This window comes from Mariniflexile sp. TRM1-10, assembly GCF_003425985.1.
GTDB lineage: Bacteria > Bacteroidota > Bacteroidia > Flavobacteriales > Flavobacteriaceae > Mariniflexile.
The window spans coordinates 3,861,101-4,091,786 of sequence record NZ_CP022985.1 but is presented as its reverse complement, the minus strand read 5'-3'; the positions used below and the strand labels follow the sequence as shown (position 1 = coordinate 4,091,786).

Sequence of the window (230,686 nt, the reverse complement as noted above, 5' to 3'; positions counted from 1 at the left end):
GATGATATCGATTACTTGCAAAACATCAAAGGAGATATAGAAACGTTTGCAAACGGTTTACTACTGTAAATGATTCCAAAACGAATTGAAATAATGGATACGACACTACGCGACGGTGAACAAACCTCGGGTGTGTCGTTTTCTGCTTCAGAAAAACTAACCATCGCCAAACTTTTACTGGAAGAATTAAAGGTTGACCGCATTGAAATTGCTTCTGCAAGGGTTTCAGAAGGTGAGTTTCAGGCAGTAAAAAGTGTTACCAATTGGGCTAAGGAAAACAATTGTTTAGACAAGGTTGAAGTTTTGACTTTTGTTGACAAAGGCATCTCTATCAACTGGATGATTGAAGCAGGAGCAAAGGTTCAAAACTTGCTAACCAAAGGTTCATTAAATCATTTAACTTATCAGTTAAAAAAGACTCCTAATCAGCACTTTGAAGAAATATCAGAAACCATTTCTTTAGCAAAAGAAAAAGGCATAAAGACCAATGTGTATTTAGAAGATTGGAGCAACGGGATGCGCAATTCCAAAGACTATGTTTTTGAGTTTTTAGCATTTTTAGTAACACAACCTGTTGAGCGCATCATGCTTCCTGATACCTTAGGGGTTTTAACTCCTACCGAATCTTTTGAATTTATTAAAGAAATTAAGGATACATACCCTAATTTACATTTTGATTTCCATGCACATAACGATTACGACTTAGGCGTTGCCAATGTTATGGCGGCTTTAAAAGCCGGTGCCGATGGACTGCATTTAACCGTAAATGGCATGGGCGAGCGTGCAGGAAACGCACCCATGGCAAGTACCATTGCTGTTATTAACGATTTTATGCCCCATATCAAAATTGATATAAACGAAAAATTTTTATACACAGTAAGTAAATTGGTTGAGAATTTTTCGGGCATTATGATTCCTGCAAATAAACCTATTATTGGTGCTAATGTATTTACACAAACCGCAGGTATTCATGCCGATGGCGATAATAAGAAAAACCTATATTTTAGCGATTTAATGCCGGAGCGTTTTGGCAGAACCCGAAAATACGCTTTAGGAAAAGCGTCTGGGAAAGCCAACATTCAAAAGAACTTACAAGAATTAGGACTTCAACTTAACGATGAAGACTTAAAAAAAGTGACCCAACGTATTATTGAACTGGGCGATAAAAAAGAAGTTGTAACCAAAGAAGACTTGCCTTATATTATTTCTGATGTATTAGATAGTTATTCTTACGAAGAAAAAGTAAAAGTCAATTCGTATGTACTAACGCATGCCAAAGGATTAAAACCGTCAACAACAGTCTCCTTAACTATAAATGGAGAGACTTTTGAGGAAATCGCACAAGGTGACGGACAATTTGATGCCTTTATGAATGCCCTTAGAAGCATTTATATCAGTAAAAAAATGGTGTTACCGGATTTGATAGATTATGCTGTTAGAATACCTCCGGGAAGCCATTCAGACGCATTATGTGAAACTATCATTACCTGGAAAAGTCCGGAAAAGGAATTTAAAACACGTGGTTTAGACTCCGATCAAACAGTTTCTGCTATTAAAGCCACCGAAAAAATGTTGAATATTATTACCTATTAAGATTACAAATAAATAAAACAGATGGCATGAACCTTAATAATAGTCTTGATGCCAAACAAGATATTTGAAGGCGAATTCCATCTGACAATTAAAAATCAAATACATATAACAGATGAAATGAGCCATAATGACAGTCTTGATACCAAACAAGATGTTTAATGGCGAATTCCATTTGACAATTAAAAAAACAAATAAATATAATACAAATGAAATTTAATATAGCACTTTTAGCAGGTGATGGCATAGGACCTGAAGTGATTGATCAAGCAGTAAAAGTAAGCGACGCTGTTGCTAAAAAATTTGGACACGAAATAACTTGGAAACCTGCCTTAACTGGTGCTGCGGCTATTGATGCCGTTGGAGAACCTTATCCAGATTCAACACACGAAGTATGCGCAAATGCTGATGCGGTTTTATTTGGAGCTATTGGGCATCCAAAATATGATAACGACCCATCGGCACCTGTTCGCCCTGAACAAGGTTTGCTTAAAATGCGTAAAAAATTAGGCTTGTTCGCGAATGTGCGTCCCACATTTACATTTCCTTCTTTAATTGATAAATCGCCTTTAAAAAGAGAGCGTATTGAAGGTACCGACTTGGTGTTTTTACGTGAATTAACTGGTGGAATCTACTTTGGTGACAAGGGTAGAAGAGACGGTGGCGAAACAGCTTTTGATAACTGTGTGTACACTAGAGCAGAAGTACAACGTTTGGCTAAGAAAGGTTTTGAATTGGCCATGACACGTTCTAAAAAACTATGTTGTGTAGATAAAGCGAATGTTTTGGAAACATCCCGTTTATGGAGAGAAACAGTACAAGCTATGGAAAAAGAGTATCCAGAAGTAACAGTTTCTTATGAATTTGTTGATGCTGTAGCGATGCGTTTGGTACAATGGCCAAATAGTTATGATGTATTGATTACTGAAAACTTATTTGGAGATATTTTAACCGATGAAGCATCTGTAATTTCTGGTTCTATGGGATTAATGCCTTCTGCTTCTGTTGGAGCTGACAATCAATTGTTTGAACCAATTCATGGGTCTTATCCACAAGCAACAGGTTTAAATATTGCTAATCCTTTAGCAACTGTTTTATCTGCAGCCATGATGTTTGAAATGGCTTTTAATTTACCGGAAGAAGGCGCTGCCATTAGAGACGTTGTTAATAAAGCTTTAGCTGAAGGTGTTGTTACTGAAGATTTAGCCGAAGGTGGTAAAGCTTATGGTACCAAAGAGGTAGGGGACTGGTTAGCAGCAAATATTTAAGATTTATACTTATAACTAATTAAAAAAGCGTGAATTCTAAGAATTCACGCTTTTTTTATGCAGTTCGAGAAAAACTTTAATTTAAAGAATTCCTCGGGCAAGCCATCAAGAATTAAAACTCATGGGGCTAATAAAAGACCTTTATTTTCTGATTTAAGGAAATCTGGTGCTGTTGATTCAGATGTTTCATTTTAATTTGTACATTTATTAAAATATAAAAAAAAACCATCTTAAAGATGGTTTTTCTATTTAACTTCGAATGTATGAGGAAACTTTCAATTATAATGCCTTGTTATAATGAGGAAAAAACAATAGTTCAAATATTATCAAAAATTAAAGATGTTGATTTATTGGAAAATACCAATAAAGAAATTTTAATTATTAATGACTGTTCAACTGATCATTCTGAAGAATTAATTAAAAAATTTATTGACACATATCCAGAACTTTCCATAAAATATTTTAAAAACAATGCCAACAAAGGAAAGGGAGCTTCTATTCATATTGGAATTAAACATGCAGCGGGCGATTTTATCATTATTCAGGATGCAGATTTAGAATACGATCCTAATGAGTATAATGCATTGTTAAAACCCATATTGGATGGATTTGCTGATGTTGTATATGGTTCTAGGTTTATGGGAAGCAAGCCCCATCGAATTTTATTTTTCTGGCATACCATTGGAAATAAATTTCTAACATTTTTATCAAATATGATGACAAATTTAAATTTAACAGATATGGAAACTTGTTACAAAATGTTTACTTCTCCCATTATTAAAAATGTTTCTTTGAAAGAAAAGAGATTTGGTTTTGAACCAGAAGTTACTACAAAAATTGTCAGGTTTCCTAATATAAGAATCTATGAAGTTGGAATTTCCTATTATGGGAGAACTTACGCAGATGGGAAAAAAATAGGGTGGAGAGATGGTATGTATGCTATTTATTGCATTATTAAATATGGACTTTTAAAAGCAAGTTAATTTAGCTATTGTGATAAAAAATTTAAAGAAATAGAAATTGATTATAAAATTATTATGGCAAAAAAGAAGATAACTGTTTTAAATTCCAATGAAATAGTTGATGAGAACACAAAGGGTATTTCAAAAAAAATGGTTTGGTTTTTAGCCATCGTTTCATTTTTACTGTATGCAAATACTTTGAACCACGGATTTGTTCTAGATGATATAGCCGTAATTGAACAAAATAGTTTTGTCAAAAAAGGTTTTGCAGGAATTTCGGAGCTTTTTTCAACTCTTTATTGGCAAGGATATTGGGATTCAAATGCTGGATTATATAGACCAATGTCATTAGTGTTTTTTGCTATGGAATGGCAATTGATTCCAAACAATCCTTTTATACATCATTTTTTTAATGTTTTTTATTATGTCTTAAGCATTGTTTTGCTATTTAAAGTCTTGCATTATTATTTAAAAGAGTATTCCATTTGGATTACTTTTTTTATAGTACTACTATTTGCGGTTCATCCTATTCATACGGAAGTGGTTGCGAATATTAAAAGTAGGGATGAAATTTTTTGTTTCCTCTTTTTTATTCTAAGTATATACTTTCTTTTAATCAAAGAAAGGAAAATATATCACGTTCTTGGAATAGTATCTTTTTTATTCTGCTTGTTATCTAAAGAAGCAGGAATCTTATTTTTACCAATCCTTTTATTTTTGGCTTGGTTAAAATTCAGAAAAGACAAAAGTATTTTTCTCATTAAAATAGTTCCACTTATTTCTGTTAGTGCATTTTGGCTTATTTTGCACCGTTATATTATTTTAAGTTCACCTTTTAAAAGAATTCAATATACTTATTTAGATAACTCCTTATTTGGTTGCGATGATATAATCTCTAAAACGGCAACAGGATTTACCATATTTGCTAGATATATTGTTAAGTCTATTTATCCTTATAATTTGAGTTATGACTACTCTTTTAATCAAATTCCTTGTGTAACGGTAAGTTCCTTTTCGTTTATAACAAGTTTATTGCTTGTAGGGGTGGTTTTCTTTGTGATGTATTTTTTCAGAAAAAGGAATAGCTTAGTCAGTTTTGGTATACTCTTTTTTTTAATTACTATTTTCTTAGCAAGTAATATTATTGTTTTTATTGGAACAACAATGGGAGATCGATTGTTATATACTCCAGTTTTAGGAATTATTATTGCCTTGGTTTTTTTATTATTTCATTTTTCAAAAAACATAAGACTAGTAAAGTTTTATCATCCATCCATCTATTTATCTGTTGTTGTTTTGTTATTTTCATTTAAAACATTTAATAGAAATAAAGATTGGAAATCAAATGCCTCTTTGTTTACTGAGGATTTGTCAAATGCGCCAAACAGTGCTCGTGTCAATTTTAATTATGCAACCGTATTTTTTAACCAATTGCCATCAGATGTAGAACTTCAAAAACAACAATTACCTTTCATAATTGATTCATATAAGAAGGCCTTAGTAATTGATCCCAATGAAAAAGGAGCTTTAACTAATTTAGGAGTTTGTTATTATAAATTAAAAGACTACAAAACATCAATCTATTATACAAAACAAGCTTTAGCATTAGCAAAAACCGATTACTCTTTGCAATCCAATTTAGCCGATGCTTATTTTAGGAACAATAACTTTGATGAGGCTATTGCAAATTATAAAGAATTGGTTCAAAACAATTATAGTCAAGAAAATACATATAATTATTATGGCGTAGCTTTATTTAATAAAAAAGAGTATCCAAAAGCAATGGCTGTTTTTGAAGAAGGCATTAAACAAAATTCCAGTTCGGTTGAATTATGGATGAACTATGGTAATACTTTAGCAGCATCAGGAAATCTTAAAAAGGCCATAACTGTATTTGAAAAAGCCCATGAGTTAAATCCAAATGAGAAGAATTCATTACGATTTTTAGCAATGGCTTACCAACAATTAGGAGATATTGAAAAGGCAAATTTTTATTATTCAGAATTTATTAAAAAATAAAAAAGAGGCTACATTATGGTACCAAAGATGTAGGGGACTGGTTAGCAGTAAACATTTAAGATTCATACTTATTAATAAAATAAAAAGCGTGAATTCTTAGAATTCACGCTTTTTCTATATAGTTCAAGAAAAACTTTACTTTACTTTTTAATAATTAATTTTTGTGAAGAAGCTTTAGAGCTGTTTGTTGCTTTTACAAAATACATGCCTTCACTTAAATCACCAACATAAACCGTTGCTTCTATATGGGCCGCAGTTCGGAATGTTTTCACTACTTGTCCCAATTGGTTTATTATTAGAAAATCACCTCCATAAATAGATTTTACTTGTACATTTTTTCCACTTGGGTTCGGGTACATGGAAAATTTAGAGCTGTTTTTAAATTCATTGGTACTTAATGAAGAAACCGTAATACAAGCCGATTCTACGACACAACTTCCCACAGTAATTTCTACTTTATAATCTCCAATACTTGTTGGCGTAAAACTTTGGTTTGTTTCGGCATTCAATAACGTATTAGGGCATTCGTACCATTGGTATGTTGCACCTGTTTCGTCAGCAGTTAAAACACCTGTATCCTGGGTGACATTGTTATCAACTGCAGTTGGTTCTGTGATAATAAACTCTGTACTAGCCGTACAAGAATTCGCATCCGTAATGGTACAAGTCCAAGTTCCAGCAGTCAAGCCAGAAACAGAAGCCGTTCCATCACCAGTTGGGTTTCCGGGCGTCCAATCATAGGTATAATCACCTGCACCACCGGTAGCAACATTTACTGTTGCAGCACCAGTAGCACCGCCATTACAGGCGATGTTCGTTTGTGAAGCAGGTGTCAGCGAAATAGCCGTTGGTTGGGTGACTGTAAAGTTTACAGAAGAAGTACAGGAATTGGCATCCGTCACGGTACAGGTCCAAGTTCCAGCAAATAATCCAGAAACAGAAGCCGTTCCATCACCAGTTGGGTTTCCAGGTGTCCAATCATAGGTATAATCACCTGCACCACCGGTTGCAGCATTCACTGTTGCGGCACCAGTAGCACCGCCATTACAAGCGATGTTCGTTTGTGAAGCCGCTGTTAACGAAATAGCCGTTGGTTGGGTTACTGTAAAGTTTACAGAAGAAGTACATGAATTGGCATCCGTCACGGTACAGGTCCAAGTTCCTGCAGTCAAGCCAGAAACAGAAGCCGTTCCATCACCAGTTGGGTTTCCGGGCGTCCAATCATAGGTATAACCACCGGCACCACCGGTTGGTGTATTTACTGTTGCAGCACCAGTAGCACCGCCATTACAGGCGATGTTCGTCTGGGAAGCAGCTGTCAACGAAATAGCCGTTGGTTGGGTTACTGTAAAATTAACAGAAGCCGTACAGGAATTGGCGTCGGTCACGGTACAGGTCCAAGTTCCAGCAGTCAAGCCGGACACTGAAGCCGTTCCATCACCAGTTGGGTTTCCGGGCGTCCAATCATAGGTATAATCACCGGCACCACCGGTTGGTGTATTTACTGTTGCAGCACCAGTAGCACCGCCATTACAGGCGATGTTCGTCTGGGAAGCAGCTGTCAACGAAATAGCCGTTGGTTGGGTTACTGTAAAATTAACAGAAGCCGTACAGGAATTGGCGTCGGTCACGGTACACGTCCAAGTTCCCGCAGTCAAGCCAGAAACAGAAGCTGTTCCGTCACCAGTTGGGTTTCCGGGCGTCCAATCATAGGTATAATCACCGGCACCACCGGTTGGTGTATTTACTGTTGCAGCACCATTCGCACCGCCATTACAGGAAACGTTCGTCTGGGAAGCAGCTGTCAACGAAATAGCAGTTGGTTGGGTTACTGTAAAGTTTACAGAAGCTGTACAAGAATTGGCGTCGGTCACGGTACACGTCCAAGTTCCAGCAGTCAAGCCGGACACTGAAGCCGTTCCATCACCAGTTGGGTTTCCGGGCGTCCAATCATAGGTATAACCACCGGCACCACCGGTTGGTGTATTTACTGTTGCCGCACCAGTAGCACCGCCATTACAGGCGATGTTCGTCTGGGAAGCAGCTGTCAACGAAATAGCCGTTGGTTGGGTTACTGTAAAATTAACAGAAGCCGTACAGGAATTGGCATCCGTCACGGTACAGGTCCAAGTTCCAGCAGTCAAGCCGGAAACAGAAGCCGTTCCATCACCAGTTGGGTTTCCGGGCGTCCAATCATAGGTATAACCACCGGCACCACCGGTTGGTGTATTTACTGTTGCCGCACCAGTAGCACCGCCATTACAGGCGATGTTCGTCTGGGAAGCAGCTGTCAACGAAATAGCCGTTGGTTGGGTTACTGTAAAATTAACAGAAGCCGTACAGGAATTGGCATCCGTCACGGTACAGGTCCAAGTTCCAGCAGTCAAGCCGGAAACAGAAGCCGTTCCATCACCAGTTGGGTTTCCGGGCGTCCAATCATAGGTATAACCACCGGCACCACCGGTTGGGGTATTTACTGTTGCAGCTCCAGTTGCAGCTCCATTACAGGCAACGTTGGTTTGTGAGGCAGGCGTTAATAAAATATTTGATACTGTTAATGTGCCACTGCTGGAAGTTGTAGTACAAGAACCATCAATAGCTACGCCTCTATACAAATAACCACTCATTCCAGCTGTAGCTCCAGTAATCGTTAATGTATTCGTTGTAGCATTAGAGTAGACACCACCATTAGTAATATCAACAAAACCGCTACCTGAGTTTTCTTGCCATTTATAAGATGTAGCTCCAGTAGCAGTAATTGAAAAAGTGGTATTGCTACCATTACAAATTGAGCGATTAGGAGGGTTTGATGTTAAAGTTGGTGCAGTGCAAGAGACAGGTGAGCTAATTTGTATGCTATTTATACTATGATTCGTAGCAGATTGATCTCCCATGTATCCTCCAGCACTTATATAAAACCGTACTTCATCTACATTTTGAAATGATGAATTTAAAGTTATGGTTTTAGGATTAAATCCCGAATCAAAGCCATCAAAGGTAGTAGATGCTACTTCGCTTCCATTTCTATACCCTTTTACTGTATTTGTAAAAGAGGAACTTTCTCCCCAATTCAAATAAACAAATTGATTAAGTTTAAATTCACTCCCATCTACTGATCTAATAGCCATCCCTTTAGAACCAGCATTGCTTTCAGAAGTTAATCCTGTATATGATCCACTACCAAAGAAACTAGTACCTACCCAAGATAATGAAGATAATAATGTTCCACTTGTATTAGAAATATTATATATATCAATATCAATATCTGATATATTTTGCGAACCACCTTCCCCGTCTGAGGCTATGTTATCACCAGTAATTGCTGTTGAGTTACTTGTAAACGTTAAAGTTGGTGATGTGCTGAGTTGTGCATGAGAGCTCAAAAACGCCATGCATAAAACAAAGATTAAAAAAGTAGTTTTTTTCATAAGTAGGTATTATTAGTTAATAAAAGAATTTACCGAATGTATGAATTATACATAAATAAAAAAATCTTTTTCTTATAAAAAATGCACTTTATCGAATAATTTGCCTATTTAAACTTATAATTAAGTATTTTTTTAGACAAAAGAATAATTAAAACAGTTGGATTTAATTAGCTAAAAAGTCACTAGCCATTAGTCAATAGTTGGTGGCCAATTCAACAAATAAACAATGATAAATAATGAATAGTCAATAACCAACTCCAAATGTCAGTCTGAGCTTGTCGAAAACCTAATTATAGGCATTAGTCATTAGTAAATTAGCCAATAGTAAGTGGTCAAATCAACGAATAAGCAATAGTCAATATAAGCCATAGCTTCGACAAGCTCAGCTTGACAAAAAGGTTCTCTATAGGCTTTTGACAAAGTAGTCACTAGGCAATAGTCAAAGTTAGTTGACCAACAACCAATTAAACGAATAAACAATAATGAATAATCAATAGTCAATAAAAAAACCGTATTGTCAGTCTGAACCTATCGAAGACCTAACAATAACCAATAATCAATTTACAATTAGCAATTAATAATGAATGATTAACAATGTAAAATAGCCACTAGCTGATGGGCAACGGTTATGAGGTTAAAAAACTAAACGAATAAACAAACAACAAAAATACTGTCAGTCCAAGCCTGTCGAAGACCTAAGATAACTAATGCGACTCAAGGGTTGAAAATGAGCCTTAGCAATCAGGGAGATACCTTTGCCAAAGGTTAAACCTCAACTTACTGAATATTAATGCTCTTAAAAACCCAACCCTTGATTCACATAACTAATGACTAAAATTACCGCTACTAGGCAATTCAAAGACTTCTAAATCAAAATAGGGAAGTGCTGCGATAAGGTGATCGAAAATATCGGACATGATGTATTCGTAGTTTTCCCAACGTTTATCGCTACTAAAGGCATAAATCTCTAAAGGGATGCCTTGTGTAGTGGGTGCTAACTGGCGTGCCATAATCATCATATCTTTATTGATGGCCGAATGTTGCTTTAAATAAGAATCGATGTATTTTCTAAACACCCCTAAATTAGTCAGGTTTCTACCGTTTAATAAAAGGTCTTTATTTATTTGGTTAGATGCATTGTATGATTTAATATCGGACTGTCTGGTTTCTAAATACGCTCTGATAAGTTGGATGTTCATAAGGTCCTGTACGTCTTCATCCGTTAAATACTTGACGCCACTTTGTTTAATAAATAAGGCACGTTTTATACGTCTGCCATCAGAACTTGTCATACCACGCCAATTCTTAAACGAATCGGAGATCAGGGCGTAGGTTGGAATGGTGGTAATGGTTTTATCGAAATTCTGAACCTTTACGGTTGCTAAATTTATTTCAATCACATCGCCATCGGCACCATATTTTTCAAAGGTAATCCAATCACCAATGCGCACCATATCGTTTATGGACACTTGGATGCTGGCTACAAAGCCTAGAATGGTATCTTTAAAAATTAAGATGATGATTGCCGATGCAGCACCCAATCCTGTTATGAAGTTTATAAAAGGCGTACGGGTTAGAATAGCTATAGCCGAACAGATACCAATGATCCAGGCAAAAATCATGAATACCTGTATGTAACTGTCTATAGGTTTGTCTTTTAGATTTGATAAGGTTTTAAAAAAATCTTTAAATGTATTTAATATGCTGCGTACAATCCATAAAGACAAAACAATGGCGAATACTTCTAAACCACGTTCAACAACGAGTTCAAAATCAGGAAAATCATAAAACACATCCGAAATAAACTCTAAAGCAATCAATAACGGTATGATGTGCGCAATGTTTCTTGGTACTTTATTTTTTATTAATAAATCATCAAAGTTTGTTTTGGATTTTGAAGCAAATTGAGCAAACACACCAATTAACAGCTTTCTAATGATAAAATCAATAATGAAGATAATGATTAACAGCACCAAAGCCAAGCCCAACATGTTTAGGTATTTTGCTGCAGCCTCTGTTGTACCAATACTTAGCAGGTAATCGTATATAAGATGTTTTATCTTATCCATTCCTTAGAGGCTTTAAATACTTTTTATCGATGTAAAAAGTGCCAAAGGGAATGATTGCCGCCAATAATATTTCACCAAATTGTTTGGTGTTCCAGTTAAAATCTTTTTTAAGCATAAAAGCCATAATAACATACCCAATAAATAGGATACCATGTGGCATACCCAGTAGTTTTACATATTGAGGATCTTCTAAAATGTATTTTATAGGTGTTGCTATAAACAATAATAAAATATAGGAAACACCTTCTAAAAGTGCCGTAATTCTAAAGATATTTAAAAATGAAAACATAGGAAACTTAATTTGTATGCAAAAATACGGTACAATACTTAAAAAGTATGTGTCTTTAAGATTTTTTTAAAAGGCACTAAAAATTACAAGTCCGTAAATTAAAAAGCGCAGTAAACGCAACGATCCGTAAGCCACCACATTTATAAACGGAAACTTGATGATACCTGCTGCCAGACAGGAAATTGAAAAGGGTAGAGGCAATAGGGCACCTACAACAATTAAAAAACCGCCCCATTTTCTGGAGTTCTTTAACTGCTTTGCCATTTTTACTTCCAAATAGGTATGCACGCTAGGAATTTTAGTAATTATATGCCCAATATAATAAGATAGCAAACCTCCAAAATATGATATAAAAGCCAGACCAGTTAAGTACAACCACGGCGCGTCCATATTACCAGCCCAGGCTATAAATATTTCGGGGGGTACTAAACCTAATAAAGTTTCCGATATAAAAAAGAACGCCATCACGCCATAGGCAGGCAGTGTTTCGGTAAGATGTACCAAAGCGGCATTGATATCATAATAACGATTCACCAAATATATAGCAGCAACAATAAGCAAAATAAACGGTAGTGACTTTTTTACAGCTTGCCAAACAAAATTATAGAACCCTGTGTAGCTATAATACTGATGTAATAGCTGCCAACGCGTTTTTTCTGTTTTTGATTTAGACTTGGGTTTCATAATAAGCTTCCTTTTTTAGGAGCACAAATATACTTCAAATAATATGCTTTGTATGTTAATTGCTCAATTTTAATATTTTTATAACATTCGTGTGCTATTCTAGAATCAAGATTAAAGATTCAAGACCGCTTTACTAAAAGAAAATAGAATATAGAGTAAAGAAAATAGAAGCTTCGACAAGCTCAGCTTGACAGAAAGATTCACTATAGGCTTTTAACAAATAATAGTCACTAGCCAGAAGCCAGAAGTAAATAGTCAATTCAACAATTAACCGATTTAACGATTAAACAATATAGAAAACTAGTTAGTAGCCACTAGTAAATAGTCAATAACAACTTCTAATGTCAGTCTGAGCTTGTCGAAGACCCAATAAAATAGCCAAATAATCACTAGCCAGCAGCCATTAGCCACTAGTAAATAGTCAGTTCAACAATTAAACGATTCAACGATTCAACAAATTAACAATAAACATCAAAAAAAAGACCGCTTATAAATTACAAGCAGCCTTTTCAATGGATTAATATGAATTAATTGAGAGGGATTCATTATTCATTCGATGCCATAAGGGCAAAGAATTTATTAATATTTGGTAAAATAACTATTCGTGTTCTTCTGTTTTTAGATCTGTCTTCTTTGGTGTCATTACCAGCAACAGGCAAGTAGCTGCTTCTACCAGAAGCTATTAGCTTTTCTGGATTGACATTGTACTTGTTTTGAAGCGCTCTAACTACCGATGTAGCACGTAATACGCTTAAATCCCAGTTATCTGCAATTTTAGGCGTGTGAATCGATCTAGCATCGGTGTGACCTTCAACCATCACTTCAATACTAGGCTCTGAGTTAATAACATTTGCTAATTTTTGTAGAATGTTGTTTGCTTTGCTGCTAATGCGGTAGCTTGCAGTATCAAATAACATTTTATCTGAAATAGAAATCATAACCACGGTTTCGTCAATGTCAATAGCAATATCCTCATCTTCGTTTAACGTACTGTTATCCAAGGATCTTTGCAAGTTGTATGACACTGCCAAATTCATGGAATCTTTAAGGGTAGTGGCCTGTCTTAATTTATTTTGGTCCACATTTTTTAAGGTGTTGCGCATTTGTTTTTTGGTATCGTTCGATATCACGGCCACATCACCAACAGCTTCCATTTTTACGTCGTTTTCTTCGGTTAGGGTGTTTATTTTGGCATTATAAGCCTCAACACGCTCTTCAATTTTAGCGAATTTTGTTTCTAATTCTTCTTTTTCAAATTGTGTTTTGGTTAACTCACTTTTAATTTGGCCATTTTCATGTTCTAAGGCCACATACTTTTTTTTAGACACACAAGCAGTTACTAAAATCACTGCGAGTAATAAAAACGAAACTTTTTTCATAAATATAATTTTATTGTTTAATATAGTTACGAACAAAAAGAGGATATAGATTACTTAATTATAAAAAAACATGAAATTATTTTTTAATTCATTTAAATAGAGCAGTCTTTAAAATATTCTATTTTACATAATATCAATTATAGTACAAATATAATATATGAGTAAAACGGTGAATAGAACTTTTTCTGTTCTATTTTACATAGATGCAGATATAGCGCCTTTAGGTCTATATCGTCAGCATTTATGTAACAGCCGTTTTACGACCAACAGTTTGTAAAACATTCGTAAGCTATAATGTAGTATATTGTTTTATAAAATCAAATTGCTCTGGCAATTTATTTTACACACAAATGCGAAGCATTCATGAGCTCCATTTTAAAAGAATAAAAATCTGCGAATAATTATCCAACGCTTGCCAACGCCAAAATAAAAGCTAGCCTTTTTGCTGTTATTGAAATTTTAGCGTATTTGAACAATTGTGCATTATATTTTTTTCTACGCAATTCTCGTAAGCTTGCCACAAGAGCATAAATTTTAAGAAAAATAAAATTCTATGCACTTGTTCAATGTTGTGAATAAAAAAATATTTTGTCTGGAAATAATTAAAAAAAAATATTTAAATTTGAAAAGGTGTTTATGGTATGCCTGTTCGTTCGTGCAAAGATTTCATCCACCATAATTGATAATATAAACCCTCAAGGCTTATTATCCGACAAAAGTATACGAACGCATAATCTCTTGGATAATAATCTTTGGAACAAAGGATTATATTATGAATACTATTGATTTCTTTAAACTTCAATCAAAAAACTTACACAGAGATTTTAAAACCAAAAAACCTGTCTCCGACAAGGTGGATCGTGTTTTGTTATATGAATATGAGCCAAAGTATTTTGATGTTGGTACAATTATTTACGAGTTCAATCTTGATGAAGAAAAATTGACTCTAATGAAAGCTCAACACGTAATTGCACAGATTGCTGGATTTCAGAAGTGGACGGTTTTAATAAAGGCGTCTGAGCCTGATTTGAAAATTGCAAAAATTCTATACGAGAATCAAGATGTAATTGATTTGCGAATGTGGGTAGATTACATTGCGGAAGCCGAAAGAATGAATCAAACCAATTTTGATTCAGAAACAAAATTGGCTATTTGTGAACAAGTCTTTGAAAAGGGAGTTTTCGATGATGTTTTATTTGATTGTTATCTTTTAGATAAAAAATACTGATTAAGTTAAGGATTGAATATTCCTTTCTTTTTTTCTTGATAAAAAAAGAAACAAAAAAATCAAGACTGCATAAACTTTTGGAAACAATTACGGTTCGTTACGCTATATTTTAGGAAACATTGTAACTTATTAAGATTGCTTTTGAAGTTATTGTATAATTGAAACACTTAAGAAAATGTATTACTAAACCCCTAAAATATGTACGCTCCTCTCACCTATTGTTTTAACCAAAATTCTATGAGGTCAAGTGACCATATTGAATATCATTTTTCTATATTTATGTTTTAATAAATTAAATGAGAATAGTTCATCTATCTGACATACATTTATCCAAAAACAACTATGATGAGTTTCATGATAATTATCGTGAAGCACTTATAAATGACCTTGCAGAATTTCATTCAACCAATAAAATTGATTTAATTGTTATTACAGGTGATTTGGTTGATAAAGGAGGGCATTCTTTACTCAAAATGGATGAGTTTAAGTTATTCAATTCACCTTATACAGTCTTTGAAGAAGTATTTATAAAGCCAATTTCTTCAATTCTTGGATTACAAAATGAAAATTTTCTATTTATTCCAGGAAATCATGATATCGACGAGAATGGTATTCTTTGGGTTGATGAAAAGTCAATGAAACAAAAAATTAATAAGGATACCATAAAACAACAACTAGAGTTAAATAAATTAGATTTTAATTTTTCTAATGAAAGAATAAAATTATTTAAAGAATTCGAAGAAACTTTTCATAAGGACACAATAAATTATGAATATTCTAATAATGAATCAGTATATATCTATAAAGATGATTCTGACAAAAATGTTGGTTTCATTTTAATTAATGATTCTTGGAGATGTTCAACATGTAAATTAGATGATGGAAATCTAAACAATCATTTTTTTGGGTCAAAACAACTTTATTGGGCAATTCAAAAACTACAGAATCAAGACCTAAACCTTGATAGAATAATTTGTCTTTTTCATCATTCCGTGGATGATTTTACAGAAAAGAACGAAGTAGTTAAATTTTTAATGAATAAAGATGTTGATTTGTTTTTATTTGGACATCATCACAGTATAAAATCTGAAAAAATATTTAATCCGGCTGGAAGTTGTTTTGGCTTTAGAGGAAGAGCAGCATTAAATAAACCAGACGAACAAATCGATAAATTTCAACCAGGATATCAAATAATTGATATTGATTTATTTTCTAATAGAATAAGTCAAATTCATCACAGAAAATATGTTTTTGATAATCCGCAATTTGTTTATGACACACAATCTGCTCCCCCAAATGGAATAGATAATAATTCATCTTATAGTGGAAATGGATATGAGTTTCCCTACAAAAAAAGTAAATCAAATTATAATGAAAATCTAAAAGTAGAAGATTTTAAAAGAAACTAGATGGAATTTTACGAAAAAAGATACATTACTAAATACGACGGCACGGATATAACTTCATTTATTAATGATGAAAACGATATTACGTTAAGGGCTGCTATAATGTCTTTTTCTAAAATCATTCTACTAGGGAATCCAGGTGTTGGTAAAACTACCGAACTAAATGTTCTTTTTGATATGCTTTGGGAAGAAAAAGAACAAACAGGTATTATTCCATTCTTCATTAATTTAAAATATTATAGAAAGAATATCACTTTTGAACAGCTAATTAATAATGACGATTGGACAAAATTTCCTCAATTAATTTTTGTTCTCGACGGACTTGATGAGATTGCTGATATTCAGGATTTTATATCTGAATTTGAAAATTTTATATCAAAGAATAAAAATAGAAACATTAAATATGTAATTAGTTGTAGAACTAATATATACAGTAAATATTTAGCAAAAATATCAGGTTTTCAGCCTTTTATTTTAAAATCAATTACAATTAATCAAGCTAAATCTATTTTAGAAAAGAAGTTTGAAATTAAAAATATTGATGAAAAGTTTTTTGAAAACATTGACACCCCATTTTTTCTCAATCTCTTTGCAGAATATTATAACGAGAATAGAAGCATACCTCAAAACATTTCTCAAATATGGGAACTATATATAGATAAAGCTCTTGATACTCATAAGTCAAAAATAATTAAGCGAACAGTGCTTAATAAGCCAAAATCAATTAAATTATTAAAACTCTTATCTGTAGTAAACGAATTAATGCAAAAAAATTACTCATCTGATGAAGAACTTTATGAAATTATTGGTGATGAATATGATGAATTTATTGAAAACCCATTTATAATTAAGAATGAGGAAACCAATTATTGGAGTTTTGTTCATAGGCAAATTCAAGAGTATTTTGTTGCAAAGTCTTTAATGGACAGAGACTTTAATGAAATATTGGATTTTATTAGAATAAATGAAACACAATCTGTCCACCCTTCTCTTTTTAATTCATTAACATTTTTACTGGATATTATGAATGTTAATGATCCAGACTATAAAGAATTATTAAAATGGATAAAAGCTAACCAGATAGAATTATTATTTAAAGCTGATACAGATAGGTTGGGTAAAGAAATTAGGATTAACGTTTTTCAAGAATATTTTGAAGAAGAATGTATTAAAAAAACATTATGGATTAGTATAAGAAGGACATTTGAAGTAAATGAAATAGCTAGTTTTGGTGATTGCGAAGAAAATTTCGAATATTTAATTAAAATTATTTCAAATTATAAGAAATACCATATTCGAGTATTATATTCAGCATTAAATTTGTTAAACTTCTTTTCTGTATCCTCTTTTAATAGTGAAAAGTTAAAAATATTTTTATTACGAAATCTAAAATCAAATGAATTTCCTATTGAAGCTAAATCTGAAATATTAAGAATTATTCAAAAATATAATTTGACACAAAGTGACCAAGAGCTTATGTCAGAAATATATACCCTATTTAAAGATAGCACACATAAACAACTGAACAATAGTTTATTATATTTGATTAATGATCAAAAAAATATCGAAAAATATGGTGGATTTTTAAAAGATGAGTTCCTAATGGCTAATGGCTATAAAGAAAGAGAAGAAAAGGACGAAGTTATTAGAGGAAATAGATATATAATTAATAAATTGATATTAAGACTATCAAAACCTGAAGACTTCTTTCAAATTTTTCAATACTATTTTGATAGTGATTATAGCGTATCATACTATGATAATTTTGAAGATGAACTAATAGAAAAATGTGTAGGCTATATTAAATCTGACACTACCTTTTTAACAGGCATATTAGGGCAAATTAAAGATGATTTTCGCCTTCATATGAATAAACAATTTCTTATGAAGATAATCAAATCAAGTGATACCGAAAGTATAGCATTAAATTTCTTGATTAATAATTTCAATATTGATGGAATTAGATTCTTTATCTCTGAATTAGTTAATGAAAGTAACATCAATGAATTAGTTAATGTTTTATTAGAAAAAAAATTATCAAATCAGGAAATAGAATACTTTAGAAATAATATAGGCAACTCTAAAAGTAGAGATTTAGCTGTTATTTTTAATGACTTAATGGAAGAAAAAGGTATTGTTTTCAAAGAAGCTGTTTTTTCAAATGAAAAAGCAAAATTATATCAAGAAAATTTCAAAAAAAACATACAAGATAACTTCGATATATTATTTGATGAGAAGAGATTATTAAGAGAAATAAAAGAAGTATTTGATAATAATAATGATTCAATTACCAGTAAAGATTTACATAAGATTCGTAGAGATTGGTATGATAAAAATGGTCACTCTAATGTTATTGATACTTCAATAAGCATAATAGATAGTTTGATTTTTTCTAGAAATAGTAACACTACTCCATTTTCATATGCAGATATTGAAAAAATCCTTAAAAATGATGATTTTTTAATAATAAAGAAAATCCAGCAAATTATAGAACAGTATTACAAAAACAATAGAGAATTCACAATTTATAAAGCCAATAAAAAAACAATTGAAGAATGGGCTTTTTCAGAAGCAGATAAATTTAATTTTGAAGATGTTGTGCATTCTTCTGGTGAAACTTCATTCTATTATGGACAAAACTATAAGAGAATTCAAACTATATTTTATTTTCAAAAATTATTTAATTTTGAATTACCACAAAACTTTCTGTTAAAAAGTATCGAATTTTATGAGTTTGACAAATCTGGAGAATTAGATGAAAGTTTTATTTATTTGATTAAATTAATTAACAATAAAGAATTATTTGACCAACAAATAATAAATAATTTAGAGAATAAGAAATTATTTGGTCTATCAATGTCAAAACATATTGATTATGCCTTGTCAAATCAATTAGAGCAAACTTATGGTGTGATAAGAAAACACTTCTTAAATGGAAATTTTATTTATAATGAAAGAAAAAAAATTGAGGAATATGTTGAATTTACCAAGGACACTTCTATTCTAAAAGACTTATGTGTTGATAATGAAAATTACATGTTTTGGAGTTCAATAGATTTAATGATTAAACTAGATATTAATAAATCTTTTTGCATAGATAAAGCTATTGAATATTTAGAAAGTGAAAAAGAAAGGTTTAAGATTGATGCTTTGAAAGTATTAATAGAATTAAATGACGCCAATGCTTTCTCTTTTATTTTAAAAAGCTTACGAAATGGACTAGCACATTCTTTTCATGGTATTGTCTTTTCAAAATTCAATAACATAGACAAAAAAGAAGATTTGATAGAGCTATTTGATTTGATTTATAATAAAGAAATTGATCAATTTGAATCTAGTTATTATCGAGAGTTTTATAAAACTATTATAGTGAATTTATCTATAACTGATGAAGATTTTACCCAAATTCAAGCGATATTGAATAAAATAAAACAGTCATTAATTAAAACTAAATCTGACTTGTTCTATATCAATTTATTGATTGATGATTCTATAAATAATCACACAAATTCTAAATCTAAACCCTATAACTTGAGGAATGCAAAGAAAAAAGCATTTAGCTTAATTTCTTGACAACACCATTCCAAACACATTATGCTTCCCTCCTGCGTCGTCGCATAAAGAGTGTTCCATTAACATCGTAATGAAACCTTTTAGAATAAATTTTTTAAAGAAACTCTAGTAACAACTTTCGCTTTTAACCAAAGCTCAAGTTACATAACGCAGAACATTATAGTTCAAATGTGTTATAAGTAAAATAGCGAATAGAACTTTTGGGTTCTATTTTACATAGTTACAGATATGACGCCTTTAGGCTCATTATAGATAGCAATTATGTAACAGCTATTTTACGACCAATGTTTATCTACAATTTGTAAGCTATAATTCAATATTGTGTAAAATATCCCAGTATGTTTAAATGCACATTAGATTATTATTGGCCAATAAAAAATAAAAAAACAATTAATAAATTTATATAAGCGTCTTAGACAGGCTACCATTGACGTGTTCTGTAAACAAAACTTTAACAAAGATCTCAGAATGACAAACACTAGTATTGCTCAGTTTATAAATCGCATATTCAATAAAATATACGCAATAAGAAAATCTATGCGATTCTCATGGATTCAAACAATAGTTTCGACAAGCTTGGAAAAAAGGTTCATTATATCAACAAATTCCCACTTGTATAAATGCTTTATTATTCCTACTTTAGAACTGTGCTTTAACCTGTACAAATAACACCTAACCCAATACAAATACATGACCCCAGAAACCTACAACCACATAAAACAATTAATAGAAGATTCTGGCGTCATTCATTTAAATGGAGACACTAAAAAAGTATTTCAAAATTTTGATTTTTCTGAAGAAACCATTTTAATTACAGGAGCCGCGGGGTCTATTGGTAGCGAACTTGCTAAACATATTTTGGCGTGCGATTATAAAAAATTAATTCTTATTGATATTGCTGAATCACCACTTTATGACTTAATCAAAGCTTTTGAAAACGAAGACTTAACAAAAATAGACTGTTTACTTTTAAACATAAATGACGCTGAGTCCGTTGAATTTCTTTTCGAAACCTATAAACCTACACTCATTTTTCATGCAGCAGCCTATAAACACGTCCCTTTAATGGAAGCGCATCCATACGAAGCTGTTAAAACGAATATTTTGGCTACTAAACTACTGGCAGATTTAGCTATTAAATATCATGCTAAAAAATTCATCTTTATATCTACCGATAAAGCCGTAAACCCAATCAGCATCATGGGTATTACTAAATACATTGCAGAAAACCACATCATTCAGCTAGCTCAAAAAAGCCACACGCAATTTGTAATAACACGCTTTGGAAATATTATAGGATCTAACGGATCGGTGCTACCGGTTTTTAAAAAGCAAATAGATTATGGTCTGCCCTTAACAATTACCAGTAAAACCGTAGCCCGCTATTTTATAGACAAACATAAAGCCTGCCATCTCATTTTAAAAATTGCCACGTTTAACAAATCTGAAGGCAGTGTATTTACTTTTAATATGGGAGAACCTATCAAACTAATTGATTTGGCCAATTGCTTTATCGACTTATATGCAAGTAAGCACGATAAAATAGCAATTAAAATAATAGGGTTGCGCCCTGGCGAAAAGCAGACCGAAGACATGATCTCTAAAAATGAAACCTTAATAGCTACCGCCCATGAAGACATTTTCTTGGTAAAGCAAAATAAAGAAAACCCTCTTAAAAATACCAATTTGAGTAAATTACTAGACATAAACCCTTACCTATCTCCTCAAGAAATAAAGCGATTGCTATTAAGTTATATGTAATCAGAAGACAGAAGTTAAAAGTACACAAAGAGCCAAGAACCAAGATCTAGAATACTAGTGTATGGTCAACAGCCAATCTAAAAATCTAACAAGTCTTAATAAGTCTAGAATTCAAAAATCGTCAATCGTTAATCAAAAATCCAAGAAGTCCAACTATCAACTACCGTCTCACCTTTCACCTTTCACAATTCACGAGATCCTCCGTCTCTTCTTCTCTTTAGCCAAAAGCGCTAATTCCCTGCCTGTTTGTCCAGCTACCGATGTGTTTTCCTCTGCACGGCGTATTAAGTAAGGCATCACGTCTTTTACTGGACCAAACGGCACATACTTAGCCACGTTGTATCCTTTATCTGCTAGATTAAAACTGATATGATCGCTCATTCCATACAGCTGTCCAAACCAAACCCTAGGATCGTTATTCTCAATCCCTTTTTCCGCCATCAAATCCATAAGTAAATAGGAACTGACTTCATTATGCGTTCCTGCGAATAAAGACATGCAATCTATATGGTCTAACACATAACTCAAACCAGCATTGAAATTGTCGTCTGTAGCAGCTTTACTTTTACATATTGGCGATTCGTAACCCATTTCTTCTGCCCTATCATTTTCTTTTTCCATATAGGCACCACGTACTAATTTGTACCCAAGAAAATAATGGCCTATCGTCGCTTTTTCATGCTCGCTTCTTAAAAATGCTAATCTATCGTGCCTGTACATTTGCAAAGTGTTAAAAACAATTGGCTTTTCAGTATTGTACTTTGCCATCATTTGGGTTATTAAGGCATCGACTGCATCTTGTATCCAACTTTCTTCTGCATCAATTAATACGGCGACGTTATTTGCTTTTGCTTTTTTACAAACCACATCAAACCGCTCCACAACCTTACGCCACTCCTCTTGTTCCTTGGTTGTCAAGGCATCCCCTTTGCTTATTTTTTCATATAAATAAAAACGGCCAAAACCCGATGGCTTAAAAACCGCTATGGGAATGGCTTTAATCTCTTTACAGAACTCAATAATTTTAAGAGTAACATCTCGGGCATAATCAAACTCCTTTTCACTTTCTTTAGCCTCAACCGAAAAGTCTAACACAGAGCTCACCCCTTTTTCATACATCTTATTGATAACGGGCAGACAATCTTCTTCATTGACGCCCCCACAAAAATGATCAAATACCGTCGAACGAATCAATCCTTCAATAGGTAAATGCGCTTTTAGGGCAAAATTTGTAGCAGCAGTACCTATTCGAACTAAAGGCTCTATTGAAATCATTTTGAACAAAAAATAGGCACGTTCCAATTCAGAATCACTTTTTAAAGCAAAAGCAATTTCGGTATTGTCAAAAATAGGGGTGTTTTTTTGCATTATATTTAATATTTGCTGCAAATATAATTAACCACAAGCTATCATTTTATATAAAATCTCCTTAATTTCGTGGTTACAAAAAAAAATAATTATTTTATGGATTCTATAGCAACAAATAATTGTAAGATTCATTTTAACAACACATGTTATCCATCTATAAACGAGCATATTAATACTCATAATTTTTCCAAAATCTTTATTTTAGTAGATGAAAATACCCATCAATTTTGCTTACCATATTTTTTAGAAAAACTGGAAACTAAGATTGCAATTGAAATTATTGAAATAGAATCTGGTGAAGTAAACAAAACTATTGATACCTGTGTTGGTGTTTGGAACTCACTTTCAGAATTGAATGCCGACCGAAAAAGCTTGCTAATAAACATTGGTGGCGGTGTTATTACCGATTTGGGCGGTTTTGTAGCCTGCACTTTCAAACGTGGCATTGCTTATATTAATGTACCCACTACCCTATTATCCATGGTTGATGCTTCAGTTGGTGGTAAAACGGGCGTTGATCTAGGACATTTAAAAAACCAGATAGGCGTTATAAGCAACCCCGATTTAGTGCTTATAGACACTCATTTTTTAAATACATTGCCACAAAATCAAATGCGTTCCGGCCTAGCAGAAATGCTAAAGCACGGGTTAATTAGTGATAAAAACTATTGGAATAAATTTCAAGACCTCTCGAAACTGTCTTTAGTTGATTTAGATGAATTGATTTATGAATCGGTAATGATTAAAAAGAATGTTGTTGAAGTGGACCCTTTTGAAAACAATCTGCGAAAAACTTTGAATTTTGGCCATACGCTTGGTCATGCCATTGAGTCTTATTTTTTAAGCAACCCTAATAAAACCTCTTTACTACATGGTGAGGCCATTATTGTGGGAATGATTTTAGCAGCTTATATTTCTACCGAACTAGCAGGGTTCCCAAAACAAGTGGCTCATAATATTAAAACCCTTTTTGTTGATTACTATGGAAAAGTAGCTATCGATACTTCAGAGTATGCAACCATCATTGAATTACTTAAATACGACAAAAAAAATAATCACGGTAATATCAATTTTGTATTGTTGGAAAACATTGGAAAACCAAGAATTGATTGTTTGGTAGATGAAGATATTATAATAGATGCTTTTGAGTTTTATGCAACTTAGTTAAAGTAGCTATAATTAATGATTAATGATGAATGATTAATAATTATTAATAGGTTGCTAGTAGTCAAATAAACAATAGCGGTAATAAATAGTGAATAAACAATTCAATAGCTTCGACAAGCTCAGCTTGACAAAAAAGTTAACTATAGGCTTTCAATAAATATAGTCACTAGCTAGTAACAAATAGTCAATTCAACAAATCAACAATAAAAAATAGTAGATAATTAGTGGTCAATAATTCAACGAATAGACAATAACAACCTCCATGTCAGTCTGAGCCTGTCGAAGATCTAATATGAGTTAATAGTTTGTAATAGTTTGTGGTCACCCAACCAATTCAACAATTAAACGATTCAAATTAAGAATTGAGAATTATGAATTAGAAGTATTTCAAAGGTCAAAAACCAATAAGCAAATAAACAATAACATTACTAATGTCAGTCTGAGCGCAGTCGAAGACCTAATTATAATTAATGATTAATGATGAGTGATTAATAGTTAGTAGCAATAGTTTGTGAGAACAACCGATTCAACAATAATCAATAATAAATAGTCAATAGTTAGTGGTCAACGAATAAACAATAACAACCTCAATGTCAGTCTGAGCCTGTCGAAGACCTAATTATAATTAATGATGAGTGATTAATTAGTTAGTAGTAATAGTTTGTGAAGAACAACCAATTAAACAAATCAACGAATCAACGAATAAACGAATAAACGTATCTGTAATATGCCCCATTTCTTTTCAAAAAGAATTTTCTTAAGAGACCTACTAGAAGATTTTGTGGATATACATAACCACATCCTGCCCGGTATAGATGACGGTGCAAAAAATCTTAAGGAATCAATCGATTTAATTAAAAAACTGAAAGAATTGGGTGTCAAGCAATTTATACCCACACCACACATCATGCAGGATTTTTATCCTAACACAGATGAAACCATTGGTAATGCGTATGAATCCTTATTAGGAAACTTAACAAAAAAACTACAAAATGGAATTACTATAAACCCAGCGGCCGAATACATGTTGGACATGACATTTGAAACACTTTTAGAAGAAGGAAATCTTTTTACCCTGAAAGGAAACTATGTACTTGTTGAAATGTCTTATTTTCAGCCTCCCATAAATTTAGAAACGCTCATTTTTAAGATTAAAACGAAAGGCTACTTACCAGTATTGGCGCATCCAGAACGCTACGCATTTTATCACAACAACCTTGATTATTATAATAAATTGAAACAATTAGGATGTTTTTTTCAACTTAACCTATTATCATTAAGTAACTATTACGGCAAAAATGTAGAAACAACCGCAAATTATTTAATAGATAAAAAACTTATAGACTTTGTTGGAACGGATACTCACAATGCACAACACATCGAGAAACTTTCAAACATAATACTAAGCAAAAAAAACACTGAAAAAATAGCACGAGCCATTAAAAACACAAACACCACATTTTCGGTAATCTAAAATTACAATTGACAATTAATAATTAATAATTGTAGCTAGTAGTAAATAGTCATTAGCCAATAGTTTCTGATCAACGATCAATTCAACAATTAAACGGTTCAACGAATAAACAATAACGACCCCCAATGTCAGCCTGAGCGCAGTCGAAGACCTAACTATAATTAATGATTAATAATTAATAGGTTGCTAGTAGTCAAATAAACAATAGTGGTAATAAATAGTGAACAAACAATTCAATAGCTTCGACAAGCTCAGCTTGACAAAAAAGTTTAACTATAGGCTTTCAATAAATATAGTCACTAGCTAGTAACAAATAGTCAATTCAACAAATCAACAATAAAAAATAGTAGATAATTAGTGGTCAATAATTCAACGAATAGACAATAACAATCTCCATGTCAGTGTCTGAGCCTGTCGAAGATCTAATAAGAGTTAATAGTTTGTAATAGTTTGTGGAGAACAACCAATTAACCAACTGAACAAATAAACAACACTCACGTTTATCTAAAAATCCTCTTAAAAAAACCTTTCTTTTCTGGAGCATTATAATAACCATATCTGGCACCATACCCGAAATTTTCTTGGCTCACATTGTTTACAACCAACATCATGCCTTTGAGTTTTTTAGTAGCGTGAAGTTCTTTTGTAAAGCTTAAAATTTTCTTTTCGGTATAACCAGCTCTCGTTAAATAAATAGTATGTCCTGCATAGTCGCTAAGTAAAAGCGTGTCGGTAACCAACATGGCAGGAGCTGTATCTACAATAACCATATCATATTGAGTGGACGCATAATCAAATATTTCTTTTACCCTTTCTGTCATTAACAGTTCAGCGGGGTTAGGTGGTATTTTCCCAGAAAACAAAATATCCAATTTAATATCATTAACGGTGAATGTATTAATAGTTTCACCCGCTAAAATAGATTTATCTACTAAAAACTCTGTTAGTCCTACATCAGGAGCATTGGTTTTCACTTGTTTTTTTATGATGCTATGTATTTTCGGATTTCTAATATCTGCACCAATTAGTAATACACGTTTGTTGGTGTTTGCCATGGTAAGAGCCATATTTAAGCTGAAAAATGATTTTCCCTCGCCATTGATAGTAGAAGTAACAAACACGACATTGTCATATTGCCCAACGTTTCTACCACGTCTAACATAGTCAAAGTTAGTGCGTATAATTCTAAACGATTCCGATAAAACAGAACGGTCATTTTTTTCTACTAATAAGCCTTCACCCTCTTTATGAACCTTTTTAACTTTAGGTATTTCTCCTAATATAGTGATGTTCTTAATTTCGCTTTCTAAATCTTCTTTATTGTGGATTTTAGTATCCAACAAGTCTTCAACATAAATAAAGCCAAATGGAATTAAAAATCCCAAAAATAAAGCACCTATATAAATCATTTTTTTATTAGGAGCTACTGGACTACCGGAACTATAAGCTAATTCAACAACTTTTGAGCTAGGAGAAGTAGCTGTAAGTGTAATAGCAGCTTCTTCTCGCTTTTGTAATAAGTAAAGGTATAAAGACTCTTTAATACCTTGCTTTCTTTCGATACTTCTTAATTTACTTTCTTGACCCGGAACTGAAAAGATTCTGGAATTAAGTATGTTGGACTGATTTTCCAAACTGCTAATTTGAATTCCCAAGGACTTCTTTGAGTTTTGAATACTGCGGCTTAGATTTTCCTTAATACTTCTTAAATTTTGGTTTAACTGTAAAACCACCGAATTCCGTTCCCCAGCACTTTTTAACAAACGCTCCCTTTCTACAATCAACTCGTTATATTTAGAAGATAATGTAACGATGGTTGGATCTCCTAGACCTAAGTTAGAAGGAATGGGTGTATAAGAGTCGGTATCCCCTAAAGCAGAATCCATATAATTTAGCTGGCGCAATTGCATTCTGGACAACTCCAGGTCTTGCTCGTTTTGAACACTTGACGTTAAAAATTGACCGGCTTCCGAAGTAACATCCATTACTTTATTACCTGTTTTAAATCGGACGATACTATCATCTACACCAAGTAAATCTTTTGCAATTAATTCAATACGCTCATCAATAAACTTGGCCGTATTTGTCGCTTTTATGTTCTTTTGGTTAATGGTCGCCTCATTATATTTTGCTATTAAGGTATTTATAATATCTTTTGCCCTTTCAATGATAGGATCTTGTATGGAGATATTAATTATTCGTGAGGATTTGTTTTCTTGATAGGTCTGGATTCTATTTCTCAAAGATTCAGCAATAGATTTAACAGGCAATATTTCTGTTCTAATCTCAGCGCCAACAATGCTACGCTCCAATTTAGAAGAACTAGGGGTTATAATCATGCCTCCAAAGGACGTTGGGATTTTTTCACCAAAAGAAATGTTCTTGGGATCGTCATTCTCGTTTACGCGGTACTCAAACTCTTTATCAGATAAAATTTTAATGTAAAAACTAAAATTTATTCGGTCTATAATGGAATCTGACGCTATAAAACTAATGGTTATTGGTGCATTTTTATAGATTTCAGAATCATAAATCCGTCCTTTTGAATAATGTTTAATGTTAAGACGTAAATCCTTAGTGATGCTACTAAAAAATGCTCTAGACATAATCACACTCATTTCATCTTCAACCTTCGCATCTTCCTTTTCGGCAAAAAATGGCAAATCCTTAAATACAGCACTCGCCCCTGTTGCTTCGCCATCGTCAACTAACATAATTTTAGCGGTAGCTGAATATTCTGGAGCGGTATAACGTAAATTAAAATAAGCGATGCCCAAAAAAATGGAAATGCTCAGTACAAACCAAAACCAGCGTTTCACATATATGGAAGCGGCTTTTTTAAAATTAAACTGGTTTGCTGAATCTATTTTAGAACTATTATTTAAGTCTGACATAATGAACTAATTTCTTGTAACAAAAATGAGTGCGGTTGTTAAAACAAATGAGGAGATGCTAATAATGGTGCTTATCCTAGAATCACCCGAAGCACCACTTACAGCAGAATTATTAGGCTCTACATACACATAATCATTTTGTGTCAAGTAATAAACAGGCGAATTAAAAACCTCTTTATTGGTTAAATCAATACGGGTATATGTTTTGGTGCCATTAAAATCCCTAACGACTAATACATTATCCCTTCTACCTTTAATGGTTAAGTCACCTGCCATACCCAAAGCTTCTAGTATAGAAACACGTTCACCCGAAACGGGATAAACCCCAGGTGATCTGACCTCTCCAGCAACCGTAATCCTAAAATTTAAGACCCTTATCATGACAACAGGATCTTTTAACAATTGGCCCTCAGAAAATTTACTTTTTAAAAGTTCCTTAGCTTCCTCAATGGTTAATCCAACAAGTTTAACTTTTCCTAAAACAGGATAATCAATATTACCATCTACATCTATTAGATAATCTATTAATTGGCCACTATTGCCATTTGAAATTATTATATTGTAGGGTTGCGTTACAGTTGGGTCCAAAGTAGACACATAAATACTAACCACATCTCCAATTTTAAGTTTCGCTTTAAAAGTATCGGTATCTACTATAGTCTCAAAATTTTTGGCATTTTGAAAATATACAATGTCTTGCTTAGTTGAACAGGATGTCAATAACAATAAAACACCACAAAACAAGACAACCAACCTGTTGTATAAAAAGGATTCAATCATAGAAATAAAATATTTGGGGAAAATACTAAAATTTTGGCTCACTTAAGCATTACTGTATGTTTTGTCTGTTTTGTCATGCAAAATATCTTTTACCTTTTTGTAAATCTGAACTTTTTTATCAAAACGTTCGTAATCAGAGTTGTTAGATTTATATTCAGGTATCAAACGCTTCATTTTCATAACAATGTTATTACTCTGGAAACGATTGGTAATACACAATTCTTCAATCTCATGTTTTACCGAAACATAATCAAGTTCCCTTGTTTTGCTTATCATTATTTTTTTATGATAGGTAGACAAAGTGTTTTCGCCATTTGCCAACAATTCTTCATATAGTTTTTCACCTGGACGCAACCCTGTAATTTGAATATCGATGTCTTCCGGAAAACTCAACCCTGAAAGTTTAATCATGTTTTTAGCTAAATCATATATTTTCACCGATTCACCCATATCGAAAATAAATATCTCGCCACCTTTACCCATAGTGCCCGCTTCTAAAACCAATTGCGCAGCTTCAGGAATGGTCATAAAATATCTGGTGATCTCTTTATGCGTTAAGGTTAAAGGACCACCATTCTCAATTTGTTTCTTGAATAAAGGGATTACAGAACCATTAGAACCCAATACATTGCCAAAACGTGTGGTTATAAACTTTGTTTTACTTTCTTTTTGTAAACAACTAATATACATTTCAGCCATGCGCTTGGTAGCCCCCATAACACTGGTTGGGTTTACTGCCTTGTCGGTAGAAATAAAAACAAATTTCTTAACATTATAGCGGGATGCCGTGTCTGCTAACAACTTGGTGCCATTAACATTAATTTTTATGGCCTCATAAGGCGATTTCTCCATTAAAGGCACATGCTTATAAGCCGCTGCATGAAACACCATGGTAGGCTTATATTCTTGAAAAATACTGTCAATTCTTAAACCATCTCTTATGTCGGCTACAATAGCTGTGAAACGATGCTTGCCATCACGTATCAAATCTTGTTGGATATCATAAAGACCGGACTCCGCTTGATCAACTAATATAAGTTCTTTAATATCAAAACCTGCTAATTGTTTAACCAGCTCACTGCCTATAGAGCCTGCTGCACCGGTAATTAAAATGGTTTCTCCTTTAAATTCGTTTATAAGATTTGGGTTATCGATTTTTATTGGGGCACGACCTAAAAGATCTTCTATTTGTACCTGTTTAATTTGTTTAACATTTAGCTCTCCGTTCATCCAGTTCTCTATAGGCGGAACTTTAGTTATTTTTACTTGTAAACTAACTAAACTCAATAAGCTGTCCTTATTAATATTTTCAGACGTTACAATAATTTCGTCAATGCGATGCGAATCAATATAATCTTGATCGATTTTATTTTTGCTAAGAATTAAAATACCATTAATTGATTTTCCATTTTTACGGGAATTATCATCAATAAACGCTACAATCTCAAACTTTTCCCTAACATTGCTAATTAAAGCATTGTAAGTCACGATACCAGAATCACCTGCACCATAAATTAAAACACGTTTTGACGATATGTATTTACATTTTAAATAATTATAAGCCATTTTAAAAAGCAATCTACTGGAACTTAATAATACAAAGCTCAATAACGTATGCATGACCAATATAGATAATGGTATGGTAAAACCTTCTATAAGATTTAATTCTCTATTTATTAAAACAAATAACACAGATAACATAGACATTAATGATACCGACTTAAATAAGTTAACAACATCGGTAAATCCAGTATGTCTAATAACACTTTTAAAAGAACCTATAAATAGGAAACTTATAGCAGCAAGAAATAAAACAACAGGTATTTGAAATAAAAATTGAGTGAAATCAAAATTTAAAGTAAAATTAAACCTTATAAAATATGACGTGCAAAATGTAATTAAAACGATTGTTAAATCAATTGCAAATACCAGCCATTTTGAAGCGTATTTTTGCGAGAGGTAGTTAAAATAACTGTTTATCATGATATTTGAGGGATTTTAATATGATGTGTAAAATGCTTTCTAAATTGTCTTGACTTAAATTAGATCCGCTAGGTAAACAAAGCCCTTTGTCAAAAAGTGCTTCCGATGTACCATCTGTAAAGTGCAGACAGTCTTTAAAAACAGGCTGCATGTGCATAGGTTTCCATAACGGTCTTGACTCAATACCTTCTTCTAAAAGCGTAAGCCTTATGTGTTCTCGTAATTCAAACGACTCTGTTATAACACAGGTCAACCATCTATTGGAATAAAAACCTTCCGGTTCATCCAAAAATGAGATGGCGTCGTATTTAGACAAATGCGCTTTATAAAAATTATAATTATGTCTTCTAGCCGCTACACGCGCGTCCAGTACTTCCATTTGGCCTCTACCGATACCCGCCAAAACATTACTCATTCTGTAGTTAAATCCAACGGATGAATGTTCGTAGTGAGGCGCATGGTCCCTTGCCTGTGTCGACAAAAAGACGGCTTTGTTTTTCTGCTCCAAACTTTTGGTGATGAGGGCACCGCCACCAGAAGTGGTAATGATTTTATTTCCGTTAAAAGATAAAATGCCCATATCCGAAAGTGTTCCACATGCTTGATTGTGGTACGTACTGCCTAAAGCCTCAGCACTATCTTCCACTACGGGAATTTCGTATTTTCTTGCAATAGCATTTATGTCATCGGCCTTATAAGGCATACCATATAAATGAACCGCAATAATAGCTTTTGGCTTTTTATATTTTTCAATACGGTCCCTAATAGCGATCTCAAGCAATTCCGGAGACATATTCCAAGTATCCTTTTCACTATCAATAAAAACAGGCGTAGCCCCTTGATAAAGAATGGGATTTGCAGAAGCCGAAAAAGTAAAACTCTGGCACAATACCTCGTCCCCTTTTGATACGCCTAATAACTGAAGCGCGATGTGTATCGCTGCAGTCCCGGAGCTTAGTACAGCAACTTGGGAATTATTTCCCAAATAATGCTGTATATCATTTTCGAAACCATCTACGTTGGGGCCTAATGGAGCGATCCAATTAGTCTCAAAGGCTTCGTTAACAAATTTTTGTTCCGAGCCACCCATATGAGGTGATGATAAGTATATTTTAGTTTTAGTCAACATTTTTAAATTTAATTAAATAAAGAATACCAAAATTTAGCATATAATATTCCGCCTTAGGTATCAACCCAAGGTAAATAGAAGGTGTGCATTTTTTTTGATTACTCTCTTTTTGATGGTACATAAAACAAAATTTAATTATTAGCTTAACAATAACTGTCTCTAAATGTTTTTTAATAATCTAACATATGTCTAATGATAGATTAAAATTGAGAGTCTAAAAATAGATTATAAACATTTATACAATTAAATTAATGATGCTATTAATCAATTCAATTTTGTATTTTGTGGTGTAAATTTAGTGATTGTTTTCAATCAAAAAACCAAGAATGAAGTTAATTCGCTAAAAGAGTAGTTATAATCGGTTAACGACATGGCAACTTTAAGTTTATAGAAAAACTAGGTCACTCGTCGATTGATGTAGCTATGAATTAAAAGTTAAAAGTTATGAGTTAAGAACATCAAAAACCCAGAAGCTAATAATTAACCCCCTAACCTCATAACTATATTTATACCTATTATTGAAATTAAAGCAGTAAACAACTCCTTCCCTTTTTTTCAAGGGAAGGTGGATTTGATTTCCCAGAAAGAAATCAAAGACGGAAGGGTTAAATATTTTATATACCAAAACCACCTCGTCTCCGGTTTCTTTTAGTGAAACCGAATCCACTCCTCCTTTTAAAGGAGGAGAGTTTAAAGGGCAGGTAAATATCATGATGATGCCTACCTTTAAATCGAAGCAACAAACAACTCCTTCTCCTTTTTTAAGGGAAGGTGGATTTGATTTCCCGAAAAGAAATCAAAGACGGAAGGGTAAAACGACTTTCACAAAACAAAACCCCCAACCAGCTTGTCAGTTCGAGTGCGCAGCGTATCGAGAACCGTACCTAAAAGTAAATAAACCAGAAGTTAAAAGTTATGAGTTAAGAGTACGCCCAAGACCCAAGACACAAGATACAAGACCTAACCAATAAACAATAGTTAGTAGTGAACAACCAATTAAACAATTCAACGATTCAACAATAACAACCTCCATGTCAGTCTGAGCGCAGTCGAAGACCTAATCAATAAACAATAGCCAATAATAAATAGTCAATAGTTTAGTGGTCAACAGCCAATTTAAAAAAGTCTAAAATTCAAAAATCATCAATCGTTAATCGTTAATCAAAAATCCAAGACCCAGCTTGTCAGTTCGAGTGCGCAGCGTATCGAGAACCGTACCTAAAAGTAAATAAGCCAGAAGTTAAAAGTTATGAGTTATGAGTTAAGAGTACGCCCAAGACCCAAGATACAAGATACAAGACCTAACCAATAAACAATAGTCATTAGTCATTAGTCAATAAACAATAGTTAGTAGTGAACAACCAATTAAACAATTCAACGATTCAACAATAACAACCTCCATGTCAGTCTGAGCGCAGTCGAAGACCTAATCAATAAACAATAGCCAATAGTTTAGTGGTCAACAGCCAATTTAAAAAAGTCTAAAATTCAAAAATCATCAATCGTTAATCGTTAATCAAAAATCCAAGACCCAGCTTGTCAGTTCGAGTGCGCAGCGTATCGAGAACCGTACCTAAAAGTAAATAAGCCAGAAGTTAAAAGTTATGAGTTATGAGTTAAGAGTACGCCCAAGACCCAAGACACAAGATTCAAGACCTAACCAATAAACAATAGCCAATAATAAATAGTCAATAGTGAATAGTGAATGGTCAACACCCAATTAACCAATTCAACGATTAAACAACAAAACCCCACCACCAAAAGCCATCCAACAACCAAAATCTGAATTTCATCGGAAAAATCATAACATTGATATAATAGTTAACATATCTAAATATATTTTTACAATCTTTGCCCAGCTATTAATCATTCCAAATCTAAAAATGACCGAACAACAATTAAAAATACTAAGTAATAAACGTGTTCTTATTACTGGCGGAGCAGGTTTTATAGGGTCCAATCTATGTGAAACCCTACTTAAACACAAGATAGAAGTCGTTTGTCTGGATAATTTTTCAACAGGAAAATTAGACAACATCAAACCCTTTCTCCAAAACAGTCTTTTCCAATTGATGGAAGGCGACATAAGAAATCTAGAAGATTGCAAAAAAGCCTGTACCCAGGTAGATTATGTGTTACACCAAGCAGCCTTAGGTTCAGTACCACGATCCATTAACGATCCTATCACAACCAACGATGTGAACGTATCTGGGTTTTTAAATATGCTGGTCGCAGCTAGGGATGCAGGCGTTAAACGCTTTGTTTATGCAGCAAGTTCATCAACCTATGGCGATCATGAAGCCTTGCCAAAAGTAGAAGACACTATAGGAAAGCCACTTTCCCCTTACGCCATAACCAAATATGTAAACGAATTATATGCCGATATTTTCCACACCACCTATAATTTCGATACCATTGGTTTAAGATATTTTAATGTTTTTGGAAAAAGACAAGACCCCGATGGCGCCTATGCGGCGGTCATACCAAAATTTGTACAGCAATTTATAAACCATGAATCCCCCATTATCAATGGCGATGGAAGCTATTCCAGGGATTTTACCTATATTGATAATGTCGTACAAATGAATCTGAATGCCTTAACGACCACCAATAAAGACGCTTTAAATACCGTATATAATGTAGCCTATGGAGAGCGCACCACACTTTTGGAATTAGCGACCCTATTAAAAACGTATTTATCGAACTTCGATAACGCTATAAGTACTATTGAAATAAAACATCGAGATAACAGAATGGGAGACATCCCCCACTCGTTAGCCTCTATAGACAAAGCCAAAAACTTACTAAATTACAACCCCAAATACGATATCAAAAACGGACTCAAGGAAGCCGTTACTTGGTACTGGGAACATTTGAAGTAGGTGTTGGGGGTTAGTTGTTAGTTGATGGTCAAACAAATAGACAAATCAATAGTAAATAGAAAATAATCAATAACAAATGTCAGTCTGAGCCTTTCGACTGCGCTCAAGATAAACTAAAGTCGAAGACCTAGTAAATAAGCAGTAGGCAATTCAAATTAAGAATTATGAATTATGGATTAAGAATTAGAAGTTGTTCAAAGGTTAACAAATAAACGAATCAACGAATAAACATTATAAAATAGGCAGTAAGCAGTAGACAATTCAAATTAAGAATTATGAATCAGAAGTTGTTCAAAAGTTAACAAATAAACAATAAAAAATAATCAATAATCAATAATCAATAAAAACAGTAAATGGCTAGTAGCCAACAGTTAGTTGTTAATAACCGAATAAACAATAAACAATAATCAATAGTAAATAATCAATAACAAATGTCAGTTCGAGTGATTTTCGAAGTATGAGAAAATCGTATCGAGAACCTTAAACCTAGAACCAAAAACCCATAACCAAGAAATGAAAACTATCAAAATCGCAATCATAGGCTTAGGCTACGTGGGCTTACCACTTGCAAGACTCTTTGCCACAAAATACAATGTAGTAGGTTTCGACATCAATCAAAAAAGAATTGACCAACTACAAGAAGGCAACGACGTCACCCTAGAAGTAGAACAAGATATCCTTAAAGCAGTTATAAAAAACACAAACAATAACGAAAACGGTCTATTTTGTTCAACAGATATAAACGCTATTAAAGACTGCAACTACTATGTGGTAACAGTGCCCACCCCCATTGATAAAAACAACCGCCCCGATTTAACACCCCTATACAAATCCAGCGAAACCGTGGGCAAAGTCCTTAAACAAGGTGATATTGTAATTTATGAATCCACTGTATTCCCTGGGGCTACAGAAGATGAATGCGTGCCAATACTGGAAAAAGTAAGCGGTTTAACATTTAACGTCGATTTTTTTGCAGGCTATTCCCCCGAGCGTATCAATCCGGGCGATAAACTACATACCGTCGATAAAATATTAAAAGTCACGGCGGGTTCCACCCCGGAAATTGGTAAAAAAGTAGACACCCTATACGCTTCCGTTATTACGGCAGGCACCCACTTAGCCCCTACTATCAAGGTGGCAGAAGCAGCAAAAGTCATTGAAAATTCACAGCGTGATATAAACATCGCCTTTGTAAACGAATTGGCAAAAATTTTCAATCTCATGGATATCGATACCCATGCCGTATTGGAAGCCGCAGGCACCAAATGGAACTTTTTACCATTCAAACCAGGTTTGGTAGGCGGACATTGCATTGGGGTCGATCCTTATTATTTAGCACAAAAAGCCCAGGAAGTGGGATACCACTCAGAGATTATTTTGGCAGGGCGACGCGTTAATGATGGTATGGGACAATATGTAGCCGGGCAAGTTATAAAACTCATGCTACAAAACGATATCCGCATCAAAGGCGCCAACATATTGGTGTTGGGCATCACCTTTAAGGAAAACTGCCCCGACGTGCGAAACACCAAAGTTGTCGATGTCATTCACGAACTTAAGAGTTATAGCACCAACCTAACCATTTATGACCCTTGGGCAAACCCCGAAGAAGTCATGCATGAATACAACCTTGAAACCAAAACCCAGTTACCCAATACCCAATACGATGCCATCATCCTAACCGTAGCACATCAAGAATTTTTAAGCATCAACCTTAAAGACCTCTTGACCCCCAACGGCATCCTATACGATGTGAAAGGGGTTTTAACCGAAGCGGTAAGCGGAAGGCTTTAAGCAACACAAATAAAAACCAAATCGCCATACTGTGAGTCAAATAAAAAAAGGAGCCTTATTAAATTACACCACTATATTTTTAACCAATGTAGTAGGGCTTTTTATCACACCATTTATTTTAAACCATATCGGCAAAGCCGAGTATGGAATTTATACCGCTATTGGGGCACTTGTTGGTACCATTTCGGTATTGGACTTAGGGCTTAACAATACCATCGTTCGGTTTGTAGCTAAATACAAAGCCGAGAAAGACAGAAAAGGCGAAGAAAACTTTTTGGCAACCACCATGCTTATTTATGGGGCCATTTCATTAACAGTGGTGCTTATTGGGGTTCTATTTTATGGCCATATAGATACCTACTTTACAAAAATGAATGCCGAGGAGCTCCGCATTGCCAAAACCATTTTTATACTCCTTATTTGCAATTTAGCCATTGGCTTACCGGGAGGCAGTTTTACAGGTATTTGCTATGGCTATGAAGTTTTTGTATTTCCCAAAACAGTTAATATCATCCGCTATATTTTACGAACCATAACGGTCGTGGCTGTATTAACATTAGGAGGAAAAGCCATTGCACTTGTAGTAATCGATACGGTATTTAATGTGCTTTTTTTAATAGTCGAAATATATTTTGTATTTTTTCATCTAAAGGTTCGATTCAAATTACATGAGTTTAAACTAAAATATGTAAAGCAAATTTTTGGCTATTCCCTTTGGATTTTTGTATTCGCACTGGTAAGCATGTTCCAATGGAAAGCAGGTCACTGGATTTTAGGAAGCATCGCTTTACCTGAAGTGCTTACCATATACGGTATTGGCATTGTACTGGGCACCTATTATGGGTCGTTTTCAACTGCCATATCCAGCGTGTTTTTACCCCGTGCCACCAAAATGACCGTGGGCAATGCCACTGGCGAAGAATTAACATCCATGATGATTAAAATTGGCCGCATATCATTTATAGTACTCATGTACATTTTTGGTGCATTTTTACTATTTGGAAATCAATTTGTCTATTTATGGGTTGGTAAGGAATTAGGTGTTGAAGGTAGCCACGAAACGTGGTTAATAGCCTTATTGATAATGATAGCCTATACCCTACCTTTGGTTCAAGGGTTCGGAAATTCAATTCTAGAAGCCAAAAATAAATTGTCATTTAAAGCTATTTTGTACCTGTCGTTTTTGTTTTTAGGGGTTGTTTTAGGGGCTTTTTTAGCAAAAACCTATGGAGCTCTAGGCATGATTACGGGTACGGTTACAGGTTGGTTTATCGTGCAAAATGTTATGAATTTTTATTACCATAAAGTAATAGGACTTAATATTATTCGATTTTTTAAAGAATTATTTCACAAAACCATACTCATGGTCATAATAATAATTAGTTTAGGCTATTTAATAAATTTAATACCTGGCGCTGGTTGGATTAGTTTCGCTGTTAAAGCTATATGTTATTCCGTCATGTATGCGCTTTTAATGTATAACTTTGGTCTTATCAATTTTGAAAAAGAATTGTTCAAAAGTTCAATAGCACCAGTTCTAAAAAAATTTAAATTATAATGCTAACATTAAATAAAATAAAATTTACTGATAACGGAAGGAAAGTCATATATGATTATTCTGTTCATGATACTATAAAAAAATATTTCAGCAAAGAACATCTGCTTTACGCAAAATACAATGTTGATGTCAGTCAGGTGCCTTTAAGTATCTTAATAATTCCCTTCCTTTCAAATGTATTACCTATTTCTTGGTTTGCTAATTTTGATATTGAAGTGCCAGAGTTGGATGACGATTTTTATAATGCGGTCATAAAAGTCAAAGCTGAATTTCAAAAACAATTTTCAGATTATGAGTTGTTAGGCAATTTACATTCCCAAAAATTAGTATCCAATCATATTGAGGGAAATAAAACAGCCATGTTGTTCAGTGGTGGTGTGGACGCATATGCTACCTACATCAGAACCCATGAGCAAACACCGGATTTGATCACTATCTTAGGTGCTGATATAGAAATAAAAGATGAATCGCAATGGAAAAGTTTTACGTCTTTTATAGAAAACGAATCGCTTTTAAAGGAAAACAAAAAAGAATACATAGAAACCAATGTAAGAGAGTTTTATACTTATCAAGTAGAATTATTGCTTAAAGACATTGGCTGGTGGGGAATTGTGCAACACGGATTTTCCTTAATTGGTTCTATCGCTCCAATTTCTTATCTAAATTCATATAAAAACATCTACATCGCTTCTTCATATACCAAAGAAATAGATATAGCATGGGGTTCAACTCCGCAAATAGATGAAAAAATTAGTTGGGCAGGTATTCAGGTGCATCATGACGGCTATGAACTTAAACGACAAGACAAAGTCGATTTAATTACTAAGTTTTCTATTGATACAAACAATCAATTTAATTTACGAGTATGTTATTCTGAACTAAGAAGTGGATTTAATTGTAGCAATTGTGAAAAATGTTTCAGGACCATATTAGGAATTATTTTGAATGGTGAAAACCCTAATAATTATGGGTTTTCTGTCGACAAAAATATATACGAGAATATTTTTAAAATATTAAATCAGTACGGAGCTAGTACTGGTATGCAATATTTTTGGCAAGAATTAATGGAAAAGGCCAAAGCCACAAATAATTTTTTTGTTTTTGAAAACAAAGAAATAGAAAACAAACAACTAGATAGAATAAGAAATAGCGAACTGGATAAGCTTATGCAAAGTAAAATAAACAGTCCAAAGAGATTCACTGAAAAATTTAAATTTGTTTTAAGAAACAAATATCCTTGGTTAACTACATTATATAAAAAAATAAAATTATGAAATACGGTTTACTTAACTACATAGAAAATCAAAAATATTTCAATGTTGGTGATAATATTCAAAGTTTAGCAGCTAAACAATTTTTACCTAAAGTTGATAAATATGTAGATCGAGAATCTTTAGCTGACTATGATGAAGAACCTGTTAAACTAATAATGAACGGTTGGTTTATACATAACACTCAAAATTGGGTGCCTTCAGAAAAAATCAAACCATTATTTGTTTCCTTCCACATGAATAATACAGCAGCACCAGCAATGCTAAGCGAAAAAGGAATTGCTTACCTAAAAAAGTATGCGCCAATAGGCTGTAGAGATCAATTCACAGCCGATACCCTAAATTCCAAAGGAATTGAAGCTTACTTTACAGGTTGTTTAACTTTAACGTTAGACTCTTATAAAGTTGATGATTCTGAAAGAGGAGACGATATTTATATTGTAGACCCTTTGTATAGCTATCCTAGTAATCAAAGACTTTTTTACAGTTTACGGTCAACTATAAAAAGTGTTTTAAACGGAAAAGCTTTTAAATTGAATAAAAAAAACAAACATCTTAAAAACTTTATTAGTGAAGATTTGTTGAAAAGTGCCATATATATAGATCAAGAACCTTTAAATACAATTTCTGATGCTGAAAAATTTGAGATGGCAGAAAGTGTATTAAAAAAATATGCAAAAGCTAAATTGGTAATTACCTCAAGAATTCATTGTGCTTTACCTTGTTTGGCTATGGGAACACCTGTTATTTTTATAAATGGTTTCGATAAATTTGTAGATTCATGCAGGTTTGATGGTATTTTAGAATTATTCAATCGCCTCGATGTTAATAGTGAGACAGGAGAATATACTGCTAATTTTAACTTAGAAGGTAAAATAAATAAAAATACTATGGTAAAAAATCTAGGTTTGCACCATAAACTGGCAGAACCTTTAAAAGAAAAATGCAGGAAATTTGTTGCAGAATAAATCTTTTAAAAACAATTTAAATATTTCATTTTGATGCTTGTGGAATGTCAAATTACAGAATGTAAAGTTTGCAAAATAAAAACACCTATTGGTTTTCATTTAAATCAATAAATGATAACAAGTTATGAATAAAATAATTTTTATAGTAAATTCAAATAAAATTCATTTATACATATGGAAATGCATTGAACGTATAAACAATGAAATTGATAATGTTAGTATCATTATTTTAATAGACAAAAAGGTTAAAACACTAAATAATTGCTTATTTAATCCTATTGTTAATTACGTAGACAGCAAATTCAGTAATCTAAAAAACAACCCTTTAGATTTAATAGACATAAACACAATCTTTATTAACACGAATATTAAAATAATAAATACGGTTGATGGGTTGGAATTTAGTGATTGGGTTATTTGTGAAGATAAAAATTATGACTATACTTCTTTAAAAGAATATGTCAAAAATGGGGTTTTACTTTTAGAACTAAGTCAGGATAAGCTTATCACTGAAGTATTACATAAACCCTTAGTAACATTAAGCATAGCATATAATAATTTAGAATCGGAGAAGTGGCAAAAAATTTCGGGAATAGCTCTAAAAAATGAATTAGGTTTAAAGAATAATACCTATAAAATATTGCATAACTATTCTATTTATTTAGTTAAATTTTTAAAAAATGCAACTAATTTTGAATTAGAACCGGTCCCAAATACTAAAATTTTTGAAAACCTAAATATTTCAAAATTTAGTATTATAATTTATTACATAAAATTGGTGTTTAAAATCTTCATTAGGAAGATAAAAAAAGAACAGTTAAATTGGAAAATAGGAATTAAAAAGGATGGTAAAACAACTCTTTTAAAGCAGCCTAAAAAATCATTTTGGGCAGATCCTTTTATAATTAAAGCAAATAACGAAAATTTCTTTGTTTATTTTGAAGAATTAAAAAGCAATAATTTAGGAAAAATATCTTGTGTTGAACTAAACTCTAATCTAGAGATTGTCAGAAAAGAAGATATTATTAATACTGACTACCATTTGTCTTTTCCAAACATTTTTTTTAAAGAAGATAATTATTATATGATTCCAGAAAGCAGTCAAAACAATACGTTACAGCTTTTTGAATGTAATCAATTTCCATTTAAATGGGATTTTAAAACGAACTTGATGGAAAACATAAAATTATTAGACGCAGTATGGATTTATCATAATGATTTATATTGGATTTTTGCTAATAAAATAGAAGACTTTGAACATGATAATAATGAGAAGCTATACCTCTATTACTCAAAAAATTTATTTTCAAATGATTGGAAACCACATATTAAAAACCCGATAATAACTGATGCTAGTTTAGCAAGGAATGCTGGAGGGTTTATTATAGAAAACGGAAAACTAAAAAGAGTGTCACAAAATTGTATGAAAGGATATGGACAAAATATAGTTATAAATGAAGTTAAATTGTTAACTAAGGAAGACTATTATGAAGAAAAAACAAGTGAAATTTTACCTCAGAAAGGTTTTATTGGAATGCATACTTTAAATAAGCTCAAAAATATGGAAGTTATGGACTATTTAGTTAAAGAATAAATATATAATTATAAGTCATTTATTCTTTAAAATCTTAAAAAACAATGGTTAAATCTGTTAAGTTACTATACATAACAAATCAAATATGTGGCCCTGGAGGTTTAGAGCGTGTATTGTCTATCAAGGCTTCTTATTTAGCCGATAAGTATGATTACAAAATACACATTCTTACATTAAATCAGGGTGAAAAAGAGGTGTTTTATACATTTAGCAAACACATTGTATATCATGATATTTCGGTAAAAGGAAACCCCATTCAGTATTTAAGAACATATAGAAAAGGTATAAAAAAAGTAATAAAAGAAGTGGCACCAGATATTGTTTTGGTTTGTGATGATGGCTTAAAGGGATTGTTTTTACCCTTACTTATTAAAAAGCCCTGCCCCATGGTTTATGAGCGCCATGTTTCCAAAAACATTTCAATTAAAAACAAAAAAACAGTCATAAACAAAATCAAAAAACAGGTCCTATTCAAAATAATGGATTTTGGAGGACAATTTTATGATAAATTTATTGTACTAACTAAGGGGAACACCAAAGAATGGTATTTAAAAAATATGGAAGTGATCCCCAATCCTTTATCTTTTTATCCTATAGAGCAAAGCGACTTAAAAAATAAAAGGGTGTTGGCAGTTGGTAAACAAAGCTACCAAAAAGGCTATGATCGCTTGTTAAAAAGCTGGAAACTGGTCCATGAAAAAAATCCCGATTGGGAATTGGATATTTATGGCACAAAAGACAACTCTGAAAAACTGGAAGACTTGGCTAAAAATTTAGGTATTTCCAATACGGTGCATTTTTATGACCCTGTAAAAAACATTGCTGAAAAATACCGAGACGCCTCTATTTACGTCATGTCATCACGCTATGAGGGTTTTGGGATGGTATTAACGGAAGCCATGGCTTATGGCGTGCCCTGTGTGTCCTTTGATTGCCCTTATGGTCCTAGTGATATTATAACGAATAACATCGATGGATTTTTGGTTCCTAACGGAGACACCAAGGCGTTGGGTGAAAAACTAAATGCTTTAATTGAAAATGATACTTTAAGACGTGACATGGGAAATAAAGCTAAAAAAAATAGCGCGCGCTACTTACCCGAGAAAATCATAAAACAATGGGATGGTCTTTTTAAACAATTAATGAAAGATAAGCTATCATGAAGATTGTTTTTATAATAGACCAAGTATATTTACATGGGGGCATAGAACGAGTACTTTCCATTAAGGCAAATGACCTTGCGGCTATAAAAGAAAACACCGTGTATATAGTGACTTCAGAACAAAAGGACATGGAGCCTTGCTACAGCTTTAATTCCAACATTGTTTTTAAAGATTTAAAGATTAATTATAATAGGCTCATATCGTATTTTCATCCAAAAAATCTATTAAAAATCCCTAGGCACATTTTTAAATTACGCAGCGCTTTAAATGAAATTAACCCAGATGTAGTGGTGGTTTGTAGCCACAGTGTCGATACTTATTTTATACCCTTTATAAACAAAAACATCCCCAAAATAAAAGAGTTTCATTTTTCAAAATCCATTGAAGACGTACACAGACAAAAATCCAGCAAATCAATGAAAAAGTATTTTTTAATGTTTGCCGATTTTGTAGAGTCAAAATACGATAGATTAATCGTATTGAATCCCGACGAAGCGACCTATTATAAAACGGATAATGTGGTCACCATACCAAATCCCTTAACATTTTACCCCGATACGGTTTCTAAATTAGATACCCTCGTTGCCATTGCAGCTGGAAGAATAGCCCCTGTTAAACAATTTGAGGTATTAATTGATATTTGGGAACAGGTCCATACAAAGAATAAAGAATGGCAATTACACATCTACGGTACGGGTGACACCCATTATTTAGAGAAGTTACAAAAACGAATACATGATAAAAATCTAAACAATCATGTCTTTTTAAAAGGCCCTACTAACAATATACAGAGTAAAATGCTAAGTTCATCGCTTTTTGTAATGACATCTGCCAACGAATGCTTTCCTTTGGTATTATTAGAAGCGCAAGCATGTGGCTTACCTATTATTTCTTTTGATTGTCCTAATGGTCCTAGAAACATCATTAGTAATGATACTGGTAAATTGATTGACCCCATGGATATAAATGGGTTTTCGGAAGCTTTACTGGAAATCATGGCAAACCCTAATAAAAGAAAAGCATGGGGCAAACAAGCAAGAATACATGCTGCAAATTACAGCGTTAAGGATATAATGCACCAATGGATGGCTATGTTTAATAAATTAACCGAAATTAAAAAATGAGAACGCTCCTTTTTACTTTATATAAAGTAGTATTACTTCCACACCTTTTACTCTATTTAACAAGTAAAAACAAGGGGGTTATAGACCAAGACTTACGACGTTGGGCAGAAGCAAAAAGCATCCATAAAAATAAAGGGGAGCTCCTACTCCATTTTTTGGCACATTCAAAAGATTTTAGAACCATTTTTTATTTCAGAATACAAAATTCTTTAATTTACATTTTAAATATATATTGTAGAAAAGAACGGAATTTTACCATAGATATAACTACAAAGCTTGCAGGTGGCATCCTGACAGGCCATCCTTATTGTACCATTTTAAATGCGGAGTCTATTGGCGAAAACTTTTATGTTAATCATCTGGTAACAGTAGGCGAAGTCAATGGAAAAAGGCCTACTATTGGCAACAACGTATCTATTTATACAGGTGCTATTGTTATTGGAGGTATTAAAATAGGAAATAATGCAGAGATAGGTGCTGGAGCTGTAGTGGTTAAAGATGTACCTGAAAACGCTATAGTGGTTGGAAATCCTGCTAAAGTGATAAAAATAAAAACAGTTTAAATATAGTTCGGTTGATTCTATGGAAAGCAGCATAATTCCTATACAATACTATTACGATTTATACATCAATTTATGCTTGTTTGGTGTATTATTCACCTTGCTGCATACCTATGTTTTAAAAATGGATGATAAAAAAAATATTCTATTTATAAATACTTTAGGATTGATACTTTTAGTGTTTATTATATTTTTTATTGGACAAAGACCTATAACATCCAAATATGGTTTTGGAGATACAATTAATTATTTCCATGCATTTAACTTATATAGCTTGGGAGAACCTATTGCCGATGCTAACGATTGGGGTTGGCATGTTTTCATGAAAAGTTTGTCCACTTTAGTATCAGCTCATACATTTTTCACAATTTGTTCTTTTTTATATGTATTTCCATTATATAAAATATCAAAAAACTTATTTAAGGAATTTTGGTATTATGCATTTGTCATGTTTATAGTTTCATTTTCATTTTGGACCTATGGAGTTAATGGTGTAAGAAATGGGATTGCGGCGTCCATTTTTCTTTGGGGATTATGTTTTCGTGAAAAGAAAATAATCATGAGCTTATTTTTTTTATGGGCTATTTTATTTCATAAAACATTACTGCTCCCTATTGCTGCCTATCTTTTAACCTATTTTTATAACAATCCAAAAGTTTATCTGAAGGCTTGGTTATTATGCATTCCCTTATCATTAGTAATGGGTAGTTTATGGATAGCTTTATTCACAAGCTTAGGATTCGGAGATGACAGATTAGCTGATTATCTAACACCTGAGGATGCTAACGTCGGTAATAGTTTCAGGTGGGATTTTTTATTTCATAGTGCGTTTGCCGTGGTTGCAGGTTGGTACTTTATTTATAAAAAGAAATTTGAAGATAAATTCTACTTTCAACTTTTAAACACTTATTTAATTTGTAATGGATTTTGGATTCTAGTGATTAGGGCTGATTTTTCAAATCGGTTTGCCTATTTGTCTTGGTTTATGATGGCTTTAGTGATTATTTATCCATTCCTTAAACAAAATTTCTTTAAAAATCAGCATCTATTGATAGGCAAAATAATTCTGGTTTATTTTGCTTTTACATATTTTATGTCTTATATCTATTATGGGTTTATTAAATGATTAAAATGCAAGCAATGAAGTTAATTACCGTATTCACGCCTACTTATAATAGAGCGTACTGTTTAAATCAAGTATATCAAAGCTTGATATCTCAATCAAATCAAGATTTTATTTGGTTAATTATCGATGATGGTTCAACAGATAATACGAAAGAATTGGTCAACTCATGGATATTGGAAAACAAGATTGAAATTCAATATCACTATCAGGAAAATCAAGGGATGCATGGGGGTCATAATGCAGCATACCGTTTAATTGAAACCAAATTAAATGTATGTATTGATTCGGATGATTATATGCCTATTGATGCCGTTGAAAAAATACTGTTACATTGGGAAAATATTAAAAATAAAGCTGAATATGCTGGTTTAGTGGGCTTAGATATTGATAAAGATGAAAACATAATTGGCACAAAAATACCTCAGCATATTAAATCAACGACGCTTTATGAATTGTATAATAAATATGGTGTTAAAGGGGATAAAAAATTAGTATATCGTACTGAAGTTGTAAAAAAGTACCCACCATACCCTATTTTTAAAAATGAAAGATTTGTACCCCTTGGATATTTATATCAACTGATAGATCAAGACTATAAGTTATATCCTGTAAATGAGGCATTTTGTATTGTTGAATATATGCAAGATGGGTCTAGTATGAACATACTAAAACAATACCGAAGACACCCTCAAGGTTTTGCCTTTTCTAGAAAAAGCAGAATGCAATTAGCTAAAAATTTTAAAGACCAATTTAAAAATGCCATTCATTATGTATCCAGTGCACTATTTACAAAAAACAGTAAGTTTATTTCAGAATCACCAAAAAAACTTACGACAATTCTGGCGATTCCTTTTGGAGTGGTATTAAACCTGTACATTCGATACAAAACTAAAAATGATTTTTAATGGCAGCCATTAGAGTATTACAGGTTTTTACAATTATGAATCGGGGCGGTGCCGAATCTATGATTATGAATTATTACCGACAAATAGACAAAAGCAAGGTGCAATTCGATTTTTTAGTCCATAGAAAAGAAAAAGCCGATTTTGACGAAGAGATTGAACGTTTAGGAGGGAAAATATATAGGTTTGATGCTATTAACCCCTTGTTTCCGGAAAAATATTACAAATCATTAAGAGCGTTTTTTAAGGAACGTCCTGAATATGAAATCATACACTCACATATTAATACCTTTAGTAGCTTTCCTTTAAAAATAGCTAAGGAGTTTAAAATCCCATGCCGCATAGCACATGCCCATATTGCCATTGAAGAAATAAAACTTAAAGACTTATTAAATAATAAAGAAAGCACTAAAGAACTAATTAAAAAAATTATTAAACTTAAATTAAAAAAAAATATTCATAAATATGCTTCACACTATTTTTCTTGTGGTGAAAAAGCAGGCAAATGGTTATTTGGGAATCAAACTGATTTTACTATAATGAATAATGCAATTAACGCCAATATATTTAAATTTGATAAATTAGTTAGTGCAGCCTATAAAAAAGAATTTAATTTAGAAAATAAACTAGTCATTGGTCATGTTGGAAGATTTAATAGCCAAAAAAATCATTCATTTTTATTGCAAATTTTTGCTTGTCTTGTAAAAAAGAAACCAAATAGTATATTGATTCTCGTCGGTGATGGTGAGCTGAGAAAACAAATACAAAAAGACGCAGAAAATTTAGATATCGCAGAAAAACTTCTTTTTTTAGGTATTAGAACGGATATCCCACAATTGTACCAAATGTTTGATGTTTTTGTTTTTCCATCTTTTTATGAGGGTTTACCAGTAACTTTAATTGAAGCACAAGCGGCAGGAATCAAAATTTTAGCCTCTGATAGTATTACAAATGAAGTATCTATAACAAAAGATATAGACTTTCTTTCTATCAACAATGCTCCTGATGTGTGGGCAGATAAAATTTTAGATAAGGTGCCATATGTAAGAAAAGATAATTTTGATTTAATTGAAAAAAATGGATATGACATTCATATGAATACAAATTTATTGGAAGATTTTTATTTGAAAACAGATAAATAATATGAAAAATTTAAAAGATATAATTTACGCAAAGTCCCCGCATTTTATACAAAATGGCATAGTGTCTATTTTTAATATTTTAGCTTATAAAGAAAGATATTCTGGTAAATACAAAGAATACAAAAACCGCTATTTTAACAACAAAGACCTAACATTAGGTGAGTTGATAACTGTACAGTCTCAAAAATATAAGGAACTCATTCATTATACAATGGAAAATTCTAAATATTACAAAAAAACATTAAATACAGTAGAAATTCCAGATAGTTTAGACAGAATTGATGAACTTCCTATAATGGATAAAGAGACATTAAGAAAAAATATTGATGAAGTATATACGATTAAGAAGGAAGATGGACATACAGCTAAAACAGGAGGTACAACTGGAAAGTCTCTTGAGGTAATTTATACGTCGTCTGACGTACAGGAGAGATTTGCAATCTTAGATAATTTCAGAAGTGGCTTTGGTTATAAACTTGGAAAGAAAACGGCTTGGTTTAGTGGAAAAAACCTTTTAAATTCAAAAGACATAAAGAAGAATAGATTTTGGAAAACAGATTATTTTTATAATGTTAGATATTATTCCACATTCCATATTCATAGTAAATATTTAGATTTTTATCTTAAGAACTTAATTTCTTATAAGCCAGAGTATATGGTAGGATTTCCTTCAACCATGTATGAAATTGCAAAATATGGCATTAATAATCAAATAATATTTCCTTCCAATATAATTAAAGCAATTTTCCCTACAGCAGAAACAATAACTCCTGATATTCGTAATGTCATTGAAGGGTATTTTAAGACTAACATTTACAATCAATATGCATCTTCAGAAGGTGCTCCATTTATCTTAGAATGTGTAAATAAAAATTTGCATTTAGAATTGCAAAGTGGCGTATTTGAAGTTCTCAATTCAGAGAACAAACCTAGTAGAAAAGGCAGATTAGTTGTTACTAGTTTTAACACACATGGTACACCTCTCATAAGATATGATATAGGAGATCAGATTGAATTACAAGATGGGTGCTGTTCTTGCGGTAATAACAATCCATTAGTTAAAGAAATTTCAGGTCGTGTTTCTGATTATATTTTTTCAGAAGAAATAGGAAAAATCAATTTAGGAAATATTTCTAATTGTTTAAAAGGCGTACAAGGAATCGTTAAATTTCAAATACAACAAGACTCTATCAAGCAGCTTTTAGTTTTAATTGAAAAAGATGACAATGTTTTTTCAATTAAAGATGAACAAACATTTTTAAAAAATTTAAGAGACCGCGTTGGAGAAAAAATTGGTGTTGAAATAAATTATGTGAATCAAATTCCAGTAGAAAAAAGTGGAAAGTTTAGATTAGTTAAAAATAATTTAAAAAAATAACCCAGTTGAAGTCATTATATATAATGCTTCAACTGGGGGAATATGAAAATTAATTACAAGAATTAGAATCTTGAAATATCTCATTAATAATATTAGTACTCGCAATGTAAATACATTGAAAACGAGTGTTTTCTGGATAAAATATTGAATTTGCTTCTATGTGTACATTAAAATTTTCACCCATTAGCAAAATCCCATGAGTATTTAATGACTTGATAATATTATTTACTATTTTAATTTCTTTAGTGTTTGTTAATTGAAGTTTTCCATTTGATGTATTATTTTCAAAAACAACACCCTTTGCTTGACTTAATGTAACTGAGGCGTTAGAAATACATTCATTTTCGAAAAGGCTAACCGTATAGTTTTCTTGTCCAACTTCTTGGTTTAATGTATCTATAAACAGATTGTCTGTAATTGTGGATATTTTATTTTTATATATATTTATATTATTTGCATTAGTATAGTGAATCATAATGCCTCTGCTTGATGGAACATTGCTAAATATATTATTATTATATATTTCTGAATCACTTATGGATTTTAATTGAATCCCTGTTAAGCAATTTTCAATATTATTCTCAAATATTTTAACATTTTTATGATAAGCAGAAATCCCAATATCATATCCTGATATATTATTTCCTGAAATTTGATTATCAAAAACAGTATCACCACTTCCCCCTGCATTAATAGCAGGAAAAACTTTAGATTTTGTAGATGCTTTAAATGTATTATTTCTTATTCTAGCACTTGAAGCGTAACTCCAATTAACTTTATTTTCAAATTCATTATTTTCAACTATAACATTTTCTCCAGTATAAATATTCAATCCTCCCACTCTACTTCCTGTTTCGGAGTTTCCTCTAAATACAACATCATATACTCTTTCATATAAAATAAGAGCACCTGTTATTTCATCCCTTGTTCTTACAGCTTCAATATTAACTGCAAAACCTACAACTCCTCCATCTGAATTTGGTCTATCTAATGCTGTGTCAATAAATTGATTATTTTCAAATAATATATTATTACCATCGGTTAAGGCTACTGACATCCTCCTATTATCTTTAAAAACACAATTTTTTATTGTAACATGATGTGAGGGAATATAATCTGGTTGGAAAGTAAAGTTAATAGAATTTATAAATAACCCTCCTTTAGATCCCATTTGCATATTTACATTATCAATAAGTATATTATTAGATCCATGAACTTCCATTATATGATTACCGCCTTCGCCTTTACTATGATTAGAATAGTCGTGTTCATCGCGATCTCCATGAAGATTACCTCCTTTTATTGAAGAATTAGAAACATCTCTAAAAGCTATTAACCTACCATCACTTGCATTATTTGGATAAGTTCTAAGATGTGTGTTATCTGTCAAAAACAAATTAAAATCAGAAGGTATATTTATAGCTTCAATACTTGGATAAAAATTTTGATTAGTTGTGGTACTAGTTACTTTACTCACTTCAAAATAAGCATCCATTTTATCTATTTTAAAAGTAGTAACACCCATGTCTTTCACACGAACCATCATAGATTCTAAAATATCTCTATTCTTTAAAGCAATTGCTGAAGTCGTTTCACCTTCAACAATTCCCCAACGTTTGGGGTTAAATTCAAAAGCAGGGTCTTTTAGTTGAGGCTTGGCCCCACCCATGGTTAAGGTACTGTTTAAAAGTTCACCAGAAATCGTGGCGTTATCCAAAAAATTAAGCGTACCGTTTATAATATCGCCGCCTTCATACACAATAGTAACACTAGAGGGTACGTTGATGGTAGCACCACCTAAATCCATAGTACAGTTAATAATAACGGTTTGGTTGGGCTGTAAGTTGTTTAAATCAAAATCACAAGGTAAACTGGCATCAGGATTGGTAGTATCAACATCTTCCTCCGGCGTAGTGCCATCGGGATCGTTAGGTGTCACAACCTCTGTAAGGTCTTCTACAAATAATTCCTCATTGTTACAAGAGGTTAAAAATAGCGTGAGGGTAAATACAAAAAGCATAGGTTTAATAATCATCTTCATAAGTTCTTGGTTTTAGGGAGCATAAAATTCATTGCGCAATGTTAAGGTTAAAATTAAAATTATCGTTTAAAAGTTTCATTTATTCGATGAAATGCTTTCGAGACATCAAAATAAAATCGTTAAAGTGTAATTTTCTATCGATAAAAGTAATTTTTTAGTGGTGCATTGAAATTATATACGTCCAAATACAACTTATAGACGTTTATATGTGAATTTTTTTTGAATCGCAAAAATATATATTAAATCCAGATTCCTAACTCGTTGTTAATAAGTACTGATAACTTTTTTTTATCCAACCAATTTTAAAAGGTTAAATAGTTAGAAAGTTAGATTGTTAGAAGGTTGAAAACTGTTTTTACTAAACGACCACAAGAACATAACCGTATTAAAAGTTAAGAGTTAAAAGTTGATTCAATATCCTAAATTCTGAATTCTGAATCATCAATCGTTAATCGTTAATCGTCAATTTTACTAAACAACAACAAGAACATAACCGTATAACCGTATTAAAAGTTAAAAGTTGATTCAAGTCCTAAATTCTGAATTCTGAATCATCAATCGTTAATCGTTAATCGTTAATCAAAAATCCTTAATTCTGAATCATCAATCATTAATCGTCTAACATCCAACCGTTCTCGATACAAAATGCTCCGTGCCTACGCGTTTCACTCGAACTGACAACCATCAACCAACCACCCAACCTGTCAGTTCGAGTGCGCAGCGTATCGAGAACCAAGCACAAAACATATCAAAACCCCATAGTTTTAATTACTTTTGAAATCAATCAACACTTTAAAATATGAGAATCTACTATGTATACATTTTAAAATGCGCAGACGAAACCTACTATACAGGATTCACCTCAAATCTTGAAAAAAGGATAATAGAACACACCGCTGGAAAGCACTCAGACAGCTATACATACTCAAGAAGACCTATAAAACTCATGTTTTACGCAGAATTTACAGAACCAAATATGGCTATTGACACTGAAAAGCAAATTAAAAAATGGTCTAGAGCAAAAAAAGAAGCTTTAATAAATAATGAATTTGACAAGTTGCCAAATCTTGCTAAGAAAAAATTTAACTCCAAATAGTTCTCGATACACTACCCAGCTTGTCAGTTCGAGTGATTTTCGAAGTATGAGAAAATGGTATCGAGAACCAAAATCTAAAAATCATCAATCATCAATCATTAATCCTACTACCCAACCGTTCTCGATACAAAACGCTCCGTACCTACGCGTTTCACTCGAACTGACATCAAAACATATTGTCAGTTCGAGTGCGCAGCGTATCGAGAACCGGATCTAAAAATTATGAATTATGAGTAAAAAGTTGATTCATAAACATAAAACACCATACTTACAAGTCTAAATTCAAAAATCGTTAATCGTAAATCATTAATCAATCATTAACCCACCCAACCTCCAATCTAACAATCCAAGAAGTCTAAACTTCCGCTTCTCCATTCACGTTTCACGGCAGTAGTTAGAAAGTTAAAAAGCTGAAAACTATTTTACTAAACGACCACAAGAACATAACCATATAACCTCATAACCACATTAAAAGTTAAAAGTTGATTCAAGCCCCAAATTCTGAATTCTGAATCATCAATCGTAAATCGTCAATCGTAAATCAAAAATCCCAACACATCATCTAATATATCGGCGTTTCAAATAAAATCTTAACCACATTGCAAAAAATAAAGTATGTTTGCCCACCAAGTCTATAATATTTAAACCCAACAAGGCGCCATTATGTTATTCAATTCCTTTGAATTTCTACTATTTTTCCCTGTCGTTTTTATCGGTTTTTTTATAACACCCTACAAATACCGATGGATATGGCTGTTAGCGGCAAGCTACTTTTTTTATATGGTTCACAGCCCCAAGCTGGTTATATTCTTACTCATTTCAACAACCGTAGACTATTATGCAGCTCTAAAAATGGCACGTGCAACAGCACGCGTTAGAAAATACTACTTGGCGTTAAGCATTGCTGTTAATATTGGAATGCTTTGCACATTTAAGTACCTAGCCTTTTTTTCCAATACCATCAACCAACTCCTTGTATTTTTAGGAATGGGCCATAGCAGTACCAATGCCATTGATACCTATAACTTTAGCCAATTATTACTGCCTATTGGCATTAGTTTTTACACCTTTCAAACCCTTAGCTATACCATCGATGTATACCGCCGAAAAATAGAACCCGAAACCCACTTGGGCTGGTTTGCATTGTATGTGTGCTTTTTTCCACAATTGGTAGCAGGACCTATCGAACGCGCATCACGTTTGCTGCCACAATTAAAACGGCAAACACAACTACATTTACCAAACATAAAACAAGGGCTGGTAACCATGGCATGGGGATTTTTTCTAAAAGTAGTGGTAGCAGACCGTTTGGGAGTTTACGTGGACGAAGCTTTTGAAAACGCCCAATCACCCCATGGCATTGCCTTATTTTTGGGAGCACTATTTTTTTGCTTTCAAATCTATTTCGATTTTTCAGCCTATACAGCCATTGCCATAGGTACTGCCAAAACATTAAACATCGATTTAATGCAAAATTTTAACCGACCATTCTTTTCCACATCGGCAAGGCAATTTTGGAAACGATGGCACATATCCTTTATGCATTGGCTACGCGATTATTTATACCAACCACTGGTTAAAAATTACAAATTAAGCAGGGTAACCGCTATTCTGATAGTCTTTTTTGTTAACGGTCTGTGGCATGGTGCCAATTGGACCTTTGTCGTATGGAGCTTGCTAAATGCCGTACTGCTCATTATAGAAGTTAGCACAAATAAAATAAGGCAGCAACTTATAAAAAAGCTAAAACTGCCCCAAAAAGTGGTGGCCTTTTTAGGATGGGCAATCGTTGGTGGCTACTTAATGCTCTCGCTGGTATTTTTCCGAGCCACAAGTATAGAGCACGCGGTGGTGTATATAAAAAGCATGTTTCAATTTGGCAGTTTACACATTAACATACTTAACAACTATATAGAGCTTGCAATTTGCTTGGTGCTAATAATATTGGTACAAACGGTTCATTACTTTAAAGGAAACAATAAAATACACGAACTGGTTATTGGAAAACCCACATACATAAGATGGAGTATTTACATAAGTTTTATAGCTATAATAAGCCTATTTGCTATAAACAGGCAAAACACGTTTATCTATTTTCAATTTTAAGAAACTATGAAGGGGCTCGTTATTAAAACTGTTATTTTTATTAGTGTATTTATAGGAACTTACCTATCTTTAGTCCACAAATTATCACAAGGATACGTTGACGATTATTATAAAAAATTCACACGGCCAGCAGGTAGTTTAATATTAGGATTATCAACAGCTAGTGAGGGCATCGTTCCAAGCATGATAGAAAAAGAACTTGAACCATTTGATTTTGAATGGCCTTTGGATAACTTCGCATTAGACGGAACACAGTCACAATTTGGCTCTGTATATCTGGATGCTATCAAAAAAAAATTAAAGCAAACAACTTCCAAAAAGCAACTCTTTATCTTATCGGTTGCTCCAGGTAGTTTTGCAGCACAAAAACAAGCCAGTGATGAAGATATTAACAACATGGATAAAAAAACCATCTTAGGAAAAATAACCGAATTTACATCAAATCCGAATTATAATTACATCATCAACACTTACGGACAGCCTTTGTACAATGCCCTACACAGTCATGACCAATGGAATCATAAAACCTCACACGCTAATGGCTGGAATGAAGTTCAAATAATAACCCAAGGCGATACCATTCCTGAAAGCGATATGAAATACTGGAAATCGCTTACTTTACAATATTTAAATAAAACTGTTGAAAATCAAATAGTTTCTAATTATCGTAAAAATAGTTTTTTTGAACTGCTCACCTTTTTAAAGTCTAAAGGTGAGGTGTTTTTAGTTCGTTTACCTGCCGACCAAGAGGTTTTGACAATTGAAAATACATTTTGGCCTAAATTTGATGTCGAAATGGACAGCATCTCTAAAGTATACCAGGCCCCATATTTTAATTATACCCATAAACACAATCAGTTTAAAACCTACGACGGCTTACATTTAGAATCCCAAAGCGCAAAGCAGCTCACAAAATTACTAGCAGCAGATATAAAACACAACATAACAACCCAATACCCAATCACCCCCTCCCCATGCTACTAAGTAAATTATTTAATACAAAATACCTTGCTTACGAGTTATTCTTAAATGATGAACTTAGTGATTTATATGTGCCACATATTTTAAATAAAAAAACCAATACAGAAATAAAAGAGTCCATTACCAGTAAAAATACAGCGGTTAAACTGTTAACAATTGTGTGCGATATGCCATCTTATTTACAAATTCAATCCGCAAACACCAATAAAAAGCTAGGCCAATTAAACATAAAACAATACAAAGGGTTTTTGGTTAACTTATCCAACCACAGCACGGTAACATCCTATATGGATACGCATTTAAGCAAACGAAACAAAAAAAACCTGTTTTCAAAGCAAAGAAAGTTAGAGCTTAACCATCAAATTAGATATGAGGTTTTTACGGGTATCATGGAAAAAAAGGAATACGATTATATTTTTGAGGTCTTCTATAACTTATTAAAAGAAAGGTTTAAAGAAAAAAAAATATACAACAGATACCTCCCCAAATGGAGTGCGCTACAAGCGAGCAGCTACGAGAAAATTGTAAACAAAAAAGCATCCTTACATGTTATTTTCGATAAAGACAAGCCCATCAGTATTACCCTAAATTACCACCTTGCCGATATTACCTTTAGCCACATACAGGCCTATGACATTAACTATTCCAATTACAATTTGGGAGATATTAGCATATACAAACAATTGGAATGGTGCATATTAAATGATAAAACAATTTTCGACCTATCCATAGGTAAAACCGATTATAAATCAAAGTGGTGCAACGAAACCTATGTTTTAAACTACCATATTTTTTATAAAAAACACATCGTACTCCCCGTCATGTTGGCGTATGCAACTAAAATGGAATTACTCACGAAGCAGTTTTTAAGAGATAAAACCTTTATTGGCAACAAATGGTCCATAGATAAAATTAAATACCGTTTAAACTAAATAACCCGTTGGATGTAATTATGGAAAATAAATCTAGAATGAATTATTGATTTGACTATTTACAGTAGCTATTTTGTTAATCACTAACCATTAATCACTAATCATTAATCACTAATCATTAATCATTATTCAAATATGCCAAAGTGGTTACAGTATATAAAAGCAAAACCCATTAACTTCCTAACGGTTTTACTGCTAGAGCGAACAGCCTCTACATACTACCAAACCATTGCCATTAAGGATTCCAAAATCAAAAATAACGAAACACAAGGCAAAACCACCGAAGCCATTTTAACAAATGCCTGTTGGATGGTTTTTGATGTACCCAACTACCTGGAAACAACACCCTATAGCAATACAAAAAGCATAACATTAAATACCTTTACAGGAACCTCGATAAATCTTAAAAATTACAAAAATTTTAAAGACTATATGGAATGTAAGTTTAGTGCAAAGCGCAGAGCCCAATTTAGAACCTTCGAAAAGCGACTAAACCAATCATTCAACATTTCCTATAAAACAATTTATGGCAATACCACGCCACAGGAGTTTAACACCCTATTCAACCAGCTGTATAAAATGCTAGAAACCCGCTTTGTTGAAAAACAAATGGTGAATGATGAAATACCCTATTGGGAATATTATAGAGAAAAAATATACCCATTAATACAAAACAAGGAAGCGTTTCTATCGGTCATTTATGCCGATGAAACCCCCATAAGCATAAGCATAAACATGATAAGTGGTAAGGCGGTGTACGGATATTTAAAATCGTATGACACCAATTTTTCTAAATTTTCAATAGGCTTTTTAGATTTGATAAAAGTAACCCAATGGGCCTTTGAAAACAACTTGGAAGTATTCGACTTTTTAAAAGGACATTACGATTATAAATCCAAATGGACTGATACCGAATATCATTTTCAAAAACAAATAGTTTACAACCCTAAATCGGCAGTAGCAACCACAGTAGCATGGTACAATGCCTTTAAAATAAAAGGATTTTACGCCATGGTTTCGGTTTTAAAAACACTGCAGGTTCATAAATTACTTAAAAAAGGTATCCAATGGAAATACAACCTAACGCACAGAAACAATAACAACCACAACAAACAGTTCACCGTTTTAGAAACGCTGCCCATAACATATTTAGAAAACTACAACGCACTAAAGCTTATAGATATAAACCAACAACCGTTTACCTTTTTAAAAAAGCCGGTATGCGATTTCCTGTTTAACCAGCAAGACCATATTGCCAACATCAAGGTTTTTACAAACGACGAAAAACAGCAAACCTTTGCCATTACAGGAACCAAAAACTTCCAAATAATAAGCCATGCCTAGCCTAACAAAACTTACATTTTTAAAATCGTGGCTCGCCGACAACAACCTACCAGCTTGCTACGGAGCCATGTATCTAGGCAATACCCTACTGTATAAAAACACGGAACATCAACACACCAATACGGCGCAGCTGCAAATAGTACAAGATGTACCAGACTATTTAACTATAAATGTCCGTGAAAATAGCGGTATTAAACTAAAAACCGTTCAAACACTAAAAGGCCATGTAGTAGAATTGGAAACCTTTAAAACCCTAAATGATTATTTACTACAAAACTTTAACGCCAAAAACAGGAATAATTTAAAACGCTACGTAAAGAAATTGGAAACCTGCTTTCCCATTACCTATAAAGTTTTTTTTGGTGCTATGGATAGACAGGAATATGATGCCCTTTTTGTAGCCTTGGAAGCCCTGTTAATTAGGCGATTTCAACAAAAGCAAGAAGCCAATTACGAACTGCAGCATTTAGAGGAATTCCATAAAACCATATACCAATTGGTTCTGGATAAAAAAGCAAACATGTTTGTCATTTACGATGCCCACACCCCTATTAGCATTCGCATAAATTTATTTAATAACAACTTGGGCTATTACATCATTAGTGCCTACGATATCGACTACTCCAAATTTCATTTAGGAGCCATCGATATGCTTAAAAATATTGAGTGGTGCATCACTAAAAACTATAAACTATACGATTTATTAAAAGGCTATAATAACTACAAAAGCAAATGGGCAACACAGGTGCATTTTTATAACACGTACATCCTGTACAACCCAAAACAACTAAATGCGGTTTGTACAGCCAATTACCAAGCTTTTAAAGAAAAATGCCGCTACAAACTCTACCACTTCTATTTAAATAACAAGATAAGCGCACACCATAAACGTTTAAAAAAACAACTGTTTCGTTTTACACATCAGGAAAACCCCGACAGCAACTTTAAAATAAGCATAGAAACCACAACCCTAGCAACAGGAAACCTAAAACCTATTGACATTAGAGATGATAAAGCCTACCATTTTTTAAAAAATAGCGTTTATAATTTTTTATACGAAACCAACACCCCAATCAATGCGGTTAAAGTTTTTATCGAAGCTAACAATCCAAACTGTTTTATAGTCCAAGGACGTAACAAAAATCAAAAAATAACAATAACCAATAAAACTAAAGTAAATTAATATGTCCAAAAATTACCAACATGCTTGTTTATTCATTTAATCGTTTAATTGTAGAATTGTAGAATCGTTAACTGTCAATTGCTAATTGTTAATTGTCAATTGTTAATCGCTAATTGATCATGTCAGACTGAGCGCAGTCGAAGTCCTATTTACCAACATGGTTGTTTATCCGTTGATTCGTTTATTTGTTTAATTAAACCAAAAACCATCAACCATTGACTAATGACTAATGACTAATGACTATTTTTATATTGTTTATTCGTTTAACCGTTGAATTGTTGAATTGATTGTTGACCACCAGCTATTGGCTTTTGGCTATTTTGTATTGTTTATTCGTTTATTTGTTTAATTAAATCAACAACCAAAAAGTAACATGACAAAAAAAATACGCTATAAACGCTCTAGTTTCTTAATAGACCAGATAGTGAACAACGAGGCGCTACCCGCATGCTATAGCGAAATACAAAACACCATAGCGCTCGATATAGCCTTTGAAAATAAAAACAAAACACCTCATACCAATAATGAAACCCTAAAAAGCACTTTTGATGTGCCCAGTTATATAAAACCCGTTTTAAACAAGCAATTGTGCACCTATAATGAACTAATAGCGCCCTTGTATGCGGGTTACTTAATAAACTTAAGCACTTACGCCAACTTTCAAGACTATATAAATAAAAAAGTTAGAAAAGCCCGATGGTCACAACTTAGACGCTACAAAAAACGCCTCGACCTATGTTTACAACCTACATATACAACCTATTATGGCAATAATTTAGACAAAAACGAATACGATAAATTATTTAAAACCCTGCATGTTATTACCGAGCAAAGGTTCCAACAAAAAGAAGAGTTCAATTTTGAAGTGCCGTTCCTCGAGCTGTACCAACAAATAATGTACCCATTAATACAAGATAAAAAAGCAGCAATCTTTGTTATTTACCATCAAGACAAACCAATTAACATAACCCTTAACTTTATAATGGGAAACACATTTTTTCATTGGAACAGCTGTTATGATATTAAGTATGCCGTTTTTAACTTAGGGCATATCAATATAGTAAACCACCTAGAATGGTGTTTTAACAATAATTTTAAGGTGTTTGATATGGGGCGTGGTGACTTTTTACACAAACGAAAATGGGTAGATACCACCTATCTTTACAACGAGCATGTGGTTTATAATAAAAAATCGGTAATGGCCACACTAACCGCCTATTGTAAAACGGGCCGTATCGCTGTGAGGTATTACAGCATCCAAGCATTAAAAAAAATAAAACTACAAATACTTTATAGTAAATTTGTGCATTTGAAGTACCGCTGGTTAACAAAAAAGGATTTAAATAATGCAACAGCAAGCATAAAAGTAAATAATAATGCCACCATGCCTAACACAGCAAATTTAATAACAATCAACCCTTTCGATTCAAAATACGAACCACTAACCGAAGCACTAAATTATTTTTTACACCGAAACCAAGAACGATTTTCAGATGTAAAAGTATACAATGAAGACAAACGCCCTAACAAATTCTATTTCAAAGGTCTAAAAAAAATAATATCAGTTCAAATAGTTGCCAAGTCATGAATACGTTAGATGTTAAAAGTTAAAAAGTTATGAGTTATGAGTTAAAAGTTAAGAGTACCCGACCCAACAACCATCAACCAACAGCCAATCTAAAAAGTCTAAATTCAAAAATCGTTAATCGTAAATCATCACCCAGAACCAAGAACCCAACATGTCAGTTCGAGTGAAATGCGAGGTACGGAGCATTTTGTATCGAGAACCAATAAAAGTTAGATGTTAAAAGTTATGAGTTAAGAGTACCCAACCCACAACCAAAAACCATCAACCAACACCCAACATATCACATGGAAGTATTCCCGCAATTATTTCATAAAGAAAACTTTAAGGCACTATGCACCGGAGTAACATACAACGCCTGCAATGTTGTTTACAATACCAATACCCCCAATAATAAAACAGCACAAAAAACCCATGCCTTTAAATTACTTCCAGAATATGTAACAATACACCCCAAAGCAAATTATAAAATAAAAAGCATCCCACAGCACAATATGGGATACGCCATTTCTTTGGAGCACATGGCATCAGTTGAAGAATATCTGCAAAAGCATTTTAATTCTAAAAAGAGAAACATTATAAAAAGATTTGTTAATCGTTTAGAGCATTGTTTCCATATTACTTACAAGCTGTATATAGGAAATATATCTAAAGAAAAATACACAACCATTATGCAGGCACTGCATCAAATGATTATACAACGATTTGATGAAAGAAATGAACAGCATAAAAATTTAAACGAATGGGAATATTTATTAAATAATACCTACCAACAAATTTTAGAAAAAAAAGCGTCTCTATTCGTAATTTACAACAATGAACAACCCATAGAGATTTCGTTAAACTACCATTTCGATAAAATCCTATTCAGCTACATATCGTCATACCATACGGATTACTCCAAGTTTGGACTTGGGCATGTTGAAATTTACAAACAATTGGAATGGTGTATAGAAAATGGCTATGTACTATTTGAAATGGGTGTTGGTGGCATGGACTATAAACGCCGTTGGAGCAATCTCATATACCAATACCACCAATACATTATATACAACCCCCATGCAAAGTTAAACACCATAGAGGCAACACTAAAACATGGTTTTTATAGCTTAAAAGAATACTTAAAAGCCAAAGGATTTAACGAAATAATACCGTTGGTACTCCAAAAACTAAAAAACAACAATAAAAAAGAAACAACCGCATTATACACAGCACTAGATATATTAAAACAACCCATTAATAGAGAAGCTGTGCAAAACATGGAAGAAATAAACCCAACAGACACAGCCCATGCAGCTTTAAATAGATACCGAAATGATTTTTTATATACCAGTTTAGAACACGAGCAGCATACCAAAGTGTACCATGCAACAAATACAAATACCTACATAATTTCGGGAAAAACCATGTACCAAACCATACTAAAGAATAATTAAAAGTTAGAAGGTTAAAAAGTTATGAGTTAAAAGTTGATGCATAAACATAAAACACAATCCTTACAAGGCTAAAATTCAAAAATCATAAATCGTTAATCGTTAATCGTTAATCAAAAATACAAACCCCCGTTTCACGTTTCCCAAACCAAAACCAAGACCCAAGAACCAAGAACCCAACACGTCAGTTCGAGTGATTTTCGAAGCATGAGAAAATGGTATCGAGAACCAAATCTAAAAGTTAAAAAGCCAGAAGCCAGAAGTTAAGGGTTTTGAGTTAAAAGTTATGAGTTATGAGTTGATTCAAGTCCTAAATTCTGAATTCTGAATCATCAATCATAAATCGTTAATCGTTAATCAAAAATCCAACACCCCTTCTCCCCTTTCACGTTTCACGTTTAGTAGTTCACGGCAGTAGTTAAAAGGTTAGAAAGTTGAAAACTGTTTTACTAAACGACCACAAGAATATACCATATAACCTCATAACCGTATTAAAAGTTATGAGTTATGAGTTTGAAAGTTGATTCAATCCTAAATTCTAAATTCTGAATCATCAATCGTAAATCGTCAATCAAAAAAACCACTTCGCCATTCATCCTAAAAATCATACATTAAACAGACTTAATAAAAAGCTATAGCATTCTTTATTTATATTTGCCTGTTTTTAACTATTAACCCATTTCTACAAACCAAAAATGAAGAAAAAAATTATAAGAGTAACCACAGTACCTATGTCATTGGCAAGTTTACTTAAAGGGCAACTTAATTTTATGAGTGATTACTATGAAATTATAGGCATATCATCCTCAGATGAAGGCTTTTTAGAAGAAGTGGGGCGAAGAGAAAATATAAGAATGGTTCCTGTAGAAATGACCCGAAAAATAACCCCTTTCAAAGATTTAATAGCCGTATATAAATTATATCGCATTTTTAAAGAAGAACAACCTTTTATAGTACATTCCCACACCCCAAAAGCTGGAACTTTATCAATGTTGGCAGCACTACTTGCCAAGGTTCCTAACAGATTACATACCATTGCAGGCCTACCGCTGGTTGAAGCAAAAGGTCTAAAACGATTAATATTAAATCTTGTAGAGAAAATAACCTATACATGTGCCACTAAAATTTACCCCAATTCGTATGGGTTGGTTGATATCATTCTACAAAATAAATTCACTACCAAAGACAAGTTAAAAGTTTTAGGAAATGGGAGCTCTAATGGTATTGATACAACACATTTTAACCCTGACATGTATAACGCTGAATTTAAAAGCAAATTAAGAACAGATTTAAACTTAACAGAAAACGACTATGTGTTTGTTTATATAGGACGTTTGGTTAAAGACAAAGGAGTTAACGAATTAATTACGGCATTTAGCAACATAAACAATACCTATAAAAATGTAAAATTGCTACTTGTCGGATGGTATGAAAACGAATTGGACCCACTTTTACCGGAAACAGAAGCTATTATAAAATCAAATAATAATATTAGAGCAACGGGGTGGGCTGCCGATGTAAGACCATACTTTGCAGTTTCAAATTCGCTGGTTTTTCCTAGTTATAGAGAAGGATTCCCAAATGTTGTATTACAGGCATGTGCTATGAATTTACCTTGTGTAGTTACCAATATTAATGGGTGTAACGAAATTATTTCAGAACCCGAAAATGGCATCATCATTCCTATTAAAAATACGGAAGCCATACATAAGGCAATGGAAAAAATGTATGTCATGTCTAAAGACGACCATAAAAAAATGGGAGAAGCATCACGCAATATTGTGGTCTCAAAATTTGAACAACAATTTGTATGGAATGCCATCCTTGAAGAATACCGAAATTTAGAAGCAGCTATTTAACCCAGGCTAAAACCACCTCGTCTTCGGTTTCTTTTAGTGAAACCGAATCCACTCCTCCTTTTAAAGGAGGAGAGTTTAAGTGGTTGAAAATATCATGATATATCTACTTTGAAATTAAAACGACAAACAACTCCTTCCTTTTTTCTAAGGGAAGGTGGATTTAAATCTGATAAGATTTAAAGACGGAAGGGCAAAACAAAACACAATGCACAACCATAAACACCTAGAAGAACGCAGAAAAGAATTAAGAAAAAGCCTAACTCCAGCTGAAGCTACACTGTGGAAGTCCCTACAAAGAAAACAGCTTAAAAACAGAAAATTTAGAAGGCAGCATAGCATTAAAAATTTCATAGTAGATTTTTACTGTGCTTCAGAAAAACTGATTGTAGAATTAGATGGAGCTGTGCATTTAGATTTTGCACAACAAAATTATGATTATGAAAGAACCTTGATTTTAGAAAGTTTAGGTTTTAAAATCCTTCGATTTGAAAACAAATCAATCTTTGAAAATCTGCCTGAAGTTTTAGAAAAAATAACAAGTCATTTTAAAGGCTGAAAATATCATGATGATATCTATATTAAAAATTAAAACGACAAACAACACCTTCCCTTTTTTCTAAGGGAAGGTGGATTTAAATCTGATAAGATTTAAAGACGGAAGGGTAAAACATTTTGAAGTTCAATATATGGTCCCACAGGTTAAAAAAAATAATGAAGAAAACAAAATAGATTCAAGTATCAATCCAATTGCAGTCGGAACCGACTGGTAGCATTATACTAGCTTGTCAAAGCATAATTCTACAAATACCACTTAAGCTTTTAAATTTATAGGAACCTTATCGATAAAACTGCTTATAAGAACGAAATAAACACTTTATAATATAAAACTGTTCAAGATAGTTTTATATTTGATTGTAAAAAGTTTAAACGAGCTCTAAATTCTATATCTAAAAACTACGCACCATTAAACATAATTTAAACCCCTTATAATACAATTATAATTTGTAGCCTTAATAATTGAAATAATGAAATAGCTAATTTATGAATTATAAAAACACCTTTAAAAGACTTTTTGACTTAGTAATATCTATAATAATGCTAACGGTGCTATCACCTATTCTTATTATTGCGACAATTCTTTTGTTCTTTGCTAACAACGGTAAGCCATTTTTTTTCCAAAAACGCCCTGGTAAAAACGAAAAGATATTCAATATCATCAAGTTTAAAACAATGACCGATAAAAAGGATGCTAACGGCAAATTGCTCCCAGACTCCCAAAGACTAACGACTATTGGGAAATTTGTACGCAAAGCATCCATAGATGAAATTCCGCAGCTTTTCAATGTTTTAAAAGGAGACATGTCTATTATTGGCCCTAGACCCCTATTACCTGAATACCTACCCTATTATACAACTATTGAAAAAATAAGACATCAGGTAAGACCTGGCATTACAGGTTTAGCACAAGTAAACGGAAGGAATTATTTAGAGTGGAATCCAAGATTGAAATTAGATGTAGAATATGTTGAAAACGTGTCCTTAAAACTTGATTTCAATATTTTAATGAAAACAGTATATAAAGTATTGGCCTCAAAAGACATCGCTACCGATGCCACAAAATCACAACCATACTTAAACGAATTAAGAAAAAATGACTTTAAAAACTAAAAACATCGTAATTATTGGTGCATCTGGTCATGCCAAAGTAATTATTGATATTGTTGAGAAGCAAAATAAGTTCAATATTATTGGACTCATAGATTCGTATAAAAAGCTAGGCACTAAAATATCAGGTTATGAAATTTTGGGAACGGAAGATGAAATTCCGCTATTGATGGCAGACCAAGAGGTTATTGGGGGCATTATTGCTATTGGAGATAACTGGACAAGACATATAATAAAAGAAAAAGTAAAAAGTATAGCTCCCAATTTTGAGTTTTTACCAGCAATTCACCCAAACGCTGTGTTAAGCAGAAACATAAAAATCCCAAAAGGAGTTGTTATAATGGCTGGAGCCATCATTAATTCAGATGCCATAGTTGGCGAATTTTGTATTATTAATACAAACGCATCATTAGGACATGAAAGTACCATGCAAAATTATTCTAGTTTAGCTCCCGGAGTTAACATTGGAGGAAACGTTAGAATTGGAAATTTTTCTGCCATATCCATAGGAGCTACAATAATTCAAAATATTAATATTGGAGACCATGCTTTAGTAGGTGCCGGAGCTTTGGTTATTAATGATGTAAAAGATTGCGATGTAGTATATGGCATACCCGCAAAACATATTCGAACAAGAAACATTGATGAAAAATATTTGCATACATATGAATAACCCAAATAAGGACAATAAAAAAATAAGAATTTACGGTGCCGGAGGGCATTCCCAAGTAATTAAAGAGGTTTTAGTAAAAAACGGTTATACCATATCCGACACTTTTGATGATAAGCCTGAAACCGTGCATTATGCATCCAAAAATGTAAATGTAGGAGCTCGTGAGCATCTAGCTGATTTTCCACACGAAGGCGACCCCGTAATAATAGCTGTAGGCATTAATTCTGATAGAGCTGAAATTGCCAAAATTTTAAAATGCTCCTACGGAAAGGCAATTCATAAGTCTGCAATAGTTTCCGAAACATCAAAAATTGGAGATGGTACGGTTGTTTTTGCAGGAGCTATTATTCAGCCCAATACCACTGTTGGTAAACATGTTATTGTAAATACAGGTGCAAGTATCGATCATGATAATATTATTGGTGATTTTGCACATATTTCACCCAAAGCAGCATTATGTGGTCATGTTGAAGTAGGCGAAGGCACCCATATAGGTGTAGGAGCCGTCGTTATACCACTTGTTAAAATTGGCAAATGGTGCACTATTGGGGCTGGAACCATCGTGTTAAAGGATGTGCCCGATTACACAACGGTTGTAGGAAACCCAGGCAAAATTATAAAAACATTAAAAAAGTAATTCATTTTGAAGAATTCAGATAACATCGCGCATATAACGTTTATTGGATCAGGCATTTCCACATCGTTTACACTTTTAAAGTTATTTAACTTAATTGAAAATGACGCTTACTTCAACCATAAAGTAATTATTAACGTTATTGACAAATCCTCTGAGTTTAATACAGGAATACCATATGGTAATCGGTCAGGGTTTTCCACCTTGCTTATTACATCGTTAAGGAATTTTTTACCCGAACCCGAACTAAGTGAATTTATTTTGTGGCTTAATAATAATAAAAACTATTTGTTAAGTGCTTTTAAAAAAGAAGGCGGTATATTATCTCAAAAATGGTTAGAAGACCATAAAGAACAAATACACAATAATGCTTGGGAAGATCTTTTTATACCACGCCGTTTTTTTGGTAGTTATATAGATAATAAAATTAAAAACACGATACAATCATTAGAAAACCAAAAAAGGATTGAAGTAAACTTTTTAAAAGGCGAAGCAATAGATGTTTTAAAGGAACACCATATTTATCATATAACACTAAACTCTGGACTGAAAATAAAAACAAATAAATTGGTGCTTTCTGTAGGGTCGTTGCCAGTTAATAATCTTTGGGGTGATAAGGATTTTATTGAGAAAGACAATTTCATGCTTGTCAACAGACCTTATGACCCCGAATTGAATAGTACCCTAAAAAAAATCAAGGCATATTTAGGAAAAACAAAAAATAGAGAAAAAAATGTTCTAATTGTGGGCGCAAATGCGAGTGCGCTGGAAATGCTATACAAGCTAAATGACACAAACACGAATGAAGTATCCCCAAATAAATTTGTCTTCCTATCCACTCAAGGTAAGGCTCCGGATGCTAAAATTAACGAAAAAGGTAAAGAAGAATTTATACCAATTAATTTATATAAATTAAAATCTGAACAAAGACTAACTGCAAAAGCTATTGCCGAAGCCACATTTAAAGACATCAAGAGATCTGAGAGAATAAACTTGGGTGCTGCTTCTACCGTCGAAACAATATCGGCAGCCTTTGGGAATTTATTAGCAAATCTTGATGAAAAGGAACTTCAAGAATTTGCTTGCCTATATGGTAATGAAATTGGCAAAAAACAGCGTTGCGCAGGGCTACACTATTCAAATACAATAGAGGATTTAATTCAAAAAAATAAATTCGAACATGTAGCAGGTCGATTCCACGATTTGTTACTTGATGAAAACAACACGTATTTTTTACAATATTTAGACACCAAAACCAATAAAGTTAAAAAATATAAAACACCGTTCCATTTAGTAATTAACTGTATGGGAGGCATGAGACTAACTCAAGACTGCACCCCTAAACTTATTCGAAACTTAATAAACAAAGGATATGGTACCCCCAATAATTCGGAAATTGGTTTTCATGTAAATAAATCCCTTGAAGTAATGGAAAACTTTCATGTTATGGGACCTCTATTGGCTGGAAATGTTATTAATGGCAATCCCATTTGGCATGTAGAGCATTGTGGTAGAATTATTTGGATTTCTCAAATTTTATCAGAGATCATATATAAAGACATAAGCAATAAAAAATTAAATGCTATTGAACAAAAAATAGATAAAAATAATGCAACGCTTGTGGCGCTAACAAATAAAAAAGATTGGGATGACACCATAAAAGATATTAAAAACTACGATTTTTATCATACCTACGATTATCATGCCCTATCTGTACAAGAAAATGAAACACCAGTATTATTTAAATATACTGAAGATAATTTTACAGTAGCTTTTCCTTTAATATTGCGGAATATACCAGGGACAAAATATAAAGATGCCACATCAGTTTATGGATATGTAGGCCCTATTTTTAAAGGAAATCCTGATTTTGATAATTCAAATTTCGTTAAAGAGTTCACCAAGTATTTTAATGATAATAATATCATATGTGCTTTTTCAAGATTAAACCCTTACATAACACATCAAAATAATATTTTAGAAGGGTTTGGCAAACTCATTTTGCAAGGCAAGATTGTAAACATTGACCTTGATTTATGTCCAGATGAACAAAAAAGTGACTACCGAAAAAGGCTTAAAACATACATCAATAAAGCAAGAAAAGAGTGTTCAATAAAAACATCCAATTCTATAGAAGATTTACATAAATTCATTGATTTATATTATGAAAATATGGATAGAGTAAATGCTAAAGAGTTTTATTATTTTAATAGAAATTACTTCGAAAACATTATAAAGAGTAATGAATTTGAAACAACTATCCTATTGGTTTCGCCTAATAATTCCGAAGAAGTAATTGGTGCCAGTATGTTTATTGCTTCCAACTCGATATTACACTATCATTTATCTGGAACAGCAGAAGAGTTTGTTCATCTAAATCCCACGAAATTATTAATTGACGAAATGAGGATTATGGCTAACAAAAAAGGGTATAACTCCTTTAATTTAGGAGGCGGTTTAGGCGGTGCTGATAATGACTCTTTATTTCACTTTAAATCATCTTTTTCAAAAGATTTTAAAGATTTCAAATTATGGACATTTATCGCTAATGAGGAAGTATATAACGAATTGGTTTTGAAAAAAGGCATGACTAAAGAACCAAATTATTTCCCACTTTATAGATATGTTGATGACTTAAATGTTAATTTGTGTGATTCATAACAACCCATTTACATCCTACTCGTTTACTAATTTATGGTTAAAACAGTTTAATCTAAACAAAAGTTATGCCTTTGGTTTTATCAAGCAGCTATCATTTTATAAACCAAGCGCTTTACCTATATATATTAATTTAGGAAGAAACCTAACAAAAGGCATTAGCTACCAAATAGCTAAAAGTACTGTTGCCGATTTAAAAAGCAACGCATACCTTATTTACGATGTACCCAAATACTTCAACATCAACACCACTGAAGCTCCTAAAAATTTAGGTTTAAAAAAAATACCCCAATACCCAGGCTTTTTAATTACCTTAAAAAACTATAGCAATTTCAATGCATATTTAAATAAAACCTTTAGCAAAAGCAGCAACCAAAAGTTAAATAGATACAGGAACCGCCTGGAGCGCTGCTTTAATATTAAAGAGAAAATGCTTATTGGAACTATTGATAAAACCGAGTATGACTTTATATTCAATCACTTTAAAACATTATTAATTAAACGATTTGAAGATAAACAAATCACCAATAACAATTTAAATCCTGAAGAATGGCGGTTTTATCAAGATGTTGTTTACCCATTGATCTTAGAAAACAAAGCAGCACTTCATGTTATTTATAATGAAGATACTCCTATTAGTGTGAGGCTGCTGTACTTTTCCGATACTATAATTTTTGATGCCATAACCGTTTTCGATATCGATTATGCCAAGTTTCATTTAGGAAAGATTTCCATAATGAAAATGTTGGAATGGAGCTTTAATAGTCCTTACGAAGTATTCGATTTTTCAAAAGGCTATTTTGATTATAAAGAAAGTTGGAGCGATTTAAAATATGATTTTGAATACCATATTTATTACAATACCAAATCGTTAACAGCTACCCTACTTGCAAATGCCTTGGCTGTTGTTTTTAAAACAAAACAATACCTAAGAGATAAAAATATAAATGAAAAAGTACATAAACTGACCTTTGCATTAAACAAAAAGAGTAAAAAGACCCAAATAAATATTGAAGAATTAAACATCGAAGAGCATCCTTATGAACAAGAAATGCTTCGAGAAGTAAAACTAGACCAGCAATTGGCATTTTTAAATAAACCTGTTTTTGATTTTTTATTTTTAAACAGCATGCATTTTAACGACCTGAAAATTTATAAACTACATAGCAAAAACCAATATCTGATAAAAGGCACAAACAAGAGTCAATTATTAGCTGTTAAATAACAATGATGGGTTTGAAATTTATACAAAAGGAAAACTTTTATAGTAATTTATTTGAGAAAAATAGCATTTCAAATAAAATCACCTCCATACATACCAGCTTTAACAACGCCCTTGTATATAAAAACGTAAAAAAACTATCCAATAACACTCAATCAGTAGTTTTCAATTTAGTTCCAAGCTATTTACATATTAACATCGACAACCAATTAATGCGCCAAAAAGTTTTCCACAAGCATGGATATGCTATAAATTTGGATGGAATTACTTCGGTAGATAGCTATATAAAGAGCAACTGCAGCACAAACTTTAAAAAGAATGTGGCACGTTCCTTAAACCGCTTAGAATCTTGTTTCAACATAAAATACAACATGTTTTATGGAAACATTCAAAAAGAGGATTACGATTTGTTGATGCAGTGCTTGCATGAAATGATAATGAAACGGTTTCAGCAGCGTACAGGCAGAAACAAGGTTTTAACAAACTGGCAGGACTACACCTCCAAAACTTACAGCCTTATTAATAATAAACAAGCCTCTCTTTTTGTTATTTATAATGAAAACGAACCTATAGAAATTTCATTAAACTTTCATTTCAATAACATACTATATAGTTCTATATCATCGTATGCTTTGGATTACTCAAAGTTTAGTTTAGGAAATATAGAAATATACAAACAGTTAGAATGGTGCTTAGCAAACAACGTCATGCTTTTTGATATGGGCTATGGCGATTTAGATTATAAAAAAAGCTGGTGTAATTTGATGTACAATTTTGAAAGCCATGTGATAGCCTCCAACAACAAGCCTGTAGCTAAAATGTATGCCTTTTTTTTAAAACTAAAGTATAGACTCATTAACTTTTTAATAGCCAAAAAACTTAACGACTCCTATTATAACCTAAAAGGTTATTTTAAAAAGGAAACACCAAAAAACACAAGTAACATCCCCGAGTACAAAACAGAACACATAGACGGGGCAGCTATAGAAACCCAAGACAAACAGGATATTACTCAAGAACTAAACACCAATTTTAGGTTTCTTAAAAAACCCATTTACGATTTTCTTTATACAAATAATGAGCATATTAAAAATATTTCGGTTTATAAATTAAACAAACCCGATAAAACCTATATCGCCACAGGAAGTAAAAATCATTTAAAAATTACAGCATCACAAAATGAGCTTAATTAACAGGCAACAGTTTCTTTGGGATTTCTTAAAAAAGGAAATGATACCAAATTGTATTGAAAGTGTCGAATTAAATGGTTTTAGCTTCATTAACAAAAATCGCACTAGTGACAATCTTGATAATAAGCATCTGGCAATTATAAGCTTAGCTCCAAATTACTTAAAATTCAATTTTAATAAAAAAGAACCATATCTTGAAAAAAAGATTGATAACCTACATTTGGATGGATGTGGCATCATAATTAACGAAAAAGAGACCTTAGAGTCTTACATGCAAAATGTTTTAAGCACGCAAACAAGAAAAAATGTACAACGCCTTTGGAACCGATTAAACCAATCTTTTAATATAGAAATCAAATATTATTTTGGACACATTTCTGAAGAAACATGTGAATCTCTACTATTAAAACTTTACAGCATGTTAGTTAGAAGATTTAATAATAAAAAAACAATCAATTCATTTTTATATAATTGGCAAAATAATACCCAGAATATTTTCAATTTAATAAATTCAAAAAAAGCCTGTTTAATTGTTATATGTAGCGATGGGGAACCTATAAATATAACTTTAAATTATCATTCACATGACTCGATCTTATTTTCTGAATTTAATGGTTTTGATATAGATTTTTATAAATTTGGATTAGGAGATATTGGAAATTATGTGTTGTTAAAGTGGTGCATCGCTAACAATTACAAGTATTTAGATTTAGGTAATGGCGTAATGGATCATAAAAAAAAGTGGTGCAATTCATTTTATGAAATGCAATACATTGTACTTTTTAATAACAAGAATTTAGTATCTAAAACCTTGGCATCCATTGAAATATTTAAAATAAAAACAAAAAATTCCTTAAAACAAATTAGGCTAGATACCTTTATAATTTATCTAAAACACTTTTTAAAGGCACCAAAAACAGATAGTAAAAGTGCTAACATGACCTATAATCTTGAAAAAATGGATGCTGATGCATGTGTTAAATTAGAAGATGTAGTTGTAGTCGATTTAAAAGCAAACGATTTTTTAAAAAAGCCCGTTTACGATAGTATATTTAATAGCAAAGAACACATTAACGATATTATCATCTATAAATTTTCTAAGGATACCCATATCATTAAAGGAAAAAAAACGACGCTAAAACTTACCATCGATACATGTTAAAAAAACGCTTGCTATTAAAATATACGTTTCATGACTTTTTTCATGATTTTATTGTAAAACGCAATAAGTATGCTTTTTATAAAGCAATCATCAACAATACCACCAATTTAAATATTGATACGGCAGTCAATATAAAAGAAGTTAAAAATAGCAACGCCAAAATTCATTATATCAATCAAATACCACCCTATATAAACATAGTGCCGGTTGAAACATATAAAAGCTTCAAGTTTAATTTATACAATGGGTATTTAATTGATATTAAAGATTTTGAATCGCTTGATGCCTATATGGCACACCAGTTTGGATCCAAAAGCAGGTCTAAAATCAGGACATACATAAAAAGACTCGAAACATGCTTTAATATATCATACAAAATGTATTTTGGCAACATTGATAAAAACAACTATGAGGCGCTGTTTGATGTTCTGGAAATAATGATTGAAAGAAGATTTTTAGAACGTGGTGATATACATGAGGCTGCAAACGATTGGTTATTTTACAAAGAAATTTTTTACCAACTAATACGGGACAAAAAAGCGTCTATGTTTGTTATTTATGACAATGATAAACCTATAGACATCAATCTAAGCTACCATTATGATAACATACTAATTAATTACATAAGGCATACGATAATCGGGAATATAATAATAGAATAGCTTTTTACAAATTAAAAGTAAGGTTAGGCAAACAAGATAAATTAGAAACGAATTTAAATACGACCGAAAATAATTCCGATTTAAAAAATGAGCCACTTAGTTTTTATTATGTAGCATTAGAAAACTTTATTAAAAGCGACATACAATCTGAAATCAATATAGAAGATGAAGCATATCTATTTTTAAGAAAACCAGTTTATGATTTTTTATATCTAAATTTTGAATCTAAAAATAATATCACCATTTTTAAAGTAATGAATGAGCCAAATGCATTCCTGATTAAAGGAAAAAATAAATCATCAAAATTGGTAGTAACAAACAATTAATGGTAATGCATATAAAAAGAGAGCAATTTATTTGGAATTTTTATAAAAACAGCAAAACAATTATTCCTGGTTGCTATGAATATGTGCGTTTTAACAATCAAAAAATTTTAAACAGTAATGCAAGTTCAGCAACGACATTACCAAATGTTATTTACGTAAGCCTATTCCCCACATTCTTAAAATCAAAACTAGTTAATGAAGAACATTATAAATCGAAAAGCATAACGCACTTCGGCTTTTCTGGAGTCGGAATAACTTTAAACGAGTCACAAACAGCAGAATCGTACTTAAATAGTTACACAAGTCGACAATTAAGGGTTAAGCTAAAAAAAGCTATTAAGAAACTAGAAAATGATCGTAATATAAATTACGAATTAAACTTTGGGGACATTTCAGATGAAAAATGTGAGTTTCTGTTAAACACGCTGTACACAATGACAAACAAACGGTTTGATAATAAAAAAGAAAACCATGTTTTTATGATGGAGTGGGAAAGCAATACCAAAGATTTAGCCGCGTTAATCAGACAAAATAAATCCTCTCTTTTAGTTATTTACGATGGAAAAAAGCCTATTAGCATTTCTGTTAAAAGACATATTAGCAACACCATCCTTTTTAGTGAAACCCACGCCTATGATAGTGATTATAGCAAATACAGCCTAAGTGATTTAGATAAATATTATACACTAAATTGGTGCATAAACAACAACTACCCGTTTATTGATTTAGGTATAGGATTATCATACCACAAAAAAAAATGGGCTAATTTAATTTATGATATCGAATACAAGATATATTATAAAAACAACGCAATAGCAAGAGGTATTGCGCAATTTGAAATAACTAAAATTAAACTAAAGAACACTTTAAAACAGCAAATAGAATACATTAAGAATATCAAATCTAAAAAATAAGACTTTAAACCTAACTATACAATAAATGCCGATTTTAAAAAAAGAAGATTTTTATAATTCGTATTTTCAAAAGGATAAAACATTTGAGTATTATTCCAAAATTGGCTATGCCCATAACAATGAGATATTCTATAACAAAGCGGCAACAACAAATAAGCAAAAAGCCTATGCCATAAGCTTATTCCCAAATTATTTTCACTCAGAAGTATTAAAGAGCTCCTACAACATAAAGAAAACACTTCAAAAAAACTTAGATGGCTTCGCTGTTTTAACCAATGGATACAGCAACATAAACGAATACCTGCAAAACCACTTAAAACCAAAAACAAGAGGCCCTATCCTAAGAAGAATCAAACGCTTAGAAAGCTGTTTTAACATAGAATACAAATTATATTATGGCAACATCTCTAAAGAATTATATGATACGGCACTTTCTAAATTAAAAGAAATGCTTTTAAGTAGATTTGCGCAAAAAAAGGACAGTACCGAAATTTTGGATAAATGGGAACACTACGAAAAAACAACGTTTGAAGCTATTAAAAACAAAACAGCCTCTTTATTTATAGTCTACGCAAATAATGAAATTATTGGCATCTCTATAAACTACCATATAAAAGATATTTTTATTGGACACATATTTTGTTATGATATTAATTTTTCAAAGTTCAGTTTAGGAAATACGATGGTTTATAAGCTCTTGGAATGGTGTTTTGAAAATAAATACAGCATGCTTGATATGGGAAATGGCGACCTTGAATACAAACAAATTTGGTGTAATTTAACATATAGCTACGAATACCATTTTATATACAAGAAAAAATCAATTCTGGGCTTTATCTTAGCCCATTCAGAAATTTTAAAAATTAAAATTAAGAACACCCTTAAACATTATAAAATAGACAAAGCATATACTTACATAAAAAAGAAGCTAGGAAACACAATAATGCCTTCTGCCAATCCTTTTTTTAATTACACAATAGAACCCATTAATCCTGAGAGCATAAACCAACTGGAAGCTACAAAAATAGACTTTAATAAAAGCCCACACCTTAATATAAAAAAGCCCATAAACGATTTTTTATATATGGAGCAAGAGCATATTGACAATTTAGAAGTCTTTTTAATAAATGAAAATAATTACATTTTAAAAGGAACCAAGAAAGTTAAAAAAGTTACATTTGACCTATGACATTAGTAATTAAAAAAGATTTCTACAATACTTTAACCGAGCATCACAAGGTCTTAAAACACTATAAAAATTTAGCTTTTAAACCTAACAATACCTTGGTCTACAGTGCCATGGAAAATGACACAAACGAAATCAACACTCCTATTTCCATAAAATTATTTCCTAATTATTTAATGCCTTCATTTTTAACATCTTCCAACTACATAGTTAAAGTAATACCTCAAAAAAAAATCAATGGGTACGCGATTGTTTTAAACAAAAACCAAGAAATAAACGAGTTTCTTAATAACCAATACAGTAAAAGTTTTAGAGCCAACATAAAGCGTTTAACAAATAGGTTCGAAACCTGTTTTACAGCAACCTACAAAATGTATTATGGTCATATTTCTGAAGAAGACTACCAGTATTACATGGGTGCTTTACATGTTATGCTAGTCAATCGATTTAATCAAAGAAACGATAAAAATGATATTTTAACCCATTGGGATTTCTACTTAAAAACCACACGCCAATTAATTAACAATAAAGACGCTTCCCTTTTTGTGATATATAGTAATAATGTGCCAGTACATATTTGTATAAACCACCACTACAATAATATATTCTTTGTGTCTATACCTTCTTATAACATTGATTATGCAAAGTTTGCATTGGGCAATATATCCCTCTTTAAACTGTTGGAATGGAGTATCAATAATGGTTACGACATGTTAGATATGGCCTATGGAGACTTAGAATACAAACGAAGATGGTGTACCCTAATTTATCATTTTGATCATCATATTATCTATAATAAAGAAAACCTCAAGTCCCAATCATTGGCTTTTTTAGAAATAGGAATCATTAAAGCAAAAAACGTTTTAAAAAAGTACAACATAGATACGTGGGTTAAAAAAGTTAAGGCTTTTAACTTAAAAAAGAGTACGACAAATCTAGAGCCTATTTTCAATGTAACAGAAAACCCAACTATAGATTATACCCAACTAATTGAGATTGATTACAACAACAGCAATGATGGTTTTTTAAAAAAGCAGGTCTTTGATTTTTTGTACAAACACAAAGAACATGTAGATAACATTAAAGTATATAAAAGCACGCTAAATGGCCATATAACGATTGTTGGCAAGTCAAATAGTGAGCTGCTTTCCATAAACGACGCTTCTTGATTTTTTTGATTAAAGCGAAAAAGTCAAGATGAGTTCCATACAAACAAATCATTAATCTAAATTATATTACGACTTGTCGAGTTTAATATATTTTAAAAATTTTTAGCAATAAATTCATTCGTTCTTAATTTAATACCAGCCAACAATGAACATTTTAAACGAAATAATAGCCCTCAGCTCGCCTGTTGAAGAAGTTCCAACTTTGGATTCCAGTACGTTTAAAAAAAGATATTTCAACAAAAAACCTATTGTTATAAGAGGGCTTGCTAAAGAATGGAATGCAACCAAAAATTGGGATCTCGATTTTTTCCTGAATCTCAAAGAAGATAAAGATGTCGATTTATTGGAAGGAAACTTTATTCAAGATGATAACCGGTATAAAAAATCGTCTTTTAAATCCTTCATCAAAAAATTAATAGATGCCGAAACCAATAAGGAGGAAATAAAAGATTATTTAACAACCTTAGATATCTTTAACTATTTTCCAAGTCTAAAAAATGACGTTGATTTTTCTATTTTTGAAGACCACACCCAAATTAACGACATCACCGCTTGGATAGGGCCATCGGGCACTATCTCTGGATTTCATAACGATACGGGCAAAAACATGTATTCGCAAATAAAAGGAAGAAAAATGTTCATTATTGCGGCACCCAAGTATAACAAAAAAATGTATCCGAGCCCAAAATACATCAATGGCGGAAGAGCAAGCAAAGTCGATATAAACAACTTTACACCAGAAAAATTCCCAAAATTTAAAGAAGTAAAATTTTTACACGTCATATTGGAACCAGGTGACGTGTTACATGTACCTGCAAAATGGTGGCATTATGTACAATCCTTAGACACATCTATAAGTGTTAGTAATTTTGGCTTTTCCAAATTGGAAATGTTTGGCATAAAAGCATTGGATTATATTCACAGACGCGGGTATTACAAACCTAAAAACTGTTTTTGCTGTAACTAATACATAATTAACAACTTTAAGTATGCTATTAAGTATAATGAAAAGAGTTTACAAACCCTTAATATGTGCCTGTTTCCTTATCCCAAACCTATTGGTTATTATATTTGGAATTGAAAGTTTTCCTTATACTTGTGCGCCTATGTTTGGGCATTATATAAACAAGGATACCAAATTTTATCTATTTAAATTAGAAGGCGTTAAAGACTCAAAATCAATAGATCTAACAAAATATTTGGGGAAATCTGACGATTTGTTTATGAGGCATTTTTTTAGCAAAGTATATGGATCTACAGATGCCATATCCCCTTTTACAAACAAATTTTCGGAAAGTAAAAGTGATTTCCAAGAACGAATGGATTTATTTTTCAAGAACTATTCTAACCTGCTGATGGATAAATACAAGCGTTCATTTGATAAAATCAATTTAAAAATCGTGGAGGTCAACCAAAAACGAGAGCCTCAAACCAAACCAGAAATTATTGCATATTATGATTCTGAAAAACAACACTATGTTTCGCTATATAAAAACCAAGCGATAGACAAAATTTCAAAAGATGATTGATTAAAATGAAGTTTTCAAGTAACATTGTCTCCGCCATCCGGTTTGTTATAAACCAGCCCCTAAGCATCTTAAGGCTTTTACTACCAATTTTAATAGGAAAAAAGCTTATTAGTGAACTAAGATTTGTTTCCGAACTAATAGGGGCTCCAGATTACCAGCTTGCAAAAACATGGTTCACTAGCATGTTGCCAGATTCCCTATTTATTTTTGATGCCAGTACAACAGCCACATATCACAGCCTAATCATTATGGCCACTATAGGTGCTTCAATAGGGTTATTGGGAAGGTTAAATATGGTGATATTAGCGTTTTTTAGTTTTTTTCTGTACGGAATAGGTGAAGGCATTGGCATTTTCGACCACCATGTATCATTACCTACACAAGTTTTATTGGCATTAGCTTTAGTGCCAGGTTCTATGAAACTATCTATAGATTACATATTACTTAAATATTTTTATAAAAACAATAATATTGGTTTTGGAAAAAAACCGAAATGGGGATTAAACCTTATATTAATGTTAGTAGCTCTAACTTACTTCTCTGCAGGGCTTTCGAAACTTAGATACGGACATGGTATACATTGGATGGATGGCGCTACTTTAGGATTTTATTTAAATGAAAGAACCAGTTTGTATAAACAAGGTGATATACAATTGATTATAGGAGACAGTGAAATTACTGAAGAAGAAAAATGGAAAGACAAATTCGGTTTTATTGGTCACACGTATGCTAACTACCAGACGGCGCCAAAATTTATTGCAATTTCTGGATATATAGCTAATAGTAAATCACTTTTAATGCTGCTTGCTATAGGCTCAGTAATGTTTGAACTATTGGCTTTTATAATATTCATCAATTCTAAATATAGAAATATCTACCTTATTTCAGCCATCTTGTTTCATATATCAATAGGGACTCTAATGGGCATTTCGTTTAGGCAATACCAGTTAATATGTTTTTGCCTACTTGACTGGAATCTTATTTTTGATTATATTATAAGTAAACTAAAACAAGTTAAATATTTAATATATAGTAAACTACAAACCATATAAGTTGTTTTAATTATGAAATTGCTTTTTTTAAAATCGATATTATATAGCATATTGATTGTTATTTGCTTAGAAGGATTGGTAAGATTACTGCATCTATACCAACAATACCCCCCATATATCATAAACGATTTAAATGTTGAAGTAAATGCACCCAATCAAGAAGGCTATTATGTAACGGGTAACAGAAGAATGAATTTTGCCCAGTATCGAATAAACAAAACAGGTTTTAACTCGTATAGAGAGTTTACACCGAATGAAAAAGATATAGATGTGGCTTTAATCGGTGATTCTTTTATTGAGGGATTTCATCAAGATTACTACGACTCTACCGGTAAAAAAATTGAAACACTTTTAAAAGACAGAGTTAAGGTGTTTGAATACGGATATTCTGGTTATGATTTAGCAGATGAGTTACATCTTATTGATGCCTATAAAAAACCTTTTGAAAACATAGATTATGTTTTTATATACATTAAATTTTATACTGATTTGGAACGGGACACTTACGAGCCAAATTTTTACAGAGTCAATTTACAAAACTCACTGAGTTTTAAATTAAAAGACAATATTAAGTTACTTACTTACGCTCAAAATATAGGACTATTAGACCCTATAATAAAATTAAGAAATAAGTTATTGGGATATGATGATAATGAAAAAGAGTATATAGATAATGATGCTTCTGAAGAAAACACGAAAAAGTATTTAGAAAACTTTAAAACACTGGTAAGCAACTATAAAATTGATAAAAGCAAAACAGTGTTTCTACTCGACACTAAAAAAACAAGTCCGTTATTCTTAGAGTACTGTAACAAATCTGGATATAAATATTTGGATTTTGGCCCTGCACTAGAAAAGTCAAAAAAGCCTACAACACTTATATACGACCAACACTGGAACAATAATGGCAGAAATATAATCGCTTCACTTATTGCCAATTATATTAAAGAAGACATGAAATAATCACAAATACCGCGTTATATTATGGTTCTTACTTTAAATGTGTTCTTACATAATCCGCTATGACTGATGCCACCATGGTTCTTCCGTTGTTATTCCAATGCCTATCATAAATTAAAGTCGCTGGCTTCTTTGATTTTGCAAACTCTGCACCAAAGTCTAGGTACGTATACCCCATGTCATCGCAATGTTCTAAGAACAACGGACTTGTCTTCCTTTCATCAAGTAAGAAGATTATTTTTTCTTTATTAAAACCATATGTTTTTACTAGAGCCTTGAAATTTTCTATATATTTCTTATGTAGAGTGTCTTCTGCAATTGTATGCTGTTTTACGGGGCTATTTTGTCTATAAATAATTTTCCTAAAACCATCAAAAAGTCCGATTCTATCAGCATACATAAAAAGTTTAATGTTTCTTTTAACTTTAAATTTAAGCGTGTGTTTTAAATCAATATAATCATATTCAGGCGCATATGAACTTCTCTTGAAATCATTTTCAAACTTCATGTATATGAAAATATAGTCAATAAGGTCAAAGTCTTTTTTATAAGCATTGATTAAGTGTAGCTGATCAGCCATATCATAGCCGCCACGCCCATACTCATAAACCTCTACACCTTCCAATCTATCTTCCACTTTTTTGCCGGTAGAATCGTAATAATGCTGGTTAAACCCTTCTATAAAAGAATCACCAATTAACGCAATCTCTATCCGCTCTTTAGTGGGCTTAAACTCCCTATATGAATTATAACCAAAACTATTTATTTTATACTCAGCATAGTTTTGCCTTCTATTTCCAGTAACCGAGAAGCCTGCTTGACCTGGCACCGTTTTTTGCACCCCACATGCATCAATATACAGTAAAGGAACATCGTCATACAAATGAAAAAAACGCACAAGACCTTCTAATGAAAAAAGTATAAGAACAATATACAAGCAAATATTAAAAATTAACTTCTTCATTATCTTTAAAACTTAGAATTGGAAGTAAATAAACGACCTATCAACCCCATCATCATAAAACAGCATCATTAACAGAATAACAAACGTGTAAGCAACAAACCTAACCACTTTAGATTTAAATTTAAATGGAGAACGCTCATCTTTACGCATTCTATATTCATAGAGAACAAAAATTATAATAAGCACATAATAATCAATCATACGATATCCCATCGGATGGCTATAAGTTCCATACGAAAAATCAGTAAAAATCTTATTTATAAAGCCAAAAGCATCCGTTATAGACGTTGATCTGAAAAATATCCTTGAAAATGTTACTATCGAAAACGTTAGCAATACCTGCCCTATTTCTGTGAATGTTGGAAAAAAAGTATGTTCTCCAATTACCGAATCTTTGTAAATAGTATTTCTTCCCATTAAAAAGACAGGAATAAAAGCTAACGCATGAAAAGCACCCCAAAAAATAAACGTCCAGTTTGCTCCATGCCAAAAACCACTCACCAAAAATACAATGCAAATATTTCTTACCGATTTTAACTTACTTACCTTTGAACCTCCTAGCGGGATATAAACATAGTGCCTAAACCAAGTAGATAACGATACGTGCCACCTTTGCCAGTACTCTGCAACATTTCTAGAAAAATTCGGAAATTTAAAATTCGACATTAATTCAACTCCAAAAAGTTTCGAAGTTCCTATAGCTATATCAGAATAACCACTAAAATCACCATATACTTGAAAGCTGAACATAGTTACTCCTAAAATAAGTGTAGATGCCGGATAATTTGAATAATTCGAGAATATATCATCTACCATAGGAGCCAATGCATCAGCTATGGCTACTTTTTTAAATAAACCCCATAAAATCAATTTAAGCCCACTTACTACTTGATCGTAATTAAATGTACGCTTATTCAATATTTGAGAGAGTAAATTGGAGGCCCTTTCAATTGGTCCAGCTACTAACTGTGGAAAAAAACTAACAAATGCTGCAAACGATAAAAAATCGTTGGATGGTTTTATTTTTTTATAATATACATCAAACGAATACGACATGGTTTGGAACGTATAAAAAGAGATCCCAACTGGCAAAATAACACGTAAGGTCCATGTGCTTTTAATTTCATACCCAAATAGAGAAACCATATCTACCCAAGAATCAACAAAAAAGTTATAATATTTAAAAAAACCTAAAAGGCCAACATTAAAAAGAACACTAACCCAAAGCCACGATTTACGTTTAGATTTATCCTCTAAACCATCTATTTTTAAAGCTACAAAGTAATCAACTACAGTGCTTAGTAAAATTAACGAGAGAAATCTCCAATCCCAAAGCCCATAAAAGACATAACTGGCAACTAAAATTAAGATATTTTGGGCTTTTAAATGTTTTTTAAAAACAAACCAATAAAGAAAAAAAACAATAGGAAGAAATATGAAAAACTCCAAGGAATTAAATACCATATAGAATGATTATAAATATAAAATAAACCAGCAAATTTACATATACAAACATCTATATTTAATGAAAATATAGCAAAAATACTCTTCGAAAAACTAATTAAATCTTTAATCTACAAATAACAAAAAAAAAGCCAGTTCAAAATTGAACTGGCTTTTTAAGATTTTTTATACAAACTACATCTCATTAAAAATAGAATGCATTAGTCGTTTTTTATCATTGATGCTTTCTTCTAAAGAAATCATGGTTTCAGTTCTGTAAACTCCATCAATATCATCTAATTTAAATATAATTTCTTTAGCATGCTCAGTGCTTCTTGCTCTAATTTTACAGAAAATATTAAACTTTCCGGTAGTGATATGTGCTACAGTTACAAAAGCAATTTCATTTATACGTTCAAGAACAAATTTTGTTTGCGAAGTATTATTTAAATAAACACCTACGTATGCTATAAATGAATATCCAAGTTTTTTGTAATCCAACATCAAGGATGAGCCCCTTATAATGCCTTGCTCCTCCATTTTTTTAACACGTACGTGAACTGTACCTGCTGATATTAATAATTTCTTTGCAATGTCTGTAAACGGAATCCTTGTGTTATCGATTAACATGTCAAGGATTTGATGATCAATCTCGTCTAATTTAATTTTCCCCATAATTAATTATTCTTAAATATTAAGCAAAATTAATACATTTTTACTAATAATTACGCATAATCCATACACTTTATTTCGGTAATAATGAGATTTTTTCATTATCTATCATTACGAAAACGTTTTCGCTATCAACTTTCAATAATTTACCATCCGGATTAAAAACCTCTAACTTATTAGCCTGAATTACTTTATGTCCAAAATAAGCATCTAAGTTTTCTATATACTCCACTTTTGGAATGAAATTAATTTTTCCGTCAATTAATTTTTCTTGATATAAAATGCCAATATCTGTTATAACTTCACTATCATGACTCGCTATTTTAGCGTGTTTTATGATAATATCTAAAAAACACTTTTCGTTTTCAGGGATCTTTAAATAAGGCTCATAATTAGCTCCCGAAACATCATTTTTTGAGATATAATCTAACGAAGCCATATAAGACATAAAAATAAAAGCTCTAGTCTCTTCCCTACCATAGTCATTAGGATAATGTCCAGCTTCAAATAGTATCGTTGGAACGTTTTCACTTTGAAACGTGTCCCCTACACAGTTTAAATTAAAGGCATCATCATAAACCCCAACTTGATTTGGAATAACCTCTTGCAAAACCTTATTCATAACACCAATAACTTCCATAGCTATCTTTCTATTTGGCGTTATAGTACAGTCTTTATCTTGAGCAGGTGCCAAAAACGACACCGTTGCAGGTTTATTTGTTTTTCCAGCACTAAAAATAGTACGTTGTCCATGTAAATTATAGCAAAAATGTGGCTTAAACATTTTAAAAATTTCACGCAACACTCGGCTCTCTGGTTGGGTCAAATCTTGTGCATCCCTGTTTAAATCCACCTGGTTTGCGTTCACCCTTGTGTACGCCTGGGCACCATCTGGACTTAAAATAGGGATGATATATAACGTACAGGAATTTAATATGTGGTTTACAGACAAATCATCACTTAATAGCGTATTTAAAAGATCGAATAAGGCCTTTGTAGTGGTAGATTCATTACCGTGCATTTGAGACCACATAAGGATGCGTTTGTTGCCATTACCGATTTTAATTCCGAAAATAGGGTTGTTTAAAACAGACCTTCCAAGAGTCTCTACATGTAATTTATGAGCCATCTTTTCCAGCAAAGGAGCTATGTGATTATTGGTAATATAACGGTGTTTTAAACCGGATTCTTTATACTTTAAAAACAAGGATTTTATATGTGTTGTTTTCATCATTAAATTTTAGGATACAAATGTAAACAATTACGAATTTACATTTGTAAACAATAAAAAGAATGCTTTTGTTTACAATGTTATACAATAAAACAATGTTTTTTGTTAAACTATATAAACCACTAAATCTGACTAAATAATTATAACTATAAAATACATTATTTCAGTATATTATATATGATTATGTGAAGTTATAGTTTCAACAAATAATATATTTAACATTGTTTTAGGGTGAATTTTAACTGTAAAATATTACATTTGTAAAAACAATATACATTTGTAACCGTTACAATGATAAACACTGAAGCTTTTACTAAAAGACTGCAACAAGTCATAGATTATTACGGCGAAACCGCTTCTTCTTTTGCTGAAAAAATTGGTGTTCAACGTTCAAGTATTTCACATATTTTATCTGGCAGGAACAAGCCAAGTTTAGAGTTTGTTTTAAAAATACTTTCTGCTTATCCGGAAGTTGAATTGTATTGGTTGCTAAATGGCAAAGGCGAATTTCCTTCAACAAAAGAAACGATGGAATCCAATACCATTACCGCACCACCTTCTCCTATTATTGATGATAAAATGGCATCTGAAATTAAAAAGGATCATTCCATTGAACGAATCGTTATTTTCTATTCTGACGGAAGTTTTAAAAGTTTCCAGAATTAACTTTAAACAAGTTCTATTTAAGTTTAGTAGTTTTGTACTGAAATTTTTTACTATGAAACTTATCTACTTTTTACTCTTATTAAGCCTTTTTAGTTGCTATGAAACAAGCAGAAATTGTACCGACTATAAAACGGGCAACTACTATAGCGAAGTAACTATCAATGGCGCGTTGTTTAAATCGAATTTTAAACGCACCGAAACATTACAAATTGAAGTATACAATAACAAGACGGATTCGTCTCAATTACGTTGGATTAATGATTGTGAGGTTGTTTTTAAAACCATAAACCCTAAAAATATGGCAGAAAAAAAAGATATCCACTTAAAAATTTTAACAACAACCGATTCGTCATACACCTTTGAATATTCGTATGTAGGCGAAACAAAAAAGCAAAAAGGGATTGCCTATAAAATGGATACTAATTAAACGGGTACAAAAACGATTCAACCAAATTAAATTTAAGCTGTTTATCTTCCGTTATTTCATAAGTCAAAAACAACTCGCCCCAATAGTGACCGTCCGAAAAATCCGCCACAATCCATTTATGGTTCAATAATTTTACGGTATTAATCATCATGCGCTTCCCTTCCTCAGCAGCATAGGGAATTATGGGATGCTCGCCTTTTTCTTCATTTAACTTATAAAGCTCATCTTTTATTAAAGGAATTAGCTCGGCCACATTATAACCTTGATTTTCGAAGTAACTGATAGCATCTTCGTTTCTTTCTAAATTGAAATGCGACAAATCTAAATTCTCATCTTGCAAAACAGCTACAGAGTCTTTATACCGCTCTAATTGCCCTTTATACCCATCCAATTTATGGTTCATGTCTTCAAAAACCCGTTTGGAATTCACATACTGAAACAACACCAGTAATATGGAAAAAACGAATAAATACATAAAAATTTTCTGTTTCATTTTTTAAAATTTAAATTGTTATTTGTTAGTACTTGACAAAACTCCAAATATATACAAATGTCAGTCCGAGCGCAGTCGAAGTCCTGTTACCGACACTTCTTTTATATAGCTTCGACAGGCTCAGCTTGACAAACTTATTTATACACTTACTTTTTATATATTCCCCTGTCAGACTGAGCTTGTCGAAGTCCTAATTACCAACATTATCGATTATCTGTTATTGTTTATTCGTTGATTTGCCTATTTACTAGTAGCTATTTGTATTACTAATTATTAATTGCAAATTGATAATTGTTAATTGTTATTTGTAAGCCATCATAAGCCAAAAACACATTTTTAGGTAATGTTTTCTCAACATCATCATGAAACCCTAACATATGGCTAATGTGCGTTAAATAGGCTTTTTCTGGTTTTACCTTATCAATAAACTGAAGCGCTTCTTCCAAGTTAAAATGCGATTGATGGGGCTCAATCCTCAAAGCATTAACTACCAACACCTTAATGTTTTTTATTTTCTCCATTTCCTTCTCTTCAACTGTTTTCATATCAGTTAAATAGGCAAAATCCCCAAATTTAAACCCAAAAACCTGTAAAGCATCATGCTTCCCATTTATAGGAACAACCTCTAAATTATTTAAAAGAAAAGGTTTGTTTTTTATCCGATTTGGGACCACGGAAGGTGCACCAGGGTATTTATTTTTTGTAGCAAATATATAATCGAATCGCGTCTTAAGTGATTTTAAAACCCGTTTGTGCGCGTAAATAGGGATATCACCTTGTCTGAAATAAAAAGGCCTAATATCATCTAAGCCCATTACATGATCTGAATGTTCATGCGTAAACAAAACCCCGTCTATCTTAGTACACGCTGCACGCAACATTTGGTATCTAAAATCTGGACCGCAATCAATAACATAGGTAAAAGTATCCCATTCTACCAAAACAGAAACACGCAAGCGTTTGTCCTTTTTGTTGTCACTTAAACACACGGGGTGCGTACTCCCTATTATGGGAATGCCTTGTGAAGTTCCGGTTCCTAAAAATGTTACTTTCAAAAAATGAATATTTACTTTTTTAATTTATTTTTAATTAATCGCTGCTTTTTCAAAATAATTATTGCTCAAAATAGCTATATTTGAAAAAATCGATAATTCAGCATCTACTTTTTGTTGAAATATTAAAATGGCTGAGTCATTTTACATGTTCACTAAAAAGAATCGTATTTACCGACAAAATTAGAGTTATTTTTTTATTTGCTTCTATTATTTGATACCTTTGTTAACATAATTTAGTAACCCAAACAGTAACATGGAAATTACCTTAAAGGGAGATAAGGAGTTTGAAGAAATTCCTTCATTAAAAACCAAAGCGCTCCGCATTAACCTTAACGAGAATATTTATGGTACTTTTGCAGAGATTGGAGCGGGACAAGAAACAAGTCGCCATTTTTTTAGAGCTGGTGGCGCTTCTGGAACGATTGCAAAAGCAATGTCTGCTTACGACAAGGCATTTAGTGATGCTATTTATGGAGCCGAAGATGATGGACGCTATGTTACTGAAGGTCGCTTACGAAAAATGCTAAACCATGAGATTGATCTTATTGAAAAGCGCCTTTCAAGAAAAGATTATCCTAATAAAATATTCTTCTCTTTTGCAAATACAGTAACTACCATCGATTTCGCAAAACAATTTAAAGGCCATGGTTGGATTGGTATTAAATACCAAATAGAACCAAACCAAGAGTATAACGACATTATTTTACATATACGTTTTAAAGAAACCGATGCCAGACTTCAACAAGAAACCCTTGGTGTCATTGGCACCAATTTAATCTACGGTGCTTTTTATAAATATAATGAACCAAAAAAACTGCTTCGTTACCTGTATGACCATTTAGACAAAGATCAATTGGAAATTGATACGGTTAATTTTTCCGGGCCTTTATTTAAAAATGTAGACAACCGATTAATGAGTCTTCAGCTTGTTAAAAATGGTATGACTGATGCCGTAATGTTTGGTCCAGACGGGAAAAACGTACTTCCAGCTCGTGTATTTTACAAAAAAAATATTTTAGCCTTTAGAGGAAGCTTTCGACCTGTTACGCAAGTAAATATAGATATGTACGAAAATGCGTATAAAATGTTTGTTGATGAAAAAAAGGTTGATAAAGACAATACGGAGGTCGTATTCGAAATAACACTTTCAAATTTACGTGCAGAAGGTGAAATTGACGAGCAAGATTTTATGGATAGAGCCGATTTATTATGCTCTTTAGGGCAATCGGTTATGATATCCAATTTTCAAGAATACTACAAAGTAGTTGAATATTTTTCAAACTATACTAAAGCGAGAATGGGGCTCGCAATGGGCGTTAATAATTTAGTAGATATTTTTGATGAAAAGTATTACCGTCACTTAAGCGGAGGTATTTTGGAAGCGTTTGGTAAATTATTTTTTAAAGACTTAAAAGTGTACTTATATCCAATGATTGATGTGGTAACTGGTGAATTAATTACTAGCGAAAACTTAAAAGTTTACCCACGTATGAAAGAGTTATATAAGTTCTTTAAATACAACGGAAAAGTGATTGATATTAAAGATTACGACGAAAAATGCTTAACCATATTCTCAAGAGAAATTTTACAACAAATTGCCAATGGAAAAAGTGGCTGGGAAGATAAATTACCTGAAGGCATTCCTGATTTAATTAAAGATTATCGCATGTTCGGCTATACGAGAAAACCCTTAGTATTACCTAAAAGAAAAAAGTATACCAGGTAAATAAGATGATTATCTGTTATTGTTGATTCGTTTAACCGTTGAATTGTTGAATTGATTGTTGACCACCAGCTATTGGCTTTTGGCTATTTACTAGTGACTATTTTGTATTGTTTATTCGTTCAACCGTTTAATCGTTAACCACCAACCATTGACTAATGACTAATGACTAATGACTATTGACTATTGACTATTGGCTTTTGGCTATTTACTAGTAGAATTATTAATTGTCAATTGGTTCTAATATTTGGGAAGCGTGTATTTTTGCCTTTACATTATCAATAACACGTTCCACAACGCCTGTTTCATCAATTACAAATGTTTTGCGGTGAATGCCATCAAAGGTACGTCCCATAAACTTTTTCGATCCCCAAACTCCAAAAGCCTGTATCATAACCTTATCTACATCAGCAATTAAAGGGTATTGGAAATCATGTTTCTTTTTAAAATTTGATTGCTTTTTTTGAGTATCGGCACTAACACCTAATATGTTATAACCAGCATCTGCTAATTCTTTATAATGATCCCTTAGGTTGCAAGCTTCAACAGTACAAGTTGGTGTATTGGCAGCTGGATAAAAGAAAATAACTAATTTTTTTCCTTTGTAATCAGATAATTTTATAATGTTTCCTTGTTCATCAAATACTTCAAAATTTGGCACTTTGTCCCCTTGTTTTAATGTGTTCATAATAGTAACTTTGGTTTTTACAAAAATACAACATGACAAAGGATAAAAAGGTAGAATTCGTAATAAAAACACTCAAGGAATTATACCCAACCATACCCATTCCATTAGACCATAAAGACCCGTACACCTTATTAATAGCGGTTCTAATGTCGGCACAAAGTACAGATGTTCGTGTAAACCAGATAACGCCTTTATTATTTGAAAAAGCAGATAACCCGTATGACATGGTCAAACTTTCGGTTGAAGAAATCAGGGAAATCATAAAGCCTGTAGGGTTATCACCCATGAAAAGCAAAGGTATATATGGGCTTTCTAAAATTTTAATTGAAAAACACAACGGCAAAGTACCTCAAGATTTTGAAGCTTTAGAAGCGTTACCAGCGGTGGGGCACAAAACAGCAAGCGTTGTCATGTCGCAAGCCTTTGGCGTACCAGCTTTTCCTGTAGATACACATATCCATAGACTTATGTATCGGTGGAATTTAAGCAATGGGAAAAATGTAGTGCAAACCGAAAAAGACGCAAAAAGATTATTCCCTAAAGAATTATGGAACGACTTACACCTTCAAATTATTTGGTATGGCAGACAATATTCTCCTGCTCGTGGATGGGATTTAGAAAAAGACATCATAACCAAAACTATTGGGAGACAGTCAGTAATTGATGCTTATTATAAATAAACCCGTCTTAGCTTTTGATTGAAGCAAAAAAGTCAGGACAAGCCTCATTAAAAAGCCCTAGCATTTAAATTAAATGCTAGGGCTTTTCACCACTAGTTTAAAAGCGCTTCAAACTTTATTTTGTTATATTTTATAACACTTAAAGCCTTAGAATAATTTAAAATAAAATTAACCGTTTCGTTTTTCGGTTCAAGTTCATTCACTTTTTTAATAGAATTATCAGAGTAAAGTTTTGCCATTTTAATAATTTAAGGTTGATTTTAACTTATTAACGCAGCTAAATTTACTTTATTGTACTAATTTGTTAAAATTATATTATGCTTATCTATAATTTTTCTCAAGTTAATTAACGCATAACGCATGCGTCCCAAAGCGGTATTAATACTAACACCTGTTTTATCTGAAATTTCCTTAAAGCTTAAATCTTCATAAATACGCATCAATAAAACTTCTTTTTGGTCCCCCGGAAGCTCTTCAACCAAACGTCTCACATCTGTTTCAACTTGTTCCTTAATAATACTGTTTTCAGCATTTAAGCTGTTATCGCTTAATACGGAAAAGATATTAAATTCATCTGTATTGTCAAATTTGGGCATCCTGCTGCTCTTTCTAAAAAAATCAATCACCAAATTATGCGAAATACGCATGACCCAAGGTAAAAATTTACCTTCTTCGTTATAAGCACCTTTTTTTAAGGTACGAATCACTTTAATAAAAGTGTCCTGAAAAATATCTTCAGCGACATCTCTATCATAAACTTTTGAATAAATAAAACTATAAATTTTTTGTTTGTGCCTATTAATAAGAATTTCTAAAGCACTTTCGTCTCCTTTAATATAATTACTAACTAAGGTAGAATCTTGTATAAGTTCGTGTTGCATAATCATTACTTTTTGGGCATAGAATGGCTTCTCTGCTTGGGGTTATTAGTTTAAAAGTAATGTTCAGCTATAGGCGAGAGTTAATTAAAGTATTGATTAATAGAGTCAAATATACCAATAATCATTCCAAAAAAACAAAATTTATTGCATTTTTTTAACTTTTATTTAAAGTATTATGTATTTCTTAGCTTGCTATACTTGTAGTATCTTTGCAAAATTGTTCCCGTAAAAGTATATAAAACACCTATGAGAATAGCATTCCCACGCACGAGGATGATTATTTAGGGTGTTCCAAGCCTGTGCTGAGCATTAACGAGATGCAAAATATATTTTGCAGCGAAGTTAGTAAGTGAAGCTTGTCGAAGCATGACCAAATTAAAACAATAAATATAAACAGATGATTACTAATATTTCTGAAGTAAACCCCAAAGAAAACATCATTATAAAAGGTGCCAAACTGCACAATTTAAAGAATATTGATGTGGTAATACCTAGAAATAAATTAGTGGTCATTACAGGATTGTCGGGCTCAGGAAAATCGAGTTTAGCCTTCGACACACTTTATGCCGAAGGGCAAAGACGCTATGTTGAAAGCTTATCGAGTTATGCACGCCAATTTTTAGGTCGATTGAACAAGCCTAAAGTCGATTATATTAAAGGCATTGCTCCTGCTATTGCTATAGAGCAAAAAGTAAACGCCACCAATCCGCGTTCAACGGTTGGAACCTCTACCGAAATTTACGATTATCTAAAATTACTATTCGCCAGAATTGGAAAAACCTATTCACCGGTTTCAGGTTTGGAAGTAAAAAAAGATACTGTTTCAGATGTTTTAAATTATTTAAAAACATTTCCTGAAGGCGAAAAACTACTGCTCCTCGCTCCTATTCATTTAGAAAAAGGACGCAGCCTGGAAGATAAATTAAAAGCGCTGCAACAGCAAGGTTACGCCAGAATTAAAGTAAATGGCCATGTTGTTAGAATTGACGAAACTAATTCCTTAAACAAAAAAGATACTATTTTATTAGTTGTTGATAGGGTTATTATTAAAGATGAGGAAGATTTTCAAAATAGACTAGCAGATGCCATTCAAACAGCTTTTTTTGAGGGCAAAGGCGAATGCTTTATTGAAACCTTAAGCAACGACAAACAACGTTCGTTCAGTAACAAATTTGAAATGGACGGCATGACCTTTTTAGAGCCAAACATCCATTTGTTCAGCTTCAATAACCCATATGGAGCTTGTCCAAAATGTGAAGGTTACGGTGACATTATTGGTATTGATGATGATTTGGTGATTCCCAATACGGGGCTTTCCGTTTATGAAAACGCTATTTTTCCGTGGAGAGGTGAAAGTATGAGCTGGTATAGAGACCAATTGGTTAATAACTCCCATAAATTCGATTTTCCCATTCACAAACCCTATTTTCAATTAAGTGATGCACAAAAGCAACTTATTTGGGATGGCAATCAATATTTTGAAGGATTACATTCGTTTTTTGCAGAATTGGAAGCCAAAGCCTATAAAATTCAAAACCGTGTTATGTTATCACGCTACCGCGGAAAAACCAAATGTAAAGTGTGCAACGGGAAACGCTTGCGGGTTGAAGCTAATTATATTAAAGTTGGAGGTGCAACGATTACCGATTTAGTTGAAATGCCCTTAGATAAATTAGCGAATTTCTTTAAACAATTAGAACTAAACGATTACGATACACAAATAGCAAATAGGCTATTAAAAGAAATTAATAGTCGTTTGTCTTTTCTAGCCAATGTAGGATTGGATTATTTAACATTGAATAGAAAGTCCAATACACTTTCCGGTGGTGAAAGTCAGCGTATTAATCTTTCAACCTCTTTAGGCAGTAGTTTGGTGGGTTCTATGTATATTTTGGATGAACCTAGTATTGGCTTACACCCCAAAGACACCGAGCGTTTAATAGTCGTTTTAAAACAACTACGTGATTTAGGAAACACTGTTATTGTGGTTGAGCATGATGAAGATATTATGAAAGCTGCCGATAACATTATAGATATTGGTCCCGAAGCAGGAACTTTTGGTGGCCATGTGGTAGCTTGCGGTACTTATGATGAAATACTAGCTTCAAATTCGTTAACTGCGCAGTATTTAAATGAAACATTAAAGATTGAAGTACCTAAAACACGTAGAACTTCAAAATACTTTATAGACATTATTGGAGCCCGCGAAAACAATTTAAAAAATATCGATGTCCGTTTTCCTTTAGGAATGCTTACTGTTATTACGGGTGTTTCAGGAAGTGGAAAAAGTACTTTGGTTAAAAAAATATTGTTTCCTGCACTTCAAAAAAAACTAACCGATTTTAGTGATAAAGCAGGTCAGTTTACTTCATTGGAAGGTAATTTCAGCAATATAAAACACATTGAATTTGTAGACCAAAACCCCATTGGAAGGTCGTCACGTTCAAACCCTGTAACTTATATTAAAGCTTACGATGATATTCGAGCACTGTTCTCAAATCAAAAACTAAGCAACATAAGAAACTACCAAGCAAAGCATTTTTCATTTAACGTAGATGGTGGACGCTGTGAGACATGTAAAGGAGAAGGTGAAGTAACCATTGAAATGCAATTTATGGCAGATGTGCATTTAGAATGTGAAACTTGCAAAGGCAAGCGCTTTAAAAAAGAAGTATTGGAAGTTACTTTTGCCAATAAAAACATTGACGATGTTTTAAACTTAACCATCGATGACGCCATTGCTTTTTTTGAAACCAACAAGCAGCCTAAAATAAAAACCAAATTACAACCCTTGCAAGATGTTGGCTTAGGTTACGTAACTTTGGGTCAAAGCTCTTCTACCCTTTCTGGCGGTGAAGCACAGCGTATTAAATTGGCTTCCTTTTTGGGAAAAGGCAATAATAAAGACAAAGCGCTTTTTATTTTTGACGAACCAACTACGGGTTTGCATTTTCATGATATTCAAAAATTATTAAAATCGTTTAATGCTTTAATTGAAAACGGACATTCTATCATTGTTGTAGAACACAATATAGATCTTATTAAATGCGCCGACTATATCATAGATTTAGGTCCAAAAGGCGGTGAAACTGGTGGAAGCTTAGTTGCGGCAGGAACTCCTGAAGAGATTATAGTAGTTAAAACCTCTGAAACTGCCAAGTATTTAAAGGATAAACTTCATAAATAACTTTGTTTTTTCTTAATATTCATTCTACACCACTTTATTTATAAAATACATAATTTTTACTAATAGATTTTGTATATTATACAATGAAAAACATTTACAAAATCGACCGCCGTTCAAAAGTGCTATTGATTTATTAATAACTGCCCTATATTACACTCAATATCACACGATGCTGTGTGGTTTTATGTTAATTTAATTCAAATAACTAAACTATTAATTATGAAAAAACAAATTACTTATTTACTATTTACGTTGCTTTTTGCATTGACGTCCAGTCAGGTGATGGCGCAAAAAAATGTCTTATATATTTTAGCAGAAGGTGTTAAAATATACAATGATAACCAAGTTGCCGGTGCAGGTTATGGCACCAATGCTCCCGATACTAGTTATGGTATTGTTACCAAATCTTCCCTGCTTTACAATGATCCTGTTTCAAGGATGCTAAAAGCTGATCCAAATTTTAATGTGGTTACTATCATAGCACAAAATGGTGCTGGTTCTCCAGCTTCATATGTTGTTGCACTTAATGGTACAGTTCCTGCTGGAAATTCAATGGCAGTTGCGACAGGTATTGACCAAACTGGCTTTGATTTAATTATTGTAACAGAAAACGTAGCTACTTATAATTTTATGAAGGCAAGTGAAGGAGGAGCATTGACACCTGCAAATATTCAAGCACCAATTATTTATAGTAAAATGCTTCATTTTAGAAATAATAATACAATTGCATCAGCTTCTGCCGCAGTTACAAAAACATTAAATTTATCTATGAGTGTTGTCGATGCTTCTAGCCCATTATTTACAGGTTTAGGTCTTTCTAATGGTGATGATATACCATTGTTCCTAACGACTTCAGATGATTATGGACAAGCCGGCGGGAATAGATCAATAGATGTTGCTAACAGCGTTGAAATAACTAGCGACGGTGCTACTCCAATTACAAACACCTTGTTGGCAACAGTTCCTGAAATTACAACCCCAGACCAAGCTATTGGTATTAATTATTTTCCTGCAAATACACATCTTGGTACCGATGCTACTGGTGTTTTGGCCCATGATGCTATTGCATTACCATTTTCTTGGGGCGCTAGTGTAAAACAAGATGGTGGTAATATAACCTCTCAATATTTAACTATTTGGAGAAATGCCGCTTATATGCTTACTGGCTTAGCAAACCCAGGTGGTTTAGTTGCTAACCCTAGCGCTTCTGCTTACGAAATGGTTACTGCTACATATTATCATGATTTTAGAGGAGGGGACGCTTCTTCATTCCTTGGCAATGTTACTACCCCTGGCACTCCTTTAGCAAGTATATCTCGTATATCAAATGTTGATGGCTTTACTGAGTTAAATGTTGTAAATGCTACCACTTCAGCACAGTCAAGATTCAAAAGTGATGGAGACAACATTTTAAGTCCTTCAATAGACTATGTTAGTGTTCGTTATATTGAAGATAGTGGCGATAATTTTTATGATGCCACTTTAGGGCTTCAATTAAAAGTAGGAAGTGAAGTGCATATTAAAACCCTTAGCGGAGGAAAAGTTACAGTTCCTTTAATGCCCGAATCTACTCTTGACTACAATGTAAGCGCACCAAACTTTAATAATGGTGCTCGTGCTGGCGTTGTAGATGGTACAAGCCTTACTGGACCTAGCACAGTAACATATAATCAAGATATTGATGGGGCACGTGCTGATGATTTTACTTTTGAATATTATGGAAATGCTGGTGGTATAGATTTTAATTTTAAAGTGATTGCCGATGGGGCAGGTACAGATATGTACTTACCTTATATACAAGTAGACTTTAATTTATTACAGAAAATACCACAAGAGATAGCTTATGTACAGGCTTCGGCTTATGCTGGGACAGAAGCGGAAGGTGCATCTTCATATACCAATGACCCTATAGTTAGAATGTTTAATGCAGATCCTAATTTTAATATTACTGTGCTTACAGTAGATAACGACGGAACAGGACTTGACCTTACCGGGTATGACATGGTTATTGCACAAGAAACTTTTACTTCTACCGCAAATATATATAAGCCCACAGGACCATTAGGTATTAAAAATCTTTCAATCCCTGTAATTTATAATAAATCTTGGGCTTTAAGAAGTGGTAGAGCTGTTACAGATGCTGATGCTACTATGGCTATTTCACCTGCAACTACGCTTACAGTAAATCCTGCAAATCAAGCCAATCCATTGTTCAGTGGAATCTCATACATAGGAAATGACTTTATGCTTTATAATGAAACATCAGACAATAATGGTGGCACAGGTACTAATTCCATTGATGTTTTGAATGAATTAGATCTTTCAGTAACAGGAACTTTATTAGGTACAAACCCTAATGTTACCGTTGTTGATAAAGCCATTGTAGTTAATGATATTCCTGGAGGCACCAAATTTGGAACAGGCACAGATGATATTCTTCCACTTACTTCTCGAATGATTGCTTTTTCTTTTAATTATGGAGCGATTATAAAAGGAGATGGTGCCAATATTACTTCTGAAGCGCTAACCCTTTGGAGAAATGCTGCTTACATATTAACAGGGCAATCTGTTCCGCCAAATTTATATGTAAATCCTGATTATGTTACTTTAAGCATAGACAAAGTTGGTGAAACGTCTGCTGTTTCTTCTAACGTTAAAGCTATTGGAAATAGAATTTATGTGTCTAATGTAAAATCTGCTACCGAAGTTAATATTTATAGTATTACTGGTGCTTTGGTTAAAACAATTAAAACAAACGAGGATACTGATTTTAATTTCAAAACGGGTATTTGGATTGCTACTGTTAAAACCTTTGAAGGTGCTAAAGCAGTAAAATTATTGACGAGATAATTCGTTTTTAAATACAATTAATGATAGAAGTCGTCTAAAATTACTTTTTAGACGACTTCTTTTTTTTTGTGAAAATTGAAAAGAAATAAATTCATTTTAGCTGGTATACCCAATTTGGTCCTTATTATTGCACCTAAATAAGAACTAGTAGGAAGTTAAATGGGCAGTCCAGAACAAATTAGTAAAATTAAAGCGTCTACAAACGAAAAATATTTAATAGTCTAGATTTAAAAACTTTCATTAGAATCAATAAAACAAAAATGCAAAAACAAACAAGATACTAGCTGCCAATGGCATTACAATCATTAAAAAAGTTAAGGATGCAATTCCACTTTTCAACAAACTAACTAAGTATCCTTGATTATAAAAACGCTTTACAGCTAAAACTAAATAGAAAAAAGTAGTAAGCAAAATTAATAGAGTTAACCAAAAAGGTGCTTTCCACACCAAACCTACTAAAACCATTAAACTAAAAACCATAAAAATAAATGCAAAGAAATAAAAACTAAATACTAAATGATGTGAAAAACTTCCTGTTTTAAAGTATAATAATTTCAAAATAAATGCAAAGATTGGCAACAAAACAAACATAGCAATTGGGATAGTATCTAAAAAAGCTTGATAAATCGAGCCGCCATTTCTTTGTTTATAAAATTTAAGCATTTGTGAATACACTTTTCGGCTAAATGCTCCAGCATCATCTTTCATACCCATAGCCCTGTATATGTCCTTGTCTGGAGCATTAATTTTAATTAATGAATCTACTTTCTTTTGACTAAAATCAAAACTCAAACCCGCTTTTAAATCATTACTACTCAAATCTGCTGCAATACTTTTGTCTTTTATATTTTGGTCTATTCCATTTATCTTTAAAGAGTCCAATATGTTATCATAGTTAGCAGAGTTGGTCATAACAGGGTTTGATTTTTGTAAATTTTTATCAATTTCTTCTACTTGATTGCGACTGATAAAAGAGAATAAAAAGAAAAATACCACTGAAATAAACAAATACATTTGTGCGGGATGCAAATACAGCAATCGCTTTCCCTCTATAAAACGCTGTGCCAAATAACCAGGTTTCACCATGAGTGGTATAAAACTTTTAAAAAAACGGGCATCTACCGAAAAATAATTACTTATAGTGTTGTAAAACAGCACCTTTAAGGTTAGGTTTTCGTTCGATTTTTGTCCACAATGCGGGCAAAATTGAAATCTATCTTCAAATTTTTGTTCACAATTATCGCAAATGATATATTTTTTTCTCATTGAAAAAGTTGGTTTGTATAAAATTAAATATTTTTTCAATAAAAATGCAAATCTTCAATATTTTCATAACTATCTATTATTCAGTTTTTTAAAAATTAAAATTATTTACGTTTTTGCACAAAAAATTGTTAAATAAGCTCAAACTTTTTTTTTGGCACACATGTTGAAAATTTGAACAGTAATTGCGAAAGCCGAAACGCTTAAAAGTAGGCAGAATATTAAATATTTGAATTATGAAATCGCCATCATTTGGAAACCCAAACTCCAATGAAAATAAAGCGATTGCTTCTCCAGTTCGCTATCGCTCGTGTCCATATGACCTATAAAAAACAATAAATATTTACATATGAAAAGAACAGTATTTTTAATTGCAGGTTTATTAATGGTATTAACAACTGCATCAGCAACAGATTTAAGCAAAAACAGCAAAGAAAACGATATCGATGTTACAAAACGCTACCGCTACGCGCAACCTATAGTGTTTGTAGAACGTGGCGTAGAATTTTTAATATTTCCTGATGGTAGTTTCGATTTTAATGCCAATTATCATGATGACTATTATAATTCTAACTCTAGACGAAACACAATTAATGCATCCTACAATGACCCACGAGTAAGCATTAACTATACGTCATCGACACCAAGAAACACCTATATTTCCCGTGATAGAAGTGGTAACATACGAAGTATCGGTAATGTATATTTAAACTACGATAGATATGGAAAAATTACCCGAGTTGGCTCTGTGTTTATAGATTATAGCCGAGGGAGAAACGCTACCCTATCACAAGTTGGTGGCTTAAGAGTTAACTACAACCATTGGGGAGAAATTGTTTCAGTTCGAGGGGTTGTAAACCAACACAATCGTTTTAATGATTACCATATTGATACCCATAATACTTGGACACATAACAACCAACATTGTGATAACGATGACGATTTCTACTATTACAAGCAACATGGTAAAATAAAAAAAAAGAATAAATGGCAATAAAAAATTTCTTGAAACAGACTATCCTCGAGGCAGAGCCATAGAGGTATACTTCGACTAGGCTCAGTACAGGTTTCGCCTGTTTCATTTTGACCTCAGGGTCAAAAACCGAAATTTTGTATTTTACCTCACCCAGAACTGCCTTTTCGGGCAGTTCTGACCTCTCCTCCAAAGGAGAGGTGAATTGGACACCCCGAGGCAGGGCCGTCGGGGAATTATTTAGATTAAAAGCTTAAATGGCATTTAGTTAGTTGAAAATCCTGAACTTAAAGTTTTAAAGTTCAGGATTTTTGTTTTTATAAGTAAGATCGTTTGATTAGAGGTTCTATATAGATTGTTAAAATTTCAAAATATAATATTCAATTACAGGTAGTTATATATACACGTTGTTTTTTGGCACGCTGTTTGTAATTACATAAACGTATCACAATTAATACTCACAATTATGAAAATTTCAAATAAATTTCACGAACACGTAATCAGATTAAATGTCGTGAGTAAAAGGTTTATATTTTTGTTAGCAGGTTTAATCCTTACGGGATTTACCGTTAATGCAACCACAACTCATACAGAAAACACAAATGCTATCTACAACAGAGGTTACGGTAACTCTTTCATTTTTGTTGAGGATGGTATCGAATTTTCAGTGTTCCCCGATGGGCAATTCGATTTTAATATTTTACGTGGCAATTCGCGTTTAAACGTTTCTGTTGGATCACCAAATGTAAATATCAGTTTTAACTCTGGATACGATTATAATGCCTATGTACAATATGACGAATATGGTGCTATTATTCAAATAGAAAACACACCTATTTATTACGATTATTACGGGCGTGTTTCCCAAGTAGGAAACGTAAATATAAACTACAATAACCGTGGGTATGTTACCCGTGTGGGTGGTTTATATGTCCACTATAACAATTATAATGTTTTTTCACATTGTACAGGTTATATAAATGTTTATAATAGACATTATGTGTACAGACCTTGGCATCGTTACTACAGTGTTCCTGCATACGATTATTGTGTCGTTTACAACAGACCATACAGACAGTATTACCAACCGGTACGCTACGTGTACAACAGACCGTTTCACAACAATTACAGACCAAGAACTGCTATTTACAGCAGACGTGGTGAAACGATTGAAAGAAACAGAAGTTATGCGACTGCGTACAGAAGCGATAGAAACGTCACCCAAATTAACAGAAATGCAATTTCTAGAAGAGAGCTTTCAGATACTAACAATTCTAGACGTTATGATAGTAATACCAATAGAAGTTCTAAAACAGTAAATAGAATTGATAATAGATATGACAACTCAAATAACAATAGAATTTCTAATAACAATAGAGTTTCTAGAGATAATAATTATCAAAACAATGACACCAAAAGAACCAGAGAAAACGTTAATAGAACTGTAATACAAAATAATTCTAGAACAAATGATGTAAGCCGTACAAGAAAAAATATGGTTGTTCAAAAACCAAATAACAATAATTCTCGTACATATACTAAAAGCAATACAAATACCAGAAGTATGCCGCAAGTAAAACAACGTACCTCGCAAAGTAAACCAAGAGCAGCAGAACAAAGAACTGTTACCAGGTCTACACAAAGCAAACCAATGGCTACGCAAAGTAGAGGTAACTCTGGTAATAAAAATACAAGATCGGAAGCCCCAACAAGAAGACGATCGTAACAATTTTGGTTGGTTAGTTTGGAAATCCCTGCGATAAGTTTGCCTCAAAGCAACATCGTGGGGTTTTCTGTTTCTATTCCCGCGCAGGCGGGAATCTCTTTAATTAACGTGAGTTTAATATCAGATAATAACTTTTGCCTTGTACGAACTAAAAGCCGTTCCTCCAGCAGTTTCTGATTAGGCACATAAATCCCTTTTAATGCCTTATTTCTTAGTGACCTTGCTATCTTACGGGCGTCACGCTTATCACTTTTCTGTTTTTTCTCTTTATTGGTAGTAGGGATATCCGAAGGATTGACCACTAGATTACAAACTCCTAGCTTTTCTAAATCGTGTGCTATCCAAAACCCACAAAACCCTGCTTCATAGGCACTATAATAATTGCCATTAGGAAAATTTCGGTGTAAATAATTTACTAAAACTATAGGTTGCGGCGGTTGGCTAAAAACTTTATGCTCATAACAATCCGTTAAAATACATATTCCCCAACTTTTCTTGTGCACATCTATCCCAATGTAAATACTCTCATTGGAGTAGTCTACTTTTTTTGTAAATTGTAGCTCTTTCATATCTGAAGGTATTATTTGGTTAATTTTATACTTAACAAGTTAATATTTATACTTGACAAGTTAATAATGCCTTCAGGTTTTAGTCTCACGGTTTAAACATACAAACTCGATATAAAACGATATGCAAATTATTGATTGTTATATGATTAAAGAATAGTATTTCTGTCACCTCGAGCGCAGTCGAGAGGTTTTTAGACTTTGACACCTTTAAATGAGGTCTCGACTGCGCTCGACCAGACAGTGTTAATGCAAATAATTGATTATCAGACAAGAATAAATCGAACTCTCTTTAATTAAAGTCTATTTAATCTTCAAATACTTCTTTATAACCAACGAAATATCTTCGGAAACATCCAGCTTTAAAATAGTTAGAACATAAAAAACGCTTGCTAGCAGTGTTTTCAAACCAATGTTAATAATGGGGTGAAATGGAAATTCCCAAAAATAGAAAAACAAAACACTTAGCATAATCAATAATAAAACTTTAGCGGTATCTTTATTAAAAGGCATCATATCAAACTTAATCTTTACAAAGTAAATTTTAATGGAATTATATACCGAAACCGCCAAAAACGTAGCAAATGCCGCCCCATTAATACCAAACATGGGTATAAATAGTATATTAAGAAACACCGTCAAAACCGTTAAAATAACTCCAAACAACAAAACTACTCGATAATAATCGCTATTAAATAGTACCACATTATTACAGCCCATTAAGCAATCGTAAAGTTTTGCTATTCCTACCATAAACACCACAACAAGCCCACCACTAAACTCTTCTGGTATAAGAAGATACAGGGTGTTTATATTTATAATGATGATTAGAAATATAAATCCGCCAATAATAAATAAGGTTTGCGAACTTCGTATGTACAAATCTTTAAGGGCTACCTTATTTTTATCATTTAAATACTGTGCCGTTAATGGTTGAAGAATTTGTTGCATAGAGCGAGATGGCACAACAATAACCGTAGCAATATAGATGCCCACACCATAATATGCTACTTCCTGAATAGGAATGTACATACCCAACATAAACGAATCGATGTCTAAAATAATCGTTGCAATAGACCCTGCAACAATTATTAACGCAGAATATTTTAAAATAGCACGCAAGCCTTCGATTCTATAAAACTTTATAACAGGAAATCTTACTGTGAAGGCATACAGCTTCATAATAAGCATGCGTAAAATATAAACGCCTACTATGCCTACAATGAATTGTTCAACATCCAGCCATTTAAAATATACCGCAAACAAAAGGAGCATCACACCTACCCTGTGAAACACTTCTTTCATGAAATTACCAAAAACGGTTTGCAATTGCGTTTTAGACCAAGCAAAAAACACCTCGAAATACGCCATAGCAATAGCTGATACAAAAATGTACCATACATAATCTTTAACAATGGGATTTTTTTGTGATAACAATTCGCCAATAGCTTCGTAAGTAAAACATCCTATTAAACCAATTGGGATAATAAGCGCTAAAGGCAAAAGGAGCATGAGTGTTAAAAAACTGTTTAACGAATTCTTGGTTTTAAATGCAGAATAGAATTTTATTATAGTGTTATGGGCACCAAACGCCATTAAAGGCATGATAATGTTAGCGGTACTCAGCATAAATGCTACCAAACCATAATACACATCAGAAATAAAATAGGTATATAAAAATAAGGTATTGAGTGCACCAATACCAAAACCAATATAGGTTGAAATGGTGTTTTTAAAAGATTGTGATGTTACAATGCCCATTTATAGTAATTTCGATAATGCCTCTGTTAGCGATTTTCGGCTGTATTTTTGCAAACCTATGGGGTGTACTTGCAATGACTTGTTTTTATATGCTTTATAATGCTCTAAGATAGTTGTTTTTAACAAATCATAATCTGTATAATTAAAGTAGTTGCCAGTATTGGTTTCTTGAATGATTTTTTCAACATCGGAATCTTTTGGTCCAATAGCTACAATAGGTCTGTTAGAAACCATATACTCAAATAATTTCCCAGGAATAATACATTTCGTTTCATCTGAATCTATTTCAATCAACAATAGAATCTGTGATTTTTTTTGATATTTAATAGCTTCTTTATGCGACACATAACCTATATTATTTATATAATCACTTAAATGATACTTTTCAATGGAATAAAGCACATCACCACTAACAAAGCCTATAAAATTAAGCTGAAGATCTTTTAAAAAGGAATCGTTTTCTGCAATTAAATCACTTAAAACCCTCCATAAAATTTCGGGATTACGCTTGGATAATAACGACCCAATATGTGCCAATGTGAACTTAGAATCCATTTTAAAATCCACAACCGATTCTTTATCGTAACCATTGGTTATGACCTCAATAGACTGATTCGTTATTTGCTGAAACTCTTTTTTCGTCTTGAAACTCGTAACAATTATTTGGTCGGCAGTAATTAAAACCTGTTTTTCTAATTCTTTGTGCTTTGCTTTTGAAGATTCCGTCAGTTTTAACTGCTTGTGATACCCGATGGTCGTCCATGGATCCCTAAAATCTGCCACCCACTTCACGCCTAGTTGTTCTTTTAATTTTAAACCTATTAAATGCAGACTATGCGGTGGCCCCGTAGTGATTATGGTTTCTATGTTTTCTTTTGAAATATATTCTGAAAGAAATACTACCGAAGGTTTTATCCAACCTTTACGAGCATCAGGTATAAAAAAATTCCCTCTTATATATAGCAGTAATTTTTCAACGAAGCTTTGGGTTTTCTTTTCGGAAATCACCCCTTTACTAATGGTTTTTGATGTTTTTTCCGAAAACAAATCCGCCAATTTATATGGCTCATTAATAGGTTGCTTAATGATAGTAAGCGCACTAGAAACTTCAGAACTTAAACTATTATCCCTTAAAGGATATCTTGGATTTTCAGGAATATAAACAATCGGCTCAATATTAAAATCTGGCAAATACTTTACGAATTTTAACCAACGTTGCACTCCTGGACCACCTGCAGGCGGCCAATAATAAGTTATTATGAGTGCTTTTTTACGCACCTTTTCCTGATTTCTTTTTAAACTCGTAGAACAAACCTCCTAGCAACAACAAGCCAACCAAAATAGAACTTGCCAATGCAATACTACTGCCTGTTTTTACTACATCGGGGTCGAACTTAAATTCAATGGTATGCTTTCCTGCTGGAATCTCCATACCTCTTAAGGTATAATTTACACGGATATGGGTCGTTTCCTTGCCATCAATAAATGTTTTCCAACCGTTACCATAATAAATTTCAGAAAACACTGCAAATCCCTTATTTGAGTTGTTTGATTGGTATTTAAGATAGTTTGGTTTATGCTCAATTAATTTTATGGAGGCTAGAGAATCCACTTTGAATTTAGGGATTTCTGAAGATTTATAATAAGATCCAAAATCGGAATTATCAAATACAGCAACGTTCTTGTTGTCCAAACTATCCAATACTTTTATTTCTTCATTGGCAGAATCAACACGCTTTAGCTCCTTAACAAACCATGCATGTCCGTTGGCTTCATCGTTTTTATAAGGAAATAGGTTTCCATCTTTATCTTGCGCAATAATGTACTTGGTGTTAAGCATGTTAAGCACATTGATATTGTTCTTGACTATATAAAAATCGAATAACTCGCTGTAACGTTTTAATTCGGCAGCGTTATACCCATTAAGTGAATTGTGAAAATACGATGGCTTAGCTGCACCACCAACCAAATCAAATACGCGATAATAACCGGTGTCCTTTAAAATATAATTATCAACCTCGGTCGCTTCAAAAGGTTTGTTAACTTGAATAGCCGACACAAAGTCGTCGTTGTTTACATAGCGTCTATCTACGCCAACCAAATCAAACAAAATAAGCGCTCCAAAGGCGACAACAACCCATTTCTCTTTAAGCTTGTTTTGCAAATACATATAAATAGCACCTGCTGAAAGCAATACCAAGATTAATGTTCTAATAGTATCGTTAGTGAAAATGGTTCGTCTGTCCTCCCTTAAGGCATCAACAAATGCTTCGCCGTAACTTTGACGATAAAAACCATCATTCGCTCCAACAAAATCAAATAATGACGATTTGAATAGCAAAAACACAAGTGCCAAACCACCTGTTATAATGGCTGAATATTTCAAAGCTTTCAGTTTTTCTTCTTTTTTCTCAAAATCGTTAAACAACCTTACCAATCCAAAAATAGCCAATACGGGTATACATAATTCTAAAATAACCTGGATAGAAGTGACTGCTCTAAATTTATTGTACATGGGCACATAATCGATAAAGAAATCCGTTAGAAACCCTAAATTTTTCCCGTAAGACAGCAATAACGACATTACTGAACCACCAACAAGCCACCACTTTAAGCGTCCTTTCACCAAAAACAATGCAAAAACAAATAAGAATAGCACCACTGCTCCAATATATGCAGGTGCTTCTACAATAGGCTGATCGCCCCAATACATAGGCGCCCGTTTCGCTTCTTGCGCCGCTTGGGTTGTGGTAGCTCCTAATTTTCTAAAAGCTTCGTAGGTAGCTGAATCTTTACCAACATCTTCTCCATTACCACCTCCCATAAATCTAGGGATAAACAGATTAAATGTTTCCGCAAATCCATAGCTAAACTGTGTAATATAATCTTTATCTAAACCAGAAGTAGCTTCTTTTGGTGAGCCATCAGGATTGATGGTTAACTCACTTTTACCACGCGTACTCTCTTTAACGTATTCTTGGGTTGCCAATACATTGGTAGCGTTTAAAGCAATAGATAAAATAACGGCAACCGTTAAAAGGCCAATAGTTTTAAAATAATGAGGCAGCTCTTTCTTTTTATAAGCGTCGATTAAATATGCAACACCTAAAACAAGAACCAAGAGCATCAAATAATAAGTCATTTGAAAATGGTTTGCCACCAGTTCCAGCCCCATCGCTATGGTTGTAAGCAAAAACCCTGCAATATAGCGTTTTTGAAATGTTAGCAAAATACCACTTAAAACCAATGGCATATAAGCAATGGCATGTGCTTTACTGTTGTGTCCAACTCCTAAGATTATTATTAAATATGTGGAAAAACCAAACGCAAGCGCGCCAATGGTTGCCAGTTTAAAATCGACTTTCAATACCAACAAAAGGATGTAAAACCCTAACAAATATAAAAATAAATAATCGGCGGGACGTGGTAAAAACCGAAGTGTTAAGTCTAGTTTTTTAATATAGTTATGTGGATATTTTGCCCCTAATTGATATGTTGGCATCCCTGCAAAGGCACTATTTGTCCAATAGGTTTCTTCACCGGTTTCTGCTCTAAAATCATTTTGCTGCTTGCTCATGCCAATATATTGCATGATGTCGCTTTGAAAGATTTGTTTTCCTTTTAAAACCGGATTAAAATATGCTAATGATATAATAATAAACCCTAGAACAACTAGAACGTGCGGAAGAAGCTTTTTTATTGAAAACTGCATGAAAATATTTTAAAAAAGAATGGATGTGAAATTAGTCAATTTCTTCGTAATCCACATATTCACCAACATCTTTATTTGAAGATTTTGCATTCGGCATTTTATCAATAGTTACTTCACCTTCCTTTTTTTGCTGTTGTTGTTGGGATCTTTGTTGAAATTGACCAAATTGATCTCCAAACTTTTGTTCGGCTTTTTTGGCTATATATTTAAGTAATAAAGGTGCAAAAAGTCTTGAAAGAATCTTTATTCCATAATAAATAAGCAGGATAATTAGTAGAGTTCTCACAAAACCCGTTACAGATGCTTGTTGTAACATAAAAATATTTTTTTTACAAAAATACAATTCTATCTACTTAAAAAGCGTTCAAAAATGATAAAAAAAGTATAAAATATCTATATTTGAAAAGCCTTAACAGGAATTTTTAAGTATCTATTCACGATAACTAAAATAAAAACTTATGATCCAAATCAAATCTACCTTATGCCTTTTACTAAGTCTAATTACCTTACAAGCCTTTTCACAATATACCGATGTTATAAATTCCAACCGTCCAGGCGTCTCTAGAAGTGCCTTTTCTGTTGGTACCAATGTTGTACAATTTGAAGTTGGGCCTTATATGATTAAGGAAAAAAGAACACCTGCAGCCAGTTATGAAGTTGATGGTTTCGGTGTGGATTTTGCAGCTCGTTATGGCTTAATATGGGAAGAATTAGAACTTAATATTGAAGGGACTTTTCAAAGTGACACCAAAACTTACGCCTCTAATATTTCTGCTGAAGACGACCGTGCCAATTTTAAATTTCTAACCATTGGCGCTAAGTATTTAGTATATGATCCATATAAAAATTCTGAAAATGAAAAGCCAAACTTATACAGTTGGAAAGCAAACAATCGCTTTAAATGGAAGTCGTTAATACCCGCAGTATCAGTTTACGCAGGAGCTAATTATGATACTAAAAACAACCCATATACTGCTCCAGGTATTGAAGGATTTAGCCCAAAGGTGATGATTGCGACTCAACACAATTTTTCGGGCGGTTGGGTATTTGTGATGAATTTTATTAAAGATAGAATTGGGACAGATCAGTCTGATTTTCAATATATAGTAACATTAACCCATTCATTCAGCCCAAAATGGGTCGTGTTTGGAGAAACCCAAGGTATACAAAGCGATTTTTATGCCGATAACTTGTTTAGATTTGGTGGAGGTTATTTATGGAGCAAAAATTTTCAATTAGATACTTCCGTCGTTTTCAATACAAAAGACACGCCGTCTGTTTTGGGTATTAATTTGGGCATGTCCTACCGCTTGGATTTCCATAAGGATAAAGAAATAGACAATGGTACTTCAGCAAAAGACGAAGGAGATAGAAGGTCTAGAAAAAACAAATCGAAGAAAACCACAGATGTCATAGAGGAATACAACAAAAAGCAAAAAAGAAAAGATCAAAGTTTCAATTAATTAAAAAAATTTACGCCACCAATACATGATTTCCATAAAAGAAGTAACAACAAAAAGCGACTTAAAAGCTTTTGTAAAATTTCCATTCAAACTATATAAAGATTCAAAATATTGGGTACCTCCTATTATTAGCGAAGAGCTAAAAACCTTCAACAAAAAAGAAAACCCAGTGTTTAACGATGCCGAATCTAGATTGTTTTTAGCATACAAAAATGGTGAACTTGTTGGTCGTGTTGCCGCCATTATAAATTGGCTTGAGGTTAATAACCAAACGCTAAAAAAAATGCGATTTGGTTGGTTTGATTTTATTGATGATTTAGAAGTTTCAAAAGCACTTTTAAATCAAGTTGAAACCATAGGGAGATCCCACAACTTTACATTTACCGAAGGCCCCGTTGGGTTTTCAAATTTAGATAAAGTAGGTGTTGTTACAGAAGGATTTGATGCCATAGCACCTATGGTAACTTGGTATAACCACCCATATTACGCAAAACATTATGAACAAGCGGGTTATATCGTAGAAAAATCATATTCTGAAAGTAGATTTCCTTTTGAAAATGTAAAACCGGAATTCTTCCTTAAAGCACAGGAACTGATAAAAAAGCGATACCAAATTAAGGCATTAAAATTCACAAAAACAGAAGAGGTTATGCCTTATGCCGATAAAATGTTTGATTTATTTAACGAAAGTTATGCATCGTTATCATCCTTTGTTGCGATTACTGATATTCAAAAGGAATATTTTAAAAAGAAATTCATCAGTTTTATAAATCCGGAATACATCAAGTTTGTTGTTGATAAAGATGACAACTTAGTAGCTTTTGCTATTGTAATGCCTGCATTTTCAAAGGCATTACAAAAAATGAATGGAAAACTTTTTCCTTTTGGTTTTAGGCATATTTTGCATGCAAAAAAGCACAGTAAAGAGGTTATTTTTTATTTAATAGGCATCCATCCCGATTATCAAAACAAAGGTGTTCATGCAGTAATTTTTAATGAATATTATGATACGTTTAAAGAAAAAGGCATTAAAACCTGCATTAGAACTCCCGAGTTAGAAGATAATTATGCCATACACCAAATATGGAAACATTTTAATCCTGAAGTTTATAGACGTAGAAAAACGTTCAAAAAAGACTTATAAACTTGATATAAATTTTGACTAAATTAGATGTTAGAAGTACAATATAAGTTAGATATTAGAAGTGCAATATTAGAAGAAAGTTCAGTGTTCAGCGTTCAAAGTTTGTACCGATGAAGTTTGTGATATACGATTACACGCTTAAACAGTTAAAAGTTAGGGTATATTTGCCAACCTTAACTATAGTTTTGTAATGATATCGTTTTTTGATTTTTTAACTATTTAAACACCTGGATATCAGGACACATTACATCGAACTCACGTTTATAACTAAAAAAGAGCTTCAAATTGAAGCTCTTTTTGATATGATATAATTATAATATACTTACTATTCCTCCATAGCAGCCATTACAGCAGCAGATAAGCGTTGGTAAGTACCGTTTTCTAAACGTGCTCTAATAGCATCAAAAGCATCTAAAGTTATTTGAATATCTTCTAATGTATGTGTTGCTGTTGGTATTAATCTTAATAAAATTAATCCTTTAGGTATTACGGGATAAACCACTATAGAACAGAAAACTCCAAAATTCTCACGTAAATCTTTTACTAAAGCCATGGCTTCTGGAATGCTTCCTTTTAAATATACTGGTGTGACACAACTTTGCGTTGTTCCAATATCAAAACCTCTTTCTTTAAGTCCAGATTGTAAGGCATTGGTGTTTTCCCAAAGCTTGTTTTTTAGCTCAGGCATGGTTTTAAGCATTTCTAAACGCTTTCTTGCTCCAACAACCAATTGCATTTGTAACGATTTAGCAAACATTTGAGAACGGAGATTGTATTTTAAATAATCTATAATCTCTTTATCGGCAGCAATAAACGCACCCGTTCCTGCCATGGATTTTGCAAACGTAGCAAAATATACATCGATATCGCCTTGAACGCCTTGTTCTTCACCTGTACCTGCACCCGTAGCACCTTGCGTACCAAAACCGTGTGCATCATCAACTAAAAATCTAAAATTATATTTCTGCTTAAGGGCTGCAATTTCCTTAAGTTTTCCTTGTTCACCACGCATACCAAAAACACCTTCGGAAATAACTAAGATACCACCTCCAGTTTGTTCAGCCATTTTAGTAGCTCTTTCAAGATTCTTTTCTAAACTTACAATATCATTGTGTTTGTAAGTGAAACGTTTACCCATATGCAAACGCACACCATCAATAATGCAAGCATGTGCATCTACATCATACACAATAATATCATCTTTAGACACCAAGGCATCAATGGTAGATACCATACCTTGATATCCAAAATTCAATAAATAAGCTGCTTCTTTTCCAACAAACTCAGCTAACTCATTTTGAAGTGTTTCATGAAGATCTGTATGACCAGACATCATACGAGCTCCCATGGGATATGCAGAACCATACGCCACACCCGCTTCTCCATCAACTTTACGGATTTCGGGATGATTAGCTAACCCTAAATAATCGTTTATACTCCAAGTAATAACGTCTTTTCCTTGAAACTTCATTCTGTTTGATATCTGTCCTTCTAATTTTGGAAACACAAAATATCCTTCAGCTTGAGACGCCCATTTTCCTAACGGACCTTTGTCTTTATAAATCTTTTCGAATAAATCTTTCATTTATTATAAATCTTATTGCTATTAAAAATTAAGACTTAACCATCAACTTGAAGTGGCTTATTAAAAATTAAAAAAAACACTTTGCTAAGTGCTTGATCAAATTAATTATAAGCTTTTTTAGTTCTTAGTTAGTTCGTGCAAAATTAAATATTTATATCCTTTGTACATAATTTTTGGCGTTCAATTATTTATAAAATAAAAAAGAGACAGCTTTTTGCTGCTAAAACAAATGCTACCTCTTAATTATGTACTGTTTACATTATTTTATATATTCTATATTTTGTACCGTGGCTTCATTCATACTATCAAAAAAGCCTTGTTCTTGCATCCATTTATCACTATAGACCTTACTCATGTAACGCGAACCGTGATCTGGAAAAATAACCACTACATAATCATCTTTTTTAAATAAACCTTGCTCACCAAGTTGTTTAAGTGCTTGGGTTGCTGCACCCGATGTATAGCCTACAAAAAGCCCTTCGGTTCTTGCCAATTCTCTTGCTGTGTGGGCGCTTTCTTCATCGGTTACTTTTACAAATTCATCAATAATATCAAAATCGGTAGCAGTAGGGATTAAATTTTTTCCTAAGCCTTCAATTCTATAGGGATAAATTTCTTTTTCGTCGAATTCTTTAGTTTCGTGGTATTTTTTAATTACCGAACCAAAAGCATCAACACCAATAACTTTTATATTTGGGTTTTGTTCTTTTAGGTATTTTGCTGTTCCAGAAATAGTACCACCTGTACCACTACAAGCTATAAGATGCGTAATTTTACCTTCGGTTTGTTTCCATATTTCTGGTCCTGTAGAAGCATAATGTGCATCTATGTTTAATTGGTTGAAATACTGATTGATATATACTGAACTCTTTATTTCACTATGCAATCTTTTTGCTACTTCATAATAAGACCTAGGGTCGTCTGCACTTACATGAGCTGGACACACATACACCTTAGCGCCCATCGTTTTTAGCATATCGATTTTATCGGCAGAAGATTTTGAACTTACAGCTAAAACGCAATCGTACCCTTTAATAATACTTACCATAGCAATACTAAACCCTGTGTTACCAGAGGTGGTTTCTATTATAGTTGAACCTGGAGTTAAAATTCCTTTTCGCTCTGCTTCTTCTATAATGTATGTTGCTATTCTATCTTTTGAAGATTGACCTGGGTTAAAAGATTCTACTTTTGCGTAAAAGTTACCTTTGAATTTTGAAGCTACTTTATTAAGTTTAATAAGCGGTGTATTGCCTACTAAGTCTAATACATTATCAAAAACTTGATTTCTGTGTTTCATAAATGCCTTTTAGGGAAGCTACTGTAATATTAATGAAAATATTTGTAACTTAAAACCTGACAAAAGTAAAACTTTTTTTTTTATTAACCATGAATTCCTTCTAAATCTAACAAAAAGGCATATTCTAAAGCCACTTCTTTTAAGCTTTCAAATCGTCCTGAAGCCCCGCCGTGACCAGCATCCATGTCGGTATGAAGTAATAATTTATTAGTATCGGTTTTTAGCTCTCTTAGTTTGGCCACCCATTTGGCTGGTTCCCAATATTGTACCTGCGAATCGTGCAACCCTGTTGTAACCAGTATATTAGGGTATTGTTTTGCTTCAACGTTGTCGTATGGTGAATATGATTTCATATAATTATAATACTCCAATTTATTAGGATTTCCCCATTCGTCATACTCACCTGTAGTTAAAGGAATGGTATCATCTAGCATGGTTGTAACGACATCAACAAAAGGTACTGCTGCCAAAATACCGTTATATAATTCCGGGTTCATATTTATAATAGCACCCATTAGCATCCCTCCTGCAGACCCACCATATGCATACAAATGCTTTGGTGATGTATATTTTTGCTCTATCAAATATTTTGAGCAATCAATAAAATCGTAAAAGGTGTTTAATTTATGAAGTAATTTGCCATTTTCGTACCAATCCCTACCTAAATATTCTCCACCACGAATATGCGCTATGGCATAAATAAATCCGCGATCTAACAAACTCAGACGTACCGTTGAAAATGAAGGGTCGATAGTTGAGCCATACGAACCATAAGCATATTGCAATAACGGACTTGAACCATCTAACTTCGTTCCTTTTTTATAAACCAACGATATAGGTACTTTTACACCATCACGGGCAGGTGCCCAAATTCGTTTGGATTCATAATTTTCTTTCTTAAATTTACCGCCCAAAACCTCTTGTTCTTTTTTAATCTCGCTTCGTTTTGTTTTGAAATTATAATCAATAACCGAACTTGGAGACGTTAGCGAATTATATGAATAACGCAGCACATCACTATCAAAATCGGGATTATTGCTTATATAAGCTGTATAGGTTTCGCTTTCAAAAGGAAGATAATAATCTTCTTTCCCATCCCAACTCATAATTCTTAGATTATTAAGGCCATTTTCTCGTTCGTTAACGACCAAATAGTCTTTAAAAATCTCAATATCTTCTAATAAAACATCTTTTCTATGCGGAATAACGTCTTTCCAATAACGCTTTTCTGTTTTAAGCGCACTCGTTTTTAAAAGTTTGAAGTTTGTAGCGCCGTCACAATTTGAAATAATATAAAAACTATCATTATAATGTGCTATACTGTATTCAAAATCACGTTTACGCTTTTGAAATATTTTAAATTCTCCATCGGGCGTATCGGCATTTACAAAGCGGTATTCTGACGATACGGTACTTGACGACCCAATAATGATATATTTTTTTGATTTTGATTTATACACAAATGTATTAAACGTTTCATCGGCTTCATGAAAAACCTCGATATCCTCCTTTGTGTCTGTATGTAATTTATGTTTGAAAACTTTATGTGAACGCAAAGTCACTTCGTCCTTCATGCAATAGAACAAGGTTTTATTATCATTCGCCCAGATAGAACTACTTGTGGTATTTAAAATTTTATCTGAATAAATTTCACCTGTTACTAAGTTTTTGATTTGAATGGTATATTGCCTTCTTCCAACGGTATCGGTTGAAAAACTTGCTAAAGTATTATCTGGACTAATAGACATACTCCCTAAGTTGAAAAAAGCAAAACCTTTGGCCATTTCGTTACAATCAAAAAGTATTTCTTCAGGCGCCTCTAAAGATTCCTTTTTACGAAGATAAACAGGGTAATCTTGCCCTTTTTCATAACGTGTTATATACCAGTAACCGTTAAATTTATAAGGAACCGAAGTGTCATCTTCTTTAATTCTACCTTTCATTTCTTCAAACAAATCCTTTTGAAATGCTTCGGTATGCTGCATGACCTCTTTTGTGTAAGCGTTTTCAGCATTCAAATAATCAATCACTTCTGGGTTTTCTCTATCGTTTAGCCAATAGTAATTATCAATTCTTATATCGTTATGTTTAACTATTTTTTTTGGTTTTTTAGTGGCTCGAGGCACTTGGAGTATTGTTTTCAACGGCATTTTATTCTTAAAATTAAGGGGCAAAAATATAAAAATTAAATAGCTTTGTAGCTAATAATAAATTATAAAATTATGTTTGGAGATATGATGAATATGATGGGTAAACTTAAAGAAACCCAACGTAAAGTTGAAGAAACTAAAAAACGCCTGGATACTGTTTTAGTTGATGAAAAAAGCAGCGACAACAAACTTAAAGTTACTTTAACAGCAAATAGAACAATAAAATCTATTGCCATTGATGAAAGTTTACTTGAAGACAAGGAACAACTTGAAGATTATTTAATTCTTACATTAAATAAAGCTATTGAAAAAGCGACTAGCGTAAACGAAGCAGAACTTGCTGCTGTTGCTAAAGAAGGGATGCCAAATATTCCGGGGATGGATTTGTTTAAGTAGATTTTTTAGACTGATTAGATTTTTAGACCATTAGACTTAAATTGAGATTTTTTTAAAATTCCTAGGAATTTTTCATGCATAGCATCGCTGTAATCTAAATGGGTTACTATCCGAAGCTTGTTGGTACCCATACCAATAATATGAATATTTTTATCCTTTAGTTTTTGAATAAACGCTTTTTCATTGACATCGTTATTTAGTTCAAAAATAACAATATTGGTTTCAATAGGCTCCACAGCTTTAATGATTGCTAATTTTGCCAACGCCTCTCCTATTTCTTTGGCTTTTTTGTGGTCTTCAGCTAATCTTTCAATGTTATTGTCTAAAGCATAAAGTCCTGCTGCTGCTAAAAAACCCGCTTGCCGCATATTGCCTCCAAAAACTTTACGAATTCTAATGGCGTTTTTCATAATAGCTTCATCACCAACCAAAAGCGACCCCACAGGGCAGCCTAAACCCTTGCTTAAACATATCGAAATGGTATCAAATACCTCTCCATATTGTTTTGGCGTTTCGTTTTTAACGACTAAAGCATTCCATAATCTTGCACCGTCTAAATGAAATCCTAAACTATTGTCACCGCAAACCTTTCTAATTTTTAAAATATCATTAAAATCCCAACAAGAACCACCGCCCCTGTTGGCCGTGTTTTCTATTTCAACCAATCGCGTCGGACTGTAATAGTAAGCATCGGGATTTATGGCTTCTATAACTTGTTCTGCTGTAAACATTCCTCTATGCCCCTCTATCAATTTACAAGACACGCCACTATTAAATGAGGCACCGCCCGACTCATAATTATATATATGAGCAAATTTGTCACATATAATTTGATCTCCCGGACTTGTATGCAATTTTATTGCTGTTTGGTTTGCCATCGTACCACTCGGGAAAAACAGTGCACTTGGTTTGCCAAACATCTTTGCCACACGTGTTTCTAATTGGTTAACGGTTTCGTCTTCTCTAAAAACATCGTCACCCACTTTCGCTTGCATCATGGCATCCAACATGGCTTTTGATGGCTTTGTAACGGTATCACTTCTTAGGTCTATGGTCATGTTATAAAAATATAGGTAAAGCTATAAAATTATATTAATAATTGTTTTCTGCTCTTGCTATAAATCATATTTTTGTTTAAAATAAAATGAACTATGATAACTTCTGATCAGATAAAAAATCTTAACATCCGCCTAGACAAACTTAGGCACTATCTTTGACGTAGATAAAAAACTTATTGAAATACAAAACGAGGAAGAAAAAACCTTTGATCCTAATTTTTGGAATGATGCCAAAGCTGCTGAAGCCATTATGAAATCGCTTCGTGTGACTAAAAAATGGGTTGAAGATTATAATAAAGCCAAAACACTTACCGAAGATTTAGAGGTTCTTTATGAATTTTATAAAGAAGGCGAATCTACTGCCGAAGATGTTGAAGAACACTATCAAAAAGCCTTTACATTGCTTGAAGATATTGAGTTTAAAAATATGCTTTCCGATGAAGGTGATAGCTTGAGCGCTGTTTTACAAATAACTGCAGGTGCCGGTGGTACCGAAAGTTGCGATTGGGCAAGTATGCTTATGCGTATGTACCTAATGTATGCCGAAAAAAGCGGATTTAAAGTAAAAGAACTCAACTTTCAAGAAGGTGATGTAGCAGGTATTAAAACAGTTACTTTAGAAATTGAAGGCGATTTTGCTTTTGGTTGGCTAAAAGGTGAGAATGGGGTCCATCGCTTGGTGCGTATTTCGCCATTTGATAGTAACGCTAAACGCCATACAAGTTTTGCTTCGGTTTATGTATACCCGTTAGTTGATGATACCATTGAGATTGAAATAAATCCTGCCGATATTGAAATTACCACAGCACGTTCAAGTGGTGCAGGAGGACAAAATGTAAATAAGGTTGAAACTAAGGTGCAATTAACCCATAAACCAACAGGTATTCAAATACAATGTTCCGAAACACGCTCGCAACACGATAACCGCTCCAGAGCCTTACAAATGCTTAAATCGCAATTGTATGAAATTGAGCTGCAAAAACAAATGGCACAACGTGATGATATTGAAGCCGGTAAAATGAAGATTGAATGGGGAAGTCAAATCCGTAACTACGTTATGCAACCCTACAAATTGGTTAAAGACGTAAGAACCGGCCATGAAACCAGCAATGTAGATGCTGTTATGGATGGAAATATCGGTCCGTTTTTAAAAGCCTATTTAATGATGATGGGACAAAAAGTTGAAGACAATAACACATTATGAATCAAATAAATACCATAATTTTCGATCTAGGAGGTGTTTTAATAGATTGGAATCCTGAATACGTATTTTTGAACGCATTTAATGGAGACAGAGAAAAAATGCAATGGTTTTTTAATAACATTTGTACCAGCGATTGGAACGAAAACCAAGATGCTGGCTATCCTTTAGCACAAGCAACTAAAGATTTGGTTGAAAAATTTCCGGAGCATGAACATCATATTAAAATGTTTTACGGAAAATGGGAAAATATGCTAGGTGGCCCTATTGATGGCACTGTGAAAGTTCTTGAAAACCTAATTAAATCTGAAAAATATAAATTGGTAGCTTTAACAAATTGGAGCCATGAAACGTTCCCTATTGCCCAAAAACGTTTTGAATTTTTAAAATGGTTTGAAGGTATTGTGGTTTCTGGTGATGAAAAAACAAGAAAGCCCTTTAAGGCTATTTATGATATAACACTTAGCAGATTTAATATTACTCCAGAAAAATCATTGTTTATTGATGACAATTTAAGAAATATTGAAGCAGCCAATGCATTAGGCATCAACGGGATTCATTTCGAAACTCCAGAAAAACTCATTCAACAACTAAAAGAATATAATATTCAACTATAATGATAAAAATACTTCACAATAGTAGATGCAGCAAATCGCGTTGCGGATTAGAACTTTTAGAACAATCTGGAAAGCCATTCGAAGTTATAAAATATCTTGAAGATACTTTATCTGCTAAAGAACTGAAAGACTTAATAAAGCTTTTAGGCATAAAACCAATAGATCTAGTTAGAAAAAATGAGGCTATTTGGAAAACGGAATTTAAAGATAAAACCTTAACCGATGACCAAATAATTGAAGCCATGGTTAAAAACCCCAAATTAATTGAGCGCCCCATAGTTGTTAATGGTTACAAAGCCATCATAGGAAGACCTACCGAGAAAATCTCTGAAATCATCTAAAACACTGGGGTAAATCAAGGTAAGTTAATTAACTTTTATTTAACAGAAACACGTTAAACCATGGGTATTTTTGCAAGTCTAACTTGGAAAAATTAAACATGACCAAAATTTTCATCCCCCTTTTTACCTTTTTTTCTTTTATACTGCACGCCCATACGTTACCAGAAAATATAAACTCCGTTTCTGACAAAGACATAACCATTACAGGAAAAGTTATAGACAAAGACACCAAAGCCCCTTTGGAATATGCTACCGTGACTTTTTTTAGCAAAAAAGAAAACAAAATAGTTGATGGTTGCGTCACAGATGTTAATGGAGAATTTAGCATTAAAGTTTCTAAAGACCTTTATAATATTACTATAGAATATATATCTTATAAAAAAATAACCCTTTCTAATAAAAAAATAGATTCTAATATAAATTTAGGTACGATTGCTTTAGAAATTGATTATGCTTCTTTAGGAGAAGTTGAAATTATAGCCGAAAAAACAACCGTTGAAATAAAGCTAGACAAAAAAATATACAACATAGGCAAAGACCTCACTACAGCTGGAGGAACAGTAAGCGATGCCTTGAACAATGTGCCATCTGTATCTGTAGATGTAGAAGGATCTATCAGTTTAAGGGGAAATGAAAACGTGAAAATCTTAATAAATGGAAAACCTTCAGCTATGGCTGGTTTTGGGGATTCAAATGTTTTAAGTCAACTCCCCGCTGAAGCTATTGAACGCGTTGAGGTTATCACTTCCCCTTCTGCAAGGTACGATGCCGAAGGTACGGCAGGTATATTAAACATTATATTAAGGCAAAAAGAAACCTTAGGTTTTAATGGTTCCATTAACCTAACTCTTGGTAATCCAGATAATGTTGGGGTGTCTGCAAACTTAAATTATCGGACTGAAAAATTCAATTTGTTTTCTAATATTGGCTTCAGATATTTTAACGCACCAAGAAATAGTTTTAACAATACTAAATACTTTGATAAAGTTGTTGATGGTGTGCTAACCGCCCCAGAGTACGAAAGAATTAAAGAAGACCAAAAAGTTACTCGTTTAAATAGAAATTATAATGCCAGTGCAGGCATTGAATATTTTTTATCTAAAAAAACTTCATTAACTGGTAGTGTTTTTTATCGCTACGGAGAAGATGCCGATTTATCGCTCAATAATAGCGAGCGTTTTAATGGAGGTAGTATTGTTGAGAAAACTTTAAGAAGTGAAAAACAAGATGAAAGTGGAGACAATTACCAATTGGCATTAAATTATATTAGTAAATTTAACGACGAAGGTCATGAGTTAACTGCAGATTTTCAATATGAAAAAGGATCAGAAGACCAATCAACTTATATAAACGAAAATTACGTAATAACTAATGAAACCGACCCAGAGCCATTTCAAAAAGAAAATGTATTTTCTGTTGAAGATGAAAATGAATATTTATTTCAGGTAGATTACGTTTTACCTATGGGTGAAGATTCGCGTTTTGAAGCTGGTTATAGAGGAAATTTTAATAATGACAAAAACGATTATCTACTTCAACAAGAAGATATTAATACAGGCAATTTTTTCGTTAACGACACCATAACAAATGTTTTTGATTATACCGAAAATGTAAATGCTCTTTACACCCAATATGGAACAAAATTTGGTCAATTCTCATTCCTACTTGGACTGCGTTTAGAAAACACCCAATTAAAAGGAAATATTGATTCTAGGTTGACAAATGAAGAATTAGAAGCAGCATTTGGATTTCCTATTGACACACAATTTAACAATAATTACTTAGGCCTTTTCCCAACCGTTAATCTAATATACAATTTAGCAGGCGATAGTGAAGACTCGGAAGAAAACATATCGATTGGTTATAACCGAAGAATTAACAGACCAAGAAATTGGTTCATCAATCCATTTCCTTCACGTTCTAGCCGTACTAATATATTCCAAGGAAATCCAAATTTAAATCCAGCATTTGCTAGTGCCTTTGATATAGGGTACCTAAAACGTTGGGATAAATTAACATTAACTACATCGGTTTATTACCAACATGAAACAGATTCCTTCGAGCGTGTTGAAGAAAACACAGGACAACAAACTTCAGATGGTATAGATATTATTAGAACTATTCCCGTAAACCTTTCTACAAACAAAAGAGCCGGAGGTGAATTAGGAATCATGTACAACCCTGAAAAGTGGTTAAGGCTTAATTCCAGCTTCAACTTTTTTCAATTTGAAAAAGAAGGTGAATTTAACGGTGTAGATTATGGCACTAAAAATACTAGCTGGTTTGGACGTTTTAGCAGCAAAATATCATTCCCATCAAGTATCGATTGGCAAACGAATATGAACTACTTTGGGCCAAATGCCAATGCCCAAAGTGAAACCAAAGGTATTTTCTCTATTGACTTAGCGCTAAGTAAAGAAATTTTTAATAAGAGCGCCACAATTTCTTTAAACGTTAGGGATTTATTAAACTCAAGAAAACGAAACACATTAACGGTAACAGAATTCTTTGAAAGAGAAAACGAATCGCAATGGAGACAGCGCCAGATTAACTTATCGGTAATTTACCGCTTTAACCAACAGAAACAACGTAATGAAAAAAACAATTCTAACGGAGGGGTTGATGATGAAATGGAATTCTAAAATAGAATTGCATAAAAACAAAAAAGGGAAGCTAAAATTAGCTTCCCTTTTTTGTGAATATCAATAAGTTATGTTAAGAATTTTGACGCTTAGCCTTCTTCTCTTCTCTAATTTCTTTTAATCTTTCAATTAAAGAACCTCCTATCCAATAAGGGATTACAAAAGTCAATAAGAAAATCATTAACCAAAAGCCTATTGTTAAAATGGTTAAAAAAGCTAAAAATCCTAAATATTGGTCAAAATCAAACATAATTGTAAGTATCTTTTTAAAATCTAACGCAAAGATAATGCAAAGCTACTTGTTATACAATATCAAATTAAAATTTATTAACAGAGTTTTCAAGATTAATTTCATTGTAAAGGTTCGCAATAAAACCTCCGCTACCGCTAAGCCCAATCTCATTAAGTTAAGATATTTAGGTTGTTTTTTGTCCTTCCGAGGCACGAGGACACGAGCTTCAGCGAACTGGCGAAGCAAACTCATACTCGATAAGGAGTTTGGTGAGATTAGCTACGCTGAATCTTCGATTTCCTCCTTCGTCGGAATGACAATTTCCCCCTTAACTTAATAACATTGGACAAGCACCGAGGAATTCTTTAGATTAACAGACTTTTCAAGATGAGTTCATTGTAAAGGTTCACAAAAAAAACCGTTTTTATTTAAAATATCAACTACTAAGTCTAGGCGAATACTGCAATTTTCAATTCTTAAAATTTTATCACAATCTTCTAAATCAAAATTGATATAAGAATTTGGTAAATGAGTAGCTAAATCATTCAACACCCTTTTAGCTGTATTTTCGTCAACAATATTTGTTTTAAAAACCTCAATCATAATTATTTATTGCTCTGGAAACTGACTTTCATCCATAAAAAACACTTCCCATTGATGGCCATCCAAATCTTCAAAACTATGTTGATACATAAACCCATAATCTTGAGGTTCCATATAAATAGACGCACCTGCTTTAACTGCTTTTTTCATCAAACTATCTACTTCTTTCCGAGTATTTAACTGTAAAGCCACTAATACCTCGGTTTGCTTTTTTGCGTTTGAAATGGGCTTTTTAGTAAACTCTTTAAATTTTGCTTTAGTAAGTAACATAGCGTATAACTTGTCGCCCAACACTAAACATGCTGCGGTTTCATCAGTAAATTTAGAATTGAACGTAAATCCCAAAGCTTTGAAAAAATCCATGGATTTAGTTAGATTTTCTACTGCCAGATTAACAAAAAGTTGTTGTACCATAATTAAAATTTTAAATTGATTTCTCTGATAATTGTTTTACAATTTCAAGTGCTTTAGGAAAAGTATTTTTAAAGTAATTTTCAAATTCTTTATCAGAATCCATACTAACTTCTAAATGCGTAATCCCATTTTTTTCAGTTAATGAATAATCTTCTTTTGCTCCAGACCAAGCTTTTGCTTTTTCATCTAAAGGCTGTTCAATAGCGTCTTTAACAATTCCTAAATGTTCAAAACCCATAAATGTATGTGGAACTTTTTTATATATTTTGCTAAACATACCGTGGCCATTGCCATCTAAAAATAGTACTTTGCTTCCCTCCTGCCAATCTGAAACAGCATGAGAGCCTTCACTAAAAACTTTGGTCCATTTACGATACGATGTGTCTTCCCAAAGAACTGACCAAACCGTCTCTTTTGGAGCATGTATTGTTATTTTAAAATTTATTTTTTGTAACATAGTCTTAATTTTATTGAGATTTACGATAGCTTATCATCCACATAACTCCGAATTTATCGGTAAGCATTCCAAAATAATCGCCCCAAAACATATCTTTCATAGGCATTGTTACTGTAGCTGCATCAGATAGACCAGTAAACAATCTATCGGCTTCATTTTTTGAGTCTGTATTAATTGAAATATTCATGTTTTGTCCAAACGTAACTTCCCCAAATTCTGGATTGTTATCGCTACCCATTAAATAGGTTTCTTTACCTATATGGAAACATACATGCATAATTTTGTTAGCATAGTTTTCAGGTATATCGCTGTAACCATCTTCTTGGGGCATATCTTTAAATCTCCCAATATATTCAAATTCACCACCAAAGACGGATTTGTAAAAATTAAATGCATCTTCACAGTTGCCATTAAAGATTAAATAAGGATTAATTGTTGTTGTCATAATAATCGTTATATCTGTTTATAATTTATTGTGGCATTTTACTCATGTCCCTATAAAGGACGCTCCAACGGTGTCCATCAGTGTCTAAAAAACCAAAAGTAACATCCAACCATCTTTTTCACCTGGGCTGCGTAAAGATTTCCCCCTGCATTCTTTACCGTTTTAGCCATGGCATCTACTTCTTCTTTACTTTGGGCATCCATGTTGAATCATACTTCTGTACCCACATTTGGGTTTGATACGTTATGTGCAATAAATCCCTTAAAAGTATCAATAGGAAATAACATCATCACAACGTTCTTATCACCAATAAAAAAGCTTCCTAAATGTTCATTATCAATATGATGTGGATTTTCATCAAATCCAATTTCATTAAAAATTGTTTTGACTACTTTAAATCATTTACCGACAGATTAAGCCAAAATTCTTTTGCCATGAGTTTTGTTTTTTAGTGCTGTTTTACAAAGTTAGCAATGCAAATCCAATACATTAATGTACAAATACGTCAATATAAAGGGTTGATTACGACACTTTAATTAATTACTTTTGATAATCAATAAATACATTATAATGAAACATATATCGGTTTACATTCCAAAAGGACATTACAGCATGGTTAATATTGAAGGAGCTTATCAAATGTTTAATTGGGTAAACAGCTACTATGGGCAAATTAACAAAAGTCCTATATTTAATGTTGAGCTTATAGGTATTGAAAAATCATCAACTCAAACCAACGGCTTGTTTACTATTAATCCGCAGCGCTTGATTAAAGACGTAAAACACACAGACCTTATTATTATTCCTGCCATTCATGGTGATTTAAAAGATAATTTAAAAGCCAATGCTGAATTGTTGCCTTGGCTTGTTAAACAATACAACCAAGGTGCCGAATTGGTGAGTTTTTGCATTGGAACATTTTATTTAGCAGCTTCTGGGTTACTTAATGGGAAGCCCTGCTCTACACACTGGCAATATGCCAATGAATTTAGGGCCATGTTTCCTAAAGCAATATTGATGGATGATAAAATCATGACAGAATCCAATGGTATTTACACTAGCGGTGGCGCATATTCATTTACCAATTTAATGATTTACCTTATTGAAAAATATGCAGGACGTGAAGTGGCTGTTATGGCATCAAAAGGGTTTATGATAGATATTGATAGAGAAAGTCAATCACCTTTTATGATGTTTAAAGGCCAGAAAACACATAAGGATATAGAAATACTTGAAGCTCAAAACTACATAGAACAAAATTATAATACCAAAATAACAGTTGATGAACTTTGCGGGAATAGCAACGTCGCTCGTAGAACTTTTGAACGCCGATTTAAAAAAGCTACAGCAAATACAGTATTGGAATATATTCAACGTGTTAAGATTGAAGCTGCTAAAAAAGAATTAGAACATGGTAGAAAAACAGTAAACGAAGTTATGTATGAGGTGGGCTATAATGACACTAAAGCTTTTAGGGATGTATTTAAAAAAATAACCGATATGACTCCTATCGATTATCGAAATAAGTTTTCTTTAGCATATAATTAAGTGAAATAAAAAGAGGCTGTCTAAAAAATCCTTTTAAATTTAATTTGTCAGGTTGAGACTTTTGTTAAAGTTTTTAACTAGCGAATGCGATGACGTATTTTGTGCAAGTTTAACAAAAAGTCACAATATTTCCGAGGCACAGCGTAGTGTTTATATACCTGTGGTTGAGTATGGTTTTCAGAAAATAGGGGTAGCGATTATGGTGCTTATTTATAATAATGCCCGAATGGTAGTCTAGCAAGCATAAAAATTTTCTGGGTGTGATTTTAAAAAATAATGTAGGATGAAAAAAATCAGGAAAAACGCAGGAGGGATCGATATCGGAGCCAAAAAAATCTTCATAGGTCTTGAAGATAAGGAGGTTCGCAGTTTTGATACCTTCACATCAGATCTGGAACAGGCGGTATCTTACTTAGAGGAAAACAATGTAACCTCAGTGGCCATGGAAGCCACGGGAGTGTATTGGGTCATCCTCTATGATATATTGAAGGCAAGAGGCATCGATGTATGGTTGGTGGATGGCAGGAGCACAAAACAAGTTCCAGGCAGAAAGACCGATGTAAAGGACTGTCAATGGATACAGCAATTGCACAGCTATGGTTTGTTGAACCGTTGTTTTGTTGCAGATGAACTGGTACATGAACTAAGGAGCTATCAACGCCTGCGCGAAGATCACATCCGTAGTGCTGCTATGCATATTAACCATATGCAAAAAGCACTGACCCTGATGAACGTTCGGCTAAAAGAAGTTCTGGACCAAGTTCACGGGGTAAGTGGATTGAAAATAATCAGGGCGATCTTAAAGGGCGAAAGGGATCCCGGGGTTTTGGTAAAGCTATGCCATGGGAGTGTGTTGAAAACAAAAAAGGAACTGATCCTTAAATCCTTGAAAGGGCACTACAATGAAGCAGGGCTATTTGCTTTGGGCCAAGCAGTGGTGTGCTATGATTTTTATCAACAACAAATTGCCGGTTGTGATCTGAAAATGGAAGAAGTCCTTAAAAAGATGGGGGCAAACCGGCCTAAAGTATCAAATAAGGCAACTCCACGAAAAAACGTGAGGCACCACAAACCAAATATAGAAGGAATGGACCGTTATCTATTGCAAATATTTGAAGGCAAAGATGCTACGGTCCTACCCGGTATAACAGATTATAATTGGATGCAGCTCCTATCGGAAATAGGGACTGATTTACATAAATGGAAAACAGAAAAGCATTTTACTTCCTGGTTGGGACTGGCGCCAAAACAGCACCATTCGGGCAAGATGAAAAAAAACTATAAGGCTAAAGGACAACCAAAGGCCGGCCTGATATTTAAGCAAGCGGCCACGAGCCTGCTCAACAGCAAGAAAATTGCATTGGGTGCTTTTGGCAGAAAGATAAGGGCAAAGAAAGGGGCATCACCGGCAATAAAGGCAATGGCAAGAAAACTGGCAGAGCTCTATTGGAAGCTATTTGTTAAAGGACTGTCATATGTAGAGAAGGGAATCAAAGATTATGAGGAGAAGATCTTGTTTAATAAACAAAAGAACATTATGAAAATGGCAAGAGAACTTGGTTTGTCAATTAGCTATAAAACAGCGGTTTAGCAAATACGTCAATGGTAGCTTGTCGAATACCTAATAGCCAAAAGCCATTAGCCAATAGTCAATAGTTGGCGGTCAACAATTCAACAATAATAAAAACACCCCCAATGCCAGGAGCTTGTTGAAGTCCTTTATTTAAAAAACGTCCTTGGTAGGTATCATTTTTATTCTAAAAACAGCAATACAAAATGATGTTTAGTTTGTCAGACTGAGCTTGTCGAAGTCCATTACTGGCACTTCTTCTTTATAGCTTCGACAGGCTAATACTTCGACAAGCTCTGTATGACAGGCTATTTTAATACCATTTCCTTTCTTAAATTTATAAAAAACAAATCTAAAGGAGCTTGTCGAAACCGATATTGATTATCAGTAAGTTAAAATATTTAAACAAGCTCAATATAACATAGAACCCAACTTTTTAAAAGATAGCCTCTATCTTTCTTTGAAAAAATTTTAATTCAAATTAGGTTGTGGCGTCATTCTTAAATAAGGCTTTATTTCTTTATGTCCTTTTGGGAACATCGCCGGTATTTCTTCATTTGTAATTGCAGGAGAAATAACAACATCTTCACCGTTTTTCCAGTTAGCTGGTGTTGCTACTTTATGGTACGCTGTTAATTGTAAACTATCTATAACACGTAATAATTCTTCAAAATTCCTACCTGTAGATGCCGGATAGGTAATAATAAGTTTTACTTTTTTATCATCACCTATTACAAATACTGAACGCACCGTAAATTTATCGCTCGCATTTGGATGGATCATATCATACAATTCAGAAATCTTTCTGTCTTCATCTGCAATAATTGGGAAATTTACTGTGGTATTTTGGGTTTCATTGATATCCTTAATCCAACCTTTATGAGATTCTAAACCATCTACACTCAATGCAACTACTTTCACGTTACGCTTATCAAACTCTGATTTATATTTTGCTACGGTACCTAGTTCGGTAGTACAAACTGGTGTATAATCTGCGGGATGTGAAAATAATATTCCCCAACTATCCCCTAACCATTCGTGAAAATTAATGGTTCCTTCAGTAGACTTCGCTGTAAAATTTGGAGCAACGTCTCCTAATCTAATTGTTGCCATATTATATATGTTTATTATAAATTAATAAATGTATTATCTATATGCTAAGTTACTTTTTTTTATTCAATTATTAAAAATGAAGGCGTTATATCTCTGTTAAAAAAACTTATAAAAACTAACAAATATCTTACCAATAAAAACCATAAAACAGTTAACTTTGCAACTTAAATTAAATCATTTTACGATGAGTTTTAGAATAGAAAAAGATACCATGGGCGAGGTAAAAGTACCTGCCGATAAACTTTGGGGAGCACAAACAGAACGCTCTAGAAATAATTTTAAAATAGGGGCTCCGGCGTCTATGCCTCTAGAAATAATTTACGGGTTTGCCTATCTAAAAAAAGCCGCTGCTTATACCAATTGTGAATTGGGCGTTTTGCCGATTGAAAAGCGTGATTTAATTGCTGCGGTTTGTGATGAAATTTTAGCTGGTAAACATGATGATCAATTTCCGCTTGTAATTTGGCAAACAGGTTCTGGAACACAAAGCAATATGAACGCTAATGAAGTCATTGCCAATAGAGCGCAGCAATTAGCAGGTAAAGTTATTGGTGAGGGTGAAAAAGCTATTCAACCTAATGATGATGTTAACAAATCGCAATCTTCAAACGATACCTTCCCTACAGGTATGCATATCGCTATTTATAAAAAAATTATAGAAGTAACCATTCCCGGTGTAAAACAACTTCGTGACACTCTAAAGAAAAAATCTGAAGCATTTAAAAACGTTGTAAAAATTGGTCGTACCCACTTAATGGATGCTACACCACTAACGTTGGGACAAGAGCTTTCTGGTTACGTTGCACAGTTAGACCATGGTTTAAAAGCCTTAGAAAACACCTTACCGCATTTAAGCGAATTAGCATTGGGTGGTACTGCTGTTGGAACTGGTTTAAATACCCCAAAAGGGTACAGTAAACGTGTTGCAGAATATATTGCACAATTTACCGGACTTCCTTTTGTTACTGCACCTAATAAGTTTGAAGCACTTGCTGCACACGATGCGATAGTTGAAACACACGGAGCACTAAAACAATTAGCTGTTTCTTTAAATAAAATTGCAAACGACGTTAGAATGATGGCTTCTGGACCAAGGAGTGGCATTGGCGAAATCATTATTCCTGCAAACGAACCAGGTAGTTCTATTATGCCTGGAAAAGTAAACCCAACACAATGTGAGGCCTTAACAATGGTTTGTGCACAAGTCATTGGTAATGATGTGGCTATTTCTGTAGGCGGGCTACAAGGCCACTATGAATTGAATGTATTTAAACCCGTAATGGCTGCAAATGCCATACAATCTGCTCAATTAATTGGTGATGCTTGTGCTAGTTTTGATGAACATTGTGCCGTTGGTATTGAACCAAACCACGAAGTAATTAAGAAATTATTAAACAATTCATTAATGCTGGTTACTGCATTAAATACAAAAATCGGCTATTATAAAGCTGCCGAAATTGCAAATACAGCCCATACTAACGGTACGACTTTAAAAGAAGAAGCCATTAATTTAGGCTATGTTACTGCTGAAGATTATGATGCTTGGGTAAAACCAGAAGACATGGTTGGTGGTCTAAAATAACATTCCCACCCATTGTAAATAAAAAAAATTGTAAATAAAAAAACAGGTAAATTAATTTACCTGTTTTTTTTGGTTGGTTAGCTATCAATCCTTTTTAGTATAAATAGGAAATCGTTTCAAATATATAATTTAACATTTTCTTAAGTGTTAACAAATGTTAATTACCATAAATTTTCTTTCTAATTCTGCTTAATTGAACTGCTGTAATCCCTAAATAAGAAGCTATATGATACTGTGGTATTAAAGCATCTACGTTGGGTATTTGCTTTTGTAATTCCATATATCGTGCTTTGGCATCTAATGAAATTAATTCTACCAGTCGTTTTTCATACATCATATATGTCACTTCTAAAATCCTATAATACAACGTTCTAAGCGATTCGTTTTTTTTGCACAACTCTGTAAGCTTATAATAATCTACCTCATACATTTCAGAATCTTCAAGGGTTTCAAAAACAAACAATGATGGCGTTTTTTGAATTAAAGCTGTTAACGGCCCAACAAAACTTAATGGCATATAAAAACTTTTATTATATTCTTTACCTGATTCGGTGCTTAAGTAACATCTAACAATTCCAGAAACCAACATAAATACTTTTGAAGGCGTTTCACCCAGCTTTACAATTTGCTTACCTGCTTTTACAGTTTTTAGCTCAGAAATTTTTAAAAGGTCTTCTCTAATGTCTTGTGATATATTGCTAAAGGAATTTAAAAAGTTTGCATGAGAGCCTGTTTGATTCATATAAGAGAGACTATATTAAATGTTTAGTTAGTGTAGGTATAGAATAATACGAAAATATTTATACACTTTAAAATTACATCTTCTCATACTTATGTCCTCAATTTTTCTACAATTTGCATATAAATTTGTTTAGATGTATTAAATTACGCAAACGCTAAACATTATTAAACAAAAAAAGCCTTAGAACTAATCCAAGGCTTTTCATTAAATATTATATGTAGTTTATTTTAAAGTGAACTCTGATGTAGCTACTAAATCTTTTTCGTTAAAAACATTTACAATGTAGCGTCCTTTTTGAAATTCAGAACTACCTTTAGATGCAACAAATTCACAAACATCTAAACTTGAATTTTCATAATTGAATTTACTTATAATACTGTAGTTAAAAGTTTTATCTCCAAACATAACTTGCTCGTTTAGACCTAACGTTTTGCTTTTTGGGTCAATAACTTGAACGTACAATTCTTGATCACCAGACTGAACCAATTTGTTTTTTGGTACAGTAAAACACACTCTAATTTTATCCGTACGACTAGCTCTTTCTGTTGGTATTAATTTTCCTGAAGTTCTTTCAATGACTCCAAAACCTTTCATGTTTACAGCACCTAACACTGCGGCATTTGAAACCACATCAGCTAATGCTGTATTTTGGATTAACAATGAATCTGAGAACATAGTGCGTTCTTCCAAACGAACACGCGTACTGTCTAAAGATGTTGCTAAATAAGAATTTTGTACTTTTAGTTTATCGTTTTCAGCTAACAAAACATCCATTTCTTTTTGCAATGATGCATATTTTTGTTTATAACTCCACAAACTCTTAACGTTAGTTTCAGAAATTTTTAACGAATCGATTAATCCTTGAATACGTCCTCTTGCTTCAATCAAATCGTTATTAGCTACTTCATTCTCGCTAATGGCTTCATCGTATTGTTTTGCCATTGCACTTAAATCGTTCATTACTAATTGTTTTTGCTCGGTTAAGTCTTTTTGAACTTTCGAGCTTTTTTGGTACAAATTCATTGTGTAAAATGCAGTTCCTAAAAATAAAACCAATGCAATACCCAATGCTACCTTAAGCCCCATACTACTTTTGTTGTTTTCCATAATCACTTGTTTTTAATGTTTTTTAAAGTCTAATGTTTTTTAAATATAATACTTTATTTTTTTTAATACTATAAATAAATAATGATGTATTTTTATTTCATAATTTATTTACTTTTTTATGGATAAACTGGTTTTATTTAACAATACAACTTTAAACGAATTATTAAACAAACGCCAAGGTGAATCCAAATTTGGTGAACATATTCAAATATTAACCACCATCTCCAATATATACGACCAACTTATAAATTTGGATGTCACTCATGTAATTATTGGTTTACCCGAAGATGTTGGTGTGTATGCAAATTACGGGAAAATGGGTGCGTCAAAGGCTTGGGGTGCTACATTAAAAGTTTTATTGAACATACAAAGCAATGAGTTTGTCAAGGCAAACAAGGTTTTAATTTTAGGGCATCTTGATTTTACTGAAGAATTAATAAAGGTTTCTGAACTAGATCCAGATAAAAAGAAAAGCATTGCCAAAGCTAGAAAAATTGTGAGCGAGATAGATAAACACGTTACATATATTATTCAGCTGATTGTTTCGGCAGGAAAAAAGCCTATTATTATTGGTGGCGGGCATAACAATGCTTATGGCAATATAAAAGGCTGCAGTTTAGCTTTAAAGAAACCTATAAATGTTATCAACTTTGATGCACATTCCGATTTTAGACCCGAAGAAGGTCGCCATAGCGGAAATGGTTTTAGTTATGCTTACGCGGAAGGGTTTTTAAATAGCTATTTTATTTTCGGATTGCAAAGAAACTATACTTCAGATAAATTGTTTAAATCGTTGAAAAAATTCAAATTAATCAAATATAATGTGTTTGAAGATTTAGCTGTTGGCAAAGAATTGAAGTTTAAGGAAGAGCTTGAACGTGCTTTAAATCATGTAGCCGACAGACCTTTTGGTGTTGAAGTAGATTGTGATGCCATAGAAAATATACCAAGTAGTGCCATGACCCCAAGTGGCTTTAGTGTTAATAAAGCAAGAAGTTTTGTTTCTTATTTTGGTAAGAATGTAAATGCTTGTTATTTGCATATCTGCGAAGCTGCCCCTACTAAAAAAACTGAAACACAAGTTGGTAAGCTCATTGCCTATTTAATTGCTGATTTTATTGAAGCGTATGATTGCTGAAAATGATTCCTTTTGAAAATGAATATATAAAATAATGTCATTCACAAAAAAAAATACGATTTTGCAGAGGTTGCTATCAAAGCTAATTTTCTCTATAAAAAAATAAATGATACAAAAATGGCTTTTAGATAAAATTTAAACAGTTTCTAAGGTGTTAAACTAACTTATGTATTAGTGCATACTGCAATAATACAATGGTTCTGGTATCGTATATCTCACCGTTGTTAAGCATGGCAATCGCTTCTGTAAATGGTAATTCCAGAACCTCAATATCTTCGTGCTCACTTTCCAAACCTCCACCAGCGCTTACCTTCATAGCATCGGTATATTCTCCAACAAAAAAATGCATTTTTTCAGTCATAACACCAGGCGAAGAATAGGCTTCAAATACTTTTTTTACTTCTTTTAACCTATAGCCTACCTCTTCTTCCGTTTCCCTTATTATACAAGCTTCAGGATTATCTTTATCTAACATGCCTGCACAAATTTCAATTAATAAGCCATCTTTATTATCATTTAAAAAAGTGGGCATTCTAAATTGACGCGTTAAAATAACACGACCTTTTTCTTTATTATAGAGCAAGATACCTGCTCCATCACCTCTATCGTAACATTCCCGTACTTGAGTTACCCAGTTTCCGTTACTTAACCTATAATCGAATGTTAATTTGTTTAATGTATAATAGTTGTTGGAAAGTACTTCTGTTCTAATGTTCTTTAATTTATCAGACGACATCATTAATAGTAAAATAAGTTTATCAAAATATGAGAGGCAATTTCGGCAAAAAAACATCAAATTACTACAACATTTAACTATTGTTGATAAAATTTATTACCAATTCATTATTTAACTCTCTGCCTATAATGCTTAAAAACAAATAGAATATCTTCTATTTATTCGTATGACACATTATATATTATATGTTTTTAATGTCATCATTTATAGTTGTTTAGTAAGTAAAATACATTATATTTGACTAGCTATTAAATCTAACTTTTTTCTATAATGACATCAAATTTTTTAACCTCCTTTCAACCTATAACACTTGCAATAAGCCAATCAAATATTGTAACCATTTTAGTTATAGTTGTTGTTTTCTTTTCTGTATTATTGATTTTAGGTATTAGAAAGTCTTATAAACTGAAAAAAGAGAATGAACGCTTAGATAAAATAAGCGAGGAAATGGCAAAACAAGAAACAACCTATAAAGATTTTACTGATGGCCACATGTATGGTGGCAATTAATCATAATTTATAAATAAAAAAAGCCTGCTATAGCAGGCTTTTTTTATTTATAAACAGGTCATTCATTATCAACGAACCAATTTTTTATACTTTATGCGCTTAGGTGTTAAGTCGCCTCCTAAACGTTTCTTTTTGTTTTCTTCATATTCACTGAAACTACCTTCAAAGAAATATACTTGGCTGTCACCCTCAAAAGCTAAAATGTGGGTACAAATTCTATCTAAAAACCATCTATCATGTGATATGACTACCGCACAACCTGCAAAATTCTCCAAACCTTCTTCTAAAGCACGTAAAGTATTTACATCAAGGTCGTTAGTAGGCTCATCCAGAAGCAACACGTTGCCTTCTTCTTTAAGTGTCATGGCTAAATGTAACCTGTTACGCTCACCACCTGAAAGCAATTTTACTTTTTTGTTTTGCTCACCACCAGAAAAGTTAAACCTGCTTAAATAAGCTCTGGAATTTACTTCTTTACCTCCCATTAAAATAAGCTCTTGCTCATCACTAAAATTCTGCCAAATGGTTTTTTCGGGATCTATATTAGAATGTGCTTGGTCTACGTACGCAATCTTTGCTGTTTCACCTACCAAAAACTCACCTTTATCTGGGGTTTCTTCGCCCATAATCATTCTAAAAATGGTGGTTTTACCGGCACCGTTAGGTCCAATAACACCAACAATTCCTGCTTGTGGTAGTTTGAAATTTAAATTTTCGTATAACAATTTATCATCAAACGCCTTGCTTACACCAACCGCTTCAATAACATTGGTTCCTAAGCGTGGTCCATTAGGAATATAGATTTCCAGTTTTTCGTCAAGCTGCTTTTGATCTTGACTCATTAGCTTATCATAATTATTTAAACGCGCCTTTTGCTTGGTTTGACGTCCTTTAGCACCTTGACGTACCCATTCCAATTCGCGCTCTAAGGTTTTTTGACGTTTAGAAGCTGTTTTACTTTCTTGTGCTAAACGTTTCGATTTTTGGTCTAACCACGATGAGTAATTACCTTTCCATGGAATACCTTCCCCTCTATCCAACTCTAAAATCCAACCTGCGACATTGTCTAAAAAGTATCTATCATGCGTTACGGCAATAACAGTTCCTTTGTATTGTGCCAAATGATGTTCCAACCAATGCACCGATTCTGCATCTAAGTGGTTGGTAGGCTCATCTAGCAATAACACATCTGGTTCTTGTAAAAGCAATCTACATAAAGCGACACGACGGCGCTCTCCTCCAGACAATACACTTATTTTTTTATCACCATCAGGCGTTCTAAGTGCATCCATAGCAATCTCTAACTTAGTATCCAGTTCCCAAGCATTTGATGCGTCAATTTTATCTTGAAGCTCAGCTTGTCTGGCCATGAGTTTGTCCATTTTATCTGGGTTAGAATAAACCTCTTCTAAACCAAACATATCGTTTATCTTGTTGTACTCATCAAGAATAGCTACAGTTTCAGCTGCACCTTCTTTTACAATTTCCAAAACGGTTTTACTCTCATCTAGTTTTGGTTCTTGCTCTAAATATCCAACCGAGTAATCTTGCAAAAATGTAACATCACCCTGATAATTCTTTTCAACACCAGCAATTATTTTAAGCAAGGTAGATTTACCAGAACCATTTAAACCTAAAATTCCAATTTTAGCCCCATAAAAAAAGCTTAAATAAATATTTTTTAACACAGGCGTATTCGCCCCTGGGAATGTCTTGGTTAAACCAGACATTGAAAAGATAACTTTCTTATCGTCACTCATTATACTCTACCTTTTAAAGCGTTAAACACCCAAGCAATGGCAAAAAAACCGATCCCTACTGCTGCAAAACCCCAACCAGCTACATCATCGTATCTAAAAGCGCCCATTAAAATTAATGCGACACCAACTATAATCATAATTGTTGTGGCCCAAGCCAATACTGTATTTTTATTCATTGCCATAATTAGTTATTTAGTTTTAGGGCGCACCCTTGAAAAAACAAGGTCGGGCTTTCCGCTATATCTTTTTTATATGTACTTAAAGAATCTCTCGATAATAATACCACATAAAAAAGGATGCCGCTGCAATCCCTTGCGCAAATTTACAGCACAAATATCGCATTTTTAAATAAAAAAGACCGCCTTTTGAAAGCTTAATTTTAACTTGATAGGAAATCCATTTTAGCATTTAGAAATTACTAAATACAATAAGTACTTTTGTTTAATCTAAAAAAAAAGTATAATTTATTTATGCTTTTATACACTAATTCTAATTCATGTCTATAAATTATTTAAATTTACTCGTTATTTTACAATAAATCTATAGAAGACAAGTTGAAGGAATATAATCATTTAAAACTTGAACTTGGAAATTATTGGATTCCAAAAATAATAATATGAAACACCCAATGAGAAGCGCATTCACATGCGAAGATGATTATAAAAGGTGTTCCATCTGACAATTAAAAAACAACATATATAAACAAATGAAAATATTTGCCCCTTATTTTCTGTTTTTTTGTATTGCTATACAAGCGCAAACCGGTAAAGGAATTACAACTCCAAAAGCGGATTTAAGAGGTGTTTTTGTGCCTTCCATATCCAGTCTTTCTTGGCCAACAAACCGCAACGCAACACCCACTGAACAACAAACAGAACTAATTACAATTTTAGACAATCTTAAAGCAAACGGTTACAATACAGTTTTCTTGCAAGTACGTCCAGAAAGTGATGCTTTGTATGCCTCATCAATCGACCCTTGGTCTTATTGGCTTACGGGAACACAAGGAAAGGCACCCTCCCCATTATGGGATCCTTTGGAATTTGCAGTTACAGAAGCACATGCGCGAGGTCTGGATTTACACGCTTGGTTAAATCCGTACAGAGTTAAACAAACACCAGCAATGGTATTAGCCCCAAATAATGTGGCAAATTTACATCCAACATGGACTTTTCAAGCTAAATTAAATAACACTGATAAGGCATTGTCTTTAAAAATGCTTAATCCAGGACTTCCTGCCGTAAGAGATTACATAGTTAGTGTAGTTCAAGATATTGCTAATAGGTATGATGTTGATGGTATCCATTTTGATGACTATTTCTATCCATATTCTGGTATGGAAGCTATCCCACAAGATGCTCAAACATATAGAGATAATAATCCGACCTGTATTCCCACTATAGAAGATTGGCGCAGAAATAATGTAAACCTAATGATTGGAATGGTTTATGACGCCATACAAACCATCAATATTAACAATAATAAAAATATCGTATTTGGTGTGAGTCCTTTTGGAATTTGGAAATCGGGTACACCATCAGGCATTAGCGGCACTTCTTCATTCAGCGATTTATTTTGCGACCCTATTTCTTGGTTAAATGCGGGTAAAGTAGATTATTTAGCGCCTCAATTATATTGGAATATAAATGGAAAACAAGATTATACAGCGCTTTCTAAGTGGTGGAATAATCAAGCAAAACTTTATTGTAAACAACTGTATGTAAGCCAGGGCTTTTATAAATTGGACGGCAAAAAAGCTTGGGAAACCACAGAAATTCAAAACCAAATCAATCAAAATAAAACGGAAATAATGGATGCTAGTTTTGGTCAAATAGCATACAGTTACAATGCTATAAAATATAATTTGAAAGGATTAAATGGGCTTTTAAACAGTACTCACTTTAAGTATAAATCTTTTGCACCGCCCATTTTAGGTACAGGTAAAGATAGCATCTGCCCTATAAAGCCTGCAAATATTAGATTTGAACCTTTAAAGATTTTATGGGACACGCCAGTAGCTGCTCCAGATGGTGATTTACCTGTGAAGTATGTTGTTTATGTCTTTGATAATGCTAATGAAGCCATTTTGAACAGGAATGATGGTTCTAAAATACTTGACATTATAGCAGGAAATGAATTGGCATTAACCCAAACTCAAATAGATACTAAAGTTTTTGTGGTTACATCTTTAGATAAAAATAACAATGAAACAGGTGATTTTACAGAACCTTTTAAATTTGGAATTACAAACACAAAAGTGAATGAGTTAGTAATAAACCCCATAGCTGACGATCTTCAAATAAGTATTGAAAATCCCAATTTACAAATAAAAAAATCCATTTAGAGATTGTCTAAGTTTTATTCTTAGGTTCTTTTATGTGCCTTTTTCCGCCATACTTCAGCTATTTTTCGGTCCATAGCTATGGCTATGAATCTCAAAACACCTTCGCCTGACGAAAAAACACACTCTACGATAGTCCAAAAGCCAAATTTGGGGAGTCTCTTATTTATGCCTTTTTTTTACTTACACCATTTTGATATATCTCTAAAAAAACGGGGAAATCCATAAAAAGATATCCCCGTTTTTTGTCCTCTGAAGAGTAAATTCTTTAGATTAAAAACTGATAATTTTGATTTCGGATCTCCTGTTTTGTTGATGCTTGAGTTCAGTACATTTAACATGATCATCACATTCATTAGTAAGCTTTTCTTCTCCAAATGCTTTACCAACAACTCTATCATTTTCAACAGCATTATCAAATAAATAATCGAGTGTGCTTTTTAATCTGCTCTCAGAAAGTTTATGGTTATAAATATCAGAGCCCCTGGCATCGGTATGTGAGGTGATTTCTATTGACAATTTTGGGTGCTCATTTAATATTTGCAACAATTTATTTAATGTATTTTTAGATACTACTGTTAAACTTGATGAGTTGAAAGGGAAATGTATTTTTTCTAAAGCATCTATTTTACTTTGTATTTTATTTCTAGTCTCAGCCTTTTCCTTTTCAAGTTCAGCAAGCCTTGTTGCTTCTTTCTCCTTTTCTAATCTTTCACTTAATAATCTAGCTTCTTCGGCTTGTTTATTGGCTAACATGATAGAATCGCTAACTCGATTTTTTTCATTTTCTTCATTAATTAATTCTAACTTAGCTTTTCCTTCTTCTGTTAAATCTTTTTTAATATTAAATCTGTATACAACACCAACAGCGTGTTGTAAATGGTCTGTATAATTACGATTCATAGTCCATTTACCTGATGTGTTTATATCCAATCCCCATCTATCTGAAAACCATGTTCTAAATCCTAATACAGCATTATAGGTTCCTCTAGAAATGTCATTAGAATGTGTATAACCAGCTCCTACACCAATATATGGATCAAACCAACCCGTTTCTCCAATAATTTTATTCAAATCATAACTTAATCTGGAATCAATAGAATAATAATCTTTATCATCGGTAACTGGCAAACCATCAGCAATCTTACCTTTTTTATATTTGTTGTAAGAAGCAATTGCCTCAAGTCCTAACCCGCTTTTAAAATATTTTCCGATACTTAATCTAGACGGGAATGGTACCGCATTCCACCCTTCTTTAAAATCAAATAATTTATGGGATCTATCATCGGAATCATCAACAATATTAAAGCCTATTCCAAAAATCCATGAACTAACAATGGTTGAATCTTTTTTTGTAAGTTCGGGAGTTTGAGAATGAATTATAAAAGTATTGGCAATAAGAAAAACCAAAAAAATTTCTTTTTTAAGCATCATTGTAATCTGGGGTTTAAAAATTCGCACAAAAATAAACCACTCAAAGAAAACAACTAACACATATGCTATGAACTGTACAAATAGTCGTTGAGACGAATAAACTTGGAGGATACGTATTATAAAACACATTCTAAAAGTAAAAAAGCATCCTCAAAAAGGACGCTTTTTACTTTAAATTCAGTTTAAAATTCTATTTAAAATTCCATGGGCACTTCAATAAACAACAAACTAGAATCTTTTTCTGCTTTAATTGCAAAAGATTTCGTTTCAGAAACACCCGCAGCATCACGTGTTTCTAAAACAGTGTTATCAATCAACACACTACCACTAATAGTCATGATATAAACGCCATGATTTTCGCTTTTAAGTTTGTATTCAAACGCGGTACTTTTATCTAAATCAATTCTAGAAATCACAGCATCTTGATGGATTTTTAAACTCCCTTCATGGTTTTCATCTATAGAACTTACTAATGTTTGAAGTTTATTTTTTCTTTCTTTAGCATCAAATGATTTTTGGTCGTATCGTGGTGCTACATTTTGCTTATTGGGAAATATCCAAATTTGGAACAAACTCAAATGCTCATCTACAGACCCATTGATCTCTGAATGCTGTACACCGGTTCCCGCACTCATAACCTGCACCTCTCCTGGCAACACGGATAACCATTCGTCACCCATATTGTCTTTATGTTTTAAAACACCTTTTAACGGAATGGTAATGATTTCCATATTATCGTGCGGGTGTGTTCCAAAACCCATTTTTGGAGCGATAATGTCATCATTCAACACGCGCAATGCACCAAAATGCACTTTTTCCGGGTTCTGGTAATTTGCAAAACTAAACGAATGATTTGCCTGTAACCAACCATGGCTTGCAAATCCTCTACTATCGGCTTTATGAATTATTGTTTTCATATATATGTTTTTTGTCATTCCCCCGAAGGAGGGAATCTTTTTTTATTGCTTGTTTTTTTAGTGCATGACAAAAATTGAATGTCACATTGAATATATTTGGATTTTTGCCATGTACTAAAGTTTATTTCATAAGATTCCTGCCTACGCAGGAATTTTATCTCATTTTATCTAGCAGATTACTTAATTGTTCTGCTTCTTCTTCACTTAAATTTTTTAATAATTCATTGTTTAAATTAACTGGAATGGCATCTAAAAGGGCATGTCCTTCTTTAGTAATTGTTATTTTAACTACGCGCCTATCATAGTCACAAGCTAAACGTTCAATATAGTTTTTAGAACATAGTTTATCCATCAATCGTGTAGCGTTTGGTGAACGTTCAATCATTCTATCTTTAACAAGCTGAACATTTATAGGCTCTCCGGCGCCTTTTAATATTCTAAGAATATTGTATTGTTGCGGCGATATTCCGTAAGGTTTAAAAAACTCATTTTGGTAACTTGAAATCCAATTGGCTGTATATAAAATGTTTAACAGCGCTTTAATTCTGTTATTGGCGAATGTTGAATTGATATCTTTACTAATGTCTCCCATTTTATAACTTATTTAGGCTAAAACATCTGCATACTCATGATGCTTTTTCTTAAAAACCGCGTTGGCAAATGGACATAGGGGAATTACTTTTAAGTTATTAGCTCGCAAATAATCTACCGATGCTTCAACCAATTTATACCCCACACCTTGACCTTTTAGTGTTTCGCTCACTTCGGTATGGTCTATTATAATTTTATTAGGTTCAGCATGCGAATAGGTCATTTCTGCTACTTTTTTATCGTCAATTTCTATATAAAAAGCACCTTCTTTTCCGTTGTCTATTTGCTTTATTTCCATCTTATAGATTGTTTTGAAATTTTGTTATTGCCTTTAACAAGCTTGAATGAAGCTCAGAATTTACAATTTTATTCTCTATAAAATTCTCTCCAAAGCTTGGTAATGAAAACTCTGAAACTATATTGCCTCCCATATATGGAAATCTACTTTTTGCAATTTCCAACACACTTGCACCTCCCCTAGCTCCAGGTGATGTTGCCATTAACAACATGGGTTTATTGCTCCAAAGCTTACCATCAATTCTAGATATCCAATCAAAAACATTTTTAAAGGCCGTAGAGTAGGCTCCGTTATGTTCTGCCAATGATAATATAATACCATCTGAAGCTTTTATTAAATCTAAAAATTTATGTACGTTTTCTGGAATACCTTTCTCTTTTTCCAAATCAATACCATATAAAGGCATTTCAAAATCATTTAAGTCTAAAATATTTATAGAAACATTATCTACCAAACTCGAAGCATAAATTGCTAATTTCTTATTTATTGATTCTTTACTATTTGTACCTGCAAAGGCTATAATTTTTTTCATTTATTTATATTTATTGATTTAATTTGATCAGATGGAACACCCTGAATAATTATCCTCGTGTGTGTGAATGTTATTCTCATGGATGCTTCACGTAATTATCATTTTGATGATACAAATGTAAGATAAAATTGTTTATTTTCCAAGGAAACTATTTCCATGTAATATAATTTAATAAAACATTAACATTCGTTATTCTGTAATTGAAACTTTTGTATTTTAGCTTCAAAGAAAATGTCAATGGATTTAAACTTCAACAAAAACGAAGATTACAATAAACTTTTAGTATCAGAACTTAATAATCGGCTTGCTAAAGTACATTTAGGAGGCGGAAAAAGTAGCATTGAAAAGCATCGTGCCAAAGGAAAAATGACGGCACACGAGCGTGTTAATTATTTATTGGACAAAAATTCAAAATCTATTGAAATCGCTGCTTTTGCAGGAGAAGGCATGTATGAATCTCATGGCGGTTGTCCCTCAGCTGGTGTGGTTGTGAAAATTGGTTATGTTAATGGAAAACAATGTATTGTAGTTGCCAACGATGCCACCGTCAAAGCTGGAGCTTGGTTTCCTATTACAGCAAAAAAGAATTTAAGAGCCCAAGAAATTGCTATTGAAAACAAGTTGCCTATCATTTATTTAGTAGATAGTGCCGGGGTGTATTTGCCTTTGCAAGACGAAATTTTTCCTGATAAAGAACATTTTGGACGTATTTTTAGAAACAATGCCATAATGAGCAGTATGGGTATTACCCAAATAGCTGCGGTTATGGGCAGTTGTGTTGCTGGTGGCGCTTATTTACCTATTATGAGTGACGAAGCCTTAATTGTTGACAAAACGGGAAGCATCTTTTTAGCTGGCAGTTATTTAGTAAAAGCGGCTATTGGAGAAACGGTCGATAATGAAACGCTTGGTGGCGCTACTACACATTGTGAAATTTCTGGGGTAACCGACTATAAGGCCAAAGATGATAAAGATGCTTTAGATACTATAAAGAATATCATTGGGAAAATTGGTGATTATGATAAAGCGGGTTATAACCGAATAGGCGCTGAGAAACCAAAAGAAAACCCTGAAGATATTTATGGCATTATACCAAAATCGAGAGCAGATCAATATGATATGTATGAGATTATCAAACGGTTGGTTGATAATTCCGAATTTGACGAATATAAAGCTGGATATGGAAAAACCATCATTACCTGTTACGCCAGAATAGATGGTTGGGCAGTTGGTATTGTGGCCAACCAACGAAAATTGGTAAAAACCAAACAAGGCGAAATGCAATTTGGTGGTGTTATTTATAACGACAGTGCTGATAAAGCGACCCGTTTTATTGCTAACTGCAATCAGAAAAAAATTCCTTTAGTATTTTTACAAGATGTTACTGGTTTTATGGTTGGCAGCAAAAGCGAGCATGGAGGCATTATAAAAGATGGTGCAAAAATGGTGAATGCCGTTAGTAATTCGGTTGTGCCTAAATTTACAGTAATTATAGGAAATAGTTATGGTGCCGGTAATTATGCTATGTGCGGAAAGGCATACGACCCAAGATTGATTGTATCATGGCCAAGTGCAGAGCTTGCTGTAATGAGCGGTAACTCTGCCGCCAAAGTACTGCTTCAAATAGAAAAAGCTTCTTTAGAAAAACAAGGAGAAAAAATCACAAAAGAGAAAGAAAACGAGCTTTATAATAAAATAAAAGACCGATACGATACGCAAGTTTCTCCGTATTACGCTGCATCACGCATTTGGACAGATGCTATTATTGACCCCTTGGATACCCGAAAATGGATTAGTATGGGTATCGAAGCTGCTAACCACGCTCCTATTGAAAAACCATTCAATTTGGGCGTTTTACAGGTTTAAATTTTAACTTCTCATTATAATTTTGTATCTTTTGTATTGAAAATCAACAATTTTAATCATGGATACAATAAAAACACTCAATAAGTGGGCGAATGGGCATACCTATTTCCCGCTTGATTTGCTCCGTGTTGCTTTGGGCATATTCCTTTTTATAAAAGGTATTAGCTTTATGGCCGACAGTATGATGCTTTTACAACTTTTTAAACCAATGGAAAATATGGTTGGAGGCATGATCGTTGTACACTATGTTGCTCCTGCACATTTTATAGGAGGCGTTTTAATAGCCTTTGGTTTACTAACACGATGGGCAATAATTGCGCAATTACCAATTTTAATTGGAGCGATACTAATAAATTTTGTTGGAGAAATGCATACTAACAACTTAATTTTAGCAATAGCAGTATTACTAATATGTGGCTTTTTCTTATTGTATGGCTCTGGAAAACATTCTTTAGATTATTATTTTAAAATGCAGCAATAAAGCAAGAGCGACTTTAAAAGTCGCTCTTATTTTTATCTATAAATTTTGATAGGAAGAAACCAATCGCATAAATTCTGATTTATAGCCATCTTTATCATTGTCCCTACCCGATTTAGCTAGTGCAATAACATCTTCTATTTTTGAATTGTTATGGTATTTGGAATGTCTCAATTGCATCCCAAACAACGCCACTGCCGATGCAAACTCTAAGTCTTTAGAAGCTTCTGAAACCACATCCTTTTGAACATGCACCATTTCAATACTTTTATCAGCATCTGGTTTTTTGTAACGAAATTTCACGGTAAACAGTTCATCTGAATACGCTTTAGTCACTTCCGTTTTTGCATATTTTAAATCGGAAACATCTTTTAAATAATGACTATCTACGCCAACAGGAATCACTTCGTATAATGCAGTAACAGTATGCCCGCTGCCTAATTCGCCCGCATCTTTTGTATCATCAATAAAATCTTCATCTTCTAGCATTCTGTTTTCATAACCAATCAATCTATATGCTTGTACTTTATTAGGGTTGAATTCAATTTGAATTTTTACGTCTTTTGCAATGGTAAATAAAGTACCTCCAAATTCCTTTCCAAAAACCTTTTGAGCTTCTTGCATATTGTCAATATAAGCATGATTCCCGTTTCCTTTATCTGCCAAAATTTCCAATTTTGAATCTTTATAGTTTCCATAACCAAAACCTAAAACCGACAAAAATACACCCGATTTACGCTTTTCTTCTATTAAGGTTTCCATCGCTTTATCGCTAGAAGTCCCAACATTAAAATCACCATCGGTTGCCAAAATCACTCTGTTATTTCTTTTCTTTTTAAAATTTTCTTCAGCTAATTTATACGCCAGTAAAATACCGGCGCCACCAGCGGTTGAACCGCCGGAGTTCAAATTATCTAAAGCACTTATTATTTTCTCTTTATGCTTTCCAGAAGTTGGTTCTAACACAACGCCCGCCGCACCTGCATATACCACAATAGATACTCTATCCTGGTCTCTTAACTGATTTACCAATAACTTAAAAGCCGATTTTAACAACGGCAACTTGTTTTGCGAACTCATAGATCCAGACACATCTATTAAAAAAGTTAGATTTGAAGCTGGTAATTCTTCGTTATCATAGGTTTTTCCTTGTAAGCCAATTTTAACAATCTTAGTGGTATTATTCCAAGGTGTTTTAGCGACTTCAGTATTGATTGAAAACGGGTGCTCATCTGTTGGTTGTGGGTAGTTATAATCAAAATAGTTAATCATTTCTTCAATTTTAACCGCATCTGGCTCAATAGCTATTCCATTGTTAATCATTCGCCTAATGTTACTGTATGACGCTTTATCTACATCAATTGAAAATGTTGAAAGCGGAGCAAGCGAGGTTCTTTCAAACGCATTCTCCTCAATTACAGCATAACTTTCTTGATTGTTTAATCTAAAATTTCCTTGATGTGTTGTAATGACCACACATCCATCTTTTGCTATTTTACCAAACTTATCTTTGGCCTCGGTTTTTCCGTAGCTTGTTTTGTATTCAATATCAGATTCAGGAAGATTTTTAATAATGTAATTGTGCTCTTTTTTAATAGGAACACCATCAACAATGTATAGTGGTTCTTTTGATGTGTCGTCATTATTCTTTGTTGAAATTATAATAACACCATTATTAGCTCTATTTCCGTAAATAGCCGTTGCATTGGAATCTTTAAGGACCGTTATGTCATTTATTTGCTTCGGATTTATAGATTCTACCACATTATAAGGCTTTATTTTTCCATCAACAACCACTAATGGTTCGCTGTTTTTAGAGATGGTTGAAGTACCTCGTATAACAATATGCGTGTTTGAACCGGAATTCCCTGTACCATTTGTAATAGCAACACCTGCAATTTTACCTTGCAATGGATTAGAAACCGAATGATGCTGCATTTGGTTTGCCAATTTTTTGTGATAGGCTTCTTGCTTGTTTTTTTTAATTTGAGAAGCAGAAACATGTGTTACAGCTCCAGTTACATGGCGCCTTCTTTGTGTGCCATAGCCAACAACTACCACTTCTTCTAAACGTGAAACATCTGCTTCTAGTGCTACCGAAATGGTATTTAGTTTACCAACTAGCTTTTCTTCTGTTTTATAACCAACAAATGAGAACACTAAAACATCTGTATTGTTCGCTTTAATTTGGTATAAACCATCAAAGTTTGTTGTTACACCTGTAGATGTTCCTTTAATTACGATAGTTACCCCAGGAATGGGCGAATTATCATCTGCTGCGGTTACTTTACCCGTAATTAGTCGTTCTTGTGCCTGTATTTGTATTGAAATTGTCAACACAAAAATGATTTTTAATAATGTTTTCATTGTAGTCGATTTTAAAGTTTAGCATAAAACTAAACCCAATCACTTTACAATAAAACCACCAATGAGGGAAGTGTACTTTTGAGTGAGTTAACTATGAGACTGTTTAAATTTTGTTTTTGGAATGTTTTATAGAGTATTTTTTTGTCAGACAGGGCCGAGCGTATAAAAAAGGTCTGGGGAGACCTTTTTAGCGAAGGAGCCAGGCTGCCGCGAGGGAGAGGTACATAACCACGAACCGAAAATAGCTGATGTATGGCGGAAAAAGGCACATAAAAGAGCCAAAGGATAAAACTTAAACAGTCTCTAATTTATTAACTCCAATTATGGCTTATTAACTCCACTGTTTTTTTACGTTGAACTTTACCGGAAGCTGTTTCAACAAATTGCTTTAAGGTAAAAATGTTTTTAGGTCTTTCGTTTCTTTTTAAGCTTGAAAAAGCAGAAGGATCGATTGATTCTATACCGCCTTCTACAAGCAAAATAAGTTGTTCTCCTAACGTCTCGTGGGGTTTTGAAGCAATAAAAAAACGTGCTTGTATTTTATCTTGAAGTTTGGCTTCTATTTGTTCTGGGAAAAATTTCAATCCGCCCGAATTTATCACATTATCTATACGTCCCAGCCATTTAAACTCGGTTTCAGAATAGATTTCCACTAGATCATTGGTTATTATTTTTTCTTCTGAAAGTTTTGGTGCATCAATGACCAAACAATCTCTTTCATCTTTTGAAATGCGGATGTTTGGAAGCGTTTTAAAAGATTCGGCAGATCGCTTCGCCTTGCCTCTTAGCGATGGCGGTAGATTGTTTAGTTTTTTAAGTGCGATATGGGTAACCGTTTCTGTCATACCATAGCTTTCATAAACATGGGAATCGATGCCTTGAAGTTTTTCTATTAATGCCGTTGAAACTGGAGCCCCTCCCACAATAATGGTTTTAATAAGATTAAAATCCTGTAGGATGTTATCAAGTTGCAGTGGGACCATGGCACAAAAGTTATATGCTCTATAAATATTAAAATCTGGATGGGCTGTTGGTGCTTCCAAGTCTATTTCCAAACCTAGAACCATCGCTCTAACCAACATCATTTTTCCTGCAATAAATCGTGTGGGTAAACAATGTAATGCTTTGTCACTTGGTTTTAAATCAAAGAATTCGCCTGTTGCTAAGGCTGAATTAACCATCGCTTGTTTCTTTATTTTTATGGATTTTGGTGTGCCTGTTGAGCCAGAGGTCTTGACTACAACAAACTCATTTTCATCTAACCAATGTTGTAAAAACTTGCCAACTTCTTTTTCGTATGGCTCACCTTCTTTTATAAAATTAGAGGCAACATGCAAAAGGGCTTCATTGGAATAATAAACCCCATTTAATTTGAATTTTTCGTGAATGAATTTAAAATTAGTTATCACTTGAATGGCCATCTTCTAAAACTAAAGTTTCTGTTTTTAATGGTTCAATTACTTTTCCAAAGAGTTTTTCTTTCCAATGGGTCCATTTGTATATTTTAGCCAAAATAAAAAGTAATATGGGGAATACTATAAAAACGGGCATAAAAATTTCAATAAAACCCATTTCTGTTGGATCAGACATATCTTTTAAAACAGAATGCGTTTGAAAAGCAGTCCAATCGGCAGTTACTAAAAGAGCTGTAAATAAATTATTGGCTGCATGAAAGCCTAAAGCTAATTCCATGCCTTCATCCATTAAAGTCATAATTCCTAAAAACAAACCAGTTCCTATATAATAAACCATGATTACAGACCCTAATCTATCTACTTCTGGGTTGGCTATATGTAATAACCCGAAAACCAAAGAAGTAATAAGTAAAGGCATCCATTTATTCTTTACTATCACTCCTATACCCTGCATCAAATACCCTCTAAATAAATACTCTTCAAAACTTGTTTGGAGTGGAACAAAAACAATGGCGATAACACATAGTATTAAAAATGGTATGAGTTTAAAGTTTATCACATAATCCCCTGGAGACATAAAATAATCGGCTATCACTAAGCCACTTGAAACAATACCCCAAACAAAAAATATGAACCAAAAACGTTTCCAATCTATCTTTTTTCTTGATGTGGTTAAACTGGTAAACGATTGATTATGCAAGTATTTAACGACTAATAATAATCCCAATAAACCAACGGCAAATGACAATAACATTAAAAACAGATTTAGATTTGGTTCCAAAAGCGTCATCATTTTCGTTCCATCCATTCCAAATAAATTATCCCCATTCTTAACAGCTTTTAACATGACTGCTACGGTAAAAGGAATTTGACCTATTACTACAGCAATAACAATAATCACAAGTCCTACTAAATACCGCCACCAATCGTGTAATACATTAAATGCCTGAGCTATATACATATCTATAAATTAAAGTTCCAATCTGTTTTATTATTGTACCGCAAAGTACCGTTTTTTACTTGTAATGGGCAATCAAAATTGTTGGTAAATAAACCACCCGTACCCAAACCTTGTGGTAGTTTACTTTGTTTTGTATAGGTGTATTGCGCTATGGCATTCAACCCCACATTACTTTCTAATGCACTGGTAATCCACCACCCTATTTGGTTTTGTTCTGCAATATCAATCCATGCATCACACCCTTTAAAACCACCAACTAAACTTGGCTTTAAAATAATGTATTGCGGTTTGATGGTTTGTAGCAACTTTTCCTTTTCTGTTACAGTAAACACGCCTATTAATTCTTCGTCTAAAGCAATGGGTAACGGTGTTTGTGCACAAAGTATTGCCATCGCTTCAACTTGCCCTTGTTTTATGGGCTGCTCTATGGAGTGGATGTCTAAATCTGATAGTCTTTTTAGTTTTTCTAAAGCTTCTGAAGGCGTAAAAGCACCATTGGCATCTACACGAAGTTCCATGTCTTTTGGAGTGAATTCTTTTCTGATTGATTTTAAAAGATTGATTTCCGTTTGAAAATCGATTGCGCCAATTTTCATTTTTATGCAATGGAAACCACCATCGATTTTATCTTGAATTTGTTGTTTCATAAAGGTTTCAGAACCCATCCAAATCAATCCATTTATAACAATTGAATCTTCACTTTGTGTGAATTTTGAAGGAAATAATTCAAATATATTTTTGCCTTCTAAAGATTTAAAAGCCATTTCCAGACCAAATTGAATGCTTGGAAACTCGATTAATTCAACCAATAAAGTTTCTAATCCTAAATGGATATTTTTACAAACCCATTGTAGTTTCTCTTCATAATCTGCTCTATCATCAACCGACAAGCCTCTAAAAATACCACATTCACCTATGCCTTGTTTTTCACCTGAATTTAAAAGAATAAACCAGGTTTCCTTGGTTTTTAGAATGCCTCGGGAAGTGCCACTGGCTTGTTTAAAGTTTAAAATGTATTTTTTGTATGATGCAAGTATCATCTATAATTCTATGCTTTCTCCAATTTCCAAAAGCATCAAATCTTTGCCTTTATCAAAAAATTTACGTTTAGCTTCCTCGTGGTCTATTTCAATATAACCAAAGGTATCAAAATGATAACCTAAAACTTTATCACATTTTACAAAATCGCTTGCAATAATGGCATCATCAACTCCCATGGTAAAATTATCGCCAATAGGAAAAATGGCTAAATCTAGATCCGTTCTCATGGGAATTAATTTCATATCGAAGGTTAAAGCCGTATCTCCTGCTATGTAAATGTTTTTATGTTCACCTTCAATTACAAAACCACCGGGTTGACCGCCATATTTGCCATCAGGAAACGATGACGTGTGAATGGCATTGACGTATTTTACGGTTCCAAATTCAAAATCCCAACTTCCTCCATGGTTCATTGGATGTCCTTCTAAACCTAAAGCTTCAAAATGCGAAACAATTTCAAAATTAGATACAATTATGGCATTGGTGCGTTTTGCAATAGCTTCCACATCTACAATATGATCTTGGTGCGCATGGGTTAATAAAATATAATCTGCTTTAAGTGCATCAATATTTATATGCGATGCTTTGGGGTTTGCCGAAATAAACGGGTCTACAAGAATATTTACATCATTAACTTGTATGCCTAAACTAGCGTGACCGTAAAATGTGATTTTCATTTGGTTTACAATTAATTTTTAGAACTCATCTTGACTTTTTCTATTTCCTAAAAAATGGCTAAAATTTATCCATATTTCGTTACTTTTTTATGCGTAGCGATGCTATGTCTTGCAAAAAGCGCCTCATCTGTACAAATTTTATCTCATTTTCGGTTAAAAACAAAAAGTCAAGATGAGTTCGTAAAGTAAAATACAAAAATTTTATAACAAATGCCCTATTCCCATCAGTACGGCTAAAAGCACCGTTGTTAAAGCCACTTTTTTTAATTCGGGATCCAACAATTTCGGATCTGTATTTTTTAATACTTTTTTAATGTGGATAATTAAAGGAATGTACGCCACCACAAACATTAAATCATAGAATGAAGTGAAATATAATATACCAAATAATCCCGATAGAACAATCGCTAAACCAATAATTACTGTATGGTATATTTTAGCATTATGAATACCCATTTTAACAACCAACGTTATTTTATTTGATTTTTTATCCGATTCAACATCACGCATATTATTAAGGTTTAAAACCGCTGCACTTAATAAACCAATAGTAATTGCTGGTAAAAACACCACATGATCTATAGTTTTTGCATATAATATGTAACACCCTATAACACTTACTAAACCAAAAAACACAAAAACATAAATATCTCCTAGCCCTTTATATCCATAGGCATTATTACCAACGGTGTATCTTATGGCTGCCGCAACAGAGGCTATAGCAAGTAAAAAGAAAACAACCGTTAAGAAAAAATGCTTTACACCAAATGCGGTAAAAATTAGAAAAAATGCTAAAGCAATAGAAATCAACACGTTTATTTTTATGGCATTAAACATTTCGTCGGGAGAAATTTTACCTGTTTGAATAGCGCGATCTGGACCAATACGGTCATTATTATCGGTCCCTTTTATACCATCGCCATAATCATTAGCTAGGTTCGAAAGAATTTGAAAACTTAGGGTTGTTAAAATAGCCAAAGTAGCTATTAACCAATTAAAGCAACCATTATATACAGCAAAACAAGATGCTAAAATAATACCAGAAATTGATAAGGGTAGCGTTCGTAAACGTATGGTTGAAATCCAAATAGAGATATTTTTCATATTATGGAATCCATTTTTTTACAAAATTAGGCTTACGTTTTTCAAGAAAAGCGTTTCTGCCTTCTACAGCCTCATCGGTCATATAAGCCAAACGGGTGGCTTCACCTGCAAACACTTGCTGTCCTACCATACCATCATCGGTTAAATTCATAGCGAATTTCAACATTTTAATTGAAGTTGGCGATTTTGCCAATATTTCCTGCGCCCACTCATAAGCAGTTGCTTCCAATTCATCATGAGGAATAACGGCATTTACCATCCCCATTTCAAAAGCTTCTTGAGCGGAGTAATTTCTTCCTAAGAAAAAAATCTCACGGGCTCTTTTTTGTCCCACCATTTTTGCTAAATAAGCCGACCCGTAACCGCCGTCAAAACTAGTAACATCGGCATCGGTTTGTTTAAAAATGGCATGTTCTTTACTTGCCAAGGTTAAATCGCATACAACATGTAAACTGTGACCACCACCAACTGCCCAACCAGGAACCACTGCAATAACAGCTTTTGGCATAAAACGAATGAGGCGTTGGACCTCTAAAATATTTAATCGATGGTAACCATCTTCCCCTACATACCCTTGATGCCCTCTGGCTTTTTGGTCACCACCAGAACAGAAGCTCCAAACCCCGTCTTTAGTTGATGGTCCTTCAGCTGATAACAATACGACACCTATATTTACATCTTCATTGGCATCATAAAACGCATCATACAACTCACTTGTTGTTTTTGGTCTAAAGGCATTACGTACATTTGGTCTGTTAAACGCAATACGAGCTACTCCATGACATTTTTTATAAGTAATGTCTTCGTACTCTTTAACAGTTTTCCAATTAACTTGCTCCATTTTTATTATTTTGTTCAAAAATAATTTTTATTTCATTAAAACACTTGTTTCAAATTAAAAAATAATATTTACTCACCTTTTTAATCTTGACTCTTAACTTTAATCAAAAAAAATCTTAAAAAACTGTCATATACACAAAAATCACTTACATTTTTTCAAATATTCAAATAAGTGCAAATTCTTATTTGTCTGTAGTCTTTTTTTTCTTAGATTTGTAACCAAAATAATTTTCGCTTGAACAAAAATACTTTTTATCTTGTTTTTTTGTATATTGTCGATTAATCAACCCCCAATGCCTATGCTATTTAAAATTACTTTTATAATTATTGCCTTAGTGGTTATTAATTTTTTATTGTTAAAATTTAGTTGCAATAAAACTGTAAAACGAACAAAAATCAGAAAAATGCCTTTAGTACTTAAAACCGAAACTACCACTGTACAGGTTCCAGAAACGCTTGCTCCAACAGGGAGTTAGTTTTACTAAAGTGTCTATTACCAAACCAGTACCCTCTATTTGCGCTAAGTGGAGATGGATGTCCTGATGCTAATATCTTGTGTTTTTTAACATCTATTAGTTTCGCTTTTTGCTTTGCAAATCCTCCCCAAAGCAAAAACACCACGTTTTCTTTTTCATCGCTAATCGTTTTTATCACCGCATTTGTAAATAACTCCCAGCCTTTATTTTGATGACTTCCTGCTTGGTGTGCTCTAACTGTAAGCGTTGCATTTAATAATAATACACCTTGATCTGCCCATCTCATTAAATTTCCACTTTTAGGGTATGGAATTTTTAAATCTGTTTCAATTTCTTTAAAAATATTAATTAAAGATGGTGGGTGTTTAATACCATCATTTACAGAAAAACACAAACCATGGGCTTGTCCTATATCATGATATGGGTCTTGACCTATAATCACCACTTTAACATCTTCAAAATGGCAATGATTAAAGGCGTTAAAAATTTGAGCTCCTGGAGGAAAACAAGTATAATTTCTATATTCAGTTTTTACAAAATGTGCCAATCCCTTAAAGTAAGGCTTATCAAACTCTGCTTTTAAGTAAGGCTTCCAACTTTCGTGTATATCAACATTCATAGATACAAATATAAAATGGAACTAAAATAGTACTATCTTTAGTCTTATTAAAATAATTTACGATTGAAAAAATTAAAATTCCCAACGGCACAAACCATACTCATTATTATTGCTGGTTTGGTGGCTATTTTAACTTGGATCGTTCCTTCAGGAAAATTTGATTCTTTAGCTTATAATAAAGCTGAAAATACCTTTACAAGAACAAGTTTAGAGAAAAAGGAAACTTTAGCCGCTACACAAGAAACTTTAGATGCCTTACAAATTAAAATCCCCATAGAGAAATTTACAAATGGTGATATTTGGAAACCCATTAGCATCCCAAATACCTACCACAAAGTTAAAGCAAAACCTCAAGGGTTTTTAGCCTTTATACAATCACCCATAAAAGGTATTATTGAAGCTGCCGACATTATTTTTCTAGTTTTGTTTATAGGAGGTTTAATTGGAATAATGAATTTTACAGGTGCTTTTGATGCGGGTATTTCTTGGCTTGCCGAAACATTAAAAGGTAAAGAATTTATTTTAATTCTACTGGTAACCGTATTAATTGCCATTGGAGGCACCACTTTTGGGTTAGCTGAGGAAACCATCGCCTTTTACCCCATACTTATTCCTATATTTTTGGCTGCAAAATATGATGCCATGGTAGCGTTAGCCTGTATTTATTTAGGATCGTCTATTGGCACCATGTGCTCTACAACCAATCCATTTAGTACCATTATAGCTTCTGATGCCGCAGGTATTAACTGGACTACTGGATTAATAGGGCGTTTTATTATGCTGATTTTAGGAACACTTATCTGTATTCTTTACACCATTAGATATGCACAACGCGTAAAAAACGACCCTTCAAAATCTGTTATTTTTAGTCAAAAAGAAGCCATAGAGGCCCTGTTTGGCAATACAACAAATTCCACAGTTAAACTATCTACCCGTTTACGACTTATCCTCTTTGTATTTGCCATGTCCTTTGTTGTCATGATTTATGGCGTGTCTCAATTAGAATGGTGGTTTTTAGAAATGACCGTTGTGTTTTTATCAGGTGCAGTACTGATTGGATTTTTAGCCAAAATTGACGAATATACCTTTGTTGATCTATTTGTTAAAGGCGCTAGCGATTTGCTTGGTGTTGCCATTATCATAGGAATAGCCCGAGGTATTACCATATTAATGAATGATGGACAAATAAGTGATACACTACTGTTTTATGCAAGCAATGCCACAAATGGTATGAATAAAGGTGTTTTTATTAACGCCATGCTTTATATTTATGGTGGATTATCGTTTTTCATTCCATCATCTTCTGGCATGGCGGTTTTAACCATGCCTATTATGTCTCCATTAGCCGATGGTGTTGGCATTGGAAGAGAACTCATAGTGAATGCCTATCAATACGGGATGGGCTTATTTGCTTTTATAAATCCAACGGGGTTAATTTTAGCTTCATTAGCCATTGTAAAAGTAGGCTATGATAAATGGCTGAAATTCGTCATGCCATTGGTTATCATTTTATTGATTTTCACAATGATCATGATGACTATTTCGGTTTATTTATAGAACTCGTTTAGACTTTTCACAATTGGCTAAAAAATTGTCCTTTTTTGTCCATGCGCCTCCCGCCCGGTCCATTGGCTACGCCGAATCTTCGATTTCACTAAAACAGTCTATAGAACTGTTTCTTAACGCTCTGTCCTGCTTTTTCTTCGTTCCGTAGGCCTAGTACAACTGAAGAAAGCCTTCAACCAAGAGCATAGGGCGGAACGTAAAAATAACCCAGTGGATTATTTTAGCGAACGAGCCGCTGGCGAAAGGTTAAATTTTCACTTCAATTAAAAAAGTTTAAATGAGTTCATTACCAATTTTATAAGCAACCACCTTATTTCCAAAAAATGTTGGTACTAAAAGGATGTTTTCTTCGGGGATTATAGAAATATCGGCAGCGTTAAGTTTCTCTTCTTTAGTATCTAATATTTTGTTGGCTGTTTCACCTTGATGTTTTTTATCAACAAAAAACAGCTCACCAGGCCATGTGGAAACCAAATACCCTTCTTTAATTGGCACAATACCATCACCCTTAACAATGCCCGTAGCTAGAACACTGGGTTTCTTTGTTGTTTTATCAATAGCTATAAAATCGCCTTTGCTAAATGAAACTACTAGAATTCGATCTTTTTCAACAAGTATGCCGTTAGGATTCATGTCTTCTAAATCCAACCATAATGAGACTTCATCATTTACAAGTTTGTAAATTTTGCTATCACTGGAATCTGTAAAATACACATCACCACTCGTGTCTATATCCAAATCATTTAAAAAAATAGCGTTTTCAACAGCAATTCGTTTATCAATAGCACCCGATTTTATATCTATTTTAACAATGGCATCAATATCTGTAACATACAGTTTGTCATTATAAAAATGGATGCCTTTAGGAGCGTTCATTCCTGTTACCCAATTCTGATTAATAATCTCACCCTTCAGATTGATTATAGACATACTACCATCCCCATCTTTTTCACTTGGGGGCACATTTCCTATATTGGAAACATAAATGACTCCTTTTTCTTTGTGATATCTAACAGCTTCACAGGTTTTAAGCAATGTATCTGTTTCCCATAGCTTGGTTAAAACTATTTCTGTTTTAATAGGCTCTTGTACTATGGTTTCTTTTTTGTTTTTTTTACAAGAAATTAAAACCACAATACCAAATAGCAATAAAAGTTGATATGTTTTCATCTGTTTTTATTTATTGTTTTTAATTTGTCAGATGTTACATCCATATAATAATTCCTGTATTTGACATAAACTTAGTTATGGATGTTTTATCTGTTTATATTTATTGTCATTGTTATCCGATAAAAGGTTTACAATTCACTGCAAACGCATTGATAATGGCCTTTCAAAGAGATTATTGATTTGTGGCCTAACTTTTTGCAATAATTAGTTACTTAGCGATTAATAAAAAACAAAAAAGCAAATCAATTTGTTCTCATTTAGTCTAATATTCTATTTTCTTTATTCTATAGTCTATTTTCTTTTACCAAAACGGTCTTGAATCTTTAATCGGACACTAATGATTTAAATTATTTAACCACTAAGATAATATTTTTACCAATAACTCTTTTAATAAATCGCCTTGCGGAACGGCATTAGAACCAACACCTTTGCTTTTAACATCAAACTCCCTAAGGGTTGAAACAACTTCGCTTACTTTCCTCATGGGGTAATTTCTTGCAGCTGTAACATAGTCGTTAACAAAATACGGATTCACTTTTAATGCTGAAGCAACATGTCGAGGCGATTTATCTTCCAGACCATGAAAATGAAGCAATTGCGAAAAAAAACTAAACAATAAAGACACGGTAACAACCATGGGATTGTCCTTAGGATTTTCGGCGAAATAATTAACAATTCTATAAGCTTTAAGAGCATTTTTTTCACCAATGGCATGGCGTAATTCAAAATTATTAAAGTCTTTGCTTATACCGATGTTTTCCTCGATATGCTCGGGCGTAATTTGGGTGCCTTTTGGTAATATTATTTGAAGTTTATCTAGTTCATTACTTATTTTACTTAAATCGGTTCCTAAAAACTCCACGAGCATTTGGGCTGCTTTTGGCGCAATGGTGTAATTTTTGGAAGACAAAACGCGTCGAATCCAATCGGCAACCTGATTCTCGTACAGTTTTTTACTTTCGTAAACTATCCCACTTTTTTGAAGGGTTTTATAAAGCGATTTACGCTTATCAATGGTTTTATACTTATAATTAAAAACTAAAATAGTTGTGGGTTGCGGTTGTTTGGCATAATCCGCCAACTTTTCTATACTACGGGATAAATCTTGAGCTTCTTTTACAATGATCACTTGGTATTCTGCCATCATAGGATAGCGTTTGGCATTACTGACCACATCTTCTACAGTAACGTCGCGCCCATACAATACCATTTGGTTAAATCCACGCTCTTCTTCGGCTAAAACAGTATCTTCAATAAAATCTGAAATTTTATCAATATAATAAGGTTCTTCACCCATTAAAAAATAAATGGGTCTTAACTTTCCGTTTTTTATGTCGGTAACTAATTGTTTTACTTCGTCCAAAATTGAAAAAATTCAAATTATAAATTCCAAAACCCAATATTTATACTTTTCAAGATTTGGTATTTGATTATTGAAGCTTAACTTTGAAAACTAAATACAACGATGTTGCTAGAGCTTAATTTTCCAAAGTTTCCGTTTCGATTCAAAAATAGCGAAAATAAAATTTCTATTTTCGATTGCATACGCAAAAAATTTGTGATTTTACAACCTGAAGAATGGGTACGCCAACATTGTATTTTATATTTAATTGAAGAAAAAGGATACCCGAAATCTTTAATAAATATTGAAAAAGAACTGATTGTTAACGATTTAAAAAAGCGTTACGATATTGTGGTTTTTAATACCGACGGAAATATCCATTTAATTGTAGAATGCAAAGCGCCATCAATTACGGTAAATCAACAAACATTCGACCAAATAGCACAATACAATCGCGTGCTGAGCGCTAGTTATTTAATGGTAACTAACGGATTAAATCATTATTATTGCCAAATGGACTTTAAAAATGAACGTTATGACTTTTTAAAAGACATTCCAAATTATAATGAATAATTAATAATGAATAATTAATAATGACGCTGTGGCAGAATTAAAAATAGCTATTGTTATACTAAACTGGAACGGAAAAAAACTATTAGAACAGTTTTTACCTTCCGTAATTGAATATTCTAAAGAAGCTACTGTTTATGTGGCAGACAATGCTTCTACCGATGATTCTGTGAGTTTTGTAAAAACAGCCTTTCCATTAATTGAAATAATTCAGAATAAAGAAAATGGTGGATACGCAAAAGGCTATAACGACGCGCTAAAACATATTGAAGCCGATATTTTCTGTCTTCTTAATAGTGATGTTGAAGTTACAGTAAATTGGCTCTCACCAATTATTGAAACCTTTACTAACGAATTCAACACAGCCATCATTCAGCCCAAATTATTAGATTTTAACAAGAGAGATTATTTTGAATATGCTGGTGCCGCAGGAGGATTTATCGATAAATATGGCTACCCCTATTGCAGAGGTCGAATTTTCAATACCATTGAAAAAGATAACGGACAGTATAACGATACTACCGAAGTATTTTGGGCATCGGGTGCTTGCTTATTTATTAGAAAGTACGTGTTTAACGAACTAAACGGCTTAGACGAAGCGTTTTTTGCCCACATGGAAGAAATAGATTTGTGCTGGCGGGCAAAAAACTTAGGCTATGCTGTTAAATATGTTGGGCAATCTACCATTTATCATGTTGGTGGAGCTACCCTTAACAATGCCAACCCAAAAAAAACATTTCTTAATTTCAGGAATAGTTTATATACATTAACCAAAAATGCAAAGGGTAATATTTTCCTTATTATCTTAATACGCTTGGTTTTAGATGGCATTGCAGGAATTAAATTTTTAGTAGAACTAAAACCAAAACATACCCTGGCTGTCTTAAAAGCACACTTTAGTTTTTACGCGCATTTAAAACAACTCTTAAGACAAAGAAAGTCAGTAAAAAACAAAATAATCTATTATCAAAAAACATCCATTGTTTTAGATTATTTCGTAAATAGTAACGTAAACTATAAAAGTTGATAAATTGTTTGCAAAAGTTTTGTTAAAATACTATTAACAGCTCTTTTTTACATATTTTTGCACAAATATAGAGAAATATAAAACCCTTAAATAATTATGAAGAAAATCTTATTACTTAGCTTATCGACGATGTTTTTATTGAGCTCGTGCGTTTCTAAAAAACAATTTACAGACCTTGAAGCAAAATACAAAGAATCTCAAGATTTATTGAATTCTGCAACAGTTAAATTAAATACATGTTTAGAAGATAGAGCTGCTGCAACAGCAAGAGCAACTACTTTAGAAGAACAAGTTGCCGATTTAAGAAAAAGCAATGACAACTTACAAATATTATCTTCAAAAGGAGCTAGCAACATAGAGAAAACTCTAGAAAGCATCAAAGAAAAAGATATGAAAATTACACGTCTACAAGATGCTTTAACTAAAAAAGACAGTATTACACTTGCTGTAGTAACTAGCTTAAAACGTGAAGTAGGCATCAACGATCCGGACATTGAAATCAATGTTGAAAAAGGTGTAGTATTCATTTCTATTTCCGATAAATTATTATTCCAAAGTGGCAGCTACATCGTCACTTCAAGAGCTAAAGAAGTACTCGCTAAAGTTGCAAAAGTAGTAAACGGCAAACCGGATTTCGAATGTATGGTTGAAGGTCACACCGATAACGTTCCTTATTCAAGTGGTGTTCTAGTTGATAACTGGGATTTAAGTGTTAAGCGCTCTACTTCAATTATTAGAGTATTACAAACACTTGGTGTAAACCCTGCTCAGTTAATTGCTGCTGGACGTGCTGATTATGTGCCTTTAGTGGACAACAACACTGCTGAAAACAGAGCAAAAAACAGACGTACTCGTATTGTAGTGCTTCCTAAAATTGACCAATTCTATGATATGGTTGAAAAAGAAATGAAAAACCTTTCTGTTCAAAAATAATTAGAATTTAAAAATAAATAAGAAAGCTCAACTGAAAGGTTGGGCTTTTTTTTGTGCTGAAAATGGCGTTACCTAAAGGCCCGGCTAGGAGTTTATCTTGAACATTATCGAAAATGAAAATATATTTTTATTTGAAGATAAAAGCGGAGCTTACGAAAGGTTACAAGTCCGCTCTCGTACTTCGCTGTGGGCTTTTTACTTCAAATGCGAAGCATTCACGATTTCATTAATTATAATGTAGTATGCATGAGTAATACCGTCACGAGCGGGACGATCGCGATAGTGGAGGCTTTCTTGTTTTATTTATCAGACCAAACAGCTAGTTCATTACCCGCTGGGTCTAAAAAATGAAATCGTCTTCCTCCTGGAAATGAAAAAATATCTTTTGATATGTTACCTCCAAATTGAACAACATTATTTTTAATCAAACTTAAATCTTCATGATATAGAACAACTAATGCTCCATTCACGATTTTTGAATCCGTTTTTTCAAATCCACCATCTAAACCACTTTCAGAAAAAGCTATATAATTTGATCCATAATCCGTAAAAACCCAATTAAAACATTTGCTATAAAACACTTTGATTTCTTCGAGATTAGCAGCTTTGAATTCAATATAATTTATTTGATTGTTTTTCATTTCTAAAGTATTAGCGATTAAAATATCTCCAAACTCCCCTTTCCTTCCCTAATAACAACGGGTTCATCTTCCGATAAATCGATAACCGTAGAAGCATAGTTATCACCATAACCACCATCAATAACCAAATCGACCAAATTATCCCATTTTTCTAAAATAAGTTCGGGGTCGGTGGTATATTCAATAACGGCGTCATCATCATGAATAGACGTTGAAATTATGGGATTCCCCAGTTTCTTTACGATTTCCAATGCAATATTATTGGCAGGAATACGGATACCTACCGTTTTTTTCTTTTTAAATGGATTTGGCAAACTGTTAGAGCCCGGAAGAATAAATGTGTAAGGTCCCGGAAGTGCGCGTTTTAATATTTTAAAAGTCGCTGTATCGATTTGTTTTACATAATCGCTTAAATGGCTTAAATCATGACAAACAAACGAAAAATTGGCTTTTTCTAGCTTAACGCCTCTTATTTGCGCCACCCGTTCAAGCGCTCTTAAATTATTAATATCACATCCCAAACCATAAACCGTATCGGTTGGATAAATAATCAACCCGCCTCGTTTTAGAACAGCAACCACCCGATCAATTTCTTTTGGATTGGGATTTTCTTCGTATATTCTAATAAACTCAGCCATTGCTTAAAATTACCCTATTATTTCCAACTTAGCAAAACGTAACAATAATTTTTTAATGCCTCCGTGCTGAAATTTAATTTCGGCCTTCACATCGGCACCTGTTCCTTCTATTTTTAAAACTTCACCCGTACCAAAACGCATGTGTTTAACCAGATTACCTACCACTAATTTACTATCGAATAAATTGGTATTGCTATCTGTTGCTGTTACAGGCTTTAAATTTTTAGGTGTGGTAACCTGAAACTTAACAGGTTCTTCTTTCGTTGAACCACCCTTTTTTAACACAGCTTGTTTCGCAGGTTTAAACCTAATTTTATTTGGTTCTACATCACCAAAAATATCGGCGTCCAACATGGGGTTAAAACGATGTTCTTCAATTGGGGTTGTTATTTCTAAATATTGCTCATCAATTTCTTCTATAAAACGACTTGGTTCAGAATCTACTAATTTCCCCCAACGGTAGCGCGACAACGCATAGGTTAAATAGGCTTGTTTTTCGGCACGTGTTAAGGCGACATAAAACAAACGGCGCTCTTCTTCCAATTCACTGCGTGTCCCCATACTCATGGCACTCGGGAATAAATCCTCTTCCAATCCAACTACAAACACATACGGGAACTCCAAACCTTTAGCTAAATGTATGGTCATTAATGCTACGTGGTCACTATCGCCTTTATCAGCATCCAAATCGGTTGCCAAGGCTACATCCTCTAAAAACTCTGCTAAATTACCTGTGGTGTCAGCCAATTCTTTTTGGCCTTCCACAAAGTCTTTCATACCATTTAAAAGTTCCTCAATATTTTCCATTCTGGTAACACCTTCAGGGGTACCATCCTTTTTAAACTCCCTAATCAATCCGCTGGTTCTGGTAACATGTTCTGCCAATTCAAAAACATCGGCAGTTTGATTTAGCACCTGATAGCTTTCAATCATGGTCACAAAATCCTGAAGCTTTCCTTTCGTTCCCGAATTTATTTTTACATCGGTTTTATCGATGTTTTTCATTACCTCAAAAATAGAACGCTTATAGCCGTTGGCTGCTACGACTAACTTATCTATGGTTGTATCACCTATGCCCCGTGGTGGAAAATTAATAACCCGCTTTAAAGCTTCTTCATCGGCAGGATTTATAATCAATCGCAAATATGACAAAACGTCTTTTATTTCCTTTCGTTGATAGAAAGACAAACCACCATAAATTCTATATGGAATATCACGCTTTCTTAAGGCATCTTCTATAGCACGCGATTGGGCATTGGTTCTATATAAAACAGCAAAGTCACTATTTGCTACATGATGTTGGATTTTGTTTTCCCAAATGGTACTTGCCACAAAACGTCCTTCATCACCATCGGTTAACGAGCGATTTACTACAATTTTTTCACCTTCATCATTGGCTGTCCAAACGACCTTGTCTAATTTAGTTTGGTTTTTATCAATGATTGAATTGGCAGCGTTTACAATGTTTTTGGTGGAACGATAATTTTGCTCCAAACGAAACACCTTTACATCATCATAATCCTTCTGGAAATTTAAAATATTGTTGATATTGGCACCACGGAATGCATAAATGCTTTGTGCATCATCACCTACCACACAAATATTCTGAAATTTATCGGACAACGCCCTTACTATTAAATACTGCGAATGGTTAGTATCCTGGTACTCATCAACCAAAATGTATTTAAAGCGGTTTTGGTATTTCATCAAGACCTCTGGAAAACGTGTCAATAACTCGTTGGTTTTCAATAACAAATCATCAAAATCCATTGCGCCAGCTTTAAAACAACGCTCTACATACTCTTTGTAAATATCACCCAAACGTGGGCGTCTTGCCATGGTATCTGCTTCAATTAATTCTGGATTTTGAAAATAGGCCCGTACGGTAATCAAGCTATTTTTATAGGATGAAATTCTAGAACGAACTTGTTTGTATTTATAAATGTCTTTATCAAGATTCATTTCTTTAATAATAGAAGAAATCAATCTATCGGAATCCTGCGTATCGTAAATGGTAAAATTGCTTGGATACCCTAATTTATCGGCTTCAATACGTAAAATTTTAGCAAAAACCGAGTGAAAGGTTCCCATCCATAAATTCTTAGCCTCGCTTGTACCGACAATAGTGGCAATACGCTCTTTCATTTCGCGAGCTGCCTTATTAGTAAAGGTTAATGATAATATATTAAACGGATCGACACCTTCGCTCATTAAATAAGCAATACGGTAGGTAAGTACACGTGTTTTACCTGAACCTGCACCAGCAATTATAATCATTGGCCCGTCTTTTTGTATAGTAGGCTCTAATTGTGCTTCGTTTAACTGACTTAAATATTTCTCCAATTTTCAATTTCATTTTAGACTGTGAAAATAAGTATTGTAAAGCTTTTAATGGCTCCCATTTATTAATAATTATAAACAATTTTATTGAAAAATTGTATTTAGTCATTTTTTGGGCTGCCCGTCATCGCATCCAACAATCCTGCTTTTACATTAAGCCAAATAAAGTTAAAAACTGACTTTGTTTGATCTCTTTCAACGTCTTCTTCCGAGCCAACTCTGAAATTATCCGAAGCCTCTTTGCTGTCTTTTGACACAAAAATATTTAAAATATTAGATATGAGTTTGTTTTTCCTTTTACCATCGTTTCTCAAGGCAATAATATCAAATTCTTGGTATTTGGTTTTTAAATCTATTCGAGAGGTGCTGGCATTCCCACTAATTGTAAAATAGGTTTTTAAAATTTCACCTTCAAAACGCACATGTAAATTAGGTGCCGAAAATTTATTTATATCATTTGTTTGAAATGTGCCTAAATCGGCACTAAATAGAAATGAACCACTTGGGTCGTTGGCATCAAAACTCCAATCTACTTTTAATGGTGAGCTTTTCATGAAGTTTGAATGAATGTTTATAGTAGTTTTTTCTGGAGATTTATAGGTGTTTCCTACATTTTGCAATGTAGCTTCAAAATCAGAAAAGGAAATCCCACCACCAGAATTATCAGCTTTAGCACGTTCAATATAACTTATGTTAGAGTTTTTTATCACAACTTCTTTTAGCATGAAGTCAAAATTTATGGTTTTTAGCATCTCGCCATATAGGGGCTTAATCGTTGGGTCGTCTTCAACTAACTTGTCTCTATAAATATTGGTTTTAGCACGATATAAAATAGTTTTAGGCACATGAAAAAAGAAAAGAGTATCCTGTTTAAATCCAAAATCCTGATTGTTTAATTCAATAGAATCTATAGAAATATTGAAATGATCCCTTTCTGTTGTCAAAAGGCTTGATAGTTTTTGCTTCGTGTATTTGGTTTTTAATGTAACTGTATTAAGTTTTATTTTATCATTATTAATCTCAGATTTTTTTACAGTTACATTCTCAAAATCATTTAGCTGATAGAACAGATTTTCAAAGGATAATTGATAGGATTCAAAACTTAAAGCTTTCTTGTTTTTTGTCTCTTTATCAAATAATTCAATATTTTGAATAGTTACGTCTATATTTTTTGAATTCAGTATTAAGGAGTCTGTTTGGGCATTAAAAACAGTCACGTCGCTATGAGTCATTTTAAATGTTTCTATCTCAACACGCTTCTTTATTGGTGCCAATTTTAAGGATTCATACTGTTTAGTATCCACTGATTTATTATGGTTGTAAACAATTTCTGGATTGCTTATACTTACCATTTCAATAGAAATTTTATCATGAATCCAATAATCCCAATAACTGATACCATCTACTACTAATGTATCTATCGACATTTGTAAATACTTTATTTTACTAGTATTTCCTTTCTTAATAATCTTTGGTTTTAACAGGATTAACTTACCCTGCCAAGAGCTCACTGATAATGCACTATAACCAACTTCCACGGATTGTGGCAAATCATTTTTTAAGTAGTTCTTTAATTTACAAGTTATTATATAATCACTAATATTGAAAAAAGCTACTGCTAAAATCAAAACTGCAAAAAAAGCCATTACAAAACGTTTTGTTCTTTTTTCCATATTATAAAGATATGGTTTTTAGAACTATGATTCTTTAAATATATGTATCACAAATTTACTTCTATGCAAGATCTAGAGTCTGTTTAAGTTTTATCCTTTGGTTCTTTTATGTACCTTTTTCCGCCATACTTCAGCTATTTTTCGGTTCGTAGCTATAGCTATGAATCTTAAAATACCTTCATCTGACGAAAAAATGCCCTATAAAACATTCCAAAAATAAAATTTAAACAGTCTCTTAAAAGATTGCTTATATTTGGGTGGAAAAACAAGTTAGCCGTTTCAATATAAATATAAGTTTAACAGCTAATTAAAAAGCACACCTACTTAACCAAATGATACTTTTTATGGATGCTAACAGACTAATTGACCTTTTTTTATTTGCTATTCCTTCATTAATTACTGGACTTATTGCTTATTATTTTTTTAAGGAACACACCAAAAACGAAGATGGCAGAAGACGGTTTTTATTGAAGAAAGATTTGCAAGTTAATGTCCTGCCAATGCGATTACAAGCCTATGAGCGCATGGTGTTGTTTTTAGAACGCATGACCCCATCAAATTTACTAATTAGAGTTCCTCCAACAACTTCAAACAAGGAAGCTTATGAGGCTTTAATTATACAGAATATTGAACAAGAATTTGAACATAATTTAACACAACAAATCTATATAAGCGAGAGGTGTTGGAACATTATTAATGCAGCGAAAAATGCCACGATTCAATTAATAAGAAAAGCCAGTTTACTTGAAAAAACCGATACAGCCAATAAGCTTAGAGAGGTTATTTTAACCGAAATGATGGAACGCCGTTCACCGAGTGATGCTGCATTATCATTTATAAAAGAAGAAGTATCTGAATTATGGTAAATCAACCAATACGCAACCCATTCGATATGGCTTATTTATGCCTGCTCTTTGCATAATCAAACCCTTGTTGCCACCAAGAAACCATGAGTTTTTTATTGAATATCAGTGAGTTTTCAGTGAGTTTTGAAGGTGTATAATACAAATTAAGTTTTACCCCTTTATTCTTAGCCGCAAGCTTTCCTATAAGAATATCACTGCGTTCTACTTGATCCAACAAATGCCCAAATAAATTGAGCATTAAGGAAAATGGGTTTTTGCCCAACACTTTCATGTATTCCATGTTTTCAGATTCTAAAACCACGGCGTCAATTTCTGTTGCACCTCGCTGAATAGCTTCTCGTATAGGTACCACGCAACCAAAAGCGCCATCGGCATACTCAAAACCATCGACTTTCGCCAACGACATAAAAGGAATGTAGTTACACGAAATCCAAATCCATTCACAAAATTCATCATAAGAAAAATCTTTTATAGACTTATACTCCACTCTGTTTTGAGATAGATTCGAAACCGTTACAACCACGTCTTCTTTAGTTGTTTTTATAAAATAATACTCTTCTTCCGTAAAGTGTTTTTTAAGATAACGTTTCAACGCTTTGCTTTCACCAAAGGTGCGCTTCATTTTTATAAATTGCCACAACGAATTTACAAAGTTTATAGACACATATTCTCTATCTCCTTTTTTTTGTATTCGAAAAGGGTTCACACTAAAAATATTGCTTTGCTTGACGTCTGTAAACACATCATAAATTTTGTCAATCTTACCAGCAGCAAGGTGTGGCACCAACAAACTTCCCGTAGAGGTTCCTACATATAGATCATATTTACATCCTTTTTCTTTAATTAAATATTCGGCTACACCACCTGCATAAGCCCCCTTACTACCACCGCCTGAAATTACTAATGCCCTCATATTTAATTTTCTAATTGACTTATTTCTTGGTTTTTAAATTTGGCAAAGTCATAGCCACTTTGCCACCAAAGTGTCATTTTCTCTTTATTGAAAATAAGCGAATTGGTCGTTAAAACAGTAGGGGCATAATAAAAGTTAATGATGGCATCATTATGATTTGCTGTAAATTTTCCAATACGTATGTTCTGAGACTCAATTTTATCCAACATAAAAGCAAACATATTCGTTAATAAAGAAAAAGGGTTTCTTGACGGCAATCTATTGAATTGGTTAACTTCGGTTTGCAAAATAATGGCATCCACTTCGGTGGCTCCGCGACTTATAGCTTCTTCAATGGGAACCATATTACCCAAACCACCATCGACATACTCGCAACCATCTTTTTTAACCAAGCTCATAAATGGTGTATAGTTACATGACACCCAAATCCAATCTATAAATTCCTCATAATCAAAATCCCTTAAACATTTATATTCTACTTGGTTTAGCGATAAATTAGACACGGTTACCACCACATCTTTGGTGGAATGCTTTAAGACTAAAAACTCCTCCTCGGTTAAAGTGTTTTTAATTAAAGCTCTTAAATTATGACTTTCACCAAAGGTTTTACTGCCTCTTAAAAAATTCATAATGACATTAAAATGATTTATGGCTATATTTTGGGCACCATGTTTTTGTTTAACCACAAATGGACACACATCAAAAATACTATCGTTGGTTACACTAGTATAAACATCTTTAATCTTTTCAATCTTTTGCAAAGCCAAATGAGATGTCAATAAACTGCCCGTAGAAGTACCTATATATAATTGATAATCGCGCTTAAGCTCTTCAATGAGGTATTGTGCAACACCTCCAGCAAAAGCACCTTTACTACCACCACCAGAAATTACTAATGCTTTCAAATTATGTTTTATTTGTAAATATAAAAATTATGACGGATACCTGATTAAAATATTCATCCGTATGTTTTATAGATAGCATTTAATCGATAAAAAAGCATAAGAATGCTTTTTACATATTTATTTATGTATTTCGTAGAAAAAAAACTATTACATAAGATTAAAAAAACATTCTTTGTAAAAAAAAACCACCATAGCCTTAAAATTACCACTAATTAAACTACATGAACAAAAAATACTATTTAGCCCTTTTATTGTGCGCTGTATTAACTATTTCATTTTTTGGACTAAATAAAATTATAGAAGTATCTATTAAAAATAGTGATTTTGTTTTACCTCCTACTATAGATTTCAGTTTTAATAACAATAACGCTTGCTCAGATACCCCCATCACATTCACCCCTATAGTTACAGGAGATGCACCTTTTACTTATTTATGGAATTTTGGTAGCGGAAAAACCTCTACCAATAGTAATCCTACATTTGCATTTACAGCATTAGGATGTGGATTTCAAGATAATGATGTTACCCTAACCGTTACGGATGCTAATGGGATTAGCACTTCTTTAACTAAAACTGTTTCCGTTCAGCAAAAACCAGATTTAAAATTTGTTAATCTAAATGCCCCTAGTGGGTCGGCTGCTCCTTTTGAAAAGTGTGGAGACAACAACACCGACCTTCAATACACCATTAATGTTGGAAACGATTCGGCTTCGGCTTCCTGTATTGCTTCTTATAATGTCGATTGGGGCGATGGCACAACCGAAACAAATGTCACATTCCCTAGAATGCATACTTATACAAAACTGGGAGCTTTTAATATGATAATAACAGGAATTGGTACGAGTGGCTGTAACAACGCTATTACTTATGTAATAAAAAACTCCAACAACCCCATCGGTGCCTTAATAGCACCAGGAAATACCACCAATTTATGCACACCGGTTTCGCCTATGGATTTTGCCATTGGGTCTTGGGCTTCAAATCCTTCAGATACAAATTATCGTGTAAATTATGGCGATGGCACGACGGCAAATTACACACAAGCCCAGTTAGAAAGCTCGCCTTATTTTAATTCAGCAAATCCACCAGCATCTCAAGATTTCCCTATACCGCATACATTTACCAGATTTAACTGTCCAAGTGGGAACACGGTTACTTTAACAATAACCACTTCCTGTGGTAGCACATTCTTAACTGCTGGCCCTATTATTATTTTAGATGTACCCACTATAAGCTTTAATGTAAACAGCATCGTATGTGCTAATACATCTGTTTACTTTAACAATACTACCGTAGCAGGATTTACAAATGATTGTAGCACTGTTAATGTATACACTTGGGACTTTGGAGATGGAAGTACGCCGTCAAGAGCGGTTAATCCGAGTCATGTTTACAGAACACCAGGGAATTACACCGTTACTTTATCGGCTGAAACCCCTTGCGGAAAAGGAATTTCAGCAACTAAAACCATTTGTGTTGAACCCATCCTAGAACCCAATTTTACTTTTGATAATGCCTGTGCTTCCACTCCTCTGCAAATAACAAACACGACTAATGCTAGTCTGGGTTGTGGCGCCGAAACTTACATTTGGGATATTATTTCCTATTCTGAAGCTTATTGTGGAGAAGAACCAGAAAGTTGGAATTTCACAAATGGCACCTATAGAAATTCTAAAAACCCTGTCATATCTTTTACAACACCGGGTATTTATTATCTGAGATTAACCACAAGAAACTCATGTGGTATAGATCGATCCATTACTAAGCGTATCGATGTAAAAAAACCACCTGTTACAACATTAGAACCGCTCTCTAATTTTTGTCAATCTGCATCCATTTTCCCAGTTGGAACTGTTGAAGAAACATGTTCCCCAAGTTCAGAAATCACCTATTTATGGAGTTTTCCGGGTGGAACACCCTCATCATCTACCCTATTAAATCCAGGAAAAATAGACTATTCTGCTAGCGGAAATTACACGGTTACTTTTAGTGTAACAAATAGTTGTGGTACGACTACTAAAAATCAAAATTTTTCGGTAGATTTAGTTTTATCCCCTATTATTTCTCCCAAAGCTATTGATATATGTAGTGGGCAAACCTTTCAAGTAAGACCTACCTCGAATGGTACAGACAATGTTCCCTCTGGCACAACCTATACATGGAATACGCCCGTAATAACTCCAGCAGGTGCAATAAGTGGTGCATCAGAGCAATCCTCACCAAGAACAAATATTAGTCAAACACTAACAAATAATACAAATGCTCCTGCCACTGTTACCTATACTGTTTCTCCCATATCGGGATCGTGTCCAGGGCCAGATTTCACTATCACAGTAACTGTTAATCCTTTAATAAAGGTAACACCAAACATCGTAAATGCTACGTGTTTTGGATCTGATGACAGCTCTATAAATATTGATATATCAGGCGGCATCCCTTTTTCAACAGGAAATCCTTATACAATTACTTGGACAGGCCCTAATGGCTTTTCAAGTTCAAATGAAGATATTTTCAATCTAGAACCAGGTAACTATACTTTAAATATCACCGATGACGGCAAATGTCCATACAGCAACACCTTTCGTGTTACCGAACCTGGACTATTTAGATTTTCAGGTAGTAAAAATGATATTTCTTGTTTCGGACTTAATGATGGAAGAATCAATCTAACCACCTTAGGAGGAACGCCTCCTTATAATTATACTTGGGTAAAAGTTGATGACCCCACATTTACTGCCACTACGGAAGATCTATCAAACCTAGAACCGGGCGACTACGAAGTAACTATTACCGAAGTGAATAATTGCGATACTCTAAGAGGAAGCTACACCATCATAGAACCGCCATTATTAGAAGTTAGTTTAGCTAATCCCGTAGATACAATTCTTTGTTACGGCTCTTTTACGGGTAAAATTGACGTTACGGCAAAGGGTGGCAGACCTAATTATAGATGGTCCTGGACAGGGCCTAATGGCTTTAGAAGCAGTCTTCAAAACTTAAATAATATTCAGGCCGGAACTTACAACTTAACAGTTTCCGATAACTCTGGATGCACCAAAAATTTACAAGTTGTAGTGCCTCAAAACCCCGAAATAAAACTAGATTACACCGTAAAAGAAATTATATGCTATAATGATGACAGTGGTGCTATTACCATCAATGGCATTTCTGGAGGCGTACCTCCTTATGAACCTTTGGTATGGAGCAATTTAGGTACTGGCATGGTTCAAAACAATTTATCCCATGGTACATATGTTGTTACGGTAACTGATGCTTTAGACTGTGTTGTGAATTTCCCTATCACTTTAGCCAATGCGCCTATTTTTGATATTAATCCAACCGTAAAAAATGTGTCTTGTCATGGCGAAAATGATGGCAGTATCAAACTAAATCTTGTTGGTGGTGAAAACCCCATTTCATTAGTATGGGACGATGGTTCAACTTCTGGAAACGAACGAAACAACATAGGCCCAGGAACTTACTCCGTTACCATTACAGATGCTAAAGACTGCGTTATACAAGAAACGTTCACTATTATCGAGCCTTTGCCATTAAAACTCATTGGTGATGTAACAGATGCTTTAGATTGTGATGATGTAAATTCCGGAGCCATAGATCTTGAAGTTACCGGAGGCACATTGCCCTTGTCCTTTTCTTGGAGCAATGGTTCTAGAATAGAAGATTTATCAAACATACCTCCTGGCGTTTACACCGTGACCATCACCGACGCCAATAACTGTAAACTATCAGAAACATGGGAAGTAAAAAGATTTGCTGCATTGGAATCCCCTTTTGAAGTCATTACAAATTTTAATTGCGAAACTAAGTATGTAGATCAAACATTTATTGCTAAAGTAAAAGGGGGCATCCCTCCTTATCAACTTAGCTGGTCTAGTGGTATTATTAGTGGTGCCAATAACGAAATAATGAGAACCGACACCAATGGCTTAGTCATACTTACAGTTACAGATAGCTTTGGCTGTGTTGAAGAGTTTTCAATTCAAGTAGAAACTCCCATACTGGATGACGCGCGTTTTACTACAGATTCCTTTGGTTTTAGTGTTTACAATTTGTATTCAGTTTATGACCCCATCACATTCACTAATGGATCTATTGGCGATTTTACCAATATCTCATGGGACTTTGGAGATGGCAATTTTTCAAATGAGGAAAATCCAGAACATATATATGTAAAAGAAGGCACATACACCATAAAACAGACCGTCACCTATCCATTTGGATGTGAATATTATAGCGAAACCACTTTAGTAATTGAAAAAGGGTACAGCATTATCATGCCGAATGCGTTCACCCCAAATAAAGACGGCTTAAACGATTACTTCGCTCCTGTTTTTATTGGATTAAATAACATGACACTTCATATTTACGATACATGGGGCGGTATCATATATGCTGAAACAGGCGAAAATATAAGAGGTTGGGACGGAAAAATAAAAGGGATTGCTAGTGAAAATGGCAACTACTATTATAAACTTACCGCCAAAACCTTCTATAACCACACGATTACAAGAGAAGGCTCTTTAGTTTTAATTAAATAAAAACAGGATATATTATAGATGAAATTTAAACTACTGACACTCATTATCATAGCTTGTTTTTATTCAAAAGCAAATGCACAGGACCCTGTTTTTTCACAATATTTTTTAGTTCCCGAAACTTTAAACCCTGGGTTTTCAGGCTTTGAAGACGCTTCTTATTTAGGATTAATGCATAGAACGCAATGGCCCAGTTTGGATCTAAGGGTAGATACGGAGTATGCCTTTTTTAATTCTTGGATTGAGAATGTGGGAGGCATCGGTTTCAGTATTTTAAACCAACATGAAAACAAGACCAATTACAACCACCTACAGGGCAACATTAACTTTGCGTATCATATCGAGCTAGCAAACGATTGGTTTTTCAGGCCAGCTATAGAGGTTGGTTTTGGAACAAAGTCTTTTAATTTCTGGAACCTATTGCTGGCAGACCAAATTAATATTAATTCAGGAACCATTAATCCGAATTCGTCAGACCCTTTTGCCTTAAATGCAAATGACAATATTGCCTTTATGGATTTCGGTACTGGATTTGTTTTTGACAAAAAGAACACACGAAACGATACCGATTTATGGCTAGGTGCCTCCATTAAGCATTTAAACAGGCCCAATATTTCCTTTTTGGATAATGGCCATGTGCCGCTGGATATTTTTTATTCCCTACATGGCTATTACAAGTTTCCCTATTTTGATTATAACGACATGATTATTTCCGCCAATTATATGCAACAAGGCGGTTTTAACAGGTTTGACATAGGCACCACCATAAAGCTTGACAAATTAATGCTCGGTGCCATGGCGGTTACCAATCCCGCAAAGAACCATGCAAACAATGAGTTGCTTACTTCCATAAATGCGTTCGTGGGTTTGGAGTTTGAGCAATTGCGCTTCGGTTTTTCTTATGATTTGAATACGTCGAGTATCGGAAGGACCAATGGCGTTTACGAACTTTCAATCACCTATTTAGCGAGTTGTTTGGTATGTAGAAATCCTGCCAATCTGGAACGGAGGAAATAGATTTTCTGATGCTATGTAAATGAGTTCTATATACTAATTACTGTCAATCACTTCCAATAAGGATTTAGCAAATTTTGAAAACTGCCAACTATGATGACTGGCAGCTTGCTTTAGATTTTCAGCACAAGCCTCTTTGCAAGCTTTTATTTCTTGCAAATACAGGAAAGCATTTTGTCGGATTTCAAAACCATATATGGGGTCTGTATAATCCGTGAGCTCTTCAAAATACCTATTTTTATTTTCGGGCTCAAAATCTTCAGTAATTAATGCTAATGTTAACCAAAGAATGCGCACGTTTTTATCATTAAATCCTTGAATGTCTCTTGTTTTACTTAAGTATTTATTTCGCTCTTGCGGAAAATTTAACCATAAATTGAATAATGCTTTTTCTATGGTGAGATAAGATTCATCATTTAAAAGAGTTTCAAAGTCTGCTTTTAATTCTGAAGGTATTTCTGTTTTATTTATAGCTAGGGCTTGACGGACTTTTATATCTTTTGTATTTAAAGCTTTTTTAATTATGCTGTCATGAACAATGGTAATCATATCTTTAGAAAACAAATATGCTTTTAATTGCAAACTCGTCGCTTTGTCAAAGTATCTATCAACATTATAGTCTGGAGAATGAGACGAAAAAAGCAACTCTTGATCCAATTCAATCATTTTTGACATTTGTTTTGAATTTTTACTTAATGAATTAATACACTTTTCATATTGAAAGATGTCGCTTTCCAACCACACTTTCACAAATTCATCTAAATCCTGTCCACTAGCCTTTTCAACTTCAACAATAAAATCATCGGTCTCCACATTTTTAAACTGATGTTTTTCTAAATAATTTTTAATAGCCGTTTTAAACGCTTTATCACCTACTTGTTCCCGAAGCATATGCAATACCCAGGCTCCTTTTTTATAAAACGTGATACTACTCGATTTTGGATCTAAAAGCGAAGTGCCTTGTCCTACTTTATCCTGTTCCAATAATTCTTGGGCGTATTGGTAAAGCTGCCAATAGTAATAAGCGTCTCCAAACACGTCTCGTTCGGCTAATAAGGCGTAATAAGTCGCAAACCCTTCTTGAAGCCAATGGTGCGTACCGGAAGTTTCGGTAACCAAATCACCAAACCATTGGTGTGCGAGTTCATGCGCATTGACATTCACGTAGTTTTTATCTACAAAAGCAATAGAATCTATAACAAAACTATCTGCAAAAATAGTGGTACTGGTGTTTTCCATACCTGCATATAAAAAGTCTTTAACGGGTACTTGTTTGTAATTTTGCCAGGGATACGGCACGCCTATTTCTTCTTCAAGAAAATCAAATAGCTGTTTGGTGTACCGGTACGTTGGTTCAAATTTTAACGAATCCTCGGGATAATAATACATTTCTAAAGGAATACCGCTTTTAGACAGTTCTGTGTTTTTATGGTATTTACCAATTGCTAAGGCCACTAAATAGCTGCTCATGGGTTGTTGCATATTGTAATGCCACGTAATTGTAGAATTGTTGATTTGGTGATTTGTTAATTTGCCATTGGCTATCACGTCATAATCTTTATGGAATGTAATACTTAAATCAAATTCAATTTTATCATTCATATCATCTATACTCGGCAGCCAATTACTGGTGTATTTGCCTTGACCTTGTGTCCAAATTTGTTTATTGCCTTCTTCATATCCCCAATCGACAAAATACATGGCTTTTGTTGGTTTTGCCTTCCAAGTAACATCAATTCTATGGTGTGTATTTAATTTAAATGGGTGTTTAATAATCAGATGCTTTCCATCATACAATTCACCTTTAATTCTTCCGTCTAAAACATACTTTATTTCGGAAAAATTAACCGCATCAATATAAATGGAATCTGTGCTTTTTAAAACTTCAAATTCATAAACAATAGTTCCTCCAACTTCCTTTTTACTCAAATCTCCAAAAACAATATCTGCTTTTGCCGTTTTAAAATCAACATAGTCAGTTTGCTGTGCTTGCAAACCAGAAGTAAAAAGCAGCAAAATTATAATTAAGAATCTTTTCATAAACTTGAGATATCAACCATTAAGCCAAAATACATAAATTTTCTATTTTTTGAATTGATTGAAATGCCTTAAATTCGTCTTCTATGACTACCAATCTTCAAACTCCCATAGATTACTTAAAAGGTGTTGGCCCAAATAGAGCCGATTTACTTCGTAAGGAGTTAGGTATTCACACGTATCAAGATCTAATAAATTTATTTCCAAACAGATACATTGACAGAACGCAGTATTACAAAATCAACCAGTTACAACAAAGTAATGCAGATGTACAAGTTATAGGTAAAATAGTAGCATTTAAAGAAGTTGCCCAAAAGCAAGGCAAACGCTTGGTGGCTACCTTTCAGGATGATACGGGGTTTATGGAATTAGTTTGGTTTCGTGGGCAAAAATGGATTCGAGAAAATTTAAAACCAAACACCAATTATGTGGCTTTTGGTAGAATAAATTGGTTTAGTGGAAAATTCAACATGGCGCATCCGGAAATGGAACTTCAGGAAGAACACGAAAAAAATCTACGTTCTGCGATGCAGCCCGTATATCCTTCTACCGAAAAACTATCGAATAAGGGCATCAGCAATCGTGTGATTAGTAAAATTATTCAGGAGTTGTTTATTGAAACGGGAGGACGATTTACAGAAACACTTTCAGAACCATTACGCTCCGAATTAAAATTAATTAAAAAAAGTGACGCCTTATTTAATGTGCATTTTCCTAAAAGCCAAGAGCTATTAGCACGGGCACAATTTCGCTTAAAATTTGAAGAACTTTTCTATATTCAGTTGCAGCTTATCATCAAAAATTTAATTCATAAATCAAAAATTAAGGGTTTTCCATTTGAACATGTTGGCAATTATTTTACCACCTTTTTTAACAACCATTTACCCTTCGAATTAACCAATGCACAAAAGCGGGTTTTAAAAGAAATCCGAGCTGATTTAGGCAGCAATGCGCAAATGAATCGGTTATTACAAGGTGACGTGGGTTCCGGAAAGACCATTGTAGCGTTTATGTCAATGTTAATGGCACTTGACAACGGTTTTCAAGCATGTTTAATGGCGCCGACTGAAATTTTGTCAGTTCAGCACTATAATGGTTTACTTGAACACTGTAACAAACTGAATATCAGTATAAAAATACTAACAGGTTCAAGTACTACTTCAGAAAGAAAAAAAATCCATGCCGAATTAGAAAATGGCGATTTACAGATATTAATTGGTACGCACGCCCTATTGGAAGACAAGGTAAAATTCAAGAATTTAGGCCTTGCTATTATCGATGAGCAGCACCGTTTTGGCGTGGCACAACGAAGTAAATTGTGGCATAAAAACACATCTCCGCCACATGTTTTAGTGATGACGGCAACACCAATTCCACGCACCTTGGCCATGTCGGTTTATGGTGATTTGGATATCTCTGTTATTGATGAATTACCAGCTGGAAGAAAACCCATCAAAACAGTTCATAGGTATGATAAAAACCGATTGAATGTCTTTAAATTCATTAAAGATGAAATTGCTAAAGGGCGGCAAATTTATATTGTGTACCCACTTATCCAAGAAAGCGAAGCGTTGGATTATAAAGATCTGATGGATGGCTACGAAAGTATCTCACGGGATTTCCCGATGCCAGACTATCAAATCTCCATTGTTCATGGTAAAATGAAACCCGCAGATAAAGATTTCGAAATGCAGCGCTTTATTAAAGGCGAAACACAAATAATGGTTGCCACCACGGTTATTGAAGTAGGCGTCAATGTCCCCAATGCATCGGTTATGATTATTGAAAGTGCCGAACGTTTTGGCTTATCACAATTGCACCAACTACGGGGCCGTGTGGGTCGTGGTGCCGAACAAAGCTATTGCATTTTAATGACGGGGCATAAATTAAGTAGCGATAGTAAAACCCGCTTAGAAACCATGGTAAGAACTAGTGACGGATTTGAAATTGCAGAAGTAGATTTACGCTTACGTGGTCCCGGGGACGTTATGGGAACCCAACAAAGTGGTGTTTTAAACCTTAAAATTGCCGATATTATTAAAGACAAAGATATTTTACAAAGTGCGCGGTTTTACGCTAAAAAACTACTTAAAGAAGATCCTACTTTATCAGATACGGATAATAAAGTTATTTTAAACACCTACAAGGCTTTAGGCAAGTATAAGAATATTTGGAATTATATCTCTTAAACTAACGTGAGTTTCTATAATCAAAAATGTATTTATTATTGTTGATTCGTTTATTTGTTTATTTGTTGAAAGCCTAATAATTTTCCATCTTCCATCTTCCGTCTTCTATTTTCTTTTAGCAAACGGTCTTGAATCTTCAATCGGACAACAGTGAATTAAATTAATAACTATCTTTGTAACACATATTATTAATATTAAGAATGCTTCATTTAAAGTTAGAAACCGACCCACGTTGGGTAAATATTGTAGAGTCGAATATTGAAGAGATATTAACCGATCATGCGTGGTGCGAACAAAAAGCGGCTACCAATGCCATTTCAATTATAACACTTAATTCTGAATACCCCGATTTGGTTACTGACTTACTAGAACTTGCCAAAGAAGAATTGGAACATTTTCAAATGGTGCACGATATCATTAAAAAACGTGGCTATAAATTAGGCAGAGAGCGAAAAGACAGCTACGTAAACGAACTTTATAAATTCATGAATAAAGGCGGAAACCGCTTGCAATGTATGGTGGACAGACTGTTATTTTCTGCCATGATTGAAGCTAGAAGTTGCGAACGTTTTAAACTCTTATCAAAAGAAATTAAAGATCCTGAACTTTCAAAGTTTTATTATGATTTAATGGTGAGTGAAGCAGGACACTACACCCTTTTTATAAGCTACGCTAGAAAATATGGCAAAGGTGTAAATGTTGATAAACGCTGGGAAGAACTGGTAGCCTTTGAAAGCGAAGTCATAAAAAACTACGGCAAAAGCGAAACCATTCACGGATAAAAAAAAAGCCCAACCATTTATTGTTGAGCTTTTAATCACTGTTTGCTGTTTGATTGATATAAATTATTACATAGTCTCCAGTTCCGCTAAAAGCTTTTCAGAATTTGCCTTAACGTTTGCAGGTGGATTTAACGATAATGATTTTTTTAAATTTTTAATGGCGTTTTTCTTATCACCCATCATTTTATAACACTCCCCCAAACTATCATAAGAATTGGCATCGTTTGGATAATCTGCTACATTTTTTTTGAAATATTTTAAGGCACGGTCGTAATCATTAGCCGCCAGCATTTGATACCCCAAAATATTCAATTGGTTCTTATTTGCCATACCAGAAGCCTCATCCATTAGCGCTGCATATTCTTGAGTTCTTCCTAGCTTATTTAAAATTTGTGCTTTTATAGCTAGGTTATTGAATGTTTTTTGACTGAAAAATTGTCCGGAAATAGCGGCGTCTATCCAACTCAAAGCTTCATTTAAATCACCACCGTTATTTAAAGCATAATTTGCAGCTTGTTCCCAATTCTGTCTGCTAAAACCTGCTTGACCTTTAAACTGTTCCCTAAAATCGTTTAAAACAATCTCCGTAACTGGAACTTCGACAGTAAAAGGAATTTCCTTTTTCTCCCAAACTAATGAAACTGTGGTAGATGTTGGCGTAACGGTATTGAATTCATAGGTTAATAATTCTTTATGAGCCACAGTGTTTGTGGTTACATCGGCTCTTAGTGCGTCCATACTTTCATCATAGAAATAGCTGCCCCAAGCCTTAGAGTCTTTTGATAAAATAATGGTTGCCTTATTATCTGGCTTTACTTCAACATGAAAACCATAAGTTCCTGCAGAAATAGGTTGTCCTTCAACTTTCATGTCATGAGAAAAGGTTATGGTGGTATTCTCATCGGCTCCTGCACGCCACGGTGCCGCAGTAGAGGTGCCAAATCCGAGATTATTCATACCATAAGGTACCAATTTTCCCCATATCTCCCGGTCTTTAACGCTTGGTCTAGAATAGTTAATCGTAATGTCTGATATACCCACACGCTGTGAAACGGTTGCATGCTGACTTCCTCGTGGTGTATTTAATTGAGCGAATGCATTAGCACCTACAAAAAGTGCTAAACAAATAAAAATTTTGGTAAAATAATTGTTTTTCATAATTGTTGGCTTATGAGATTAATAGTCCCTAAAGTAGCCACAAATAAGACATACAACTGTTAGGGTTTTGTTAAATAAAAATCCTAAACCCTTAATTAACTATCTGTTAAGAAGAATTTAACAATCGAAAGTATCTCAAACAGAATGTTTAACTTTGCCTAATTTATCATTTAGACCATAATTTTAGAATGATTCACATTCACGAAAAGACATTACAGGATTTAGAATTTTCTACGGTTTTAAAACAAGTTAGCGAACATTGCATTACCTTATTAGGAAACGAAAAGGCACTGCAAATAACACCTTTTAGCACCAAAGAATTGCTTCTTAATAATTTACAATTAACCAACGAATACCTGTCGTCTTTTTATAACGACAACCGAATACCAAATCACGGTTTTGACGCCATAACCAAGGAAATCAAACTTTTACGCATTGAAAACACCTATTTAGAAGTCCATAGCTTAAAAAAAATTGTTTCCATATCATTAACAACCAATGAGATTGTTGCGTTTTTAAAAAAGTTTGATGTTTACTATCCAAACCTCAATGCATTTGCATCGCATATTGAAATCACTAAAGCCATTATTGAAAAAGTTGACGCTGTTGTAGATCGATTTGGCGATATTAAAGACAATGCTTCTAGCCTACTTTTTGATTTACGACAGTCTATAAACAAAGTAAAAGGACAAATAAACCAAAGTTTTGCAACCGCTTTAAATACGTATCATGGTCTTGAATATTTAGATGACATTCGAGAAAGTGTTGTAGAAAACAGGCGTGTTTTAGCTGTAAAAGCTATGTACCGCCGTAAAGTTAAAGGGTCTATTATGGGTAGCAGTAAAACGGGGAGCATTGTATATATGGAGCCCGAAACCACCCTAAAATACTCACGGGAACTCAATAATTTAGAATTCGAGGAGAGTGAAGAGGTGGTTCGTATTTTAAAAGAACTCACCAATTTTATTCGTCCGTTTTTATCACTTTTAGAAAACTACCAAGACTTTTTAGTGGCTATTGATGTCATTTCGGCAAAAGCAAAATATGCACGTTCCATGAATGCCATTCTTCCTGAAATTTCAGAAGACAGGAGTATGTACTTACGTGATGCATATCACCCACTGCTCTATTTAAATAATTTGGAAAAGAAAGTAAAAACATTTCCACAGACGATAGCATTGGAACAAGACAGTCGCATCATTGTTATTTCCGGACCAAATGCTGGCGGAAAAAGTATCACACTAAAAACCGTTGGATTACTACAAGTGATGCTCCAAAGCGGGATGCTTATTCCAGTACATGAACGCAGTAAAGCCTGTTTGTTTGATAGAATTTTAAGTGATATTGGCGATAATCAATCTATTGAAAACCATTTAAGCACCTATAGCTACCGATTAAAGCAAATGAATTATTTTTTAAAGAAGTGCAACAAAAACACACTCTTTTTAATTGACGAATTTGGTACAGGAAGTGACCCCGAATTGGGTGGCGCTTTAGCCGAAACATTTTTAGAAGAGTTCTACCATCGGGAAGCTTTTGGCATTATTACAACACACTATGCGAACTTAAAAATATTGGCAAACGAGTTACCTTTTATGCTCAATGCCAATATGCTGTTTGACGAGAAAACCTTAGAACCTCTATACAAACTGGTTATTGGGCAAGCAGGAAGCAGTTTTACGTTTGAAGTCGCTCAAAAAAATGGCATTCCGTTCGGATTGATAAATCGTGCCAAAAAGAAAATTGAGCGCAGTAAAGTACGTTTTGATGCAACCATTGCAAAGCTTCAAAAAGAACGTTCTAAGCTTGAAAAAACGGGGGAATCGTTAAAATTGAATGAAAAGAAAAAAATTCAGGAAGCTGGCAAGTTAGAAGAAATCAATGCGAAAATTCAAAAGAAACTGGAAAGCTACCAAGAGTTGTACGACAGCAACCAACGCCTGATTTATTTAGGACAAAAAGTAAATGACATCGCTGAAAAATACTTTGAAAACAAGCAGAAAAAAGAATTAATGGGCGAGCTTTTTAAAGTGGTTCAAATTGAAAACTCCAAACGAAAAAAGGTAACGATTAAAGAGAAAAAAGTAATCAAAGAAAAAGAAGAAAAGGTTAAACAAGAAGCCGAAAAAGTCGTAACAGTTATTCGTGAAAAGAAAAAAGAAGCTAAGAAAAAAGCCATTGAAGCCCCAAAACCGAAAGTAACTTTAAAGGTTGGAGATCGTGTACGTATGAACGATGGTCGCGCCATTGGTAGCATTGATAAAATTGAAAAAAATAAAGCCGTTGTAAATTATGGTATATTTACGACTAATGTAAGCGTTGAACAATTGGAATTAGTAGAAGCTAAAAAATGATAGCCTTACCAGATCATAAAAAACTAATATTATTCGATGGTGTTTGCAACCTTTGTAATTCGTCAGTTCAATACGTTATTAAACACGATAAAAACAATGTATTTCTTTTTGCCGCTTTACAAAGTGACACAGGGCAACAAATAATCGAAGCATATAAAATAAATACCAACAAAGTAGATTCCATTTTGTTATACACACCCGGAAAAGGGGTCGATTATAAATCTACGGCAGCGTTAAAAATCGCAAGTCAGTTGGGGTTTCCGCAAAATTTAATGACAGCGTTTTTTATAATTCCTCCGTTTATTCGCAATTGGGTCTATGATTATATAGCAAAAAACCGTTATAAATGGTATGGCAAAAAAGAGTCTTGCTGGATCCCTACGCCTGAATTAAAATCTAAGTTTTTGGAATGATTTATTCAGGAACCAAACTCCCCCATTCCGTCCAAGAACCGTCATAAACAGCCAAGTTTTCATATCCAGAAATGGTGGCGCCCAACGCTAAAACACAAGCTGTAATACCTGAACCGCAGGAAAAGATAATAGGCTCTTCTTTTTTAGCTAAAGCTTGAAATTTAGCTTCAATTTCTTGATTGGTTAACAATTGATTATCGGCTAACAAATCTTCAAAAGGCAGGTTAACCGAATTGGGAATGGTTCCCATACGTAAACCCACTCTTGGTTCTGGCTCTAAACTTTTAAACCGACCTTCAGAACGTGCGTCGATAATGGTATGGCTCTTTGTTTCCGAAGCCATTTTTACATCATTAAAAAACTTCATGAGTTCAGGCTTGTAGCTCGCTTTAAAATTACCGGGCTTACCTGTATAGAGCTTCATCGGTTCTGTCTCAAATCCTGCTTTTTTCCATTCTGGGAAACCACCATTTAAAACCGCTACATTATTGTAACCAAAAGCTTTAAACAACCACCAAACGCGGGCACTGGAATAAATGCCTTTATCATCATAAACCACAATCGCACTATCGTTATTAATGCCTAGTTCCCTTGCGGATTTTTGAAATTGTTCTTCTGAAGGAAACGTTGATGGAAATGGTGCTGTGGTATCACTAAACTTGTTTTTTATATCGAATAAGCGCGCATTCGGAATTTGAGATTGAGATGCATCGAACACCTTATTGATGGTACCATCCAAAACAACTAAATTTTCAGCTTCTAAATTATTGTGAAGCCATGATACGGAAACTACGGGTTGTAATCTATTAATTTTAGCCATAACAACAGTATTTGGTTTAAGAATCTAAATCGAATGTTTCGGTTGGGTTTTTAGTATCGTGGTAATCTAGCATATTTTCACCATCGGCGATAATGGTACAGACTGTCGCATCGCCAGTAACATTTACTACGGTTCTAAACATATCTAAAATTCTATCCACAGGAAAAATAATAGCAATCCAAACGGGATTTAATCCCACTGAATTCAACACCACAATAAGCATCACCAAACCGGCACTTGGCACTGCGGCAGATCCAATGGATGCTAACGTTGTGGTTACAACAACGGTTAATTGCTGACCAATTGTTAAATCGATCATGTGCATTTGTGCTAAAAAGATAACTGCTACTGCCTGATACAAACTGGTACCATCCATATTAACAGTAGCTCCAATGGGCAATACAAAACTGCTTACTTTTTTATCGACACCTAAATTTTGCTCTACACATTCCATGGTAACAGGAAGTGTTGCTGCACTACTAGATGTTGAAAACGCCAAGGTTTGCGCTGGCCCCATGGCTTTAAAAAATCCTAAATACGGTATTTTCTTTACAAATAGTTTTAATATGATTGGATACACTACAAAAATCATTAATAAAAGCCCCACTAAAACGATTAACGAATACCAACTTAAGCCTTTAAAAATCTCGATGACCTTACCAATATCGTCCCCTGCCATTTTACTAACCACACCTGCTAATAAAGCAAACACAAAAAATGGTGCTGCTTGCATAACCAAATCTACCATTTTCAAAAACACCTCGTTAATCCCGTCCACCAAGGTTAAAACCGGTTGTGACTTTTCATTAGGAATAAACAATAAGCATATCCCAAAAAATAAGGCAAAAAAGATAATTTGCAACATCAATCCATTATTGGAAAGCGATGCGAAAAAATTCTCGGGAACTATATCTACCAAAGGCTGCAGCGGAGAAACACTTTGTTGCTTATTTGCTTTTTCAAGTTTATCTGAAACCGACGCTTCCTTCAATTCAGATTTTGTTAATTCTGAAATCTCCTGCGCGCGTTCAAAAAACTGGGGGTCTTTTAAATAATTAATACCATCCTTAACTTCATGGCCTTCGGAAGCTGCCCAAATTTCATAACTAATACGGTTATCGATTCTACTCTGCTCATCGATTAACTTACCCGGTTTTACAACATTTACCAAAAGCAAGCCTAAAGAAATGGCCATGACCGTAGTTATTAAATAAATAAACAAAGTCTTTCCGCCCATTCTACCTAAACTTTTAGGGTCGCCGATATTGGCAACACCGCCAATTATAGAGAATAACACTAGAGGTACGGCTATAAGCTTTAATAAATTGATAAAAATAGTGCCAAATGGATCAATCCAATTGATGGTAAACGCGCTCCAACCTAATGAGCTTGAAAGCAACGCCCAAATAATACCGAGCGTCATACCTATTAAGATTTTCCAGTGTAGTGCTAGTTTTTTCATAGAGCCTCTCCTAACCTCTCCAAAAAAGAGGGATATTTTTATTGATTTTTAAAATTTGAAAGCAAGATAAGAATTTTATAATTCTTATTTATTTGGTAGTTTCTATTTTATAAGTTTAGAACTTTTGAAGCTATTTTTTTTAGATAAGCTATTGCTAACGATTTTTGAAATAAGCAAAAACACAATCGATAAACTAGCCCCAAAATTTTTCGGCTGCACCCAAGACAAAACTAAAAATGGAAAATAACTACTTATTATATATTTTATTTTGCAAATAAAAATCGGCAATTACCAAAGCTGCCATAGCCTCTACAATAGGTACTGCCCTTGGTACAACACATGGATCGTGACGCCCTTTTCCTTGCATTTCTACTGCATTGCCTTCTTTATCGATGGTTTCGTATTTTTGGATTAAAGTCGCCACAGGTTTGAAGGCGACATTAAAATAAATATCCATACCGTTGCTTATACCGCCTTGAATACCTCCTGAATAGTTCGTTTTAGTCGTGCCATCGGCATTAAACGAATCGTTATGCGCACTACCATACATGGTGCTGCCCTCGAAACCGCTACCGTATTCAAAACCTTTTACGGCGTTGATGGATAACATGGCTTTACCTAGTTCGGCGTGTAATTTATCGAAAACAGGTTCGCCCAAACCAACGGGCACATTTTTAATAACACAACTTACAATACCACCTACGGTATCGCCTTTTCCGCGAACTTCTTTAATAAACGTTTCCATATCTGCTGCCATTTTTGCATCTGGACAACGTACTATGTTCGATTCTACTTGGGTTAAATCCAGTTCGTTGTACGGTTTATTAAGTTTCATGGTACCAACACCCGATACATAAGCGGTAATTTCAATGCCTTTTAGCATTTGTTTTGCAATCGCACCAGCAACCACACGACATGCCGTTTCACGTGCAGAACTGCGCCCACCACCACGGTAATCGCGCACACCGTATTTTTTATCGTAAGTATAGTCGGCGTGACTTGGTCTGTAACTATCTTTTATATGCGAATAATCGTGAGATTTCTGATTGGTGTTTTCAATAACAAAACCAATTGAGGTTCCTGTTGTAACACCTTCAAATATTCCCGAATGGAATTTTACGGTATCTGGTTCTTTACGTTGGGTAACAATGGCAGATTGCCCTGGCTTTCTTCTGTCCAATTCTTGTTGAATAGCCTCTAAATCCAATTCAATTCCCGATGGGCAACCATCAATAACACCACCTAATGCAGGTCCGTGAGATTCGCCATAAGTCGTTAGAGTAAACAGTTTTCCAAAAGAATTTCCAGCCATAAATATAATTTTTTGCTAAAATAAACCTTTTTTATAAAACTCTTCTTGACTTTTTGTTTTTAACCGAAAATGAGATAAAATTTATACAGATGAGGCACTTTTTGCAAGGCGACTTTTCTATCTTGTTTATTCGTTGATTCGTTTATTTGGTAGTTAACCACTAACTACTAACTACTGTTTACTGTCCACTGCTTACTGTCTATTTGGCTATTTTACTAGGTCTTCGACAAGCTACCATTGACGTATTCTATAAACATCTGTTTTACAGATAATTAAATTTTTAAAAAAACTACGTCATCGCACTCGCGTTAAAACTTTAACAAAGGTCTCAGACTGACATTGAGGGTGGTTATTGACTATTTACTATTGGCTTATGGCTATTTTGGTTATTCGTTGATTTGGTTATTAACCACTAACTACTGCCTACTGCCTACTGTTTACTGCCTACTGCTTACTGCCTACTGCCTACTGCCTACTGCCTACTGCCTACTGCTTACTGCCTACTCTTTACTAGCTTAGAGGTATACAGGATAACACTTGTTTAACAATATACTCATGTTAATATAATTATGGGATAACGATTAAGTAATATTAAATCAAGTATTTTACAAAAAGCAAATTAGAAATTTGAAAATTAAACGTAAAATAGAAATTGCCGTCATATCAGATGTACACTTGGGCACGTATGGATGCCATGCAAAACACTTGTTAAACTACTTAAATAGCATTGAGCCCAAAAAGCTTATTTTAAACGGTGATATCATCGATGTTTGGCAATTCAGCAAACGTTACTTTCCGAAATCGCATTTAAAAATTATAAAAAAGATTATGAGCATGTCTGCCGACGGTGTAGAAATCGTTTACATTACTGGGAATCATGACGAAATGCTTCGAAAATTTAGTGGTACTTCCATTGGGAATATCTCCATAGTAGATAAATTGGTTTTAGAATTACATGGTAAAAAAGCATGGTTTTTTCATGGCGATGTATTTGATGTGTCTATACAAAATGCCAAATGGCTTGCGAAATTAGGTGGCTATGGTTATGATGCATTAACCTTACTGAACCGCTTTGTCAACTGGTATTTAGAGCGTCGTGGAAAAGAACGTTACTCCTTATCAAAAAAAGTTAAAAATGGCGTAAAAGGAGCTATTAAATATATTAATGATTATGAAAAGGTTATTTCAGATTTAGCTATTGAAAACGGGTATGATTATGTGGTTTGCGGACATATACACCAACCAAAAATGGAACATATAGAAAATAAGCATGGCAAAACCATGTACTTGAATTCTGGTGATTGGGTTGAAAATTTTACCGCTTTAGAATACCAATTCAAACGCTGGAAAATTTATAGTTATAACCAAGACAAACTCTCCCCTTTTTCTGTTGATGAAGAAATAGAAGACATGGATATTAAAGATTTAATTGCAGCCATTACTATTGTAGAACAGCATGAAAAGAAATCCAAATAGCTTTTTCGCAAAGATGCAAGACTATCACTGAACACTGTGACTGTTCACTGCGACTGCGACTGAAAACTAAACAAGCGCTTCCCGTAAAACAGTAATAGGATGTTTTGCTTCGCGCTGGGTACCGTCTTTAATTTGATGCCTACAACTGGTTCCATTGGCTGAAATTACCACCTCTTTTAATGCGTTTCTAACAGCAGGGAATAACGTTTGTTCACCAACTTGCATACTGACTTCATAATGTTCTTTTTCATAACCAAAACTTCCTGCCATACCACAGCAACCACTCGGTATAATGGTTACTCTATAGTTTATTGGCAAATTTAAAACATCAAAACTAGATAATTGATTGCTAAATGATTTTTGATGGCAATGCCCATGAAACTTGATGGTTTTTGCTTCCGAAGTAAATTGTTCAGACTTAATATGGCCTAATTTGATTTCTTGCTGAATAAATTCTTCTATTAAAAAGGTATGTTTTGCAATTTTTTCTGCGGAAGCTTTATCATCTGCCAACCTTAAATATTCGTCCTTAAAAGTTAAAATAGCTGATGGTTCGATACCTATCAATGGTGTTTTTTCAGTAATTAAATCCTTAAAAATAGCAACATTCTTATTGGCCAAATCCTTAGCTTGCTCTAACAGACCCTTTGATAAAAAGGTACGTCCGGATTCGGCATTTTCAACCATTTTAACCTCGTAATTTAAGGCTGTTAAAAGTTGAATGGCATCAACACCTATAGGTGTATCTAAATAATTTAAAAACTCATCATTAAATAAGTAGACTGTTTTTATATATTTTTTAATAACCTTTTGTTTTTGAATATTTTGAAATTGATTACTTAAACTTTTATTTGAAATTAAAGGCAAGTGTCTTTCTTTAGCAATCCCAAACGATTTTTTTAAAATGGAGGCTGTAAAACTATTAGAAAACATAAAGTTTGTCAGCTTTGGAACCATACTTCCATAACGATTCAACGTGTTATTGTAAGCGAACAATTTGGTACGTAAAGACACACCGTTTTCCTTTTGATATTGATACAAAAATTCCGCTTTTAGACTCGCCACATCTACACTACTTGGGCATTCGCTAGCACACGCCTTGCAACTTAAACACAAATCGAAAACCACTTTCAATTCTTCGTGGTCAAACTTATTTGCCTTATTGGAATTTGTTAAGAATTCACGTAAAGCATTGGCTCTGGCGCGTGTTGTATCTTTTTCGTTTCTGGTAGCACGGTAACTTGGACACATGGTACCACCAAATTCCGGTAATTTTCTACAATCGCCAGAACCATTACACTTTTCAGCTTCACGTAAAATGCCTTGTGAATGTGAAAAATCAAGCATGGTTTCTATTTGGGGCTCCACTCTATCAGAAACATATCTCAACGATTCATCCATAGGAAAAGCATCCACAATTTTCCCTGGATTGAAGATGTTATGCGCATCAAAAGCTGCTTTTATTCGCTTTAAAATTTGATAATTTGCCTCACCAATCATTAACGGAATAAATTCAGCTCTTACAATACCATCGCCATGTTCCCCACTCATAGAGCCACCGTATTTTTTTACCAAATGTGCTACATCGGTAGTTATTTTTCTAAACAACACCACATCTTCAGACTTTTTAAGGTTTAAAATGGGGCGTAAATGCAGCTCACCAGCACCAGCATGTGCATAATAAATGGCTTCCTGGTTATAGCTTTTCATTAACATCGAAAACTCCGAAATATAATTGGCTAAATCGGGTAAGGTTACAGCGGTATCTTCAATACATGGTGCCGATTTTTTATCCCCAATAATATTCCCTAACAAGCCCAATCCGGCACTACGCAAGTTATTTGCTTTGTTTATCTCATCTCCTTCCAATATAGGAAAGGCATAACTGAGCCCAGAAGCTTCAATAGCCTTTACTAAATTTTTGGCTAAAACATCGACGTCTTGTTTTGTAAATGCTCTCACTTCACACATCAAAATAGCCTTAGGGTCACCCTCGATAAAACTTCTATTTTCTTGTTGGGTTTTGTTGTGCTTTGTACAATCCAAAATGGTTTTATCCATCATTTCGCAGGTGTACAAATTATGATTCATCACCATTTCAACAGCATTTAGACACATTTCTATACTACTAAAATGTGCCGCAACCATAACGGCTTCTTGTGGCGGAAGTTTGTCTAATTTTAAAGTAATTTGTGTTGTAAAGGCCAAAGTACCTTCGCTTCCTGAAAGGAGTTTGCACATATTAAACTTTTCAGAAGTATTTGAAAACACCTCTGATTTTATCAATTCATCAATAGCATAACCCGTATTTCTTCTGTGTATTTCTGGTTTTGGATAGTTTTCAATGATTTGATTTTGAACCGTTTCCGACTTTAATTCTGAATAAATGGTTTTATAAATAACACCTTCCAAAGTATTTAATGTTATTTTATTTTGAAATGCTTCCGAAGAAATCTCATTAAATACAACGTCGCTACCATCACTTAAAATGGTATGCATTTCAATCACTTTATCGCGCGTTACACCAAACTGAATGGATGTTGTACCTGATGAGTTGTTGCCAACCATCCCACCAATCATACATCTATTGGATGTTGATGTATTCGGGCTAAACCACAATCCAAATGGCCTTAAATAATTATTCAAGGCATCGCGAACCACACCTGGTTGTACTGTAACGGTTTGCTCCTTTTCATTTACATTTAATATTTTAGTGAAGTATTTTGATACATCCACTACGATACCATCTCCAACACACTGGCCAGCAAGCGATGTACCTGCTGTTCTTGGTATGAGCGATGTTTTATGTGCTTCAGCAAACTGAATAAGCTGTTTGATATCATCATTGTTTTTAGGATATGCAACGGCCAATGGCAGCTTTCTAAATACAGAGGCATCGGTAGCGTAAATGGATTTTATTAAGTCATCATAAAATAATTCTCCAGAAAGTTTTTCGCTTAATGTCTGTAAATGTGATGTTAAGGTCATAGTAGATAAAAAATAATTATATTTACAAAGAGAAGTTAAATATAAATACATTTTTGGCGTTATTTTTGTAAAATAAATTAAATTAACAAGAAAGATCTTTTAACGAAAAAAGGTCGTATATAAATTACAAACAAAAAACATATTTATGAAGAAATTACTTTTATTTTCAGTTGTATTATTAGGCTTTGCCTTTACATCAAACGCTCAAGACATAGCAAATAACGCATTGGGTTTACGTTTAGGTGATAGCGACGGATTTGGTGCCGAGATATCATACCAACATGCCTTAGGTAGCAACAATCGTTTAGAGGTCGATTTAGGCTGGAGAGATGGCAAAGACTATGATGGTTTTAAACTTGCTGGTTTATACCAATGGGTATGGAATATTGAAGATGGCTTTAACTGGTATGCTGGTGTTGGTGGTGGATTAGGCTCTTACAGCTTTGATAATGCACCTGATGGAGTAGACGACAGTGACACATTTATTTTTGCTGCTGGTGATATAGGTATTGAATATAATTTTGATATCCCTTTATTGATCTCATTGGATTTTAGACCTGAAATTGGTTTTGGCGATGACTCCTTCAAAAATAATGATTTAGATTTTGATATTGCTTTAGGTATAAGATATCAGTTTTAAGTAAAAAAATTATAAAACAAAAAAGCACCTCAATTGGGGGGCTTTTTTGTTTTACTATAAAGCGGTTTACAACTTTTTTTATATTAACGTGAGTTTTCTATATGATGTAATCTGATATCCAAGTGTTTAGATAGTTATATAAATAAAAAAACAGTTTAACCGTGTAATCGTTGAATCGTGTATCACAAACTTCATCGATACATCAAACTCTGAACTTTGAACTTCGTTCAACTCAGGTTTTATTACGAATTATAACACCAGACACTTAGCCAAAGTATCTTGATAAATGGCTTCGTATTGTGGTACAATGGTATGTAAATCGTATTTTTCAGCGATTTTTCTAGCATTCTTTTTAAAAGTTGCTAAACGCTCTTTGTCACTTAAAATGTAGATGGCGTTCTTAGTCATATCGGCAATATCGCCTACATCGCTTAAGAATCCCGATACACCATGCACATTAACTTCTGGAATGCCTCCTGTGTTGCTTGAAATAACAGGCACACTCGATGCCATGGCTTCTAAAGCTGCCAATCCAAAACTTTCTGTTTGTGATGGTAATAAAAACAAATCACTGAAGCATAATATTTTATCAATCTCATTACTTCTTCCAAAGAAAATAACTTTATCTAAAATACCTAATTCTTGACAACGCAATTCTATGTGCTCTCGTTCTGGCCCTTCGCCAATAAGCATCAATTTTGCGGGCATTTCTTTTTGAATATTATAAAACACACTAATAACATCTTGTGAACGCTTTACAGGTCGTAAATTACTAATATGTGTGATTATTTTTTCGTCTTCTTTCGCCATCATTCCACGTTGGCAATCGGTAAACACGTTATTATATTTGTCTAAATCGATAAAGTTAGATACGACATGGATCTTATTTTTTATATCAAACAAACGCAACGTATCATCTTTTAAACTTTGTGATACTGCAGTTACTGCATCCGATTTATTAATACTGAAAGTCACCGCTGGCTTATAAAACGGATGGCTGCCAACAAGCGTAATATCGGTTCCGTGCAAAGTGGTAACAATAGGTATGTAAATACCATCTTCTTGCAACATTTTTTTAGCCATGTATGCAGCATAGGCATGCGGAATAGCATAATGCACATGCAAAATTTCAATTTTATGTAGTTTTACCATATCAACTAATTTACTTGATAAAGCTAACTCATAAGGTTGGTAATGAAACAGCGGATATTCCGGAACATTCACTTCATGATAATGCACATCATTACTTAACAACTCTAAACGTACGGGTTGATTATATGTGATAAAATGAATTTCATGACCTCGTTTAGAAAGCTCTAAACCTAACTCGGTAGCAACTACCCCGCTACCCCCAAAAGTTGGATAACATACTATGCCTATTTTCATATTTTTTTAAGTTATAAGTGTCTTAAGTTATAAGTGCCTAAAGTTTTAAGTGCCTAAAGTTTTAAGTGTCTAAAGTTATAAGTGCCTTAAGTTATAAGTGCCTTAAGTTAACCTAACTTTAAGTACTCGTAACTTTCAACTTTAAGTACTTTTAACTTTTCAACTCTAAGTACTTTATTAATCAATTATCGCTTCATAAATCAAGCGTTGTATATCTGTTCGAATGTTTTCCTTTAAGAGCAAATTGTGTGAAGCAATAGGATATGTTCTGTTGGCTAAAAACACGTAAACAATCTCTTCTTCGGGATCTGCCCAAGCATAGGTTCCTGTAAAACCTGAATGCCCAAAACTATTTAATGACACACAACCACATGTTGGCCCATCTTCATCTAATTGAGGCTTATCAAACCCAATACCTCTTCTGTTTCCTTTATTGCAAAAATAACAAGTATTAAACTTATCGATTGTTTCCGGTTTAAAATAATTCTTTCCTCCATAATAGCCTTTTTGCAAAAACATTTGCATAATTTTGGCGACATCGTTGGCATTACTAAATATACCAGCATGCCCACCAATTCCGTTTTGCATAGCCGCTCCCATATCGTGTACATATCCATGCACTTCTTGAAACCTGTAATAATCATCAACTTCTGTTGGAACGATTTTTTTATTACTTATTTTATGATACGGATTATACATGGTATAGTTGGCTCCTAAAGATTTATAAAAATGTTCCTGCACAAGAAAATCTAAGGTTCTGTCGTAATAATTCTCAATATATTTCTTTAAAATATAATAAGGAAAATCACTATACCTGTATTGAAGCTTGTTTAACAATTCTGAGTCTTTAATAATTTTTTGTATAGAGTCCGGATAATCTGAGCGTAAATATAAATTTTGAGCGACTTCAATATTAAACCTCTCACTACGCTCTGTTCTATAATATTTTTCACTTGGGCGTTTCGTAACACTGTCTAAAGTATGAGCATAAAACGGTTCCCATGGCTTTAGTCGGGCATAATGGGACAACATTGCTTTTAAGGTAATATTTGATTTGTTTGATTTTTTATAGCTAGGTAATATTTTAGAAAGCTTCGTATCTAAAGTAACCTCGCCTTGCTCTTCCAATTCCATAAGCAATGGTAAAGTCGCCAGTATTTTGGTTAGTGATGCCACATCATAAACATCATCAAATGTAACCGCTTGTGTTCCTGAATACGTGTGCTTGCCAAAGCTTTTATTGTAGATTACTTTTCCTTTTCTAGCTACTAACAATTGAATGCCCGGAGTCATTTTACCATTTATAGCTTTTAGAACTAACGAATCTATCTTTTTTAATTTTTTTGAATCCATACCAACACGTTCCGGAACCGTATAACTTAAACGTTGTATGGCATTATTTTGGATACCATCGCCTACTTTAAAATAAGTTCCAATAGAAACTGGCAAACTGCCTTTTGCATCAATAGCACCAAATATAAGTTGTGCCGATTTTTCCTGGGCTATTTTGCTGTTTTGATAGCTTACCACAATGCTTTCTATGTTTTCAATGGTTGCTAAATCTGAAAGCACATAAGGTTTTACAAAAACATCTAAAATGACTTTATGTGTTCTCGCTATTTCATATAACCATGTTAGTTCTTCTTCTGAAAACTGATATGGTTTCCAAGGACTTTGATTTGAACGGTGCAGCCCAATTACAACCGTGTTATAATCCTGAAGCTTAGCCTTAAGCTCATCTAGCATTGTAGCTTCTATGTGGTGTACTTTGGTGTATTTTTTTAGTTCGTTTAAAAATACCGACCCATCATCATCCCCCATTTTAACATAAGCAATTGTTTTTTCTTCAAGCTGTCGAAGTGGTACTAAACGGGCTTCATTTTTAACAATAGTAATGGCGTTTTCTAAAAGTTCTTCATATAGAATATCATCCTTCAATCTATTTAAATCGGCCGGTAAATCATTCAAACCAACAGGTTCGTAATTATTTAAGCCTACTTTATATTTTGCTTGAAGAATTTTTTTAACCGAAAGTTCTAGCCGGGCTTCGCTAATTTCACCATTGTTATAAGCTTCTATAATTTTTGAAATACCAACAGCTACGTCTTCAGACATGAGCATCACATCATTTCCTGCTTTAAATGCCGCTAAATCTATGGCACCGACTTCCTTAAAATCGGCAGCACCTTTCATGGTTAAAGCATCGGTAAATATGAGTCCCTTAAATCCTAGGGTTTCTTTTAAAATATCGGTGGTAATGTGTTTTGATAATGAAGAGGGATATCCCGATGGCTCTAAGCTGGGCACTTTTAAATGTGCTACCATAACACTGGAAAGCCCTTTTGTGATCAATTTTTTATAGGGATATAATTCAATGGAATCAATACGTTTTTTATTAAAATTAATAGTTGGCAAGGTTTTATGTGAATCTTGGTCGGTATCGCCATGCCCTGGAAAATGTTTTGCATTAGCCAAAACACCTGCGCTTTGCATACCTTTCATAAAAGCCAACGCTTTCTCGGTTACATTATCTCTGTCTTCCCCAAACGACCGATTGCCAATAATGGGATTTAACGGATTGGTATTGATATCGACCACGGGTGCAAAATTAAAATGAACCCCAAGCCTCTTGCAATGCTCACCAATTTGTTTTCCTGTTTGCTCTATTAAGTGATTATCTTTGATAGCCCCAAGTGTCATATTCCAAGGGAACGCATAGGTAGAATCTAAACGCATACTTAAACCCCATTCTGCATCCATTCCTATTAACAATGGTACTTTTGAAAGTGCTTGCAGTTCGTTATTTAATTTAGCTTGTCTAACAGGACCTCCAAGAGAATAAATCAGCCCTCCTATATGATGCGTTCTAATTAACTCAACGATCTTGTTTTTAGCGTCTTGATCTTGGTTAGACATGACTTGTACCATGTACAACTGCCCTACTTTTTCGGCTAAAGTCATGGAATTATAGATACTATCGACCCATTTTTGCTGTCCTTTAATATCTTTTGCTGCTAAAGGATTTTCAATAGTTTGGCTAAATATTGAAAGCGATATATGTAGGGTTACTAGTACTAATAAGATTTGGCGCATATAAAAATTTAATTAGATATTTATATAGTGAATTCGTTTAAACTTTTTGTTTGTAAGCGAAAATTTAACCTTGCTCCAGCTGGCTCACTCACTAAAATAACCTGCGAGGTTATTTTTACGCTCCGCCCTGTTTCATAACGAAGCCTTTTTTATGTCACATAGCAGCGCTACGGAACTAAAAAAGTCAAAATTAGGGAGCAAAATGTGAATTTTGCAGGTAAAAGAAAAAGTTTAAATGACTTCAATAACAACAGTTATATAAATAACCATGCCAAAATACTACTTTTAAAAAGAAGTAAAAAAAACTTTAAGATAGATTTATAAAGAAAGTATGAACTATTTTTTAGTACATGGCAAAAATTGAAGCGTGTCACATTGAGGTTTTCGACTGTGCTTAAGATAAACTAAAGTCGAAATGTTATTAAAAACGATATTTCCAATGTCTTCGACTGCGCTCAGACTGACATCTCAATGTATTTTGATTTTTTGTCATGTACTAGAGACTATTTATAAGTTGTTACTCAGGTTAATCTATTCAATTAAATCAATATGCCTGTCGTGGTAACCCAATAAATATAATACCCCATCTAACCCTATGCTTGAAATAGAGCTTTGGGCATTATCCTTAACGGTTGGTTTTGCATGAAAAGCAATCCCTAAGCCTGCAAGGTTAAGCATCGGCAAATCGTTAGCACCATCACCCACAGCAATGGTTTGGTCGATATCAATCCCCTCTTTTTGAGCTAGTTCTTTAAGATATTCTGCTTTTTTATTCCCATCAACTATGTCACCAATATAACCACCTGTTAAAAGACCATCTTTAATTTCCAATTGGTTGGCATATACATAATCTATACCCAACTCCTTTTGTAAATAGTGCCCAAAATAAGTGAATCCACCCGATAAAATGGCTGTTTTAAAGCCATAGCTTTTTAAGGTATCTATAAGTCTTTTTGCTCCTTTTGTTAATGGTAAATTAACGGCAACATCGTGAAGTACATCCTCGCTCAAACCTTTTAAAAGCTTCATGCGTCTAACAAAACTTTCTTTAAAGTCTATTTCACCCTGCATAGCCGATTCTGTTATGGCTTTTACTTCGTCGCCAACACCTGCCAATTCTGCAAGTTTATCAATAACTTCGGCCTGTATAAGTGTAGAATCCATATCGAAACAAACCAAACGCCTGTTTCGTCTGAAAATATTATCCTCTTGAAAGGCGATATCAACATCTAAATCCATTGAGATTTCCATGAATTTTTTGGTAAATTCCGTTTTATCAGCTATTTGTCCTCTAATAGATAACTCAATACAAGCTCGTGGATATTCTTCTTCTTTAGTAAGTGATATTCTGCCTGTTAGCCTTTTTATAGAATCTATATTTAAGTTCTTTTCTGAAATGACTTGAGTCACTTTTGATATTTGTTCAGCAGCAAGTTTTTCTCCTAAAATAGTAACGATGTAACGGTCTTTACCTTGAAGTCTTACCCATTTTTCATAATTTTCGAGCGTAATTGGTGTAAACTTCGCTTTAATACCAAGTTCGTAGGATTTAAAAAGTAAATCTTTTAATACGGCTGCTGAATTAGGTCCCGATTGAATTTCAAACAATATACCTAAAGACAATGTATCGTGAATATTTGCTTGCCCAATATCTAACACTTTGGCATTATATTCAGCCAAAACACTTGTTAAACTAGAGGTTAATCCTGGTTTATCCGGTCCAGAAATATTTAATAGGATAATTTCATTAGCCATAATTATGTATTTGCTCTTTTGAGCTGTAAAATTGAATATTCTATTTGAAACATGAAAATTTTATAGGTTCTAATATTTTGGAAGATTATTTACAACCTATTTAATAAAGCGGCTATGCCAACTCTCACTTGCTGGTACTTCCCAGTTTTCTTTAAACTCTGCAATATTGGTAACCAAATTGTTAAAAACAATGGTGTTTTTAGAAATAGCTTTATCTTTTGCCATTTGTTTAAAGTCTAAAAGTGTTTTGTACGCTACAAAGTCTCCTTGTTTGTAAGACACATTCATTTTATCCATTAAATCGACCTTGTATTCTTTTTCTAGCTGCTGAATAAAACGAACTGATGCATCTATGGAACAACCTGAAGCTGTATTCATTTTTTGGTTTAAACCAATCACTATGAATCGGTTATATTTAATGAGATAACCCGATTGCAAATCACTCCCATGTGCCGTCCAGTTTTCAATAAATATATTTAGTTTAGCTTGAATTTCCTCAAGCTCTTGTTCTGAAAATGAACGGTTTGCTTGGTAAATCCAAACGCGTGATTCTTCTGGTAATGTATTAAAATCTACTAACATTAATTTGATTTACGAGTTTTGATTTTTGATTTACGAGTTTTGATTTTTGATTTACGATTTATGATTTTTGATTAATGATTAACTTTTTAACCTTATAACCTTATAACCTTTTTTAACAATCTACAAATCTTGGGCATTAGCAATTAACTCCGCAATATCCATAATGGCAACATCTTGTTCTTTTTCTTTGGCTTTTACACCATCGGTCATCATGGTATTACAGAACGGACAACCTGCTGCAATTATTTCAGGTTGGGTTTCCAAAGCTTGTTCGGTACGTTCTACATTAACGTCTTTATTGCCTTTTTCTGGTTCTTTAAACATTTGAGCGCCCCCTGCACCGCAACACAATCCGGTACGCTTGCAGTTTTTCATTTCCACCAACTCTGCTTCTAATTTCTGAATTAATTCGCGTGGTGCTTCATATACATTATTGGCACGACCTAAATAACATGGATCGTGAAATGTGATGCGTTTTCCTTTAAACTGACCGCCTTCAATTTTTAAACGTCCATCGTCTAATAAGGTTTTTAAAAACTGCGTATGGTGCATCACCTCATAGTTTCCACCTAATTCTGGGTATTCATTTTTTATGGTGTTGAAACAATGTGGGCATGCGGTGACTATTTTCTTAACTTCATAAGCATTTAAGACCTCTATGTTAGTTACGGCTTGCATTTGAAACAAAAATTCGTTTCCTGCACGTTTTGCGGGATCACCCGTACAACTTTCTTCGGTTCCAAGTACAGCAAATTCTACTTTGGCTTTGGTTAATAGTTTAACAAAAGCTTTGGTTATCTTTTTTGCTCTATCGTCAAAACTTCCTGCGCAACCAACCCAAAACAATACTTCAGGCTGTTTGCCTTCTGCCATAAATTCTGCCATGGTTGGCACTTTTAGTAATTCGCTCATCTTTTTGAATTAATTTTCACTACTTTTTTTCCTTTCTAGCATTAAATCTTGCTTGTAATCTTTAGCCTTTTCCATTAAGCTAGAAGGCACTATTTTATAAAACAAAGGAGAATCTGGGTCATAATTTACCATAACCCATTTATCGTTAGTAGTATCATCTTTTAAAATAATGGTCATAGTATCTTTCATAAAAATGTCCATAGTGTTATTTGATATAAACTCGACATCCATTCCTTTTGCAGCCATCATAGGAATCATTATTTGTTTTGACTCATCATTAAATTCTTGTTTATTAAAGGTCATTTTCATAGTCATATCATATGAAACAAAAACATACTTCAAATGATTCTCTTCACTTTTAAAAAGTTCGGATAGTTTATATTTTGGAATAATTTCAGGTATGTCTATAGAAAAATCTTCATTGCCTTCAAACATTGTTTTAATAACACTTTTCATGCTTTCTTTAGGCAGTATTTCAAACACTTTAGGATGTGTCATGTTTAATATAGCATCAAAATCTCTATTGTTTAAATCAACAAACATCTTTTGAGCTAAACTGTCAACATGTTTTAAATCGGTATTTACATGCTCTTGTGCATAATTCTTTGATGTAAATCCAAATAGTAAAAAGCAGAAAAACAGAATTTTATATATTTTTTTTTTCATTCTAAAAGTTTTTTTATTCGTTTTCCCAATTTAATCGATCCATTTGGTTGTATGGCCAAGGTGCACCGTTATTCTCAATATTGGTCATCATGTTATTTAATTCGACTGGTGCAGCACTTTGCTCCATCACTAAATAACGACGCATGTCTATTATAATTGAAAGCGGATCGATACTTACTGGACAAGCTTCTACACAAGCGCTACATGTGGTACATGCCCATAACTCTTCTCTGGTTATATAAGTATCGAGAAGTTGTTTACCATCTTCCTTAAACGCGCCCTTATTGGTGTCGATGTTTTTGCCTACTTCCTCTAGGCGATCTCGGGTATCCATCATGATTTTTCGTGGCGACAGTTTTTTACCCGTTTGGTTTGCAGGACATTCGCTGGTGCAGCGTCCGCATTCGGTACAAGTATAAGCACTCAGTAGTTGTACCCAATTTAAATCTTGTACGTCACTGGCTCCAAACTTTGCAGGGACATCACTCGCTGTTCCTTCGGCTGGTGCTGCAAATGGATCGACATTAGGATCCATCATCAATTTTACTTCTTTGGTAACAGCCTCTAAATTATCAAATTGCCCTTGTGGGGCTAACCTTCCGTAAAAGGTATTTGGAAATGCCAACAAAATGTGAAGATGCTTAGAAAAATATAAATAATTTAAAAACACCAAAATACCTATGATATGAAACCACCAAGCTGTTCTTTCTACAATATGGAGTGTGCTTTCTGATAAACCACTAAACCAAGGCGCTATATATTGACTGATGACGTTCCCTGCATTGAGGCTTTGAAAATGTGCATCGGTTGCATTCATTACCAAAAACAGCATCATTAATACCATTTCAAAATATAAAATGAAATTAGCATCATTTTTAGGCCAACTGGTCATTTCACTTTTCCAAAAACGCGTCAATTTAATAATGTTTCTACGTATCCAAAAAATGATAACCGCTACAAATACTAAAATAGCTAAAACTTCAAAAGCACCTATTAAAAATCCGTAAACAGCTTTGGGTAGTATTGACAAACCTATTCTGTGTGTACCAAAAATACCATCGATAATGATTTCTAAAACTTCAATATTTATAATAATGAAACCTAGATATACTACGATATGCAAAAAACCAGCAATTGGGCGGCGTACCATTTTACTTTGCCCCAAAGCTATCATCGCCATGTTTTTCCAACGTTGTGATTTGTTATCACTAACATCTACATTTCGACCTAATTTGATATTACGGATGAGTTTTTTTACGTTTTTAGCGAAGAACCCAATACCAATACCAAGTAAAATTATGAAAAGTATGTTTGGTAAATATTCCATGATCATTTATTTAGTTTCTTCTTGATATGGAATTTCTTTTTTGGATAATATTCTAAAATAACGTTTAGGATGTAGTTTTATATCGCGAAGTAATTCTTCCATTTCTTTAGTAGCACCTTCGAGATTGTTATACAAACTTTCGTCCTTTAGTAACTTACCTATAGAACCTTCCCCTTTATCAATTGTTGCTAAAATGGTATGTAACTTATTTATTGTATTATTTAAATTCTCTACAGTAGTACCAACATTGGCATTTTTCAAATCTGCAGTAAGCACGGCTAAATCACTGCTAATTGTTTTAAATTTTTCAAGAATCGCAGCAATGTTTTTATCATTATTCGAGATAACAGCATTCACTGAGTTTGAAGTATTCTTAAAGGATTTTAAGGTGTGATTCAATTCTTCGATGGTGCGTTTTAAGCCGGCATCCGAATTATCGTTAATCAACCTATTGATACTTAACATAAGTGTATCGGTAGATTTTAAAGTAGCATCTAAATTATCACTTAATCCAGAAAAGTTTTTGGAAAGCGTTGTAACAAGCCCATATTCAACTTCAGATGGCAAAACATCACCGGGTTCTGCTTGTTCCCCTTCGGTACTTATTAGTATAGCGAGTGCATTTCCGCCCATTAATCCTGTTTCGTACATTTTGATTACAGAATTTTTAGAGAATTTTAAGGCTGCATTAACCGAAAAAGAGACTCTGGTTTTCCCTGTATCATAATCGTAAACTATTTCTTGGATTTTACCAACAACGTTACCATTTACTGTAATAGGAGACGATTTATTAAGTGCATTATAATCAAATTCTGTATAATAAACATCGGTTGATTCGAATAGGTTTTTTCCTTTTAGGTAATTGAATCCAAAAATAAAAAGGACAATGCCCGATAATACTAATATGCCTGTTTTAACTTCTTTTGATATTTTCAAAGTAATAAAGTAAATGTGTTAGATGTACAAATTTAAAATAAATTTAAAAAGAACCTCTTTAATTAGCAGTTGTTTTTAAGGCTTCTGATAAGCTTATTTTTTTAGCATCTTTAAACGCTACTATAAAACAGGATTTATAGCCTTTATTAATGGCTTCTTCTTCAAGGGCTTTAGCGTTATCATAATTGGATGTGTTGCCATAAAAATACTTAAACAAACCGCCTTCTTTTTCCCTCGTAATATTTTTTAAGCCTTTAAAATTATAGGGTTGGAGCTCAATGGCTCGTGATGTGGCCGCTATTTGTACTTTAAATGTTATGGAATTATCAATGGTGTTTACTTCTGTAATTTTAGGTATTTCTATTGTTTCAGGTGTTGGTATTTCTGGTGAGGATGCTTCATCTACAAACTCAAAATTCCCAACATTACCATCTAAACTGTGTTTATATTCTAAAATAGCACTTGTAATAGAATTAGCCATATCTTTTTGTCCGTTTAGTGAATTTAAATAAGCACCTTCTTCTTTGTACGTCAAAAAACCTACCTCTATGAGTACACTAGGCATCACTGTTTGGTGTAAAACGATGAAACCTGCCTGCTTAACGCCTCTGTTACTTCTTTTTAATTTAGTAGTGAATTGCTTTTGAATTAAGCTTGCCAACATAATACTTTGGTCCAGATATTCTTCTTGACTTATCAATATGCTCATAACAGATTCTGGCGAATTGGGATCGAAACCACCATACTTACTTTTATAATCACTTTCAAGAAAAATTACCGAGTTTTCCTTTTTGGCTACCTCAAAATTGGTTTGATTTCTATGGGTTCCTAAAACAAATGTCTCGGTTCCATGCGCTTGGGATTTATGTGAATTGCAGTGTACTGATACAAATAAATCGGCCTTAGCTTTATTTGCAATCTGTCCTCTTTCAAATAAATCTACAAAAACATCTTTATCTCGTGTGTAAACCACTTTAATGTTTGGATATTTCTCCAACTGCCTTCCAACATCTAGAACAATTTTTAAAGCAATATCTTTTTCTTTGTAACCATTTCCCATATTTCCAGGGTCATGGCCTCCATGTCCAGCATCTAAAACCACTACAAATTTTTCTACTGCTTCATTTTTTCCAATTTTAATAAATGAAGAAAATGTTAATACTGCTATAAATAATACGAAAAGTAATACTCTGTTCGTTTTCATGAGGGTAATCATATTTTGGTTTAAATCATTAATTCATAAACATTAACTATAATCATCGTGTTTTATTATTTTGATAACTATGGTTCACAAACATTTTAACGATTAAAAAACTTGGTTTATTACTCATTATGTTTGAGTTCAAGTTTAATTTAAAATTTTAATTGAATAATAAATCAATCACAGAAAAATATATGTAATTTTGGCTTTTCAAAAATCGAGCCATACTTTTACAAAAATACATTTAAAAGCGTTGCACACAAACAACTTTAAAATACTTTTCACATTAAGTTTTACAGTGTTTATTAACATGTTAAGCTTTGCACAAGACATCCCTAAAAACGGTATTACTATTGACAGAAGTGTTAAAGATAGTATTGTTGTTAGCACCGATAGTTTACCATTACCTATGGTTTCTGAAAAAGCACAGGATTCTACTTTTAAAGATTCCATTAAGCCTAAAAAAGAACTTTTAGAACATATAGTAAAATACCATGCCGTCGATTATACCAAGTTTAATCAGAAAGAACACAAGTTATATCTTTATAACGAGGCCACTATTGATTATGGCGACATGAATATTGCAGCAGGTAGTATTACTATAGATTATACAAAAAACACGGTATACGCCAAAGGTATTACCGATTCTATTGGCGGTTATACCCAAAAACCTGTTTTCACTCAGGGATCCAATGTTGTAGAGCCCGATTCCATTGTTTTTAATACAAAAACAAAGAAGGCACTTATTTACAATTCCAAAACCGAGCAAGGTGACGGTACCATCATTGCATCCATTACTAAAAAAGAAAATGATTCCGTTTACTTTTTGAAAAATGCAAAATATACCACTGCCGAAGATTTAGAAGACCCCGAGTATTATATTCGATTATTAAAAGCAAAAATTGTGCCTGGGAAAAAAATAGTAACAGGAGCTGCTGGTTTGTATATTTATGATATTCCTACGCCCGTTTGGTTGCCTTTTAGCTTCTTTCCGCAGTCTGAAAAACAGACATCCGGTATCATAATCCCTAGTTTTGGTGAGCAAAATAACCGGGGTTATTTTTTACAAAATGGCGGGTATTATTTAGCTATAAGTGATTATGTAGATTTAGCACTTTTGGGAGACTACTATACCAATGGAAGTTATGGGTTTCGTACAGAAAGTACCTATGCAAAACGCTATAAATTTAGAGGTAATTTAGGTTTTAGGTACGAAAACCTAATTAACAGTGAACGTGGTTTTCCCGATTATTCTAAGTCTACCATTTATAATATTCGTTGGTCTCACAGTCAAGATGGGAAATCCAATCCCAACTCACGTTTTTCGGCATCGGTAAACTTAGGTAGTAGTACGTATTACAGATCCTCTGTGAACCAAATTAATACTGGTGCTTTTTTAAATAACACCTTATCGTCTTCGGTGTCATATTCTAAAACATTTCCAGGTGAACTACAACCTAATATTAGTTTAACAGCTACACATTCTCAAAATACCAACACCCAACAAATTAATATGACGCTTCCAACTTTTCAAGGAAGTTTGGGAAGAATATATCCTTTTGCTTCAAAAGCAGGTACTAAAAAAGGGATTATCCAGAATATTAACTTGCAGTATAGCGTAAGAGGGGAAAATAGAATCAATACTACCGATTCCCTCTTCTTTAAAAAAGAAATGTTTGATGATGCAAAAGCAGGTTTTCAACACACCATTCCACTTACCACTAATTTTAAGTTATTCAAATATTTTAGCATAAGTGCCAGTAGCAATTTTAATGAAGTTTGGACCTTTAAAACCATAGAGAAAAGTTACGATGCTGTAACAAGAGAAACTATTGTTGAAGATGTAAATGGTTTTGATGCGTTTAGAACTTACAATTTTAGCACCAGTTTAGGAACCACTGTTTATGGGATGTTTAACTTTGAAAAAGAAGGTGAAGACACCAAAATAAAGGCTATTCGGCATATAATCCGTCCGTCTATAAGTTATAATATCAATCCCGCTTTTGATAAATATTATGAAACGGCAGAAGTAGTAAATGCCGATGGTTTAACCCAAGCTCAATTAGATGCTATTTACAATGACACAAATCTAGAATACAACCGTTTTGAGCAAGGTGTTTTTGGAGGTCCAGGAAAAAATTTCTCCAGTTCTATGGGGATTTCGGTTTCAAATAACCTTGAAGCAAAAGTGCGCGATAAAGATAGCACCGCAACCGAACCAAAAAAGATTATGTTATTAAATAACCTAAACTTTTCGACGTCATATAATTTTGCGGGTGATTCGTTACAATGGAGCCCTGTTAGAATGAGTGGAGGCACACAACTTTTCAACAACAAAATGAGTGTGAATTTTGGAGCCACTTTAGATCCTTATGCACTAGACAACAACAATACCAGAATTAACAAATTTAATATTGATAATGGTGGAAGCCTTTTTAGATTAACCACTGCCAATTTAACTACAAGTTGGTCTTTGTCCAGTAATAAAGGAGGTAAAAAAGAGGAAAACGAAAAAGCTATTGAAGAAAATCTACGAAGTGGTGGTCGTGCTGATGATATGTTTGGCATAGGGGAAGACTTTGCAAACCAACAAATTGACGATATAAAAGACGATGAAGAAGAAGAAGAAAAACCAAGTGAATATTACAACTACAAAATCCCTTGGAATTTACGAATCGCTTATGCTTTAAATTATTCCAATAGTAGGCGGGAAAATCAAATATCGTCTCATTCACTCATGTTTTCAGGTGATATTAAATTGTCAGACAAATGGTCTATTGGTGCTTCATCTGGTTATGATTTAAAAAACGCTGGTTTTACTTATACGCAATTACGTTTTGAACGCGATTTAATGAGTTGGCGTATGAATTTTAGCTGGGTACCCTTTAGTTCTAGAAAGTCATGGAATTTCTTTATTGGGATTAAATCGAACTTCTTAAAAGATTTAAAATACGAAAAACGAAATCAGCCCGATATACAGCTTTAGGTTGTTGGTTGGTGGTTGATGGTTGATGGTTGGTGGTTGTTGGTTGGTGAAATTAAAATATTTGCTATCTTTCTGCTTATAAAATCTAGTAAAATGAATACATCTCCATTATGAAAGAAATTATTACGACACCAAATGCCCCTGCTCCTATTGGTCCTTATAATCAAGCTATTTTAAGCGGAAATACCTTATATACTTCTGGGCAAATTGCCATCAATCCTGAAACCAACGAACTTGTTTTAAATGATATTGAAACGGAAACAAAGCAAGTTATGCATAACTTAAAAGCTGTTTTAGAAGCCGCTAACATGACGTTTGAACATGTGGTAAAATCGTCAATCTTCATTAGCAACATGGATGACTTTACTAAAATAAATGCCGTATACGGAAGTTTTTTTGACGAAGCCAATGCACCAGCACGTGAAACCGTTCAAGTGGCGCGATTACCAAAAAATGTAAATGTTGAAATTAGTGTGATTGCCATGAAGTGATTTAAACTTTTTCTTTTACCTACAAACAAAAATTTTAAATCACTTCATTTTTTAAATCATTACGAAACATTTTTTTTTGAGTATTTTATTAATAGCTCTTTTAGTTTTGAAACCTCAAGTGGTTTTGCTAAAAAGTCATCTATTCCTGCAAGTTTTGCATTTACTATATCCGCTTCAAAAGCACTTGCGGATACCGCTATAATTGGTGTGTTATATTGTGAATACTTCTCTGTTTCCTTTATGGCTTTGGTAGCTTCATAACCATCCATATCTGGCATATAAATATCCATAAAAATCATATCGAAATTTAAAATTTTATATAATTCAACAGCCTCTAAACCGTTTTTTACAAACGTGCAATCGGCACCTTGTTGTTCCAATAAAAATTTAATTACTTTTTGATTCATCCTATTATCTTCAGCAACCAAAACATTAAACTTTTCTAACAAAATAGGTTCTTCAATGTCTTCTTCTTTTTTTATTCCCAATGTTTTTTTAAGTTGTAAACTAAAATAAAAGGTAGTGCCTTCATTTTCTTTACTTTCTAATTTCAACTCCCCACCCATTAATTTTACAAGTTGATGTGAAATAGCAAGACCAATACCACCGCCTCTATAATCTCTTCCTTGTGAAATACTAAATGCTTTAGAATCGTTAAATATTTGTTTTACTTCTTCGGGACGTAGTCCGATACCCGTGTCTTTTATATAAAACGTGACGATTTGACCATCTTCTATACTAACAGTTTGATCTACAATAATTGATATTTTTCCTGAGTTTGTAAACTTAATGGCATTATTAATTAAATTTATGAGTACTTGTTGTATGCGTAAAGAATCACCCAAAAGAGAAAATTTACGCTTCTCGTCCACTAAAAATTTATAATCAAACTGTAAGCCTTTTTCCCAAGCTTGGTATTCAAATACTTTAAAAAGATGTGATAAATCAGTCTTTAAATCGAGTGCCAACAAATTGAGTTTTACATCACCTTTATCTACATCTTCATTATCTGTAACCATGTTTACAAGCTGTAATAAATGCTTTGAAGAGTATTCAGCAATTTCAACTTGCGCTTTTTGGTCGGCATCTAAGTGTGTTTCTTTTAACATATTAAGCATGCCCAAAACCGTACTAAGTGGTGTACGGATTTCGTAACTCATATTAGCTATATAAACAGATTTAAAATCAGCAAGCTTATTGGTTTCTTCAAGACTGGATTTTAATTCCTTTATTCTGGTATTTAAATTTGCAAGCCTTATTTCATTCCTTAATTGATTTTTAAAAAAGTATTGCAGTACAAAAATCTGAGCAATTAGAAATCCAAATAAAAACAAAATCAGCATATTGCTACTTATTTTCCGCTCAAGAAAAAAGTAAGCTAATAATATAACAACTGCTATTGAAACAAAAATAATTGTAGATAATATTTTCTTTGTTTTAATAGTTTTTAGAAACTGTAAAGGAAATCTCATTTACTTCGCATGCATTTTTAACAAACTTATTATTATTCTATTTATTAACAAAAGTAATACAGGCATTTAACCTCAATGAAGTGGTATAAACTTTTCAAATTGGCTAAAAAATCGTCCTTTTTGCCCACTCTATGTCTTTTTTTCCTTCCGTAGTGATGCTATGTAACTTAAAAAAGACTTCGATTGAGTAAAATTGCCATTGCGCTGGCTGGCCCGTTCGCTAAAATAACCCACTGGGTTATTTTTTCACGCTCCGTCCTGCTTCAATCGAAATAGTTTAAACCACTTCAATATATTATTATGTTTTTTTTAACTTTATAACATTATAAAGATAATAAAGATATACCTTTAAAAACAACCTTAATCCCAAATATACATGCGCATAGAATATGATATTAAATTAGGCTTTAAAGATGTTATGATACGGCCAAAACGTTCTACACTTAAAAGTAGAGCCGAAGTTAGTTTAGAGCGTGAGTTTAAGTTTTTACACAGTCCGTTTTCTTGGACAGGAATCCCTATAATGGCAGCCAACATGGATACCGTTGGTACTTTTGAAATGGCTAAAGCACTATCAAAAAAACAATTATTCACTGCCATACATAAACATTATTCCACTACCGATTGGAATGTATTTGCATCAAATTTACCACAAGGCATGGAAAATTATATAGCCGTAAGTACCGGTGTAAGTCAGCAAGATTCTGAAAAATTAGCTTCCATATTTAAATTCAACCCATATTTAAAATTTATTTGTATAGATGTTGCCAATGGCTATTCTGAATATTTTGCCAATTTTGTAAAGCAAACCAGAGACCAATACCCCGATAAAATTATTATTGCAGGGAATGTTGTCACTGGCGAAATGGTTGAAGAATTATTGCTCTCTGGTGCCGATATTGTTAAAGTTGGCATTGGCCCTGGTTCTGTTTGTACAACACGTGTAAAAACTGGGGTTGGCTACCCACAACTTTCGGCAATTATAGAATGTGCCGATGCCGCTCATGGTTTGGGTGGACAAATAATTAGCGATGGTGGTTGTTCCATCCCTGGCGATATTGCCAAAGCTTTTGGTGCAGGTGCCGATTTTGTTATGCTGGGCGGCATGCTTTCTGGCCATACCGAAAGTGGTGGTGAAATTATTGAAAAAAAGGGTAAACCTTATAGGAAGTTTTATGGTATGAGCTCATCAACAGCCATGGAGAAGCATGTAGGAGGTGTTGCAGAATATAGAGCCAGCGAAGGAAAAATGGTTGAAGTGCCTTTTAAAGGAGATGTTGAAAATACTTTACAAGATATTTTAGGCGGACTTAGAAGCACGTGTACTTACGTAGGTGCACAACGCTTAAAAGAACTTACCAAACGCACTACTTTTATTCGCGTTAATGAACAAGAAAACAGAGTTTATGAAGATTAAGCATTCATGAAATCACTATTATCCAACTGGCTTTGGAAAAAAAGTGATGCCATATAACCTATAAAAAATAACCACCTACACATGAAACAAATTATAACGTTTGGAGAAGTTTTAATGCGCTTATCCCCAGAGGGAAACAAAAAATTCATACAAGCTAATTTATTGGAATTTTATTTTGGTGGCACCGAAGTGAATGTAGGGATTTCTATTGCTAATTTTGGTGAAAAAGTAAAACATATTAGTTGTGTTTCTAATGATTTTGTTGGCGATACAGCTATTTCATATATACAAAAATTTGGCGTAAGCACATCGGCAATTGTGCGTTCAGACAGACCTTTGGGCGTATATTTTCTAGAAGTCGGCGCTGTAATGCGACCTAGTTCTATTTCTTATAACCGCTCACACTCGTCTTTTTCTGATATTAAACCAGAAATGGTAGATTGGGAAAAGATTCTAAAAAAAGCAAAATGGATTCATTGGACAGGAATTACTCCTGCCTTAAGCAAAGGGGCTTACGACACGCTTAAAGCAGGACTTTTATTGGCTAAACAAAAAGGAATCGCTGTAAGTGCCGATCCAACCTACCGCAAAGGTTTGTGGAAATATGGAGAAAATGCCAAAGATGTTTTATCCGATTTACTTTCTTATTCCACCATTTTTATTGGTGGTATTAACGAAATAAATGAAGTTTTAGATACCAATTATGAATTTTCTAATGACGATTTTATTGAAGCCAGTAAAGCCCTAATAAAAAAATTCCCATCTATCGAAAAGGTTTTTGATAAAATAAGAACACCTATAAATGCTTCATGGCACAAAATAAGAGCTAGAATGTGGAATGGTGAAGAGTTTAGAGAAACCAGTGATTTTGATATCACTCATATCATAGACCGAATAGGAACTGGCGACGCTTTTGCCGCTGGATTAATATACGGACTACAGGAGTTTGACGATTATAGGTCTATGGAATTTGCTAGTGCAGCTTGCGCCTTAAAACACACCTACGAAGGCGATGTAAATTATGCTACTGTACCCGAAGTTATGGGAATTTTAAATGGCAATGTATCTGGTAGGTTTAATAGATGATGGTTTTTAATCTATCTATTGGGTACAATTATTAGAAAAGAGAAATAAGTGTTGTTATTAACACAAAACTGAAAATATGGTAGTATCTCATTAAGTGTGCAAACTAAAATATTGAGATATTTTTTTGCACCAACCCCATAACAAGCAACTTGTTACATAGGGTTGAACATGCATATTTTTTATTCGTATCTACTATTTTCACAATTCGTATCCACTTTTTATCACTGTTAAAATCAATTTAAACCGTCCATTAGGCTTAATATGACTTGCTTTATGAGCAGGTATAAGTATACCATCTCCTGTTTTGAGTATAGATGCCTTGCCGTCAATTTCAATAATTGCGCTGCCATCAATAATTTGTGCATATGTGTCGAAAGGAGAAACCTTCTCATTAAGTCCTTCACCGCTTGCAAATGATAGCGCATTTATTGACCCTGTTGTCTTTTTCATTATCGACTTACTAACAACAGCATTATGCTCATATTCTATTAACTCAACGATAATATGGGAATTGCCTTTTTCAATTTCTCCATCTTTGTTTGGCAATTTTTCTAGTTCTTTAGTATCCATGATTTATAATTTTTAATGGTGAACTTCTTTGTGTAACACAAATTAGGGCTATTATTTGACCATATAGTTACATAATTAAGAGAAAAAGTTACATCATTCTTGTATATCAACTGCCAGATTTGGTCGCTAAAAGTATTTGAACAAAAATTTAAATTATATTCATTATAGTCCTGTTGAAACTGGTTTTGTTACCAATCCTATAGACTGGAAATACAGTAGCGCTAGGAACTATGGGAATGACGACCAAACTATTTTAGAAATTGATTTGAATTAGGTTACATGCACGAGCAAGGTGTCCGCTCTAGCTGTGAGATGTAAATTACGCTACTGTACCCGAAGTTATGGTGATTTAAATGGCAATATATTTGGTAGGTTTAATAGATGATGTTTTTTAATCTGCCTGTAGGGTACAATTATTGGAAAAGAGAAGTAAGTGTTGTTATTAACACAGAACTGAAAATATTTACCAATCTGATTTCCAATCTAAATATTCATTAGGAACTTCCTTTTTTATAAAAATATTATGCTTTCCTGTATAATAACCTGATAATTCTCTTACTAGGTGAATAGTATCTCCCTTTACTCTTGCTTTACTTTTAAGATAACTTCCTTGATGACCACGAAAGGAAAATTCTTCGATCAAAATTTTATTATCAATACAAGAATATACTCCTAAAATTCCTTTAGCAGGATTAAATGATTCTTTGTTTAATCCCGATTCATTTTCAATATGAAAAAAACTAAGATTCCCATTATTGTAAAAACGAAGAAATATTTTAAAGTTTGCTAAAGTACCATCATAATATCGATATTCATTCATAATAACATAGTCATCCTTTCTTTTTGAATTTAAATCATAATCTCCTAGCCATGTAGAATAAAGTTCGTAAACACTTAAAGTATCTATAAAGCAAGGTTTACTCAAACTTTGATTTTTGTCTAGTTTAAAATTTATTTTATTTGGACGTAATGCTCCATCTGAGTTTCTATAAAAATTCAAACAAGAGATTACACTTAGTACTATAATATAAACTATAATGATTTTTGTTTTTACCATATGGTAAATAGATTAGGTTTTGATTTTGTTATGAAAACGTATTTCATATACTCATTTATTTTTAAAATTTATACATTCACAGGAATTTAACTCCCACTGTCGCGAGCATTTCACTCGTGGCTTCAAAGATTAGTTTTTAAAGATTCCCGCCTTCGCGGGAATTAACCCAACCAGCCTTCTCTATCCAAACTCCTGTATTGAATGGCTTCACTAATGTGCGAACCGTTTACGCTTTCAGCACCTTCTAAATCGGCAATGGTTCTTGAAACTTTCAGGATTCTGTCATAAGCACGTGCCGATAAATTCAATCGTTCCATAGCAGTTTTTAGTAACTGCTTGGAGGCTTCGTCCAACACACAATGTTTTCTGATTTGTTTGGTGTTCATTTGCGCATTGTAATGCACCGCATCACTTTCTTTAAAACGGCCGGTTTGAAGCTCCCTGGCTTTGGTAACACGTTTTCTAATATCTACCGAGGTTTCTCCTTTTCTATCATCCGATAGTTTTTCAAAAGGTACGGGCGTTACTTCAATATGTATATCAATGCGATCCAACAAGGGTCCTGAAATTTTACTTAAATAGCGTTGCATTTCGGCAGGACTAGACGTTACTGGTGCATTCGGGTCGTTAAAATAACCTCCGGGACTGGGGTTCATGCTTGCCACTAACATAAATGACGATGGATAGGTCACTGTAAACTTCGCACGCGAAATAGTCACTTCCCTATCTTCTAATGGCTGACGCAAGACTTCTAAAACATCCCGTTTAAATTCGGGCAATTCATCTAAAAACAACACGCCATTATGTGATAACGAAATCTCTCCCGGTTGTGGAAAGCTACCGCCGCCAACAAGCGCAACATTTGATATGGTGTGGTGCGGACTCCGAAACGGCCGTTGAGCCATCAATCCTGTGTCTTTTACACGCCCAACAACCGAATGAATTTTTGTGGTTTCCAGCGCTTCATGAAGCGTCATAGGTGGTAAAATACTTGGTAAGCGTTTTGCCAACATGGTTTTTCCTGCACCCGGAGGCCCAATTAAAATAATGTTATGTCCGCCAGCTGCCGCAATTTCCATACAGCGTTTGATACCTTCCTGTCCCCTTACATCGGAGAAATCGTGTTCTGGAAAATCTAAATTTTTCTCAAACTCTTCTCGGGTATTTACAATGGTTTGTTCTAAAGGTTCCCCTTTATTAAAATAGTTAATAACCTGCTCAATATTTTCAATACCGTAAACCTCTAGATTATCGACAATGGCAGCTTCCTTGGCATTCTGACTAGGTAAAATAAACCCTTTAAAACCTTCTTGTCTTGCTTTTACCGCAATAGGCAACGCGCCTTTTATGGGTTGCAAAGTGCCGTCAAGCGACAATTCGCCCATAATAATATAACGGTCTAAATTCTCGGCTTGAATTTGCTTTGAGGATGCCAAAATGCCTATCGCCAAGGTTAAATCGTAGGCTGAACCTTCTTTTCGTAAATCGGCAGGCGACATGTTAATGATAATCTTTTTACCTGGGATTCTGTATCCATTATTTTGAAGTGCCGCTGCAATACGGTAATTACTCTCTTTAATAGCATTATCGGGCAAGCCAACTAAATGATATCCAATACCTGTATCGGTATTCACTTCAACGGTGATGGTTGTGGCTTCTACACCAAAAACAGCACTTCCAAAAACTTTTTTAAGCATATAAATTATTTAATGCTTAAATGTAAGAAATGTAATCTTTTAATTGAAATATTAATTGGAAAAAAATAATGTTTTGTGAATAAAAATGAATCAATAGGCTTTGTGATTATCATCGTTTGAAAACATTCGTGCCCGATTAAAGAATCAAGACCGTTATAAGAATATAGAATAAAGAGCCTTCGGGAAATTATTTAGATTAATTATTACAAAAAGCTAGGTCGCAATCAGTAATCTTTTTAAAAATCCATTATCACTGTGCTTGCAGAGAATTGTAAAAGTGTTATCGATCAACAATGGTTTGAAAATAAACCACTCCTGGACTTGAAGTCCATAGTTTTGTTTGCAGACTAAAAGTCTCCTATGTTTGCGAAATTAATCGGTGAAATTTTACCGCAAATTCGCAGATTACCTAAAATGTTAAAAATTTGCGAATCTGCGGTAAAAATTTTTAGAACCTAAAAGGGAAATGCACTAAAGTGCATAGTTTTAACTATTTCTGTGACCAATAAAAAATCAGCAACCAATAAACGATTTATGCTTACTAGTTACTGATTTACAATAAGAACTACCAATAACGTTTTTTAAAATTGGGACTTCGACAAGTCTGACAAACTAAACGCTATTTTATATTGCTTTTTTTAAAATAAAAATGATACGCTTCTTGACTATTTATTTACGTGCTTTCTTTTAAAATTATAAATGGTTTCATCAATAGTAAACCAGCAAAAATAAAAGATCCCTACAGAAAATATAATATCACCAATCATACGCATCCATTTTAAGGTTTGTACCGTTGGAGAGTACAATAATTCTGCATCTCTAGCAAACGAATAGCCTTTGGTAATAGAAGTGTAAGCTTGAATAATGCCTATGGGTAGCAAACTTAAAAGCACCATGGCAACCAAACCTATATTTAATAGCCAAAAGGCACGTTTCAATTTTTTATTCTGCCAAACTCTATCAGAATAAAAGCGTAAGCATATTAAAATAAAGCCCATCCCTAGCATACCATATACGCCAAATAAAGCAGTATGTGCATGCACTGCAGTGGTATTTAAACCTTGAATGTAATAGAGTGCAATTGGCGGGTTAATTAAAAACCCGAAAACACCTGCGCCTACAAAATTCCAAAAAGCTACGGCAATGAAGAAAAAGATAGGCCATTTATATTTTTGCATCCATTGTTTACTTTTTAATAGGTTCCAATTTTCCCTGATTTCAAAACCCATAAGTGTTAGTGGAACCACTTCTAAAGCACTAAAAGTAGCTCCTAAAGCAATCGCTTGAACAGGGGTTCCTGAGTAATATAAATGATGTAATGTCCCTATAATGCCCCCAGCTAAAAATATAGAAGCTGAAGCTATGGATACCCTACCTGCGGTTTTTTCAGATATAATTTTTAATCTTGAGAAGATGTAAGCAATAACTACGGTTGCGAATACTTCAAAGAAGCCTTCAACCCATAAATGCACCAACCACCATCTCCAGTAATTAATAACTGGTAAACTACTGTTTTCACCATACATTAAGCCAGAGAAAAAGAACATACCAATGGCCATGACGGATATCAATAAGATAATTAGCAAGTGTTTAGATTCATCTTTTTTACGAATGCCATATAAAATATGTCTGCTAACCATGACTACCCAAAGTACTAAGCCAATGCCTAAAAACAGCTGCCAAAAACGCCCCAAATCCATGTATTCATAACCTTGATGCCCAAAGAAAAAATTGGTTGTTAAATCTAAAAATTGATGTACTCCCAACCATTCGCCCATCATAGAACCTAATACGATAACAAGCAAAGCGATAAATAGGAAGTTAATGCCAAAACGTTGGTATTTCATTTCTTTACCAGAAATCATAGGTGCTAGAAATAACCCTGTAGCCAACCACGTAGCGGCAATCCAGAAAACGGCCAATTGAGTATGCCAAGTTCTAGTAACTGAATACGGTAGAAAACTAGATAAGTCGAAACCAAAAAAGGCCTGTCCCTCAACGGTATAATGTACGGTAATGATACCTAAAACAACTTGTAAACCTATTAGCAACGAGATGACTATAAAATATTTTAATATCGCCTTTTGGGATTTAAACAATTTTAAATTTGTTAACGGATCACTTTCTGGTTTGGTAAGTAACTCTCCTTTTTCGTGATTTAATAAATAGTAATACGTTAAAATACCGATGAACAATAAGAGCAACACAATAGATAAACCAGACCAGATTAATGAATCACTTGTTATGGTATTATCAATTAAAGGTTCGTGTGGCCAATTGGAAGTATAGGTATAATCTTTATGCGGTCTGTTGGTGCTTGCAGCCCAAGATGTCCAGAACAAAAAGGCGTTTAGCTGTTCTAATTTTTCAGGATTTACCAGTGCCCCTTTGGGAATGGCGTATTCTTCTTTGCCTTCAGAAAAAATAGATGAATAATGCTTAATATTTTCTTTGATGGCAGCCAATCTACTTTCTGATATGGTGATTGACTTATCAGCCTCATTAAACGTATTGGTTTTTATGTCTTTAATTAAACGTGCTTTTAACGCTGCTTTTTTTTCTACATCTAGTGTATCGTAATTAGTATTATAATCATTTTGAGCCCATGCTTCAAGCATGAAGGTAGCTTCTTTATGAATCCAATCGGCTGTCCAATCAGGAGCCACATAACTACCATGCCCCCAAATAGAACCGACTTCCATGCCTCCAATAGATTCCCAAACGTTTTGCCCTATTTGAATATCTTCTTTGGTATAAAGTATCTCTTTTGTTTCTTTTACAATAACGGTTTCTGGTATGGGAGGTTGTGTTTGGTATACCTCTGTTCCTATCCAGATTAGTGTTATAAAGGATAATACTACAACACTAATAAATGTAATCCATATTTTTTTCATTGTCATTAATTTTTGTTTAAACGATAAACTTGTTATTTGCTGCTTTTAATTAATATTTTTTTTAATCGTTGTTTAATCATTTTGATTTAAGTGCTTTCTTCGGTCATAATTTCAAAAGTTAGTTTATTATTCTCGGTGATATATTCAGTTTAATCATTTAAAAAGGACAAAAATGTCTTTATTTTATCCGTATGTCATCCTTAAATCGCTTTTTGTCATTTTAAATCAAGCGCAAAATTAGCGTTAAATTTAATATCGGACAAATTTATCCTATTTTAAATTAAATTTATTTTTAAATAAGTGAAATAGTATCATCTAAACAACTCAACAACAAACAACTAAACGGTTAAACAACTCAACGACTCAACAAATAAACAAATAAACATTTCTCACCCTCCAATAGTAATCATACTCCTGTTGTTGTTATGCCGTTTAGGTTCTTGAAGTTTCTCTAAGGTATCCATGCCACCACGGATTTTAAACTTTGCTTGTACCGCTTTTTGAATGACGGGCTCAATGGGATTTCCCTGTCTAAGTGTCGTTAATAAGTCGGATTCTGCGGCGGAAAACAAACAATTCTTTAGTTGTCCGTTTGCCGTTAAACGCAATCTGTTACACGAATCGCAAAACGGATTGGTAACGGAACTGATAACGGCAAAACTACCTTTATAACCCGAAATTTTATAGTTTTTAGAGGTATCGTTTGGCGCATCTTGCAAGCGTTGTATATGCGCTTCAGAAAAAGAAGCGTTCACATAAGTCATCACTTCTTTATAGGAAACCATTTTGCTCATATCCCATTTGTTACCATCAAAAGGCATAAACTCGATAAAACGGACTACGATGGGTAAATTTTTAGTTAAGTTGATAAAATCGATGATTTCATTTTCATTAAAACCCTTCATCAAAACCACATTCACTTTCACTTTAAAACCTTCTTCAACCAATAATAGCATGTTTTTATATACAACTTCAAACTGGTCGCGACGTGTTATATGTTTGAATTTTTCACGGCTTAACGAATCTAAACTGATATTGATTTTATGCACACCATTCACTTTCAAAACATCAATAAATTTATCAATAATAACAGCATTTGAGGTGATTGATAATTCAACAGGAAGTGTCGCCAATTTTTCTAAAATAACGGGGATATCTTTACGCACCAATGGCTCACCACCTGTTAGTCTAATTTTTGTAACACCATGTTTTACAAATGTTTTGGCTATTTCGTATATCTCCTCATAAGTCATTAAATGGCTTTTAGGAGATAACAGTACCCCTTCTTCGGGCATGCAATATGAGCAGCGTAAATTACAGCGTTCTATTAACGAAATACGCAAATACCCATGGTCTCTACCGTGTAAATCTTGTAATATGGGGGTTTTATTTTTCATTAATTTTATTTAGATCATTAGATTTTTAGACTTCTTAGATTTTTAGACCTTTTAGATTCTTTGCAACTCTGAAACTTTGAAACTTTGAAACTTTGTAACTTTAAAACTAATCATGTCCCGCCCCTCTCAATATCCCGAAAGTATGCAATACCGATGGAAATATAGCATCCATAGATTCACTTGCTCCGTTAGTTGATCCCGGTAGTGCTAGCACCAAGGTGTTCTTAATAGTACCTGCAACACTTCTTGAAAGCATCGCATAAGGCGTTCTATCTTGTCCGTAATTACGAATCGCCTCTTCAATTCCTGGAATGCGTCTATCTAAAAGCGGTTCCAAAGCTTCAGGTGTTACATCGCGGGTAGAAAGTCCGGTTCCACCCGTATAAATAATTAAATCGACACCGTTTTCTTGATATTGTTTTGCTTTATTCTGAATAATTTCCAGTTCGTCGGGAATGATCTCATAAACTTCTATTTGAACACCACAGGCTTTAAGTTTTTCAATAATGGCTTTACCTGCTTTATCCTCTTTATGTCCTGCTGAAATCGTATCGGAACACACAATAACGGCTGCGGTTAAATCTTTTCTAAATCGGTCTTTAAAATCGGATTTTCCTCCTTTTTTATGCAATAATTTGATGTGGTGGATTTCAATGCCTTTATCAATAGGTTTCAGCATATCGTACATATTTAATGCCACCACACTAGCGCCGTGCATTGCTTCCACCTCTACACCTGTTTTGTAAATGGTTTTCACAGTAAATAAAACGGTGATTTCCAATCCGTTTATTTCGTATTCTACACCTGTAAACTCAATGGGTAATGGATGGCAATCGGGTAAAATGTCCGGGGTACGTTTTACGCCCAATAACCCCGCAGCTTTACTCATAGCGAACACATTTCCTTTCGGAACCATGTCGTTTTGTATAGCAGTAATGGTTTCGGGTTTACTCACTTTCACAATAGCTTGAGCTACTGCGGTACGTAGTGTGGTGCTTTTATGTGTGATATCGACCATTTTTATTGATTATTTTTTATTGACTATTGATTATTTTTATTGATTATTTGGTGCTAGCTGTTTTTCTTGAAGCCATGAAAATAGATGTCAATTCGCTGGCTTCTTTTAACAAAAGTGTCACGTTATCTTTTGAAATTAAGTTTTCATCTAAAGCAAATTCCATCCAAAAATTAGATTCATCAACTTCTTCAATTACTATACTGATTTTAGCAATAAAACTAGGTTTTGATTGTGCAATACAAGTTGCTCTATAATTAGCCGCAACAGAAGTTGAGCAGCGAATTAATTGCCCTTTAATATGGTTTGAAAGATAGGTATTAGGAAATGACTGCGTTAATTTTACGCAGTTGTGGGCAAATACTTTTGTTCTTATTTTTAATTGTTCTTTCATAGTAGTTAAATAATCAATAATAAATAAAAAATAATCAATTATTTATCTTCCATTGATGCGTATCGTCTTCAAAAATTTCCTTTCCAAAGACGGGCACATTGGCTTTTATTTCTTCAACGATGTATTCTAAAGCTTCAAAAACCGCTTTACGTCTGGGCGAAGACACAAAAACAAACAGACAAATTTCACCAGCTTTCACTATGCCCAAACTGTGATAAATGTGCATGCAAGTGAGTTCAAATTTTTCAAAAGCAGCTTCGCGAATCTCATGAAACTTTAAATTTGCCATCTCTTCATAGGCCGTGTATTCAATAGCCGAAACCGTTTTGCCGTCAATAACATCGGCACGTACTTGGCCCAAAAAAATATTGTGGGCTCCAATACTTGTCTTAGTTTGGTGTTTACCAATGGATTCTCCAATAAACCCTGAAGAAATAGCCCCTTGCATAAACACGCTTTTTGGTTTTTTATCTGTCATTTTCTTATCTATTTTTTTCCTGCAAGGTTTTTTTACTATCCTGCAAGGTTTTTACTATCCTGCAAGGTTTTAAAAACCTTGTAGGTATAAGATATTGTTAAAACCTTGTAGGTATTGAACCTTGTATCTGTTCTATTTGATTATTTATTTCCAAAGCCCCTTCTTTAAGGCTAAAACAATTATTAATATGTAGTTCTTTCAATATGGAAACTGCTTTTTTACTTCGTATTCCAGATTGGCAAAAAATCACCTTTTGTTTTTCGGTATGGATTTTATCAAGGGAATTTTCCAATTCACTTAAAGGAATTGAAGTGATTTCAATAGCATCTATTTTAGGGCGTTCATGTACTTCCCTTACATCTATAAACTGTATGTTTTCTTTTGATAAAACATCTTTTATGGAAACTTCATCAGATGCAAACTCACAATTAAAATCGAGTTGTTTTTTAGTAAAAATATCTTTGTCTTTTAAAACCGAATTGATGATGGCTTCCGTTTTATTAATTTTCAAAACAGTAGTTTGGGCTGTTAATGCATTGTAACAAAGTAATTTTCCTGAAAGTACGTTACCAATTTCTAAAATAATTTTTAAAACCTCGTTGGCTTGCATACTTCCAATAATACCCGGCAATACCCCTAATACCCCTATTTCTGAACAGTTGGGAACAGTGTTTTTTTCTGGTGGGTTGGGAAACAAGCACCTGTAACTCGGGCCGTTTTGATAATTAAAAACTGAAACCTGACCTTCAAATTTGAAAATCGCTCCAAAAACCAACGGTTTACCTGTAATGATACTTGCATCGTTTATAAGGTAACGTGTTTCGAAATTATCGGTACCATCGACAACCAAATCGTATTGATTGAATAATTCCAAAGCATTTTGATAGCTTAGCTTTTCAGCATACGCTATAATGGAAATTTCGTTATTTAAATCTTCTAAACGCTTTTTTGCTGCGGCGGCTTTGTTTTGTCCCAAACAGGAGGTTCCAAACAAAATTTGACGCTGCAAATTAGATGTTTCAACCACATCAAAATCAATAATACCTAAAGTCCCTATACCTGCTGCTGCTAAATATTGTAATACCGGACAGCCAAGTCCACCTGCTCCAACCACCAACACTTTGGCGTTCGTGAGCTTGTCTTGACCAATTTGCCCGATTTCTGAAAGGATGATATGTCTGCTGTATCTACTCATTTATTCCTGCGTAGGCAGGAGATCTCATCCTGCCATATTTATTTTCTAACCTCCTGAAAATGGTGGTAGTAATGCGATTTCTTTTCCTGTTATTTTAGTTTCCAATGATACTAATTCTTGATTTTGGGCCACTTGAAAATCTTTGTTTTTAAGTGCTGAATATTTAGTATGCAATACATCTAAAAGTTCAGATACCGTACTTTCAGAAAAAAGAATCGTTTCTTCCTCACAATGCGTGACTTCTGCTATAAGTCCGAAATATTTTATACAAATGTTCATTTTATAATTGCCTTTAATTGTTCTGGCGTGTTGATGTTTTTCGTAAATAATTCATCTTCATTAGTTAATAATACATGTTTCACTTTACATTGATTTACAGCAAATTGCAAACGCCTTTCTCCTTGATTCAAAAGTTTTAGAAAAATAGGTTCACATGACTTTTTATAAAGTGCAATAAGTGGCATGTTTTTACCTTGACTTTCTATTTGAATGACTTCGGAATCAGAATCAACAGCATCGATTAGTTTTTCTAATACTTCAGAATTTATTAACGGAATATCGCAACTCAACACCAAACCATATACAGTTGAAGCATGTTTCAACCCCGAATAAATACCAGCTAGTGGCCCCGCATTTTTTATAACATCTTCAATACGCTTTAAACCAAATGCGTCATAATCTTCATTATCGGAAACAATAATAACATTAGAAACCAAGGGCTTTAACGCCTCTATACTGTACTCCACAAACCTTTTGCCTTCATACATCAAAAACCCTTTATCGGTACCCATGCGCGTACTTTTTCCGCCAGATAAAATAATGCCTGTTATGTCTTTTTTATCTATCATAATTATGTAAAAAATAATTTTACACTAGCAATTATAAGCACAAAAGCTAAAATATAGCGTAACGATTGATTGTTTATTTTTTTACTTCCTAAATAAGCACCAAGCACACCGCCTATTAAAGCAACTGCTACTAAAACAAATGTTTCGATTTCTAAATGAACACCACTACTTAGTTGTCCAACAAGTCCCGCCGCAGAATTTACCCAAATAAACAACGCTGAAACTGCTGCCGCTTCTTTCATATTTCCCCAATGCAACAGCAAAATTAACGGTGTTAAAATAATACCACCTCCAATACCAATTAACCCGGAAAAGAATCCAATAATACCTCCAACGAAAAGCCCTTGCCAAAGCTTAACTTGTTTTACAGCCCCATTTTCCTTACCAAAAGCGTTGAGCATTTTTAAAATAGCAAACACCAACAAAACCGCCAGTATTTTTTTATAAACAGATGCATCAATTTCTATGGTACCCCCTAAGAAAGCCAAAGGAATGGAGGTTATTGCAAACGAAAGAAACAGTTTTTTATTAAAATAGCCACCTTTATAATAATAGTAAAATGATATGCCTGCTACAAATAGATTAAGCAAAAGTGCTGTTGGTTTCATGATTTCCGGTGAAAACGAAAACAACGCCATTAAAGCCAAATAACCACTTGCGCCACCATGTCCCACACTTGCATAGAGGAATGACACTATGGGCAGCATTAATAAAAATAGGTATATGTTTTCGTTTTGTAACATTTTTAGTAATTAAAGTTATAAGTGCCTAGAGTTATAAGTGCCTAATGTTATAAGTGTCTAAAGTTATAAGTGTCTAAAGTTTTAAGTGTCTAAAGTTTTAAGTGTCTAAAGTTATAAGTGTCTAAAGTTATAAGTGCCTAATGTTATAAGTGCCTAAAGTTTTAAGTGCCTAATGTTATAAGTGTCTAGAGTTATGAGTTTAGAGTTTATTTGAAATGGACGTGTAAATAGCCAAAAGTTCTTTTGATTCTTTCATTATTTCGCATACATGATTTGGTTCTATCCAATTTAGTTCTAGTATAATTTCTAACCAATAAATTGTTTCGCTTGCTTCACTTTCTGAAATTTTAATTTTGTTTTTAAAATCCTTTTTGCTTCTTGAACGATTCGCTTCTCTATAATTAGCACCAATACTTGTCCCTGATTTTGTAACCTGATTTCTAATAACCAACGATTCTGCTGATTTTGGTAAAGAAGCTGACATTTTAATAATTGATATAGCAAATTGACGCGTTCTTAATTCCAATTTCTTTGTAAATTCCTTGTTTTCCATTAATTCACACTTTAAATACTTTTAACTTTAGACACTTTAAATACTTTCAACTCTAGGCACTTTAAGTACTTCCAACTTTAGGCACTTTAAGTACTTATAACTCTAGGCACTTATATCATAAATTCTCAATTTTGACTAGTTGTTTATCCAAAAATTCCCAGCAATTTTGGTTGATTTCATCGAAAGCAGTAATTAAGGATTTTCCATATGCTGTTAATTCTGCGCCACCGCCTCCTTTTCCTCCGGTTGAATTTATAGTGACTGGTTTCTTTGCCGATTTGTTTACCGAGTCAAGAAGTCCCCACGCCTTTTTGTATGACAAATTCAAGGTTTTTGCTGCTTTTGATAACGAGCCTGTCTCATCTATAGCTTTTAATAATTGTACACGTCCTTCACCTAAAAGCACATGCTCGTTACATTCAATCCATATTCTGCTTTTTATTTTATAACTCATAAGCTTTTATTTAAACGGGCAGTAAAATAACTTCTACCGTATCACCAATTTCAATATTTAAAAGATCTTCACGCATAAACACCAAAGCATTTGATAAAGCAAAAGTTTGCTGCATGGCAGAACTTTGTCCTTCTAAAATTTCAACGTCACCATTATTCCAAATGGCTTTTAAAAACTGTGGGCGGTCTCCAAACTTTTTAAATCTAGAAACTGACCTTGCTTCTACTCGAGGTAATTCAACAGCTTCATGGTCCATCATTTTTTGCAACGCGATATATACATAAACATAAAAACAGGTTAAAGCAGCCGCAGGGTTTCCTGGAAGCGCAAAAACCACTGTATTTTTTTTTGTGCCAAAGAATAAAGGCTTCCCAGGTTTTTGTTTTACTTTATAAAAATGTTCGGCAATACCTAAGGCGCTTAATGCTTTTCCAACAAAATCGTAATCGCCTACCGAAATACCGCCGGTTATAATTACCAAATCGTTTTCATTAATAACGGCATCCAGTTTAGACAACGTCTTATCATAATCATCTTCAACTTTATGGATGCTAATATCATAAAATTTCAAACTGTAAAGCGCACTTAAAAGCATGTTAGAATTACTCTCGTATATTTTTCCATAGGCTAAATCGGTACCAGCTTCAACTAACTCATTCCCTGTAGTAATTAATGCAATGGATGGCTTTTTAAAAACTTCGACTTCAGAAATCCCCAGAGAACTTAAATAACCAATAGCAGCAGGAGTTAACTTGGTGCCCTTAGCCAGCGCTAGCTCACCTTTTCTAACCTGTTCGCCTAACGGACGAATGTTAGCATTGACTTCTACTTTATTTTGAATACTGATGGTATTGCCATTAACAATCACTTTCTCCTGCATGATAACGGCATTGGCAGTATCCGGAACTGGTGCCCCTGTAAAAATACGTACGGCGTCTCCTTGTTTTAAAACAGGCTGATGTGCATCACCCGCCTTTACTTCGCCTATAAAGTGATAGATTAAACTGTCATTCAAGTGCAACGCATAGCCATCCATAGCCGATTGCCTAAAAGGCGGCATATTAATAGGAGCATAAACATTTTCAAAAAGTTTATACCCACCTGCTTTTTCAACAGGCTTGCATACACTCTTTAAAAGCGGCCTACTATGCTTTCTAACAAACTGAATGGCTTCTTCAATGGATGTCATAATACTTTTCGTTATATCTTTACAAATATAACGAATAACAATTTACAAAGCCTCTATGACATAAAATAATTAAGAAGAAATACGTAGTAAGTAAAATAAATAGTTTATTATTTTAAAGTACCTAATAAAGCTATTGTTATTTTATCAAACTCATAAAAATACGTATTTATCACAAAATATTAAGTACAAATACTTATATTTGTCATTGAACTCGTATTAACTAAGCTTAATAAATTGCAGTCACCTACTCAAAATACAACCCATACCATTATAAGAAAACGTGTAGTACTCAATACATCGTGTGATGCTTGTGAAAACCACGATTGTTTAATTAAGAAAAATCTTTTGACTTTAGAGGATTTTAAAATAACCGAGAACAAAAGCAATCTTAGATGTAAAAAGGGACAACAATTCATAATGGAAGGCGCCCCAGTAAACGGTTTATTTTTTGTACTAAAGGGGAAAGCAAAAGTATTTAGAACAGGTATTAATGGTAGAGAACAAATTGTACGCTTTGCTAAAGAAGGTGAAATTATAGGGCATCGCGGATTTGGTACTGAAGAATATTATTCCATTGGTGCGATTGCTTTAGAAGATACCACATTATGCTATTTTTCTAAGAATAGCCTGCAAGAAGCTTTATTAAACAATCCGAAATTTGCTTACGATTTTATGCTTTTTTACGCTAACGAACTCAACAGAAGCGAGTCTAAAGTAAAATCCATATCCCAGATGACCGTTCGGGAACGGGTTATTGATACCTTATTATATATTAACAGAAAGTTTGGTGATTTAAGAGGGTTTCTAAATCTGCCATTAAGCAGAAAAGAATATGCAGATTATGCAGGCACTACCGAAGAGCAAGTTATACGCATATTTTCTGCTTTAAAAAAGGAAAAACTTATTGCCGCCAATGGGAAAAGGATTGGAATTTTAAATGAAAAAGCGCTTAAGCAAGAAATTGAAGAGCATCATTATTACTTAGGAAGCTAGATACACAGCAATTACCTAACCCCCACTCATACATACAAATTAATAAATTAAGACCACCATATAGGTGGTTTTTTTATGGTATAAAATCATCTTTTTATATTAAAAATATCAGTTTATAAGATGTTAAAAAAGATAAGTGCTCTTGTATTATAGCATATTATTTAATAATGAGTTCAATTACTTTTGAAAATACTTAATTTAAAAATACTTAGTGAAATAAGTATTTATATAGAAACCTAAAAAACTTAATTTATGGAACAAAAAACAATTACACTGGTACAAGATTCTTTTGAAAAAGTAAAACCAATAGCGCCAACTGCTGCAAAAATATTTTACACAAAGTTATTCGAGTTAGACCCAGCACTAAAACCTCTTTTTCCATCAAGTGACGAAGCTATGGTAGAACAGGGCAACAAATTAATGATGATGTTATCTAGTGCCGTTGCAGGATTAAGCAATTTAGACATGTTAGTTCCAGTTTTACAAAATCTAGGGAAACGCCATGTAGCGTATCAAGTGAAACCATCTCATTACGATACCGTAGGCGCCGCATTATTAGGCACCCTGGCAGTAGGACTTGGTGACGACTTTACTCCTGAAGTTAAAGATGCCTGGACCGATGTGTATGGCACCATGGCAACAGTGATGATAGACGCTTCTTATTAATTTCAACCAAAAAACTAAAAAATCATGAAAAATTCAATACATACTTCCATTATAAAAACAGCCTTATTAGCAGTTCTGTCTTTAACATTAAATGCCTGCGGCGGTGTCCCTGACGAGAAAGAAGACACGGCATCAGCAGAAAAAGTTTTTTCTGTAGACGAGGTTTTGGAAATGGTAGCAAAAGAGAATGATATTACTAGAACACTCTATACCAAAGCAATTGTTGGAGAAGGAAAAAAGCAAGGAATGAAGTTTGATGAGGATTGGAGAAAAAATGATGTAGAGGCAGGTCCTTTACCGGCATTATTCTTAAGAGGAATAGCTACGAGCATTAAAAAAGGCACTGTACCATTAGGCTTATATCTAGGATCGGACTTCCCCATTAACAGTGCAAATAAACTGAAAGGAAAACAAGCAGATTTATTTGAAAAGATCAAAAAAGATCAAAAACCACAATTTTTTTATGACGAAGAGCAAAAATTACACACTGCTATGTTTGCCGATTTAGCCAGTGCAGATGCTTGTGTTACATGCCACAACGACCATAAACAAACCTCTAAAACCGATTGGAAATTAGGAGACGTTATGGGCTCTACAACATGGCAATACCCAGCCGATTCCTTAAGCTATGGCGATGCTATTAAGGTACTAAATGCCTATGCAAAAGGCACTGTAGACACCTATATTGAATATTTGAATGAAGTTGAAAGCTTTAAAAACAGTACGAAACCTGAAATTGGAGACAAGTGGCCTTCTAAAGGTAATTATTTACCAAAACCAGAGGTGTTTTTAGACAGTGTTCGAAAACTGTCCTCTTTTGGAACCATGAAAAATTTGCTATCGTTCAAATAATACCATTCGAGCTTTAGATAAAAAACATTCGTGTCCGATTAAAGATTCAAGACCGCTTCGCTAAAAAAAATGAAATAGAGAAAATAGAATAAAGAGCCTTCGGGGGAATTATTTGGATTAATTTACAAAAAGCAAGGTACAAATCAGTAATCGCTTTAAAAAGCCCTTTCACTGTGTTTGCAGGAAATGGTAAAAGCTTTATCGGACAACAATGATTAAAAAAAGTAAAAACATCTCAATAAACCAAAAGATCTTTTTAAGTGAAAATTAATAAATTAACAAGTATTGGTCTTTTATTGCTACTACTGTACTTGATGCAGTTTATTCTAGGCCTAAAATGGGAATGGCTATACAATATGCAACAAGAAGAGCTTTATAAAAGGTGGTCTGGTCTTGGTTTGGCTCTATTTATTGTCATTCAATGGTTGTTGACTTTTAGCAGAATTGTAAAAAAACTAAAAAAATATTCTTTTAAAGTTACCAATCTTCATAAATGGTTTGGCGCTTTAAGCCCGTTACTTTTTTACTTTCACAGCATGAGTTTTGGCTATGGATACCTCATGCTATTAACCTATATTTTTCTTGTAAACAACTTTATAGGTTATTTTAATTTAGATGTTATAAAATCCACCAACGAGGTCTTATTTAAAGGATGGATGATTACTCACGTAGCATTTTCAATGGTAATTACCATACTCATGGTTTTTCATATAAGCATGGTATTTTACTATAAATAAAAGCTTAAAACTAAAAAATAAATGAAGTTAGTTGTAAAAGATATAAAAAGAGAAACTAATGATGCCGTTAGTATCTTTTTTAAAAATGGTAATTTCTTTAATAAAGTTAGATACAAACCAGGTCAGTTTTTAACCCTGCATGTTCCCATAGATAATAAAATAGAAAAACGATCCTACTCCTTTAGCAGCAACCCTTACACCGATAAGGATTTAAAAATAACCGTTAAGCAAGTTGACAAAGGTTTGGTTTCAAATTTTATATGCCAAAATTTAAAAATTGGTGATGCGCTGGAAATTGATAAGCCACAAGGAAGCTTTTATGTAGAGCCTAAAAAAAATGAAGAAAAACAATATGTTCTTTTTGCTGGTGGAAGTGGGATAACGCCTGTATTCTCTATAATTAAATCCGTTCTCACAAACGAACCTAAATCCAAGGTTTTACTTATCTATGCCAATAAGGATAAAACGTCCATTATTTTTCATCAAGAAATAGTAGCTTTAAAAGAAGCTTATCCCAACACATTTAATGTAGAGCATATTTTGGCTGATAATAAAGAACCTCATGAAAACTACCATGAAGGATTAGCTACTAATGACTTATATGTTAAAATCTTATATAAACACCATATTAATTTTGAAAATAATGTTTACATGATTTGTGGCCCTTTCGGATTCATGGAGAAAACAAAGGAAATACTAATCAATAACCATGTGAAACCTAATGAAATAATTGTTGAAGTATTTAAAAAGCCTAAAGTTAAAGTCTCAGGAAAAGATTTTGTTAGTAATGTAGAGATCATTTTTCAAGGCAAAACACATCAGATACAAGTGCCAGGAGACAAATCCATACTAAGGGTAGCCATGGCAAGCAATATTGCTTTGCCATACTCTTGTAGGTCTGGGGTTTGTTCAACTTGTAAAGCGGTTTGCGTTTCTGGCGACATTGAAATGACCGAAGGACACTTTTTATCACAGTCTGAAGTTGACAAAGGAAGCATCCTTACTTGTATCAGCTATCCAAAAAGCGAAAAAATCACTATCAATCTATAATTCAAATTATTATGATTAAAGTAAGTCCATTAAGAAAGAGGCAATTTATTGGTGGAATTACAGGTCTAACTATAGGAGGCCTTCTGTTTATATTTCTAAGCTTAGAATCTTCTGAAGCATATATTTCCTTAGGCCCAATGAATTCTGGTCATGCAGATGTTTCGTGCATAGCATGTCATGCAGATGCGAAAGGAAATCTGATGCAACAAATGCAATCCAATATAGAGCATGCTGTTGGTATGCGCAAGAATGGTGCTGATTTTGGAACCAGTGATGTAACAACTGATAACTGTTTGAGTTGTCATGATAGACCTAACGACAGACATCCAACACATCGATTTACAGAACCTCGATTTAGCGATGCTATCAAACAAATAGATGCTACAACATGCATTACGTGCCATACCGAACATAAAGGCGAACGCATAACTATAGCTTCGGTAAGCATGAACTATTGTATGAACTGTCATCAAGATTTAGAAGTTGAAGATGATCCTTTAGACGTCTCACATAAAACACTTATTGCCAATGAACAATGGTTTACCTGTATTGAATGCCATGA

Annotated in this window: 189 protein-coding genes and 1 pseudogene (2 of these 190 cut by a window edge); 96 read left to right on the top strand and 94 right to left on the bottom strand. The window is 33.5% G+C overall.

What is annotated here, in order from left to right; all coding sequences use genetic code 11:
- The 5 genes from leuD to CJ739_RS16955 all read left to right on the top strand — a co-directional run.
- Nucleotides 1-69, top strand: the end of a protein-coding gene (gene leuD / locus CJ739_RS16975; protein ID WP_117177462.1) for a 3-isopropylmalate dehydratase small subunit. 528 nt of this gene lie to the left of the window's left edge; 69 of the gene's 597 nt are visible here — the last part of the coding sequence; its start codon lies beyond the left edge, outside the window; its stop codon occupies nucleotides 67-69.
- Nucleotides 70-1,593, top strand: a complete 1,524-nt coding sequence (locus CJ739_RS16970; RefSeq protein WP_117177459.1) for a hydroxymethylglutaryl-CoA lyase-like TIM-barrel protein — start codon at nucleotides 70-72, stop codon at nucleotides 1,591-1,593.
- Between the two features lie 206 nt (nucleotides 1,594-1,799).
- The gene (gene leuB / locus CJ739_RS16965) at nucleotides 1,800-2,858 is read left to right on the top strand and encodes a 3-isopropylmalate dehydrogenase (RefSeq protein WP_117177457.1); all 1,059 of its coding nucleotides are present in this window, start codon (nucleotides 1,800-1,802) and stop codon (nucleotides 2,856-2,858) included.
- 263 nt (nucleotides 2,859-3,121) lie between these two features.
- On the top strand, nucleotides 3,122-3,841 hold the full coding sequence (locus tag CJ739_RS16960) for a glycosyltransferase family 2 protein (RefSeq protein ID WP_117177455.1): 720 nt from the start codon (nucleotides 3,122-3,124) through the stop codon (nucleotides 3,839-3,841).
- A 129-nt stretch (nucleotides 3,842-3,970) separates the two neighbouring features.
- On the top strand, nucleotides 3,971-5,839 hold the full coding sequence (locus CJ739_RS16955; protein ID WP_162880255.1) for a tetratricopeptide repeat protein: 1,869 nt from the start codon (nucleotides 3,971-3,973) through the stop codon (nucleotides 5,837-5,839).
- A 140-nt stretch (nucleotides 5,840-5,979) separates the two neighbouring features.
- On the opposite strand, the gene CJ739_RS16950 is transcribed toward CJ739_RS16955, so the two are convergent.
- From CJ739_RS16950 to CJ739_RS16930, 5 genes are all read right to left on the bottom strand, one after another.
- On the bottom strand, nucleotides 5,980-9,267 hold the full coding sequence (locus CJ739_RS16950) for a T9SS type A sorting domain-containing protein (protein WP_117177450.1): 3,288 nt from the start codon (nucleotides 9,265-9,267) through the stop codon (nucleotides 5,980-5,982).
- Nucleotides 9,268-10,091: 824 nt separating this feature from the next.
- A complete protein-coding gene (locus tag CJ739_RS16945; RefSeq protein WP_117177448.1) occupies nucleotides 10,092-11,336 on the bottom strand; it encodes a mechanosensitive ion channel family protein in 1,245 nt (414 codons plus the stop codon).
- Nucleotides 11,329-11,625: a DUF3817 domain-containing protein gene (locus CJ739_RS16940; RefSeq protein ID WP_117177446.1), complete on the bottom strand. Its 297-nt coding sequence runs from the start codon at nucleotides 11,623-11,625 to the stop codon at nucleotides 11,329-11,331. The genes CJ739_RS16945 and CJ739_RS16940 overlap by 8 nt, the downstream gene beginning before the upstream one ends.
- A gap of 66 nt (nucleotides 11,626-11,691) precedes the next feature.
- A complete protein-coding gene (locus tag CJ739_RS16935) occupies nucleotides 11,692-12,309 on the bottom strand; it encodes a YqaA family protein (RefSeq protein ID WP_117177444.1) in 618 nt (205 codons plus the stop codon).
- Between the two features lie 545 nt (nucleotides 12,310-12,854).
- Nucleotides 12,855-13,688 (bottom strand): OmpA/MotB family protein, encoded by an 834-nt coding sequence (locus CJ739_RS16930; protein WP_117177442.1) that lies wholly within the window; start codon nucleotides 13,686-13,688, stop codon nucleotides 12,855-12,857.
- A 772-nt stretch (nucleotides 13,689-14,460) separates the two neighbouring features.
- Here CJ739_RS16930 and CJ739_RS16925 point away from each other — a divergent pair.
- From CJ739_RS16925 to CJ739_RS16910, 4 genes are all read left to right on the top strand, one after another.
- On the top strand, nucleotides 14,461-14,916 hold the full coding sequence (locus CJ739_RS16925) for a hypothetical protein (protein ID WP_117177440.1): 456 nt from the start codon (nucleotides 14,461-14,463) through the stop codon (nucleotides 14,914-14,916).
- A 296-nt stretch (nucleotides 14,917-15,212) separates the two neighbouring features.
- Nucleotides 15,213-16,325: a metallophosphoesterase family protein gene (locus CJ739_RS16920; RefSeq protein WP_117177438.1), complete on the top strand. Its 1,113-nt coding sequence runs from the start codon at nucleotides 15,213-15,215 to the stop codon at nucleotides 16,323-16,325.
- Nucleotides 16,326-19,895, top strand: a complete 3,570-nt coding sequence (locus CJ739_RS16915; protein ID WP_117177436.1) for an NACHT domain-containing protein — start codon at nucleotides 16,326-16,328, stop codon at nucleotides 19,893-19,895.
- A 690-nt stretch (nucleotides 19,896-20,585) separates the two neighbouring features.
- On the top strand, nucleotides 20,586-21,656 hold the full coding sequence (locus CJ739_RS16910; RefSeq protein ID WP_117177434.1) for an SDR family NAD(P)-dependent oxidoreductase: 1,071 nt from the start codon (nucleotides 20,586-20,588) through the stop codon (nucleotides 21,654-21,656).
- Nucleotides 21,657-21,845: 189 nt separating this feature from the next.
- On the opposite strand, the gene CJ739_RS16905 is transcribed toward CJ739_RS16910, so the two are convergent.
- Nucleotides 21,846-23,024 carry a proline dehydrogenase family protein gene (locus CJ739_RS16905; protein WP_117177432.1) on the bottom strand — a complete coding sequence of 393 codons (1,179 nt, stop codon included), beginning with the start codon at nucleotides 23,022-23,024 and terminating at the stop codon, nucleotides 21,846-21,848.
- A gap of 96 nt (nucleotides 23,025-23,120) precedes the next feature.
- Here CJ739_RS16905 and aroB point away from each other — a divergent pair, with 96 nt between their 5' ends.
- Both aroB and CJ739_RS16895 read left to right on the top strand, forming a co-directional pair.
- Entirely contained in the window at nucleotides 23,121-24,188 is a 1,068-nt protein-coding gene (gene aroB / locus CJ739_RS16900) for a 3-dehydroquinate synthase (RefSeq protein WP_117179086.1), read from the top strand.
- A gap of 730 nt (nucleotides 24,189-24,918) precedes the next feature.
- The gene (locus CJ739_RS16895) at nucleotides 24,919-25,665 is read left to right on the top strand and encodes a tyrosine-protein phosphatase (protein WP_117177430.1); all 747 of its coding nucleotides are present in this window, start codon (nucleotides 24,919-24,921) and stop codon (nucleotides 25,663-25,665) included.
- 500 nt (nucleotides 25,666-26,165) lie between these two features.
- Here the strand turns inward: CJ739_RS16895 and CJ739_RS16890 are convergent, their stop codons facing one another.
- The 5 genes from CJ739_RS16890 to CJ739_RS16870 form a co-directional block, all read right to left on the bottom strand.
- Complete coding sequence (locus CJ739_RS16890) at nucleotides 26,166-28,559, bottom strand: GumC family protein (RefSeq protein ID WP_117177428.1); 2,394 nt, start codon at nucleotides 28,557-28,559, stop codon at nucleotides 26,166-26,168.
- A 6-nt stretch (nucleotides 28,560-28,565) separates the two neighbouring features.
- The gene (locus CJ739_RS16885; RefSeq protein WP_117179084.1) at nucleotides 28,566-29,339 is read right to left on the bottom strand and encodes a polysaccharide biosynthesis/export family protein; all 774 of its coding nucleotides are present in this window, start codon (nucleotides 29,337-29,339) and stop codon (nucleotides 28,566-28,568) included.
- 42 nt (nucleotides 29,340-29,381) lie between these two features.
- Nucleotides 29,382-31,322 (bottom strand): polysaccharide biosynthesis protein, encoded by a 1,941-nt coding sequence (locus tag CJ739_RS16880; RefSeq protein ID WP_117177425.1) that lies wholly within the window; start codon nucleotides 31,320-31,322, stop codon nucleotides 29,382-29,384.
- The gene (locus CJ739_RS16875; protein ID WP_117177423.1) at nucleotides 31,303-32,451 is read right to left on the bottom strand and encodes an aminotransferase class I/II-fold pyridoxal phosphate-dependent enzyme; all 1,149 of its coding nucleotides are present in this window, start codon (nucleotides 32,449-32,451) and stop codon (nucleotides 31,303-31,305) included. The genes CJ739_RS16880 and CJ739_RS16875 overlap by 20 nt, the downstream gene beginning before the upstream one ends.
- A gap of 442 nt (nucleotides 32,452-32,893) precedes the next feature.
- Entirely contained in the window at nucleotides 32,894-33,163 is a 270-nt protein-coding gene (locus tag CJ739_RS16870) for a hypothetical protein (RefSeq protein ID WP_117177421.1), read from the bottom strand.
- A gap of 1,171 nt (nucleotides 33,164-34,334) precedes the next feature.
- Here CJ739_RS16870 and CJ739_RS16860 point away from each other — a divergent pair.
- From CJ739_RS16860 to CJ739_RS16800, 13 genes are all read left to right on the top strand, one after another.
- Nucleotides 34,335-35,333, top strand: coding sequence for an SDR family oxidoreductase (locus CJ739_RS16860; protein WP_117177417.1), 999 nt, complete (start codon nucleotides 34,335-34,337; stop codon nucleotides 35,331-35,333).
- Between the two features lie 513 nt (nucleotides 35,334-35,846).
- A complete protein-coding gene (locus CJ739_RS16855) occupies nucleotides 35,847-37,127 on the top strand; it encodes a nucleotide sugar dehydrogenase (protein ID WP_117177415.1) in 1,281 nt (426 codons plus the stop codon).
- A gap of 31 nt (nucleotides 37,128-37,158) precedes the next feature.
- Nucleotides 37,159-38,685 carry a lipopolysaccharide biosynthesis protein gene (locus tag CJ739_RS16850; protein ID WP_117177413.1) on the top strand — a complete coding sequence of 509 codons (1,527 nt, stop codon included), beginning with the start codon at nucleotides 37,159-37,161 and terminating at the stop codon, nucleotides 38,683-38,685.
- On the top strand, nucleotides 38,685-39,959 hold the full coding sequence (locus tag CJ739_RS16845) for a hypothetical protein (protein ID WP_117177411.1): 1,275 nt from the start codon (nucleotides 38,685-38,687) through the stop codon (nucleotides 39,957-39,959). The genes CJ739_RS16850 and CJ739_RS16845 overlap by 1 nt, the downstream gene beginning before the upstream one ends.
- Nucleotides 39,956-40,924: a polysaccharide pyruvyl transferase family protein gene (locus CJ739_RS16840; protein WP_117177409.1), complete on the top strand. Its 969-nt coding sequence runs from the start codon at nucleotides 39,956-39,958 to the stop codon at nucleotides 40,922-40,924. The genes CJ739_RS16845 and CJ739_RS16840 overlap by 4 nt, the downstream gene beginning before the upstream one ends.
- 394 nt (nucleotides 40,925-41,318) lie before the next feature.
- Entirely contained in the window at nucleotides 41,319-42,518 is a 1,200-nt protein-coding gene (locus CJ739_RS16835) for a glucosamine inositolphosphorylceramide transferase family protein (protein WP_162880254.1), read from the top strand.
- A 44-nt stretch (nucleotides 42,519-42,562) separates the two neighbouring features.
- Complete coding sequence (locus CJ739_RS16830) at nucleotides 42,563-43,681, top strand: glycosyltransferase family 4 protein (RefSeq protein WP_117177405.1); 1,119 nt, start codon at nucleotides 42,563-42,565, stop codon at nucleotides 43,679-43,681.
- Nucleotides 43,678-44,805 carry a glycosyltransferase family 4 protein gene (locus tag CJ739_RS16825; RefSeq protein WP_117177403.1) on the top strand — a complete coding sequence of 376 codons (1,128 nt, stop codon included), beginning with the start codon at nucleotides 43,678-43,680 and terminating at the stop codon, nucleotides 44,803-44,805. The genes CJ739_RS16830 and CJ739_RS16825 overlap by 4 nt, the downstream gene beginning before the upstream one ends.
- Nucleotides 44,802-45,368 carry a serine O-acetyltransferase gene (locus CJ739_RS20720; RefSeq protein WP_117177401.1) on the top strand — a complete coding sequence of 189 codons (567 nt, stop codon included), beginning with the start codon at nucleotides 44,802-44,804 and terminating at the stop codon, nucleotides 45,366-45,368. Before CJ739_RS16825 ends, CJ739_RS20720 begins: the two co-directional genes overlap by 4 nt.
- A 19-nt stretch (nucleotides 45,369-45,387) precedes the next feature.
- Nucleotides 45,388-46,491, top strand: a complete 1,104-nt coding sequence (locus CJ739_RS16815) for an EpsG family protein (protein WP_117177399.1) — start codon at nucleotides 45,388-45,390, stop codon at nucleotides 46,489-46,491.
- A gap of 14 nt (nucleotides 46,492-46,505) precedes the next feature.
- Entirely contained in the window at nucleotides 46,506-47,396 is an 891-nt protein-coding gene (locus tag CJ739_RS16810; protein ID WP_117179082.1) for a glycosyltransferase family 2 protein, read from the top strand.
- Between the two features lie 65 nt (nucleotides 47,397-47,461).
- Nucleotides 47,462-48,535, top strand: coding sequence for a glycosyltransferase family 1 protein (locus tag CJ739_RS16805; protein WP_236951536.1), 1,074 nt, complete (start codon nucleotides 47,462-47,464; stop codon nucleotides 48,533-48,535).
- A 1-nt stretch (nucleotide 48,536) separates the two neighbouring features.
- Nucleotides 48,537-49,913: a phenylacetate--CoA ligase family protein gene (locus CJ739_RS16800; protein ID WP_117177395.1), complete on the top strand. Its 1,377-nt coding sequence runs from the start codon at nucleotides 48,537-48,539 to the stop codon at nucleotides 49,911-49,913.
- Nucleotides 49,914-49,962: 49 nt separating this feature from the next.
- Here CJ739_RS16800 and CJ739_RS16795 read toward each other — a convergent pair whose 3' ends face one another.
- Nucleotides 49,963-51,954, bottom strand: a complete 1,992-nt coding sequence (locus CJ739_RS16795) for a right-handed parallel beta-helix repeat-containing protein (protein WP_117177393.1) — start codon at nucleotides 51,952-51,954, stop codon at nucleotides 49,963-49,965.
- Between the two features lie 799 nt (nucleotides 51,955-52,753).
- Here CJ739_RS16795 and CJ739_RS16790 point away from each other — a divergent pair.
- From CJ739_RS16790 to CJ739_RS16670, 25 genes are all read left to right on the top strand, one after another.
- Nucleotides 52,754-53,050, top strand: a complete 297-nt coding sequence (locus tag CJ739_RS16790) for a GIY-YIG nuclease family protein (protein WP_117177391.1) — start codon at nucleotides 52,754-52,756, stop codon at nucleotides 53,048-53,050.
- Nucleotides 53,051-53,902: 852 nt separating this feature from the next.
- The gene (locus CJ739_RS16785) at nucleotides 53,903-55,156 is read left to right on the top strand and encodes an MBOAT family O-acyltransferase (RefSeq protein WP_236951535.1); all 1,254 of its coding nucleotides are present in this window, start codon (nucleotides 53,903-53,905) and stop codon (nucleotides 55,154-55,156) included.
- A 6-nt stretch (nucleotides 55,157-55,162) separates the two neighbouring features.
- Nucleotides 55,163-56,140: a hypothetical protein gene (locus tag CJ739_RS16780; protein ID WP_117177387.1), complete on the top strand. Its 978-nt coding sequence runs from the start codon at nucleotides 55,163-55,165 to the stop codon at nucleotides 56,138-56,140.
- The gene (locus tag CJ739_RS16775) at nucleotides 56,131-57,069 is read left to right on the top strand and encodes a GNAT family N-acetyltransferase (protein ID WP_117177385.1); all 939 of its coding nucleotides are present in this window, start codon (nucleotides 56,131-56,133) and stop codon (nucleotides 57,067-57,069) included. The genes CJ739_RS16780 and CJ739_RS16775 overlap by 10 nt, the downstream gene beginning before the upstream one ends.
- 135 nt (nucleotides 57,070-57,204) lie before the next feature.
- A complete protein-coding gene (locus tag CJ739_RS16770) occupies nucleotides 57,205-58,413 on the top strand; it encodes a GNAT family N-acetyltransferase (protein ID WP_117177383.1) in 1,209 nt (402 codons plus the stop codon).
- Entirely contained in the window at nucleotides 58,406-59,596 is a 1,191-nt protein-coding gene (locus tag CJ739_RS16765) for a GNAT family N-acetyltransferase (protein WP_117177381.1), read from the top strand. The genes CJ739_RS16770 and CJ739_RS16765 overlap by 8 nt, the downstream gene beginning before the upstream one ends.
- Nucleotides 59,597-59,969: 373 nt before the next feature.
- Nucleotides 59,970-61,184, top strand: a complete 1,215-nt coding sequence (locus tag CJ739_RS16760; protein WP_117177379.1) for a GNAT family N-acetyltransferase — start codon at nucleotides 59,970-59,972, stop codon at nucleotides 61,182-61,184.
- A gap of 284 nt (nucleotides 61,185-61,468) precedes the next feature.
- Entirely contained in the window at nucleotides 61,469-62,617 is a 1,149-nt protein-coding gene (locus CJ739_RS16755) for a GNAT family N-acetyltransferase (RefSeq protein ID WP_117177377.1), read from the top strand.
- 692 nt (nucleotides 62,618-63,309) lie between these two features.
- Nucleotides 63,310-64,473 carry a glycosyltransferase family 4 protein gene (locus CJ739_RS16750; protein ID WP_117177376.1) on the top strand — a complete coding sequence of 388 codons (1,164 nt, stop codon included), beginning with the start codon at nucleotides 63,310-63,312 and terminating at the stop codon, nucleotides 64,471-64,473.
- A gap of 205 nt (nucleotides 64,474-64,678) precedes the next feature.
- Nucleotides 64,679-65,029, top strand: a complete 351-nt coding sequence (locus CJ739_RS16745) for an endonuclease domain-containing protein (RefSeq protein WP_117177374.1) — start codon at nucleotides 64,679-64,681, stop codon at nucleotides 65,027-65,029.
- Nucleotides 65,030-65,514: 485 nt separating this feature from the next.
- Nucleotides 65,515-66,141 (top strand): sugar transferase, encoded by a 627-nt coding sequence (locus CJ739_RS16740; protein ID WP_117177372.1) that lies wholly within the window; start codon nucleotides 65,515-65,517, stop codon nucleotides 66,139-66,141.
- On the top strand, nucleotides 66,125-66,811 hold the full coding sequence (locus tag CJ739_RS16735; RefSeq protein WP_117177370.1) for an acetyltransferase: 687 nt from the start codon (nucleotides 66,125-66,127) through the stop codon (nucleotides 66,809-66,811). The genes CJ739_RS16740 and CJ739_RS16735 overlap by 17 nt, the downstream gene beginning before the upstream one ends.
- On the top strand, nucleotides 66,804-67,448 hold the full coding sequence (locus CJ739_RS16730; RefSeq protein ID WP_117177368.1) for an acetyltransferase: 645 nt from the start codon (nucleotides 66,804-66,806) through the stop codon (nucleotides 67,446-67,448). The genes CJ739_RS16735 and CJ739_RS16730 overlap by 8 nt, the downstream gene beginning before the upstream one ends.
- A gap of 6 nt (nucleotides 67,449-67,454) precedes the next feature.
- Nucleotides 67,455-70,106, top strand: coding sequence for a peptidoglycan bridge formation glycyltransferase FemA/FemB family protein (locus CJ739_RS16725; protein WP_117177366.1), 2,652 nt, complete (start codon nucleotides 67,455-67,457; stop codon nucleotides 70,104-70,106).
- On the top strand, nucleotides 70,096-71,328 hold the full coding sequence (locus CJ739_RS16720; RefSeq protein WP_162880253.1) for a GNAT family N-acetyltransferase: 1,233 nt from the start codon (nucleotides 70,096-70,098) through the stop codon (nucleotides 71,326-71,328). The genes CJ739_RS16725 and CJ739_RS16720 overlap by 11 nt, the downstream gene beginning before the upstream one ends.
- Before the next feature lie 11 nt (nucleotides 71,329-71,339).
- Entirely contained in the window at nucleotides 71,340-72,518 is a 1,179-nt protein-coding gene (locus tag CJ739_RS16715; RefSeq protein WP_162880252.1) for a GNAT family N-acetyltransferase, read from the top strand.
- The gene (locus CJ739_RS16710; RefSeq protein ID WP_117177361.1) at nucleotides 72,505-73,677 is read left to right on the top strand and encodes a GNAT family N-acetyltransferase; all 1,173 of its coding nucleotides are present in this window, start codon (nucleotides 72,505-72,507) and stop codon (nucleotides 73,675-73,677) included. Before CJ739_RS16715 ends, CJ739_RS16710 begins: the two co-directional genes overlap by 14 nt.
- Nucleotides 73,671-74,339, top strand: a complete 669-nt coding sequence (locus tag CJ739_RS16705; protein WP_117177359.1) for a GNAT family N-acetyltransferase — start codon at nucleotides 73,671-73,673, stop codon at nucleotides 74,337-74,339. The genes CJ739_RS16710 and CJ739_RS16705 overlap by 7 nt, the downstream gene beginning before the upstream one ends.
- A gap of 331 nt (nucleotides 74,340-74,670) precedes the next feature.
- The gene (locus tag CJ739_RS16700) at nucleotides 74,671-75,579 is read left to right on the top strand and encodes a GNAT family N-acetyltransferase (protein ID WP_162880251.1); all 909 of its coding nucleotides are present in this window, start codon (nucleotides 74,671-74,673) and stop codon (nucleotides 75,577-75,579) included.
- A gap of 25 nt (nucleotides 75,580-75,604) precedes the next feature.
- Nucleotides 75,605-76,768 (top strand): GNAT family N-acetyltransferase, encoded by a 1,164-nt coding sequence (locus tag CJ739_RS16695; protein WP_117177355.1) that lies wholly within the window; start codon nucleotides 75,605-75,607, stop codon nucleotides 76,766-76,768.
- A complete protein-coding gene (locus CJ739_RS16690; protein ID WP_117177353.1) occupies nucleotides 76,765-77,934 on the top strand; it encodes a GNAT family N-acetyltransferase in 1,170 nt (389 codons plus the stop codon). Before CJ739_RS16695 ends, CJ739_RS16690 begins: the two co-directional genes overlap by 4 nt.
- Nucleotides 77,935-78,079: 145 nt before the next feature.
- Nucleotides 78,080-78,901 carry a cupin-like domain-containing protein gene (locus CJ739_RS16685; protein WP_117177351.1) on the top strand — a complete coding sequence of 274 codons (822 nt, stop codon included), beginning with the start codon at nucleotides 78,080-78,082 and terminating at the stop codon, nucleotides 78,899-78,901.
- 37 nt (nucleotides 78,902-78,938) lie between these two features.
- Entirely contained in the window at nucleotides 78,939-79,463 is a 525-nt protein-coding gene (locus CJ739_RS16680) for a hypothetical protein (RefSeq protein WP_117177349.1), read from the top strand.
- A gap of 5 nt (nucleotides 79,464-79,468) precedes the next feature.
- Nucleotides 79,469-80,515, top strand: a complete 1,047-nt coding sequence (locus CJ739_RS16675) for an HTTM domain-containing protein (RefSeq protein WP_117177347.1) — start codon at nucleotides 79,469-79,471, stop codon at nucleotides 80,513-80,515.
- A 12-nt stretch (nucleotides 80,516-80,527) separates the two neighbouring features.
- Complete coding sequence (locus tag CJ739_RS16670; RefSeq protein WP_117177345.1) at nucleotides 80,528-81,478, top strand: hypothetical protein; 951 nt, start codon at nucleotides 80,528-80,530, stop codon at nucleotides 81,476-81,478.
- 28 nt (nucleotides 81,479-81,506) lie between these two features.
- Here the strand turns inward: CJ739_RS16670 and CJ739_RS16665 are convergent, their stop codons facing one another.
- The 4 genes from CJ739_RS16665 to CJ739_RS16650 all read right to left on the bottom strand — a co-directional run bounded on the left by CJ739_RS16665 (nucleotide 81,507) and on the right by CJ739_RS16650 (nucleotide 85,788).
- Nucleotides 81,507-82,439 carry an SGNH/GDSL hydrolase family protein gene (locus tag CJ739_RS16665; protein WP_117177343.1) on the bottom strand — a complete coding sequence of 311 codons (933 nt, stop codon included), beginning with the start codon at nucleotides 82,437-82,439 and terminating at the stop codon, nucleotides 81,507-81,509.
- Between the two features lie 12 nt (nucleotides 82,440-82,451).
- Nucleotides 82,452-83,903 carry an MBOAT family O-acyltransferase gene (locus CJ739_RS16660; RefSeq protein ID WP_117177341.1) on the bottom strand — a complete coding sequence of 484 codons (1,452 nt, stop codon included), beginning with the start codon at nucleotides 83,901-83,903 and terminating at the stop codon, nucleotides 82,452-82,454.
- Nucleotides 83,904-84,077: 174 nt separating this feature from the next.
- A complete protein-coding gene (locus CJ739_RS16655) occupies nucleotides 84,078-84,557 on the bottom strand; it encodes an Lrp/AsnC family transcriptional regulator (protein ID WP_117177339.1) in 480 nt (159 codons plus the stop codon).
- 70 nt (nucleotides 84,558-84,627) lie between these two features.
- Nucleotides 84,628-85,788 carry a M14 family metallopeptidase gene (locus CJ739_RS16650; RefSeq protein WP_236951534.1) on the bottom strand — a complete coding sequence of 387 codons (1,161 nt, stop codon included), beginning with the start codon at nucleotides 85,786-85,788 and terminating at the stop codon, nucleotides 84,628-84,630.
- Between the two features lie 288 nt (nucleotides 85,789-86,076).
- Between CJ739_RS16650 and CJ739_RS16645 the strand changes: the two genes are divergently transcribed.
- Entirely contained in the window at nucleotides 86,077-86,451 is a 375-nt protein-coding gene (locus tag CJ739_RS16645; protein ID WP_117177335.1) for a helix-turn-helix domain-containing protein, read from the top strand.
- Between the two features lie 52 nt (nucleotides 86,452-86,503).
- The gene (locus tag CJ739_RS16640; RefSeq protein WP_117177333.1) at nucleotides 86,504-86,878 is read left to right on the top strand and encodes a DNA topoisomerase IV; all 375 of its coding nucleotides are present in this window, start codon (nucleotides 86,504-86,506) and stop codon (nucleotides 86,876-86,878) included.
- Here the strand turns inward: CJ739_RS16640 and CJ739_RS16635 are convergent.
- Nucleotides 86,871-87,371: a hydrolase gene (locus CJ739_RS16635; protein WP_117177331.1), complete on the bottom strand. Its 501-nt coding sequence runs from the start codon at nucleotides 87,369-87,371 to the stop codon at nucleotides 86,871-86,873. The genes CJ739_RS16640 and CJ739_RS16635 overlap by 8 nt on opposite strands.
- A gap of 266 nt (nucleotides 87,372-87,637) precedes the next feature.
- The gene (locus CJ739_RS16630) at nucleotides 87,638-88,426 is read right to left on the bottom strand and encodes an MBL fold metallo-hydrolase (protein WP_117177329.1); all 789 of its coding nucleotides are present in this window, start codon (nucleotides 88,424-88,426) and stop codon (nucleotides 87,638-87,640) included.
- 253 nt (nucleotides 88,427-88,679) lie between these two features.
- Between CJ739_RS16630 and CJ739_RS16625 the strand changes: the two genes are divergently transcribed.
- Nucleotides 88,680-90,152, top strand: a complete 1,473-nt coding sequence (locus CJ739_RS16625) for a TonB-dependent receptor (protein ID WP_117177327.1) — start codon at nucleotides 88,680-88,682, stop codon at nucleotides 90,150-90,152.
- A gap of 220 nt (nucleotides 90,153-90,372) precedes the next feature.
- Here the strand turns inward: CJ739_RS16625 and bcp are convergent, their stop codons facing one another.
- Nucleotides 90,373-90,837 (bottom strand): thioredoxin-dependent thiol peroxidase, encoded by a 465-nt coding sequence (gene bcp / locus CJ739_RS16620; protein WP_117177325.1) that lies wholly within the window; start codon nucleotides 90,835-90,837, stop codon nucleotides 90,373-90,375.
- Between the two features lie 32 nt (nucleotides 90,838-90,869).
- On the opposite strand from bcp, the gene CJ739_RS16615 reads away from it, so the two are divergent.
- Entirely contained in the window at nucleotides 90,870-91,517 is a 648-nt protein-coding gene (locus CJ739_RS16615) for an endonuclease III domain-containing protein (RefSeq protein WP_117177323.1), read from the top strand.
- Nucleotides 91,518-91,609: 92 nt separating this feature from the next.
- Here CJ739_RS16615 and CJ739_RS20410 read toward each other — a convergent pair whose 3' ends face one another.
- The gene (locus tag CJ739_RS20410) at nucleotides 91,610-91,756 is read right to left on the bottom strand and encodes a hypothetical protein (protein WP_162880250.1); all 147 of its coding nucleotides are present in this window, start codon (nucleotides 91,754-91,756) and stop codon (nucleotides 91,610-91,612) included.
- A gap of 57 nt (nucleotides 91,757-91,813) precedes the next feature.
- Nucleotides 91,814-92,398, bottom strand: coding sequence for an RNA polymerase sigma factor (locus tag CJ739_RS16610; RefSeq protein WP_117177321.1), 585 nt, complete (start codon nucleotides 92,396-92,398; stop codon nucleotides 91,814-91,816).
- A 397-nt stretch (nucleotides 92,399-92,795) separates the two neighbouring features.
- Between CJ739_RS16610 and uvrA the strand changes: the two genes are divergently transcribed.
- Both uvrA and CJ739_RS16600 read left to right on the top strand, forming a co-directional pair.
- Nucleotides 92,796-95,585: an excinuclease ABC subunit UvrA gene (gene uvrA / locus CJ739_RS16605; RefSeq protein ID WP_117177319.1), complete on the top strand. Its 2,790-nt coding sequence runs from the start codon at nucleotides 92,796-92,798 to the stop codon at nucleotides 95,583-95,585.
- A gap of 219 nt (nucleotides 95,586-95,804) precedes the next feature.
- A complete protein-coding gene (locus tag CJ739_RS16600) occupies nucleotides 95,805-98,435 on the top strand; it encodes a hypothetical protein (protein ID WP_162880249.1) in 2,631 nt (876 codons plus the stop codon).
- Nucleotides 98,436-98,681: 246 nt separating this feature from the next.
- Here the strand turns inward: CJ739_RS16600 and CJ739_RS16595 are convergent, their stop codons facing one another.
- On the bottom strand, nucleotides 98,682-99,701 hold the full coding sequence (locus CJ739_RS16595) for a DUF3667 domain-containing protein (RefSeq protein ID WP_117177315.1): 1,020 nt from the start codon (nucleotides 99,699-99,701) through the stop codon (nucleotides 98,682-98,684).
- Between the two features lie 346 nt (nucleotides 99,702-100,047).
- Between CJ739_RS16595 and CJ739_RS16590 the strand changes: the two genes are divergently transcribed.
- Both CJ739_RS16590 and CJ739_RS16585 read left to right on the top strand, forming a co-directional pair.
- Nucleotides 100,048-100,695: a hypothetical protein gene (locus tag CJ739_RS16590; protein ID WP_117177313.1), complete on the top strand. Its 648-nt coding sequence runs from the start codon at nucleotides 100,048-100,050 to the stop codon at nucleotides 100,693-100,695.
- 442 nt (nucleotides 100,696-101,137) lie between these two features.
- Nucleotides 101,138-102,397, top strand: a complete 1,260-nt coding sequence (locus CJ739_RS16585) for a hypothetical protein (RefSeq protein ID WP_117177310.1) — start codon at nucleotides 101,138-101,140, stop codon at nucleotides 102,395-102,397.
- 44 nt (nucleotides 102,398-102,441) lie between these two features.
- Here CJ739_RS16585 and CJ739_RS16580 read toward each other — a convergent pair whose 3' ends face one another.
- The 5 genes from CJ739_RS16580 to CJ739_RS16560 all read right to left on the bottom strand — a co-directional run bounded on the left by CJ739_RS16580 (nucleotide 102,442) and on the right by CJ739_RS16560 (nucleotide 108,752).
- Nucleotides 102,442-102,966 (bottom strand): IS110 family transposase, encoded by a 525-nt coding sequence (locus tag CJ739_RS16580; RefSeq protein WP_117177308.1) that lies wholly within the window; start codon nucleotides 102,964-102,966, stop codon nucleotides 102,442-102,444.
- A 300-nt stretch (nucleotides 102,967-103,266) separates the two neighbouring features.
- The gene (locus tag CJ739_RS16575) at nucleotides 103,267-104,724 is read right to left on the bottom strand and encodes an oligosaccharide flippase family protein (RefSeq protein WP_117177306.1); all 1,458 of its coding nucleotides are present in this window, start codon (nucleotides 104,722-104,724) and stop codon (nucleotides 103,267-103,269) included.
- Nucleotides 104,725-106,002 (bottom strand): glycosyltransferase family 4 protein, encoded by a 1,278-nt coding sequence (locus CJ739_RS16570; protein WP_117177304.1) that lies wholly within the window; start codon nucleotides 106,000-106,002, stop codon nucleotides 104,725-104,727. It lies immediately after the preceding gene.
- A complete protein-coding gene (locus CJ739_RS16565; RefSeq protein ID WP_117177302.1) occupies nucleotides 105,995-108,436 on the bottom strand; it encodes a YfhO family protein in 2,442 nt (813 codons plus the stop codon). Before CJ739_RS16565 ends, CJ739_RS16570 begins: the two co-directional genes overlap by 8 nt.
- A gap of 31 nt (nucleotides 108,437-108,467) precedes the next feature.
- Nucleotides 108,468-108,752 (bottom strand): DUF4834 family protein, encoded by a 285-nt coding sequence (locus tag CJ739_RS16560; protein WP_117177300.1) that lies wholly within the window; start codon nucleotides 108,750-108,752, stop codon nucleotides 108,468-108,470.
- A 142-nt stretch (nucleotides 108,753-108,894) separates the two neighbouring features.
- Here CJ739_RS16560 and CJ739_RS16555 point away from each other — a divergent pair, with 142 nt between their 5' ends.
- On the top strand, nucleotides 108,895-109,899 hold the full coding sequence (locus CJ739_RS16555; RefSeq protein ID WP_117177298.1) for a transporter: 1,005 nt from the start codon (nucleotides 108,895-108,897) through the stop codon (nucleotides 109,897-109,899).
- Between the two features lie 25 nt (nucleotides 109,900-109,924).
- Entirely contained in the window at nucleotides 109,925-111,043 is a 1,119-nt protein-coding gene (locus CJ739_RS16550) for a GNAT family N-acetyltransferase (RefSeq protein ID WP_117177296.1), read from the top strand.
- A gap of 325 nt (nucleotides 111,044-111,368) precedes the next feature.
- Here CJ739_RS16550 and capB read toward each other — a convergent pair whose 3' ends face one another.
- The 3 genes from capB to CJ739_RS16535 all read right to left on the bottom strand — a co-directional run bounded on the left by capB (nucleotide 111,369) and on the right by CJ739_RS16535 (nucleotide 116,078).
- Nucleotides 111,369-112,628 carry a cysteate-C-fatty acyltransferase gene (gene capB / locus CJ739_RS16545; RefSeq protein WP_117177293.1) on the bottom strand — a complete coding sequence of 420 codons (1,260 nt, stop codon included), beginning with the start codon at nucleotides 112,626-112,628 and terminating at the stop codon, nucleotides 111,369-111,371.
- A gap of 259 nt (nucleotides 112,629-112,887) precedes the next feature.
- Entirely contained in the window at nucleotides 112,888-113,928 is a 1,041-nt protein-coding gene (gene capA / locus CJ739_RS16540) for a cysteate synthase (RefSeq protein WP_117177291.1), read from the bottom strand.
- Nucleotides 113,929-114,011: 83 nt separating this feature from the next.
- Nucleotides 114,012-116,078 carry a S9 family peptidase gene (locus CJ739_RS16535; protein ID WP_117177289.1) on the bottom strand — a complete coding sequence of 689 codons (2,067 nt, stop codon included), beginning with the start codon at nucleotides 116,076-116,078 and terminating at the stop codon, nucleotides 114,012-114,014.
- Between the two features lie 72 nt (nucleotides 116,079-116,150).
- Between CJ739_RS16535 and CJ739_RS16530 the strand changes: the two genes are divergently transcribed.
- A complete protein-coding gene (locus CJ739_RS16530; protein WP_117177287.1) occupies nucleotides 116,151-116,474 on the top strand; it encodes a YbaB/EbfC family nucleoid-associated protein in 324 nt (107 codons plus the stop codon).
- A 14-nt stretch (nucleotides 116,475-116,488) separates the two neighbouring features.
- On the opposite strand, the gene CJ739_RS16525 is transcribed toward CJ739_RS16530, so the two are convergent.
- The gene (locus CJ739_RS16525; protein ID WP_117177285.1) at nucleotides 116,489-117,532 is read right to left on the bottom strand and encodes a threonine aldolase family protein; all 1,044 of its coding nucleotides are present in this window, start codon (nucleotides 117,530-117,532) and stop codon (nucleotides 116,489-116,491) included.
- A 93-nt stretch (nucleotides 117,533-117,625) separates the two neighbouring features.
- Between CJ739_RS16525 and prfB the strand changes: the two genes are divergently transcribed.
- The 4 genes from prfB to CJ739_RS16505 all read left to right on the top strand — a co-directional run bounded on the left by prfB (nucleotide 117,626) and on the right by CJ739_RS16505 (nucleotide 122,333).
- A protein-coding gene (gene prfB / locus CJ739_RS16520; protein WP_117177283.1) for a peptide chain release factor 2 occupies nucleotides 117,626-118,736 on the top strand; the annotation gives its coding sequence in 2 pieces (ribosomal slippage) (nucleotides 117,626-117,688 and nucleotides 117,690-118,736; 1,110 coding nt in all).
- Nucleotides 118,733-119,350 carry an HAD family hydrolase gene (locus CJ739_RS16515; RefSeq protein WP_117177281.1) on the top strand — a complete coding sequence of 206 codons (618 nt, stop codon included), beginning with the start codon at nucleotides 118,733-118,735 and terminating at the stop codon, nucleotides 119,348-119,350. The genes prfB and CJ739_RS16515 overlap by 4 nt, the downstream gene beginning before the upstream one ends.
- Nucleotides 119,350-119,691: an arsenate reductase (glutaredoxin) gene (gene arsC, locus CJ739_RS16510; protein ID WP_117177279.1), complete on the top strand. Its 342-nt coding sequence runs from the start codon at nucleotides 119,350-119,352 to the stop codon at nucleotides 119,689-119,691. The genes CJ739_RS16515 and arsC overlap by 1 nt, the downstream gene beginning before the upstream one ends.
- 98 nt (nucleotides 119,692-119,789) lie before the next feature.
- Nucleotides 119,790-122,333 (top strand): TonB-dependent receptor, encoded by a 2,544-nt coding sequence (locus tag CJ739_RS16505; RefSeq protein WP_117177277.1) that lies wholly within the window; start codon nucleotides 119,790-119,792, stop codon nucleotides 122,331-122,333.
- 73 nt (nucleotides 122,334-122,406) lie between these two features.
- Here CJ739_RS16505 and CJ739_RS20405 read toward each other — a convergent pair whose 3' ends face one another.
- From CJ739_RS20405 to CJ739_RS16485, 5 genes are all read right to left on the bottom strand, one after another.
- Nucleotides 122,407-122,583 (bottom strand): hypothetical protein, encoded by a 177-nt coding sequence (locus CJ739_RS20405; RefSeq protein ID WP_162880248.1) that lies wholly within the window; start codon nucleotides 122,581-122,583, stop codon nucleotides 122,407-122,409.
- Between the two features lie 375 nt (nucleotides 122,584-122,958).
- The gene (locus CJ739_RS16500; protein ID WP_117177275.1) at nucleotides 122,959-123,168 is read right to left on the bottom strand and encodes a hypothetical protein; all 210 of its coding nucleotides are present in this window, start codon (nucleotides 123,166-123,168) and stop codon (nucleotides 122,959-122,961) included.
- A gap of 6 nt (nucleotides 123,169-123,174) precedes the next feature.
- Nucleotides 123,175-123,582, bottom strand: coding sequence for a VOC family protein (locus CJ739_RS16495; RefSeq protein WP_117177273.1), 408 nt, complete (start codon nucleotides 123,580-123,582; stop codon nucleotides 123,175-123,177).
- A 10-nt stretch (nucleotides 123,583-123,592) separates the two neighbouring features.
- Nucleotides 123,593-124,039, bottom strand: a complete 447-nt coding sequence (locus CJ739_RS16490; protein WP_117177271.1) for an SRPBCC family protein — start codon at nucleotides 124,037-124,039, stop codon at nucleotides 123,593-123,595.
- 10 nt (nucleotides 124,040-124,049) lie between these two features.
- Entirely contained in the window at nucleotides 124,050-124,484 is a 435-nt protein-coding gene (locus CJ739_RS16485) for a VOC family protein (protein ID WP_117177269.1), read from the bottom strand.
- A 570-nt stretch (nucleotides 124,485-125,054) separates the two neighbouring features.
- Here CJ739_RS16485 and CJ739_RS16480 point away from each other — a divergent pair.
- A complete protein-coding gene (locus CJ739_RS16480; protein WP_117177267.1) occupies nucleotides 125,055-126,032 on the top strand; it encodes a GlxA family transcriptional regulator in 978 nt (325 codons plus the stop codon).
- A gap of 283 nt (nucleotides 126,033-126,315) precedes the next feature.
- A complete protein-coding gene (locus CJ739_RS16475) occupies nucleotides 126,316-127,623 on the top strand; it encodes an IS110 family RNA-guided transposase (RefSeq protein ID WP_117172209.1) in 1,308 nt (435 codons plus the stop codon).
- A gap of 450 nt (nucleotides 127,624-128,073) precedes the next feature.
- On the opposite strand, the gene CJ739_RS16470 is transcribed toward CJ739_RS16475, so the two are convergent.
- Nucleotides 128,074-128,715, bottom strand: a complete 642-nt coding sequence (locus tag CJ739_RS16470; protein WP_117177265.1) for a peroxiredoxin — start codon at nucleotides 128,713-128,715, stop codon at nucleotides 128,074-128,076.
- Between the two features lie 184 nt (nucleotides 128,716-128,899).
- Here CJ739_RS16470 and fumC point away from each other — a divergent pair, with 184 nt between their 5' ends.
- Nucleotides 128,900-130,297 (top strand): class II fumarate hydratase, encoded by a 1,398-nt coding sequence (gene fumC / locus CJ739_RS16465; protein WP_117177263.1) that lies wholly within the window; start codon nucleotides 128,900-128,902, stop codon nucleotides 130,295-130,297.
- Nucleotides 130,298-130,454: 157 nt separating this feature from the next.
- Here the strand turns inward: fumC and CJ739_RS16460 are convergent, their stop codons facing one another.
- Both CJ739_RS16460 and CJ739_RS16455 read right to left on the bottom strand, forming a co-directional pair.
- Complete coding sequence (locus CJ739_RS16460; protein WP_117177262.1) at nucleotides 130,455-131,039, bottom strand: Crp/Fnr family transcriptional regulator; 585 nt, start codon at nucleotides 131,037-131,039, stop codon at nucleotides 130,455-130,457.
- Between the two features lie 222 nt (nucleotides 131,040-131,261).
- Complete coding sequence (locus CJ739_RS16455; RefSeq protein ID WP_117177259.1) at nucleotides 131,262-132,146, bottom strand: DUF8428 domain-containing protein; 885 nt, start codon at nucleotides 132,144-132,146, stop codon at nucleotides 131,262-131,264.
- A gap of 118 nt (nucleotides 132,147-132,264) precedes the next feature.
- On the opposite strand from CJ739_RS16455, the gene CJ739_RS16450 reads away from it, so the two are divergent.
- Nucleotides 132,265-133,284, top strand: coding sequence for a formimidoylglutamase (locus CJ739_RS16450; protein WP_117177257.1), 1,020 nt, complete (start codon nucleotides 132,265-132,267; stop codon nucleotides 133,282-133,284).
- 154 nt (nucleotides 133,285-133,438) lie between these two features.
- Here the strand turns inward: CJ739_RS16450 and CJ739_RS16445 are convergent, their stop codons facing one another.
- Nucleotides 133,439-134,023, bottom strand: a complete 585-nt coding sequence (locus CJ739_RS16445; RefSeq protein ID WP_335645409.1) for an NUDIX domain-containing protein — start codon at nucleotides 134,021-134,023, stop codon at nucleotides 133,439-133,441.
- A 267-nt stretch (nucleotides 134,024-134,290) separates the two neighbouring features.
- Between CJ739_RS16445 and CJ739_RS16440 the strand changes: the two genes are divergently transcribed.
- Entirely contained in the window at nucleotides 134,291-134,530 is a 240-nt protein-coding gene (locus tag CJ739_RS16440; RefSeq protein ID WP_117177253.1) for a hypothetical protein, read from the top strand.
- Between the two features lie 68 nt (nucleotides 134,531-134,598).
- On the opposite strand, the gene ettA is transcribed toward CJ739_RS16440, so the two are convergent.
- Together ettA and CJ739_RS16430 are read right to left on the bottom strand one after the other, a co-directional pair.
- Nucleotides 134,599-136,290, bottom strand: a complete 1,692-nt coding sequence (gene ettA, locus CJ739_RS16435; protein WP_117177250.1) for an energy-dependent translational throttle protein EttA — start codon at nucleotides 136,288-136,290, stop codon at nucleotides 134,599-134,601.
- On the bottom strand, nucleotides 136,290-136,472 hold the full coding sequence (locus tag CJ739_RS16430; RefSeq protein WP_117177248.1) for a CAL67264 family membrane protein: 183 nt from the start codon (nucleotides 136,470-136,472) through the stop codon (nucleotides 136,290-136,292). Before CJ739_RS16430 ends, ettA begins: the two co-directional genes overlap by 1 nt.
- A 524-nt stretch (nucleotides 136,473-136,996) precedes the next feature.
- Here CJ739_RS16430 and CJ739_RS16425 point away from each other — a divergent pair.
- Nucleotides 136,997-138,634 (top strand): glycoside hydrolase family 10-like protein, encoded by a 1,638-nt coding sequence (locus CJ739_RS16425; protein WP_117177246.1) that lies wholly within the window; start codon nucleotides 136,997-136,999, stop codon nucleotides 138,632-138,634.
- A gap of 270 nt (nucleotides 138,635-138,904) precedes the next feature.
- On the opposite strand, the gene CJ739_RS16420 is transcribed toward CJ739_RS16425, so the two are convergent.
- The 5 genes from CJ739_RS16420 to CJ739_RS16400 form a co-directional block, all read right to left on the bottom strand.
- The gene (locus tag CJ739_RS16420) at nucleotides 138,905-140,065 is read right to left on the bottom strand and encodes an OmpA family protein (protein WP_236951533.1); all 1,161 of its coding nucleotides are present in this window, start codon (nucleotides 140,063-140,065) and stop codon (nucleotides 138,905-138,907) included.
- A 194-nt stretch (nucleotides 140,066-140,259) separates the two neighbouring features.
- A complete protein-coding gene (locus CJ739_RS16415) occupies nucleotides 140,260-140,982 on the bottom strand; it encodes a pirin family protein (RefSeq protein WP_117177244.1) in 723 nt (240 codons plus the stop codon).
- Between the two features lie 154 nt (nucleotides 140,983-141,136).
- Nucleotides 141,137-141,574: a MarR family winged helix-turn-helix transcriptional regulator gene (locus CJ739_RS16410; RefSeq protein WP_117177242.1), complete on the bottom strand. Its 438-nt coding sequence runs from the start codon at nucleotides 141,572-141,574 to the stop codon at nucleotides 141,137-141,139.
- Between the two features lie 12 nt (nucleotides 141,575-141,586).
- Complete coding sequence (locus CJ739_RS16405) at nucleotides 141,587-141,871, bottom strand: GNAT family N-acetyltransferase (protein ID WP_117177240.1); 285 nt, start codon at nucleotides 141,869-141,871, stop codon at nucleotides 141,587-141,589.
- 1 nt (nucleotide 141,872) lies between these two features.
- Nucleotides 141,873-142,403, bottom strand: a complete 531-nt coding sequence (locus CJ739_RS16400; RefSeq protein WP_117177238.1) for an NADPH-dependent FMN reductase — start codon at nucleotides 142,401-142,403, stop codon at nucleotides 141,873-141,875.
- A gap of 237 nt (nucleotides 142,404-142,640) precedes the next feature.
- Between CJ739_RS16400 and CJ739_RS16395 the strand changes: the two genes are divergently transcribed.
- Complete coding sequence (locus tag CJ739_RS16395; protein WP_117177236.1) at nucleotides 142,641-144,269, top strand: acyl-CoA carboxylase subunit beta; 1,629 nt, start codon at nucleotides 142,641-142,643, stop codon at nucleotides 144,267-144,269.
- 58 nt (nucleotides 144,270-144,327) lie between these two features.
- The gene (locus CJ739_RS16390) at nucleotides 144,328-144,750 is read left to right on the top strand and encodes a DoxX family protein (RefSeq protein ID WP_117177234.1); all 423 of its coding nucleotides are present in this window, start codon (nucleotides 144,328-144,330) and stop codon (nucleotides 144,748-144,750) included.
- Between the two features lie 36 nt (nucleotides 144,751-144,786).
- On the opposite strand, the gene CJ739_RS16385 is transcribed toward CJ739_RS16390, so the two are convergent.
- The 8 genes from CJ739_RS16385 to CJ739_RS16350 form a co-directional block, all read right to left on the bottom strand.
- Nucleotides 144,787-147,114, bottom strand: coding sequence for a VWA domain-containing protein (locus tag CJ739_RS16385; RefSeq protein WP_117177232.1), 2,328 nt, complete (start codon nucleotides 147,112-147,114; stop codon nucleotides 144,787-144,789).
- A 311-nt stretch (nucleotides 147,115-147,425) separates the two neighbouring features.
- Complete coding sequence (locus CJ739_RS16380; protein ID WP_117177230.1) at nucleotides 147,426-148,535, bottom strand: AMP-binding protein; 1,110 nt, start codon at nucleotides 148,533-148,535, stop codon at nucleotides 147,426-147,428.
- Nucleotides 148,513-149,490 (bottom strand): CPBP family intramembrane glutamic endopeptidase, encoded by a 978-nt coding sequence (locus tag CJ739_RS16375; protein ID WP_117177228.1) that lies wholly within the window; start codon nucleotides 149,488-149,490, stop codon nucleotides 148,513-148,515. The genes CJ739_RS16380 and CJ739_RS16375 overlap by 23 nt, the downstream gene beginning before the upstream one ends.
- Nucleotides 149,491-149,492: 2 nt before the next feature.
- The gene (locus CJ739_RS16370; protein WP_117177226.1) at nucleotides 149,493-150,530 is read right to left on the bottom strand and encodes an o-succinylbenzoate synthase; all 1,038 of its coding nucleotides are present in this window, start codon (nucleotides 150,528-150,530) and stop codon (nucleotides 149,493-149,495) included.
- Nucleotides 150,531-151,208 carry a metal-dependent hydrolase gene (locus CJ739_RS16365; RefSeq protein WP_117177224.1) on the bottom strand — a complete coding sequence of 226 codons (678 nt, stop codon included), beginning with the start codon at nucleotides 151,206-151,208 and terminating at the stop codon, nucleotides 150,531-150,533.
- A 201-nt stretch (nucleotides 151,209-151,409) separates the two neighbouring features.
- Complete coding sequence (gene menA / locus CJ739_RS16360; protein WP_117177222.1) at nucleotides 151,410-152,312, bottom strand: 1,4-dihydroxy-2-naphthoate octaprenyltransferase; 903 nt, start codon at nucleotides 152,310-152,312, stop codon at nucleotides 151,410-151,412.
- 1 nt (nucleotide 152,313) lies between these two features.
- Nucleotides 152,314-153,153: a 1,4-dihydroxy-2-naphthoyl-CoA synthase gene (locus tag CJ739_RS16355; RefSeq protein WP_117177220.1), complete on the bottom strand. Its 840-nt coding sequence runs from the start codon at nucleotides 153,151-153,153 to the stop codon at nucleotides 152,314-152,316.
- A 428-nt stretch (nucleotides 153,154-153,581) separates the two neighbouring features.
- Nucleotides 153,582-154,247, bottom strand: a complete 666-nt coding sequence (locus tag CJ739_RS16350) for a uracil-DNA glycosylase (protein ID WP_117177218.1) — start codon at nucleotides 154,245-154,247, stop codon at nucleotides 153,582-153,584.
- Nucleotides 154,248-154,310: 63 nt separating this feature from the next.
- Here CJ739_RS16350 and CJ739_RS16345 point away from each other — a divergent pair, with 63 nt between their 5' ends.
- Complete coding sequence (locus CJ739_RS16345) at nucleotides 154,311-155,804, top strand: YfcC family protein (protein WP_117177216.1); 1,494 nt, start codon at nucleotides 154,311-154,313, stop codon at nucleotides 155,802-155,804.
- 282 nt (nucleotides 155,805-156,086) lie between these two features.
- Here CJ739_RS16345 and CJ739_RS16340 read toward each other — a convergent pair whose 3' ends face one another.
- Together CJ739_RS16340 and holA are read right to left on the bottom strand one after the other, a co-directional pair.
- Nucleotides 156,087-156,983 (bottom strand): SMP-30/gluconolactonase/LRE family protein, encoded by an 897-nt coding sequence (locus CJ739_RS16340; RefSeq protein WP_117177214.1) that lies wholly within the window; start codon nucleotides 156,981-156,983, stop codon nucleotides 156,087-156,089.
- A gap of 358 nt (nucleotides 156,984-157,341) precedes the next feature.
- Nucleotides 157,342-158,346 (bottom strand): DNA polymerase III subunit delta, encoded by a 1,005-nt coding sequence (gene holA / locus CJ739_RS16335; RefSeq protein WP_117177212.1) that lies wholly within the window; start codon nucleotides 158,344-158,346, stop codon nucleotides 157,342-157,344.
- Between the two features lie 105 nt (nucleotides 158,347-158,451).
- Between holA and CJ739_RS16330 the strand changes: the two genes are divergently transcribed.
- The 3 genes from CJ739_RS16330 (at nucleotide 158,452) to CJ739_RS16320 (ending at nucleotide 160,855) form a co-directional block, all read left to right on the top strand.
- Nucleotides 158,452-158,898: a type I restriction enzyme HsdR N-terminal domain-containing protein gene (locus CJ739_RS16330; RefSeq protein WP_117179078.1), complete on the top strand. Its 447-nt coding sequence runs from the start codon at nucleotides 158,452-158,454 to the stop codon at nucleotides 158,896-158,898.
- A 28-nt stretch (nucleotides 158,899-158,926) separates the two neighbouring features.
- The gene (locus CJ739_RS16325) at nucleotides 158,927-159,922 is read left to right on the top strand and encodes a glycosyltransferase family 2 protein (RefSeq protein ID WP_117177210.1); all 996 of its coding nucleotides are present in this window, start codon (nucleotides 158,927-158,929) and stop codon (nucleotides 159,920-159,922) included.
- A 96-nt stretch (nucleotides 159,923-160,018) separates the two neighbouring features.
- The gene (locus tag CJ739_RS16320; RefSeq protein ID WP_117177208.1) at nucleotides 160,019-160,855 is read left to right on the top strand and encodes an OmpA/MotB family protein; all 837 of its coding nucleotides are present in this window, start codon (nucleotides 160,019-160,021) and stop codon (nucleotides 160,853-160,855) included.
- Nucleotides 160,856-161,154: 299 nt separating this feature from the next.
- Here the strand turns inward: CJ739_RS16320 and CJ739_RS16315 are convergent, their stop codons facing one another.
- The 4 genes from CJ739_RS16315 to CJ739_RS16300 form a co-directional block, all read right to left on the bottom strand.
- Nucleotides 161,155-161,496 carry a VOC family protein gene (locus CJ739_RS16315; protein WP_117177206.1) on the bottom strand — a complete coding sequence of 114 codons (342 nt, stop codon included), beginning with the start codon at nucleotides 161,494-161,496 and terminating at the stop codon, nucleotides 161,155-161,157.
- Between the two features lie 17 nt (nucleotides 161,497-161,513).
- On the bottom strand, nucleotides 161,514-162,134 hold the full coding sequence (locus CJ739_RS16310; RefSeq protein ID WP_117177204.1) for an L-threonylcarbamoyladenylate synthase: 621 nt from the start codon (nucleotides 162,132-162,134) through the stop codon (nucleotides 161,514-161,516).
- A gap of 9 nt (nucleotides 162,135-162,143) precedes the next feature.
- On the bottom strand, nucleotides 162,144-164,477 hold the full coding sequence (locus CJ739_RS16305) for an ATP-dependent helicase (protein ID WP_117177202.1): 2,334 nt from the start codon (nucleotides 164,475-164,477) through the stop codon (nucleotides 162,144-162,146).
- Between the two features lie 98 nt (nucleotides 164,478-164,575).
- Nucleotides 164,576-166,147 (bottom strand): hypothetical protein, encoded by a 1,572-nt coding sequence (locus CJ739_RS16300; RefSeq protein WP_117177200.1) that lies wholly within the window; start codon nucleotides 166,145-166,147, stop codon nucleotides 164,576-164,578.
- Between the two features lie 344 nt (nucleotides 166,148-166,491).
- Here CJ739_RS16300 and CJ739_RS16295 point away from each other — a divergent pair, with 344 nt between their 5' ends.
- Nucleotides 166,492-167,013 (top strand): DUF7935 family protein, encoded by a 522-nt coding sequence (locus CJ739_RS16295; RefSeq protein WP_117179076.1) that lies wholly within the window; start codon nucleotides 166,492-166,494, stop codon nucleotides 167,011-167,013.
- Nucleotides 167,014-167,044: 31 nt separating this feature from the next.
- On the opposite strand, the gene CJ739_RS16290 is transcribed toward CJ739_RS16295, so the two are convergent.
- Together CJ739_RS16290 and CJ739_RS16285 are read right to left on the bottom strand one after the other, a co-directional pair.
- Nucleotides 167,045-167,926, bottom strand: a complete 882-nt coding sequence (locus CJ739_RS16290; protein ID WP_117177198.1) for a patatin-like phospholipase family protein — start codon at nucleotides 167,924-167,926, stop codon at nucleotides 167,045-167,047.
- Nucleotides 167,927-167,928: 2 nt separating this feature from the next.
- Complete coding sequence (locus CJ739_RS16285) at nucleotides 167,929-168,831, bottom strand: patatin-like phospholipase family protein (protein ID WP_117177196.1); 903 nt, start codon at nucleotides 168,829-168,831, stop codon at nucleotides 167,929-167,931.
- A gap of 221 nt (nucleotides 168,832-169,052) precedes the next feature.
- Between CJ739_RS16285 and CJ739_RS16280 the strand changes: the two genes are divergently transcribed.
- A complete protein-coding gene (locus tag CJ739_RS16280) occupies nucleotides 169,053-173,390 on the top strand; it encodes a PKD domain-containing protein (protein WP_117177194.1) in 4,338 nt (1,445 codons plus the stop codon).
- A gap of 18 nt (nucleotides 173,391-173,408) precedes the next feature.
- A complete protein-coding gene (locus tag CJ739_RS16275) occupies nucleotides 173,409-174,404 on the top strand; it encodes a PorP/SprF family type IX secretion system membrane protein (protein WP_117177192.1) in 996 nt (331 codons plus the stop codon).
- A gap of 33 nt (nucleotides 174,405-174,437) precedes the next feature.
- On the opposite strand, the gene CJ739_RS16270 is transcribed toward CJ739_RS16275, so the two are convergent.
- Nucleotides 174,438-176,441 carry a M1 family metallopeptidase gene (locus CJ739_RS16270; RefSeq protein WP_117177190.1) on the bottom strand — a complete coding sequence of 668 codons (2,004 nt, stop codon included), beginning with the start codon at nucleotides 176,439-176,441 and terminating at the stop codon, nucleotides 174,438-174,440.
- An 83-nt stretch (nucleotides 176,442-176,524) separates the two neighbouring features.
- Between CJ739_RS16270 and recG the strand changes: the two genes are divergently transcribed.
- Both recG and CJ739_RS16260 read left to right on the top strand, forming a co-directional pair.
- Nucleotides 176,525-178,627, top strand: coding sequence for an ATP-dependent DNA helicase RecG (gene recG, locus CJ739_RS16265; RefSeq protein ID WP_117177188.1), 2,103 nt, complete (start codon nucleotides 176,525-176,527; stop codon nucleotides 178,625-178,627).
- A 200-nt stretch (nucleotides 178,628-178,827) separates the two neighbouring features.
- A complete protein-coding gene (locus CJ739_RS16260; protein WP_117177186.1) occupies nucleotides 178,828-179,409 on the top strand; it encodes a MiaE family protein in 582 nt (193 codons plus the stop codon).
- 66 nt (nucleotides 179,410-179,475) lie between these two features.
- On the opposite strand, the gene CJ739_RS16255 is transcribed toward CJ739_RS16260, so the two are convergent.
- Nucleotides 179,476-180,567, bottom strand: coding sequence for a DUF2911 domain-containing protein (locus CJ739_RS16255; protein ID WP_117177184.1), 1,092 nt, complete (start codon nucleotides 180,565-180,567; stop codon nucleotides 179,476-179,478).
- A 188-nt stretch (nucleotides 180,568-180,755) separates the two neighbouring features.
- Here CJ739_RS16255 and CJ739_RS16250 point away from each other — a divergent pair, with 188 nt between their 5' ends.
- Complete coding sequence (locus CJ739_RS16250) at nucleotides 180,756-182,921, top strand: endonuclease MutS2 (protein ID WP_117177182.1); 2,166 nt, start codon at nucleotides 180,756-180,758, stop codon at nucleotides 182,919-182,921.
- Nucleotides 182,918-183,334 (top strand): thiol-disulfide oxidoreductase DCC family protein, encoded by a 417-nt coding sequence (locus CJ739_RS16245; protein WP_117177180.1) that lies wholly within the window; start codon nucleotides 182,918-182,920, stop codon nucleotides 183,332-183,334. The genes CJ739_RS16250 and CJ739_RS16245 overlap by 4 nt, the downstream gene beginning before the upstream one ends.
- Nucleotide 183,335: 1 nt before the next feature.
- Here the strand turns inward: CJ739_RS16245 and CJ739_RS16240 are convergent, their stop codons facing one another.
- The 3 genes from CJ739_RS16240 to aroC all read right to left on the bottom strand — a co-directional run bounded on the left by CJ739_RS16240 (nucleotide 183,336) and on the right by aroC (nucleotide 186,928).
- Complete coding sequence (locus CJ739_RS16240) at nucleotides 183,336-184,154, bottom strand: sulfurtransferase (RefSeq protein WP_117177178.1); 819 nt, start codon at nucleotides 184,152-184,154, stop codon at nucleotides 183,336-183,338.
- Between the two features lie 16 nt (nucleotides 184,155-184,170).
- Nucleotides 184,171-185,616, bottom strand: a complete 1,446-nt coding sequence (locus CJ739_RS16235) for a dicarboxylate/amino acid:cation symporter (protein ID WP_117177176.1) — start codon at nucleotides 185,614-185,616, stop codon at nucleotides 184,171-184,173.
- A 247-nt stretch (nucleotides 185,617-185,863) separates the two neighbouring features.
- On the bottom strand, nucleotides 185,864-186,928 hold the full coding sequence (gene aroC / locus CJ739_RS16230) for a chorismate synthase (RefSeq protein ID WP_117177174.1): 1,065 nt from the start codon (nucleotides 186,926-186,928) through the stop codon (nucleotides 185,864-185,866).
- A gap of 627 nt (nucleotides 186,929-187,555) precedes the next feature.
- Between aroC and CJ739_RS16225 the strand changes: the two genes are divergently transcribed.
- Nucleotides 187,556-188,404: a UDP-2,3-diacylglucosamine diphosphatase gene (locus CJ739_RS16225; RefSeq protein WP_117177172.1), complete on the top strand. Its 849-nt coding sequence runs from the start codon at nucleotides 187,556-187,558 to the stop codon at nucleotides 188,402-188,404.
- A gap of 66 nt (nucleotides 188,405-188,470) precedes the next feature.
- Here CJ739_RS16225 and CJ739_RS16220 read toward each other — a convergent pair whose 3' ends face one another.
- On the bottom strand, nucleotides 188,471-191,392 hold the full coding sequence (locus CJ739_RS16220) for an FAD-binding and (Fe-S)-binding domain-containing protein (RefSeq protein WP_117177170.1): 2,922 nt from the start codon (nucleotides 191,390-191,392) through the stop codon (nucleotides 188,471-188,473).
- Between the two features lie 145 nt (nucleotides 191,393-191,537).
- On the opposite strand from CJ739_RS16220, the gene CJ739_RS16215 reads away from it, so the two are divergent.
- Nucleotides 191,538-192,032, top strand: coding sequence for a hypothetical protein (locus tag CJ739_RS16215; protein ID WP_117177168.1), 495 nt, complete (start codon nucleotides 191,538-191,540; stop codon nucleotides 192,030-192,032).
- 249 nt (nucleotides 192,033-192,281) lie between these two features.
- Here the strand turns inward: CJ739_RS16215 and bshA are convergent, their stop codons facing one another.
- From bshA to CJ739_RS16170, 9 genes are all read right to left on the bottom strand, one after another.
- On the bottom strand, nucleotides 192,282-193,418 hold the full coding sequence (gene bshA / locus CJ739_RS16210; protein ID WP_117177166.1) for an N-acetyl-alpha-D-glucosaminyl L-malate synthase BshA: 1,137 nt from the start codon (nucleotides 193,416-193,418) through the stop codon (nucleotides 192,282-192,284).
- A 177-nt stretch (nucleotides 193,419-193,595) separates the two neighbouring features.
- The gene (locus CJ739_RS16205; protein WP_117177164.1) at nucleotides 193,596-196,511 is read right to left on the bottom strand and encodes a serine hydrolase domain-containing protein; all 2,916 of its coding nucleotides are present in this window, start codon (nucleotides 196,509-196,511) and stop codon (nucleotides 193,596-193,598) included.
- Nucleotides 196,512-197,042: 531 nt separating this feature from the next.
- The gene (gene serB, locus CJ739_RS16200) at nucleotides 197,043-198,266 is read right to left on the bottom strand and encodes a phosphoserine phosphatase SerB (RefSeq protein WP_117177162.1); all 1,224 of its coding nucleotides are present in this window, start codon (nucleotides 198,264-198,266) and stop codon (nucleotides 197,043-197,045) included.
- Nucleotides 198,267-198,362: 96 nt separating this feature from the next.
- The gene (locus tag CJ739_RS16195) at nucleotides 198,363-198,848 is read right to left on the bottom strand and encodes an ABC transporter ATPase (RefSeq protein WP_117177160.1); all 486 of its coding nucleotides are present in this window, start codon (nucleotides 198,846-198,848) and stop codon (nucleotides 198,363-198,365) included.
- Between the two features lie 120 nt (nucleotides 198,849-198,968).
- Nucleotides 198,969-199,760 carry a (Fe-S)-binding protein gene (locus CJ739_RS16190; RefSeq protein WP_117177157.1) on the bottom strand — a complete coding sequence of 264 codons (792 nt, stop codon included), beginning with the start codon at nucleotides 199,758-199,760 and terminating at the stop codon, nucleotides 198,969-198,971.
- 9 nt (nucleotides 199,761-199,769) lie between these two features.
- A complete protein-coding gene (locus CJ739_RS16185; protein ID WP_117177155.1) occupies nucleotides 199,770-200,426 on the bottom strand; it encodes a hypothetical protein in 657 nt (218 codons plus the stop codon).
- Between the two features lie 13 nt (nucleotides 200,427-200,439).
- Complete coding sequence (locus CJ739_RS16180; RefSeq protein WP_117179074.1) at nucleotides 200,440-201,753, bottom strand: 4Fe-4S dicluster domain-containing protein; 1,314 nt, start codon at nucleotides 201,751-201,753, stop codon at nucleotides 200,440-200,442.
- Between the two features lie 6 nt (nucleotides 201,754-201,759).
- Nucleotides 201,760-202,689: an MlaD family protein gene (locus CJ739_RS16175; protein ID WP_117177153.1), complete on the bottom strand. Its 930-nt coding sequence runs from the start codon at nucleotides 202,687-202,689 to the stop codon at nucleotides 201,760-201,762.
- A gap of 58 nt (nucleotides 202,690-202,747) precedes the next feature.
- Nucleotides 202,748-203,893 carry an N-acetylmuramoyl-L-alanine amidase family protein gene (locus tag CJ739_RS16170; RefSeq protein WP_117177151.1) on the bottom strand — a complete coding sequence of 382 codons (1,146 nt, stop codon included), beginning with the start codon at nucleotides 203,891-203,893 and terminating at the stop codon, nucleotides 202,748-202,750.
- 199 nt (nucleotides 203,894-204,092) lie between these two features.
- On the opposite strand from CJ739_RS16170, the gene CJ739_RS16165 reads away from it, so the two are divergent.
- Together CJ739_RS16165 and CJ739_RS16160 are read left to right on the top strand one after the other, a co-directional pair.
- Nucleotides 204,093-206,876: a putative LPS assembly protein LptD gene (locus CJ739_RS16165; RefSeq protein ID WP_117177149.1), complete on the top strand. Its 2,784-nt coding sequence runs from the start codon at nucleotides 204,093-204,095 to the stop codon at nucleotides 206,874-206,876.
- A gap of 110 nt (nucleotides 206,877-206,986) precedes the next feature.
- On the top strand, nucleotides 206,987-207,367 hold the full coding sequence (locus CJ739_RS16160; protein WP_117177147.1) for a RidA family protein: 381 nt from the start codon (nucleotides 206,987-206,989) through the stop codon (nucleotides 207,365-207,367).
- Nucleotides 207,368-207,426: 59 nt separating this feature from the next.
- Here the strand turns inward: CJ739_RS16160 and CJ739_RS16155 are convergent, their stop codons facing one another.
- Complete coding sequence (locus CJ739_RS16155; protein WP_117177145.1) at nucleotides 207,427-208,839, bottom strand: ATP-binding protein; 1,413 nt, start codon at nucleotides 208,837-208,839, stop codon at nucleotides 207,427-207,429.
- Nucleotides 208,840-209,215: 376 nt separating this feature from the next.
- Here CJ739_RS16155 and CJ739_RS16150 point away from each other — a divergent pair, with 376 nt between their 5' ends.
- Together CJ739_RS16150 and CJ739_RS16145 are read left to right on the top strand one after the other, a co-directional pair.
- A complete protein-coding gene (locus CJ739_RS16150) occupies nucleotides 209,216-210,256 on the top strand; it encodes a GMP reductase (RefSeq protein WP_117177143.1) in 1,041 nt (346 codons plus the stop codon).
- Nucleotides 210,257-210,337: 81 nt separating this feature from the next.
- A complete protein-coding gene (locus CJ739_RS16145) occupies nucleotides 210,338-211,342 on the top strand; it encodes a sugar kinase (protein ID WP_117177141.1) in 1,005 nt (334 codons plus the stop codon).
- A gap of 198 nt (nucleotides 211,343-211,540) precedes the next feature.
- Here the strand turns inward: CJ739_RS16145 and CJ739_RS16140 are convergent, their stop codons facing one another.
- Nucleotides 211,541-211,912, bottom strand: a complete 372-nt coding sequence (locus tag CJ739_RS16140) for a cupin domain-containing protein (protein WP_117177139.1) — start codon at nucleotides 211,910-211,912, stop codon at nucleotides 211,541-211,543.
- A gap of 114 nt (nucleotides 211,913-212,026) precedes the next feature.
- On the opposite strand from CJ739_RS16140, the pseudogene CJ739_RS16135 reads away from it, so the two are divergent.
- Nucleotides 212,027-212,186 (top strand): annotated as a pseudogene (locus CJ739_RS16135) (transposase); the annotation flags it as partial.
- Between the two features lie 189 nt (nucleotides 212,187-212,375).
- Here the strand turns inward: CJ739_RS16135 and CJ739_RS16130 are convergent.
- The 14 genes from CJ739_RS16130 to CJ739_RS16065 all read right to left on the bottom strand — a co-directional run bounded on the left by CJ739_RS16130 (nucleotide 212,376) and on the right by CJ739_RS16065 (nucleotide 225,826).
- Nucleotides 212,376-212,969, bottom strand: coding sequence for a hypothetical protein (locus CJ739_RS16130; protein WP_117177137.1), 594 nt, complete (start codon nucleotides 212,967-212,969; stop codon nucleotides 212,376-212,378).
- 161 nt (nucleotides 212,970-213,130) lie between these two features.
- Entirely contained in the window at nucleotides 213,131-214,666 is a 1,536-nt protein-coding gene (locus tag CJ739_RS16125) for a YifB family Mg chelatase-like AAA ATPase (RefSeq protein WP_117177135.1), read from the bottom strand.
- A gap of 665 nt (nucleotides 214,667-215,331) precedes the next feature.
- Nucleotides 215,332-217,560: a nitric-oxide reductase large subunit gene (locus CJ739_RS16120; RefSeq protein ID WP_117177133.1), complete on the bottom strand. Its 2,229-nt coding sequence runs from the start codon at nucleotides 217,558-217,560 to the stop codon at nucleotides 215,332-215,334.
- A 389-nt stretch (nucleotides 217,561-217,949) separates the two neighbouring features.
- Complete coding sequence (gene moaA, locus CJ739_RS16115; protein WP_117177131.1) at nucleotides 217,950-218,957, bottom strand: GTP 3',8-cyclase MoaA; 1,008 nt, start codon at nucleotides 218,955-218,957, stop codon at nucleotides 217,950-217,952.
- A 106-nt stretch (nucleotides 218,958-219,063) separates the two neighbouring features.
- Nucleotides 219,064-219,975, bottom strand: coding sequence for a bifunctional molybdenum cofactor biosynthesis protein MoaC/MoaB (gene moaCB, locus CJ739_RS16110; RefSeq protein WP_117177129.1), 912 nt, complete (start codon nucleotides 219,973-219,975; stop codon nucleotides 219,064-219,066).
- Nucleotides 219,976-220,018: 43 nt separating this feature from the next.
- The gene (locus CJ739_RS16105) at nucleotides 220,019-220,366 is read right to left on the bottom strand and encodes a four helix bundle protein (protein ID WP_117177127.1); all 348 of its coding nucleotides are present in this window, start codon (nucleotides 220,364-220,366) and stop codon (nucleotides 220,019-220,021) included.
- Between the two features lie 34 nt (nucleotides 220,367-220,400).
- Nucleotides 220,401-220,844, bottom strand: a complete 444-nt coding sequence (locus CJ739_RS16100; RefSeq protein ID WP_117177125.1) for a molybdenum cofactor biosynthesis protein MoaE — start codon at nucleotides 220,842-220,844, stop codon at nucleotides 220,401-220,403.
- A 97-nt stretch (nucleotides 220,845-220,941) separates the two neighbouring features.
- A complete protein-coding gene (moeB, locus tag CJ739_RS16095; RefSeq protein ID WP_117177123.1) occupies nucleotides 220,942-222,039 on the bottom strand; it encodes a HesA/MoeB/ThiF family protein in 1,098 nt (365 codons plus the stop codon).
- 45 nt (nucleotides 222,040-222,084) lie between these two features.
- A complete protein-coding gene (locus CJ739_RS16090) occupies nucleotides 222,085-222,318 on the bottom strand; it encodes a MoaD/ThiS family protein (protein ID WP_117177121.1) in 234 nt (77 codons plus the stop codon).
- Nucleotides 222,315-222,887 carry a molybdenum cofactor guanylyltransferase gene (gene mobA, locus CJ739_RS16085; RefSeq protein ID WP_117177119.1) on the bottom strand — a complete coding sequence of 191 codons (573 nt, stop codon included), beginning with the start codon at nucleotides 222,885-222,887 and terminating at the stop codon, nucleotides 222,315-222,317. The genes CJ739_RS16090 and mobA overlap by 4 nt, the downstream gene beginning before the upstream one ends.
- Nucleotides 222,888-222,889: 2 nt before the next feature.
- Nucleotides 222,890-223,630: a sulfite exporter TauE/SafE family protein gene (locus CJ739_RS16080; RefSeq protein WP_117177117.1), complete on the bottom strand. Its 741-nt coding sequence runs from the start codon at nucleotides 223,628-223,630 to the stop codon at nucleotides 222,890-222,892.
- 199 nt (nucleotides 223,631-223,829) lie between these two features.
- Entirely contained in the window at nucleotides 223,830-224,183 is a 354-nt protein-coding gene (locus CJ739_RS16075; RefSeq protein ID WP_117177115.1) for a four helix bundle protein, read from the bottom strand.
- Nucleotides 224,184-224,298: 115 nt separating this feature from the next.
- Entirely contained in the window at nucleotides 224,299-224,637 is a 339-nt protein-coding gene (locus tag CJ739_RS16070; protein ID WP_117177113.1) for a winged helix-turn-helix domain-containing protein, read from the bottom strand.
- 10 nt (nucleotides 224,638-224,647) lie between these two features.
- The gene (locus CJ739_RS16065) at nucleotides 224,648-225,826 is read right to left on the bottom strand and encodes a molybdopterin molybdotransferase MoeA (RefSeq protein ID WP_117177111.1); all 1,179 of its coding nucleotides are present in this window, start codon (nucleotides 225,824-225,826) and stop codon (nucleotides 224,648-224,650) included.
- A gap of 234 nt (nucleotides 225,827-226,060) precedes the next feature.
- Between CJ739_RS16065 and CJ739_RS16060 the strand changes: the two genes are divergently transcribed.
- The 6 genes from CJ739_RS16060 to CJ739_RS16035 all read left to right on the top strand — a co-directional run.
- Entirely contained in the window at nucleotides 226,061-226,819 is a 759-nt protein-coding gene (locus CJ739_RS16060) for a Crp/Fnr family transcriptional regulator (RefSeq protein ID WP_236951532.1), read from the top strand.
- Nucleotides 226,820-227,071: 252 nt separating this feature from the next.
- Nucleotides 227,072-227,485, top strand: coding sequence for a globin family protein (locus CJ739_RS16055; RefSeq protein ID WP_117177109.1), 414 nt, complete (start codon nucleotides 227,072-227,074; stop codon nucleotides 227,483-227,485).
- Between the two features lie 24 nt (nucleotides 227,486-227,509).
- A complete protein-coding gene (locus CJ739_RS16050; RefSeq protein ID WP_117177107.1) occupies nucleotides 227,510-228,337 on the top strand; it encodes a c-type heme family protein in 828 nt (275 codons plus the stop codon).
- Nucleotides 228,338-228,597: 260 nt separating this feature from the next.
- On the top strand, nucleotides 228,598-229,074 hold the full coding sequence (locus tag CJ739_RS16045; RefSeq protein WP_236951531.1) for a hypothetical protein: 477 nt from the start codon (nucleotides 228,598-228,600) through the stop codon (nucleotides 229,072-229,074).
- A 21-nt stretch (nucleotides 229,075-229,095) separates the two neighbouring features.
- The gene (locus tag CJ739_RS16040) at nucleotides 229,096-230,124 is read left to right on the top strand and encodes a ferredoxin--NADP reductase (protein ID WP_117177103.1); all 1,029 of its coding nucleotides are present in this window, start codon (nucleotides 229,096-229,098) and stop codon (nucleotides 230,122-230,124) included.
- A gap of 11 nt (nucleotides 230,125-230,135) precedes the next feature.
- Nucleotides 230,136-230,686, top strand: the 5' portion of a protein-coding gene (locus CJ739_RS16035; protein ID WP_117177101.1) for a multiheme c-type cytochrome. 166 nt of this gene lie beyond the right edge of the window; the window shows 551 of its 717 coding nt (coding positions 1-551); it begins with the start codon at nucleotides 230,136-230,138; its stop codon lies beyond the right edge, outside the window.

Bases quoted from the DNA above. Each gene is read 5' to 3' on its own strand.
- CJ739_RS16440 (WP_117177253.1), top strand. From the start codon at position 134,291: ATGACATCAAATTTTTTAACCTCCTTTCAACCTATAACACTTGCAATA.
- CJ739_RS16075 (WP_117177115.1), bottom strand. From the start codon at position 224,183: ATGGAAAACAAGGAATTTACAAAGAAATTGGAATTAAGAACGCGTCAA.
- CJ739_RS16880 (WP_117177425.1), bottom strand. From the start codon at position 31,322: ATGATAAACAGTTATTTTAACTACCTCTCGCAAAAATACGCTTCAAAA.
- CJ739_RS16375 (WP_117177228.1), bottom strand. From the start codon at position 149,490: ATGTATATAGCTCAGGCATTTAATGTATTACACGATTGGTGGCGGTAT.
- CJ739_RS16475 (WP_117172209.1), top strand. From the start codon at position 126,316: ATGAAAAAAATCAGGAAAAACGCAGGAGGGATCGATATCGGAGCCAAA.
- CJ739_RS16945 (WP_117177448.1), bottom strand. From the start codon at position 11,336: ATGGATAAGATAAAACATCTTATATACGATTACCTGCTAAGTATTGGT.
- CJ739_RS16645 (WP_117177335.1), top strand. From the start codon at position 86,077: ATGATAAACACTGAAGCTTTTACTAAAAGACTGCAACAAGTCATAGAT.
- CJ739_RS16260 (WP_117177186.1), top strand. From the start codon at position 178,828: ATGCTTCATTTAAAGTTAGAAACCGACCCACGTTGGGTAAATATTGTA.
- fumC (WP_117177263.1), top strand. From the start codon at position 128,900: ATGAGTTTTAGAATAGAAAAAGATACCATGGGCGAGGTAAAAGTACCT.
- CJ739_RS16705 (WP_117177359.1), top strand. From the start codon at position 73,671: ATGTTAAAAAAACGCTTGCTATTAAAATATACGTTTCATGACTTTTTT.
- CJ739_RS20720 (WP_117177401.1), top strand. From the start codon at position 44,802: ATGAGAACGCTCCTTTTTACTTTATATAAAGTAGTATTACTTCCACAC.
- aroC (WP_117177174.1), bottom strand. From the start codon at position 186,928: ATGGCTGGAAATTCTTTTGGAAAACTGTTTACTCTAACGACTTATGGC.
- CJ739_RS16810 (WP_117179082.1), top strand. From the start codon at position 46,506: ATGAAGTTAATTACCGTATTCACGCCTACTTATAATAGAGCGTACTGT.
- CJ739_RS16925 (WP_117177440.1), top strand. From the start codon at position 14,461: ATGAATACTATTGATTTCTTTAAACTTCAATCAAAAAACTTACACAGA.
- CJ739_RS16180 (WP_117179074.1), bottom strand. From the start codon at position 201,753: ATGGAATATTTACCAAACATACTTTTCATAATTTTACTTGGTATTGGT.
- CJ739_RS16355 (WP_117177220.1), bottom strand. From the start codon at position 153,153: ATGGAGCAAGTTAATTGGAAAACTGTTAAAGAGTACGAAGACATTACT.
- CJ739_RS16940 (WP_117177446.1), bottom strand. From the start codon at position 11,625: ATGTTTTCATTTTTAAATATCTTTAGAATTACGGCACTTTTAGAAGGT.
- CJ739_RS16935 (WP_117177444.1), bottom strand. From the start codon at position 12,309: ATGAAACCCAAGTCTAAATCAAAAACAGAAAAAACGCGTTGGCAGCTA.
- CJ739_RS16615 (WP_117177323.1), top strand. From the start codon at position 90,870: ATGACAAAGGATAAAAAGGTAGAATTCGTAATAAAAACACTCAAGGAA.
- recG (WP_117177188.1), top strand. From the start codon at position 176,525: ATGACTACCAATCTTCAAACTCCCATAGATTACTTAAAAGGTGTTGGC.
- CJ739_RS16480 (WP_117177267.1), top strand. From the start codon at position 125,055: ATGAAACATATATCGGTTTACATTCCAAAAGGACATTACAGCATGGTT.
- CJ739_RS16415 (WP_117177244.1), bottom strand. From the start codon at position 140,982: ATGAAAACAATAATTCATAAAGCCGATAGTAGAGGATTTGCAAGCCAT.
- CJ739_RS16105 (WP_117177127.1), bottom strand. From the start codon at position 220,366: ATGAAAGAACAATTAAAAATAAGAACAAAAGTATTTGCCCACAACTGC.
- CJ739_RS16310 (WP_117177204.1), bottom strand. From the start codon at position 162,134: ATGGCTGAGTTTATTAGAATATACGAAGAAAATCCCAATCCAAAAGAA.
- CJ739_RS16675 (WP_117177347.1), top strand. From the start codon at position 79,469: ATGAAGTTTTCAAGTAACATTGTCTCCGCCATCCGGTTTGTTATAAAC.
- CJ739_RS16500 (WP_117177275.1), bottom strand. From the start codon at position 123,168: ATGATTGAGGTTTTTAAAACAAATATTGTTGACGAAAATACAGCTAAA.
- CJ739_RS16040 (WP_117177103.1), top strand. From the start codon at position 229,096: ATGAAGTTAGTTGTAAAAGATATAAAAAGAGAAACTAATGATGCCGTT.
- CJ739_RS16150 (WP_117177143.1), top strand. From the start codon at position 209,216: ATGCGCATAGAATATGATATTAAATTAGGCTTTAAAGATGTTATGATA.
- CJ739_RS16485 (WP_117177269.1), bottom strand. From the start codon at position 124,484: ATGACAACAACAATTAATCCTTATTTAATCTTTAATGGCAACTGTGAA.
- CJ739_RS16585 (WP_117177310.1), top strand. From the start codon at position 101,138: ATGAAAATTTCAAATAAATTTCACGAACACGTAATCAGATTAAATGTC.
- CJ739_RS16785 (WP_236951535.1), top strand. From the start codon at position 53,903: ATGGCACGTGCAACAGCACGCGTTAGAAAATACTACTTGGCGTTAAGC.
- bshA (WP_117177166.1), bottom strand. From the start codon at position 193,418: ATGAAAATAGGCATAGTATGTTATCCAACTTTTGGGGGTAGCGGGGTA.
- uvrA (WP_117177319.1), top strand. From the start codon at position 92,796: ATGATTACTAATATTTCTGAAGTAAACCCCAAAGAAAACATCATTATA.
- CJ739_RS16070 (WP_117177113.1), bottom strand. From the start codon at position 224,637: ATGAGTTATAAAATAAAAAGCAGAATATGGATTGAATGTAACGAGCAT.
- CJ739_RS16515 (WP_117177281.1), top strand. From the start codon at position 118,733: ATGAATCAAATAAATACCATAATTTTCGATCTAGGAGGTGTTTTAATA.
- CJ739_RS16370 (WP_117177226.1), bottom strand. From the start codon at position 150,530: ATGATACTTGCATCATACAAAAAATACATTTTAAACTTTAAACAAGCC.
- moeB (WP_117177123.1), bottom strand. From the start codon at position 222,039: ATGAGTAGATACAGCAGACATATCATCCTTTCAGAAATCGGGCAAATT.
- CJ739_RS16750 (WP_117177376.1), top strand. From the start codon at position 63,310: ATGAAGAAAAAAATTATAAGAGTAACCACAGTACCTATGTCATTGGCA.
- CJ739_RS16455 (WP_117177259.1), bottom strand. From the start codon at position 132,146: ATGGAAAACAACAAAAGTAGTATGGGGCTTAAGGTAGCATTGGGTATT.
- CJ739_RS16245 (WP_117177180.1), top strand. From the start codon at position 182,918: ATGATAGCCTTACCAGATCATAAAAAACTAATATTATTCGATGGTGTT.
- CJ739_RS16660 (WP_117177341.1), bottom strand. From the start codon at position 83,903: ATGGTATTTAATTCCTTGGAGTTTTTCATATTTCTTCCTATTGTTTTT.
- CJ739_RS16885 (WP_117179084.1), bottom strand. From the start codon at position 29,339: ATGATTGAATCCTTTTTATACAACAGGTTGGTTGTCTTGTTTTGTGGT.
- CJ739_RS16535 (WP_117177289.1), bottom strand. From the start codon at position 116,078: ATGCCGTTGAAAACAATACTCCAAGTGCCTCGAGCCACTAAAAAACCA.
- CJ739_RS16550 (WP_117177296.1), top strand. From the start codon at position 109,925: ATGATTTCCATAAAAGAAGTAACAACAAAAAGCGACTTAAAAGCTTTT.
- CJ739_RS16395 (WP_117177236.1), top strand. From the start codon at position 142,641: ATGGATTTAAACTTCAACAAAAACGAAGATTACAATAAACTTTTAGTA.
- CJ739_RS16495 (WP_117177273.1), bottom strand. From the start codon at position 123,582: ATGGTACAACAACTTTTTGTTAATCTGGCAGTAGAAAATCTAACTAAA.
- CJ739_RS16575 (WP_117177306.1), bottom strand. From the start codon at position 104,724: ATGGGCATTGTAACATCACAATCTTTTAAAAACACCATTTCAACCTAT.
- CJ739_RS16220 (WP_117177170.1), bottom strand. From the start codon at position 191,392: ATGACCTTAACATCACATTTACAGACATTAAGCGAAAAACTTTCTGGA.
- menA (WP_117177222.1), bottom strand. From the start codon at position 152,312: ATGAAAAATATCTCTATTTGGATTTCAACCATACGTTTACGAACGCTA.
- CJ739_RS16555 (WP_117177298.1), top strand. From the start codon at position 108,895: ATGATCCAAATCAAATCTACCTTATGCCTTTTACTAAGTCTAATTACC.
- CJ739_RS16185 (WP_117177155.1), bottom strand. From the start codon at position 200,426: ATGAAAAAAAAAATATATAAAATTCTGTTTTTCTGCTTTTTACTATTT.
- CJ739_RS16670 (WP_117177345.1), top strand. From the start codon at position 80,528: ATGAAATTGCTTTTTTTAAAATCGATATTATATAGCATATTGATTGTT.
- CJ739_RS16760 (WP_117177379.1), top strand. From the start codon at position 59,970: ATGACAAAAAAAATACGCTATAAACGCTCTAGTTTCTTAATAGACCAG.
- CJ739_RS16685 (WP_117177351.1), top strand. From the start codon at position 78,080: ATGAACATTTTAAACGAAATAATAGCCCTCAGCTCGCCTGTTGAAGAA.
- CJ739_RS16770 (WP_117177383.1), top strand. From the start codon at position 57,205: ATGCCAAAGTGGTTACAGTATATAAAAGCAAAACCCATTAACTTCCTA.
- CJ739_RS16100 (WP_117177125.1), bottom strand. From the start codon at position 220,844: ATGACAGATAAAAAACCAAAAAGCGTGTTTATGCAAGGGGCTATTTCT.
- CJ739_RS16470 (WP_117177265.1), bottom strand. From the start codon at position 128,715: ATGGCAACAATTAGATTAGGAGACGTTGCTCCAAATTTTACAGCGAAG.
- CJ739_RS16970 (WP_117177459.1), top strand. From the start codon at position 70: ATGATTCCAAAACGAATTGAAATAATGGATACGACACTACGCGACGGT.
- CJ739_RS16490 (WP_117177271.1), bottom strand. From the start codon at position 124,039: ATGTTACAAAAAATAAATTTTAAAATAACAATACATGCTCCAAAAGAG.
- CJ739_RS16665 (WP_117177343.1), bottom strand. From the start codon at position 82,439: ATGAAGAAGTTAATTTTTAATATTTGCTTGTATATTGTTCTTATACTT.
- CJ739_RS16610 (WP_117177321.1), bottom strand. From the start codon at position 92,398: ATGCAACACGAACTTATACAAGATTCTACCTTAGTTAGTAATTATATT.
- CJ739_RS16125 (WP_117177135.1), bottom strand. From the start codon at position 214,666: ATGCTTAAAAAAGTTTTTGGAAGTGCTGTTTTTGGTGTAGAAGCCACA.
- moaA (WP_117177131.1), bottom strand. From the start codon at position 218,957: ATGAAAAATAAAACCCCCATATTACAAGATTTACACGGTAGAGACCAT.
- CJ739_RS16580 (WP_117177308.1), bottom strand. From the start codon at position 102,966: ATGAAAGAGCTACAATTTACAAAAAAAGTAGACTACTCCAATGAGAGT.
- CJ739_RS16350 (WP_117177218.1), bottom strand. From the start codon at position 154,247: ATGAATGTTGATATACACGAAAGTTGGAAGCCTTACTTAAAAGCAGAG.
- CJ739_RS16195 (WP_117177160.1), bottom strand. From the start codon at position 198,848: ATGTTAGTAGATTTTAATACATTACCAGAAGAATCACGCGTTTGGATT.
- CJ739_RS16190 (WP_117177157.1), bottom strand. From the start codon at position 199,760: ATGAGCGAATTACTAAAAGTGCCAACCATGGCAGAATTTATGGCAGAA.
- CJ739_RS16790 (WP_117177391.1), top strand. From the start codon at position 52,754: ATGAGAATCTACTATGTATACATTTTAAAATGCGCAGACGAAACCTAC.
- CJ739_RS16805 (WP_236951536.1), top strand. From the start codon at position 47,462: ATGAATTATTACCGACAAATAGACAAAAGCAAGGTGCAATTCGATTTT.
- CJ739_RS16915 (WP_117177436.1), top strand. From the start codon at position 16,326: ATGGAATTTTACGAAAAAAGATACATTACTAAATACGACGGCACGGAT.
- CJ739_RS16910 (WP_117177434.1), top strand. From the start codon at position 20,586: ATGACCCCAGAAACCTACAACCACATAAAACAATTAATAGAAGATTCT.
- CJ739_RS16635 (WP_117177331.1), bottom strand. From the start codon at position 87,371: ATGAAACAGAAAATTTTTATGTATTTATTCGTTTTTTCCATATTACTG.
- CJ739_RS16765 (WP_117177381.1), top strand. From the start codon at position 58,406: ATGCCTAGCCTAACAAAACTTACATTTTTAAAATCGTGGCTCGCCGAC.
- CJ739_RS16445 (WP_335645409.1), bottom strand. From the start codon at position 134,023: ATGATGTCGTCTGATAAATTAAAGAACATTAGAACAGAAGTACTTTCC.
- CJ739_RS16065 (WP_117177111.1), bottom strand. From the start codon at position 225,826: ATGACATCCATTGAAGAAGCCATTCAGTTTGTTAGAAAGCATAGTAGG.
- CJ739_RS16640 (WP_117177333.1), top strand. From the start codon at position 86,504: ATGAAACTTATCTACTTTTTACTCTTATTAAGCCTTTTTAGTTGCTAT.
- CJ739_RS16680 (WP_117177349.1), top strand. From the start codon at position 78,939: ATGAAAAGAGTTTACAAACCCTTAATATGTGCCTGTTTCCTTATCCCA.
- CJ739_RS16250 (WP_117177182.1), top strand. From the start codon at position 180,756: ATGATTCACATTCACGAAAAGACATTACAGGATTTAGAATTTTCTACG.
- CJ739_RS16890 (WP_117177428.1), bottom strand. From the start codon at position 28,559: ATGTCAGACTTAAATAATAGTTCTAAAATAGATTCAGCAAACCAGTTT.
- serB (WP_117177162.1), bottom strand. From the start codon at position 198,266: ATGGCTAATGAAATTATCCTATTAAATATTTCTGGACCGGATAAACCA.
- CJ739_RS16690 (WP_117177353.1), top strand. From the start codon at position 76,765: ATGACATTAGTAATTAAAAAAGATTTCTACAATACTTTAACCGAGCAT.
- CJ739_RS16130 (WP_117177137.1), bottom strand. From the start codon at position 212,969: ATGGTAAAAACAAAAATCATTATAGTTTATATTATAGTACTAAGTGTA.
- CJ739_RS16905 (WP_117177432.1), bottom strand. From the start codon at position 23,024: ATGCAAAAAAACACCCCTATTTTTGACAATACCGAAATTGCTTTTGCT.
- CJ739_RS16855 (WP_117177415.1), top strand. From the start codon at position 35,847: ATGAAAACTATCAAAATCGCAATCATAGGCTTAGGCTACGTGGGCTTA.
- CJ739_RS16290 (WP_117177198.1), bottom strand. From the start codon at position 167,926: ATGAGGGCATTAGTAATTTCAGGCGGTGGTAGTAAGGGGGCTTATGCA.
- CJ739_RS16920 (WP_117177438.1), top strand. From the start codon at position 15,213: ATGAGAATAGTTCATCTATCTGACATACATTTATCCAAAAACAACTAT.
- CJ739_RS16215 (WP_117177168.1), top strand. From the start codon at position 191,538: ATGAAGAAATTACTTTTATTTTCAGTTGTATTATTAGGCTTTGCCTTT.
- capB (WP_117177293.1), bottom strand. From the start codon at position 112,628: ATGAAAGATTTATTCGAAAAGATTTATAAAGACAAAGGTCCGTTAGGA.
- CJ739_RS16275 (WP_117177192.1), top strand. From the start codon at position 173,409: ATGAAATTTAAACTACTGACACTCATTATCATAGCTTGTTTTTATTCA.
- CJ739_RS16385 (WP_117177232.1), bottom strand. From the start codon at position 147,114: ATGAAAACATTATTAAAAATCATTTTTGTGTTGACAATTTCAATACAA.
- CJ739_RS16560 (WP_117177300.1), bottom strand. From the start codon at position 108,752: ATGTTACAACAAGCATCTGTAACGGGTTTTGTGAGAACTCTACTAATT.
- CJ739_RS16460 (WP_117177262.1), bottom strand. From the start codon at position 131,039: ATGAATCAAACAGGCTCTCATGCAAACTTTTTAAATTCCTTTAGCAAT.
- CJ739_RS16410 (WP_117177242.1), bottom strand. From the start codon at position 141,574: ATGGGAGACATTAGTAAAGATATCAATTCAACATTCGCCAATAACAGA.
- CJ739_RS16400 (WP_117177238.1), bottom strand. From the start codon at position 142,403: ATGAAAAAAATTATAGCCTTTGCAGGTACAAATAGTAAAGAATCAATA.
- CJ739_RS16695 (WP_117177355.1), top strand. From the start codon at position 75,605: ATGCCGATTTTAAAAAAAGAAGATTTTTATAATTCGTATTTTCAAAAG.
- CJ739_RS16270 (WP_117177190.1), bottom strand. From the start codon at position 176,441: ATGAAAAGATTCTTAATTATAATTTTGCTGCTTTTTACTTCTGGTTTG.
- CJ739_RS16255 (WP_117177184.1), bottom strand. From the start codon at position 180,567: ATGAAAAACAATTATTTTACCAAAATTTTTATTTGTTTAGCACTTTTT.
- CJ739_RS16650 (WP_236951534.1), bottom strand. From the start codon at position 85,788: ATGATGAAAACAACACATATAAAATCCTTGTTTTTAAAGTATAAAGAA.
- CJ739_RS16755 (WP_117177377.1), top strand. From the start codon at position 61,469: ATGGAAGTATTCCCGCAATTATTTCATAAAGAAAACTTTAAGGCACTA.
- aroB (WP_117179086.1), top strand. From the start codon at position 23,121: ATGGATTCTATAGCAACAAATAATTGTAAGATTCATTTTAACAACACA.
- CJ739_RS16080 (WP_117177117.1), bottom strand. From the start codon at position 223,630: ATGTTACAAAACGAAAACATATACCTATTTTTATTAATGCTGCCCATA.
- CJ739_RS16825 (WP_117177403.1), top strand. From the start codon at position 43,678: ATGAAGATTGTTTTTATAATAGACCAAGTATATTTACATGGGGGCATA.
- CJ739_RS16655 (WP_117177339.1), bottom strand. From the start codon at position 84,557: ATGGGGAAAATTAAATTAGACGAGATTGATCATCAAATCCTTGACATG.
- CJ739_RS16425 (WP_117177246.1), top strand. From the start codon at position 136,997: ATGAAAATATTTGCCCCTTATTTTCTGTTTTTTTGTATTGCTATACAA.
- CJ739_RS16140 (WP_117177139.1), bottom strand. From the start codon at position 211,912: ATGGATACTAAAGAACTAGAAAAATTGCCAAACAAAGATGGAGAAATT.
- CJ739_RS16815 (WP_117177399.1), top strand. From the start codon at position 45,388: ATGGAAAGCAGCATAATTCCTATACAATACTATTACGATTTATACATC.
- CJ739_RS16235 (WP_117177176.1), bottom strand. From the start codon at position 185,616: ATGAAAAAACTAGCACTACACTGGAAAATCTTAATAGGTATGACGCTC.
- CJ739_RS16420 (WP_236951533.1), bottom strand. From the start codon at position 140,065: ATGATGCTTAAAAAAGAAATTTTTTTGGTTTTTCTTATTGCCAATACT.
- ettA (WP_117177250.1), bottom strand. From the start codon at position 136,290: ATGAGTGACGATAAGAAAGTTATCTTTTCAATGTCTGGTTTAACCAAG.
- CJ739_RS16055 (WP_117177109.1), top strand. From the start codon at position 227,072: ATGGAACAAAAAACAATTACACTGGTACAAGATTCTTTTGAAAAAGTA.
- CJ739_RS16710 (WP_117177361.1), top strand. From the start codon at position 72,505: ATGAGCTTAATTAACAGGCAACAGTTTCTTTGGGATTTCTTAAAAAAG.
- CJ739_RS16295 (WP_117179076.1), top strand. From the start codon at position 166,492: ATGGATGCTAACAGACTAATTGACCTTTTTTTATTTGCTATTCCTTCA.
- CJ739_RS16625 (WP_117177327.1), top strand. From the start codon at position 88,680: ATGGAAATTACCTTAAAGGGAGATAAGGAGTTTGAAGAAATTCCTTCA.
- CJ739_RS16930 (WP_117177442.1), bottom strand. From the start codon at position 13,688: ATGAAAAAAGTTTCGTTTTTATTACTCGCAGTGATTTTAGTAACTGCT.
- bcp (WP_117177325.1), bottom strand. From the start codon at position 90,837: ATGAACACATTAAAACAAGGGGACAAAGTGCCAAATTTTGAAGTATTT.
- CJ739_RS16730 (WP_117177368.1), top strand. From the start codon at position 66,804: ATGAATAACCCAAATAAGGACAATAAAAAAATAAGAATTTACGGTGCC.
- mobA (WP_117177119.1), bottom strand. From the start codon at position 222,887: ATGATAGATAAAAAAGACATAACAGGCATTATTTTATCTGGCGGAAAA.
- CJ739_RS16120 (WP_117177133.1), bottom strand. From the start codon at position 217,560: ATGAAAAAAATATGGATTACATTTATTAGTGTTGTAGTATTATCCTTT.
- CJ739_RS16700 (WP_162880251.1), top strand. From the start codon at position 74,671: ATGCATATAAAAAGAGAGCAATTTATTTGGAATTTTTATAAAAACAGC.
- CJ739_RS16845 (WP_117177411.1), top strand. From the start codon at position 38,685: ATGCTAACATTAAATAAAATAAAATTTACTGATAACGGAAGGAAAGTC.
- CJ739_RS16170 (WP_117177151.1), bottom strand. From the start codon at position 203,893: ATGAAAACGAACAGAGTATTACTTTTCGTATTATTTATAGCAGTATTA.
- CJ739_RS16950 (WP_117177450.1), bottom strand. From the start codon at position 9,267: ATGAAAAAAACTACTTTTTTAATCTTTGTTTTATGCATGGCGTTTTTG.
- CJ739_RS16840 (WP_117177409.1), top strand. From the start codon at position 39,956: ATGAAATACGGTTTACTTAACTACATAGAAAATCAAAAATATTTCAAT.
- CJ739_RS16780 (WP_117177387.1), top strand. From the start codon at position 55,163: ATGAAGGGGCTCGTTATTAAAACTGTTATTTTTATTAGTGTATTTATA.
- CJ739_RS16390 (WP_117177234.1), top strand. From the start codon at position 144,328: ATGGATACAATAAAAACACTCAATAAGTGGGCGAATGGGCATACCTAT.
- leuB (WP_117177457.1), top strand. From the start codon at position 1,800: ATGAAATTTAATATAGCACTTTTAGCAGGTGATGGCATAGGACCTGAA.
- CJ739_RS16875 (WP_117177423.1), bottom strand. From the start codon at position 32,451: ATGTTGACTAAAACTAAAATATACTTATCATCACCTCATATGGGTGGC.
- CJ739_RS16600 (WP_162880249.1), top strand. From the start codon at position 95,805: ATGAAAAAACAAATTACTTATTTACTATTTACGTTGCTTTTTGCATTG.
- capA (WP_117177291.1), bottom strand. From the start codon at position 113,928: ATGAAACACAGAAATCAAGTTTTTGATAATGTATTAGACTTAGTAGGC.
- CJ739_RS16895 (WP_117177430.1), top strand. From the start codon at position 24,919: ATGCCCCATTTCTTTTCAAAAAGAATTTTCTTAAGAGACCTACTAGAA.
- CJ739_RS16300 (WP_117177200.1), bottom strand. From the start codon at position 166,147: ATGGAAAAAAGAACAAAACGTTTTGTAATGGCTTTTTTTGCAGTTTTG.
- CJ739_RS16565 (WP_117177302.1), bottom strand. From the start codon at position 108,436: ATGCAGTTTTCAATAAAAAAGCTTCTTCCGCACGTTCTAGTTGTTCTA.
- CJ739_RS16430 (WP_117177248.1), bottom strand. From the start codon at position 136,472: ATGGCAATGAATAAAAATACAGTATTGGCTTGGGCCACAACAATTATG.
- moaCB (WP_117177129.1), bottom strand. From the start codon at position 219,975: ATGGTCGATATCACACATAAAAGCACCACACTACGTACCGCAGTAGCT.
- CJ739_RS16870 (WP_117177421.1), bottom strand. From the start codon at position 33,163: ATGATATTTACCTGCCCTTTAAACTCTCCTCCTTTAAAAGGAGGAGTG.
- CJ739_RS16145 (WP_117177141.1), top strand. From the start codon at position 210,338: ATGAAACAAATTATAACGTTTGGAGAAGTTTTAATGCGCTTATCCCCA.
- CJ739_RS16775 (WP_117177385.1), top strand. From the start codon at position 56,131: ATGCTACTAAGTAAATTATTTAATACAAAATACCTTGCTTACGAGTTA.
- CJ739_RS16745 (WP_117177374.1), top strand. From the start codon at position 64,679: ATGCACAACCATAAACACCTAGAAGAACGCAGAAAAGAATTAAGAAAA.
- CJ739_RS16800 (WP_117177395.1), top strand. From the start codon at position 48,537: ATGAAAAATTTAAAAGATATAATTTACGCAAAGTCCCCGCATTTTATA.
- CJ739_RS16205 (WP_117177164.1), bottom strand. From the start codon at position 196,511: ATGCGCCAAATCTTATTAGTACTAGTAACCCTACATATATCGCTTTCA.
- CJ739_RS16955 (WP_162880255.1), top strand. From the start codon at position 3,971: ATGGTTTGGTTTTTAGCCATCGTTTCATTTTTACTGTATGCAAATACT.
- CJ739_RS20405 (WP_162880248.1), bottom strand. From the start codon at position 122,583: ATGTTTGATTTTGACCAATATTTAGGATTTTTAGCTTTTTTAACCATT.
- CJ739_RS16340 (WP_117177214.1), bottom strand. From the start codon at position 156,983: ATGAAAACATATCAACTTTTATTGCTATTTGGTATTGTGGTTTTAATT.
- CJ739_RS16505 (WP_117177277.1), top strand. From the start codon at position 119,790: ATGACCAAAATTTTCATCCCCCTTTTTACCTTTTTTTCTTTTATACTG.
- CJ739_RS16280 (WP_117177194.1), top strand. From the start codon at position 169,053: ATGAACAAAAAATACTATTTAGCCCTTTTATTGTGCGCTGTATTAACT.
- CJ739_RS16740 (WP_117177372.1), top strand. From the start codon at position 65,515: ATGAATTATAAAAACACCTTTAAAAGACTTTTTGACTTAGTAATATCT.
- CJ739_RS16525 (WP_117177285.1), bottom strand. From the start codon at position 117,532: ATGACCATAGACCTAAGAAGTGATACCGTTACAAAGCCATCAAAAGCC.
- CJ739_RS16830 (WP_117177405.1), top strand. From the start codon at position 42,563: ATGGTTAAATCTGTTAAGTTACTATACATAACAAATCAAATATGTGGC.
- CJ739_RS16380 (WP_117177230.1), bottom strand. From the start codon at position 148,535: ATGGCCATTCAAGTGATAACTAATTTTAAATTCATTCACGAAAAATTC.
- arsC (WP_117177279.1), top strand. From the start codon at position 119,350: ATGATAAAAATACTTCACAATAGTAGATGCAGCAAATCGCGTTGCGGA.
- CJ739_RS16315 (WP_117177206.1), bottom strand. From the start codon at position 161,496: ATGAAAAACAATCAAATAAATTATATTGAATTCAAAGCTGCTAATCTC.
- CJ739_RS20410 (WP_162880250.1), bottom strand. From the start codon at position 91,756: ATGGCAAAACTTTACTCTGATAATTCTATTAAAAAAGTGAATGAACTT.
- CJ739_RS16240 (WP_117177178.1), bottom strand. From the start codon at position 184,154: ATGGCTAAAATTAATAGATTACAACCCGTAGTTTCCGTATCATGGCTT.
- CJ739_RS16160 (WP_117177147.1), top strand. From the start codon at position 206,987: ATGAAAGAAATTATTACGACACCAAATGCCCCTGCTCCTATTGGTCCT.
- CJ739_RS16365 (WP_117177224.1), bottom strand. From the start codon at position 151,208: ATGAAAATCACATTTTACGGTCACGCTAGTTTAGGCATACAAGTTAAT.
- CJ739_RS16090 (WP_117177121.1), bottom strand. From the start codon at position 222,318: ATGAACATTTGTATAAAATATTTCGGACTTATAGCAGAAGTCACGCAT.
- CJ739_RS16450 (WP_117177257.1), top strand. From the start codon at position 132,265: ATGGATAAACTGGTTTTATTTAACAATACAACTTTAAACGAATTATTA.
- CJ739_RS16795 (WP_117177393.1), bottom strand. From the start codon at position 51,954: ATGAAGATGATTATTAAACCTATGCTTTTTGTATTTACCCTCACGCTA.
- CJ739_RS16405 (WP_117177240.1), bottom strand. From the start codon at position 141,871: ATGGAAATAAAGCAAATAGACAACGGAAAAGAAGGTGCTTTTTATATA.
- CJ739_RS16860 (WP_117177417.1), top strand. From the start codon at position 34,335: ATGACCGAACAACAATTAAAAATACTAAGTAATAAACGTGTTCTTATT.
- CJ739_RS16320 (WP_117177208.1), top strand. From the start codon at position 160,019: ATGAAGAAAATCTTATTACTTAGCTTATCGACGATGTTTTTATTGAGC.
- CJ739_RS16590 (WP_117177313.1), top strand. From the start codon at position 100,048: ATGAAAAGAACAGTATTTTTAATTGCAGGTTTATTAATGGTATTAACA.
- CJ739_RS16050 (WP_117177107.1), top strand. From the start codon at position 227,510: ATGAAAAATTCAATACATACTTCCATTATAAAAACAGCCTTATTAGCA.
- CJ739_RS16960 (WP_117177455.1), top strand. From the start codon at position 3,122: ATGAGGAAACTTTCAATTATAATGCCTTGTTATAATGAGGAAAAAACA.
- CJ739_RS16155 (WP_117177145.1), bottom strand. From the start codon at position 208,839: ATGAGATTTCCTTTACAGTTTCTAAAAACTATTAAAACAAAGAAAATA.
- CJ739_RS16595 (WP_117177315.1), bottom strand. From the start codon at position 99,701: ATGAGAAAAAAATATATCATTTGCGATAATTGTGAACAAAAATTTGAA.
- CJ739_RS16735 (WP_117177370.1), top strand. From the start codon at position 66,125: ATGACTTTAAAAACTAAAAACATCGTAATTATTGGTGCATCTGGTCAT.
- CJ739_RS16530 (WP_117177287.1), top strand. From the start codon at position 116,151: ATGTTTGGAGATATGATGAATATGATGGGTAAACTTAAAGAAACCCAA.